Annotated in this window: 225 protein-coding genes and 17 pseudogenes (2 of these 242 only partly in view); 102 read left to right on the top strand and 140 right to left on the bottom strand. The window is 41.0% G+C overall.

Features of this window, described 5'->3' with window-relative positions:
- The 3 genes in view from CDC33_RS33945 to CDC33_RS33935 are tightly spaced (at most 27 nt apart) and all read right to left on the bottom strand, a layout consistent with a single transcriptional unit that may run on beyond the window.
- A protein-coding gene (locus tag CDC33_RS33945; protein ID WP_109013021.1) for a hypothetical protein crosses the window boundary here: on the bottom strand, nucleotides 1-165 show its 5' end (the start). It extends 309 nt beyond the left edge of the window; 165 of the gene's 474 nt are visible here — the first part of the coding sequence; the start codon lies at nucleotides 163-165; its stop codon lies off the left edge, out of view.
- 14 nt (nucleotides 166-179) lie between these two features.
- Nucleotides 180-734, bottom strand: coding sequence for a GNAT family N-acetyltransferase (locus tag CDC33_RS33940; RefSeq protein ID WP_109013358.1), 555 nt, complete (start codon nucleotides 732-734; stop codon nucleotides 180-182).
- A gap of 27 nt (nucleotides 735-761) precedes the next feature.
- Nucleotides 762-1,031, bottom strand: a complete 270-nt coding sequence (locus CDC33_RS33935; RefSeq protein ID WP_109013020.1) for a hypothetical protein — start codon at nucleotides 1,029-1,031, stop codon at nucleotides 762-764.
- Between the two features lie 651 nt (nucleotides 1,032-1,682).
- Between CDC33_RS33935 and CDC33_RS33930 the strand changes: the two genes are divergently transcribed.
- The 7 genes from CDC33_RS33930 to CDC33_RS33900 all read left to right on the top strand — a co-directional run bounded on the left by CDC33_RS33930 (nucleotide 1,683) and on the right by CDC33_RS33900 (nucleotide 6,862).
- Nucleotides 1,683-1,985 carry a hypothetical protein gene (locus tag CDC33_RS33930; protein WP_109013019.1) on the top strand — a complete coding sequence of 101 codons (303 nt, stop codon included), beginning with the start codon at nucleotides 1,683-1,685 and terminating at the stop codon, nucleotides 1,983-1,985.
- A 3-nt stretch (nucleotides 1,986-1,988) separates the two neighbouring features.
- A complete protein-coding gene (locus tag CDC33_RS33925; RefSeq protein ID WP_109013018.1) occupies nucleotides 1,989-2,564 on the top strand; it encodes a hypothetical protein in 576 nt (191 codons plus the stop codon).
- Between the two features lie 14 nt (nucleotides 2,565-2,578).
- Nucleotides 2,579-2,851, top strand: coding sequence for a hypothetical protein (locus CDC33_RS33920; protein WP_109013017.1), 273 nt, complete (start codon nucleotides 2,579-2,581; stop codon nucleotides 2,849-2,851).
- A gap of 410 nt (nucleotides 2,852-3,261) precedes the next feature.
- Entirely contained in the window at nucleotides 3,262-3,672 is a 411-nt protein-coding gene (locus CDC33_RS33915; RefSeq protein WP_109013016.1) for a hypothetical protein, read from the top strand.
- Nucleotides 3,672-4,379, top strand: coding sequence for a hypothetical protein (locus tag CDC33_RS33910; RefSeq protein ID WP_109013015.1), 708 nt, complete (start codon nucleotides 3,672-3,674; stop codon nucleotides 4,377-4,379). Before CDC33_RS33915 ends, CDC33_RS33910 begins: the two co-directional genes overlap by 1 nt.
- Nucleotides 4,380-4,447: 68 nt before the next feature.
- A complete protein-coding gene (locus CDC33_RS33905; protein WP_109013357.1) occupies nucleotides 4,448-6,364 on the top strand; it encodes a hypothetical protein in 1,917 nt (638 codons plus the stop codon).
- Between the two features lie 162 nt (nucleotides 6,365-6,526).
- Complete coding sequence (locus CDC33_RS33900; RefSeq protein WP_109013014.1) at nucleotides 6,527-6,862, top strand: hypothetical protein; 336 nt, start codon at nucleotides 6,527-6,529, stop codon at nucleotides 6,860-6,862.
- 127 nt (nucleotides 6,863-6,989) lie between these two features.
- Here the strand turns inward: CDC33_RS33900 and CDC33_RS33895 are convergent, their stop codons facing one another.
- The 6 genes from CDC33_RS33895 to CDC33_RS33870 form a co-directional block, all read right to left on the bottom strand.
- Nucleotides 6,990-7,316, bottom strand: coding sequence for a hypothetical protein (locus CDC33_RS33895; protein WP_109013013.1), 327 nt, complete (start codon nucleotides 7,314-7,316; stop codon nucleotides 6,990-6,992).
- 165 nt (nucleotides 7,317-7,481) lie between these two features.
- Complete coding sequence (gene cynS, locus CDC33_RS33890; protein WP_109013012.1) at nucleotides 7,482-7,922, bottom strand: cyanase; 441 nt, start codon at nucleotides 7,920-7,922, stop codon at nucleotides 7,482-7,484.
- Between the two features lie 166 nt (nucleotides 7,923-8,088).
- Entirely contained in the window at nucleotides 8,089-9,297 is a 1,209-nt protein-coding gene (locus CDC33_RS33885; RefSeq protein ID WP_109013356.1) for an AIPR family protein, read from the bottom strand.
- A gap of 246 nt (nucleotides 9,298-9,543) precedes the next feature.
- On the bottom strand, nucleotides 9,544-10,509 hold the full coding sequence (locus CDC33_RS33880) for an RpnC/YadD family protein (RefSeq protein ID WP_109013011.1): 966 nt from the start codon (nucleotides 10,507-10,509) through the stop codon (nucleotides 9,544-9,546).
- Nucleotides 10,510-10,748: 239 nt separating this feature from the next.
- Nucleotides 10,749-11,000: a hypothetical protein gene (locus CDC33_RS33875; protein ID WP_109013010.1), complete on the bottom strand. Its 252-nt coding sequence runs from the start codon at nucleotides 10,998-11,000 to the stop codon at nucleotides 10,749-10,751.
- A 242-nt stretch (nucleotides 11,001-11,242) separates the two neighbouring features.
- Nucleotides 11,243-12,190: an RpoD/SigA family RNA polymerase sigma factor gene (locus CDC33_RS33870; RefSeq protein WP_109013009.1), complete on the bottom strand. Its 948-nt coding sequence runs from the start codon at nucleotides 12,188-12,190 to the stop codon at nucleotides 11,243-11,245.
- A gap of 370 nt (nucleotides 12,191-12,560) precedes the next feature.
- Here CDC33_RS33870 and CDC33_RS33865 point away from each other — a divergent pair, with 370 nt between their 5' ends.
- Both CDC33_RS33865 and CDC33_RS33860 read left to right on the top strand, forming a co-directional pair.
- Nucleotides 12,561-13,007, top strand: a complete 447-nt coding sequence (locus CDC33_RS33865) for a hypothetical protein (protein WP_109013008.1) — start codon at nucleotides 12,561-12,563, stop codon at nucleotides 13,005-13,007.
- 145 nt (nucleotides 13,008-13,152) lie between these two features.
- The gene (locus CDC33_RS33860) at nucleotides 13,153-17,418 is read left to right on the top strand and encodes a strawberry notch family protein (protein ID WP_109013007.1); all 4,266 of its coding nucleotides are present in this window, start codon (nucleotides 13,153-13,155) and stop codon (nucleotides 17,416-17,418) included.
- A gap of 291 nt (nucleotides 17,419-17,709) precedes the next feature.
- Here the strand turns inward: CDC33_RS33860 and CDC33_RS33855 are convergent, their stop codons facing one another.
- The 3 genes and pseudogenes from CDC33_RS33855 to CDC33_RS33840 form a co-directional block, all read right to left on the bottom strand.
- Nucleotides 17,710-18,828: a hypothetical protein gene (locus CDC33_RS33855; RefSeq protein WP_109013006.1), complete on the bottom strand. Its 1,119-nt coding sequence runs from the start codon at nucleotides 18,826-18,828 to the stop codon at nucleotides 17,710-17,712.
- Nucleotides 18,829-18,861: 33 nt separating this feature from the next.
- A pseudogene (locus tag CDC33_RS40855) lies at nucleotides 18,862-18,993 on the bottom strand (uracil-DNA glycosylase); the annotation flags it as partial.
- Nucleotides 18,994-19,403: 410 nt separating this feature from the next.
- Nucleotides 19,404-19,820 carry a hypothetical protein gene (locus CDC33_RS33840; protein ID WP_094333549.1) on the bottom strand — a complete coding sequence of 139 codons (417 nt, stop codon included), beginning with the start codon at nucleotides 19,818-19,820 and terminating at the stop codon, nucleotides 19,404-19,406.
- Nucleotides 19,821-20,339: 519 nt separating this feature from the next.
- On the opposite strand from CDC33_RS33840, the gene CDC33_RS33835 reads away from it, so the two are divergent.
- Both CDC33_RS33835 and CDC33_RS39480 read left to right on the top strand, forming a co-directional pair.
- Nucleotides 20,340-20,537, top strand: coding sequence for a DUF2811 domain-containing protein (locus CDC33_RS33835; protein WP_069074505.1), 198 nt, complete (start codon nucleotides 20,340-20,342; stop codon nucleotides 20,535-20,537).
- Nucleotides 20,538-20,615: 78 nt separating this feature from the next.
- Nucleotides 20,616-20,759: a hypothetical protein gene (locus tag CDC33_RS39480; RefSeq protein ID WP_181374303.1), complete on the top strand. Its 144-nt coding sequence runs from the start codon at nucleotides 20,616-20,618 to the stop codon at nucleotides 20,757-20,759.
- A gap of 71 nt (nucleotides 20,760-20,830) precedes the next feature.
- Here the strand turns inward: CDC33_RS39480 and CDC33_RS33830 are convergent, their stop codons facing one another.
- Entirely contained in the window at nucleotides 20,831-21,283 is a 453-nt protein-coding gene (locus CDC33_RS33830; RefSeq protein ID WP_109013005.1) for a DUF1392 domain-containing protein, read from the bottom strand.
- A gap of 119 nt (nucleotides 21,284-21,402) precedes the next feature.
- The gene (gene recD2, locus CDC33_RS33825) at nucleotides 21,403-23,646 is read right to left on the bottom strand and encodes an SF1B family DNA helicase RecD2 (RefSeq protein WP_109013004.1); all 2,244 of its coding nucleotides are present in this window, start codon (nucleotides 23,644-23,646) and stop codon (nucleotides 21,403-21,405) included.
- 409 nt (nucleotides 23,647-24,055) lie between these two features.
- Between recD2 (CDC33_RS33825) and CDC33_RS33820 the strand changes: the two genes are divergently transcribed.
- Both CDC33_RS33820 and CDC33_RS33815 read left to right on the top strand, forming a co-directional pair.
- Nucleotides 24,056-24,832 carry a ParA family protein gene (locus CDC33_RS33820; protein WP_109013003.1) on the top strand — a complete coding sequence of 259 codons (777 nt, stop codon included), beginning with the start codon at nucleotides 24,056-24,058 and terminating at the stop codon, nucleotides 24,830-24,832.
- Entirely contained in the window at nucleotides 24,829-25,752 is a 924-nt protein-coding gene (locus CDC33_RS33815; protein ID WP_109013002.1) for a ParB/RepB/Spo0J family partition protein, read from the top strand. The genes CDC33_RS33820 and CDC33_RS33815 overlap by 4 nt, the downstream gene beginning before the upstream one ends.
- Nucleotides 25,753-25,887: 135 nt before the next feature.
- Here the strand turns inward: CDC33_RS33815 and CDC33_RS33810 are convergent, their stop codons facing one another.
- Entirely contained in the window at nucleotides 25,888-26,340 is a 453-nt protein-coding gene (locus CDC33_RS33810) for a sigma-70 domain-containing protein (protein ID WP_109013001.1), read from the bottom strand.
- A 67-nt stretch (nucleotides 26,341-26,407) separates the two neighbouring features.
- Between CDC33_RS33810 and CDC33_RS39475 the strand changes: the two genes are divergently transcribed.
- Nucleotides 26,408-26,581: a hypothetical protein gene (locus CDC33_RS39475; protein WP_181374302.1), complete on the top strand. Its 174-nt coding sequence runs from the start codon at nucleotides 26,408-26,410 to the stop codon at nucleotides 26,579-26,581.
- 774 nt (nucleotides 26,582-27,355) lie between these two features.
- Here CDC33_RS39475 and CDC33_RS33805 read toward each other — a convergent pair.
- From CDC33_RS33805 to CDC33_RS33795, 3 genes are all read right to left on the bottom strand, one after another.
- On the bottom strand, nucleotides 27,356-28,819 hold the full coding sequence (locus CDC33_RS33805; RefSeq protein WP_109013000.1) for an ISLre2 family transposase: 1,464 nt from the start codon (nucleotides 28,817-28,819) through the stop codon (nucleotides 27,356-27,358).
- A gap of 508 nt (nucleotides 28,820-29,327) precedes the next feature.
- Entirely contained in the window at nucleotides 29,328-29,987 is a 660-nt protein-coding gene (locus CDC33_RS33800) for an NADPH-dependent F420 reductase (protein WP_109012999.1), read from the bottom strand.
- Between the two features lie 57 nt (nucleotides 29,988-30,044).
- Nucleotides 30,045-30,791, bottom strand: a complete 747-nt coding sequence (locus CDC33_RS33795; RefSeq protein WP_109012998.1) for an SDR family oxidoreductase — start codon at nucleotides 30,789-30,791, stop codon at nucleotides 30,045-30,047.
- 84 nt (nucleotides 30,792-30,875) lie between these two features.
- Here CDC33_RS33795 and CDC33_RS33790 point away from each other — a divergent pair, with 84 nt between their 5' ends.
- Nucleotides 30,876-31,793, top strand: a complete 918-nt coding sequence (locus CDC33_RS33790) for a LysR family transcriptional regulator (RefSeq protein WP_109012997.1) — start codon at nucleotides 30,876-30,878, stop codon at nucleotides 31,791-31,793.
- A 215-nt stretch (nucleotides 31,794-32,008) separates the two neighbouring features.
- Here CDC33_RS33790 and CDC33_RS33785 read toward each other — a convergent pair.
- Together CDC33_RS33785 and CDC33_RS38035 are read right to left on the bottom strand one after the other, a co-directional pair.
- Nucleotides 32,009-32,224: pseudogene (locus CDC33_RS33785) on the bottom strand (ATP-binding protein); the annotation flags it as partial.
- Between the two features lie 259 nt (nucleotides 32,225-32,483).
- Complete coding sequence (locus CDC33_RS38035; RefSeq protein WP_146195907.1) at nucleotides 32,484-32,672, bottom strand: hypothetical protein; 189 nt, start codon at nucleotides 32,670-32,672, stop codon at nucleotides 32,484-32,486.
- Nucleotides 32,673-33,189: 517 nt separating this feature from the next.
- On the opposite strand from CDC33_RS38035, the gene CDC33_RS33780 reads away from it, so the two are divergent.
- Nucleotides 33,190-33,750, top strand: a complete 561-nt coding sequence (locus CDC33_RS33780; RefSeq protein WP_244919487.1) for a glutathione S-transferase family protein — start codon at nucleotides 33,190-33,192, stop codon at nucleotides 33,748-33,750.
- A gap of 334 nt (nucleotides 33,751-34,084) precedes the next feature.
- Nucleotides 34,085-34,456, top strand: a complete 372-nt coding sequence (locus CDC33_RS33775) for a hypothetical protein (protein WP_109012994.1) — start codon at nucleotides 34,085-34,087, stop codon at nucleotides 34,454-34,456.
- Nucleotides 34,457-34,477: 21 nt separating this feature from the next.
- Here CDC33_RS33775 and CDC33_RS40850 read toward each other — a convergent pair whose 3' ends face one another.
- The 12 genes and pseudogenes from CDC33_RS40850 to CDC33_RS33720 all read right to left on the bottom strand — a co-directional run bounded on the left by CDC33_RS40850 (nucleotide 34,478) and on the right by CDC33_RS33720 (nucleotide 46,302).
- Entirely contained in the window at nucleotides 34,478-34,867 is a 390-nt protein-coding gene (locus CDC33_RS40850; RefSeq protein ID WP_244919486.1) for a hypothetical protein, read from the bottom strand.
- On the bottom strand, nucleotides 34,867-35,055 hold the full coding sequence (locus CDC33_RS39995) for a hypothetical protein (protein WP_190962791.1): 189 nt from the start codon (nucleotides 35,053-35,055) through the stop codon (nucleotides 34,867-34,869). Before CDC33_RS39995 ends, CDC33_RS40850 begins: the two co-directional genes overlap by 1 nt.
- Nucleotides 35,056-35,148: 93 nt before the next feature.
- Nucleotides 35,149-35,619, bottom strand: coding sequence for an NAD(+)--rifampin ADP-ribosyltransferase (arr, locus tag CDC33_RS41785; protein ID WP_439956649.1), 471 nt, complete (start codon nucleotides 35,617-35,619; stop codon nucleotides 35,149-35,151).
- Nucleotides 35,620-36,013: 394 nt separating this feature from the next.
- Nucleotides 36,014-36,333: pseudogene (locus CDC33_RS33760) on the bottom strand (hypothetical protein); the annotation flags it as partial.
- 149 nt (nucleotides 36,334-36,482) lie between these two features.
- Nucleotides 36,483-37,358 (bottom strand): STM4011 family radical SAM protein, encoded by an 876-nt coding sequence (locus CDC33_RS33755; protein ID WP_109012992.1) that lies wholly within the window; start codon nucleotides 37,356-37,358, stop codon nucleotides 36,483-36,485.
- A 69-nt stretch (nucleotides 37,359-37,427) separates the two neighbouring features.
- Complete coding sequence (locus CDC33_RS33750) at nucleotides 37,428-38,705, bottom strand: hypothetical protein (RefSeq protein ID WP_109012991.1); 1,278 nt, start codon at nucleotides 38,703-38,705, stop codon at nucleotides 37,428-37,430.
- A gap of 81 nt (nucleotides 38,706-38,786) precedes the next feature.
- The gene (locus CDC33_RS33745) at nucleotides 38,787-40,193 is read right to left on the bottom strand and encodes an STM4012 family radical SAM protein (RefSeq protein WP_109012990.1); all 1,407 of its coding nucleotides are present in this window, start codon (nucleotides 40,191-40,193) and stop codon (nucleotides 38,787-38,789) included.
- Nucleotides 40,194-40,276: 83 nt separating this feature from the next.
- Entirely contained in the window at nucleotides 40,277-41,077 is an 801-nt protein-coding gene (locus CDC33_RS33740) for an STM4013/SEN3800 family hydrolase (protein ID WP_109012989.1), read from the bottom strand.
- A 153-nt stretch (nucleotides 41,078-41,230) separates the two neighbouring features.
- Nucleotides 41,231-42,379 (bottom strand): STM4014 family protein, encoded by a 1,149-nt coding sequence (locus tag CDC33_RS33735; protein ID WP_109012988.1) that lies wholly within the window; start codon nucleotides 42,377-42,379, stop codon nucleotides 41,231-41,233.
- 15 nt (nucleotides 42,380-42,394) lie between these two features.
- Nucleotides 42,395-43,675 carry a leucine-rich repeat domain-containing protein gene (locus CDC33_RS33730; protein ID WP_109012987.1) on the bottom strand — a complete coding sequence of 427 codons (1,281 nt, stop codon included), beginning with the start codon at nucleotides 43,673-43,675 and terminating at the stop codon, nucleotides 42,395-42,397.
- A gap of 28 nt (nucleotides 43,676-43,703) precedes the next feature.
- On the bottom strand, nucleotides 43,704-44,951 hold the full coding sequence (locus tag CDC33_RS33725) for a hypothetical protein (protein ID WP_109012986.1): 1,248 nt from the start codon (nucleotides 44,949-44,951) through the stop codon (nucleotides 43,704-43,706).
- 97 nt (nucleotides 44,952-45,048) lie between these two features.
- Nucleotides 45,049-46,302 carry an STM4015 family protein gene (locus CDC33_RS33720; protein ID WP_109012985.1) on the bottom strand — a complete coding sequence of 418 codons (1,254 nt, stop codon included), beginning with the start codon at nucleotides 46,300-46,302 and terminating at the stop codon, nucleotides 45,049-45,051.
- Between the two features lie 295 nt (nucleotides 46,303-46,597).
- Here CDC33_RS33720 and CDC33_RS33715 point away from each other — a divergent pair, with 295 nt between their 5' ends.
- From CDC33_RS33715 to CDC33_RS33675, 9 genes are all read left to right on the top strand, one after another.
- Nucleotides 46,598-46,810 carry a DUF2997 domain-containing protein gene (locus CDC33_RS33715; RefSeq protein ID WP_109012984.1) on the top strand — a complete coding sequence of 71 codons (213 nt, stop codon included), beginning with the start codon at nucleotides 46,598-46,600 and terminating at the stop codon, nucleotides 46,808-46,810.
- An 11-nt stretch (nucleotides 46,811-46,821) separates the two neighbouring features.
- The gene (locus CDC33_RS33710; protein WP_181374301.1) at nucleotides 46,822-47,478 is read left to right on the top strand and encodes a molecular chaperone GrpE; all 657 of its coding nucleotides are present in this window, start codon (nucleotides 46,822-46,824) and stop codon (nucleotides 47,476-47,478) included.
- Between the two features lie 142 nt (nucleotides 47,479-47,620).
- Nucleotides 47,621-48,286 (top strand): Hsp70 family protein, encoded by a 666-nt coding sequence (locus tag CDC33_RS33700; RefSeq protein WP_109012983.1) that lies wholly within the window; start codon nucleotides 47,621-47,623, stop codon nucleotides 48,284-48,286.
- Complete coding sequence (locus CDC33_RS33695) at nucleotides 48,237-49,424, top strand: WD40 repeat domain-containing protein (RefSeq protein ID WP_146195906.1); 1,188 nt, start codon at nucleotides 48,237-48,239, stop codon at nucleotides 49,422-49,424. Before CDC33_RS33700 ends, CDC33_RS33695 begins: the two co-directional genes overlap by 50 nt.
- 83 nt (nucleotides 49,425-49,507) lie before the next feature.
- Nucleotides 49,508-50,173, top strand: a complete 666-nt coding sequence (locus tag CDC33_RS33690; protein ID WP_109012981.1) for a hypothetical protein — start codon at nucleotides 49,508-49,510, stop codon at nucleotides 50,171-50,173.
- Between the two features lie 7 nt (nucleotides 50,174-50,180).
- The gene (locus CDC33_RS33685) at nucleotides 50,181-50,969 is read left to right on the top strand and encodes a GUN4 domain-containing protein (protein WP_109012980.1); all 789 of its coding nucleotides are present in this window, start codon (nucleotides 50,181-50,183) and stop codon (nucleotides 50,967-50,969) included.
- Nucleotides 50,970-51,006: 37 nt separating this feature from the next.
- Nucleotides 51,007-52,308 (top strand): WD40 repeat domain-containing protein, encoded by a 1,302-nt coding sequence (locus CDC33_RS33680; protein WP_109012979.1) that lies wholly within the window; start codon nucleotides 51,007-51,009, stop codon nucleotides 52,306-52,308.
- A 12-nt stretch (nucleotides 52,309-52,320) separates the two neighbouring features.
- On the top strand, nucleotides 52,321-52,476 hold the full coding sequence (locus tag CDC33_RS39470) for a hypothetical protein (protein ID WP_181374300.1): 156 nt from the start codon (nucleotides 52,321-52,323) through the stop codon (nucleotides 52,474-52,476).
- A 256-nt stretch (nucleotides 52,477-52,732) separates the two neighbouring features.
- Nucleotides 52,733-53,827 carry a WD40 repeat domain-containing protein gene (locus tag CDC33_RS33675; protein WP_109012978.1) on the top strand — a complete coding sequence of 365 codons (1,095 nt, stop codon included), beginning with the start codon at nucleotides 52,733-52,735 and terminating at the stop codon, nucleotides 53,825-53,827.
- Between the two features lie 75 nt (nucleotides 53,828-53,902).
- On the opposite strand, the gene CDC33_RS33670 is transcribed toward CDC33_RS33675, so the two are convergent.
- Both CDC33_RS33670 and CDC33_RS33665 read right to left on the bottom strand, forming a co-directional pair.
- The gene (locus CDC33_RS33670) at nucleotides 53,903-54,277 is read right to left on the bottom strand and encodes a DUF1257 domain-containing protein (protein ID WP_094333579.1); all 375 of its coding nucleotides are present in this window, start codon (nucleotides 54,275-54,277) and stop codon (nucleotides 53,903-53,905) included.
- A 99-nt stretch (nucleotides 54,278-54,376) separates the two neighbouring features.
- A pseudogene (locus tag CDC33_RS33665) lies at nucleotides 54,377-55,216 on the bottom strand (AAA family ATPase); the annotation flags it as partial.
- A 19-nt stretch (nucleotides 55,217-55,235) separates the two neighbouring features.
- Between CDC33_RS33665 and CDC33_RS33660 the strand changes: the two are divergent.
- The 5 genes from CDC33_RS33660 to CDC33_RS33640 all read left to right on the top strand — a co-directional run bounded on the left by CDC33_RS33660 (nucleotide 55,236) and on the right by CDC33_RS33640 (nucleotide 57,597).
- Entirely contained in the window at nucleotides 55,236-55,571 is a 336-nt protein-coding gene (locus CDC33_RS33660; RefSeq protein ID WP_109012977.1) for a hypothetical protein, read from the top strand.
- Between the two features lie 109 nt (nucleotides 55,572-55,680).
- Nucleotides 55,681-56,205, top strand: a complete 525-nt coding sequence (locus CDC33_RS33655; RefSeq protein WP_109012976.1) for a hypothetical protein — start codon at nucleotides 55,681-55,683, stop codon at nucleotides 56,203-56,205.
- Nucleotides 56,206-56,207: 2 nt separating this feature from the next.
- Nucleotides 56,208-56,504, top strand: a complete 297-nt coding sequence (locus CDC33_RS33650; protein ID WP_109012975.1) for a VVA0879 family protein — start codon at nucleotides 56,208-56,210, stop codon at nucleotides 56,502-56,504.
- 10 nt (nucleotides 56,505-56,514) lie between these two features.
- Nucleotides 56,515-56,973, top strand: coding sequence for a hypothetical protein (locus CDC33_RS33645; RefSeq protein WP_181374368.1), 459 nt, complete (start codon nucleotides 56,515-56,517; stop codon nucleotides 56,971-56,973).
- 18 nt (nucleotides 56,974-56,991) lie between these two features.
- Complete coding sequence (locus CDC33_RS33640; protein WP_109012973.1) at nucleotides 56,992-57,597, top strand: MT-A70 family methyltransferase; 606 nt, start codon at nucleotides 56,992-56,994, stop codon at nucleotides 57,595-57,597.
- 60 nt (nucleotides 57,598-57,657) lie between these two features.
- Here CDC33_RS33640 and CDC33_RS33635 read toward each other — a convergent pair whose 3' ends face one another.
- Nucleotides 57,658-58,614 (bottom strand): RpnC/YadD family protein, encoded by a 957-nt coding sequence (locus CDC33_RS33635; protein ID WP_109012972.1) that lies wholly within the window; start codon nucleotides 58,612-58,614, stop codon nucleotides 57,658-57,660.
- Nucleotides 58,615-58,655: 41 nt separating this feature from the next.
- On the opposite strand from CDC33_RS33635, the gene CDC33_RS33630 reads away from it, so the two are divergent.
- From CDC33_RS33630 to CDC33_RS33620, 3 genes are all read left to right on the top strand, one after another.
- Nucleotides 58,656-59,462, top strand: a complete 807-nt coding sequence (locus CDC33_RS33630) for a DUF5131 family protein (RefSeq protein WP_109012971.1) — start codon at nucleotides 58,656-58,658, stop codon at nucleotides 59,460-59,462.
- Between the two features lie 110 nt (nucleotides 59,463-59,572).
- Nucleotides 59,573-61,039: a hypothetical protein gene (locus CDC33_RS40845; protein WP_244919485.1), complete on the top strand. Its 1,467-nt coding sequence runs from the start codon at nucleotides 59,573-59,575 to the stop codon at nucleotides 61,037-61,039.
- Nucleotides 61,036-62,391 carry a replicative DNA helicase gene (locus CDC33_RS33620; protein WP_109012970.1) on the top strand — a complete coding sequence of 452 codons (1,356 nt, stop codon included), beginning with the start codon at nucleotides 61,036-61,038 and terminating at the stop codon, nucleotides 62,389-62,391. The genes CDC33_RS40845 and CDC33_RS33620 overlap by 4 nt, the downstream gene beginning before the upstream one ends.
- A 15-nt stretch (nucleotides 62,392-62,406) precedes the next feature.
- Here CDC33_RS33620 and CDC33_RS33615 read toward each other — a convergent pair whose 3' ends face one another.
- Nucleotides 62,407-62,811: a hypothetical protein gene (locus CDC33_RS33615; protein WP_181374299.1), complete on the bottom strand. Its 405-nt coding sequence runs from the start codon at nucleotides 62,809-62,811 to the stop codon at nucleotides 62,407-62,409.
- Nucleotides 62,812-62,859: 48 nt separating this feature from the next.
- On the opposite strand from CDC33_RS33615, the gene CDC33_RS33610 reads away from it, so the two are divergent.
- From CDC33_RS33610 to CDC33_RS39465, 3 genes are all read left to right on the top strand, one after another.
- Nucleotides 62,860-63,240: a hypothetical protein gene (locus CDC33_RS33610; protein WP_109012969.1), complete on the top strand. Its 381-nt coding sequence runs from the start codon at nucleotides 62,860-62,862 to the stop codon at nucleotides 63,238-63,240.
- A 103-nt stretch (nucleotides 63,241-63,343) separates the two neighbouring features.
- A complete protein-coding gene (locus tag CDC33_RS33605; RefSeq protein ID WP_109012968.1) occupies nucleotides 63,344-63,709 on the top strand; it encodes a four helix bundle protein in 366 nt (121 codons plus the stop codon).
- A 41-nt stretch (nucleotides 63,710-63,750) separates the two neighbouring features.
- A complete protein-coding gene (locus tag CDC33_RS39465; RefSeq protein ID WP_181374367.1) occupies nucleotides 63,751-63,900 on the top strand; it encodes a hypothetical protein in 150 nt (49 codons plus the stop codon).
- 1,213 nt (nucleotides 63,901-65,113) lie between these two features.
- On the opposite strand, the gene CDC33_RS33595 is transcribed toward CDC33_RS39465, so the two are convergent.
- Nucleotides 65,114-67,411 (bottom strand): calcium-binding protein, encoded by a 2,298-nt coding sequence (locus tag CDC33_RS33595; RefSeq protein ID WP_109012966.1) that lies wholly within the window; start codon nucleotides 67,409-67,411, stop codon nucleotides 65,114-65,116.
- Between the two features lie 535 nt (nucleotides 67,412-67,946).
- Here CDC33_RS33595 and CDC33_RS33590 point away from each other — a divergent pair.
- Nucleotides 67,947-68,088, top strand: a pseudogene (locus CDC33_RS33590) (IS1/IS1595 family N-terminal zinc-binding domain-containing protein); the annotation flags it as partial.
- Between the two features lie 98 nt (nucleotides 68,089-68,186).
- On the opposite strand, the gene CDC33_RS33585 reads toward CDC33_RS33590, so the two are convergent.
- Nucleotides 68,187-68,423, bottom strand: coding sequence for a hypothetical protein (locus tag CDC33_RS33585; protein ID WP_109012965.1), 237 nt, complete (start codon nucleotides 68,421-68,423; stop codon nucleotides 68,187-68,189).
- 1,267 nt (nucleotides 68,424-69,690) lie between these two features.
- Between CDC33_RS33585 and CDC33_RS33580 the strand changes: the two genes are divergently transcribed.
- The gene (locus CDC33_RS33580) at nucleotides 69,691-69,972 is read left to right on the top strand and encodes a hypothetical protein (RefSeq protein WP_109012964.1); all 282 of its coding nucleotides are present in this window, start codon (nucleotides 69,691-69,693) and stop codon (nucleotides 69,970-69,972) included.
- A gap of 664 nt (nucleotides 69,973-70,636) precedes the next feature.
- Entirely contained in the window at nucleotides 70,637-70,840 is a 204-nt protein-coding gene (locus CDC33_RS33575) for a ribbon-helix-helix domain-containing protein (protein WP_109012963.1), read from the top strand.
- On the opposite strand, the gene CDC33_RS33570 is transcribed toward CDC33_RS33575, so the two are convergent.
- The 7 genes and pseudogenes from CDC33_RS33570 to CDC33_RS33545 all read right to left on the bottom strand — a co-directional run bounded on the left by CDC33_RS33570 (nucleotide 70,811) and on the right by CDC33_RS33545 (nucleotide 74,970).
- The gene (locus tag CDC33_RS33570; RefSeq protein ID WP_109012962.1) at nucleotides 70,811-71,029 is read right to left on the bottom strand and encodes a DinB/UmuC family translesion DNA polymerase; all 219 of its coding nucleotides are present in this window, start codon (nucleotides 71,027-71,029) and stop codon (nucleotides 70,811-70,813) included. The genes CDC33_RS33575 and CDC33_RS33570 overlap by 30 nt on opposite strands.
- Before the next feature lie 504 nt (nucleotides 71,030-71,533).
- A complete protein-coding gene (locus CDC33_RS33565; protein ID WP_181374298.1) occupies nucleotides 71,534-72,547 on the bottom strand; it encodes a glycosyltransferase in 1,014 nt (337 codons plus the stop codon).
- 122 nt (nucleotides 72,548-72,669) lie between these two features.
- Entirely contained in the window at nucleotides 72,670-73,092 is a 423-nt protein-coding gene (locus CDC33_RS33560; RefSeq protein WP_280524478.1) for an SDR family oxidoreductase, read from the bottom strand.
- Between the two features lie 13 nt (nucleotides 73,093-73,105).
- A complete protein-coding gene (locus tag CDC33_RS41445) occupies nucleotides 73,106-73,351 on the bottom strand; it encodes an SDR family NAD(P)-dependent oxidoreductase (RefSeq protein ID WP_280524468.1) in 246 nt (81 codons plus the stop codon).
- A 9-nt stretch (nucleotides 73,352-73,360) separates the two neighbouring features.
- Nucleotides 73,361-73,609: pseudogene (locus CDC33_RS33555) on the bottom strand (winged helix-turn-helix domain-containing protein); the annotation flags it as partial.
- A gap of 235 nt (nucleotides 73,610-73,844) precedes the next feature.
- Nucleotides 73,845-74,133: pseudogene (locus CDC33_RS33550) on the bottom strand (response regulator); the annotation flags it as partial.
- A gap of 378 nt (nucleotides 74,134-74,511) precedes the next feature.
- Complete coding sequence (locus CDC33_RS33545; RefSeq protein ID WP_109012960.1) at nucleotides 74,512-74,970, bottom strand: double zinc ribbon domain-containing protein; 459 nt, start codon at nucleotides 74,968-74,970, stop codon at nucleotides 74,512-74,514.
- A gap of 94 nt (nucleotides 74,971-75,064) precedes the next feature.
- On the opposite strand from CDC33_RS33545, the gene CDC33_RS33540 reads away from it, so the two are divergent.
- The 3 genes from CDC33_RS33540 (at nucleotide 75,065) to CDC33_RS33530 (ending at nucleotide 80,800) form a co-directional block, all read left to right on the top strand.
- The gene (locus CDC33_RS33540; RefSeq protein WP_109012959.1) at nucleotides 75,065-75,961 is read left to right on the top strand and encodes a tyrosine-type recombinase/integrase; all 897 of its coding nucleotides are present in this window, start codon (nucleotides 75,065-75,067) and stop codon (nucleotides 75,959-75,961) included.
- Between the two features lie 234 nt (nucleotides 75,962-76,195).
- The gene (locus CDC33_RS33535; protein ID WP_244919484.1) at nucleotides 76,196-78,283 is read left to right on the top strand and encodes a two-partner secretion domain-containing protein; all 2,088 of its coding nucleotides are present in this window, start codon (nucleotides 76,196-76,198) and stop codon (nucleotides 78,281-78,283) included.
- Nucleotides 78,284-78,295: 12 nt separating this feature from the next.
- Nucleotides 78,296-80,800: a CHAT domain-containing protein gene (locus tag CDC33_RS33530; protein ID WP_109012958.1), complete on the top strand. Its 2,505-nt coding sequence runs from the start codon at nucleotides 78,296-78,298 to the stop codon at nucleotides 80,798-80,800.
- Here CDC33_RS33530 and CDC33_RS33525 read toward each other — a convergent pair.
- The 3 genes from CDC33_RS33525 to CDC33_RS33515 are packed head-to-tail and all read right to left on the bottom strand — an operon-like array spanning nucleotide 80,761 to nucleotide 85,184.
- Nucleotides 80,761-81,753 carry a tetratricopeptide repeat protein gene (locus tag CDC33_RS33525; protein WP_244919483.1) on the bottom strand — a complete coding sequence of 331 codons (993 nt, stop codon included), beginning with the start codon at nucleotides 81,751-81,753 and terminating at the stop codon, nucleotides 80,761-80,763. The genes CDC33_RS33530 and CDC33_RS33525 overlap by 40 nt on opposite strands.
- A gap of 45 nt (nucleotides 81,754-81,798) precedes the next feature.
- Nucleotides 81,799-83,757, bottom strand: coding sequence for a protein kinase domain-containing protein (locus CDC33_RS33520; protein ID WP_109012957.1), 1,959 nt, complete (start codon nucleotides 83,755-83,757; stop codon nucleotides 81,799-81,801).
- A complete protein-coding gene (locus CDC33_RS33515; protein WP_109012956.1) occupies nucleotides 83,742-85,184 on the bottom strand; it encodes a helix-turn-helix domain-containing protein in 1,443 nt (480 codons plus the stop codon). Before CDC33_RS33515 ends, CDC33_RS33520 begins: the two co-directional genes overlap by 16 nt.
- A 1,131-nt stretch (nucleotides 85,185-86,315) precedes the next feature.
- On the opposite strand from CDC33_RS33515, the gene CDC33_RS39460 reads away from it, so the two are divergent.
- A complete protein-coding gene (locus CDC33_RS39460; protein ID WP_181374297.1) occupies nucleotides 86,316-87,704 on the top strand; it encodes a hypothetical protein in 1,389 nt (462 codons plus the stop codon).
- Nucleotides 87,705-87,731: 27 nt separating this feature from the next.
- Entirely contained in the window at nucleotides 87,732-88,160 is a 429-nt protein-coding gene (locus tag CDC33_RS33500) for a hypothetical protein (RefSeq protein ID WP_109012954.1), read from the top strand.
- Here the strand turns inward: CDC33_RS33500 and CDC33_RS39455 are convergent.
- On the bottom strand, nucleotides 88,119-88,271 hold the full coding sequence (locus tag CDC33_RS39455; RefSeq protein ID WP_181374296.1) for a hypothetical protein: 153 nt from the start codon (nucleotides 88,269-88,271) through the stop codon (nucleotides 88,119-88,121). The genes CDC33_RS33500 and CDC33_RS39455 overlap by 42 nt on opposite strands.
- A gap of 35 nt (nucleotides 88,272-88,306) precedes the next feature.
- Between CDC33_RS39455 and CDC33_RS33495 the strand changes: the two genes are divergently transcribed.
- From CDC33_RS33495 to CDC33_RS33485, 3 genes are all read left to right on the top strand, one after another.
- Complete coding sequence (locus tag CDC33_RS33495; protein WP_439956644.1) at nucleotides 88,307-90,112, top strand: DUF3854 domain-containing protein; 1,806 nt, start codon at nucleotides 88,307-88,309, stop codon at nucleotides 90,110-90,112.
- Nucleotides 90,113-91,093, top strand: coding sequence for a tyrosine-type recombinase/integrase (locus CDC33_RS33490; protein WP_109012953.1), 981 nt, complete (start codon nucleotides 90,113-90,115; stop codon nucleotides 91,091-91,093).
- A 365-nt stretch (nucleotides 91,094-91,458) separates the two neighbouring features.
- The gene (locus CDC33_RS33485; RefSeq protein WP_109012952.1) at nucleotides 91,459-92,145 is read left to right on the top strand and encodes an MPN domain-containing protein; all 687 of its coding nucleotides are present in this window, start codon (nucleotides 91,459-91,461) and stop codon (nucleotides 92,143-92,145) included.
- 119 nt (nucleotides 92,146-92,264) lie between these two features.
- Here CDC33_RS33485 and CDC33_RS33480 read toward each other — a convergent pair whose 3' ends face one another.
- From CDC33_RS33480 to CDC33_RS33460, 5 genes are all read right to left on the bottom strand, one after another.
- Nucleotides 92,265-92,498 (bottom strand): hypothetical protein, encoded by a 234-nt coding sequence (locus CDC33_RS33480; RefSeq protein ID WP_109012951.1) that lies wholly within the window; start codon nucleotides 92,496-92,498, stop codon nucleotides 92,265-92,267.
- A gap of 105 nt (nucleotides 92,499-92,603) precedes the next feature.
- A complete protein-coding gene (gene recD2, locus CDC33_RS33475) occupies nucleotides 92,604-94,907 on the bottom strand; it encodes an SF1B family DNA helicase RecD2 (protein ID WP_109012950.1) in 2,304 nt (767 codons plus the stop codon).
- Between the two features lie 92 nt (nucleotides 94,908-94,999).
- Nucleotides 95,000-95,308 carry a hypothetical protein gene (locus CDC33_RS33470; protein ID WP_109012949.1) on the bottom strand — a complete coding sequence of 103 codons (309 nt, stop codon included), beginning with the start codon at nucleotides 95,306-95,308 and terminating at the stop codon, nucleotides 95,000-95,002.
- Nucleotides 95,309-95,440: 132 nt separating this feature from the next.
- A complete protein-coding gene (locus tag CDC33_RS33465) occupies nucleotides 95,441-95,776 on the bottom strand; it encodes a hypothetical protein (protein ID WP_109012948.1) in 336 nt (111 codons plus the stop codon).
- Between the two features lie 258 nt (nucleotides 95,777-96,034).
- Nucleotides 96,035-96,688, bottom strand: coding sequence for a hypothetical protein (locus tag CDC33_RS33460; RefSeq protein ID WP_109012947.1), 654 nt, complete (start codon nucleotides 96,686-96,688; stop codon nucleotides 96,035-96,037).
- Nucleotides 96,689-97,516: 828 nt separating this feature from the next.
- On the opposite strand from CDC33_RS33460, the gene CDC33_RS33455 reads away from it, so the two are divergent.
- Genes CDC33_RS33455 through CDC33_RS33440 form a run of 4 tightly spaced genes read left to right on the top strand, consistent with a single transcriptional unit; the run spans nucleotide 97,517 to nucleotide 100,718 of the window.
- A complete protein-coding gene (locus tag CDC33_RS33455) occupies nucleotides 97,517-98,350 on the top strand; it encodes a hypothetical protein (RefSeq protein WP_109012946.1) in 834 nt (277 codons plus the stop codon).
- A gap of 41 nt (nucleotides 98,351-98,391) precedes the next feature.
- Entirely contained in the window at nucleotides 98,392-99,372 is a 981-nt protein-coding gene (locus tag CDC33_RS33450; RefSeq protein WP_109012945.1) for a nucleotide-binding protein, read from the top strand.
- The gene (locus CDC33_RS33445; protein WP_109012944.1) at nucleotides 99,356-100,099 is read left to right on the top strand and encodes a P-loop NTPase family protein; all 744 of its coding nucleotides are present in this window, start codon (nucleotides 99,356-99,358) and stop codon (nucleotides 100,097-100,099) included. The genes CDC33_RS33450 and CDC33_RS33445 overlap by 17 nt, the downstream gene beginning before the upstream one ends.
- On the top strand, nucleotides 100,065-100,718 hold the full coding sequence (locus CDC33_RS33440) for a DUF6753 family protein (RefSeq protein ID WP_109012943.1): 654 nt from the start codon (nucleotides 100,065-100,067) through the stop codon (nucleotides 100,716-100,718). The genes CDC33_RS33445 and CDC33_RS33440 overlap by 35 nt, the downstream gene beginning before the upstream one ends.
- A gap of 4 nt (nucleotides 100,719-100,722) precedes the next feature.
- Here the strand turns inward: CDC33_RS33440 and CDC33_RS33435 are convergent, their stop codons facing one another.
- A complete protein-coding gene (locus tag CDC33_RS33435; RefSeq protein ID WP_219930130.1) occupies nucleotides 100,723-101,397 on the bottom strand; it encodes a response regulator in 675 nt (224 codons plus the stop codon).
- Nucleotides 101,398-101,657: 260 nt separating this feature from the next.
- Between CDC33_RS33435 and CDC33_RS33430 the strand changes: the two genes are divergently transcribed.
- On the top strand, nucleotides 101,658-102,431 hold the full coding sequence (locus CDC33_RS33430; RefSeq protein ID WP_109012941.1) for a sensor histidine kinase: 774 nt from the start codon (nucleotides 101,658-101,660) through the stop codon (nucleotides 102,429-102,431).
- Nucleotides 102,432-102,935: 504 nt separating this feature from the next.
- On the opposite strand, the gene CDC33_RS39990 is transcribed toward CDC33_RS33430, so the two are convergent.
- Nucleotides 102,936-105,833 (bottom strand): DUF3854 domain-containing protein, encoded by a 2,898-nt coding sequence (locus CDC33_RS39990; RefSeq protein WP_219930129.1) that lies wholly within the window; start codon nucleotides 105,831-105,833, stop codon nucleotides 102,936-102,938.
- Nucleotides 105,834-105,979: 146 nt separating this feature from the next.
- Here CDC33_RS39990 and CDC33_RS33415 point away from each other — a divergent pair, with 146 nt between their 5' ends.
- A complete protein-coding gene (locus CDC33_RS33415; RefSeq protein WP_109007337.1) occupies nucleotides 105,980-107,512 on the top strand; it encodes an IS5 family transposase in 1,533 nt (510 codons plus the stop codon).
- A gap of 215 nt (nucleotides 107,513-107,727) precedes the next feature.
- On the opposite strand, the gene CDC33_RS33410 is transcribed toward CDC33_RS33415, so the two are convergent.
- The 15 genes from CDC33_RS33410 to CDC33_RS39450 all read right to left on the bottom strand — a co-directional run bounded on the left by CDC33_RS33410 (nucleotide 107,728) and on the right by CDC33_RS39450 (nucleotide 124,611).
- Complete coding sequence (locus CDC33_RS33410; RefSeq protein WP_109012939.1) at nucleotides 107,728-108,138, bottom strand: hypothetical protein; 411 nt, start codon at nucleotides 108,136-108,138, stop codon at nucleotides 107,728-107,730.
- A complete protein-coding gene (locus CDC33_RS33405; protein ID WP_146195904.1) occupies nucleotides 108,111-108,599 on the bottom strand; it encodes a relaxase/mobilization nuclease domain-containing protein in 489 nt (162 codons plus the stop codon). The genes CDC33_RS33410 and CDC33_RS33405 overlap by 28 nt, the downstream gene beginning before the upstream one ends.
- The gene (locus CDC33_RS33400) at nucleotides 108,583-110,415 is read right to left on the bottom strand and encodes a type IV secretory system conjugative DNA transfer family protein (protein WP_109012937.1); all 1,833 of its coding nucleotides are present in this window, start codon (nucleotides 110,413-110,415) and stop codon (nucleotides 108,583-108,585) included. The genes CDC33_RS33405 and CDC33_RS33400 overlap by 17 nt, the downstream gene beginning before the upstream one ends.
- A 254-nt stretch (nucleotides 110,416-110,669) precedes the next feature.
- A complete protein-coding gene (locus tag CDC33_RS33395) occupies nucleotides 110,670-111,884 on the bottom strand; it encodes a hypothetical protein (protein ID WP_109012936.1) in 1,215 nt (404 codons plus the stop codon).
- The gene (locus tag CDC33_RS33390) at nucleotides 111,881-112,612 is read right to left on the bottom strand and encodes a hypothetical protein (protein ID WP_109012935.1); all 732 of its coding nucleotides are present in this window, start codon (nucleotides 112,610-112,612) and stop codon (nucleotides 111,881-111,883) included. Before CDC33_RS33390 ends, CDC33_RS33395 begins: the two co-directional genes overlap by 4 nt.
- On the bottom strand, nucleotides 112,609-114,174 hold the full coding sequence (locus CDC33_RS33385) for a TrbI/VirB10 family protein (RefSeq protein WP_109012934.1): 1,566 nt from the start codon (nucleotides 114,172-114,174) through the stop codon (nucleotides 112,609-112,611). The genes CDC33_RS33390 and CDC33_RS33385 overlap by 4 nt, the downstream gene beginning before the upstream one ends.
- Nucleotides 114,175-114,179: 5 nt before the next feature.
- Nucleotides 114,180-114,944 (bottom strand): hypothetical protein, encoded by a 765-nt coding sequence (locus CDC33_RS33380; protein WP_109012933.1) that lies wholly within the window; start codon nucleotides 114,942-114,944, stop codon nucleotides 114,180-114,182.
- Between the two features lie 5 nt (nucleotides 114,945-114,949).
- Nucleotides 114,950-115,819 carry a hypothetical protein gene (locus CDC33_RS40840; protein ID WP_244919482.1) on the bottom strand — a complete coding sequence of 290 codons (870 nt, stop codon included), beginning with the start codon at nucleotides 115,817-115,819 and terminating at the stop codon, nucleotides 114,950-114,952.
- A gap of 44 nt (nucleotides 115,820-115,863) precedes the next feature.
- Nucleotides 115,864-118,686, bottom strand: coding sequence for a putative type IV secretion/conjugal transfer ATPase (locus CDC33_RS33370; protein WP_109012932.1), 2,823 nt, complete (start codon nucleotides 118,684-118,686; stop codon nucleotides 115,864-115,866).
- A gap of 264 nt (nucleotides 118,687-118,950) precedes the next feature.
- Complete coding sequence (locus CDC33_RS33365; protein WP_109013352.1) at nucleotides 118,951-119,229, bottom strand: hypothetical protein; 279 nt, start codon at nucleotides 119,227-119,229, stop codon at nucleotides 118,951-118,953.
- 164 nt (nucleotides 119,230-119,393) lie between these two features.
- Entirely contained in the window at nucleotides 119,394-120,008 is a 615-nt protein-coding gene (locus CDC33_RS33360; RefSeq protein ID WP_244919481.1) for a hypothetical protein, read from the bottom strand.
- A 93-nt stretch (nucleotides 120,009-120,101) separates the two neighbouring features.
- The gene (locus CDC33_RS33355; RefSeq protein WP_109012930.1) at nucleotides 120,102-120,617 is read right to left on the bottom strand and encodes a DUF192 domain-containing protein; all 516 of its coding nucleotides are present in this window, start codon (nucleotides 120,615-120,617) and stop codon (nucleotides 120,102-120,104) included.
- A 4-nt stretch (nucleotides 120,618-120,621) separates the two neighbouring features.
- Entirely contained in the window at nucleotides 120,622-122,244 is a 1,623-nt protein-coding gene (locus CDC33_RS33350) for an AAA family ATPase (RefSeq protein WP_109013351.1), read from the bottom strand.
- Between the two features lie 125 nt (nucleotides 122,245-122,369).
- Complete coding sequence (mobV, locus tag CDC33_RS33345; protein WP_109012929.1) at nucleotides 122,370-124,088, bottom strand: MobV family relaxase; 1,719 nt, start codon at nucleotides 124,086-124,088, stop codon at nucleotides 122,370-122,372.
- A gap of 379 nt (nucleotides 124,089-124,467) precedes the next feature.
- Nucleotides 124,468-124,611, bottom strand: coding sequence for a hypothetical protein (locus CDC33_RS39450; RefSeq protein WP_181374295.1), 144 nt, complete (start codon nucleotides 124,609-124,611; stop codon nucleotides 124,468-124,470).
- 153 nt (nucleotides 124,612-124,764) lie between these two features.
- Between CDC33_RS39450 and CDC33_RS33340 the strand changes: the two genes are divergently transcribed.
- Nucleotides 124,765-125,259: a hypothetical protein gene (locus CDC33_RS33340; protein ID WP_109012928.1), complete on the top strand. Its 495-nt coding sequence runs from the start codon at nucleotides 124,765-124,767 to the stop codon at nucleotides 125,257-125,259.
- 7 nt (nucleotides 125,260-125,266) lie between these two features.
- Nucleotides 125,267-126,511 carry a ParM/StbA family protein gene (locus CDC33_RS33335; RefSeq protein ID WP_109012927.1) on the top strand — a complete coding sequence of 415 codons (1,245 nt, stop codon included), beginning with the start codon at nucleotides 125,267-125,269 and terminating at the stop codon, nucleotides 126,509-126,511.
- A 70-nt stretch (nucleotides 126,512-126,581) separates the two neighbouring features.
- Here CDC33_RS33335 and CDC33_RS33330 read toward each other — a convergent pair whose 3' ends face one another.
- Nucleotides 126,582-127,388, bottom strand: a complete 807-nt coding sequence (locus CDC33_RS33330; RefSeq protein ID WP_109012926.1) for a P63C domain-containing protein — start codon at nucleotides 127,386-127,388, stop codon at nucleotides 126,582-126,584.
- 82 nt (nucleotides 127,389-127,470) lie between these two features.
- On the opposite strand from CDC33_RS33330, the gene CDC33_RS40835 reads away from it, so the two are divergent.
- Together CDC33_RS40835 and CDC33_RS33320 are read left to right on the top strand one after the other, a co-directional pair.
- Nucleotides 127,471-127,884: a hypothetical protein gene (locus CDC33_RS40835; RefSeq protein ID WP_244919480.1), complete on the top strand. Its 414-nt coding sequence runs from the start codon at nucleotides 127,471-127,473 to the stop codon at nucleotides 127,882-127,884.
- A gap of 247 nt (nucleotides 127,885-128,131) precedes the next feature.
- On the top strand, nucleotides 128,132-128,491 hold the full coding sequence (locus tag CDC33_RS33320) for a hypothetical protein (protein ID WP_109012925.1): 360 nt from the start codon (nucleotides 128,132-128,134) through the stop codon (nucleotides 128,489-128,491).
- An 80-nt stretch (nucleotides 128,492-128,571) separates the two neighbouring features.
- Here CDC33_RS33320 and CDC33_RS33315 read toward each other — a convergent pair whose 3' ends face one another.
- Complete coding sequence (locus CDC33_RS33315) at nucleotides 128,572-129,102, bottom strand: hypothetical protein (protein WP_244919479.1); 531 nt, start codon at nucleotides 129,100-129,102, stop codon at nucleotides 128,572-128,574.
- 46 nt (nucleotides 129,103-129,148) lie between these two features.
- Between CDC33_RS33315 and CDC33_RS33310 the strand changes: the two genes are divergently transcribed.
- Nucleotides 129,149-134,359 (top strand): hypothetical protein, encoded by a 5,211-nt coding sequence (locus CDC33_RS33310; protein WP_109012924.1) that lies wholly within the window; start codon nucleotides 129,149-129,151, stop codon nucleotides 134,357-134,359.
- Nucleotides 134,360-134,522: 163 nt separating this feature from the next.
- Here CDC33_RS33310 and CDC33_RS33305 read toward each other — a convergent pair whose 3' ends face one another.
- The 4 genes from CDC33_RS33305 to CDC33_RS33295 form a co-directional block, all read right to left on the bottom strand.
- Nucleotides 134,523-136,028 (bottom strand): strawberry notch C-terminal domain-containing protein, encoded by a 1,506-nt coding sequence (locus CDC33_RS33305; RefSeq protein ID WP_244919557.1) that lies wholly within the window; start codon nucleotides 136,026-136,028, stop codon nucleotides 134,523-134,525.
- Entirely contained in the window at nucleotides 136,025-136,414 is a 390-nt protein-coding gene (locus CDC33_RS40830) for a strawberry notch-like NTP hydrolase domain-containing protein (RefSeq protein ID WP_244919478.1), read from the bottom strand. Before CDC33_RS40830 ends, CDC33_RS33305 begins: the two co-directional genes overlap by 4 nt.
- Before the next feature lie 188 nt (nucleotides 136,415-136,602).
- Nucleotides 136,603-137,112: a hypothetical protein gene (locus CDC33_RS33300; protein ID WP_181374294.1), complete on the bottom strand. Its 510-nt coding sequence runs from the start codon at nucleotides 137,110-137,112 to the stop codon at nucleotides 136,603-136,605.
- Between the two features lie 95 nt (nucleotides 137,113-137,207).
- Complete coding sequence (locus CDC33_RS33295) at nucleotides 137,208-137,465, bottom strand: hypothetical protein (RefSeq protein ID WP_109012923.1); 258 nt, start codon at nucleotides 137,463-137,465, stop codon at nucleotides 137,208-137,210.
- Between the two features lie 100 nt (nucleotides 137,466-137,565).
- Between CDC33_RS33295 and CDC33_RS40825 the strand changes: the two genes are divergently transcribed.
- Nucleotides 137,566-138,312, top strand: a complete 747-nt coding sequence (locus CDC33_RS40825) for a hypothetical protein (protein WP_244919477.1) — start codon at nucleotides 137,566-137,568, stop codon at nucleotides 138,310-138,312.
- Between the two features lie 47 nt (nucleotides 138,313-138,359).
- On the opposite strand, the gene CDC33_RS33285 is transcribed toward CDC33_RS40825, so the two are convergent.
- The 8 genes and pseudogenes from CDC33_RS33285 to CDC33_RS40820 all read right to left on the bottom strand — a co-directional run bounded on the left by CDC33_RS33285 (nucleotide 138,360) and on the right by CDC33_RS40820 (nucleotide 143,825).
- Nucleotides 138,360-138,578 (bottom strand): hypothetical protein, encoded by a 219-nt coding sequence (locus tag CDC33_RS33285; protein WP_109012922.1) that lies wholly within the window; start codon nucleotides 138,576-138,578, stop codon nucleotides 138,360-138,362.
- Between the two features lie 53 nt (nucleotides 138,579-138,631).
- Nucleotides 138,632-138,922, bottom strand: coding sequence for a hypothetical protein (locus CDC33_RS33280; RefSeq protein ID WP_109012921.1), 291 nt, complete (start codon nucleotides 138,920-138,922; stop codon nucleotides 138,632-138,634).
- Between the two features lie 2 nt (nucleotides 138,923-138,924).
- Nucleotides 138,925-139,656, bottom strand: a pseudogene (locus CDC33_RS33275) (ParM/StbA family protein); the annotation flags it as partial.
- Nucleotides 139,657-139,822: 166 nt separating this feature from the next.
- Nucleotides 139,823-140,473: pseudogene (locus CDC33_RS33270) on the bottom strand (HNH endonuclease); the annotation flags it as partial.
- Nucleotides 140,474-140,661: 188 nt separating this feature from the next.
- A pseudogene (locus CDC33_RS33265) lies at nucleotides 140,662-141,549 on the bottom strand (reverse transcriptase N-terminal domain-containing protein); the annotation flags it as partial.
- 578 nt (nucleotides 141,550-142,127) lie between these two features.
- Nucleotides 142,128-142,307: pseudogene (locus CDC33_RS33255) on the bottom strand (ParM/StbA family protein); the annotation flags it as partial.
- A 417-nt stretch (nucleotides 142,308-142,724) separates the two neighbouring features.
- Nucleotides 142,725-143,240: a hypothetical protein gene (locus tag CDC33_RS33250; protein ID WP_109012919.1), complete on the bottom strand. Its 516-nt coding sequence runs from the start codon at nucleotides 143,238-143,240 to the stop codon at nucleotides 142,725-142,727.
- Nucleotides 143,241-143,291: 51 nt separating this feature from the next.
- Complete coding sequence (locus CDC33_RS40820) at nucleotides 143,292-143,825, bottom strand: hypothetical protein (protein WP_244919476.1); 534 nt, start codon at nucleotides 143,823-143,825, stop codon at nucleotides 143,292-143,294.
- A 240-nt stretch (nucleotides 143,826-144,065) separates the two neighbouring features.
- Here CDC33_RS40820 and CDC33_RS33240 point away from each other — a divergent pair, with 240 nt between their 5' ends.
- Together CDC33_RS33240 and CDC33_RS33235 are read left to right on the top strand one after the other, a co-directional pair.
- Nucleotides 144,066-144,755 carry an AAA family ATPase gene (locus tag CDC33_RS33240; protein ID WP_109012918.1) on the top strand — a complete coding sequence of 230 codons (690 nt, stop codon included), beginning with the start codon at nucleotides 144,066-144,068 and terminating at the stop codon, nucleotides 144,753-144,755.
- Entirely contained in the window at nucleotides 144,752-145,738 is a 987-nt protein-coding gene (locus tag CDC33_RS33235; RefSeq protein WP_244919475.1) for a ParB/RepB/Spo0J family partition protein, read from the top strand. The genes CDC33_RS33240 and CDC33_RS33235 overlap by 4 nt, the downstream gene beginning before the upstream one ends.
- Before the next feature lie 192 nt (nucleotides 145,739-145,930).
- Here the strand turns inward: CDC33_RS33235 and CDC33_RS33230 are convergent, their stop codons facing one another.
- Together CDC33_RS33230 and CDC33_RS33225 are read right to left on the bottom strand one after the other, a co-directional pair.
- The gene (locus tag CDC33_RS33230) at nucleotides 145,931-146,737 is read right to left on the bottom strand and encodes a P63C domain-containing protein (RefSeq protein WP_146195903.1); all 807 of its coding nucleotides are present in this window, start codon (nucleotides 146,735-146,737) and stop codon (nucleotides 145,931-145,933) included.
- A 171-nt stretch (nucleotides 146,738-146,908) separates the two neighbouring features.
- Nucleotides 146,909-147,835, bottom strand: coding sequence for a hypothetical protein (locus CDC33_RS33225; protein ID WP_369694416.1), 927 nt, complete (start codon nucleotides 147,833-147,835; stop codon nucleotides 146,909-146,911).
- A gap of 25 nt (nucleotides 147,836-147,860) precedes the next feature.
- On the opposite strand from CDC33_RS33225, the gene CDC33_RS39445 reads away from it, so the two are divergent.
- Nucleotides 147,861-148,004, top strand: coding sequence for a hypothetical protein (locus CDC33_RS39445; protein ID WP_181374293.1), 144 nt, complete (start codon nucleotides 147,861-147,863; stop codon nucleotides 148,002-148,004).
- Here CDC33_RS39445 and CDC33_RS33220 read toward each other — a convergent pair.
- Entirely contained in the window at nucleotides 147,964-151,362 is a 3,399-nt protein-coding gene (locus CDC33_RS33220; RefSeq protein WP_244919473.1) for a strawberry notch family protein, read from the bottom strand. The two genes, CDC33_RS39445 and CDC33_RS33220, sit on opposite strands and share 41 nt — an antisense overlap.
- A 61-nt stretch (nucleotides 151,363-151,423) precedes the next feature.
- Nucleotides 151,424-152,032 carry a hypothetical protein gene (locus CDC33_RS33215; protein WP_244919472.1) on the bottom strand — a complete coding sequence of 203 codons (609 nt, stop codon included), beginning with the start codon at nucleotides 152,030-152,032 and terminating at the stop codon, nucleotides 151,424-151,426.
- Between the two features lie 54 nt (nucleotides 152,033-152,086).
- On the opposite strand from CDC33_RS33215, the gene CDC33_RS33210 reads away from it, so the two are divergent.
- Both CDC33_RS33210 and CDC33_RS33205 read left to right on the top strand, forming a co-directional pair.
- On the top strand, nucleotides 152,087-152,335 hold the full coding sequence (locus CDC33_RS33210) for a hypothetical protein (RefSeq protein WP_109012915.1): 249 nt from the start codon (nucleotides 152,087-152,089) through the stop codon (nucleotides 152,333-152,335).
- A 230-nt stretch (nucleotides 152,336-152,565) separates the two neighbouring features.
- Nucleotides 152,566-153,942, top strand: a complete 1,377-nt coding sequence (locus tag CDC33_RS33205; RefSeq protein ID WP_109012914.1) for a hypothetical protein — start codon at nucleotides 152,566-152,568, stop codon at nucleotides 153,940-153,942.
- Nucleotides 153,943-154,072: 130 nt separating this feature from the next.
- On the opposite strand, the gene pyrC is transcribed toward CDC33_RS33205, so the two are convergent.
- Nucleotides 154,073-155,101, bottom strand: a complete 1,029-nt coding sequence (gene pyrC / locus CDC33_RS33200; protein WP_109012913.1) for a dihydroorotase — start codon at nucleotides 155,099-155,101, stop codon at nucleotides 154,073-154,075.
- A 31-nt stretch (nucleotides 155,102-155,132) separates the two neighbouring features.
- Between pyrC and CDC33_RS33195 the strand changes: the two genes are divergently transcribed.
- Nucleotides 155,133-155,330, top strand: a complete 198-nt coding sequence (locus CDC33_RS33195) for a hypothetical protein (RefSeq protein ID WP_109012912.1) — start codon at nucleotides 155,133-155,135, stop codon at nucleotides 155,328-155,330.
- 254 nt (nucleotides 155,331-155,584) lie between these two features.
- Here CDC33_RS33195 and CDC33_RS42130 read toward each other — a convergent pair whose 3' ends face one another.
- Entirely contained in the window at nucleotides 155,585-155,707 is a 123-nt protein-coding gene (locus CDC33_RS42130; RefSeq protein WP_501193677.1) for an Rpn/YhgA-type helix-turn-helix domain-containing protein, read from the bottom strand.
- A gap of 237 nt (nucleotides 155,708-155,944) precedes the next feature.
- On the opposite strand from CDC33_RS42130, the gene CDC33_RS33190 reads away from it, so the two are divergent.
- Nucleotides 155,945-157,150: a glutathione S-transferase family protein gene (locus tag CDC33_RS33190; protein ID WP_109012911.1), complete on the top strand. Its 1,206-nt coding sequence runs from the start codon at nucleotides 155,945-155,947 to the stop codon at nucleotides 157,148-157,150.
- 255 nt (nucleotides 157,151-157,405) lie between these two features.
- Here the strand turns inward: CDC33_RS33190 and CDC33_RS33185 are convergent, their stop codons facing one another.
- The 4 genes from CDC33_RS33185 to CDC33_RS33165 form a co-directional block, all read right to left on the bottom strand.
- Complete coding sequence (locus CDC33_RS33185; RefSeq protein WP_109012910.1) at nucleotides 157,406-157,903, bottom strand: hypothetical protein; 498 nt, start codon at nucleotides 157,901-157,903, stop codon at nucleotides 157,406-157,408.
- 267 nt (nucleotides 157,904-158,170) lie between these two features.
- Nucleotides 158,171-158,542 carry a Nif11-like leader peptide family natural product precursor gene (locus CDC33_RS39985; protein WP_219930128.1) on the bottom strand — a complete coding sequence of 124 codons (372 nt, stop codon included), beginning with the start codon at nucleotides 158,540-158,542 and terminating at the stop codon, nucleotides 158,171-158,173.
- 114 nt (nucleotides 158,543-158,656) lie between these two features.
- Entirely contained in the window at nucleotides 158,657-158,986 is a 330-nt protein-coding gene (locus tag CDC33_RS40815) for a hypothetical protein (RefSeq protein ID WP_244919471.1), read from the bottom strand.
- Between the two features lie 104 nt (nucleotides 158,987-159,090).
- On the bottom strand, nucleotides 159,091-159,399 hold the full coding sequence (locus CDC33_RS33165) for a transposase (protein WP_109012909.1): 309 nt from the start codon (nucleotides 159,397-159,399) through the stop codon (nucleotides 159,091-159,093).
- Between the two features lie 773 nt (nucleotides 159,400-160,172).
- On the opposite strand from CDC33_RS33165, the gene CDC33_RS33160 reads away from it, so the two are divergent.
- Together CDC33_RS33160 and CDC33_RS33155 are read left to right on the top strand one after the other, a co-directional pair.
- Entirely contained in the window at nucleotides 160,173-160,538 is a 366-nt protein-coding gene (locus tag CDC33_RS33160) for an SH3 domain-containing protein (protein WP_244919470.1), read from the top strand.
- Nucleotides 160,539-160,977: 439 nt separating this feature from the next.
- Entirely contained in the window at nucleotides 160,978-161,670 is a 693-nt protein-coding gene (locus CDC33_RS33155; protein ID WP_109012908.1) for a serine/threonine protein kinase, read from the top strand.
- A gap of 91 nt (nucleotides 161,671-161,761) precedes the next feature.
- Here the strand turns inward: CDC33_RS33155 and CDC33_RS33150 are convergent, their stop codons facing one another.
- The 4 genes from CDC33_RS33150 to CDC33_RS33135 form a co-directional block, all read right to left on the bottom strand.
- Complete coding sequence (locus tag CDC33_RS33150; RefSeq protein WP_109012907.1) at nucleotides 161,762-162,523, bottom strand: sugar phosphate isomerase/epimerase family protein; 762 nt, start codon at nucleotides 162,521-162,523, stop codon at nucleotides 161,762-161,764.
- A gap of 62 nt (nucleotides 162,524-162,585) precedes the next feature.
- Nucleotides 162,586-163,014: a transposase gene (locus CDC33_RS33145; RefSeq protein WP_244919469.1), complete on the bottom strand. Its 429-nt coding sequence runs from the start codon at nucleotides 163,012-163,014 to the stop codon at nucleotides 162,586-162,588.
- A 114-nt stretch (nucleotides 163,015-163,128) separates the two neighbouring features.
- A complete protein-coding gene (locus tag CDC33_RS33140; RefSeq protein WP_219930127.1) occupies nucleotides 163,129-163,383 on the bottom strand; it encodes a transposase in 255 nt (84 codons plus the stop codon).
- 364 nt (nucleotides 163,384-163,747) lie between these two features.
- The gene (locus tag CDC33_RS33135; protein WP_109012906.1) at nucleotides 163,748-164,254 is read right to left on the bottom strand and encodes a DUF1993 domain-containing protein; all 507 of its coding nucleotides are present in this window, start codon (nucleotides 164,252-164,254) and stop codon (nucleotides 163,748-163,750) included.
- Nucleotides 164,255-164,341: 87 nt separating this feature from the next.
- On the opposite strand from CDC33_RS33135, the gene CDC33_RS39980 reads away from it, so the two are divergent.
- From CDC33_RS39980 to CDC33_RS33125, 4 genes are all read left to right on the top strand, one after another.
- Entirely contained in the window at nucleotides 164,342-164,479 is a 138-nt protein-coding gene (locus tag CDC33_RS39980) for a hypothetical protein (protein WP_219930126.1), read from the top strand.
- A gap of 3 nt (nucleotides 164,480-164,482) precedes the next feature.
- On the top strand, nucleotides 164,483-164,734 hold the full coding sequence (locus CDC33_RS39975; protein WP_219930125.1) for a hypothetical protein: 252 nt from the start codon (nucleotides 164,483-164,485) through the stop codon (nucleotides 164,732-164,734).
- A gap of 142 nt (nucleotides 164,735-164,876) precedes the next feature.
- Nucleotides 164,877-165,086, top strand: a complete 210-nt coding sequence (locus CDC33_RS38030; protein ID WP_146195902.1) for a hypothetical protein — start codon at nucleotides 164,877-164,879, stop codon at nucleotides 165,084-165,086.
- Nucleotides 165,087-165,312: 226 nt separating this feature from the next.
- Nucleotides 165,313-165,510: an NblA/ycf18 family protein gene (locus CDC33_RS33125; RefSeq protein ID WP_109012905.1), complete on the top strand. Its 198-nt coding sequence runs from the start codon at nucleotides 165,313-165,315 to the stop codon at nucleotides 165,508-165,510.
- Here the strand turns inward: CDC33_RS33125 and CDC33_RS39440 are convergent.
- Together CDC33_RS39440 and CDC33_RS33120 are read right to left on the bottom strand one after the other, a co-directional pair.
- Nucleotides 165,507-165,671, bottom strand: coding sequence for a hypothetical protein (locus CDC33_RS39440; RefSeq protein WP_181374292.1), 165 nt, complete (start codon nucleotides 165,669-165,671; stop codon nucleotides 165,507-165,509). The genes CDC33_RS33125 and CDC33_RS39440 overlap by 4 nt on opposite strands.
- A 110-nt stretch (nucleotides 165,672-165,781) precedes the next feature.
- Nucleotides 165,782-166,016 (bottom strand): annotated as a pseudogene (locus tag CDC33_RS33120) (EF-hand domain-containing protein).
- Nucleotides 166,017-166,381: 365 nt separating this feature from the next.
- On the opposite strand from CDC33_RS33120, the gene CDC33_RS33115 reads away from it, so the two are divergent.
- Nucleotides 166,382-166,792 carry a hypothetical protein gene (locus CDC33_RS33115; protein WP_109012904.1) on the top strand — a complete coding sequence of 137 codons (411 nt, stop codon included), beginning with the start codon at nucleotides 166,382-166,384 and terminating at the stop codon, nucleotides 166,790-166,792.
- Between the two features lie 13 nt (nucleotides 166,793-166,805).
- Nucleotides 166,806-166,961, top strand: a complete 156-nt coding sequence (locus tag CDC33_RS41780) for a PEP-CTERM sorting domain-containing protein (protein WP_369694415.1) — start codon at nucleotides 166,806-166,808, stop codon at nucleotides 166,959-166,961.
- Between the two features lie 175 nt (nucleotides 166,962-167,136).
- On the opposite strand, the gene CDC33_RS33105 is transcribed toward CDC33_RS41780, so the two are convergent.
- The 5 genes from CDC33_RS33105 to CDC33_RS33095 form a co-directional block, all read right to left on the bottom strand.
- Nucleotides 167,137-167,727, bottom strand: coding sequence for an alpha/beta fold hydrolase (locus CDC33_RS33105; protein WP_109012902.1), 591 nt, complete (start codon nucleotides 167,725-167,727; stop codon nucleotides 167,137-167,139).
- Nucleotides 167,728-167,872: 145 nt separating this feature from the next.
- On the bottom strand, nucleotides 167,873-168,058 hold the full coding sequence (locus CDC33_RS38025; protein WP_146195901.1) for a hypothetical protein: 186 nt from the start codon (nucleotides 168,056-168,058) through the stop codon (nucleotides 167,873-167,875).
- The gene (locus CDC33_RS33100; RefSeq protein ID WP_181374290.1) at nucleotides 168,042-168,386 is read right to left on the bottom strand and encodes a hypothetical protein; all 345 of its coding nucleotides are present in this window, start codon (nucleotides 168,384-168,386) and stop codon (nucleotides 168,042-168,044) included. The genes CDC33_RS38025 and CDC33_RS33100 overlap by 17 nt, the downstream gene beginning before the upstream one ends.
- 6 nt (nucleotides 168,387-168,392) lie before the next feature.
- Nucleotides 168,393-168,548: a hypothetical protein gene (locus CDC33_RS39435; RefSeq protein ID WP_181374289.1), complete on the bottom strand. Its 156-nt coding sequence runs from the start codon at nucleotides 168,546-168,548 to the stop codon at nucleotides 168,393-168,395.
- A gap of 9 nt (nucleotides 168,549-168,557) precedes the next feature.
- A complete protein-coding gene (locus tag CDC33_RS33095; protein WP_109012901.1) occupies nucleotides 168,558-169,202 on the bottom strand; it encodes a hypothetical protein in 645 nt (214 codons plus the stop codon).
- 193 nt (nucleotides 169,203-169,395) lie between these two features.
- Between CDC33_RS33095 and CDC33_RS33090 the strand changes: the two genes are divergently transcribed.
- On the top strand, nucleotides 169,396-169,770 hold the full coding sequence (locus CDC33_RS33090) for a hypothetical protein (RefSeq protein ID WP_109012900.1): 375 nt from the start codon (nucleotides 169,396-169,398) through the stop codon (nucleotides 169,768-169,770).
- A gap of 86 nt (nucleotides 169,771-169,856) precedes the next feature.
- Here the strand turns inward: CDC33_RS33090 and CDC33_RS33085 are convergent, their stop codons facing one another.
- From CDC33_RS33085 to CDC33_RS40800, 11 genes are all read right to left on the bottom strand, one after another.
- A complete protein-coding gene (locus CDC33_RS33085; protein ID WP_109013344.1) occupies nucleotides 169,857-173,144 on the bottom strand; it encodes a plasmid replication protein, CyRepA1 family in 3,288 nt (1,095 codons plus the stop codon).
- An 82-nt stretch (nucleotides 173,145-173,226) separates the two neighbouring features.
- Entirely contained in the window at nucleotides 173,227-173,667 is a 441-nt protein-coding gene (locus CDC33_RS33080) for an alpha-ketoglutarate-dependent dioxygenase AlkB family protein (protein ID WP_109012899.1), read from the bottom strand.
- Nucleotides 173,668-173,712: 45 nt separating this feature from the next.
- Nucleotides 173,713-174,498 (bottom strand): hypothetical protein, encoded by a 786-nt coding sequence (locus tag CDC33_RS33075; RefSeq protein WP_109012898.1) that lies wholly within the window; start codon nucleotides 174,496-174,498, stop codon nucleotides 173,713-173,715.
- A 45-nt stretch (nucleotides 174,499-174,543) separates the two neighbouring features.
- Nucleotides 174,544-175,002, bottom strand: coding sequence for a DUF1392 domain-containing protein (locus CDC33_RS33070; RefSeq protein ID WP_109012897.1), 459 nt, complete (start codon nucleotides 175,000-175,002; stop codon nucleotides 174,544-174,546).
- Nucleotides 174,999-175,397, bottom strand: a complete 399-nt coding sequence (locus CDC33_RS39970; RefSeq protein WP_109012896.1) for a MerR family transcriptional regulator — start codon at nucleotides 175,395-175,397, stop codon at nucleotides 174,999-175,001. The genes CDC33_RS33070 and CDC33_RS39970 overlap by 4 nt, the downstream gene beginning before the upstream one ends.
- Before the next feature lie 16 nt (nucleotides 175,398-175,413).
- On the bottom strand, nucleotides 175,414-175,623 hold the full coding sequence (locus tag CDC33_RS33060) for a hypothetical protein (RefSeq protein WP_109012895.1): 210 nt from the start codon (nucleotides 175,621-175,623) through the stop codon (nucleotides 175,414-175,416).
- A 97-nt stretch (nucleotides 175,624-175,720) separates the two neighbouring features.
- Complete coding sequence (locus CDC33_RS33055) at nucleotides 175,721-176,572, bottom strand: hypothetical protein (protein WP_109012894.1); 852 nt, start codon at nucleotides 176,570-176,572, stop codon at nucleotides 175,721-175,723.
- Nucleotides 176,573-176,671: 99 nt separating this feature from the next.
- Complete coding sequence (locus CDC33_RS40805; protein ID WP_244919468.1) at nucleotides 176,672-177,061, bottom strand: hypothetical protein; 390 nt, start codon at nucleotides 177,059-177,061, stop codon at nucleotides 176,672-176,674.
- 24 nt (nucleotides 177,062-177,085) lie between these two features.
- On the bottom strand, nucleotides 177,086-177,358 hold the full coding sequence (locus CDC33_RS33045; protein ID WP_109012893.1) for a hypothetical protein: 273 nt from the start codon (nucleotides 177,356-177,358) through the stop codon (nucleotides 177,086-177,088).
- Nucleotides 177,351-177,677, bottom strand: a complete 327-nt coding sequence (locus tag CDC33_RS33040) for a hypothetical protein (RefSeq protein ID WP_109012892.1) — start codon at nucleotides 177,675-177,677, stop codon at nucleotides 177,351-177,353. Before CDC33_RS33040 ends, CDC33_RS33045 begins: the two co-directional genes overlap by 8 nt.
- 81 nt (nucleotides 177,678-177,758) lie before the next feature.
- On the bottom strand, nucleotides 177,759-178,925 hold the full coding sequence (locus tag CDC33_RS40800) for a hypothetical protein (protein ID WP_244919467.1): 1,167 nt from the start codon (nucleotides 178,923-178,925) through the stop codon (nucleotides 177,759-177,761).
- Between the two features lie 148 nt (nucleotides 178,926-179,073).
- Between CDC33_RS40800 and CDC33_RS33025 the strand changes: the two genes are divergently transcribed.
- Nucleotides 179,074-179,319: a helix-turn-helix domain-containing protein gene (locus CDC33_RS33025; protein ID WP_199345100.1), complete on the top strand. Its 246-nt coding sequence runs from the start codon at nucleotides 179,074-179,076 to the stop codon at nucleotides 179,317-179,319.
- A 127-nt stretch (nucleotides 179,320-179,446) separates the two neighbouring features.
- On the opposite strand, the gene CDC33_RS39965 is transcribed toward CDC33_RS33025, so the two are convergent.
- Nucleotides 179,447-179,692, bottom strand: a complete 246-nt coding sequence (locus tag CDC33_RS39965; protein WP_109012891.1) for a hypothetical protein — start codon at nucleotides 179,690-179,692, stop codon at nucleotides 179,447-179,449.
- Nucleotides 179,693-179,820: 128 nt separating this feature from the next.
- Here CDC33_RS39965 and CDC33_RS33015 point away from each other — a divergent pair, with 128 nt between their 5' ends.
- The 9 genes from CDC33_RS33015 (at nucleotide 179,821) to CDC33_RS32975 (ending at nucleotide 195,312) form a co-directional block, all read left to right on the top strand.
- Entirely contained in the window at nucleotides 179,821-181,248 is a 1,428-nt protein-coding gene (locus CDC33_RS33015; RefSeq protein WP_109012890.1) for a hypothetical protein, read from the top strand.
- Nucleotides 181,249-181,250: 2 nt separating this feature from the next.
- Entirely contained in the window at nucleotides 181,251-182,594 is a 1,344-nt protein-coding gene (locus CDC33_RS33010; protein ID WP_109012889.1) for a DUF1822 family protein, read from the top strand.
- A 309-nt stretch (nucleotides 182,595-182,903) separates the two neighbouring features.
- The gene (locus tag CDC33_RS33005; RefSeq protein ID WP_219930124.1) at nucleotides 182,904-185,213 is read left to right on the top strand and encodes a CHAT domain-containing protein; all 2,310 of its coding nucleotides are present in this window, start codon (nucleotides 182,904-182,906) and stop codon (nucleotides 185,211-185,213) included.
- Nucleotides 185,214-185,296: 83 nt separating this feature from the next.
- Nucleotides 185,297-187,735, top strand: coding sequence for a CHASE2 domain-containing protein (locus CDC33_RS33000; protein ID WP_109012888.1), 2,439 nt, complete (start codon nucleotides 185,297-185,299; stop codon nucleotides 187,733-187,735).
- On the top strand, nucleotides 187,728-188,423 hold the full coding sequence (locus CDC33_RS32995) for a hypothetical protein (protein ID WP_109012887.1): 696 nt from the start codon (nucleotides 187,728-187,730) through the stop codon (nucleotides 188,421-188,423). Before CDC33_RS33000 ends, CDC33_RS32995 begins: the two co-directional genes overlap by 8 nt.
- 152 nt (nucleotides 188,424-188,575) lie before the next feature.
- Nucleotides 188,576-189,082, top strand: coding sequence for a tetratricopeptide repeat protein (locus tag CDC33_RS32990; protein WP_109012886.1), 507 nt, complete (start codon nucleotides 188,576-188,578; stop codon nucleotides 189,080-189,082).
- Between the two features lie 82 nt (nucleotides 189,083-189,164).
- Complete coding sequence (locus CDC33_RS32985; protein WP_109012885.1) at nucleotides 189,165-190,598, top strand: CHAT domain-containing protein; 1,434 nt, start codon at nucleotides 189,165-189,167, stop codon at nucleotides 190,596-190,598.
- 139 nt (nucleotides 190,599-190,737) lie between these two features.
- Nucleotides 190,738-193,065: a CHAT domain-containing protein gene (locus tag CDC33_RS32980; protein ID WP_109012884.1), complete on the top strand. Its 2,328-nt coding sequence runs from the start codon at nucleotides 190,738-190,740 to the stop codon at nucleotides 193,063-193,065.
- Between the two features lie 93 nt (nucleotides 193,066-193,158).
- Complete coding sequence (locus CDC33_RS32975) at nucleotides 193,159-195,312, top strand: S8 family serine peptidase (RefSeq protein ID WP_244919466.1); 2,154 nt, start codon at nucleotides 193,159-193,161, stop codon at nucleotides 195,310-195,312.
- A gap of 439 nt (nucleotides 195,313-195,751) precedes the next feature.
- Here CDC33_RS32975 and CDC33_RS32970 read toward each other — a convergent pair.
- Nucleotides 195,752-196,321, bottom strand: a pseudogene (locus CDC33_RS32970) (Uma2 family endonuclease); the annotation flags it as partial.
- 37 nt (nucleotides 196,322-196,358) lie between these two features.
- Complete coding sequence (locus CDC33_RS39415; protein WP_181374287.1) at nucleotides 196,359-196,523, bottom strand: hypothetical protein; 165 nt, start codon at nucleotides 196,521-196,523, stop codon at nucleotides 196,359-196,361.
- A 64-nt stretch (nucleotides 196,524-196,587) separates the two neighbouring features.
- Between CDC33_RS39415 and CDC33_RS32965 the strand changes: the two genes are divergently transcribed.
- Together CDC33_RS32965 and tnpC are read left to right on the top strand one after the other, a co-directional pair.
- Nucleotides 196,588-196,881 carry a hypothetical protein gene (locus CDC33_RS32965; protein WP_109012882.1) on the top strand — a complete coding sequence of 98 codons (294 nt, stop codon included), beginning with the start codon at nucleotides 196,588-196,590 and terminating at the stop codon, nucleotides 196,879-196,881.
- A pseudogene (tnpC, locus tag CDC33_RS32960) lies at nucleotides 196,847-198,321 on the top strand (IS66 family transposase). Before CDC33_RS32965 ends, tnpC begins: the two are co-directional and overlap by 35 nt.
- Nucleotides 198,322-198,335: 14 nt before the next feature.
- Here the strand turns inward: tnpC and CDC33_RS32955 are convergent.
- Nucleotides 198,336-198,623: pseudogene (locus CDC33_RS32955) on the bottom strand (Uma2 family endonuclease); the annotation flags it as partial.
- A gap of 285 nt (nucleotides 198,624-198,908) precedes the next feature.
- Here CDC33_RS32955 and CDC33_RS32950 point away from each other — a divergent pair.
- Complete coding sequence (locus CDC33_RS32950; RefSeq protein ID WP_109012880.1) at nucleotides 198,909-201,197, top strand: caspase family protein; 2,289 nt, start codon at nucleotides 198,909-198,911, stop codon at nucleotides 201,195-201,197.
- Between the two features lie 158 nt (nucleotides 201,198-201,355).
- On the opposite strand, the gene CDC33_RS32945 is transcribed toward CDC33_RS32950, so the two are convergent.
- Both CDC33_RS32945 and CDC33_RS32940 read right to left on the bottom strand, forming a co-directional pair.
- The gene (locus CDC33_RS32945; RefSeq protein WP_146195900.1) at nucleotides 201,356-202,150 is read right to left on the bottom strand and encodes a hypothetical protein; all 795 of its coding nucleotides are present in this window, start codon (nucleotides 202,148-202,150) and stop codon (nucleotides 201,356-201,358) included.
- Between the two features lie 74 nt (nucleotides 202,151-202,224).
- Nucleotides 202,225-202,338, bottom strand: a pseudogene (locus CDC33_RS32940) (CmcJ/NvfI family oxidoreductase); the annotation flags it as partial.
- 158 nt (nucleotides 202,339-202,496) lie between these two features.
- Here CDC33_RS32940 and CDC33_RS32935 point away from each other — a divergent pair.
- Nucleotides 202,497-203,429, top strand: coding sequence for a DUF4351 domain-containing protein (locus CDC33_RS32935; RefSeq protein ID WP_109012878.1), 933 nt, complete (start codon nucleotides 202,497-202,499; stop codon nucleotides 203,427-203,429).
- A gap of 320 nt (nucleotides 203,430-203,749) precedes the next feature.
- Here CDC33_RS32935 and CDC33_RS32925 read toward each other — a convergent pair whose 3' ends face one another.
- A complete protein-coding gene (locus CDC33_RS32925) occupies nucleotides 203,750-205,129 on the bottom strand; it encodes a hypothetical protein (protein WP_181374286.1) in 1,380 nt (459 codons plus the stop codon).
- 189 nt (nucleotides 205,130-205,318) lie between these two features.
- On the opposite strand from CDC33_RS32925, the gene CDC33_RS32920 reads away from it, so the two are divergent.
- The 5 genes from CDC33_RS32920 (at nucleotide 205,319) to CDC33_RS32900 (ending at nucleotide 211,879) form a co-directional block, all read left to right on the top strand.
- The gene (locus tag CDC33_RS32920; protein ID WP_109012877.1) at nucleotides 205,319-205,942 is read left to right on the top strand and encodes a DUF3859 domain-containing protein; all 624 of its coding nucleotides are present in this window, start codon (nucleotides 205,319-205,321) and stop codon (nucleotides 205,940-205,942) included.
- A gap of 1 nt (nucleotide 205,943) precedes the next feature.
- The gene (locus tag CDC33_RS32915) at nucleotides 205,944-207,752 is read left to right on the top strand and encodes an asparagine synthetase B family protein (protein ID WP_244919465.1); all 1,809 of its coding nucleotides are present in this window, start codon (nucleotides 205,944-205,946) and stop codon (nucleotides 207,750-207,752) included.
- Nucleotides 207,740-208,978 carry a diaminopimelate decarboxylase family protein gene (locus CDC33_RS32910; RefSeq protein ID WP_244919464.1) on the top strand — a complete coding sequence of 413 codons (1,239 nt, stop codon included), beginning with the start codon at nucleotides 207,740-207,742 and terminating at the stop codon, nucleotides 208,976-208,978. Before CDC33_RS32915 ends, CDC33_RS32910 begins: the two co-directional genes overlap by 13 nt.
- Before the next feature lie 56 nt (nucleotides 208,979-209,034).
- Nucleotides 209,035-210,297: a toprim domain-containing protein gene (locus CDC33_RS32905; RefSeq protein ID WP_109012875.1), complete on the top strand. Its 1,263-nt coding sequence runs from the start codon at nucleotides 209,035-209,037 to the stop codon at nucleotides 210,295-210,297.
- 571 nt (nucleotides 210,298-210,868) lie between these two features.
- Nucleotides 210,869-211,879, top strand: a complete 1,011-nt coding sequence (locus CDC33_RS32900; RefSeq protein WP_146195899.1) for a toprim domain-containing protein — start codon at nucleotides 210,869-210,871, stop codon at nucleotides 211,877-211,879.
- A 5-nt stretch (nucleotides 211,880-211,884) separates the two neighbouring features.
- Here the strand turns inward: CDC33_RS32900 and CDC33_RS32895 are convergent, their stop codons facing one another.
- Nucleotides 211,885-213,633 (bottom strand): asparagine synthetase B family protein, encoded by a 1,749-nt coding sequence (locus CDC33_RS32895; RefSeq protein WP_109012873.1) that lies wholly within the window; start codon nucleotides 213,631-213,633, stop codon nucleotides 211,885-211,887.
- Between the two features lie 51 nt (nucleotides 213,634-213,684).
- Here CDC33_RS32895 and CDC33_RS32890 point away from each other — a divergent pair, with 51 nt between their 5' ends.
- Nucleotides 213,685-215,046: an amidase gene (locus tag CDC33_RS32890; protein WP_109012872.1), complete on the top strand. Its 1,362-nt coding sequence runs from the start codon at nucleotides 213,685-213,687 to the stop codon at nucleotides 215,044-215,046.
- Here the strand turns inward: CDC33_RS32890 and CDC33_RS32885 are convergent.
- Nucleotides 215,027-216,127 carry an LLM class flavin-dependent oxidoreductase gene (locus tag CDC33_RS32885; RefSeq protein ID WP_109012871.1) on the bottom strand — a complete coding sequence of 367 codons (1,101 nt, stop codon included), beginning with the start codon at nucleotides 216,125-216,127 and terminating at the stop codon, nucleotides 215,027-215,029. The genes CDC33_RS32890 and CDC33_RS32885 overlap by 20 nt on opposite strands.
- Before the next feature lie 648 nt (nucleotides 216,128-216,775).
- On the opposite strand from CDC33_RS32885, the gene CDC33_RS32875 reads away from it, so the two are divergent.
- On the top strand, nucleotides 216,776-216,973 hold the full coding sequence (locus CDC33_RS32875) for a hypothetical protein (protein WP_109012870.1): 198 nt from the start codon (nucleotides 216,776-216,778) through the stop codon (nucleotides 216,971-216,973).
- Nucleotides 216,970-217,353, top strand: coding sequence for a type II toxin-antitoxin system VapC family toxin (locus CDC33_RS32870; protein ID WP_109012869.1), 384 nt, complete (start codon nucleotides 216,970-216,972; stop codon nucleotides 217,351-217,353). Before CDC33_RS32875 ends, CDC33_RS32870 begins: the two co-directional genes overlap by 4 nt.
- 122 nt (nucleotides 217,354-217,475) lie before the next feature.
- Here CDC33_RS32870 and CDC33_RS32865 read toward each other — a convergent pair whose 3' ends face one another.
- The 14 genes and pseudogenes from CDC33_RS32865 to CDC33_RS32795 form a co-directional block, all read right to left on the bottom strand.
- Entirely contained in the window at nucleotides 217,476-220,697 is a 3,222-nt protein-coding gene (locus CDC33_RS32865; RefSeq protein WP_109012868.1) for a plasmid replication protein, CyRepA1 family, read from the bottom strand.
- A 115-nt stretch (nucleotides 220,698-220,812) separates the two neighbouring features.
- Entirely contained in the window at nucleotides 220,813-221,412 is a 600-nt protein-coding gene (locus CDC33_RS32860; protein ID WP_109012867.1) for an alpha-ketoglutarate-dependent dioxygenase AlkB family protein, read from the bottom strand.
- 69 nt (nucleotides 221,413-221,481) lie between these two features.
- Nucleotides 221,482-221,760: a hypothetical protein gene (locus CDC33_RS32855; RefSeq protein WP_109012866.1), complete on the bottom strand. Its 279-nt coding sequence runs from the start codon at nucleotides 221,758-221,760 to the stop codon at nucleotides 221,482-221,484.
- Nucleotides 221,761-221,785: 25 nt separating this feature from the next.
- Nucleotides 221,786-222,586, bottom strand: a complete 801-nt coding sequence (locus CDC33_RS32850) for a KilA-N domain-containing protein (protein WP_109012865.1) — start codon at nucleotides 222,584-222,586, stop codon at nucleotides 221,786-221,788.
- Nucleotides 222,587-222,645: 59 nt separating this feature from the next.
- Nucleotides 222,646-223,104, bottom strand: coding sequence for a DUF1392 domain-containing protein (locus tag CDC33_RS32845; protein ID WP_109012864.1), 459 nt, complete (start codon nucleotides 223,102-223,104; stop codon nucleotides 222,646-222,648).
- Nucleotides 223,101-224,249 (bottom strand): annotated as a pseudogene (locus CDC33_RS32840) (DNA cytosine methyltransferase). Before CDC33_RS32840 ends, CDC33_RS32845 begins: the two are co-directional and overlap by 4 nt.
- Nucleotides 224,246-224,644, bottom strand: coding sequence for a MerR family transcriptional regulator (locus tag CDC33_RS32830; RefSeq protein WP_109012861.1), 399 nt, complete (start codon nucleotides 224,642-224,644; stop codon nucleotides 224,246-224,248). The pseudogene CDC33_RS32840 and the gene CDC33_RS32830 overlap by 4 nt, the downstream one beginning before the upstream one ends.
- A gap of 16 nt (nucleotides 224,645-224,660) precedes the next feature.
- Nucleotides 224,661-224,870, bottom strand: coding sequence for a hypothetical protein (locus CDC33_RS32825; RefSeq protein ID WP_109012860.1), 210 nt, complete (start codon nucleotides 224,868-224,870; stop codon nucleotides 224,661-224,663).
- A 66-nt stretch (nucleotides 224,871-224,936) separates the two neighbouring features.
- Nucleotides 224,937-225,767: a hypothetical protein gene (locus CDC33_RS32820; RefSeq protein WP_109013338.1), complete on the bottom strand. Its 831-nt coding sequence runs from the start codon at nucleotides 225,765-225,767 to the stop codon at nucleotides 224,937-224,939.
- A 125-nt stretch (nucleotides 225,768-225,892) separates the two neighbouring features.
- Entirely contained in the window at nucleotides 225,893-226,282 is a 390-nt protein-coding gene (locus CDC33_RS40795; RefSeq protein WP_244919463.1) for a hypothetical protein, read from the bottom strand.
- Nucleotides 226,283-226,306: 24 nt separating this feature from the next.
- Entirely contained in the window at nucleotides 226,307-226,504 is a 198-nt protein-coding gene (locus tag CDC33_RS32810) for a hypothetical protein (protein WP_109012859.1), read from the bottom strand.
- Nucleotides 226,497-226,823, bottom strand: a complete 327-nt coding sequence (locus CDC33_RS32805) for a hypothetical protein (protein WP_109012858.1) — start codon at nucleotides 226,821-226,823, stop codon at nucleotides 226,497-226,499. Before CDC33_RS32805 ends, CDC33_RS32810 begins: the two co-directional genes overlap by 8 nt.
- A gap of 183 nt (nucleotides 226,824-227,006) precedes the next feature.
- Complete coding sequence (locus CDC33_RS32800) at nucleotides 227,007-227,777, bottom strand: hypothetical protein (RefSeq protein WP_109012857.1); 771 nt, start codon at nucleotides 227,775-227,777, stop codon at nucleotides 227,007-227,009.
- A 104-nt stretch (nucleotides 227,778-227,881) separates the two neighbouring features.
- Nucleotides 227,882-228,220 (bottom strand): helix-turn-helix domain-containing protein, encoded by a 339-nt coding sequence (locus tag CDC33_RS32795; protein WP_146195898.1) that lies wholly within the window; start codon nucleotides 228,218-228,220, stop codon nucleotides 227,882-227,884.
- A gap of 457 nt (nucleotides 228,221-228,677) precedes the next feature.
- Here CDC33_RS32795 and CDC33_RS32790 point away from each other — a divergent pair, with 457 nt between their 5' ends.
- The 4 genes from CDC33_RS32790 to CDC33_RS32780 form a co-directional block, all read left to right on the top strand.
- Nucleotides 228,678-228,866 (top strand): hypothetical protein, encoded by a 189-nt coding sequence (locus CDC33_RS32790; protein ID WP_109013337.1) that lies wholly within the window; start codon nucleotides 228,678-228,680, stop codon nucleotides 228,864-228,866.
- On the top strand, nucleotides 228,848-229,147 hold the full coding sequence (locus CDC33_RS32785) for a type II toxin-antitoxin system RelE/ParE family toxin (RefSeq protein WP_109012855.1): 300 nt from the start codon (nucleotides 228,848-228,850) through the stop codon (nucleotides 229,145-229,147). The genes CDC33_RS32790 and CDC33_RS32785 overlap by 19 nt, the downstream gene beginning before the upstream one ends.
- A gap of 45 nt (nucleotides 229,148-229,192) precedes the next feature.
- A complete protein-coding gene (locus CDC33_RS39405) occupies nucleotides 229,193-229,357 on the top strand; it encodes a hypothetical protein (RefSeq protein WP_181374285.1) in 165 nt (54 codons plus the stop codon).
- A 1,161-nt stretch (nucleotides 229,358-230,518) separates the two neighbouring features.
- On the top strand, nucleotides 230,519-230,686 hold the 5' end (the start) of the coding sequence (locus tag CDC33_RS32780; protein WP_109012854.1) for a hypothetical protein. The gene runs 1,392 nt beyond the window's last position; the window shows 168 of its 1,560 coding nt (coding positions 1-168); it begins with the start codon at nucleotides 230,519-230,521; the stop codon falls past the right edge of the window.

The raw sequence follows: 230,686 nt of genomic DNA, 5'->3' as shown, positions 1-230,686 counted from the left end.
ATTTAGAGAAATACGCAACGTCGTGAAACGTCCCAACAGTTCTAGATTGCCCATTAAAGAACCAAATGCTGACCCCCAATCTAATCCAGCCCCAATGTTGCCACCAACTTTATCCTCAGCTTCAACACTTTTTCTTAAAGATTCTTCATCAAATAATTGACTCATTTAGCTTTACTACCTCATACAGGAGAACGAAAAACTCCATACTCAAAATAAACTAGATCGTCGTAATCTTCATCTTCTCCCACATCAATCATTCCTTGGTTGTCATAAAATTCTTCTACTCCAGGTAGTGAGTGTAACCCTGCTCTTCCCTCATAACCTAGCTCTAAACTGCGAGTTCTGGCAAACGCTAAGAATGCAGTTCCAACACCTTTTAATTTCGGAGGACGTTGGATATATGCCCGATTCCAGGGTGCGGTAGCTATGCCATCAATGTATACCAAGCGTTTACCCTCTATCAGGCGAGAACCGTGCATTTGAGTTTCAATCAGCATTAATCCTTGAGTTTCACCTTCGTACTCAATCGCATAGCCTTCGCGGTTTGCTTGTCTATTAATGATAAACTCCAGTTTAAATTCCCAGTCCCAAAATTTGTCTGATTGCCCGTGCAATTGTAATTGTTCTTTCCACTTGTTGGCATAATCATCGACGTGCTTTTGCAATAGCTCCACTAAATCTGCTTCCACAATCGTGTTATCTTGACCGCGAATTAGTTCTACTTTTGTTCGCATAGCACCAAAATTACCCATGAACCAATTTTATTCAGCATTATGCTCTGTTTCTTGCAACCAACTTAAAATAGTCAGCGCTAACTCCCAGGATTCGCGCCGCTCCCAATTAGGTAAGTGATTCAGTATGCGTACAAGGAATATTGCTGGGTTTTCCAATTCTCCGCTACGAGCCGCAACACCATCCCTAACGAGCGCCCCCAAAGTGGCAGCTTGATTCCCTTTATAGTCAGGCTGTCTCTTAATTTCATCAACAATCCAGTCCGGTACTGTGATTGTTTTAAATCCTGGTTTCGGCATACACAACGGAGAAATAATATAAAGATAGTACGGCAGTTTACGTTATGTTTACAAATATTTGTGCGGTATGGTACGTTAAACTCAAGTCGCAAGTGCCAAGTCGCAAGTCGCAAGTAAGTTTTGTAACGAGGATTTAGACCCCGCAAACACATACTTGCGGCTTGATAGAAGCCTGGGACTTAAACTGAACCGTTTGAGAGTTCTTCACTTGCGACTGCGAAAGAGCAACTTTGTTGAAAATGGACTACTCACACAATAGCTTCACAAATAGTAGGAGCAATCAAGTATGAAAAATATTGGTATTAAGCCAATACATCCTAAAGAATTTAAAAGAGTTCATAATTTTTCGACTTACCAAATGAGCCGTTTGTCAGGTTACTCAGTCGAGGCACTAAAAAACTGGTTAGCTGATGAAAGTAGTTCCAGATTTGTCGAACCAAAGCCGTATATACTTAACCATTTTGGAGCGATTCATAGTTACTTATCAAGAAGTTAGTGTTTCCCAAACACTAAGCAATTAGAAAAACCCTCCCCACCAGTAGGTGGTTTTTTTATTATTAGTATTATCAGTACCGGAATTCAATCGGAACTCAACCGGAACTCAATCGGAACTCAATCGGAACTCAATCGGAACTCTAGGAGCCGAAACCATTGCTAATTCAGGGAAGCTGTGTAGTTGAACAATTGTTAACACGAGAGGAGGCAGCCAGACAATTAGAGCCATCAGTTGGAATTAGACAGTTCCAAAAGTATTTAGACTTAGCTTCTTTGTACCTGCCAGAATTTGAGGATTTTCGGGACGAAGATAACGGAGGGCTAAACGGACGAGCAAAGTTGACAAACTGGCATTTACCTGTGCTTCAAAGAATTAGAAGTTACGTTTTAGCCAAGGGTTCTTTGAAGAAGGTGGCAATTGAATTAAAAAATCACCCCGAAAAGTTTTTAGGAGCCTAAATAATGATCGTTAAAGAATTTGCACAAGCTCTCAACAAAGTACCAGGAAAAGTAGTTGATGAGCTGCGCCGTCAATATCCAGAGCAAAAATGGACGGTCGATTCACTAGTTCCAGAGGAGATTTTAGCTAGATTCCAAGATATTACTAATAGTGAGAGATTACAGCCTCAACAATCACCTGTAGCAGATATACCCAAAGCCACAATCACCAAAGCTGATGAAGCAATTCAACAAGCCTCATACAAGTTAACTGCGGCTGATAAAGAGATTATTTCTGGTGCTATAGCTGTTCAAAATGAGCAATCTAAGATTTTGGGTGCATCAACTGGTGTCACCGGAGCTTTATTGTTCATGGAATCCTTGATTGGAGCCAAAGGGACGGTGTTGGATGCCTTTGCTGAACAATCCATGTTGGAAGTTGATAATCAGATTACCGAGATAGATCATAGTTTGATTAATTTGGCAGAAGAAGCCTCAACAAGGTTGGGGGAGTCGATCCGAAAAAAAGAACAACTCAAAGTACGACTCAATTCGTTACGAGAGAGAGTCAGTTCAATGGGGACACAGATCCGATTTTAGAAGCTTATAAAACAGTGGCGGCATTGTTACAAATCCAAAATGAAACTGTTGCCATTGTTGCCCAAATCCGATTACTTCAAGAGCTATTAACTCATCAAAAGAAAAATCAGGACATGGATATTCTCAGTACGGGATTGTTTGCTACTTCAGTTATTGGCGCTTTAGGTGGTAGTGCATATATCGTTAGTAGCGTTGTCGCTACTGGATTAATTGGTAGCGGGATATTCATTCCCTTGGGATTGCTTGTTGGTGCAGGATTGACATTTCTGAGACGGGCATCAAGATGATAGGGAAAAGGGTGTGGGGAAGGAAGAAGATGTTGTTCTATTTGATGCACTAAAATTCAATTTTCCTAACACTACACCCTCTGAAAGTGATGGGCGAGAGTGTTTCATCCAACTGTTTCACAGAACTGTTTCATGAAACGTTTCAACGGTTTCATCAATGTTTCAGGGCGTGAAACACCATGAAACAGCATTCTCCCAGCATGAAACATGAAACGTGAAACATGAAACACCAGACAATTCCTTGCTCGAAAGCCTTTATGGGCGGGAGTGTTTCATAGAACTGTTTCACAGCACTGTTTCATGAAACTGTTTCAACGGTTTCATCAGTGTTTCAGGGTAGTGAAACAGCGTGAAACATGAAACGCCTCATTAAAGATATGTCTAAGAACGCGCTATAGCACAGCAGTCTCATGTATAAGAAACAACTGTACTTAGCTTTGGCTGGTGTTGGCATTTGCATGTTGCCTGTAATCATCCCTTTAGTACCCAAGTTGGGGGCTTATGCAGAGCTTCAACGGCTAAAAGCTACAGAAGAATTAGAACGTTCCCGCATAGAAGAACGGGCAAAAACCAGTGATGCCTTATATGAGGCAGGAGTGATGCCCACAAGTCGCAAGTTGAGAATTACCAATTACTTTGATAGTGCTAAACGCAATCCCAGACCAGACACAACCCTTTATCAAGATGACGAGATTATTGATGTTTTTGACGCAACGGGTAGGTGTATTGGGCGGATTGAAGAAGGAATTTGGAAGTGGAAGCACAAAGATAAAGGGATTTGTAAAAGTGTTCAAAATATCAAACCAGTAAGGAGGAAATAATGGGTAATGGTGCAGAAAATAGCAGCACTAGCAACAGCGATAGTAAGCCCAAAGATAAGAAGCGATCGCTTGGTGAAATTATAGATTTTTGTGCCAAGGCTGTTGTGATGATTGTCGGCTTACCCATTCGGGCTGCCGCCGCGATTGTTAATCAGTTTGTTGCTAATGGTGGTGCAGGTCGTGCCTTGGTAGGTGGGATTTTATTTATCGGTGGTTCCATGATTAGTGCTGATTCAACTTGGCAATTAATCTTTCAAGGCCCCCCTGTTTTTCCCTGGTTTGAGCCGACTTGGAATTGGCTAAATGTGCCGTTTGCACTGTTCAACCCGTTTTTTTACTTGGCATTCATGATTTCTGTAGGTGTGCAAGTAATTGAAGCCCACGCCCTACGCGGTAAAAACCCAGATTCAGCTAGGCGGGAACTTCAAGACCACATGGTTTATGAGCTTGAAACCAAGCCTAGTGGCAAGATTGATTTGGTAGGACAACTCTGGGCGGACTACAAGACCGCAGGTACACGCGATCGCTCTAGCGCAGGGCTGGTTGTGATTGCGGTTTGGGTGTTCGATATTGTCACCACTTTTGCAGCTCGTAACCCATTTGAATTTACAGCCCCCTTCATAATTCTGGGCTGCATATTGTTTAACATCGGCACAATGATGGCGGGTGAAATTGGGTTCGCTATTTGGCGACTGACAAAGGATTAGAACGGAAACCGCCCAAAAAACCAATAACTATAAAAAAAGGGCGGCAACGTTTACCAAGGGAGGCATTTATGCAAAGTAATAATATCCCGAAAATTACAACTAAAGAAACTGAACATTTACGCGAATCATATCCTAGCTTGTCTCACTTGGAAGCTGGCAATATCGCCCAATGGCTGCAAGAGAGAAAAGATGGATTATTTGAAATGGCACGGGCATCTGAGAATGAAGCAGACATGACCCGTGTACTTGGTTTGTTGGCTTCTGGGATCGGAGCGGTTTGCTATGCGGTTAACCCTTTGGCACTAGTTGGTGGTTTAGTTGGTGGTGCTGCGTGGCTATGGTTTGTTGTCGAACATTCCAACAGAACCAAGGAGATCGCCCCCTTGCCTTTTGTGCGTGGTAATTTTATAGACGCTCTAGCTCGTGCTGGTGACTATGACAATCGGAGCAATTATCAGGCGGATCATCTTGCTAATAGTGTTAAATTCCTAGAACGACACGAGGCTGAAGAGTACGCCTTTCTTCATGCTGAATTTGAAAATATTGGCCAGTATTTAACGCAAGTTGAACCAGGAAAACGTTTTTATGCTTATCGTTGGATGTTTGGCTGGTTTGGCAAGCTTAAGGGTCGTCAGCTACCCACTTATGAAAGCATGGCTCTTCATTTACAGGATGTGACAATTGACAGCCGGGTGAATCGCTCGGAGATAAGTGCCATCGCACAGGCTCAAGCCCAGTTACCACCGACCGTAGATATCAAACAGTTTCAATCGCCACAGGTAGATATTGGGAAGATGAACCAAGCTGCGGAGCTTTCTAGACCTACAGAGTTACAACCATCTTCCTCTGATGGGCTTGTACCAGAGACTATAATTAATATCCCTCTGACTAATAGGGCAAACGCACTGATCGCTGCTTTAACGAAAAGTGGATTCCAAGTAGAGGATATGATGAGTTCCCAAGTCATTGCGATCGCTGGTACTCAGCGAGGTGGCAAGGGAACCTTAGCAGCAATCTTAGCAACATTATCAACTGCACTTGACCCCGGATTGAATACCCAATACTTTACTGCTGGGGTGGACGTTTACCCCTTTGCCTGCAACTTAACCTCTGCCCTTAAGTACCCGGATAAAGATGCGGATGGGGCTGATCAACTCGTCGCTCGTGATTTATTGAAATTTCTTAAGGGTTTAGATGGAAGCGAACCTTACTCCCATAAAAATTTACTGCTAGTAATTGATGAGGCAATGCGGTTGCTGTCATTGTTGGAGGAGAGCGATCGCACCTGGGCGATTCAATATTTACTTTCTCGCTTCGCTAAGTCGGGTGGTACATTAATTATCGTGCTGCATGGCTCTAACCTGACAAGCGTGGTCGGTAAAGCTACGGCTGGGCTGGCAGATACCTTTAAGCAATCGGTTAACTTTATTGGCTGTGTAGCTCAAGCGGTTAGCGCTGGTGGTCTACGCAAAATGAATGTTGCTAGTGGAGAATATTTCAAAGCCAACCCTAATAACTTTGGAGAACCTGTTAGCGGTGGCAACTTGGGCATGATTCCCCAATGGCTAAAGACCCATTTGCACCCAGGCAATGGGCAACCAGATCCAGCAAGAACATTACTTCAATTCTTCCCAGAATTAGTTCAACAGCATGAAAGGGCAGTCATACCCAGAGGGGAGAAAATTGCCCCATCAGACGCAGTTAATCATCTGGAGTCCATTTTTTCAAAGCCTTATCAAGAAGTGGAATTTCTGGAAGTAGAAGAAAATAGTATTTCTGAGGCTGATTTAGAACAGATTGTGGCGATCGTTGCGGCTACTGCTAGTCCTCCAACTTCTTTTGCAGCTATCAGAAACAGCCGCAAGTGGGGCGACGAGAAAAAGAGTGTTCTTTACTTGAGAAATGCCCTATCACAATTGATTGACACTAACCGATTGTGCGGAAATGAAAAAGATGGTTTCAGCGTTTTTAATGTTAAGCAGTAATCTTCGTCAAAGTTCTCGTTGAGTTCCGGTCAAGTTCCGGTCAAGTTCCGGTATTCTTACATTTCCAAGTACGGCTGAAAAATAGAGTCTTTTTGTCTCTCCAGTAAGTTTTAATTTTTTCTAAACATTTTCCAGAATGTGGAAGCATCGGGAAGTCTAAAAATGAGCGATAAATTAACTTATTCTTTACAAAAACTAGCTATCAGCTCAGTTAAGGCAGACAGATTGGCTATTGAACGCCTAGAAAAACAGTACGGCGCTTCTTTACTAGAAATTATCAATGAGCTTGAAGATTATGCCATAATCCATCAATCCATATCGGACGAAAGGGCTAAACCCAAAAATCAGTTGATTATTGCTTGCTGTTATGGCTGTCTTTGGGGTGCAGTTATCGGAATTGCGACTTTGTTTATTAAACCCAGCGTCACTGTAGCGGCGATTGGGCTGGGTTTTACGGCTGGGGTGTCTGGGAAATTGCTAGTTCAAAAAGAGGATTAAAATTATAGCTATAGCTGTACACTATTTGCTAGAAACCTCTAAGGATAAAGACGATACTCAATAACTCAAGTTTCTCCGTAGGTACTTTTACACGCTACCTGCGGCCGTTAACTCCTATAATCGCATCTCAAGAATTATTTCTAATTAATTGTAACAAGATAGACTCAAGACTTTGTAATGCTGCGTTCGTGGTGCGTTGATGTTCTTCAAAATTACGCTGATGTTGTTCATGGCTATCACGTAACTCAAGTAACACATCATCTAAAATCGCACTACGAGCTAAAACACGATCAACATTATCTGTAAGTGTGTCAACTCTAGTTGTAAGTTGCCTCATTTCCTGTCTTAGCTCAGACATTTCTAACTGGGCGTTAGCTTGTCTTTCCGCTAAACCCAAGATTATTTGCTCTGCGCGATCTAATCGGCTTGGGAAGTATTCGGGTGTGTCGGTCATTTTCAAAAGTGTTGAACTTCTACAAGTTTACTTTCTTCTTTGATTCTTTGTTGCTACAAAAAGAGAGGAAATCTGCTCTGAGGAATTTTTATGAAGTTAAATGTATATTAATAAACACTTGCAGGCGCTTTGCAATTCAATTGAAAGTATCTACGCTCAAAATAATTACCATTTTTTGTAAGGCAAGAATTTACCTGACATAACAATTTTCACGCGTTCGCCTTTTGGGTCTTCTTCCTTGTCTACATCCAAGGTAAAATCAATAGCACTCATAATTCCATCACCAAACTTTTCTTGAACTACATCTTTTAGTGGAAGTCCATACACCTGCATAATTTCATAGAACCGATAAATAAAAGGGTCAGTTGGAACAATAGCATCACTACCTTTTATCGGATATTTACTCAGTTCTTTAGCATCGTCTATATCAAGCCCTAATGTATCAACTAATAACTTTGCTTCTTCAGGTGAAGCACTCGCTTGGCGATAAATTACAGAGGCAATCCATACTTCGTTACATTGTAGAACTTCTGCTAATTCTGCAAAAGTCAGCCCCTTGTTTTCTTTGGCTGTTAAAAGTTTTTGGGTAATTTCAGGAATAGACATTTGAACGTAAAATAGAATTAGATTTATACATTAACAAGCATACACTAACTCAACGTATGAAGCTCAAAACCCAGTTTCTATCTCTTTTTTAAAACTTGGCTAAGATTTTTTTGACCAGAGTAATGTAAGAGCGATTATTTACCGCTCCTTTGTTCCTATTTAAGTTTTAGCCTGGTGTTAGCTTTAATTCTTTAGATTTCCCGGATTTGACCATTTTCACCAAGTGCTGATTTAGATAACTCTGCGCTGAGATATACAAACTTTCCCAAATCTCTTGATTGCGGCTGATTTTTGTGCCGACTGTATTCCCTGCTGTTTTCTCTGACACCAAGTATTTGCGGAAGTAGTTATTCCACAGATGTTGGAGAAAATCTTCAGCGAATTCGTTAAACGGCAGAATCCATTTATAATCTTTATCTAGAAATACCCGATAGGACGCGATTATCGGTAGTGCAAGGTCAGTTGGCGCACCAAACCCGAATGAATACTTGCTGTCAGGCAACAACGTCGTTTTACGTGTATCAATTGATGCTAAATCGTTAGCACCCTTTCTTCTGGGGTTGCTGATATATTCTTGGATTATTTCGTAGAGTCTTTGCTCTATCCACAAAGCATGAGTCAAGAGAGGCAGTAAGGTGGTTAATCTTTCTCTTTCTGCATCTGTGATGTTACTTGGAAGACTCATCCCTGCTGGGTGTTTGGTTCGTTTATTGCCGTCCGGGTTGTATTTATTTCTGTCGAGGCAGTAAAGGAGCTTGAGCAAATGGGTGACATTGCACTGGGCATTTCTGGGAGCGCCGCTTTGGTTTTGATAATAAGCGATGCGGAATTTTCTATCTTCTTTGTGTTCTAAGTCAGCTAAATACTGCTTGAGAAATTTGTAATCACCCCTGGCGTTGACTTTGGAGCGAGAATCTACTGGCGTTGTGGAATTTGAAGCCAAGGCTATATCTAGTGCTGATTCTTCAGTCAGTCCGATGTGAATCGTAACTTTTACTCTGGCTTGGGTTAGGTCATATTTATAATTTTTCGCTTGCTCAAATGCTAAAACTGTATGCCCACCGTTGATAATCCCATCGCTACCGCCCTCGGAAGCTTCTAAAATTTCCAGTTCGAGTTCAGTTTTGTTTCTGTTGGGCTTAACAATATTAGCTGACAGGACGATTCCACTGTGGCGAGAGAAGAATTTTGCAGGTTCGGTCGTCAGCGAGTCGAAGATTTGTCTGTAGGTCGCGCTTTTGCGGTTGGGTTCCCTGATGTTCGGTTCTAGCGGCAGGTCTATAGGGAATGAGTCTACATGGGCGGTGGCGATGATGCAATTGGGATTGGCTTGAATATAGTTATCCAGCTTGATGTTCCAACCCGGATTTCTCACAAGCTTTGCGATCGCTATTACCAAACCTTTATCAGGCTTAGATTTTGAGCGTTTTAGACGCTGCACGAATCACAGCAGTATGTGAACAAAGTATTTTATCTAAAGTCTAAGTGTCATAAGCGTTTTGGGCTAATCGTTTAAACCTTTGTGAGAAATCCGGGTCCAAGTCTTGGGCATACCTGATTTTAGTTAAATTCGTCTTGGGCTTGTTGATTCGGGGATAGGGAAATTAGGCGATGCCCAATCTCATTGCTGAGTGTCTGTTGTGGACGACTGGTAAATTTGACGCAATTGTGAAACAGTACTAGCCGTATCTATGCCCTCCAAAATGGCTTCTAGCACACTTACATCTTGGATAGATTCGATTTCGGGTAATAAATTTTGACCTGATTCACTAAATTTGAGCTTTAATCCCAATGCTATACCTTTTAACAAAGCTTCAAGCTTACCTTTTTCAATACCACTGCGTTCAAAAGAAGTAACATACTGCATACGTTGCTCTGCCTCCAATTGTTCTACTTCAAAAAGAAACTCTCGCTCTAAATCTTGGGGGAGTGTCAACACCCAGTCTACAAAAGCCAACAAGTTTAGAACATCCTCACGTTCAAACCCCTGCTGGTACAGTCTCCGCACTAAACTTAGTTTCTGCTGCTTACGTTGTAACCTGTCGCTCTTAGTTTGTACTGCTGCTAAATGTGCCATCACCACAGTCGCCAAAGGGTTACGGCTGGCTTCTAGCTCAGACTGACGTTGTTGATAGTCTAGCAATTTGACAATTGGAAACTGAAACTCAACTTTAGTGCCAAACAACTCGTAACCAAACCGATTTGGTCGCCAGTTTACCTGCTCATCACCTAGAACTGCCAAGGATGCTACTGACCGCTTATATCTATCGTAGATGCGGTAGTTGTAGATAAACATCCTTTCGCTAAAGTCTGACTCTGACTGGGATTGGATTTCTAAATGTATCAGTATCCACGATTCTTCGCCACCAATACGGTATATTTTTACCAGTTTATCTGCAAGTCTTTTCCCTAGTTCGGCATCACGCACTACCTGCTCTAATTCTTTGTCCAAGAACTCAGGCTGTCGTGTCCAATCTATTTCCCTATGTGCTTGCGGAAAGAAAAACAGCATGAAATCTTCAAAATAAAGTTGTAGTATCTGTTTCCACGGCGAATCATATTCCGTTTGGGGGTTGACATTGGTCATACTTGTTCCACAACGAACTCACGCCCCTGATTGTATTACTACTTGTGAGGCAGTGTATGATTTGAGAATTGTGTTGAAGTTGCTTACCAATTAATCTTAATCTGGGAAGTTTTCTTAATCCTACAGATAAATCGAAGAAGAAAATATGTTTAATGTGAATTCATTGGAGTTACCTTTTACCAGTTTGAATTAGGTTGGGCGAATCAGCGCACTGCTTCACTCACCCAAGAGACAACAAATCATCCAGCTATGTCTTTACCACTCTCATAATTCATAGCTCTGGGTTTCATTTTGCCTATAGGGACTACTTTCGATTTCTTGGGTGCTTGTGGTGGACGGCATTTTTCACAGTAGAGCGGTCGCACACCAAAAGTTTCTCTTTGTGTGGGTTGCTCACACTGCTTACACACGAAGTTGAAAACGCGAGTATGAATTTCCCGCTTGTGCGCTCTAACGGTGTACTCTCGGACATCGATTGTTTTGCTGGACATTTATTAGTTTTTTAAGTTGCTATTTATAAATATAGTTTCTTGTTTTTGACTAATAGTATAGCCAGAGAATCATCTTCATGATTAAAACAAGGATAATTGCCCTGGGGAAATATTACCTTTACGTCCGCGATGATAGTAGAGATGGAAATCATTCTAAGCTAATCGGCATTTAAGTTGCATAAAAGCAGGGCTTCAGCCCTGACTATAAGCGAATCATTCTGGAAAAATGAATGACGATTAACTTAATTAAGATACTCCTTAATATCACTTTTTTGACGGCGAAGAATAGAGAGCGCTTTATATTCAAGCTGGCGAATTCTTTCTCGGCTTAAGTTAAGGCGTTCTCCAATTTGAGTTAGGCTCAGTTGATGGTCATTTTCTAGCCCGAAACGTAGAGTTAGTACTTCTCGTTGTATTGGAGCTAAGGATGCTAGCAACTCTTTAATATTCTGGCGCATTAGTGAAGAATTTAATTCTTCCAAAGGGGAAATCTTTTCGTCAGCTAAAAGTTCGCTTAATTCTGTTTCTTGTTCATTCCCAACGCGCATTTCTAGCGAAACTAACTTTCGGTCTGCTTGAATATATTCTCGAACCTGCTCTGGTTTAACCTTTAATTCTTCAGCAATTTCTACTACAGTTGGTTTTCTACCCAATGACTGGGATAATTCCCGTTGCATTTTCTTGATTTTATTCAGTTTTTCGTTGATATGAATAGGCAAACGAATAGTTCGTGATTGTTCTGCGATGGCACGTGTGATTGATTGAGTAACCCACCAATAGGCATAAGTTGAAAGTTTATAGCCTTTGTTTGGATCAAACTTTTCAACGCCACGGTATAAACCGAGTGTACCTTCTTGGATCAGATCAAGAAATTCTAAGTTTCGGTTCTGGTACTTTTTAGCGATCGCCACCACCAGCCGTAGGTTAGCAGTCACCATTTTCTGCTTTGCTCGTTCCCCTTGATGAAGAATTGACTCCACTTCAGCTTCGCTTTGCCCAAGCAAGGTAGCTAATTCTCTTATGGTTGGTTCTCTGTTTAATTGAAGTGCAAGGCTTGAGCGCTGTTCTTCAATCGCCATCATCTGCTGCAACGCCCTTGCATTTGTAATTTCTTGCTCAGGAGTTAGCAGAGGGTAGCGTCCGATTTCTTTGAGGTAAGAGCGCACTAAGTCGGTAGTTGGGCTAGGCATACTTTCAATTAATTGTGACGACTACTTTTATTTTTCGTTTGAATAGAATCTTTTATTTCCAGAATTAGCTAACCAATCAAATCTTAACCATAGACTTCACCCAATGCTTATATTTGGGAAATAAGTTTATAAATATAATACTTTAAATCTTCAAATAGGTAAATACTAAAACCTACTTTATTTTGTAACTAAGTTTTAAAGTAATAAAGAGATTTAGTTAGATTAAATCAAAGATACGCTACGCTAATTTTAGAGTGAAGTCCTCTCTTGAAGAGAGGATATGTTCAAATCCGCTTCATATTTGGACAAGGCTCAAAGACGCTTTGCGTAAATCAATTGAAAATTACAAATACTTAGTTGATAAATAATCATGGATATGCAATCTCTGCTCACTTTGACAATAGTAGCTATCTTTTGGGCATTCGTTACTCTCGTTATATTCCAGTTCATTAACGGACTATTTGTATCGGATGCTTACACTAGTAATGTGGTTTCGGTTAGCAATCTAAATATAGCGGCTTCTACAATCCCATCAGTATCACAAGTAATCACACCACAAGCGATGACTTTTGAAAAATTGCCAGATCCTTGGATGTTAGAGGATGAAGTCATTCATTGTACCAGTAACGAAGCAGTTATTCTCTCATTCCCTACATTGAGATTGCTGCCTCCAGTTGAAGAAATTTCACCACAACCAAAACGTACTACTCGTTCAAATAAAGCTAACAATACTGCCAACAAGTCACCGAAAACTAAAAAGGCTCATGTAAATTCTTCAGGCAAACGCAAGCCAGGTAGACCGCGTAAAGCTGGCTAATTCGCTTTTTAATTCTCGTCCGATCACCGAAGAATAAATATCTGAAGGTTCAAAAGTTTAAATGAGGCAATTGCTTGCCTCATTTATTAATAAGAGAAAGGCTTCGCCATAGCAAAAGTGAAAAAATAATATTGTGAGTGATGCAATGGTACAGCAACTTTTCACTCAAGGTTCTTTATTCGATTTGCAAACAGTAATCGATTATGGGCAGTCAGTTATTAATGTTGCCCAAGAGCTTGCAAAAGTTTTAATAGATAATCGCCCTCTCTCTACGAAAACTGTTTCTTCCCAGATGAATCGCTACTTTCTAGGCACTGCCGCGTCTGGTGCATGGCAGTGGAAAGACGCTTACGAAGCTGTGGAAGTAGCGCAAATATTATATCTGCGTCATCTGGGAATTAAGATTTTATCACAACAACCTCAAGTGGTTGTGCAACAATTAGAAGAATTAACAGCCCTTTGTCCGACGCATACTCGCCGTAGTGAAGAATCAGTACAGCTTCAGCAATTCTCCACCCCTCTGCCGCTATCATTTCTGGTAGCCAAAGCAGGATTTATACAAGCTACTGATTTGATTCTGGAGCCAAGTGCCGGAACTGGTCTATTGGCACAAATGGCTAAATTGCACAGTGCAAGTCTGATGCTCAACGAGCTTGCACCCGATAGAAGTAAGATTCTGCGTCGGTTGTTTCCAGGTACACCGCTATTCTCAGTAAACGCGGAACAGATTAACGACTATCTGGTTGGCAAGACTCAGCCCTCAGTTGTGCTGATGAATCCACCTTTCTCTGCATCTCCCAAAATCAACAGTCGCAACCCCGACGCAACTAAGAGCCACATCAACTCGGCATTGCAAAGACTGGCTGACGGTGGACGGCTGGTAACAATCACAGCCAACTGGTTTTCTCCGGCTAACCCAAGCTGGCGAGAGACTTTTGTTAAGTGGCAGGATTTTGCGCGAGTTCTACTATCTGTTGGGATTAACGGCAAGGTGTACTCAAAGCATGGTACACAAATCGACACTCGGATTACAGTGATCGACAAAGTTCCGGCTGACTCCAACGAAATCCCTTGTATTACTGAAACTTTGGATCTGCCTGAAATACTGGCGTTGATTGAGCAATTGCCACAGAGGTCTTCGTGGGAACGCTCAGATATCAAAGCTGCTGCGAGAGCAAAAGTTGTTCAATTGCCAAAACGTACTACAGTTGCACAACCAGAAACTGTTTCCTTTCTTCCAGACGACATAGTAGTGTTGGAGTATGAGGTTATCGAATGGTCTGCTACAGAAGGACTCAAAGATACTTTATATGAAACCTATCGCCCACAACGAATCAGAATTAAAGATGCTTTACCTCATCCCTCGCTACTCTGTGAGAGTGCAGCCCTAGCGCTTGTCTCGCCACCACCACCCACTTACAAACCGCATCTCCCGCGAAACATTGTCTCACAAGGATTGTTATCTGAAGCACAACTCGAAAGCGTTATTTACGCAGGTCAGGCGCACGGTGAATTTCTTTCTGGGTCTTATATTGTCGATGATTCATGGGATAATGTGACTGTAGCGGCAACTGGCGAAGAAAATGCCATAAAATTTCGTCGTGGCTGGTTCTTAGGCGATGGGACAGGCGCGGGGAAAGGAAGACAATGTGCAGGAATCATCCTCGACAACTGGTGTCAGGAACGAAGAAAAGCAATCTGGGTATCCAAAAGTTCTGCCTTAATTGAAGATGCCCGTAGAGATTGGTGTGCGCTGGGTGGTACTGAGCGCGACATCATCGACCTGAGCAACATTAAGCTTGGCGATCCAATACCCTTCACCCAAGGCATTCTGTTCTGCACGTACTCAACTCTACGTTCTCTTCATAACGGTAAAAGTCGGCTCAAGCAAATTGTTGAATGGGCAGGTAAGGATTTTGAGGGAGCGATCGCCTATGACGAGTGCCACGCGATGGGTAACGCAATGGCTCAAGAGGGCAAACTTGGCATGGTTGCAGCATCCCAGCAAGGCATTGTTGGGCTGAGGTTGCAAAACGCACTGCCCTCAGCACGGGTTATCTACGTTTCTGCTACTGGTGCAACTAAAGTCTCGAATCTCTCATACGCCAATCGTCTGGGACTTTGGCAGACTGGAGATTTCCCATTTACCTCCCGTGAGGATTTTGTGGAATCCATTGAGGGCGGTGGTATCGCCGCGATGGAAGTCGTAGCCAGGGATCTCAAGGCTTTGGGACTATATCTGGCGCGGAGTCTCTCGTTTGAGGGGGTGGAGTATCAGACTCTAGAAATTGAGTTAACGCCCACGCAGGAACGGAGTTATAACAGCTACTCCGATGCTTTTGGTGTTATTCACCATAATTTAGATAAAGCCCTGGAAGCTTGTAATATCTCTGGTGACAAGACTTACAACCGTGCTGCGAAGATGAGCGCAGTGTCTCAGTTCGAGTCGCATAAGCAAAGATTCTTCAATCATCTGTTGACTGGCATGAAATGTCCGCAGTTAATTAAAGCGATTGAGCAGGATCTAGCCCAAGGTCTTGCAATTGTCATTCAAATAGTTTCGACTAATGAAGAACTTTTGAAACGACGACTTGATGAAGTTCCTGCTTCCGAATGGAAGGATCTCAATCTTGACCTAACTCCACGCGAATATGTGATGGACTACTTGATGAGTGCTTTCCCCATTCATCTTCATTCCATCCATTCTGGCGTTGATGGAGAAGAAAGATCCGAGCCAGTCTTTGATGCCGATGGCTCTCCAGTTATTTCTATTGAAGCCGTAGCTTTGAGAGATGCCTTAGTCGATAAGTTAGCAAGTCTTGACCCAATCCCTGGTGCATTAGAACAATTGCTGTGGCACTTCGGTAACAAGCAAGTGGCTGAAGTTACTGGTCGTAGCAAACGGGTGTTAAAAGATGAATCTGGACGTTTATTCGTTGATTCGCGTGGTTCCGGCGCTAACATTGCTGAAACTGCTGCATTCATGGCGGACGAGAAACAAATTCTCATCTTCTCTGATGCTGGTGGTACTGGTCGCAGTTACCATGCTGACCTCAACGCTGTGAATCGGCGGCGGCGATCGCACTACCTGCTTGAAGCCGGCTGGAGAGCAGACAATGCAATCCAGGGGTTGGGGCGATCGCACAGAACCAACCAAGCATCTGCGCCCGTGTTCAGACCAGTCACGACGAACGTTATAGGTGAACGCCGATTCATCAGCACTATTGCCCGAAGGCTGGATAGCTTGGGCGCTCTTACTCGTGGTCAACGCCAAACAGGTGGCAATGGGATCTTTGAGGCTAAGGATAATCTGGAGTCTAACTATGCAGAACACGCCCTGTATGAGTTATTCAGACAAATATACCAAGGTCGATTTTATGAAGTGCCTTTAGGAAAGTTCGAGCAAATGACGGGACTTAGCTTAACCTCTAACGAAGGCGGGATGAAAATCGACTTGCCCCCATTGCGGCAATTCCTCAATCGACTACTGGCTCTACGAATTGATATGCAAAACGTGATTTTCGAGAGGTTTGAATTACTCTTGAGCCAGCAGATTGAAGCAGCGATCGCGGCAGGGGTCTATGAGATGGGTGTAGAGACACTCCGGGCTGAACGTTTTACCATCGAAAGCCAGGAAGCAGTTTATACACACCCTGCCACAGGTAGCGTCACCAACTACCTCAAAATTGAGCGAGTTCAGAAGAACAACATCAAAACGGATATTGAGATGGTTGAGTTTGCTGCCAAGTACCAAGGGCAATTCATGGTGAATGAGAAAGGTCGTGCGGCGATAACAATTCCAACTCACAGTCTATTCGACTCTGAGGGTGGAATTGTCCCAAGAGTTTTGCTGATTCGCCCACAGAAAGAAACTCGCCTACCAATCCAAGACTTGGAATCTTCCACATGGGGGCAAGTTTCTATTGATGCGTTTACTGCTGCATGGTCTACAGAAGTAGACGAATTACCCAAGTTCACAACCGATTACCTGCATTTGGTAACTGGTATTCTCCTACCCATCTGGAAAATCCTACCACAGCAGAATAGTCGAGTATTCCGCTTGCAAACCAGCGATGGACAAAAGATTCTCGGTCGGGTGGTGAATGCTAATGATATTAAGTCGGTGGCTGAACAACTCGGACTGAAGGATAAGCTGTTAAGCCCACAGGAGTTAGTCTCTTTAGTGCTAAACGAAGGCTATTCCCAGCAGTTACCGGGTGGCGTAACCTTGCGACGTTCTTTCATTGCTGGTGAACCTCGCATAGAACTGGTTAATGCTATCTCACTGGCAGAGCGACTCTTAGCTGTGGGTTGCTTCACCGAGATCATCAACTGGCAAAAGCGGGTATTCATTCCGGTTTCAGACAAAGCACCAGCTATTCTCGCGGCTGTGATTGAAATCTTGGGATAAGTCAAAAGCTGATGTATTTATTAGATACATCAGCTTATTTTTCGCTCAAACAAGAGTGTGAAGAAAGGGAAATGGGAAAGGGAATAAGTAACTTAAAAGCTCTTGTTTCAAATATGAGCCGGAGGCGGAGCGGCTCCGGCTCCGCACTGCTAAGTTATCACACTACGTGCCTTAAAAATCTTCTTTTTTTTTTCTACCTATTTAAAAATAGGGGCTTCATACCATGAATGTAAAATAAAATGGTAATCAGCATCACCATGTCAGAAAAGAAAAATTGTACACTTAGAGAATTTACAATAATCCAACTTTTTTCAGGCGCGATAGCAATCCAGTCCGGGTGCTATAATTTTTTTGCATCTGCTTAATAGAAACTTTGAACTCCTCTAGCTTTCCTTGATATTCAGCCAATTCCCGTAAGTCAACTAGATGTGCAACTGCTTGGTCATAAGTTTTGGATTGCTTGAATTCAAGTAACTTATATATATCTGACCATACTTTATCTTGATTTTTAGCTAGAACTTCTAACTTTCGGATTTTTTCCTGTTGTGCTGCTAATTTTTCTCGTTGCTGACGCTGTTGCATTTGCTCATTAGCATTTTCTAGTAGCTGGGAGAATGAGCGTCTGTGAGTATCATAATTACTATCACTTTTGGGAATTTTAAATAGTTCTCGCAGTCGGTTTACAAGTTGTATTCCAACATTAATTTCACCTGTTGCCACTTTCAAAAGAAAATAGTCTTTTTCCTCTGATGACAAAGCTGTAATCCACTCTTTTATGGGTTCAGTATTTTCTTTTTTATCAATACTTACTTGAGATGCCGATGCAATTAAATCCTGGTCAATATCAAATAACTCCGTAAAAGTCTCAATTGCAGCAGGTAGTTTTTTCAAGTTGGCTGGGACAGGTGGTTCAACTAAATCTTCTTCATCTTCCCCTTCTTCAATTGCTATTGAAGCTGCTTTTAACCAAGCCAGGTATAAAACTCGATAATCTCCTTGCAAAATATCATCACGCAACTGCACTAATTGTGCTAGCCATCCCTCCCCTTCTATCCAATCTCCATATTCTTCGTCCTGGATACTAATATCCACAATTACATAGTTTTTGCTCCTTGATACAGTAATTTTATCAGCTACACAATAAGGCTCAAAAACTGATGAAGCAACCACAGTTTTAGGGAAACGAAACATTAATTGTCGCGTCCCCCAATTCGCCATGTATAACATGATGTCGAAACACTTTTCTAAAACTTCCTTGGGTTCACCTCGAAAGTCTCCATAGCTGTAGGTAAAAATTGCGTTTGTTGCACTCAGTTGTACTCGACTAGATAGACTACTTATATATGCTTGTTCTGATGCAGTTAATGGTCGGTCTAATGCCTGGAATTCGTAATACTGGTACTCGCTCATAGTTTTCTTTATCTTTAATAAAGTATTTATTTTTTAAATATTTGGTATTTGCCAATTAATTTCTGGTTGTCCATAAGAAATTAATGCAGAATTAATAGCTGAAAAGGGCTTGCTACCAAAAAAACCATTGTGAGCAGAAAGTGGTGAAGGATGTGCTGATTGAATATTGTATTTACAACTTCGTAAAGACGCAGGATGCGACGAAAGAAATAGCATACCTCTGCCGTATTGCCAATGATCGGATCAGTTCCATCTTGTAGTGCTTGTGCTAAAGTCTTCAAAACTCGTTCCATATCAATAATCATTTGGTGAAAAGCAAGTTCACACATTTGATGCACAGCAATAAATAAATCTTCATCAACAGATGCCGTCAAAGGCTTTTTACAACTAATTAGTTCCTTGATATTATGGTAATTCCAGTAGTGATTCTCACTAATATCCAAGCTAGGATTAATAAGCGGTAAAGGTTGAAACGTATACAATTCAGACATATTGAGCGATATTGTTACTTTTTTTTATTAGCCAAACAATTTTATATTTCTATCTCAAAAATCATGAAAGCTGTCGAAATTTGATTAATCTAAATACAATGCTGAACTCTGAAATGCCTCTTCTGGTGTCCCATAAAAAGTACCATTGTTAAATACGCTAGGTTCGTACTTTTCATTACTATAGGTGTAAAAAGCCTTTGTCCATTTCTCTTCATTCCCTTTGTACCGCAATCGACACAGATGAATTGGTGTATTCTTCGCTCTCTCTATATATTCTGAGCGTGTTATTTTAAACATTGATAGGTCATCATTGTCTGGTAAAAATGGTTCTTTATAAGCATCTATGTAACAGAAATATCCCTTAAAACGGACATCAATACGTATGTATTTCCCTGCGTAATGCTTCTCTGCATAAGCTAATATTCGTTGCTTTGTTCTCTGTTTGACTTGCTCCGGGATTTTTACCCCTCCTGAATGTGGATCGTTTACCCATCCTCTCATGATTAGCTCCTTCGGAATACTGAGGCTGATATTACACTGCAACGGCAGAGATTACAAATCTCAACTTTTTGCAATTCTTATCATTACCTCTACTTTTCCTGGCAGATTCCACAGACTTTCCACAGCTATTTCTGCTGTTTTCCACTGTTGTTTTACAAGATAATCAGCTTCTGTTCACCCAATGGGTATTTTGTCATGTCTGTAGCAATCAGTCTGCTTTACTGAGTTATTATTACGTAACGTAAACCAAACCTACTTCTAACATTAGCTTTCACGTAATTATTTATTTTTTCTATATTTCTCTTTAATATTTTGCAACATTGACAAACTAAGCCAATCAGCACAAAATAAATCCACTAGCCTTTGCCGCCTGTTCCATTTTGAGCATCAACTGTATAAAACTATTCAGTTGTTAGTGCCAGTGGTTCGGCTAGCATTGAATGGGTGAAACTGTACTTGCACTGTATCACCTCTAGCTTGTTGTCCCTATTGATTTGCTTTTTCTGAAGCTTTTATTATATGAACTCAACCCAAAATATCTTTACTACTCTTCCCGAAACGCTACATCAATCTCTTAATACCTACTTAGAAAAACATCCTGATTGGGATGAACATCGTCTTATTACCGCAGCTATCTCCCTGTTTCTGCTGCAAAATGCTGATGGGGATCGCGGTGTTTCCCAAGTTTATCTCGAAACTCTGTTTCGTCGTGGCTAATGTTATTCCCTAGAAGTCATACTAAATAACAAGGTCAATCAAACTATACACTCAGAAAGATTTTTTCAGTCAGGACTAATGGCAACGAAAAACGAGGTAAAAACGGAAACATCTACTATTGTAGTATCACAACTTTTAGATGCAGCAGAACCCCAACTCGTAGACAATGCTGAAAATGTGGCTCAACCAATGGAAAATTCCCTGGGTAGTATGACATCTTAAACTCACTCAAAACCAAGAGGATCGAGTGATAGTAACCTATAGCCTTATTCTTGAATATCAAATGAAAATATTTATACACTAACATTAACTAAATCAACATCAGCAAGCCATATTGTTCTGCTTTGGGCAGACACTTCTTCTAAAGTTGGAGAGCGCCACTCTACCCCATAAAGCCAATTCTCTTTGAGACTAAAAATTCCTTGAATAATTCGGCGTGTTGGCCGTTCACCAAAATCAACCTCAACTATGTCCCCCAATCTAAAAGCTGGAGTAGAAACAGTGGACTTTTTTAGTACATTTGTTGTATGAAATTCTTGTTCAGCTAAGTAGAGAGTTTCATTCTGGCAAACAATTGCATAAATCCATTCTTGTCCTGACCACTCAACACCACAGCAATAACCTGACAAGTCTGAGATTGGCAACAAAACTTTTTCTAACATTTTCACTGCTAATGGAGGCATGGTCTTACCCCACCCAGGAGAAATATGCCAACAGGATTCTAAGGCGGTAATTTGGTTAATCATCTGGGAATATAATCCTATTCTTTATATATTCACTCCCTTACATCAGTCTGATCCGGAATATAATTTAAAGGCTTCACTCGCTATAGCCATTTTCTATTTTTAATAGTCAAAACATATCATCAATGCAGTCCTGCCTGAAGTAACCTCTGCTTTAACCTTGTGTAGCGCTGTTGGTCGTCGGTAGAGCGCACTGCCAGAGATATCGCTTTTTTTGCGCCAACTACGATCGCTAATTTCTTGGCACGAGTTATACCAGTGTAAAACAGGTTCCGGGTCAACATCATATAGTGCTGCATATAGATTGGCAGAACTATCACCGGATATTCTGAGCCTTGGCTTTTATGAATCGAAATGCTCCAGGCAAGGGCAATTTCATTCAGGTCAGCGTAATCGTAAACCACAGTCCGCTCACCATATTGCACTGTAACTTCCTGCTCGACAGTATCAATAGCGAGGATAATTCCTAAGTCGCCGTTGAAGACTTCTCGGTTGTAGTCGTTGGTCAACTGGATGATGCGATCGCCCTCGCGCAACAAATTCCCACCTCTGTTAATCTCCACCTTGCTCGGGCTGGGTGGGTTGATCAACTGCTGCAATACTGTGTTCAGGTTACGAGTCCCGATTACTCCCCGTGTCATCGGGCAAAGCACTTGCACATCAGTGGCAGGATTAAAACCTAAGCGGGGAATCAAATCGGTAATCAACTCGCAGATTGCCTGTACACCATGTTCGGGCTGATGTCCGCCGCCGTGCCAAATACAATCGGACACAGGATTGTCAGAAATCGGTTCAATCGTGGGATAAATTCCTCGATTAATCTGATGAGCAGCAGTGATAATTGCACTTGTTTGAGCTTGGCGGAATACCTGAGTTAACCGCACTACTGGCACGCAACCAGAATTAATCAAATCAGCAAGTATTTGACCTGGGCCCACAGATGGTAGCTGGTCAATGTCACCCACCAACAATAGTAGAGCGCCAGCCAATACTGCTTTAACCAAGGAGTAAGCCAGAAACAAATCAAGCATCGAAGCTTCGTCAGCGATAATTGCCGTGTGGGGCAAAGGATTTTCGCTATCGCGCTTGAAACCCCTTGAGCGGGGGTCAAATTCTAACAAGCGATGAATAGTTTTAGCGTCCAGCCCAGTCATTTCACCTAAACGTTGAGCAGCCCGTCCAGTGGGTGCAGCCAACGCAATAGATTTACCCATTGCTTTCCACAGGCTGACAATGGTGTGAGTTGTGAAGGTCTTTCCAACGCCAGGGCCACCAGTCAAAATCATGATTTTGGAGTAGGCTGCTGTTTCTACAGCTTGGCGTTGCTGTTCTGAAAGCTGAATTTTCCGGCTAGCAGTAAAGCGCTCAATCCAATCACGCACACGCTCAATGTCAGTGCCAACAGGTTTTTCCAAGCGTTGGCGTATCAGTTGAGCTAAATTCTGTTCCGTATGAAAGTAAGTCGGCTTGTAGCAAAGTAGTGTTTTCTCTTCATCCCGCTCTCTAATCAAGTCCTCTGCGAGAGCCATATCTTTAATAATGATCGCAACCGCTTCTTCTGTGGGCTGATGAGATTCGGTAGCCAGCAGTTTGATTACCGATTCAATCAGTTCACTTTGTGGCAGGTAACAGTGACCATCTTCGGCGGCTTCACTTAAACAGTGGATAATCCCCGCACGGTAACGAAATTCTGAGTCAGGGGCAATTCCGATATTTCTCGCAATCTTGTCAGCAGTCAGAAAGCCAATACCGTAGATATCGGCTGCTAGCTGGTAGGGGTTTTTGGTAACAGTAGCGATCGCTTCATCCTTATATTGCTTGTAAATCTTCACAGCATAAGTGGTAGAAACACCATGCCCCTGGAGAAACACCATAACTTCTTTGATCGCTTTTTGAGTTGACCAAGCGTTTTTGATGAGAGTGATCCGCTTTTTGGCAATACCCTGGACTTCAATCAGTCGTTCAATCTGGTTTTCGATAATGTCGAGCGTTTCAAGTCCAAAGTGAGCTACGATGCGTTTGGCTGTTACTGACCCAACACCTTTTATGAGTCCACTGCCTAAATATTTCTCAATTCCGGTAAGAGTGGCTGGTTTGGTTTCTTGATAATTGATGACTTGGAACTGTGGCCCAAATTGTGGATGGTCACGCCAGAAACCAGTTAGTTGTAAAGTCTGCCCTGGCTGGATGTTAGCAAAGCTGCCGACAATTGTTGTCAGTTCGGTGCTACGGGGACGGGTCAGCCTTGCCACAGTGTAACCCGATTCAGCAGAGTAAAAAGTTAAACGTTCTACGACTCCGGTGATTGTTTCGTGTTGAGGAAAGGCGCTTACTTGTTGAGGGGAAAGATTCGGTGGAGTGGACATTGCTTATCATCAGATGCCGCACATCATTATAATACTAGAAATCAGTTAATTATAGTACATAAATACTAAGTTGCCTGCCTGAAATTAGTGTAATGAAGAAGCACCAAATACATCAGATACTATCTTCAGAAACAAAGAGAAATTGACACCGCACGTTCCCTCTACCTTGATTTTGATGAAATACATCTAACTTTGTGGTAGAACTACGGTGGCTAGTTGGACAGCAGCGCGGAGTAGCCCAGCTTAATTTATTTAAAACGAAGTGATGATAAGCTTTTGAGTTGATTCAACTATATAAGCTTATGAAAGTCCAAATTTAGATAGCCAAATATTATCTGTGCTTACTCCGTTGTCGTTATAATCTAGTTTTCAAGAAAAAGTTAGCCGAAATTATAAGTGAGCCAATTTAGTGAGCCTTATTATTTGTTTATTTAATCAAGCTGGTGGAGTTGGGAAATCCACTCTAGCGATTAATCTTGGTTATCACTTAGCACAATTAAAGCCTGCTAAAACCAAGCATCACTACCGAGTTCTTTTAATTGATATAGATCCTCAAGCTTCACTTACTAACTTTATGGGAATTGCGCCTGAATCCCAAGAAAAAACCATTTATAATGCAGTGATTGATCAGGAAGCACTACCAATTCTTAAAGAAATTCATGGGATGGATTTTGTTCCGTCATCTCAGGATCTGACTTCAGCTGAATTAGAGTTAGTAGTAGCAGATATGCGTGATTTACGTCTTAAATATGCTTTGGAACCTGTAAGCGAACAGTATGATTTTATTTTGATTGACTGCCCCCCTAGTTTAGGCATTCTTACTTATATCAGTTTAGTGGCATCAACTCACGTTTTAGTGCCGATCCAGACGCAATACAAGGCATTCTTGGGGACAGAATTACTCTTAAATACAGTAACACGCGTTAAGTCTCTTCCAAATCGAAAGTTAAAAATTGCTGGGTTTATCCCAACGATGTTTGATTCACGTAATAGCCAAGATGAACGAACACTATTAGCTATTCAAGAACAACTGTCACAGGTTGGGATAGTCTATGACCCAATTCCTCGATCTACTGCTTTTGCTGATGCTGCTGAAGAAAATGTTCCTCTGGCAATCTTTAATCCTAAGCATCCAGCTTTATCAATCCTAAAAAAAATTGTTAAAGGGCTGGAGAAATTATTATGAGTATAAAGCGTGATAAGCCTTATGGTCGCCGTCTTAAGGGATTAGAAGCTTTGATTGGCGAGTCTGTAGACACTCTTCCCTGTGGACAGTTTGTCACTATCGAAAAAATTCAACTCTCTGTTCAGCAGCCTCGCCGTTATTTTGATCCAAAAAAGCTAGAGCAGTTAGTACAGTCGGTTAAAGAACATGGCATCTTAGAACCATTGTTAGTCCGTTACTTATCTGATGATAAATATGAGTTGGTAGCCGGAGAGAGGCGTTACAGAGCAGCTAGTTTAGCAGGATTAACTGAAGTACCTGTAATTGCACGTTCGTTAAATGATCAGGAAGCCCTGCAACTGTCATTGGTAGAAAATTTACAGCGAGACGATCTCAATCCTATTGAAGAAACAGAAGGTATTTTAGAACTTATAGCACTTCAACTAGATAAGAAAGTGCCAGAAGTTATATCTTTACTTTATAAAATGCAAAATATTTTGGCGGGAAAAGTTACTGATAACGTTATCAGTAATTCTCATGCAGAGGATGTAAAAATGATTTTTACAGGCTTGGGGCTTATGGAATGGGAGTCGTTCACTGCTAACAGACTTCCTCTCTTGCGGTTGCCTGATGAAATTTTAGAAGTTCTACGCCAAGGAAAAATTGAATACACAAAAGCTAAAGTAATCGCTAAGTTGAAAGAAAAGACAGAACGTATTGCTTTATTGGAAGAGGCGATATTACAAAATTTATCATTAAATGAAATTCGAGAACGGTTGAAAACCCGTAAGTCGTCAACAGAAGAGAAGGAATTAGAGAAGCAAATAGATTCTACCTATAAGAAAATGAAAAAATCAAAGCTATGGGATAATCCCAAAAAGCGCAAGAAGCTTGAATTATTGTTTGCTCAAATAGAGATTTTAATTAACGAGGATGATTAAAACTGGACTAGAAGTTACTGCATCTTATTCTGTCTAAGACTCAGATGTCCCAAATGTGAGCAAACGGCGATTAGACTGAATACGCCAGAAGTACTTTCAACAAAAGTGATTCCTTCTCCTTTGCCATAAACAGTTTTAACTAGCCAAATAATCTTTAATTTTGTCTTGCTCACGTCGTAAAGCTTTGATACCTTGTCCATGAGCAGAGCGTACCTTGGAATGGCTGAGATTAAGTTTTTGTGCAACCTGTTTTGCTGTCAACTTGTCCTCGCCCGACAACCCAAACTGTAACATTAAGACTTGGCGTTGATTTGGTTTCAAGGTAGCTAATAAATCCTGTAAATCTGATCGGAGACATTCTAGAGCAACATACTCTTGTGCGGAGATTCTTTCGTCGGGTAATATCTCTTGCAGTTGGTTTTCTTGCTCCTCTCCAATTCCTAGCTCTAAAGAAACTAGCGGACGAAATGCGTTTAGGCATTCGGCAACTTGTTTAGGTGATGCATCAACAGCTTCAGCGATTTCTATAATAGTGGGTGTTCTTCCCAAGGTTTGAAAAAGTTCAACGTGTGCCTTTTTGATTTGCATCAATCTTTTAGTCAGGTCATGGGGTAGGCGAATAGTATGGGATTGTTCTGGGGAGCAACGCGAAAAAGTGAGATCGGGGTTTAGTTCTCAATTACACCCCTATATTCTCAACAAAATCTGGTTTTTTAGTTGCGATCGCATCCTGAAACAAGCTATATACGTCCCAGATTTTAGCACCTCACAAAATCGCGTTGCTCCCGGCTGGATTACCTGCACAACTTTTAGCAAACACTCCGATTAATACTGAGTCAAACCAACTCACCTCTTGGACTGCAACTCCATTTGCTGAGGAGAAAGAAGAAGATTCTTCAGGGGAAACATTCAGCCTTGATTTTGATTTGTAATCGTCAAAAGAAGTTGGCAACGCTAAAGAAGGGGAATTAGCTGTGAAGAAGGCAGAAGTCAGAAGGCAGTCCCGATGAACTTCGTACATCACCAAGTATGAAAGTGCCGAAGAATATTTATCTATTTAGATACTCATCTAATAAGCACTTTCAAGTCAGTCCCGATGAAACAAGTTTCACAGTCAAGCATGAAAATGTGGTGTGGAACTGAGCTATATAGATACTCATCTAAATAGCATTTTCAAGTCAGAGGGCAGAAGGTAGCAATATGGTCTGGGCTTCAAACCCACACCAATTGCAGTCCACTAAATCGTTCGCGGAGCGTCTCTGAAAGGAATGTTACTAAGAAAACGTGAAACCTCGCGCTTGGCAGGGTGTTGGGGGTAGGGTTGCAGCTTCGTGTGTTTAAGACAATTAACCTGGGAGCAATGCGGTTTTGTCAGATCCAGTAAACAAGGTGCGATCGCAAAAATCAAATCTAAGTAAGAAGTAATTTTATTTACTAAATATACGCTGATATCCAGGTGAATTCATCTTGATGAGATATCTCAAAAAGATTACTAGCAAGGTATTTGACGATTGTTAACAAAAATATCTACAATTATTCTTTTATACTTAGTGTTAATTCAACCAAATAATAAGTTGAGAGTAGAAGTAAAGTATAAAATTTATCAAGCAGTTTCTGGTTTGATAAAGGAATTAAAAATGGAAGCACAAAAATTATCCCAACTTTTAGCTATCCATTGACAACGCAGATGTAACATAATTTCTGCATTTTCTTTCAACCAGAATTTACTGTTTCCTTTGATTCTTAAATTTACAACTTGGCGGATTAAACTCTCAATTGCACCACTGCCAATAGGTAGTTTTTTATTTATTGCTTTATCGTAATTTAAACGCCCTTTACGATAAGCATCTAAAATATAATTTCGTTTAGTTACCATAATCTTACACCGCTCTCCAGTAGCTACAGCAATCAACTCATCCATCTGGCTAATTAAGGATTTAGCTTTACCTTTTTTTAAACTTTTTCTAACTTTTATAAACCAGTCTTTAGACTGTACTTCTTCATTAAAAGCCGCGTCTGCAAATACTTTTATATTTTCCGTAACATGATAGAAATCGAATAGCTGATAAGTTTCGGCTGGGCATCCTAATCTTGTCAAAAGTGGTGGGATATGTATCCAGATCCACTCCGCTCCATCCCCGATTAATAAGACTTGTTTTGCTTGACTAATTCCCAAGTCAACTAAATACGCTTCTAAAATCTCCAAAAGCGCTTTATATCCTTCATAAGTGCCATCATTCGTAATAGGAATTTCAGAACTATTTATTTTTTTACCTTGCTCATCAACAACATAAATTGTAAATAACTTTGGCTCAACCCATTTGCCGATAAACCCGTGTCGCTTGGTTTTGGAGCTTTTTCTTCCCTTTTTATTAATTCTGATTCTACTCCGACCACCATCTACAGCGATGACAACTCTTTGACCTTTAAGAATATTACCTTCAGCTAAATTCCCTAATTGGCGATTTAAGATTTTAGATTGACGTAAGTTGATCCCAATCTGACCAAATTTATATGTTAAACGTTCAATTCGTTTTAAACTAAGGTTAATTCCCCAACCCGTCAAAGTTGTACAGGCTGCTTCAAATGAGCTAGTAATTGCACCGTATTGGGCAACTGTTGACCATACTAATGGGGTTAAGCCGTCTGACATTCCCAACCACTTTAATAATGGGCAGAATCCCTGAGTAGGGATTTTATTTTTGGTCGTAGGTGTTGACTTTCTTTTTACCATATATGGCAATTTTAAAGTAACTAAAACATTCCCAACTGTTAATATTTGCCGTTTTCGATAACCGTGTTTTTGCATATTGCTATCCCACCAGCCTTTTGTTTTATTCATAGCTGTTTGATTGGCTGACTGAGATTGAGAGAGGTTATACAACAAAATAGCAATACATTGACCAGCTAAAATAAGTGCAATTTCTCTAATTTGTCTTTCTCTTTCTTCAAGAATTTTCCCATTCCACTCTGTGATATTCGTCAATTCTAAACATTTTGTCGCCTCGGAAGAAAAGTTTGATAATGATTTGCTCAAATCTAGAGTTGCACATATACTTTTTTCCATTAAGGTAGATAATCCCTGTCTCAAAATTATTGCTCAAAGGGAATCCTAGCCTTTTTTAGGTCAAAAAACAGAGTCTTGCAACTTGTGACTCAAACTCATCTGTCCTTTTCAAGTGTTAATGCGGTTTAATAAGTATAATTTTATTTGTGTTACGGAGAAAATAATTTAGCGATCGCACCTTGTTTACTGGATCTGACAAAACCGCATTGCTCCCATTAACCTTTAGTTGCGTCAAGGAGTTCAACATTTTCTTGATTCCCCAATACCTGCAACCCTACACCCCACACCCTCTCATCCAGTTATATCAGGGGTTTGTGCTTAACAAGCGTGCCATTCGATTTTAATTCTTGACCCTGCAACATTAAGGATTTGCGCTTTTCAAGCCTGCCATTCAACCCCAGTAGCTTGTTGTAATTAGGCTATTGTCGGAGTGCGTCACTCAACAGCCCCAAAAAGTAAGTAAATATCGCAGCAAGTGTGTACTTTCATGCAATTGTATATGCTTTTTTCAAGAAATCGGTTTGACTTCTGGTTGAATCAGATTAAGAACAGTGTAAGGATCGCGACCAGAAAATAGCAGCTTAATCACAATTGCTGCCGCAGACTCTAACAATCGAGCATACTTCAACTCCCCCAAATCGACTGGCTCACTCCCAACATCTTCAATCAGCGAAGCCACTTGACGTTTCGCATCAGTATCGTCGCCGCAATAGAGCGTTACTAACCGCCGACCATCGAAATTAGGCTGCTCCATCTGCCAAACTTTTGCCTGACACATATTGAACGCCTTCACTACCTTAGCCTTGGGAGAATAAGCAGCGATCGCTTCTGATAGTGATACTCCATCATAAGTTTGCGTTAAGTAATTACCGTTAGAGAGGTCAACAGGATTATTTATGTCTAATAAAATCTTGTTTGCAAAAGCTTCACTTCCTCCAGCTGCTTCCATAGCTTCAAATACTGCTTGGTGAGGAGTCGCTAAAACAATGACTTCACCAAACTCTGCTGCCTCTTGAGGGGAACCAGCTTTTGTCCCCTGAGCAAGTTTATCTGCCAAACTCTGTGCTTTGCTAGAATCTCGACCTGCAACAAATAGCTCGTGTTTTCCCACCCAACGTGAGCTTAAAGACTGTGCCATGCTGCCATAACCGATAAAGCTGACCTTCATTGCTATTTCTCCTTAATACAGTTCAATGGAAATAAAAGCACTATTTTTCATCTAGATTTACCACTGTAATTTTATGGGACCGCCAAACTGACGCATCTCTGCAAAAAACTGTCCTTGCGCTCCTCCATCTGGAAGTGTTGCTAAATAAACAGCAGTTTCGGCTCCTTGGTCTGCTGTAAACGGCGCATTCTCTCCTCCCATATCAGTTTTCATCCAACCTGGAGAATAAGCATTAACGAGAATATTAGCGCCAAGGAGTTCTTTTGCTAGAAGAACAGTTAGCCCGTTCACCCCTAGTTTGGATAGTCGATAGGAAGGTGCTATTGGGTAGTAGTCACTAGTAATTGCAGCCAAAGATGCCATTTCAGTTGAGACATTGACGATGCGACCGTAGTTGTGAACCTTCATCAACGGAATTAATGCTTGAGAAGTTCTCAGGAGCGCTAGAACATTGGTGTCAAATGTAGAGCGCATCGTTTCTAGTTGAACTGTCAATAAACTAGATTCCTCTGGCTTGGTTGTAGGATTGATGCCGGCATTGTTCACCAAAATATCTACCCTGCCGTAGGCTTCTCTTAGCCATTGAACAAACTCTGCCACATTCAAATCACTCGTAACGTCCAGTGTGTGATAGTTCACATCAAGCCCTTCATTAGATAATTGTTCTTTAACAGCAAGACCATCTCTTTGGTTACGGCTTGTTAGAACAACATGGATGCCAATTTGGGACAATTTACGAGCTATGGCATATCCTAACCCACGATTGCTACCTGTTACTACAGCAATCTTTTTCTGGTAAGTCATTTTAATAACTTTTCACAACTTTCAGTTTTACTTTACTCAAATGTTTTAAATTAATCAAATTGATTGAAATAATATATTTAATCGATGCGATTAATAGACTTGTCTGCCATTGATCTGAACCTTCTAGTCGCCTTTGAAGCACTTTTTGAAGAAAGGAGTGTAACAGCAGCAGCAACACGATTGTACTTAGGGCAACCAGCAATGAGTGCGGCACTTGCTAGGTTACGCATACTATTCCAAGATGAATTATTTATCCGAATTGGTAGGCAAATGCAACCCACAGCAAAAGCTCTGGAAGTTGCTCAAGGTATAAGAGTTGCCCTGCAACAAATTCGGCAGACATTGGAAACGAGCCAAACATTTGACTCTACTACTTCTAAAAGTACTTTTACAATTGGCAGTTCAGATTACACTAGCTATGTTGTCATGCCCAAGCTTCTTGAAGTTTGTCGTCGAATTGCACCAAGCATTAATTTTCGATTAATTAGTTTTGCAAAAAACTTTGTTGGAGAACTATTAGAGCGACGAGAGATTGATCTAGCTTTGGGTGTTTTTCAAGACCCACCCAGACAAACAATACAAATACCATTATTTCCAGAACACTTTGTCGGCATCTGTCGTCTTGGACATCCCATTCTCTTGGAGGACGTTATCACACCAGAAATCTTCGCTAATTTTCTTCATGCTCTTTTTACTCTTAGGCAAGATGAAGTTGGTGAAATCGATAATGCGCTTGCCCAGTACAATCTCCAGCGTCGAGTTGCTTTGACAACTCCTCACTTACTAGTGCTACCAGCAATCATTTCATCAACTGATTTAATTGCTGCTGTTCCATCACGATTGCTAGCACCATTGGCATATCAAGATGCATTAGAAATTTTTGAACTTCCAGTACAAACTCAACCGTGGATGATTTCAATGCTATGGAGCAAACTTACAGAGCAGGATCAAGCCAATTGCTGGTTACGACAGATGCTCATAAGCGTTTGTGAGGAGATTTAACATATTAGAGAAGTCTTTTAACATTAATTACATAACCCCAATGCTAATAATTTTCCTAATAAATAATTATTAACTGGAGTTTAGACTAATATTTGATTTCTGAAAAAGCTCTGTACATTTGAAGAGTGAGGAAATCAAAGGCAGTGTGTCGGATAAACCACTTCTTCCATCCATTTCAGGATTGATAAAACCCTTAGCGAATTAGGCTTTTAAGCTTAACCAGGTTTTCTATTCTGATGATACTCATACCCCATATTATGAGCTTCTTGTATCTTTGCTTGTATAGGTTTAATTTGTTGAATGGGAATCTCGATTATGAATTTAGTTCCTGCTCTTGGAGATGAAATACAGTTTAAATTTCCTTGATGTTTTTCTGTGATAATTTGATAGCTAATTGACATTCCTAAACCAGTTCCCTTACCTACTGGCCTGACTTTCCACATCCCGTGAAAAGTCAGATCAGTTGATACTCCTATATTTACAACAAACCAGTCTACTTAGCTCTTGCACTAACAATTAAAATTGCGATTACACGACCAAATATACTAGCCTTGGCTCAAAAACTTATTTTTATATTGGCTTGTGTTGTGGAACTTTGTTAAAAATGCGCTCAGTGCGATCGCCTTACTACCGCCCACCACAGCCCTCAAGCGACCCCAACAGTTCCGTTGAAAAACCGTTCTCAAAAGGCTAAATCGGCATCGGTAACTGGAAGATTACGCTTGAGGAGGAGCGATCAAACTTGTACACAGCAAGAGCGATCGCCTTGTGCCAAATCTGCGATTCAACATCAGATAATCCCTGCTGTCTAACAACAATAGACTTCTTGCATAAGTCGGGAAAAGGTGAAGGGGTAAGGGGAAAAGGTTCTGCACTCATTCCCCTTCCCCTTTAACCCAATGGCATGAAGAAAAGGTGAAATATCGTTAGGGCAGAGTGTTGGGGGTAGGGTGTTGGGTGTAGTGTTAATAAAAATTGAATGTTTTAGCGCCAGACAAAACCAAGTTGTTCCTAATTCCCTACACCCGACACCCGACACCCGACACCCCAAAACCAGTAATACCAGGGGTTAACACTTATCATTGCATTGGGTAAAATCGTTTTTCTTGTACGCAGATTATATTCCCTTTCCAGGAGTGAATTTCTCAAAAATGCAATTATACGCTCATGAGCGATCAGGAAATTGCTACAAGGTTGTACTGGGAGCAATGCGATTTTGTGAGGTAGGCAAGCAGGGGAGGCAGGGGAGGCAGGGGAGGCAGGGGGAGAGAAAGAAATTAAGTATACTTCAGGGTATGTCGGTAGCAAAAATTACTACTTTCTCTCTTTACTCCCCCTGCTTCCCCTGCTCCCCCTGCCCCCCCTGCCTATTTCACGAGGATCTCACTTTTTCGCGTTGCTCCCGGTTGTACTCTTGTTATCCCTGCTGGGGCTAGAACATGAAATTATCCGGGTTGATCTGATAGTGGGGGAACAGAAGTCAGCAGAGTTTTTGAAACTTAACCCTTTTGGGCAAGTTCCAGTTTTGATTGATGGCAAGCTAGTTCTGCGTGACTCGCAAGCTATTTTGGTGTACTTAGCTCGTCAGTATGGCGGAGAATCTTGGTTGCCCTCAGAACCGGAAGCAATGGGTAAAGTTTTGCAATGGTTGTCTACTGCTGCCAATGAAAGTCAGAATAGTCTATCTGCGGCTCGACGGTTTTTTCTATTAGGTACACCTATCGATTTAGAAGGCGCACAGCAAAAGGCAAGGTATACGCTTGAGGTGATAGATAAGCATCTTCTGAATCGAGACTGGCTAGAGACAAATCACCCAACGATCGCAGATATTGCCTGCTATCCCTATATCGAACTTGCCAGTGATGCCCAAATTGTTCTTGAGGCATATCCGCAAGTGAGCGCTTGGGTTACTCGCATCAAGCAGCTTCCTCTTTACGTTGCAATGCCTGGATTTTAACAGGATACACTTACGTTTTAAAAAATTACTATAACCACACCAGCAGCAAGTTAATTCGCGACTTAACCAAGTGATCGTCCTCACTCCAAAATTCGTAGTGATAGTATGCCTGTTGGTAATCTCTGCCATTCTTAGTAATGGTTCGCCAATGAATACTAGCGCTACCTTCCCCCTTGTACCGTCGTATTTTACTAGGGTTTACTGCAATACTCAACAGCGATAATATCGATTTAGGTGGTTGACAGCTTTAGCTTAACAATAGCGATTATAATTACATACCGCGTCAATTACTTCAATTCAGGTGAGCGCATAGACATTTTTACTAAGAAGCAATATGGCAGACCTTAGCGGTGATTGGTTAGGAACTTATTGGCAAGATGACATCCCTAGTCGCTTTGAAGCAACCTTTGTTCAGAGTGGAAATACTTTTAGTGGTTCCATTTTGGATGACAACTATTTAGGAGAAGCTCAGGTCAATGGCGAGGTAATTGGGCGCACTATCAGTTTTACTAAACGTTATTTAGTTACCTCACCTGTACCAGTTAGATATACAGGCAGATTTTGTGAAAATGAAGATTATATGCAAGGAGAGTGGAATATAGGTTTGCAGTATTCTGGTGTATGGTCAGCCCGACGCAGTGGAGAAAACCTGATTGTAGATTTACAAAGTCGGCTCGAACAGCAGACTTCATTGACAATGACTTAATCGCTCACATAAATCCCTGCCTTACCCCCAGGCTTCCTTATGTGTAATTTCCGACTCCAAGACAGTCAGCACTTTCTCTTCCAGTTCAGTCAAATAAGCACGATTCAGCTTCCCCAGCATCTCCAAAAACTTCTGCACCGACTCCTCCAACCCACTCGAATACACCTGTGTAATGCGATCGCAAATCACCTGCATCTGCTCACACTCGGAAGGCAAGTAATCGTAAGACTTCAGGTGTTGTAACCCAACGGTGTACTCGCTATCCCACATTTTCACAGTACAGCTAAAATCATTCACTTGGCTTACGATACCCCAGCAGCCACCCTTGCCCCTGAGTTCTAGATTATCTTTGGCTAAGATTTGGCATACCTCGCCTAATTGATAGGTGTTAGGTACTTGGGTACGTTCCATTATTCGCTAAATCGATGGCTTCGCCAACGCCAAGGGCGAATGCGGCAATACTCCTCAAAGGTTTTGTGAGTAGAGCGATATAACTTACGATCGCGTAATTCCATTAATGCCTTCCCCGCTTCAAAGAAAGCCCTCTCGACTTTTCGCTCTGGGCGCAGGTGGTCGCAAATCTCTTGCTCGTCGGTCAATTCTGGTATTTCAACAGCATTGCAATTGGAAAAATTGTTAAAACATAAAGACGTTGATTTCAATCGGTGAGCAGGGTGTGGGAATCTTAGAAATTAATTAATAATTTCTCCTTTGTTATTGGCCAACTTTTTACGCCATTTTTGGAGTTCTTCAGGTGTTTGTCTCACCCAATCTGTGACTTCGCCAACGATTTTTAATGGTGCTTGGGAGCGATATGAGCGTGTCAGATTGCCGGGAAATTTTTTGTCTGTAACATTCGGGTCATTTTCAAACTCCCCTGTCGGTTCAACGATATAAACACGTTCACGTCCATCGCCTTTTGCTAATGCAGCAGCTAGTCCCGCTCCACTAACAAGGGCTGTAAAATAAATGTGATTCATTTTGAGTTCAGATTTATAATTAGAATTATTCCCTGCCCTCAGCAAATCGCTAACCTGCAAATCTGCTTTCGTCCCATGATAAAAAGGGCCTTTGTCAGAAGGTTTATCCTTAAACGAAGTTGCTAATTCATAATTCTTTTTTGCCTTGTCAGGGTCGCTTAAGTCCTCATAGCATTTGGCAATGTTTGAATATAGAGAAGGTATTGCACTCTTAACAGAGTCGTCATTTATTTTTAATGCAAAATGCAAAGCCGTTTCGAGCCATTTTAATTTATCGGAAACATCTTTTTGATGTCGGGCGACATAATGAGCTGAAATAAATTTTTCAAAGTCGTATGTCGCTTCGTTCCAGGCTTGAAGAAACAGTTTACTTGCTTCTTCTGGTTTGCCTTTTTCTTCCATGCCCATACCTTGAAGACAGAGTTTAACAACATTGTTGTTTGGGTTGAATTCCATGATTACTTTGTCTGGTAATGATTGTAATTTCGATTTAGTTGCTTGTCCAAAGTCTGTTGAAGTGCATCGTAACTACTGCTAACGGTTCGCTTGAGCGGCTGCAAATAACCTTTACCTCACACCAACACCCACCCTTACCCCTGAGTTCGGGGTTGTCCTTGGCTAAAACTTGGCATACTTCGCCCAAGTGGTAGGTGTTTGCTACTCTGGTTCGCTCCATTATGCGCTGCACAATGTCTTTGACGATTCTACCACTTGGGACTTTACCACCCGCTTCCTCTACTGCCTCCGGCAACGTTAAGGACGAACGTGTAACTCCATAAGTGCCTTCCCCGCCTCAAAAAACGCCCGTTCCACCTTCCGCTCTAGGTGAAGGCGATCGCGCTGTTCTTCCTCTGTCAACTCTGGAATTTCAACAGCCGCAGGATGCATACCTGTCATCTCGACAAGCTTTAAAAAGCCGCGAGTTAGTGGCAGCGAAAACAGAATCCAGAATTCAGGAGCCACTTAAGACGCAAGGGGTAGGGTGCAGGGGTGAAGAAAATCCGGCTTTCTGTGACCCTTTTAGTTAAATTGATAAACATTAATATTTATATGACAGTACAATTTTGATTAACCCAATTATCGGGAATTCTTTCTAAAATACCAGAACCAAATACCTTATTCATTTCTAAATATTCTAGATGAACATAACCAATATGACAGTGACAAGTTTGGTTGGTACAAGGTTGTTTAGACAAAGCTGCTTCCCAGGTAAAATCGTAAATATTACCAATTGCTGCTTTAATAAAATGACATCGGTACATTGTCCCATCACCATCAACAGAAATCACTGATTCTCCAGCTCGACAAGAATGCCCAAAGCTAGGATAATGTTGAATATTTAGTTCATATAACGGGTCAATAGATTTGAAAAATTCTCGATTTTCTGGTGATAAATTAGGAAGTTCAGCTTTTACAGCATTAATCCACAAATAAACGTGGTTTGGTAACTCTTGACGTAAAGCTGCTATTTCCGCTTGAAACTGGGGAAAACCGACAACTCCCACGCTAAACTTGACATTTTGGTTGTCTAGATTGAGGCATTTTTGTAAGAAGCGATCGCGTGACACCCATTCGGAATGAAAAGTTGCCCAAAGCGCCAATTTATCTTTGTTACATTCCTCTACCCAATCTAAATTACAAGATAGATTAGTTTGAATTGCTGCTTTATTAACATTGGGTAACTGCGTTAATTTTATCAGTGCTTGCTGATACCAAGAATGGATTAGGGCTTCTCCCCAAGGAGTAAAGAGAATTGAAAATTGATGTTGGGGATGTTGGGAAATAAAATTGACAAATCGTTCTAAAGATTGTTTATCGATTGCTAATTCTGCGGCTGTTTGTTGGCGTTTCGCAAAGGGGCAATATTCACAACCGTAGTTGCAACTGATTAAAGAACCGCGATAGAGTATGGTCAAGTGCATATTAGTTGTAAAATTTAGTCCGTAGGGTAGGTGTTTTTTCTACTCATTTTGGAATAGTTAATTTTTGAATTATTCGGCTACTGTGCAGTAGCGGTCTTCTGTATGTTTTTGACGACTATCTGAAATTATTTCAATATCCAACTGTTTTAACCTTTGAAGCATATTATGAGTTAGACAGTTATTAGAAACATTCAATGTATCTAGTTGTTGTACTGCTGGACAATTCAGCAAAACCTCTGCACCTTCATCGCCCAAAGTTCCCATAGAGAAATCTAAATCCACTAAATTCTCAATAATTGGAGAATCTACTATTGCCAAGGCAATATCATCGGAATATTCACTGTTTCGCAATCCTAAATATTTTAGTTTAGGAAACACCCCAGAAATTATTGGCATCAAGTCATCAAGAGATGATGTTCCTCCATATTCATCACGACCAAGCCATAATTCTAGATATTCTAATGCTGGTAATTCAAGTTCACAAATTTGATTAATTACTTGATGGCTAAGTCCACCAGATTCGATAATTAAAGCTTTTAATTTTTCGTGTCTTAATGGCGGGTTAAAAGCTAATCCTTCAGATGCTTGATAACGACCATCACCGCGACCGCGAATTTTTAATACCTCTAGATGAGGATAAGCTTGCAAAATCGGGCTGACATTACTTTGTATAATTGAGGAAATCATACATTCAGAATCCTCAATATCTCCAATAAAAACAGCTTTTAGATTAGTCAGCTTTGCTTGTAGTGCAACTAGTGCTTCCACAACATTACGCGAACTATAATTAGTTGCTCCCCAGTCAAACCAGAAGCCAAATACTAAAGCTTCAATTTGATTTACCATAGGACTTTGCTGCAATAATTGAAGTTTATTTGCGACTGTTATCTCAGGTTTATTACCATATTTCTCCGTATTTCTCAAAGCGTATGCAATATCAACAGTTTCGATAATATTAGTTGTTGATTCAAATTCTACAACTTTCCGATTAGCAAAAGTACTTACATAGCCATTTGGCAGTCCATTTAATTTTTTAAAACCACTCCAGAATTTATAATTATGTAATGCCAGCTTAACTCGAACTTCTTCTCTATCTTGCAAACAATTAACCGCAGCTTGGCGTACTTTCCTAAAGTTATCTTCTAAAGCTTCAATTACCAAACCCAATCCTGTATCACCATGATTTAGTGCTTCACTTAAAGCCGCAATTCTCGCTTCAATGTTTGAACTCGATAAACGTCTTTTAACACCTTCAATCCCACCTAAAACAGCACCTTGTACTGGTGGCGGTGCTTCTCCTCCGAGTACTGCATCAAATTCTCTGGGTTGATTTTGATTGTTTGTCATATTTTCTCCAACGGTAGATGTAATGTAAATATCCGTAGAAACGTGATTAATCGCTTCTCTACAAATATTTTTGAAACCCTACTATTTCAATTCATAATCCTGCATTAATTCCTGAACTTTCTCAGAAAATAACCACGCACCAATAGTATCAGAACGCTCAATGCCAAATTCAGTTAACTGTAAAATCTCCTCATCTTTTATCGCCAAATTTAAAGCCAGCAATTCTGAAAATTCTGGAAAATCAGCGTATACTTCACTACCAAATTGCTGACGATAACTAGCACAATTCAATCCTTCATCGGAAAGCAAAGATAACAAAATATACCGCCGACGTTGTTCTTCAGCATTTAGTTGAAAACCATAGTGTGCGTAGTCAAATGACTCATCTGCTGTTTGAATATATGCTTGTAAAATCTCGCTGATTCCCTTTGCTCCCACTGCATATTCGTTGGAGTAGTGCAAAGTATTAGTGTAGGAACGTGCGCCACAACCTAAACCAATCATACCGTCGGCTTGACAGCAGTAGATGGGAGAGGGAGGAGACAAGGGAGAAATATTGATACCTTGTTTACCTTGTCTACCTTGTCTACCTTGTCTACCTTGTCCCCCTTGTCCCCCTTGTCTCTCTTCCAAGCGTCGAAACATCCGCATGGAAACTTGCGTATATCCTTCTGACAATAATAGCGATCGCCCTTCTCGATAACAAGCTAAACGAATATCGTCCCATTCTCGATCTGTGCGTCCCAAACCTGTGAGCGATCGCACATACAATGGATATAGATAAATTTCTTCTGGTTGAAAACGCAAACTAGCTTGTATTGATTGCAACCAAGTATTTACTGTTTGTCCGGGTAAACCGTAAATCAAATCAATGTTCAGAGTGGGAAATCCCATCTCTTTTATCCTTGTCAGCGTTGCTTCTACTTGGGTAGTAGATTGACGGCGCTGGGTGGCTAAAACTTCCGAATCGATGAAGCTTTGGACACCAATACTAACACGATCTACAGAGTGCGATCGCAATAACTTTAACTTATCCTCAGTGGCGGTTTCTGGCGAAACTTCTACAGAAATGGGAATTTCCTGTAATTTTGCACCCATAGTATTTTCAGCAATATTGAGAATAGTTTCGAGGTGCTGAATCGGTAATTGGGTGGGAGTTCCGCCACCAATAGCGAACCTAGCAAATGACGCATTACCCAACACGGCTTTCATCCGTTGCGCCTGTCGCTGTAACGTGCGAACATATTGACTCATAAAATCTTCATTGTGGCTGACTGTGGTAAACAGATTGCAGAAGCCACAACGCATTTCACAAAACGGTATATGTATGTAGAGAAACAGCGCTTGTCTATCTTGCTGCGCCCAAAGTTCTGGAAGATACACAGGTGGGGAGATGGGACGGTAAGCTGTTTTGTGGGGGTAAGAATAGACGTATGCTTGATAAGGAGACTGGGCAATTTTCGATTTAAGATTTTGGATTGTCAGCATAGAATTTCAAGTATTTTCGTGACAAGTTAAGAATTTGCTTTAAGTTTCACGCCAAGAATAACTCTGCGCTTCTGCGTGAGTTTTCATAAAACAAACTCTGCATAGGGAACAGTCCAAACCACAGGATGGCTGAGTCGATGTCCAGTGTAACCATCTTCACCATAAGTTGTCCCGTGGTCGGAACAGAGAATGCAAAAAGTAGAATGCCTTTGTCGTATAATATTCCAGAGTTTAGCTAATTGGCGATCGACATATTCCAAAGCTGCGGCGTGAGATTCAATAGTATCGATTTTATCTTTGGCATCGGGAAGATAGAAATAGTTTGGTTGATGCAAGGCAGAAATATTTATAAATAAAAATATGCGTTGATTATTTGGCGTTTTTTCTAAAATATGTTGCGCCAGATTTACCTGATTTTCTGTAGATTCGGGGTTAGTAACACCTAATTCTGGACTCCAATAACTTTCAGCAAACATTGAGGGAATTACATTACCTAAAGGGTTGCGTTTGTTGAAAAAACCAACTCCACCAATGCAAACTGTATGATATCCTTTTACAGCTAATCCAGTAACAATATTTGAGCTATCTAACACACAAGTTGTATCAGTTGTAGTGGTACTTCCTTCAAATCCCAAAGCAAAAAGACGGGGGTGAATTCCAGGTGTTACAGGTGTGGGTAAAAAGCCGGCGAAAAACGCATGATGAGAAGCATAGGTGAAATTTCCGGGTGAATGGCGTTCTTGCCAACCTGTTTTAGGAAGTACTTTTGCTAAGTTTGGAGTACATGCTTGTGCGAGTAGGTTTTGGGCTACGTCGTAACGTAGTGTGTCTAGAGTGATAAATAAGATATCGTGAGTTTCGACAATTTGATTCATATTGAGCATATAAAAGTCCTACATCATTCATGAAAATATCTTTTTTTTAGCCGTCGAACTCACGTTAATTTATAGCCACAGCAGTAGCGTGTGTTTTCGACGAAAGTAGGGTAGCATCAACAATTAAAGGTGCGTTAGCCTGCGGCATAAAACACCCTACATTTATTTTTCCAAAATCGCTTTAACTTCACTTGTGTAAGTATCCATCCCATTCCACAAAATACCTGGCAATAAATCACCAAAAGCATTAATTTCTAAAATCGCATGAGTTTTCCAATCTGGTAAAATTAGTAAATCAACACCGCAATATAAACTATTAGGAAATAACCCTGCTGCTTGTTCGCAAGTTCGCTTCATGATCTCCCAATTTTCTACACCAAGTTTTGCTAAAAATTCCTCAGTATTTCCCCGTTCATTCCCCAAATGCAAATTTGTCATGGGACTTTTACCAAGGCGAACAACGATATGCTGTGCTTCGCCATTAATAACTACCACACGCACATCAAACCCGCATTCTTGCAAATGTGCTTTGGGTAGCCATTCTTCAACTTGTACGCCTTCTGCTGTCAAAATATTGATAATATCGGCGATTTCTTCGCGGTGAGTGTAGTGTCTAATTTTCCGGGAGTTGTAAAGCAGAGTTTGCCCATTTTCTCGCACTCGTTCAACAGTAGTTATGGCTGATTCAAAACGCGAATTTGCGCGGTAAGCAACGACTCCAGAAGCGGCGGAACCGTGGGAAAGTTTGACAAATACTCGTTCTATTCCCTGCATTTGCATTTGTTCGCGTAAATTATCGTAGTTGTGGATTTTACCTAGCGATCGCGGAACGGGGATATTATGATGGCTGAATCTTTCGTGACAAGCTGGTTTGTCAAACATCACAGCGATGTCTTGGGGATGGTTCATGAAGTACCCCTCTCCGCAAGCGATGAGGGGAGTAAGTTGTGTTTCCCATTTTTGCAACAGATACCGCCAGCCTAAATACCACTGTCGCGGATAGAGGATGAGTCCTTTGTCAAATTCTAATTTTGTCGCGGCTTCTGCACTGATATGTTGATGACTGGAAGTAGAAAAAATTTCCCTACTCCCTTCTGCGATGATGGCTTTATCGACATCAAAGTTTTTTTCTGGAGAGTCAAAGCGGATAATAGTATTGGGTGTATTGAATTGTTCGAGGGTTTGTTTTCCTGCTATTAAGTCGGCGTAATCTACTACGGTAGCTGGTGGTAAGTTGAAATGGGCGATCGCTTCTTGGAGGAAACCGACACGGCGGTTTTCGGGGTTGGCGATGAGGATGAAATTTAGCATTATCTAATATATTCTTTATTCGTGGAGGGCATAATAGCGATCGCCATATTCACCATCTTGAGGTTGTGCAATTACGTGGCACACAAGTTGGTCTAAGACTTCGGTATTTGAAATGTAGTTCATAGAAAGATTAAGGGTGTGGAGTTGGTTCACTGCGGGACAATTTAAAAGATATTCCACTCCTTGATTTGTCATTTCTCCCATTGAAAGGTCAAGAATTTTCAGGCGTTCTATTAAAGGAGAACTCACTAATGCTTTGGCTACTTCATCAGCATCTTCACAACTGCGTATACCCAAATACTTAAGTTTCGGAAACTGTTCAGAAATTTTTGGTATTAGGCTAACTGCATCAAATCCTGCGTTTCCTGTCCACAATTCTAGATATTCTAGATTTGGCAAATTAAGATTAACAATCTCATTAACTGCCGATCTTGGTAAACAACTAGTTTCAATAATCAGCGTTTTGAGATGATGATGTTCCGCTAAAGTAAATGACAAGCATGAACCTTCAAAAGGATCGTAGTTATCTCCGTCAGCGTTACCACGTATGTGAAGAACCTCCAAGTTTGGATAAGCTTCTAAAATGAGGCTCATGTTCCTGGTTAGTTTATGTATGGAGGTGTCTTTGTAAGGGTCATCCTGAGGATCGCCCCAAAATAACGCCCTAAGGTTGCTCAGTTGGTTCTTTGCTTCAATAAAAATGTCTATAAAACAGTGACTAGGATAGTGACAGTGTAAAGCTTGGATCTGATGACTTTGGGGATTATGAAGAAATGTTTGAAATTTTTTGGTCGTTTCTTCTCTATCAAGACGATGTGTTTCTGCCCTAAAAGACAACCCTGAGCCGGATTTTACTATTGATCTAACTTTGGTATACAAAGGCGACCAATCTAGTTGTAAATTTAAAGAATAAGCTGTAATTTCAGGATTTTTAATGCCTACTTCTGAATTAAATTCTTCAACTAACCAGTTGGTCATCATGATAAAAGCAAGATAGGGATCAGAATTTAGTAACGCTTGCTTCCCTTTATCTCCTCCCCTTTGTTTTAATAATTTTGCAGCAAAACGCTGCACTTGCTCGGAATAATTCGTTAAATTATTAATCACTAAATCTAAACCAATATCCCCATAATTCAATGCTTCGGAAAGTGCATTCATTTGTACCTCAACCACCGAACTTTTCAATCGGTTTCTTACCCCCTCAAGTCCTCCTAAAATTACACCGTGAACTGGTGGTGGTGCTTCTCCACCAAGCACTGCATCGTATTCTCTTGGTTGATTGGGATTGTTGTTCATTTTAGATAAACTGTATTATTTTATTAATTTATTCCCAGACTGAGTAATAGCGATCGCTAAACTGAGAATCTGCAATTACTCGACATTTCAACTTAGAAAATTGCTCAATTATATTTTTAGGTAAACGATTTCGAGAAATATTGAGAGTATGCAGGCGATTAATTATTGGAGACTTTAATAAAGCATTTCCATTACCTATATTTCCATCTGTTAACTCAAGTACCTTCAGATTTTCCATAATTGGAGAATTAACAATAGCTTGAGCAACCTCGCTCATATTTCCACATTGTCTTACTGCTAGGTATACCAAGTTAGGAAACGACTCACCCGAAAGCATAGGTGCTAAACTATCGATATTGATGTTGCTTAAATCACTTCTACTTAGCCATAGCTCGAAGTATTCTAGAGATGGTAAATTTAAATTGCAAATTTTCGTAATATTACTATCAGATATCCCATCAGCATCAACAATCAAAGTTTTTAAATTCTCATGTTTTAAAGGTTTTATAGGAATAATAGAATTATTTTGAGGGTTACGAACTTCTAGTATTTTTAGTTCAGGCTTGAGAATATCTTCTTCAAGCATTCGACCCCGGATATGAAGTAATTCTAAGTAAGGATAGGATTTTAGTAGAGGATGAATACTACATACCTTGATATTTGATTCTCTATATTTTATATTGATGAGGTCGCAGCAATCTCCAATTAATAATGCTTTCAAATTCGTAAGCAATTCACAAGCATTAACAAGTGTGTCAGCAAAATCTTTAAAGGCAATTTTGCAATTCGGATCTTTGTAGTAAACTTGAAACTTGATTGCTTCTATATCTTTAGCTTTCGGATCTTGAAGGAAGCGCGATAATTTATTTTTACTATTTACATAGTTTTCATTATATAAACAATATGCCTGACCTATTGGGTCTTTAATTCTGTCATAATAGTAATCTTCCCAATCTTGAAATGTCGTTAAAACTAACCAAGGGTCATAATCTAGTAATGCCTGCTTACCTTTAGTACCAGCTTTGCGTAGTAAACAAATAGCACGAGCGTGTATTTCTTCTGAAGGATCGTATAACGCTTCAATAATTAAATCTATTCCTGCGTTACCATATTTCAGTGCATCTTCAAGTGCTGAAGTTTTCACTTCATCATCTTGGCTATTTAGACGATTTTTTACTCCTTCAATTCCTCCTAAAACTACGCTGTATTTTTCATTTTGCTGCTCTCCACCAAGTACTGCGTCAAATTCTCCGGGTTGATTTAGATTATTATTCATAGTTAAAAGTGAATTCATTAAGAGAAAGTTTTTAACCTGCTTAGGCGCGTTTTTTTCGTGTAGCTGAGACTTCCAGCCGCCTACTTAATACTAAATTTCACTCTGCAACAGAACAATAGCGACCGTGGATGTAGCTATCTTCATCTTCTTCCTTCTGATTGTTTGCCAAAACACGCACATCCAACTCAGAAAATTTTTCAATCATTGCCTGAGATAAGAAGTTTTCTGAAATATTGAGAATATCAAGATTATTTATAGCCGAACAATTCAGCAATCCTTCTGCGCCAGCATCACTCAACGTTCCCATTGAAAGGTCAAGTACGCTGATATAGTCAATAACTGGAGAACCTACAATAACGCTGACTATTTCATCGGTAAATTGGCTATTGCGTAATCCTAAATAAGTTAAGTTGGGAAACTTTTCTTCAAAAAGAATCGGATGTATATCTTCAACCCAACAGTCTCCACCGTAATCTTCACTGCCAAACCATAATTCTAAATGTTCCAATGCTGGCAGATTCATATTACAAATGTGGGCAACAGCATCTCGACTTAATCCCCCAGTTTCTACAATTAAAGCTTTGAGGTTATTGTGTCGCACTGGTGGACTAAAATGTAAACCGTCGCCACCACGAACTTGTAAAATTTCCAGTTTAGGATAAGCTTGTAAAATCGGGCTGATATCACTTTGTCTAATCCAAGAAATTTCGCATTCATCATAAGCAATATTGCCAATAAAAACAGCTTTGAGATTAGTTAAATATTTTTTGGCATCAACTAAAGTTTGAACAATCTCACTTGAATCGCGTTCATAAGCTTCTGCCCACAAACCAAAGACTAAAGCTTCTAATTTGTCGGCGTTGGGTTCTTGTAAAAGCTTACTAATTTGACTCGGTAAATCCTCTTCATTATCATACTCATATCTGAGCGCATAAGCTTTGTTAACAGGTTCAACAATACCTATATTTTTCTCAAAATCTACAACTTGCCGATTAGCAAATTGAGTAATGTCAGACTCTTGATACTTCTCAAATCTTTCTTCCAAGTTCCAAGGTTTATATGTTTGCAAAGCTTGTTTAACTTGCGGTTCCACTCTTTGTTTTAATACTCGATAAGCAAAACGCTGTACTAACCTCGATTTATCTTGCAACGCTTGAATCAAAATATCCAACCCTGCATCACCATATTTCAAGGCTTCGCTAAGTGCAGCAATTCGCACATTAGCTACAGGATTTGATAAACAACGCTTAATGCCCTCAATTCCTCCGAGAACAACTCCATCTATAGGAGGCGGCGATTGTCCGCCAAGTACAGCATCATAATCTCTGGGTTGATTTTGATTGTCAGTCATGTTGCTTTACCTTTCAAGTCTTAATTAGGGTTCCCAAAAACTTTATTACAAGTTTGCTAAAGTAGCGATCGCCTACATTTTGTAACAAATAACACACTTATAATTTGACTCGGTTTCTTTGAGGCTTGTATAATCTCATCAAAAATAGTACATTTGTTTTAGTAAATTAGTAAAGCCCTGACACATTTATTTGTTTGTGCTAGTGCCAGATGGAAATTGCAGTTAACTGGCAAAAGTGATACAACGGAATAACTGCGTATTGCTTGAAAACCTTGAAAATATAGATATTTTACTTATGGCTGAGTATCAAAAAATTGAGTATCGCATCGGTAAAGATGGAAAAATTACGGAAACAGTAATTGGTGCTTCTGGCGCAAGTTGTACCAGCACAACATCTGGAATTGAAGATGCTTTGGGAGACGTAGAAACTCAAGAACTGCTTCCTGAATATTACGAGGGAGAAGAAAACGTGACAGGAACAGAACAACAGTCTCTCAAACAACAATAGGAGAGATACAGATGCTTGCAGACATCATATCAGACCTCCAGGGAAGCGGAATGTTTTCTCTGGAAAGTATTTTAGCGATCGCAATCGGATTTTTGGCGTTACTTTTGATTATTCCAGTAATTAACGCGGCGATCGCTTCTCAACCAAACAAGCGAATTGATAAGTTAGGGTTGGCGCAATCTCAAATTAAATTACTAGAAGATGAACTCCAAGCATCTCATCAAAAATACTTAGAATTAGAGCAAAAAATACAGCAACTTACTTCTGAAAAAGCTGCACTGCATCAAGAAGGTGTGCGACTCCATGAAGAGTTGCAACAGCAACGTCTACAACTAACCAAAGAATTTCGCACTTCCACATTTGAGCAATTGCAGACATTACTGACAAACTATCCCAGCATCCACCAAATGGTGAGTGTTAAACCAGAATTGCCCGTGAAAAATCTGCTTTCGATGTTTACTCCTCTAGATAATCTTCTTAGTAAATGGGGTTACGAACAGATAGGCAAACCTTGGCAACAAGTCCCTTATAATTCCCAACTGCATCAACCAGACAATGCTGATATTACCGAAGGTGAATTAGTTTACATTCGATTTATTGGCTATCAGCATCAAGGAAGAATTCTTTGCCCTGCCAAGGTTAGCCGGAGTTTACCGGGGGGGAGGTGAGGAGGATGAGGGGGATGAGGAAGACAAGGGGGACAAGGAAGCTAAGTCTGTAACAATGCCCCATGCCCAATGCCCCATACCCAATGCCCAATACTTCGACTTCGCTCAGTACAAGTGCCCAATGCCCAATAACTAATAACAAATGACTACAGTAATAATTGATTTTGGTACAAGCAATACTGTTGTTTGTACTACTGATTTGATTACGCAAAAACCACGGACATTGAGATTTGATTCGATGTCGCGCCGCTTTGAAATCGGGGCTGAGCAAGTTAGCGTTGTACCTAGTTTAGTATTTGTGGAAGGGCGCGATCGCATTTCTTTTGGTGAATCTGTACGCGCCAAACGCTTGGGGTTTGCCCAGCCGGAACGTTGTTTTAGAGCTTTCAAACGCGATTTGGCAGCAGATTTTGTGCCACCTCCGCGACAGTTGGATGGTAATAGTTACAGCGCTGAGGTGGTTTCGGAACTGTTTCTTAAGGAAATTTGGCAACAGGTTGAACAGCAATTACAACCCAGTAGCGTTATTTTCACAGTTCCCGTGGGTGCATTTGAGCGATATCTTGACTGGTTCCGCAACTTGGGCGACAAGTTAAATATTCCCGCAGTGCAAATTGTCGATGAATCTACCGCAGCAGCCCTTGGTTATGCTGTCAAGCATCCTGGGGCTGTAGTTTTGGTGGTTGATTTTGGCGGCGGTACTCTAGATTTAAGTTTAGTACGGACTGTCAGCGCTGAATCTGAACAGCAAGTAGTACGTGCGGAAGTTATCGCCTTTAGGCACTCAAAATTCTGCCCCAGTTGGTAGTGTGATTTTAGGGGGACTGGAAGGTGTTAAAAGCCGCTTGAAAAGTGTAGATATAGAAGCGCAAACTACCGCCCTAAAAGAAGCATTAAATTATGGAGAAGCAGGTTTAGACTTAGTAATTCAGGCTTGGCAATATGAATCAGGAAAATTAAAGTGGGCTGCTTATTCGTTACTTCGCCACCGAGAAGAAGCAAGAGTCAAGCAGTCGTTACAAGAACATAATCCCTGGCTAAATATCACTTGCCTCCACACTTTACAACGAAATTTAGGGACTAGAGTTATTGCCATTAGCCCAGATGGGAAAACTTTTGTAAGTGCCGGAGAAGACATTAATGTTTGGGATTTGCATACCGGACAACTTCAACCTATTTCTATGGCAGATTTCAACGTTAATTCCTTAGCTATCAGCCAAGATGGAAAAACTTTAGTTACTAGAGGGGGAGGTACTAGAGGAGGATATTATGATGACGGACACATGCTCAAAGTGTTCGATTTACAGACTGGAGAATGTAAAAAAACCTTAGATGAATTTGCTTTCAGCGTTTTTTCTCTAGTTATTAGTCCAGATGGAAAGACGCTTGCCTGTGGCAGTCAAAATAGAGGAATTAATGTTTGGGATTTGCAGACAGAACAAATTATACGTACCATTAGTGGACATTCAAACTACTTAGTTCAAGCGTTAGCTATCAGTGCTGATGGAAAAACTCTCGTTAGTGGTAGTAATGACGCAACGATCAAAGTACGAAATTTTGAAACTGGAAAGCTGATACACAGGTTTAAAAAACATTCAGATGGTGTTGAGTCTGTAGCTATTAGCCCAGACGGGCAGACAATTGTCAGTGGCAGTAAAGACAAAACAATTAAAGTATGGAAGTTACAGACAAAACAGCTTCAGTTTACACTTGAAGGACATTCAGATTGGGTTAATTGTGTAGCTATCAGCCCAGACGGAAACACTCTTGTTAGTTGTGGTAGTGACGAAAATATCAGAATTTGGAACTTGCAAACAGGGGAATGCCTACGCATTCTCAAAGAACATACTGATTGGGTTAATTGTGTAGCTATTAGTCCCGATGGCAAGACTCTGGTTAGCGGGAGTAGAGATGGAACTATCCAAATATGGGGTATTAAGTCCTAGAAAAAGTTGCGATCGCACACTTAAATAACAACTGCGATCGCACTTCTATAATTGAAAATAATTATCCCATATAAAGAGCATTTATGAAATTAGGTGATTATGGCGATCGCACTCAAGAATTCCATCATATAAAAAGTAAAAACATGATGTCAAAAAATACCAATCGCCCAACAGTTTATGATGCTGTCCTTGGTGGTCAAGAAAAAGCGCCTCCTGGTGCTGTAGTTTTAGGAGGACTAGAAGGTGTTAAAAGACGCTTGGCAAATCCGGTAGTTGAACAAAGAATCGCTGCACTAGAAGAAGCACTCAAGTATGGCGAAGCAGGTTTGGAATTAGTAATTTGGGCGTTGGACGATAAATTATGGAAAGTACGCCAAGCAGCTTATTCACTACTAGCTTCTCGACAAGAACCTATAGTACAAGAAATACTTCAGGAGTATGGTAATAAAATTGACAGATATGATGCTTTCGTGGCGATGGCGCGTGCTGGCGGAGTGTCCGATATCGATACGCTGATGGAAAATCTAGAAAATGACCGCAATAGCGCCACCTACAAGTTAGTTGACTTTACACTGGGCTTAGTTGATACTTCTCAAGGTCAAGACCGAATTCGACATTACCTGTTCAATGGCACTCAGCTACAACGTAATTATGCAGCACTTTACTTTAAGCGAAAAGGTGCAAAAGATATTTTAATTGAAGCAGTGCAGCAGGGCTGTATTGACAGAGTGCAAGCATTTTCTAAATAAAACAGCAATGTCAGAAAATTTCAAACAACCAAGAGAATATGATGCTGTGCTTGGCGGACAAGTACCACCTCCAAAAGATGGTGTGGTTTTAGGAGGTATTGAAGGTGTTAAACGACGGTTGATGGGCGCTACATCCCTAGAACAACAAATTATCGCCGTTGAAGAAGCCCTAAAGTATGGCCAAGCTGGTACAAAATTGGTGTTTCAGATTGTAAATACTGAATCGGAAAAGTTGGAATTTACAGTATCGTCACTGCTGGGACAACAAGCATTAGCAAAAGTACAGTCCCATCTACACAGTGATATACCATTAATCTCTGCGGTTGATTTAAACTACAGTCGTTTGGAAAATTTGCTTGCTTCCAGAAAGTGGAAAGATGCAGACCAAGAGACTGCTAGTATAATGCTGCGCGTATGCGATCGCCAACCACAAGGATTTTTAGACCCATCAGACGTTGAAAAATTCCCTTGTGAAGATTTAAACACGATTGAAACTCTCTGGCAAAAATATAGCAATGGACGCTTTGGCTTTGTTGTACAGACGCATATCTGGCAAATGGTTGGCTGTACATCCAATCCTGACTGGGAAGCGTGGTGTCGCTTTGGTAAAGGTGTGGGATGGTTTTCTCAAGGTGCTTGGCGGTATTGGAATGACTTGAGATTCGATTTGAGTGCTAACGTAGGACACCTACCCCGTGGCGGTGCATTTATAGGTTGGGGGTTAGGTGACTTTTGGACAGGTTGCAGAACCCTGTCTGCGCTTGCAGAGAAATTAGCAAACTGCAAAATAGCCTAAATTTGGGAACACTGGTATGAGTTGAAGGTAAAAAGCGATGCCAGATAATACCAAACAACCTGGAGAATATGATGCAGTACTTGGCGGAAAAAATCCTCCGCCAGTCGATGGTGTAGTTTTAGGCGGATTGTCAGGCGCAAAACAACGTTTCGCTAGCAGTGATGAAAATTACCGCCTTTTAGCGATTTCGCAACTGATTAATTATAGACAGGAAGGCTGGGATTTTGTAATTCAGGCTTTAAAAGACCCATCAAAAAAGGTACAGTTAGCAGCATATAAATTATTGCGGGATATCTCAGAATTAAAAGTAAAACAGGCAATCTTAGAATTTAATCCCTATCGGTTTTTTGAGTGTGTTTATACAATTGATCTTAATAGAAATGATGCTGCGATCGCCATTCATCCCGATGGTAAAACTCTAGTGTGTTGCGATGCTGGCGGTAGTTCTTTTGAAGAACCTCAAAGAGATGGCAGTATTGTTGGTGGAACTTATATAGACTTTAAAAAGTGGGATTTGAAGACAGGAAAAAGTCTTCGCACCATCAGTAAAATATTTGGTACGAGAGTAAAAGACTATCCAAAACATTTAACTTTTAGTTCCGATGCTCAAACTTTAGCAATAGGTGGTTCTCAGCATGACAGTACTATTAGAACTGAAATCTGGAATTTCAATACCGAGCAATTAAGTCATGTTATTAGCGGACAACCATTGTGGGAGTCTGAAACTCGAAGGCGTAACACTCTTACAGCTATTGCTCTCAGTTCTGATGGCAAAATATTAGCTAGTGGTAATGAAGCTGGTAATATTCTCATCTGGGATTTAGAAACAAAACAAAATATTTACACTATCAAAGGACACTCAAAAAATATAACTTCGCTTGCGATCAATATAGATGCAAAAATTTTAGCAAGCGCTAGTTTAGATGAGACTATTAAACTATGGAATTTAATAACGGGAGGTGAGATTTATACCCTAGTAGGGCATGAGTCTATAAATGGACATCCTTATGGCGTTGTTTCATTAGCAATTAGTCCCAATGGACAAACTTTAATAACTGGCGATAATCATTTACCAACACGTATTAGAATATGGGATTTGAGAACTGGTAAAGAAGTTCATACTTTATTTCCTAATAGTGGTCAATTAAACTTTTTTACTTTCAATTCTGATGGCAAAATCTTTGTTAATTGTGGCGGTGATATTAATATCTGGAACTTGCAGACACAAGAACGACTTGCTAAACTTTCCTCTTATGGAAAAAGTGTTGCTATTAGCCCAGATGGACAGACTATTGTCAGTTACGTTAGGAAATTAATTCAAGTATGGCGAGTTCCATAGAATCAAGGATAGGTGCGATTTCAAATAAGTGCGATCGCATTTCCTGAATTGGGAACACTGCTATTAGAGTCGAGGAAGAGAATTATGCCAGAAAATGCCAACCAACCGCGAGAATATGATGCTGTACTTGGTGGACAAGCACCACCTGGGAGCAACGCGAAAAAGTGAGATCGTCGTGAAATAGGTAGGGGGGCAGGGGGAGCAGGGGGAGCAGGGGGAGTGAAGAGACATTTTTGGTACTTTTTATTACTTAAATAGATTTCTTGTATACTTATTTTTTCTCTTCCCCTGCCTCCCCTGCCTCCCCTGCTTCCCTATCTCACAAAATCGCATTGCTCCCGCACCACCTCCAGTTTCGGGTGTAGTTCTAGGCGGAATCGAAGGCGTTAAGCGTCGTCTTTTAAGTAATAATTTAGAAGCAAAAATGGCTGCACTCACTGAAGCTATCAACTATGGTGACGCAGGCTTAGAGTTAGTCATTCAAAGTTTACAGAATGAATCAGTGCAGTTAAAAGCGGTAGCATATAAGTTATTACATAAAAGAAAAGAAGCTGGTATTGGACAGGTTATTGCAGCTTTAAATCCATATCATTATAAATTTTTTGAATGCTTGACTACTTTAAGCGGACATACATCTGATGTATATGGAATAGCATTTAGTCCCGATGGACAAACTATTGCGAGTGGAAGCCATGATAAAACTATCAAATTATGGAATATTCAAACCAGCCAATTAATTTCCACATTAGGTGAAGGTTTATCATCTCCTTATGCCCTTGCGTTCAGTCCAGATGGGAAAACTTTGTATAGCAATAATTGGAATGAAATAAAAATTTGGGATTTACAAAAAAAGCAAGAGATTCGTATACTTAAAGGGCATTTTGATGCTGTTTTATCTCTTGCTGTTGCTCCTGATGGCACTCTAATTAGTGGTAGTCAAGATAAATTGATTTATGTTTGGGAACAACCCCGTTCAGGAAAATATGATGTTTTGGGAGAGCATCCTTGTTACGTTTGGGGAATGAATACTGTTAAGGTTTCCCTTAGTATTGATGGGAAGATTTTGATTAGTGGTAGTGCTATTGATAGGGCAATAAAAATTTGGAATTGGAAGCAAAGACAACAAATTACAACTCTAGGAAACGAAACATTAGGTTTAAATAATTATGCACCAGGACTTTCTTGTGTTGCTATCAGTCCAGATGGAACAATTGCTATTGCTGGAGGAGAAAATCAGGTTGATGTTTGGGATATAGAAAAAAGAGAGAAAATTTATACACTTACTCTAGAAGCAGATAATAAGATTCACTCAATATCTGTTAGTAAGGATGGTGAAGCTTTCTTTGGAGGTTTAAATAATGGCATTATTAAAATTTGGAATTTGTTTACAGGTGAAGAAATTCATGACTTAGAAGGGCATTCAGCTAATGTTATGTCTATTGCTGTGAGTCCTGATGGAAAAACTGTTGTTAGCGCGAGTATCGATAAAACTATTAAAATTTGGAGTATACCAGAGTAATACTAATTCCTAATTAGGACTTTTGCAAGAGGTTAAATATCTAGGCTGGGAAAGATGCCCAGCCCAAGCACTTATTTACACCCAACGTCCTACAACTACTCGCACAGTTCCATCTGCTAATACTTCTTCATCCTCCACATTAAAGCCTTGTTCTTGCACCGTTGCCATCAAGGTTTTATGAGCATATTTTTGGCTGATGGAGTTAACAAACTGCTGTTGATTAATTTTTGCTCCCCAAAAGTCTGCAACTATTTCGTAATTTTCACCACTGCGGCGAAAACCTAAATCATAACCATTCTTCTGGCGAATCACATACTCGGCTTGAGTCGTATCGCCTTGATATCCGCGTACATTCGTGTTGCATTCAACTTGATAGTTTAATTCTTGCAAAACTTCATGCAGAATTTCACCGTGTTTGATTTGGACTTTGATAGTTGTGAAATGAGACATAATACCAATTTTGGATTTGAGATTTGGGACTTCGACTTCGCTCAGTCAAACGATTTTGGATTAAATAACGAGGCGTAGGAAACACGTATTTTTTCTATTTTAATCGACTTCTAAAGGGCCTATTCCTTGTTCGGTTGAATATTGTTTTAATTCTTCTACCAACAGCACATCATTGGAGGCGGTTCTAGCACCGGCTTGTGCTGCCCATTGCTTTAATGCTTCAATTTGTTCATGTGCGATCGCAGCTAATGGCACTGTCTGCGCTACAGCCTGTAAAATATCCTCTGTATTAAAGTCTCGGCGCTGTCCCTCAACTCTCGTGGAAAATGCTTGGTGCATGGCATCAACGATTACCTGCTCGATTTCCGCACCGCTAAAATTGAGACTCTGTTTAGCTAACAAAGCTAAGTTAAATTCTCGCAGCCGATTGGGGCGTAACCGTTGCAAATGCACCTTAAAAATCTCTTGGCGTTCGGCTTCTGTAGGTAGATTCAAAAAGAAAATTTCATCAAATCTTCCTTTTCGCAACAATTCGGCTGGTAATATTTTGACATTATTTGCCGTGGCGACAATAAACACGCTGGCGGTTTTCTCCTGCATCCAGGTAATCAAACTGCCAAACACGCGGCGCGATGTCCCCGAATCCCCATCAATGCTACTGGTAATATTGCCAAAGGCTTTATCAATTTCATCAATCCACAAAACGCAGGGTGCCATTGCTTCCGTTAACTGAATCATTTGGCGTACCCGGCTTTCACTTTCGCCGACAATCCCACCAAATAAACGCCCAGAATCTAATCTTAATAACGGTAAGCGCCATTCATGGGCAATTGTCTTGGCTGAAAGAGATTTTCCTGTTCCCTGAATGCCCACAAGTAACATCCCTTTGGGGTTAGGAATACCGTAGCGTCTGGCTTCTTCGGTAAAAGCATCTTGGCGCAGGGAGCAACGCGAAAAAGTGAGATCGGGGTTTAGTTCTCAATTACACCCCTATATTCTCAACAAAATCTGGTTTTTTAGTTGCGATCGCATCCTGAAACAAGCTATATACGTCCCAGATTTTAGCACCTCACAAAATCGCGTTGCTCCCTTTTACCCACAGTTAGGCGATCGCCAAGAAACACGATTGGTTAACGGTGTGCAACAGCCCATCTATGTCTACGCTTGTCACGATCCGGCTGTTGCGGCTGGGTTGACCAAAGCTATAGAAGAGTTCTTCGCTCACCCTAGCCCTGGTGCAGCGCTAAGGCAGGCGGGGGCTTTCGCTAGTAAGAAAGCTGTAGTTACTGCTTGATGGTCATTGGTCATTGGTCATCGGTCATCGGTCAAGCAGAGCGATCGCCAAGTAATCAAGAATTAAGACTTTTACAACAAAGGTAAATTTTACCTTGAGGGGAAAAGATATGGAACTCGGCTACTTCCAGAAAGATGTACTCATTGAAAAACTAGCTAAGAAATTCTACGCGATCCAAGGCTATGTAGTCCCCGAATCATATCGAATGCAATCAGCTACACATCCAGCAGAAAGAGCGTGTGTGGCTATGGCTATTTTTGCTATTCAAGAATTTGAATCCATCGAAGATGAATGTTCAGATGAGGAGGTGGAGGAAGACTCTTCAGAAACAGACAGCACAAAAAAAGTAATTACTTGGTTTGGTGAGTTTTGGAAATTTGGCGACAGAGAACAAATCAAAGAAAGAGTACAAGATTATATTATTAGCCTAAATTACCTAACTGAGACTGAATCAGATAAGTTAGGCGAGTGGACTTGGAAAGATTTTTCTAGTTTTAAAAGAATCACTAAAAAATATCCTATGCCGGAAGTAGCTGAAGCCCAAGTTGATTGGAAAAAAGTAGGAGCTTTTATTCATGAATTATTTGGGGTAAGTTTTCATAAAGACGAAGAATTAGAAGATGAGGAGGATTAAATATGAATAAAGAACAGTGGCTAACTCTTGGAGAAACACTATTTGGACAAGACAAGATGCAATGGAAGTTTAAGTGTCCATGTTGCGGTCACATTGCTTCTGTCCAAGATTACAAAAAAGCTGGCGCTCCATCTTCTGCCGCAGGATTTTCTTGTGTAGGACGATGGATGCCAGTTTGTAAAGAAGCTTTCGATGATAAGGATAAGCGCAAGATTCCTTGTAATTACGCTGGCGGCGGATTAATTAACCTTAATCCCGTTGATGTTGATGGAATTAAAGTTTTTGAATTTGGGGTTTGAGGCAGGAGATATGAAAGCCATAGTCACAGTAGTTGAAAAAATCTCATCTGAAGCTCACATTGATATTCCTGAAGGTTTAGCAGAATTAGGCATTAGACAGCACGTTGTAGATCATTACAACAGTGGCGAAATGCTTGCCTTAATGAACATTTTCCACGTTGATTTTGAATCTATCAGCGTTCACATTGGTAAAAAACCTCAAATCACTTGGCAACCTGGAAAGCCTTGGAGTTCAAAGCGTCCTTATTACTTTTGCAAACTTGGAAGATTTACTTTGACTCTGTTAACTGACACAGAGCAAAACTTGACTCGTACAGAAGTTTACTTTGGGCATCACAAGCAACTTATTTATACGTCAGAAAAAGAGATATCCAAAGAATTGGCAACAGTCGAACTCCAAAATTTCTTAAGTGGATTAGCTGTTGAACTTCAGACTTTAAGCCACATTGAATTTCCAGAACAAGTTTGAAAATAACAGGAGTTAAATATGAGACTAACAACATTAGAAGGTCAATACCAGTGCATCGTGATTGACCCTCCCTGGTTCTATCGGCTGAGAAATCAGGATAAAACTCACCGAAACCGCATTAACTACAAGCCAATGCACATACAAGAAATACTGTCATTACCTGTTCCAGACTTAAGCGATCGCAGGGGGTCAGTTCTTTGGCTTTGGTTCACCAACAATCACATGATCGAAGCAGCTCAATGCTTGCAAACATGGGGATTTGAACTCAAGACTATTTTGACTTGGGAAAAAGTTACCAAGGATAACACTAAAACACATCTAGGTGTCGGTCATTGGTTGCGGAATTCGACTGAACATTGCGCTTTGGCTGTTCGTGGGAATGTGAAGGCTTTTGCTGGACGGACACTCACAAACCAGTCAAGCATTTTACACTCACCCCGTCGTGAGCATTCACGTAAGCCCGAACAGTTTTTTGAACTTGTAGAAAAGCTGTGTCCTGATATGACCAAGCTGGAGATGTTCGCACGTTCGTCTAGAGTTGGCTGGGATTGTTGGGGTGATCAGGCGGATCTGTTTGATCAGCTTAATGCAGAAATTGATAACGATACTTCATTGAGTGCTTAATTAACGCTAATTTCGGCACTCAAAACTTGCTGAACCTTGAAAATCAAATATCAAACAATTCTAATTTTCTGACGGTGTGTCATCTGCTGTCTGATAAATAGAACGCAATTCATCCACAGTATCTGCTGTTTCTATTGCTGCCAAGATTGATTCCAGCAATCTGAAATCTTCAAGAAGCTCAATTTCAGGCAATAAGTTTTGTCCAGGTGTTCCAAATTTGAGTTTTAATCCCAAAGCTATGCCTTTTAATAAAGATTCTATTCGAGCAATTCTCTCAAAACTAGTAACGTACTGCATACGCAGTTGTGCCTCCAATTGTTCGACTTCTCTTTTAAACTCTAGTTCTAAATCCAATGGTAACGTTAGCATCCAATCAATAAAAGCCAAAAGGTTAACAACAGCCTCGCGTTCAAACCCTTGCTCATACAACCGACGTACTAAATTCAGTTTTGATTGTTTCCTTTGCGACCTATTACTGCGGGTTTGCACTGCTGCCAAATGAGCCATTACCACTGTAGCAAAGGGGTTACGACTGGCTTCTAGCTCCGACAACCTTTGTTTATAGTCTAGCAGCTTGATTACAGGAAACTGAAAATCAACCGTACAACCAAACAAATCGTACCCAAACTGCGATGGTCGCCAGTTGATGTTGTCATCCCCCAGTATCGCGCATGATGCAACAGAGCGATCGTAACGGTCAAAAATTCGATAGTTGTAGACAAACATCCGTTTAGGAAAATCGGTTTCCTCTTGACTTTGGATTTCTATATGAATCAACAGCCAAGATTCTTCGCCCCCAATGCGATAGATTTTCACCAATTTATCAATTAGTCGTTTTCCTAATTCAGCATCACGAACTACTTGCTGTAACTCTTGGTCTAGAAACTCAAAACCTCTACTCCAATCAATTTGAGCATGGGCTTGAGGAAAAAAGAATTGCATGAAGTCTTCAAAATACAACTGCAACATCTGCTTCCACGGGGAATCATATTCCGTTTGAGGTGTTTTATTAGTCATACTCAACTGTTCAATTTCAAGTTAATGAGAGAAAAGTAATCATGCCAACAAATATAGAATGGGCAGACTTAACAGATAATATCATCCGTGCCAAGCGAGGCGGTTGGTGGTGTCAAAAAATATCTGATGGGTGTAAAAATTGCTATAGCGAAAAGCTAAATCAAAATTCTTTTTTTGGTGGGAATAAGCAACCCTACTCTGGGCAACCACCAGAGCTAGTGTTAGATACAGAAGCTATTCGGAAATGGAGGTTCCAAAGGAAACCTAAAAAGCATTTCGTTTCTTCAATGACTGATGTTTTTGGTGAATGGATTCCACGTTCTTGGCAACATGAAATGTTAGATGGAATGTTCGTTGCTCCCAATCAAATATTTCAGATTCTCACCAAACGCCCAGAAATTATGCTGTCATCTATGGATGAATGGCTTTCTTGTCATGGACTAGACAAGTTACCTTTAAATATTTGGCCAGGAACTTCGATTGAGAATCGCCGCACTTTAGAAGAACGTAGTCAATTTCTTACTAAAATTCCGGCTTTAATTCGGTTCTGGTCAGTTGAACCATTGCTAGAAGATTTGGGCGATATCACTCAATACTTGAATGATGTTCAGTTAGTAATTGTTGGTGGTGAATCTGGCCCAAATTCCAGACCATGCCACATTGAATGGATTAATTCAATTGTCCAACAATGCCAACAATCGAAAACACCCGTATTTGTGAAGCAGTTGGGGGCGAATGCGAAATTTGGGGGGCAGCAATTTAAAACCCGCAACAAGAAAGGGGGAGATATTGAAGAGTTTCCCCTTCATCTGCAAGTTAGAGAATTGCCTTTGTCTATATGTGGCTAAAGCAAAACCCCTGCCTGTAGTGCGGGGGAAGAATAAACTCACAATTTTTGAGGAATGGAGAATATAACCATGATTCTAGCAGAAAACATGATGAAAGGAGGTCTAGAAAGATGAATTGGCTCTCTGACCAAAACAGTTTTCTAGCCTGGGAATCGCGTTCTAGGGACACGATAGAAGTCAAACGTTGTTATGTAGATGTGGCTGGTGGTGACTTAATCGCTGGAATTTTACTTAGTCAGATCATCTACTGGCATTTACCGGATCATGAAGGGCAACCCAGACTCAGAATTGAACGTGAGGGGCACAAGTGGCTGGCTAAAAAACGTGATGATTGGTGGAAAGAGTGCAGAATTACACCCAAGCAATTTGATACAGCTATCAAGTTATTAGAGTCCAAAAAACTAATTGTGACTGCGCTTTACAAATTTGGTAATAGTCCAACTAAACATATCCGAATCGACTGGGAGAATTTTCTTGAACTACTAAATCTTGTAGTTCAAACTCCATCATTAGCTCCTGAACATATCAAAACACAAGTAGCTTCTGGTTCTGACGAAAAGGTGAATTTCCGAAAAGGTGAAAATGGAATTGCCGAAAAAGTGAAAATGGAATTGCCGAAAAGGTTAAATTCCAATTGCCGAAAAGGTGAAAATGATCTAATAGATACAGAGATTACTTCAAAGATTACTTCAGAGATTACACACAATGCGCCCCTGGCTTCGCCACCCGCGTCCCCCACCCAAGAATGTGTGTGTGAAAAAGAAGAACTTGATTTAACAACGAAAGAAATTGAACTTGAAAAACCAACTCCAGAAGAACCAACCCTACAACAACCCACTTCGTTGTCAAAAAAATCCGAGTCTTTGCAACAAACCGATAACCCCTCAAGAGGGTCAACTATTGCGGCAGGGTCGTTCGACAAATCCGAACAAGCGAATAAACCGCAGCTAGCCTGTCCCTACAAGACAGCGCAGAACGTGAAAGAACTGATTGATGCCTGGATCACAGACCCGACTGCTTTTGCTGATGATTTTCTGCCATTGGTTGTCAGAGAAAAAATCAAGTGGAATCGCTGGGTTTTACCTTGGCACAGTGGAGAGCGAAAGCTGAATAATCGCTACCAGAATTTCAACCCGGTAGTCGTGGACTTCCTGGCTGCTGAATTAGCCACTAAGTCTAAACTCTCAGCACAACTCGAAATTACTCACGCGATCGCTGTAATGAACACCTGGGAGAAAACCAAGGGTGGGTGGACGAACCTGATGCAGCGCTATAACCAAGCATTGCAAACAGAAAAACAGCCCCTACCTCAACAGCGCACTGCTTTGGCTCAAAGAGTAAAAAACACCACTAACAGTTCGCTCGAAGATGCATTGGCACAAGACCAAATGCGCCGTCAGCAAGAGCAATCAAAGCGGGTTCCATCCAATGAGTATCAACACAGCCCACAAATGCTGGAGCTAAAGGCAAAACTTCAAGCCGCAGCTTCTTCTGCAAAAGTTTCGAGCAACACCAGATCATCTTCCACGAATTTGAGAGAAGTTGAAGCACAGTTAAAATTAGCACTAAGAGCATGACTCAGTATAGCAATCAAGACAACGTAGTTTCTTTTCACCCTGACAGGTCATTTGACAACTTGCCTCCACAAAATATCGAAGCTGAAGAAGCGATTTTGGGCGGGATTATGCTTGACCCAGAAGCAATGACTAGAGTCAGCGATCGCTTGAGCATTGAAGCCTTTTACATCAGCGCTCACTCATATATTTATCAAGCCGCAGTCCAACTTCATGCTACATACCAACCCACAGATTTGCTTTCTGTCACCGCTTGGTTGGCTGACCACAATCTGCTCAATCGCGTTGGTGGCAGGAATAAGTTAGCGACTTTAGTAGACCGCACTGTATCCGCCGTTAACATTGATGCTTTGGCTGATCTGGTGATGGAAAAATATCGACGGCGGCAGTTAATCAAAGTGGGCAATGAAATTGTCCAACTCGGTTATGAGACGCAAACTGAACTACCACTTGTCCTTGGGGAAGCTGAGGCGAAAGTTTTTGGCGTTACCCAAAATCAAAGCGATGAACGTTGCAAGGTTTTCTCAGCACAAGACATGGGCATTGAACTTTTTCAAAAGCTGGAGATGGGGAATATGGCAGGCGACAAAGTTAGTTGGTACGACTTAGAAAATATCACCGGGGGGATTTACCCCAGCAGCTTAGTTGTAGTGGCTGCTGAATCCCACATGGGCAAAACTCACTTCATGATTTCTTACGCTTACGAAATCATGACCAAACTTGGAAAACCAGTTCTGTACGTAACTCCAGAAATGGATAAGAATCAACTCAATGCCCGAATGCTGGCACGAATCACAGGCGTAGATGCTTCTATGATTCAAACCAATACTCAATGCTATTGGGAGCAAATAGCACAAGGTATAGGACAGATGGTGGAACTTCCTTGGAAAATCTATGAGCATTCTTCCCCTACAACCACAATGATTGCTTCTGCTGTGCGCCGTGCTATTGCCGAATTTGGTGGTTCTATTGGTGCTGTGTTTATTGATTACTTGCAGCAGATTCCTCTGGAGTCCGGTGGAAATATGGCTTTTGAAGTCGGCAAGATTACCCGCCAGATTCGGGATATTGCCAAGTCTCACAAAATCCCTGTTTTCTTGGGCTGTCAAATCAATCGGGGCAATCAAACAACGGCTGATAAACGCCCTAATCGTCATCTGTTACGTAATTCTGGCGAAATCTTTGAGGTTTGCGACCAGTTAATTATGCTTTACCGGGATGCCGTGTATACGAAAGACCCCAGTGATCGCACTATCGAGTTGATTGTTGAGAAAAACCGCCTTTACGGTAAGCTCGGCACTGCAACGATGTTGTGCGATTTATCTACATCGAAATTTTTGAACTTGGCGAGGTAAACGGGATGGAGTTAATTAATTCGGCGTACTACTTCCGCCATTTCGGTCACGTAAATACTCCCAAATTCTGCGGATTTCCTCTTGAAAAGCAAGGCGATCGCGCTCTGCTTGGAATAGAGAAGCCAACAATACTTCTCGATCGCGGTCAGCTTGAAGTTCAACTTCCCTTATGGCTTGGCGGTCACGTTCAGCATCTCTTTGAGCAGCACGTAATCCTTCCTGATGGAGACGCGCAATGTCAGCCAATTCTCTAATAGTACGCTCTAATCTTGCAATGGTTTGGGAGTTACCCCTTGTTTCCCGCCTGTTAGCATTTTGTACTGTCCTCAGTAAATCCAGTTCGTCACCGATCTCTTCTAGACGAGTATCAATATTATCAAACCTTGCACTGATATCTTCCGGCGGAAAAGCGTTTGTCATAATCCCTCCTTTCTCTTTCTATTCTCGCAGAAACTCACAACTACAGATATGAGTACAACTATCCAACAACTCTTCCATAAATGGGCAACTCTTGCCCCTGATGAATGTTTATCTACTGAGCGCGATTACAAGTTCAAGCTCCGAATTTTACCAGATGTTGAAAGGTGCAATTCTCTTACTGCTAGTCGCCAAATTATTACTGACAACTTAGAAACACATTTAGCCAATCGACGTGATCTTACAATTCAATTGTTGAATTTTGTGTTACTGACGATTATTCAGCACTGCGCGGCTCGACAGTCCAGTATCAGCTTCAGCTTTACAGAACTTGGAACTATCGCCACAATCTGCAACGGACTGCGTTCACAGCCACATCCACATCCAGCGATCGCAGCATTAGACGCATACATTCAATTACTGGAGTTTTAAAACCCGTGAAAGCGTTATCCGTTCGTCAGCCTTGGGCAATAAACAATTCGCAATTCGCAATTCGCAATTCGCAATTCGCAATTATTAACTAGGAGTAAAAGAAATGAATCAGAAAAATAGTATTGCTGATAGGACGAAAGCTTTGGCAATAAGAATAGTTAAAGCTTGTACTTTTTTAGATGAAAAGCCTGGAGTTTGTCGAACATTATCAAAACAGTTACTCCGAAGTGGCACTTCTATAGGTGCAAATGTTAAAGAAGCTCAATCCGCCCAATCTGATAAGGACTTTCTGAGCAAATTAGAAATTGCGCTTAAGGAAGAAAGAGAAACTGAATATTGGTTAGAAATATTAATCGAGGCAGAATTGGTTGATAAAAATAAGTTTGAATCCTTGCTTCAAGAAACTAGAGAAATGGGAAAAATCTTAGTTGCATCTACTCGAAAAGTTAAAGAGAAAATCAAGCAATGAAATTAATTGCGAATTGCGTTAGCGTAGCGGGGCGAAGCCCATTGCGAATTGCGAATTGTTTTGGTTGGGGGATGCCTGAGCAATATCACTGGAAGCTGGAGAATCCACGCGAGATTACGCCGATTCCTTACATTGGGCAACTGGGGATTTTTGAAGTGCCGGATGATTTGGTCATGGAGGTGGCTGCATGACTAAATCAGTAATAGTTGAGTTATATGCAATACCCGAAAAATTCTTAGAGAACGACCTTAAAGCCTCACAGTTTCATAGTCAAGGATGCCTCTATCCGTACCTCATTAAAGACAATCAGTGGGGGCTTGTACCGACCACCTAGAAGCACCACTGAAATCAAATATTTCAGTGGGGGGCAATGACCTAGAAGGATAATCAATTCAAAATTATTCTTATTCTTCCTAACAGAATTTTGAATTTTGAATTTCATTAAAGGTCACTAGACCGAAAAGTTTTCCAGAAGCCTTAGCACACCTTCATTTTCACTTAGGAATGCAAGGAGTCGAAATCAGCTTTTAATCTGTGTTTCAAAAACTTTTGACATCCCTTGAAGTTATAATCGTCATCACACAAATTTTCTACCTCCTGACTGAACTTCTTCCTTTATCAAATGATTAAAACTACAAAGGAGATAAATTAACATGAGCCAGAATCATAACCCACAACCTAAAAAAAATAGACCACAACCTCCTAAAACAATAGGAAAACCACCTAAGACCGAATTCATTAACTCCGAACAACAGCCAACAGTATCAGAATTATCAGATCGTAATTGATCAAAAACTTATGATGCCAAACCTCAAAAAACTAGTTGGTGAAGATATCTATCTTTAAGAAATTCAACTTACAGACACTGAAGCTCAATCTATTAATGGTGGTTCACCAACTTTACCACTGCCACCACCTAGTAGTAGATTTTCATTATTTTCTCTTAACTGGGTAGCAATCCAGCCCCAACCTCTCCCTCCTGGAGTTTCTTGGGAGCAACACGAAAAAGTTAGCTCATCGTAATAATGAGCTTTCTTAGGCAGAGAGAGCAGGGGGAGTAAAGAGAAATTTTTAGTAAATTTTACTACCGCAATCCCCCTGAATACACTGTTTTCTTTCTCTCCTCTGCCTCAAAAGCCTCAAGAGCTTACCCACCTGACAAAATCACATTGCTCCCAAATATCAAATATTCTGCTACTTACTGTGCCTCAATGCGGCCTGTCTACTGAGGAAGAAAGTTGATGGTGTCTGCGTCCGTCTTGCCGCTAAATTTACCAGTCATACTCTGAGAAAGTTGCCATTGCTTACCAAAAGGATTTGCATTGAGCAAAACAGATACGAGATGCTAAAAAATAGCACCCCGTAAACCTTACCACTTGGCGACTCGAATCACGCTAACTCCGATTAAACAACCACAAAATTGTTTTCGGTTAGTGACAATCCACCAGATAATTGTGCAAATTTTACCTGAGTAAACCCAGACGCACTGCCATCAAGATCAAAGAACAATCCACCTGTAGCGCTGTTGTAGATAAATCGCTCTTGGTTAGTGGTTGCAGATGTTCCAATGGTAAACTGAGTAGCTTTGAGTGAACCTGATGATAATCCGCCACCAAAACCAGCAGCCGACACCTGAATTAGTTCATTAGTCGCCTTGAAGTCATCAAGTCTATCAATGCCTTCATTGAAACTATTGAAAGCAAAGGTGTCAGTACCAGATCCTCCAATTAGGCTATCATTACCTTTGCCACCTGTGAGGGTATCATTACCTTTGCCACCTGTGAGGGTATCATTGCCATTGCTGCCCACAATCAAGTCATCGAAATTTGTACCTGAGATATCTAATTGTTCGATATTTTTGTAGCTAATCCGATTCGTGCCATCCGTAATTGAGCCAGAGTTAGTAGTAGCATTGAATATCGAAGTGATTCTCTTGGTAGAATTATAATAGTTGCCGAACGACAATAAATCGTCACCTATTCCCCCATCGATCGTATCATTGCCACCATAGGCCCCGGAGACCGTATCGTTGCCATTGCTCCCCACAATCAAGTCATCGTATTTTGTACCTGAGATATCTAATCGTTCAATATTTTTGTAGCTAACCCGATTCGTACTATCTGTAATTGAGCCAATGCTAGTAGTAGCATTGAATGTCGAAGTGATTCCCTTCGTAGAACTATTATTCTGAAACAACAAGAAATCGTTACCTATTCCCCCATCTATTGTATCATTGCCACCATCGCCCTCGGAGAGCGTATCGTTACCATTGCTCCCCACAATCAAGTCATCGTATTTTGTACCTCTGATATATAATCGTTCAATATTTTTGTAGCTAACCCGATGCGTGCCATCCGTAATTAAGCCAGAGTTAGTAGTAGCATTGAATGTTGAAGTGATTCCCTTGGTATAATTGCCATAATAGCCAAAATAGGACAAGAAATCGTTACCTATTCCCCCATCTATTGTATCATTGCCAGTAATGCTTGCATTTATCGTATCGTTGCCATCGCCTCCAGAGAGCATATTATTGCCTGTTGAGGAGTAAACATCCAAGCGATCATCACCAGCACCACCGTTGAGGGTATTATTGCCATTCGTGGGTGTATCGTATCTGCCGTCAAAGCCAGTGGCCGAAAGAGTATCATTGCCATCGCCCCCTAAGAGTAGGTTATCGCCTGATGAATAGCTAGCATCCAAGTAATCGTCACCAGCACCACCGTTGAGGGTATTATTGCCTAAAGAGGGATCGGTGCGGGCAGATACAAAGTTTGGGAGGTAGAACGACGAGTTGCCAGAGGTCGAAAGATCATCATTGCCATCGCCACCATTAAGTAGGTTATCGCCTGTTGAAGCTATAGCACTCAAGCGATCATTACCAACGCCTCCAGAGAGTAAGTTATTGCCTGTTGAAAAGTCAACATTGAGAATATCATCACCAGCGTCACCAACGAGGGTGTTATTCCCCGCATCACCAACGAGGGTATCACTCCCCGCACCACCAATGAGGGTATCATTCCCCGCACCACCCCGCAGCAAGTCGTTGCCACTTAAGCCGTTGATTTTGTCATTACCCCCCTGACCATTCACCACATCATCTGAGTTGTTTAAACCTGTAATGTTATTGTCAAGGTCATTGAGGAAAGTCACCCTGTTCTTGATGCCGATGCTCGTTTCAGTGGAGTTGGCATCCAGGACATTAAAGCTTTCGGTTATGCTAGTTTGCCCATCAAATAGGATATTACCAACAGCTGGTTTTGCACCAGTTGCTTTCAGATTCTGGAAGTTTTCTAATTTGAAGTTTTGGAGGATGACTTTGACATCAGGCACGCTTGCAAAATAAATACCAGGCATCTCTTCAAAGGTGATTTCTAAATTCTTGCCATTCTGGGTCAGCAGCAGATTTCGAGCAGTCAATCCATCCCCTTGGAATTTAATGGTATCCACTTCGGCAATTACTGCTGCTGTTGGGCTTATTCCTTTACCTACCCCACCGAAATCGGTGATAGTATCAGTACCGTCGGTGAAGAAATTGTAATCGTCTATTTTGTAAACAAATTGATCGTTTCCGCCTCCACCAGTCAGGGTGTCGTTGCCCTGTTTACCTGTAATGGTATCGTTCCCTGCAAGACCCTTAATTGTGTCTGCGCTGTTAGTGCCCAGTAGGGTATCATTCCCCTTGGTTCCAATAATATCTGCCATGATTTTTACCTACCTAAATCGATTTTTTCAGTAACTTCGGTTCTCAACCTTGAGTTTAGTGTTGTTTTTGAGCATAAAAATTCACCGAAATTTGACCTTTTCGGCATACTTTACACGCCACCCTTGAAGAAACAGTAATATTTCCTGAAGATTCACTTTATGAAAAGTCTTGTACATAGTCAGCTATTCTCCGCAGGTGTCTAGATTGAAAATAGAGAACATCTGAATAGGAATAGGTAGCCTCAAAATAATTACATAGTCAGTCAATATTTTACTTAGATGTTTATATTTAAATAAACGTCTTTACACATTCTTTACATTATTTGCCTATAAATGTATATACAAATACTGAACTTTATCTCTTCTTCATATTGTTTTATTTTCTAGGCAATAATTTCCAGAAAGTAGTAGGCAAATATTTAAATAAGTGATACAAAATACATATTTGAATAGTGCGATCGCTGCGGTTCTTGCTAGCCTACGCCTAGCAATATCTGGCGTTGCATAATAGAGGGATGAGTTGAGGTCATCTACTGTGCATTGTCCATACTGCGAGTCCACCAGGGTTAGAAAAAATGGTAAGCGTCGAGGTAAACGCTCATCACATTTGTGTTGATTGTGGTCGCCAATTTATAGATGTCTACAATCCACCGAAAGGGTATCCAGATGAAGTCAAAACAATTTCATTATTCACGCATTATCAATTTCATTATTGCAATCAGTAGGGGTTCCTATTCTTTCCTGGGTACTGCATGAAGCTTGTTGTTAATTTAAACTAAATTTGATTTACAACAGCTTTCAAACGCTTTAAGCGCTGATTCTGTTCTGACCACTTTTTACAAGCATCTTTAACGATTTTTATCTCTGAAGGCGATAAATGTTCATCCCCTTGCCCAGAAGCTATAATTTTAGCTGCTATAACTGCTTTCTCATACTCCACACCGTACTTAACTAGTTCTGTGCAAAATATTTTTTCTCTTTCTTCTATTGATGTAAAATAACTACTTGGCATTGTTCAACAGATAATATAAGTCTTATTTTGAAACTACATCAACAAAAATAAGTTTCCGTTTCAAATCCTACGAATTCTATAAATTTATGACTTCTACCTAGAGATACTTAAATAAAGCTCGTTAATTTGCATCCATAGGGATAAGACGCTGTGAGGGTTTGAGAGCATCAGGCAACAAAAATATTAAAATATAATTAAATATTTTTCAAAGTAAGCGAGAAACAAACAAGTGGTTGTATTCAGGTAAGGAGTTGCCTCTGGTTATTCCTGAACAAATGCTTACCTCTACAAACCAGAATTAAGAATTTTAGATATCGTAATACACACTTGACGCTTCAATACTGTTCGGTTAAGCATTTTTAACTTGAAATTGGGCTTGGGGAAAAGGTTAAGGGGTAAAGGTTAAAAGTTTTTCTTTTCCCTTTTCCCCTTCCCCTTTCCCCTTTAACCGAAAGGTATTGCTTGACGCTTCATCTTACTGTTGCGATTATGTCTTCCACAGTCCACAAGACCTCTTGCAACAATTACAAGCTGTAGAAACCCTTTTATGAAGGGCAGTGGCAAAGGCGGGTCTATTCCTTAAGGGCGGTGATTCTCACAAAAATACTCTACTGAGTTATTCACATCAATAGAGTATATAAATTTACTACAATCATCTCTTACCAGCATTCAGTTTATACTTGGGCAACTCTTTATACCTCTGTACAAGTACTGCAAATCTTGCCTACAGCGATCGCATGAAACGCTACATAAGAGCAATCACTCCAAAATCTACTCTCATCACTGCCGCTATCTCCTGATATCGACAGCATAGGTCATATTCGTGCATTGCTTCTGGTACTGCTCAAGGACTGCGATCGCTACCCAAGAGACAATCAACTTCTCATTTTCGCCTTTGTATGCAGAGGAGAAAAATGGTCAGTTTTGAGTAACTATCCTCTGAAGGAGTGATTGAGGGGGCTACAGCGCTCAAGTTATATTAACGCCAAATGAAGCTGGCTCAAGTCAACCCCTTCGGGGAATTCAAAATTCAAAATTATCAATTCAAAATTAAAGACAATCAGTGGGGGCTTGAAACCCGCCACTGATTGTGATAATTAATTCAAAATTATTCTATTCTTCATTTTGAATTTTGAATTTTAAATTTTGAATTCAAAAAATGGTCACCCAAAAGCAATCTCAAAACAGACAAACTTGACGGCAAAATGTCTCGGATTCCCTAATAACTTACTGTATTCTGGAATATCCGTTCTTTGTGAAGAGCCAAATGATTTCTATAGATATGCAACGACTCATCAAAAAAACTTCTAACCCAGTTCGCAAGAAAATAGAAGTAACCCCGCCACCGACTGAATCCATTGAGATGCCTGAAAGTCAAAATATTCCTGAACCAGTGATTGAACCCAATCCACTTGTGTACATTGAAGACTACGTTTCCGAATCCGAATACATTTCTGAACACTATCGCCCCCTACGCTCTGTTGGCAACTCTGGGTGGCAACCATCTGATGTGTGGCGCGAGTTGAGGGTTGATGATTTCTGCGGGTAAATTAAGCTCTAACTGAATAAGAATTAATATATCATGCTAAATTACCTTCAAAAAAGCCATGAAAGCCTTACTAGACAAGAAAAATAAACTTTAACTAGTTATTTATGGGTTTAGCGCTGATTCGGGCTTTTGAGCTTTATTTTCTAGCCTAGTTTTGATATCTAACTAATAATTTGGCATAACAGATACTGAAGAACCAAAATTATTAAACCTTAAGTAAGCTAGAAAATTTTCTAGATGTATTAAGGTTTTGTCAAGTTATAGAGTTAAATATAGTGCTTGAATGAAAGTCTATATCCAGAGTAGTTAGTCAATTTCACCTTTGGGTAAAGAGTAAATGAATATTAAATCCAATTGTATGAAGATAAGGTTTACTAAATTCAATTGGCAATACTTGCTAATTATACGCCTCTTGCAAGGCTCACTCCGATTGCGCTTTGCTTAATAATATTTACAAAAATACAAGCTCGTTTCAAATGTTCTAAAGTTCATATAAATGATTTATCAGTGAAGTTTTGGGCTACAAGTAAATACTCTTGGGAGGCATGTGCTAAAAATAGTTTTACGGCAAGTATGCTGTGGTTAACATCTATATATTTGTTAAGTATTGCACAAGGCATTTAAAGTCTAGATAATTCATTAAATTTGGTTAATATAGCAAGTCATGAACAAAAAATGGGCTATCAAACGAATCACAATAAATCTTGCATCTGCTGAAAACGAAAAACTTGAAAAATATTGTGCAAACACAGGTAGACCTGCAACTGATGTGATTCGGGAGTTGATTCGCTCTCTCTCCATAACCGAGTTGTCAGCGTCTGAACAGACTACACCTACGCTAAAATATGATGTTCCCATTCTGAAATAGCGGCAATTGAATTACTTGGTTTTGTTTGGCGTTATCAAGGTTAGACAAGGAAATGCCCAGCAACCTAATACTGCGATTCTCCAGTGAAATCGACTCAAACAGCGCTTTGGCTATCTCAAAAATCGTAGAGAGTTCACTCATAGGAGCAAGTATTGGAGCATGGCGAAGATTTGGTGGATTGGTCAGCATTTGAAATGCTGGCTGTTCTTTGGGGGTTATCCTTCTCTGGTTCTGGCATAAACCCGAAATAAATCCCTAGCCTTCTCCTTTGGAGACGCTACGCGAACGTGGGTGGATCGTGGGCGTAGTCGATTATTCGTTTGTAATTTGGCTGGAGATTTATTTTTATGGATCTCCCCTACTGGGGCGGTTGATGCCTCTGTTGAGTAATGGTTTCCTGTAATCTTTATACTTTATTTGTGGAATAGGTTCATAGTAAGCTGAATGAGCAAGTGCCTTGAAAGTACGTGTTCTTGGGACAAATGACATCATTAACTAATCCAGAAAAAGACCGATATAATCGGGAGCAATGCGATTTTGTGAGGTAGGCAAGCTCTTGAGGCAGGGGAGGCAGGGGAGGCAGGGGGAGAGAAAGAAATTAAGTATACTTCAGGGTATGTCGGTAGCAAAAATTACTACTTTCTCTCTTTACTCCCCCTGCTTCCCCTGCTCCCCCTGCCCCCCCTGCCTATTTCACGAGGATCTCACTTTTTCGCGTTGCTCCCCTTCCTTGATCACAAACACTCGTAGCGAATCTTTTATATTCACCGTTCTTCCAACGTCGCCCCAGCCTGACAATATAATGCCGCCTTGATGTGTTTTCTTTAGAGCTTCCACGATGTAGTGTGTGAGATATTCTGGATTGGGCATCGTCATGCTCCCAAAGCCAAAACACAAAGGTAGTTGCTTTCGTCCCAGAAAATCCTCTAGTTCCAGAGGTGGCTCGTATTCGGAGGCTTGGTCAATAAACCAGAAACCAGTCACATACGCCCAATGCGGCCAGTCACGAGGTTTTGGGATTACGTGCGAACTAAATCCATACAATACAGGGATTCGTGATACATTCGCCGGAGTCTTCTGTCTGAAGCGTCTGCCGAAATATGGTAGAGGCGGCAATTTCAAAGTTTCTGTTCTGAAGTGATTGAGCAGTGAACGATATCTTTGCCAGTGCAAAAACTCTACTAGTAAGTAACTGCCATAGTTGATTAATTTCTTTAGCGGGTTTTTAGTTATTTGAGCAAATCTCAAAAACCCAAACATCCCTGTAGGAGTCAACGGTAGAACTGATGCAAAAAAGCAGGGTACGCCTAATTTCTCTGCAATATGATATCCAAAGGTAGCTAACGGCGTGTAGATAATCACCTCACTTCCCTGACACGCTGCCCAAGCCGACTGCAATTGTTGAAGCAAAAGCTTATCTCTTTCATAAGGATTCAACTTTTCTCCCGCAATCAATCGCTGAAGGAGTTTCGATTGCAGAAACTCTTGCATATTTCCAGCGATCGGTGCAAACTTTAAATCGAACTTCCTCACAAATGGTTCAAAGTTCTCATGCGTTGCAATCGTTACTTCATGCCCCACACGTTTCAAGCCAATAGCCAAAGCGCAGTATGGTTGCAAGTCTCCCCTTGAACCTACTGTTAGGATCGTAATCTTCAGTTTCCGGCTTGGTGCTATAGGTAGACTTTGGCTCAAATGCTTTTTCAAAAATGAAAACTCCAGTATTCAAAAATTGTACTAATTTACTGTGCCTCTGGGCGATAAACCAATACAGTTGAAATCAGACTGCTTTTTCGTAACTGGTCAAAACAATTCACGCATGAGCAATTTCAGGAAATGGTCAAAGGAATTCCATTATCTTTGGGTTTTAAATTGAGAATAAACGGAACAGCTTTCAATACCCAATCGGACACGGGTGTATAATTAGCAGCTTCTTCTCCAAAGCTAATAGAAAGCATATCTGTATGAATGATACCTGGATTGAGGGGTATGGCTGCCATGCCAGTTGGCAATTCTTGTGCCAAAGAACGAGTTAATCCTTCTATTGCCCACTTAGAAGCACAATATGGTGCAACTTGGGCTGAAGTCGAACGTCCCCAACCAGAACTAAAGTTAACAATAATACCCCGTTTGTTTTTTACCATTGCTGGTACGAAATGGCGAATTATATTCGCTACTCCTTTGATATTGATATCTATAAGATCCGAAAATTCTTCAGATGGGATTTCCCACAAAGGTGCTGGGTAATTAATAATTGCCGCATTATTAATTACTATATCTGGCGGTGAATATTTTTGAAGTACGAAAGAGTGCCCATTTTTTTACAAGTTGTTCATTTGCTACATCTACAGATGTGAAATCGTTGGTAGCACTAAATTTCTGGCGTATTTTATCAATAGCATCTGATGAACGGGCGCAACCAATAACAGTATGTCCCTGTTGAATAAAACCCTCGGTCATCCCATAACCTAGACCTTTACTTATGCCTGTAATTAAGATGAGCTTACTCATATTTTTCTCTTATTCCTGCTCTGAATCAATAATTCGTGGGAAAAAATAACCACTACCTCTTGCTGTAATAATGAATTCTGGGTCGTTGGGGTCGGATTCTACCTTTGTCCGTAATCGTGAAATATGCACATCTACCACACGGGTGTCTGTATTCATCTCTGGTACAAAGCCCCACAATTGCTGCAATATTTCAACCCTTGAAAAAATCTTTCCCGAATGATTAACTAACAACTCTAATAAGCTAAACTCCACACCTGTCTTTTCCAATTCGCAATTCGCAATTCGCAATTCGCAATTAATAATACCCCACGCACGCCACTTGCTTTATGCAGGTGTTCCCGTCCACCGCAGTGGCTTATGAATGCGGGAGCTTGAATATTGATACTATGTGTTTTATTTCTTTTCATAATTGAAATTAGTTGCTCTGTACCCCAACGTCTCAATTATCAATTACGTCCGAAATTGCGAACTGCGAATTGCGAATTGCGAATTGGTTTGATTCGGTCTGCTACATCTGCCAATGCTGTTAGCATAATAATTGGTACGTCTGATTGTTTCCGTAATTCTTGACAGACACCGTAGCCATCCAGCTTTGGCATCATTACATCTAGAACTATTAAATCAGGGGTCAACAAGCGAAAAGCTGACAAAGCTTCTTCACCATCACTAGCTGTAACTACACTGTAGCCAATCATCTCAAGACGCGTCTGTAAAATCCGGCGGATGCTGGCTTCGTCATCTACTACTAAGATTGTGCCTTTTTCACCTGATAAGTTTCTCAACGCTGTTCCTAATGAGCGAGAACTCTTAACCCTTCATTATCTGCTTATTAGGAGTCAAAAACGCAAAACAATCTTGAAGTACAGTTATCCCGGATTTCTCACAAGCTTTGCGATCGCTATTACCAAACCTTTATCAGGCTTAGATTTTGAGCGTTTTAGACGCTGCACGAATCACAGCAGTATGTGAACAAAGTATTTTATCTAAAGTCTAAGTGTCATAAGCGTTTTGGGCTAATCGTTTAAACCTTTGTGAGAAATCCGGGCTCTGCCTTCTGCCTTCTTCAATTATTCTTAATGAGAGCATTTTGAATGCGTGAATTTCATTAAATGGTCAAAGCTATAGTTGCATTGTGCCTAAAAACAGAATACATCTGAAGTTCAAGTCACACCAGAATTAACAGACTCCTTGTAGGGAAAACCACAGTAAGGACAGAAGCGGAATTTCACCGACGTAATCGGTTCGTTACACCTAGCGCAACTATTACGTAATCCAGTCCCGCACAGAAAACAGAACTTGGAGCGTGGCGACAACCAAATATCTTCAAGTGTTGTTCCAGGCTGCCAACAGTGGGGACAAAATTTGAGAACATCTGATGCTCCAAGAGCAACCCCACGGACAACCGCATCCAGGTACTCAGATGGAACCTGCAATGCAATTGCTAACCCACGCTGACTTTTACTATTAAGCTTAGTCGTCATCCCTCGTTCAATCTTACCCAAACTTTGAAGATGAATCCCTGCCTTTAGGGCTAGCTCTGTTTGACTTAACGAAAGGCTCGTGCGTATTCTTTTAACGTATTCTGCCAGCGATTCTTGGGGTTGAGGGGTATTGTCCATGATAAAGTATGTATTAATATATATTTAAAATTATTCCTATTAAATATGTTTTTTGAAATTTATATACTGCCTTTAGCCGAAAAAATAGTGAAATATGACAACTACATTAGCACAAGTTACTACAGCATTTCTCTCACGAGATGGATTAGCCGCTAGTACACTTAAATCTTACGAGCAAACGCTACTATCTTTGCTCAAAGAACACGGACAAACACCTGTAGAATTAGTAGACCGTCAACTACTTAAGGATTATCTTCAAAGCTTAGATAATTTAAACTACACAACGCATAATCGCCATCAAGCGATAATCAGCGCTCTGTTTAATTTTGCTGTAGATTCCGGCTACATTCAATCAAACCCAGCCAGTCGTTTAAGTCCCAGGAAACCGGAACGACAACGGGGAGAACACAAGACAGACGAGATAATACGCTATCTTACGCCATCACAGCTAGATATTTTGTATGCAAACGTCAAAAAATCTAATGCCAGACTGGAGACGATAGTCCACTTGCTACATCGAAGTGGAGCCAGAATCGGAGAATTACTTTCCTTAGAGTTAGCACACATAAATATGGAGCAACGCAAGTTCCAAGTTGTAGGTAAAGGTAACAAACAACGCTGGTGTTTAATGCGTGAAGATGCGGAAATTGCTTTACAAGACTATATCAAATATTATCGCCACTCCGCATCCAAAGCATTATTCACCGCCCAGCACCCAACAACTAAAGTCATAACGCCAGTAAGTTATGAAGCAGTTCTGGCAGACTGGAGAAAAGTAATTAACCAAAGCCATGAACTCAAAGGCATTCGGCTGCATGACCTGCGGCATACCTTTGCCACTGAACGGGTGGGACTAATGGCGATTGAGGAGCTACGGGCGCTGATGGGGCATGAAAATATCCAAACTACCTTGCGCTATCAGAAAATCACATCTTCACGAGCAGAATCGGTAGCTAAGTCAGCCCTAGATAACTTGGTAAAGAATATATAGTTTCTTTTTTATTATGTGTAGCGATTGCCAGCTAAAGTATTGTAAATTTTAAATAACTTCAGAGTATTAGATATACTCCTCATCAACAGAATCAGGCTTCAGGAAATCAAACCCATAAAATCTGCATTTTTGCAAGAATATTCACAAAACTTTGCATCTCTCCCCCCTCCTGTTGGTGAATTTAAAATTCAATCAGGCGATCGCTTCGCTTCCCGTCCCTGGTGATTTTTCACGGTGACATTGTTCCACAGCTTTGGACAGTTTTCTGTACCCACAGGAAGCGCAGTCTACTTCAAAAATGCCCCAGACATCCAAAACATTTTGACAAGAGTGACGGGTAGCACAATATCTAATATTGATGGTTTAATTCGAGCTAACGGCATAGCCAACGTATTTCTTATTAATCCCAATGGGATTATTTTTGGGACGAATGCTTCACTGAACATTGGCGGCTCGTTTTTCGGCACTACTGCCAGTAATATTAAATTTGCTGATGGCATCTCCTTCGATGCTAAACCCCTTAGTGGTGCAGAACCTTTGTTGACAGTGAGCGTGCCTGTGGGATTAGGATTTGGGACAAATGCTGGAAATATTCGCGTCTTTGGAGACGGTCAAGGTATAAGAAAAACTTCAGACCTCATAGATACTAGTTCAGGTCTGCGCGTGCAGCCAAATCAAACCTTAGCTTTGGTGGGTGGCGATATAGTACTCTCAGGTGGAACGCTTAAAACAACAGGCGGACAGATTGAATTAGGCAGCGTGGCTGGAGCGGGTTTGGTCAACCTGATTCCTACAGATAAAGGCTGGACGTTGGGATATTCAGGCATCTCAGCCTTTGGAGAGATCCAGTTGTCTGGAGCAGCAGCAGTTGATGCTAGTGGCGATGGTGGTGGCAATATTCAAATACAAGCCATGAAGCTAATGCTAAACGGTGGTTCTCAGATTGAGTCCAGCACATTAGGAGCAGGAACGGGAGGAACATTGAAAATTAATGCTTCAGATTCAGTGAACCTGGTGGGATTACCAGAAGTTGATTCGTTTTTCAACACTGGTATATCGAGCCTAGTTTACCCAAGAGCTACCGGAGCTGGTGGCAACATCAATATTGAAACTGGGCGGTTAAGTGTCCAAGATGGAGCAGGGATAGCTGCTGGTACGTATGGCTTCGGAAATGCTGGTTCCATAGAGGTCTTAGCTCATGATTCAGTGGAAGTGCTGCGAAAACCAACAGGAAATGCAGGCAGTTCCATAACAAGTTTGGCCCAACGAGGATCTACCGGATCTGGCGGTAACATCAAGATTGAAACTACGCGGTTAAGTTTACGCTCTGGAGGAGTGATATCATCAGGCACATTTGGGCAGGGTTCGGGAGGCAACGTATCTATAACTGCTTCCCAAGAAGTGCAAGTAACCGGAAAGTCATTAACTGGTAATTCTCCTAGCAGAATATCAGCTCGAACTGGAGGAACTGGAAAGGCCGGAAATCTGACAATCGAAGCAGAACGATTAACTGTCACTGATGGTGCCAGAGTAAATATTGGTGGTGAAAAAATTCCAAAAAATCTCAACTTTCAGCCAGGACAAGGAAATGCAGGAACCCTCCGAATCAACGCAGACAGTATCAATCTAGACAGAGGTACTATCACAGCTGGCACAGAGACGGGCACAAAGGGCCAAGGAGGCGACATTTTCTTACACTCTGGTGACTTACAATTACGTGACAGTATCATTACTGCGACTGCTGGGGGTAATGGCGACGGCGGCAACATCACTATCAACACAGATATCCTAGTTGCAATAAAAAATAGCAGCATCACCGCAAATGCCTTTGAGGGTAGTGGTGGGAATATCACAATTAATGCTCAAGGACTTTTCTTTTCTCCTAATAGCTTGATTACAGCTAGTTCCAAGTACGGAATTAACGGTACGGTTAAATACAACATTGATGATACTAACATTTACCCTACTCAACTAAAAACAGAAGTAATTCCAATAACTCCTCAAATCACCCCAGTCTGTCAGGCACGAGCAGGCACAGAAGTAAGTAGTTTTCGAGTTAGTAGTACTCGCAATATCCAATCTAAGCCTAACAACCTGATGTATAACAATGTTGAGCAAAGTAGCTCTGTTCCAGTTCCAGCTTTTAATAATTCACATAATCCAAAATCATTAATAAGTAACCAAGCTACACAAATCATAGAAGCCAACGTTTTGATTCGGGATTCTCAAGGTAATTTAGTTTTGACGACAGACCAAGCAAATCCAGCATGGGATAATGCTTCACTGTCTGCAAGTTCTTGTTTTTCAGGATCTCAGTGGTAAAAAGATATAAAAATGATCTCACCTCAATGTTGCTTTAAATACGTTTTCTCAGGCATTCTAGGGCTGTCTATAATTTTAATTCAATCATCTTCCCCTGCCCAGACTGTAAAAAAAGAAAAAGAATTTCTTAAAAATCAAGCGGCATCCCTGACTTCTTCAGGTCACGAACAATTAGCTCTAGATCAGGCGAATGAAGCTTTAAAAACTTGGCAGGAATCTACAAAAATTTATCGCCAACTAAACGATCAAGAGGGAATTACGGAAAGCCTGATTAATCAAAACCTTGCTTTCCAAGCATTAGGATTACACAAACAAGCTTGCAATACACTTTTAGAAGCTTTAAAGTTGAATGCAAATCTAGGTATTTGCGACACGGCTTTGCAGCAACCATCTCCTGCTCAACAAGAGCAACTGACGGCAGTAATCGGTAAGCAGAAACCAACATCAGTTAACTTGCTTGGATTACAGAATCTAGGAGAAGTATTGCGGATTTTAGGGAAATTAAATGAATCTCAAACAGTTTTACAAGAAACATTAACGCTGGCGAAACTTGTATCCTCATCAAAGATTAGTGGGATTTATCTGTCTCTGGGTAATATCGAACAATCAATTTATCAGCAATTACAAGAAAAATATTCTTGGATAGAGGAACCACTTTTTCGAGAGCAGATTGCTAATATTATTCCACAAAAGGCGCAAAAATCACTCTTGTATTACCAAATACTAGAAAATATACCAAATATCTCAAAATCAGCTAAACTCCAATCTCAGTTGAATCACTTAACTTTACTGATAAGTTGGGAAAAATGGCTTAGTGAGCAACCAAATCAAGCGAGCCTTCATCAGAAAGTTAATCAACAGATCCGAGTATTGGTAAATCAAATAGATGAAAATTATTCTGCCTTTTTGGAGTTATCACCTGAGCCATCCATTCATGCTCGGTTGAATTTTGCTAATAACCTCAGCCAGATCCCAGATGAACAATTGAAATCAGTAGCGATTCGATATGCTAAATTAGCATTGAAAATGGCTGAAACTATTAATAGTATCCGATGGTTATCCTATAGTTTTGGTACTTTGGGTAAATTATCAACTCAAACAGAACAAAAACAAGCATATTTTCAGAAGGCTTTAGGATTCGCTCAATCAATTCGGGCTTCGGATATCGCCTACCAATGGCAGCAGCAGTTAGGACTAATTTACCAAAAGCAGGGAAAAACTGAGTTAGCGATTCAGAACTATAATGCTGCAATCACAAACATGGCTGAAGTGCGTGATAGTCTTTTGTCAACTAACGGAGATTTGCAGTTCTCTTTTCAGTCAGAAATGGAGCCGACATATCGGAATTATATGCGATTGCTCTTAACATTACCTAATCCTGATTTAAAAAGAATAATAGAGATAAATGAAGAATTACAGATAGCACGGTTAGAAAACTTTCTCAAATGTGGCAAGCTTGACCTTGTTGCTTTGAATCAGCTTCAGAACCTCAATAGCGCCCCAACAGTAATTCACATTATTGATTTAGGGGATACTATAGAAGTAATTGTTCAGTCAACAGATGGCTCACTTCACCACCATTCTATTGAATCTAAACTAGTTCGATTCCAGATAGATCATCTTTTAGAAGCTTTACAAAATGAAAAGCTTTCTGAAGTTGGCGAAAATAGCATTACTACCTCTTCTCAAGGAATTTTTGAAAAGCTAATTGCACCAATCAAAACATATCTACCCACATCAGGAACACTCGTATTCACTTTAGATAAATCTTTCCAAAGCATACCAATGGCATTGTTATATGATGGGCAACATTATTTAATAGAGCATTACAGTATTGCAGAAACTTTAGGTTCTAGAATTAGACAACCTAGAGCCTTGCATCAAAACCAGATGATAGCTTTAATAGCTGGACTATCAAAATTCAGTCCCAGTTTTACAGAGCCAAATGCACCTAAAAACATGGATAATTTGCTTTCATCTAAACAAGAAATAGAAAATGTAGAAAAACAAACTAAATCCTCAGTAGCTTTGTTAGACAAGAAGTTTACCCTTAAAAGGTTCAAAGAAGAACTAACTCAAAATAATTTTCCTATTGTACATATTACTACCCACGGTCAATTTAGTTCTGATCCACTCAAAACAGTACTGGTAGCCTATGACAAACTAATTAATATTAAAGACTTTGACAGCTTAATCAGAGGTAAAACTGAAAATAGTCAAGATGCAATTGAGTTGCTTGTTCTCAGCGCCTGCGAAACAGCTAAAGGCAACAAGCAGTCAGCAATGGGTATTGCGGGAATGGCTGCACAAGCTGGAGCGCGTAGTACTGTTGCTACTTTGTGGCGTGTGGAAGCCGATTCTACCACTTTGCTTATGCAAGAATTTTATAAAGGTTTGAACAATGGCTTGCCAAAAGCAGAAGCACTACGTCGGGCGCAATTGAGTTTACTGTCAAATCCTAAATATAAGAAGGCTTATTATTGGGGTGGGTTCCTCTTGGTTGGAAGCTGGTTGTAAAATTCCACTAAATTTAGCCCTGATTGAGCTTTTTGTAACTCTTTTGAATTATTACTGCTTTTCGCTAACTCAGCTGCCATCAGGTATTCGGATTTCGCCTCCTTTGGCAACTTGGCTTTCAGATAGCGATCGCCCAGTACTCTGTAAAGAGTCGGATTTTGGCTATTAGTTGCTGTTGCCGTTTTTAACATCTCGATTGTTTCATTTAAAAGATTTTCTGCCGTATAGATAACATCTACGTCAAGAATAGTTTCATCTAGAGGTAGCCCTAAGCCTTTGATCCGTTTAATCTTTTGTGCAATTTGTTCTTGGGAGGCTACAGACAATACGTCCACAAAGGTTTCATCATAGCTAAAAGCTTCACCATCAATATATGCAAAAACATATATTGTATATGGAGTCCCAGGTTGAAATTCTTTTTCATCACTTGGGTAAGCAAGCCGAGTTTCATTTACAACTTTTTCCCACCCAAACTCGTAACTTTTTACTTTGACTTTGTAAGAAGTAGCACCCTTAACAGCAGTCCAAGTTATTTTGGGACGGGAATTCAATGTTGATGTGCTATAAGGAGAAATGATTGTTGGCTCATCGCTCCCTTCTGTGCCTCCTTTTTGTATGCGACATCCATCAGTGTTACTTGGATTGCAGGGAGATGAGACTTGTTCAGATTCTGCACATTTATCAAGAGGAATAGTCCCACTAGGTAAATTTAAAAATTTTCCAGAACTAAAACATAATAATTGTACAAAACCACCATTTAAAACCTCTAATTCATCTCCCTTACAGATTAAACTTCCTACTTCAAATCGTTTGTCGCCTTTGCTTACTATCCTTCCTAACTGTGGTTCACAACGAGCCTGATTTCTTCTTACTCTTATGAGCGGTACATTTGCTAGCAATGGTAGGTGAATTAGTATTAGAGAAGTTAAACAGCACATTCCCCCAAAAAACATCAGCTTTTTCATTGTTTTACAAACATCAATGGCTTGAGCATCTTATCATTTGTCAAGTATGCGATCTAGCAGTTCTTGTCTCCAGCGAAACACTTCTGGTAGACTAGATTTAGTCAAGATACAAGCATCTATATAAGCTCTGGCGTAATTAAGTTGACCTAATGATTCTTTTATTTGAGATAGCAAACAATATGCATCTGTTCTTTCGCTATCTAATTTTGTCGCTTTTTCTAGATATTTTTCGGCTTCAGTTAACTTATTTTCCATTAACCTTGACCATCCTAAATCTTTATACAACGATGCTTGCAACTCTTTATTATTAGTTTTTTTTAACCCGTTTAAAGCTAAAGTAGCTGCCGCCTTATAATCCCCATTTTTATTTTTCAATCTTGCTAAAGCTGCAATAGCAAATATTGCTTTATCGCTACTTCTGATAGCAATTTCGTATTGCTTTTCTGCTAAATCATATTCTCCCTGTCTATCATAAAAATCACCTAGTCCGTAATGTGATTCCCATTTATTAGGTTTTAATTTAAAAATTATTTCGTAAGTTTTGTTAACACAGTTATAGTCATGTAACTGCTGACATGCAATTGCTAAATTATTATAAGCAGTATCATCTTTCGGGTTATACTTTATAGCTAATTCGTAATTATTTCTAGCAAGTTTAGGGTCATTTTGATGCTGTAAACCCTTCTCAAAATAAAAGTTTGAGACTGAATTAGTTAAATTATGTTCATATTTTATTCCTCTTTGAAAGTCTTTTTCAGCATCGGCAATTCTATTTTCTTTATAAGCTTCTTTACCTTGATTAAAAAAATAATCGGCTACTGTATATTTTAAGCTACTATTCAAATACACTGCTTTTTGAAAATCGTTATCAGCTTTGTCAAGTTGATTTTCTGCATAAGCTTTTTTGCCGGAATCTAAATAATATTTTGCTATTAGAGGTAAAGATGCATATATCAAAGCGACAATACTCATTAAGCCTAATACAAACGCACTAATTTGAAATGCCTTTGATTTAATTACTCGATTAAGCTTTGATTTACTAGGTAAGCGCTCCAATCGCTGTATTATTATTTGAGTACTTTGTGGGCGTTGCCCTACAAAAGGAGCCATCATATCATCAAGTAAATCAGCCAAAAATTTATCTATGTGAAGTGCTTTATCTCTCCAAATTAGTCTTCCTGTCTGCTCGTCCATTTTTATTTCAATCAAAGAAATACCTGTGACTAAGTAAACAAAAGTTCTACCTAAAGCGTAAAAGTCTGACTGTGGTACAGCTTGTCCATGAATTTGCTCTAAGGGAGAGTAACAAGCTGTTCTAACAGCAGTTATTTCGTAACCATTACCGAATCCTGTAGTAGTTCCTCCACTGGTACTAACTTTTGCAAAGTAGGTTCTACTAAGCTGTCTTGCTCCACCAAAGTCAACAAGTGCTAAATTCCCATCGGGTTGATGAACAATGTTTTCTGGTTTGATATCTCTGTGGAAGAAACCAGACCGATGAACTAAATCAAGAATCTCCATCAACTGCAATAACCATTCATAAGCCGTATCTTGGCTAATTCGTCCGTAAGATTGTACCCACTGAGTTAAGTTCTCTCCTTCAAACTTATGCATAACTAGACAATGTAGTTCTAGAAGATTATCATTCAGTCTAAATGTGAAATAATCTTCCTTATTAGACTTGGGAATCCCAGGATGGTCTAGGATTTGTAATATGAGTGATTCTCTTTTAAGTAGCTCAACTAACTTAGAATCATCAATCCATCTTAATACTTTCATTACTCTTATTTGAGGCTGAGGATGTTCTGCTGTGCCAATATCCTCAATTTCAAAGACATCTGTGTAAGTATATGGATTTTGCTCCAAAGAACGCAACGGGCGCAGCAAACGAATACGCCCGTTTATTATCAATGGATTTCCACATGCTAAACAATTTTCAGCGATATCAGGATTATGACGCTGGGTGCAAAGAGGATTTATGCAGTAGCCCACAAGGTAACTTTCCTTGTTTGTATTGTATCTGGTATTTTATGCACTAATCCCAATGGATCAACTAAAATATACTTCTTAATAGATCCTTGTAAACTATAACTAGCTTCTCGTTTGTTTGATTTCCCAGCAATTTCAATTAACGAGCGTTGTTCTAAAACTTCTATTGCTGTTATTAGTTCAAAAACTGACAACTTTAAATCTACTCGCTCTTTTAAATTATCAATGAGTTTAGAGAATTGAATGGGAGTCGAATTTTGTGACATTTCTTCTGCTAAATAAATCATTATTTGCCTTTGAAGATTACTTAAAAGTCCAACTTGTCCAAATTGCTGATGTAGCATTGTTTCAAGTTGATGATCAATCATAGTAGTTTGATATCTAAAAAACGTTTTAACACTCCCTTCAAAAAAGCGATTAATTCTGTCAGCCAACGCTTCTAAACTTGATGGATTCCCATGATAATTTTCAATCAATTGCTTACATTCCTGCCCAGTTAAACCTTTTTCTTGTAATATTTGCATTCCTGTATTTACATCTAAACCTTCTAATTTGAAAGAGCGAATAGGTAGTTTTGTAGTCACAGAAGCAAATTCTTTTAAAGGCAACTGACTTGTTATAATAATGCAGCTTTGATGCTTTCCTTCTGCAAGTCTTAAAAGGAATTTTTCATATTTTAATCTTTTTCCAAAATCATCTGCGAACAATAGCTTTTCAAATCCATCAATTACTAGCAGACAACGATGTAGATGAAGCTGTTTTGAGAGTAAAGATATGCTATCTATAAAAGAATTTTCATTTGCTTCTATGTCTATGTCAAAATTTTTATTTAAATCAATGACTAACTCATCAATTGATAACGAATGATTAATTGTTTTCCAGATTACACATTCATATATACTGTTTAAAGAATCAAAAAGTATTTCTTCAACCAATCTAGCGGCTAATAAAGTTTTTCCTATTCCTCCAACTCCAGTAAAAACTATACAGCGCTCTTTAAATAGAGTAATTTGTTTCTTAAAATAGTTAATTTCATCTTTTCGTCCATAAAAAGATTTGATTTTAGGCAGCTCTCCATAAATTCTAATATTCCCAACGAAACTATCGTTATCCAGTCTGGACACCTCTTCCTTCAGATAATCGTTCTTTGCTAGTTTAAGCAAAATAGATTTCAAAGATATTTTTGTTACTTTCACTCCATCACCAATAATTTCTGAAAGCATACTCCATAGTGGTGGAGCTACTTTCTGCTGCAAATAGTATGCGTTATACCCCGAATCGTTTGCCATCTCTTTATAATCTTTACTATCCCAAACTCCCTTAATAAGAACTTTTTCTACTTCTGTTAAATACCTTCCCGTAGATTGAAACACTTGTTCTTCTAATACAGCTAATACTCTTTTTACGTCTAAAACTTGGCTTGAATTCATGCCGACTTTTCCTTACGTAAGTAGGTATACATACGGTTATATTTTACTCCCTAGTACTTAAAATGTCTACAAAATTCACAATTATTAACTGAAGCTAGGTTCTCAAATTACCTTTCTAGGCTATATGATTTAAATGCTACATCTTAATAGGGAGATTTAACGCATCTCTAGTACATTATCCGGTCTAGCTTCTTGAGCATAAAAATGTGAAAGAAGTTGACCAGCGTCAACCAAGGAAAACCGCCTGCGGGTATTTTTGATCACTGATTAACTCAATGGGTTTGTTTTGAAAAGCTTGTGTCTAGGTATCTTACACCTAAACCAAATATCTTCTGCTAATACATTTGAGTGAAAGCTCTTACCTCAACTAAGTAAAACGACCAGAACTTCTGTAAAATCAAGCTAATTGAAAGGAGGCATGGAGGTGAAGATACAACAGTACGACAACTTAACGCAGAAAGCGCCACTAAGGAGTCGCGCTTTCTGCGTATTGCAAATTTCATATTGATCTAGAGCGGGTTTGATCTCGAAGGAACAAAAGAAGTTGTCGCTAAAGTTTGGCCACTGGTGCGACTACTAAAATTGTCCGAGAGTTTTTACCGCGCTGCCAGATCCATTATAGGGTCTGCCGCTTGGAAAGTCCATTCCTTGCGGGATGTTTTTGCTGTCAAAATTCATAAATTTTAGGTAAAGTTAAGTTTGGTTAAGAAAGATTCCGAATTTTGTAGTTAAAAGATGTAGCAGCGCGAATAACAGTTACCAGTCAGAGTCTTTGATAACTGTTGACTGATAACTGATGCAACCCCCGAGTAAAAGCTTGTCAACCAAGTTATCAGGGAAAAATATCGTGAAAAATGACATAAGGCCAATACAACAGGGTGTCCGGGTTAAGGCTACATCAAAAATTTTTTCAAACACCTCTCCTAGTGATAATGACCAAGCCCCGTTGGGGCAGGGTGTAGGGTGTGGGGTGTGGGGTGTAGGAGAAGAGATAGCCCCTACAACCCGATTGTCACTTGCCCTGTTTTTTAGGACGATTGCAAAGGCCTGGGTTTCAAGCCCCATTCAATGCTGTATCCCCTACACCCAAGACCCTACCCCCTGCACCCAACTTCATGGCAGGAGAGAAATATGCTGACACTAGATAGAGAAGAAAGCTTAGGAGAACTTCATTACGATGATCTCAACAGCAGTATCAAAGACACCTTCGCTGCCATAGATCGATTTGAGCTGCAAGCAGTAGAACAGATTCGCCTCATGCATGACGAGCAGATGTACACAATCGCTGGGTACAAAAATTTCTCAGAATATTGCCAAGGCGAATTGCGTGTATATGGCGGCTATCGGCGTATAAATCAACTCTTAGGAGCATCAAAAGTCATTGTTGCAGCAGGGGAGTTGGGGTCACAGATTAAAAATGAGCGCCAAGCCCGTCCTCTTTTGAGGTTAGCCAAAGAACCAGAAAAACTTATTGCTGCGATAAAACTGGCTTTATCATCAAACCCAAACCCTAGCGAATCAGATTTCGCAGTTGCCGCAAATACAATTGCTCCAATGCCAAAAGGAAAAAATAAATTCCATCAGGAACCAATGGTTCCGAAAAATGCCATCACAATTTCATTACCAGAACATCCCCGTTATGGGGAATCGGGAGTGATTTGTGCAGACGCACCGAATAATTTGCAGCAGATTGTGACTTTCGCTGATGGTGAAAGGCTGTTGGTAAACAACACTGATTTGGATGACGCAATTGTGTCCGATTCGACTGAGCGAACTTATCCACCAGAGTACTCCGAAGCGATCGCGGCACTTAAAGAGCAACATAAGCTTCAGTTAGAGCGACTGGAACAGGAATTGAGGATTGGACTACAAGCAGAGGTTAAGGCTCTAGCCGAAGCCCAAGTAAGTGAGCAAATCCAATCTCTGCAAAACCTATACAGGCAACAGAAGGAGGAAAATATCCAGTTGCAGCAGCGTTTAGACGAGATGGAATCGCTACGGCACCTGGAAACTGAGAACCAGCAGCTAAAAGAGCGCATTCGGGATTTGGAAAACGCCTTTGAGCCGCATCAATTACAAGACTGGGGGAATACTTACACTAAACAAAGCGCTAAAGCATTAAACAAGAAGGTTCAGGAACCACTGGAGAAGACAATTGATTTGCGAACTCTGGCAGCCGAACCGCCGAAAGAAAATGCGACTGAATGTCTGCGCCTCATGGGTATGGCATTGAAAAACCTAAGCGTTGCCATGAACAATACCCAAGCGCTGGAAGCTGCGGCAATAATTTTGGGTACTAGTCCCACACAGTCAGCCGTCGCAACAAGGACGGAGCAATTACAGATGCTACCTGTGGCTATTAGGGAAATTAGGCAAGTACTTGGACGTATTGAGTTTACATGGCAGGAATTTTGGGCTGTGGCTGAGAAATACGAGGTGATAAAACCTGACTACTGGGCTGAACTTACTACACAAGAGACAGATTTAATCACACAAGCCCGAAAAAACAGTGAACAGTGAACAGTGATAACTGACAACTGATAACTGATGACTGATGACTGCGGCATAGATGCAATGTCGCCCAGATTGTCATGGAAAAATTTAGGAAAAAATGTGAATACAAATAAAAATGCACTTAACGGTGGCAACAAAGAGATCAAAGAGCCTAAACCAGATTGCAAGGTATCAGTTGAGCAGAGGGAACACCCAACTGAATATCCAAACAATCTCACGGCTGCCCAATACCATGAGTTGTTAGCTGGTAGCGCCATTCATCCGGCACTGGTTGAGCACAACTTCTTCCACATTGAAGGGGAAACAATCTACGACTACCTGTTTATCTCCAATAAAATCCCTCGCAAAAATGCAGGTCGAGTCACGGATGCATATATAAGACAATATCAGCATCTATTACTGGGTGGGACGTGGATTCAATCACTTGACCCATTCAACAATGGGAGCAACGCGATTTTGTGAGGTGCTAAAATCTGGGACGTATATAGCTTGTTTCAGGATGCGATCGCAACTAAAAAACCAGATTTTGTTGAGAATATAGGGGTGTAATTGAGAACTAAACCCCGATCTCACTTTTTCGCGTTGCTCCCTTCAACAATTGGCAACCAATGGAGTGGGGAAGGATTAAGCCGAACTTCCCCCGTATTGATTGGCAAACAGGTAAACCAGTTAAATACGAGTCGCCACCCAAGACAGCCAACCGCGTTACCTATTTCGATGTTCCCAACTGTATTTTGAGTAAAATTGCACGGCGCTATAACGTTTCCGATATTCAAAGAGTGCTTTTTGCAAAACGTGGGAAAAAGCTAAAAGTTAAAAGTCGAAAGAACTCTGCTTTTGGCAATGGCACTCTCTTGCATTCGCTCTTGCAACTAGGACAATACCAGGGAACGCTAACGCAAATCGCGGAATATAGTTCCTTTTTAGGACTGTGCAGAAAAAGTATACTCAATCCCCTAATATTTTGGTCATGGGTGAAGCAGCACAAACAGGAGAACATCGACTCTCAACAGGAAGATTTACAAATCACCTTCTGGGAGTGGGTTCGGCAACATCCAGAGATTCCGATTATCTTATGCGAGGGTGAGAAGAAAGCCGCTTGCTTGCTTAGTTTAGGGTTTGTAGCGATCGCACTTCCGGGAATTTGGAACGGGCGCGTGGGCAAACAGGATTTTGATGAACGGTTGCATCCTGACTTAGTACCAATGGCTCAGGCGGGGCGCAAGTTCATTATATTATTTGATTACGAAACTTCTTCTAAAACCAGGTGGTCAGTTTACCAAGCAACGGTACGGACTGCCAAAGCGATTGAGGCAGTAGGTTGTGAATGTGAAGTTGCGCTGTTGCCGGGGCCAGAGAAAGGTGTTGATGATTTTGTGGTAGCCAGGGGTGAAGATACTAACGCAGGACTTACCGCAATCATCGATGATGCTAAATCACTAAAAGATTACCAGCGCTCATATCGGGCTAAGAAATGGGGACTTAGCAAATACAAACCAGATGTCACTGTTAATGTCAAGTATCTCTCTGAGGCTTTGTGCATTCCTGACCTTGAAGAAAAATGCTCATCCGTCCCTGAGCTTTATGATATTGCACAAGAACAATTGTTTACACCTTCGGTTAAAGGACATTTCAGAAAGGAGAAGTCTACAGATTCTGGCGGAGTTGATTCAGACAAATCGAAGAAATCCCCTACCTTCAATTTCCCAAAATCAGGACTAGTCGTACTCTGGAGCGACATGGGTACTGGTAAAACTGAACTTATGCGCTGGTGGCGTGACCAAAACCCCGACGCGCGGTTCCTCAACAATGGACATCGGGTTAACTTGTTGAAAAATCTTGCCGAACGCTTGCGGACGGCGATGTATTCAGACTTGGGTTACACAGGTTTAGCTCAGGCCCCAGCCCTTAGTATTACTATTGACAGCTTACACAAACTCAATACTCAGTCTCTCACCTACGGCTGCATATTTATAGATGAAGCTTGCCAATACCTCACCCACTTACTACACAGTAATACTTGCAAACAGCACCGTGCAGCAATCCTAGAAGTACTGGAATATATAGTATACAATGCGCCATTGGTCGTCATCGCTGATGCACACATGGACGATTTAACGGTAAACTTCTTTCTTGCGATGCGACCAAAAGGTGAAGTCCCGTACATTATTAAAAACGAGTGGCGCAACGGTTCACGCACAATTTATTGGTACGAGGGGGATAATGAGAGCGCCATAGTCGCCCAAATCTCGGCAGCGCTGATGCTTGGTGAAAAAGTTATGGTTGCCAGCGACAGTAAGCGTTTCATCAAAAAACTCGACAAATCCTTTACAATCAAATACGAAGAATCTAACTCCGAAAAATCACATACACAAAAAAAATATCGTATCTGGTCTGGACGTTCCGATAAGTAAATGCATGAAACCCTTGAAAACAGCACCCCCTCTTCCTTAGCCCTTGCTTCTCCCATTCCCCTGATCGAACACCCAGCCCAAGTCTACTTGGCGACCCTTTCCCCTGGTTCCCGTCCAGCTATGCGCCAAGCTCTCAATGCGATCGCGCGATTGCTCACAGATGACAATTGTGATGCGATGACTTTAAACTGGGCAGCGCTGCGCTACAAACATACGGCGGCAGTTCGCTCTGTGTTGAGCGAAAAATATGCACCAGCTTATGTCAACAAAGTGTTGTCTGCTTTGCGGCGAGTTTTAAAAGAAGCCCTGCGGTTAGAGATAATGGATGCTGTTGATTTTGCTCGTGCTGTGGATATTCCCAACGTTAAAGTCACCAAGCAATTGCGGGGACGTGTTCTGTTCACCGAAGAAATTGCCCAATTGATGCAAACCTGTTTTGATGACCCTACCCCCACTGGTTACAGAGATGCTGCCCTATTCACCATCCTGCGGGGAACCGGAGTCCGCCGCTCTGAAGCGGTGAATTTAGACTTGAGCGACTTTGAAGAGAATACTGGGGCAATACAGGTGCGTGCTGGCAAAGGTGGCAAAGATCGGATTGTGTACTTACCCGAAAGTGGTCTAACTGTAGTCTCGGATTGGTTCTCGCTTCGAGGCTACGAGGCAGGCCCCTTGCTGTGCCATGTCAATAGAGGCTCAAGGATAGTGCGGCGACGACTTACCTCTCAAGCAGTGCTATTTATTTTGCAAAAACGTGGCGCACAAGCCTTTGTTGCTAATTTCTCTGCTCATGATTTCCGGCGAACTTTCATCTCGGAGTTGCTCGATGCTGGTGAAGACATTTCTACAGTCCAAAGGTTAGCAGGACACGCAAACAGTGACCAGACTGCCAGATATGACCGTCGCGGGGAACAAACTAAACGCCGTGCTGTCCAAAAGTTGATTATTCCAGGACAGAGGAAGAAATCTCCTCTATGCTGATGTAGTTTCTACACTTTTTCTACACTTTTTCTACACGTTCCTGGCTCCCAAATGCGATCGCTCTTCAATGGGTTTAGTGATCTGTATGGGTATTTTCAGCAATTAGCAAAATCACTGACGAGATTTAATACTTAGTCTCTTGCGAAGATGGTTGATGCTGGAATTGCTACAGGGTGATGTCTATATTTATTTGCTCCCAGCGTAACCGCTATGAGTCAGTGGCGTTGGCGGTAGCGTCTCTTCCTAGAAGGCATCGCTTGAGGAATGCGCTCACAATGAATGATAGTATCAAGGTAATTCATCATGACGAATTACACGATTTAATAAGCGTGGACAGTCCCAGTTTACCTAGATGATACGTAAACATGAGCAATACAGGGCGTAAGAAAAAACTGGCATCTTTCAACTGTGACCAAAGGATATGGGAGCAGTTTATCGCCTGTTGCAACTCGAAAGGAACAACGGCAACAGCCACGCTGATCGGATTTATCGAACTCTACTTAGAAGATTACCAAGATAAGCTCGATGCAATAGGTGGTAATGATTTAGACGAACGCCTAGAATCAAAGATTAAGGCAAGTGTAAAAAAATACTTAGTTGCTAGTAACAATATTAACAGCAGTCCTACCAATGAAACGATAAAAGCTATTTGCTCTAGACTTGATAAGCTCGAGTCAGAGTTTTTAAGTGAATCTAATAGCAACCAAACCACAGCAATTGATGATTTAGAACAAAAAGTGGAGGGGGTGACAGCTCGAATGACACAGTTGGCTGAGGCGATTATAAAAATTCAAAACTATCTCAACAACCAACAAAAGCGGGGCCAAAAATCGTACTACAATAATTCATCCTTCAAAGTGCATACTCCCCGAATGCAACCATTAACTGAAGAAGGTTTAGCCAAGAGACTTGGTGTAAGTCCTGAAAGTGTACGCAAGGAGCGAATTAATCTTCCTCCACCGCTTTTTGTAGCATGGTGTAAGGGCAAAGATAGAGCAGGATTAGGGTGGGAATTTAACGAAAATACGGGATTATATCAGCCAGCAAGTTAGTATTTTGGTAAGGATTCAGCACTCAGGAGCCAGAATTCTCACGTATTTTAATTAATTTCAACTTGTCGCGGCGAATGTGCGCGGGATCTGCTGCTGCTGCTGTTGCCAATTTTCATTTTTTAAAATGTAATAATTTCACAACCTGATAGCAATTCGTCATAGACAGTTAGTTGTTGTGTTTTTAAGTGGTTTGGCAATGAATCGTCATCAAAAGTCAAAGTGACGATATGAGTATTCTTGATGCTAAGAGATGATTTGGTGATATCGGTTATTGCCGCACTCATACCGCTTCGAGTGCCGATTAAATACCTTACTGATAGCCCGATTTTTAACTGTGCTGCTGGAATAGCCATAGATTTTAAAAGTGTGAGTTAAGCTTGAATATATGGAAGCTCCCGGTTCAAGTGCCTTTTCCGGTGGCGATGGCGTAACCGCCCACCGTAAAGGTTAGAAGAGATTTATTGGTTGCGGAGAACTGCATCAATTGCCGAATCAATTAACTCAACTGAAGAAGTTTCATAATGATAAGTCTTAAAGCGAAACTTGCCGACAAGTTCGGGTTGCTTTGAAGGACGATAACCAAATTTGGACTCATACATTTGTAGTGCAAGACTACCAATAGTTGTCATCTGTCCTTGTGTAGCAGTCAATTGGCGTTGTTGGAGTCTAGAAGCGATGGTTAGAGTAGATGCTGTTGTTGGAGATTTGGTGGCGTTACCTAATCTGCGCCAAATATTTGCTAATTCATTAGGGGGTGAAATGAGTAAATTGGTAAGCCCAGTAAAGCGTTTAGCGGGCTTATCTGTGGCGACAGCAATATTTAATGCAAGAAGTTGACCAACAGCAATAAATGTACCCATTGCACGGGTCATGGTGGTATAAAGCAATTGGCGGGTTAGCATTCGGGAGTTAGAGGTGAGTAATGGAAAAATCACATAAGGAAATTCACTACCCTGGCTCTTATGGCAAGTAATACAAAAGGAATGCATGATTTGCTCAAAGTCACTCCTGTAATAATCAACTCGCGCGCCGCCTTCCCAATCAATTGTTAGCAGTTCATGGCGAGGGTCTACAGCAATAATTCTGCCCATCTCCCCGTTCATTACTGGTGGGACAGTTTCATAACGGTTTTTCAGTTGGATAACGCGATCGCCAACTCGGTAGATGACAGAGCCAGAAACAACTTCTGCCTGATTCTCAAGTTTTGGGTTGAAAATAGGGGCAAGAAGCTTATTAAGGTTGTTCACGCCTGCTAGTCCCGATTTTTGGGGTGCTAATACCATGAGTTGTTGATTTAAATCCACATTTTCTTTGCTCATGGCTAGAGCTAAAGAGACAATAGTGTTAGCGGTTGCTTGTGGTGAAGGAGTTTCTAGCATGGCGCAGTCGCTTACATCCATCCACTCTTGGGGCTGATGAAACTTGTGCAATGTCGGCACTGTACCCAAATTTACGTCGGTAGCTGCATAGATAATTAAACTCTCGTGTCGCTGCCGATAAATGGTTTGCAATCTTGTTGTTGGTATAAGATCCGAATGAAGCAAATCTCGTAGCACCATTCCGGCTCCGACACTGGGTAATTGGTCAGAGTCTCCTACCAACAAAATTTGGGTTTTGGCTGGCACTGCTTTGAGTAGAGAATTAAACAGGAATATATCTACCATTGAAAATTCATCAACAATCAGCCAGTCGAGAGCAAGCAAATTCTCTTCGTTATAAAGGAAAGCTTGCCCAACTCCCTGCCACTGAAGTAGACGGTGAATGGTACTTGCTTCCATGCCTGTGGCATCTTTGATTCGGTTAGCAGCTTTTCCAGTGGGGGCGGTAAGAGTAATAGTTGCCCTAATTGAAGTCAACCATTCCACTAAAGTTTTCAGAACATGGGTTTTGCCGCGACCAGGGCCACCAGTAATAATGCTGATTGGATGTTTAGCTGCCATGACCAAAGCACTAAGTTGTTCATCGCTCAAGCGTGAGAGTTGGCGATAGTCAGTTGCTTGAAGATTGCTTAACCAGTGTTCAAGATGTTCTTTCGGACGAGTCGGTTGATTCAGGTGAGCTTGGATTTTTAAAGCCACAGAAAGTTCAGCACGGTAAACAGCTTTCAGGTAAACGCTCTCTCCACTCTCACCAGAAATTAAAGTTCCCTTATCTATTAACTTAGCAAGAATAGTACTTAAAGATTGAATATCAGGTGTATGCTCCCTATGGTTGAGCGCATCCATAGCGGCGGCAAGCAATTGCGATGATGGGAGAAAACAATTGCCTTCTTGCATTGCCGATTTCAAAACATGGATTAGAGATGAAGCATAGCGAGTCTCACTATCAAGTGAGATTCCTAAAGATATCGCTAGCTGATCAGCAGTTTTAAAACCAATACCATCGACTTCATCCGCTAGGCGATAAGGGTTGTTTTGCAGTACAGAAGAGGTTTTGTGTCCGTAATGGTCACAAATTTTTAAGGCTAATTTTAATGAAGTTCCCACAGCCAGAAGTTGAGTAATAACCCCAAAGTTAGGATTAGTTTTACTTGATGACCAAGATGAAGTAATTGCGGTGATTCGATAAGTACTAAGTTCAGGAATTGAAGCCAGTTTTTCTGGAGCATTGTCTAACACTGATAAGGTTGAAGTTCCAAAGTGTTTGACAAGAGTTTGAGCAGTTTTCTTGCCGATGCCACGAAACAGCCCACTCTCTAAATACTGCTGAATTTCGGACAAGGTTAACGATGGAAAATTCTCGACTTTAAGGAGACTCATCATGAGTTAAATCGGAGTTGAGAGATTCTGTTCTGATACAACAGTAGCGCCAAAATGTGCGTTATCGCTAATCGTCAAATGAGCAACTGTTGTTACTAACTAACTTGTTTATGGTTTTTGCCCTTTGCTCTGGTAGATGAATTTTTCGTCTGATTTTTGGGTAGTAAAGTTAAAGAGAGAGTATAATGTCCGGGTTTTCCAGAGACACTGAACCATTTATTGCTTTCCCTGCCCTTAGTGAGGGATGATTGAACTCTGCCTTTGACGACCTTTAAGACATCTGGCTCTAACTCTCCATAAAGCGTTTTGACAATAAAATCGATGTGAACAATTGTGCCAATATGTTCTGCCAATACCTGTTCAATAGCTTCCGGGCGAGACAGCGATTGAAAAATAGGCAGCATGGGGATCTCGGTTCCATAGAGCGCTTGCTGTTGAGTTGATGTTTCTATCGGTGGCTCTAGGAGGAATGGACTATCTGTAGCTGCATGAGATTCTTCACCTGACCAAGCTTGTATAAGTGTGAATATGTTTTGTTAAGTGGAGTCAAGCAATTGGGTTGCGACTGGTGATGTATCCTGTGAATCGTCTAATATAGGATGGGTAATAGGTTCAACATCGTCATTAACAGATTCCTCACTTAAGAATAAGAAGAAATTTTTTCCTTTTTCAGAGTTGAATTCTTCATTATCATTATCCACCTCCTCAGTCGAAGGCCAGTTAGATAATAGAGCTTCTACATGAGTGAGATTTGCTTTGGCAAGGGTATATAATTTTTCGTAATCTTCTACAAGAGGCGCGTAGTAATCTCGCAATGCTAATAATGACTCAATTGCTTTTTGGGGAGGTGATAAAGAAAAGGGGCTATTCATCAACTTTGGAGTTAACTAGACCTTGCGACACTCGTATAGTTATGAAACAACATCGAGTGAATTGGGAAAGAATTGACAGTTTCACATCTATTGTAAAGTACTTGAGCAAGTTAAAGCTCCGCTCTGCTTTTCATGTTGTCAAAGTGATTCATACTACAAGAGGATCGCGCTACCCAAAAAGCAATCGAGTGCATTCCCCCTTGGTGTTATGGGAGGAACTGCACTCGTCGAATTTTACTTATTTAAGCAGTTGTGAATTTATAAGTTTTTCCATTTCTCAAGGGTGAGACAAGGTTGTAAAGCAGTAGTAGGTATAAATCCACTGGAAGAAACACCGAAATTGTTTAAAGAAGCAATTTCGTCTTCGGCATTGTTAATGGCTACTCGTATAGCTTTGGTTTTATCTTCAGGAGAAAGTTTATCAATTTTAGCGCTGTCAGGTTTTGGAAGGGCAGAACCTTGTCTGAGTGAAAATTCGTTTATTTTGTAAAACTGATCTCCTCCTTGGGGTTTACCCAATAAGAGACAACCTTTAGATTTAACAAACAAACCAACATTTTGCATACTGAAAGCAAAATTAGGTTTACTGACAAACTTCACCTCTTGAACAGGGCCCCAAACAAGGACGGCTTCACGAAAACCTTTAGATGCGACATCTCGACTTTCTTCACAGCCGCTGTGGTTTCGCCCTGGAAAACCGTCACTACAAACTTTCCAATTAACTCTATACAGATCGGGAGTAGTATCAACAAATTTTTTAACAACAGATGCTTCTGCTTTTTGCTTTGCTGCAATCAACTCAAGTTCTGTTTCTTTGGCAATCTGTTCAGGCGTTTTACTCTGGCAAGAGATGATACCACCACCGACGAGCAAAGCTAAAGTGATGGCGATTTGTGAAGTTTTGAAAAGCATACTATTCTCGCTTAATAGCTAACTATTTATTCTCGGAAAAACTGGATAGTAAAAAAGCTAAATTTAGTTTGATTTGGAAAACTAATTTGATGTATTTATGAAATCAATGAGAGCTAAATTTCATTCTAAATAATATATAATAATTTGATTTCAAATAGCAAGCTAAAACTAGCAATTAACTATTAAAAAACTTGAACTTTTGCAATGAATCTATTTTGAATCAGGCAAAAGGGCTAATTCTATAACAGGATGTCAACAAAAAGCAATAGCCAGAAGTACGATATTTTTTTAGACTTCGAGCGATTCCTTTGAAGTGGGGGAATATGCCATAGTGTCTAAGTAAGACTTCAGCATGGGCAACACTCATTCTGGCAAAGTGAATTCTGATTAAAACAGAATACATGCGTCAAACAATTGGAGATTGCCGATTGGAGATTGGAGATTGGAGATTGACTACACCCACTCTTGGATGCAGCTTGAGGATAAGAGAAAAGTAGATTTTAGATTCATTCCTGCCCCTTGCGGCGGGGCTTGTACCAAAAACTTCAATCTGCAATCTGCTATCTTCAATCTCCAATCTTCTCTGTCAGAATTCAGAAAATAAGTATAAATTCTATACGAATTGCGGGTGAAGAAAGGGGTTTAAAACCCCCACAAAACAAGAAAATTTAGTGGTCTTAAATCAGTGATGGATCTGAATTCTCCATTGATTTATTCTGACGGAGTGAATTCTGACGGAGTGAATTTTGATGTATTTAATGTATCTTCTTATAGTAAAAAGTTAACTTTTGCAGTAAGAGGAGGGAGAACAAAAAAGTTAGTAGAGAAATGGTAGAAGTTTGGCGATATTGGGAATTTGAGCATCCATCAAGTTCTGTAGTAAGAGTGATAGCAACACCAACAGGGCTAGAGTTATTTGCAGTGGATGTATTGCAAATAATAGCTCCAATTTTAATTGATGATTTGGTGAGGTCAATAGAAGTTCAGAAACGATTAGTGATGATGGAAAATAATCAAGTGAGTTTGGTATCAACACTCAGCGCTCTATCGATTCACTCATTAATATCACGAACAAGTGTAGTAGAACACAATGTAGTCAGGCAATTTATGCAATGGGTAAGAACAAATGTGATGCCAGTGTTTAAAAATGATGTCACGATGATTGCAATCGAGCAACCAAAATACTTATTTCAAGAAATAGATTATGATCAGAAAGATTCTTTGATAAAGTATTTGTATTTTCAAAATAGTGATTCTTGGTCATCAAATAGTATTGATTTATATTTAAAGTTTATTTTAAAAAAGCTTCCATTGCCAGCTAGCTGTCCTCAGACTATTGATTTAAATAGTATTGACTCCAGAACTAGATATTTTCAAGCATTGAAGACAGTACTAAGGTCAGTCAGCAGTTATGAATATGTTTATGAAGATTTGGTGATAAGATCGGCAAATTTGTTGATAGCTCAATCATTAGATTTATTAGTTTATTACCATTTAAATAAATTAAATGAGTCGGATCTAAATCAGGTACTAGAACAAGGATTAATATTACAAGCTCTGGGAACAATGGTTAATAAATCAATTGAGAATTTCAAGGATTTAAAACCAATGTATTTAAACCTATTAGACTACTTTTCAGCAGAGATGCTAGCACTGGAATAAAGCCCGAAACTGATTAAACATAAAATAGAGGAGAAAATCAGATGACAGATATTTTAAACGATGAGGCGGAGATCCTTAACGGAGTAGAAGAATTACTCTTAGTAACAGATGAAACAACAGAAGCAGAAAGCACAGAAGATATACAGCAGATGCCAGGAGCAGTAACCATAGGTGAAAAAACAGAAGCAGAAAATACAGTCCTGCTACAAATAAAAACCGCAGTCACCAATAAAAAACAGTGGAGTCGGAGATTAGTGATAGTGACAGGAGATAAAGGAGGAGTAGGAAAAAGTACTTTCGCCAGAGGATTAGCGCAAACATATTTGGATATGAAAAAAGAATTTTTGGCTTTTGATGCGGACATATCTAATTCTCATTTAAGCAGATTTTATGGGGATAAATGTTTAGTGAGAGAATTAGATTTTTTTACAGAAGGGAATGTAGACATTTTTCTAGATGATTTGAAAGAGTTAATAGAGGATAGTCTAGACACAGAAGGAGCAGTTATTCCCGGAAAGTCTTTATTCTTATTGGAATTACCACCACAGTCCATGAGAATCTTAAAAGATGTTGTACAACAAATGAAATTTTTATCTACAGTTGATGAATTATATGATATGCGAGTAACAATTGTAGTTGTAATTAGTCGAGTAATGGATTCGGTAAAGCAGTTAATAACTTTATATGATTTTTGTCAAGACCAAGTAGATTATGTCGTAGTGAAGAATTTGTTCTTCGGTTCGCCAGAAAACTTTGTCAGATATAAAGAATCCTCAGATATAACAGCGATGAAGGATATATTAATAGAAAGTAATATTCCATTTTTAGAAATAACGATGCCAGATTTAATAGAACATGCTTATGATTATTTAGACAAAAATAGCTTGACATTTAATCAAGGAATAGAGCAAAAAGAAAAGCCATCAGTGAAAGGAAGGGTAAGTACTTGGATTAGCAAATTCAAGGAACAAGTTTGGTTGGCAAAAAGCATTTTAGGATTAGAAAATGTCCCCCGTTTATAGACGTGTAGTTATGACTGTAGGTGACTCGCGTGTGGGAAAGTCTACAGTTATTAAGTTATTGATTGAACTATTCCTTAGCCGACATCAAGCTGTTAAGATTTATAACCATGACAACCGTAACAAGTTCAAAGCTTATGCAGGAATAGTGCCAATCTATTGCTTAAATTTTTTCACAGACAACCCGGATTTGGTATTAGACGATTTACTTAATCACTCATTAGATGTGATTTTTGTAGATATGCCGGGACAGTATATCCAAGAAACCTGTAACTACATATATGAGGCAGATTTTTTTACTGTTTTGGCTGAACTCAACTGGAAACTAACATTCTTACAGCCAATTTCCCATAGAAGTGATTGCATGGAATATTTCTTGCAGCTATTAGATTTTGCAACGGACAATGCTAATTATGTCATAGTCAAAAATCAACATTTTGATACGAGGTTTAAAGAGTATAAGCAATTAATACAGCAAAAATTGCCATTGGTTGGGGGCACAGAAATTATATTAACAGCCTTGCACAGAGATCATTATCAAGCAATGGAGGATTTAGCCAAACCTTACTCACAATGTTTTCATGAGCAATCCCTATATGTGTTGTATCGCTCATATATTTATCATTGGCTAAAAAATTTCTTTGAGAGTGTAAAAAATAATCAAGTCGCAAGTATTTACTTAGGAGTATCAGCAGGTGAGAACATCAGAAATATTGCAGGGTTATTCTGAAGCCGAACAACAGAGGATCGTTGAAACAGCGCAGCAACTGGGGTTAGCAGAAGATGACCCGATGTTTCAAGTCATGGCAACGCTTGGCAGATATGAAGAGACAATGATTTCACTGCAAGCACGAATGGAGGCAATGATTGAAGCTTGGGTACTAACAGTCGAAGAGAAAGTGGCGAATACTTCTAAAACAGCCCAATCAATGAACAACACTGTAGTCAGTAATGCTGTGCGTGATGTCTTAACTGAACAAATACCGAAGCTGATACAAGCATCAACATCATCTGCATCCTCGACATCATCGCCACCAAAAGAGATGCGATTATCTACAGGAAATTCTCGGATGCATTTTTGGTCTATCTGCGCTCTGGTAGGAGGAGTGACAGCAGCCGGTGCGATGCTTGCTTCATTTACGACTTGGAACGTGATGACTAACTTGGGCCAAAATCAATCAGTCATCTTGTCAAACAACGACCTGAAGATTTTACAATGGGTAAAATCTAGCGAAGGTAAGCAAACTTATAAGCTCTTTGTTGAGAATCAACAAACTCTGGCTGCTTGTCAAGAAGAAAATCGCTTGAAAGGATATTGCTTGATTCAAATGCAAAAGAACAAGAAATAATGAACTACCCAATAGCTCTCCAGTCTTGCGGCGAAGGTTCTAGGTAGCCAAAACTTTGAGCTTTAAGAATGGCATTGACCCGATCCCTAGCTCCCAACTTGAGAAAAAGGTTGCCAGTGTGGGATTTGACTGTGCTAATACTGATAAATAGTTGATTAGCGATTTCCTTATTGGAGCAGCCACTAGCAATTAATTTGAGAATTTCAATTTCTTGAGTTGTAGGTAACTCGTTGTACTTTTTGCCTTTAATTTTTGTACTCTGACGATGGTTCAATTCCAGAAATCTCTTGATAATCGCTTGGTCAAGATATTCTTCGTTTCGATAGATACTACGGATAGCGTTTTTAATCGACTCGATCTTGGTTGTCTTTAAGAAATATGAATCAGCACCACAGGCAAAAGCTTCGTTAATCACATTTTGACTAGAATAAGCGCTGAGGATAATAACTTTGGATAGAGTGTGCTTCTTAATCCTGGTTGCAATTTCCAGTCCGTTGATATCTGGTAGCCCAATATCAAGTAAGACAATATCAGGATTTGTTGACTGGACTAACTCTAATCCCTCCAATCCACAGCTAGCCTCACCGCACAGTTCCATGTCTGATTCTTGTGCGATCGCCGTTCTAATGCCAAGTCTACACAGTTCTTGGTCTTCAATTACTACTATCCGAATTGTCATGATACTCATATTTGCACCAAGAGTTAATCTTTAACTTCTCCTATTTTTATATCATAAATGTTTTAATAAAAGCATTAAAATTGAAGTATATATATTTTAATATATTCCCAAAGTAGGGGAGTGCAAACATTTCTAAATAACTGGATTAAACAAAAAGTAATTAAGGTAGATATCAGGGAGATCCGCTATAATTATAAGTAATAAGTTTTGCTAAAAAGCAGTTTAATAGAATAACTTATATCCTGATAAGGAGTGTTTATATGTCCCAAAGAGAATTAAGAAATAAAATTAATATTTCTGCCTTGGTACATGACGTATCCAATGCAGTGGTTAATGAATCAATTGTTTTGAAGCAAATGATAGATGGAGAGTACGGAAGCAATCTCCAAGAGATAAAAACAATCCTAATATCCTTATGGCAGACTAATAACAGAGTGATTCAACTGATAGACATGTATCGAAATCATCAATCAAGAGATAGACTTATTGGTTTAAATCCATCCTTGATTCATGAATTTGATTTTGGCGACTTATTGAATAATTTATATCAAGAGTATATGCCAAAAGCTATTAATCGGGGTTTAAAATTGCACTACAAGACTTGTACAAAATATGTACATGGAACTAGGGTGAAAGGAGATGCAACACATCTTTACAGAATGTGTTCAAATCTACTTAAAAACGCCCTCTCATATACAAAGACAGGTGATATATTCTTGCGATTGTTGAACCAGGGTGATGACTTGGTAGTTTTAATTGAAGACACGGGCATTGGTATTGGATCAGAGGATTTGGCGAATATCTTTCTACCTTTTTATCGTGGGACTATTTCTTCACCTGGCTCCGGGTTAGGATTGTATATTGCAATGATGGTAGCTTATTCTCATGGGCTGAAACTGTCTGTAGATTCTGTTGTTGGTAAGGGGACGATATTTACAATAAAATTTCCCTATCAAGTAAACAATTTTTATGGGGTAGATGCTACAATCCCGAAAAAGCCGAAATTGACTCATGCGCTACCTGGACGACACTAAGCTATGGGATAAGATAGAGTATGTAGGTGGATGTTTGATATTTGGTGGGCTGTTTCTTGCTGCCGTTATCACATTCAGCACTGATATATTTGAAGCCACATTTTACATATTTCTTGCAACAATAATTGCTCCTTTTGTGAAAATAAATCCAATATTAAGACGGTATGTCTTAATCAGTGGATTTATATTTGGATTACTAATGGGGTATTTTAAGTAAGTGTGAGGAGTGTGGGAGGTGTGGGCAAGGCGGCCGCATTATGTCAATAAGTAAAATTTATTCTCAATAGAGCGAAAATAATGTCATTAAGTCTTGCTTATTGCGAAAATCTTAGGCGTAGGGAAAGCCCGCACTTCTCTACGAGACGCTGCGCGAACGGCTGCGCTCAGTGACCACCGCAGGCATCGCTTTGGTCTTAAAAAATAATCAAGCGCAAAAGGAAAGATTTTTTCGTTGATTCTTAACCTTCGTTGTGATCAAGAGTAATTTAGATGCGTTTTCCCTGTCTAGCCTCCTAGTTCGGAATTATCATCTTTATCAAATGAGAATTCCTGAGTTTTATCGGTTTTAATAGATGATGGTTGAGATTGTTCTTTTGCAATTCGCTGCTGATTAAAAGCAACGATTTTTTGTGCTTCTTCGGTTGAGAGGTTATTTGAAGTAATTGTAAACTCGTTAGTGTGGTCTTTATATGCAGCAAAAGCTTTTTGATTGGATTGGGTTTTGCGGTTAATATTGATAAACTGTATACCTTCTTTAATAAGTAATTGAAGTCTATAAAGAACGCCTTCATAAACGCGGCCTTCATTTTTAGTATCTTGACCTTTAGCAATGATAGTTTGAACAACGGCAGGAATCAGGGACTTTTTGCTAAAGTCATCGCCTTGATAAAGTTGTGACTGCTCACCCAAAGTTAGTTTAGCATTGGGGTCTTTTTGAAATCGCTCACGAAAACCTTCATTACCTTGGTTTGCTCCAGATGTCCATCTGACAGAACTCTCCAGTAAGTTCCAAATTTCAGCTAATGCTGGATGAAGTGGTAAAGGAATATCACGAGTTGCGTGGGCATTAGCAGCAGAATTAATTGTTGGGATTTGAAGTTTAGTTGCCAGCAGCCTGAGTTTGTCAATTTCTAAGGAGGTAATAGCCATAGAATGAACTTGATGATTCATTTGTTCATCAGTTCGGCTCAATTCTAAATGTACAGCAACTCTAGTAGTGCCGTTATGTTCAGTTTTTAAAAGCTTGATATCACCACTATTTTCATTATTAGAAGTATAAGTAATCCGATAATTACCTAATTCTAAATCGTGAGAATTAAAGGTTTCTAGGGTATTTGTAAGTATTTTGAAGATTTCTAAAGATTTAAAACTTTCAAGAATTTTATGAGTGCCATCAGGAGAAAGAGAACTTAGGGTGTTAGCAATTTTCCTGGGGTCTTCATCAAGGTCAGGTAGCTCTTTACCTTGTTTCAAGGTATCTGCAACCATTAAAAACTCTTGCCGCTCTATGGGTAAAAATTTATCTTGAGGTCTTTGAGTAATATTAATATGATATTGTGAGGCTTCAAACTCCATAATTGGATTATCTAAGTTTGTCGCCTGACGACGATGAATACTATAAGTAGATTGATTCTTTTTAATTAGGAAAGTATCGGCACGGTAAACTGTAGAGCCATCATCTTGTTCAACACCATAAGTCTTCACAAGCTCTCTAGCAGCAAAGGCAATGTCTTGATTTTGTTTAGCTTCTAAAAACCTTCGAGGGATTGTTTGTTTATAAACTGTTACCTGTTTGATATTGACCCAACTGTTACCAGTAGGTATGCTGTTAGATGACAACAAATCCTTGTTGACACTAGAGGGTTTTTCAACAAAAGTTTTGTTATCCTCTATGGTGTCAGAAATAATTTCGGATTGGCGACGACGGCGTTTCAATAGGTCTAATTCATCTAATTCATCTAATTCGTCTAATTCATCGACTGATATTGATTCCGTGTTTTGTGAGTTATGAGTGCTGCTCTGTTCTGAAGGCGGACTAACTTGAGATTGAGGGGCTTCGGGAATAATTACTCGAGCATTTGTTTGGGAATTAGTTTGTGAAAGAGGCGCAATTTTTTCCTTTATTTGTTGGGTTAATAATGCCTGTTGTATTCGTATGGATTTGATAATAGCAGCATACAGAGGGCGAGTATGGGATAAAGGAGATAGAGGACGCAGGGGAGTCAGAGAGGCTTTGGGAATAATTACTCGATCATTTGTTTGGGAATTAGTTTTTGGAAGAGGTGCAATTTTTGACTCTGTTTGTTGGGTTAATAATGCCTGTTGTATTTGTATAGATTTGATAGCAGCATACAGAGGGTGAGTACGGGATAAAGGAGGTAGGGGAGATAGAGGAGGTAAGGGAGATAGAGGACGCAGGGGAGTCAGAGAGGCTTCGGGGCATCTGGATTCATCACTTGTTGTAAGAGATTCAGGGAGTGTGGGAGGTGTGGAAGTTGTGGGAGTTGTGGGAGGTGTGGGAGTTGTAGCAGGTGTGAGGAGAATCTCACTTCTTCCCACACTCTTAAGCTTTAACTCTTGTCCATTTTTGAGAAAAATAAATTGTCGCAGGTCAGGCAAAGGGTTATTTCGCTGCCAATCTTCAAAAGAAACCGCTAAGGCTTTGAGCTTTTCATAAACGGCTGCCCCAAGCGCTGCAATGAGATCGTCAACACCTTTTTCTGGCCCGGGTAAAGTGATTATTTTGACAACAGCGCCATGATTGACCAAAAGTTGACTAGTTTTAATCAAAGCTTTGCCGACGTTGACTTGAGTTTTACTTTTGGAATCATGGTCAAAGCAGATTCTGATTTCTCTGTCTGGAGTCGCAAACATGGCAATTTCTGAGCGTAATTTGCTCTCGATTGGATTACCTTGGTCATCTTTGGAGCGATATGCAGCATTAACCCCTGGCAAGCCGATGGCAGCATCTCCTTGAGTCAAAATACTCGCAGCTTTCTTAGCGCCTTCAACAATGGTTACTGGTATATTGTGTTTCCACACAGAATACCAAAAACCTGATTGGCGATCGCTTAGGCTAGGATTAACGCCAGCTTTGGAGTAGATAAATTCAGCAATGGCTTTTGGTACTTCTAGTAAGAAGATACTAAGTTCATCTTTGTAGGGATGTTCATATTTGATAAATTTCCCAGGTTTTTGGGCATCAGGTCTAGGAGAATCAGGTTTGTAACAGCCCCAAAGTTTTACTTTCGGCTGATCCCCAGGTAGTAAATCACAGAAAGTGCGGGGGTCAACACCACCATTACACCACCAGCCATCAGTAGAATCAAGATATGCGTAAACTTGGAGAGTTTTATCAGTTAAACGACCAGCATTTTTACGCTCAATCTGGTCACTATACATTAGGGGTTGCTGAAAAAAAAGAAAAGGTTACAGTCTCTAGATTATCAGACCAAAGAAAGATATTCAGGTGCAAGAGTTGAGGGTAAAATAACCCAAAATCCTTGCATCACCGTGACTAGCAGGACTAAAGTGTGTCATTAGTAACCATGTACCGAAAGCAGGAGCAAACTACAATCCCACCAGAAAACTTTGAACTTCCGTTTGAAGGAAAATTATCAGAAGATAATCGTTGGGTAATTATGGCTGATTTAATACCGTGGGCGGAATTTGAAGAGGAATATTCTTCATTTTTTTCGGCAGAGATGGGAGCGCCAGCAAAATCATTTCGGGTGGCATTAGGCGCATTAATAATCAAAGAAAAACTAGGAATAAGCGACAGAGAAACAGTAGAACAAATTAAAGAAAACCCTTATCTACAGTACTTCATAGGAATATCATCTTATATTAATGAAGCTCCATTTGATCCATCTATGCTAGTCCATTTTCGTGAAAGAATTAGTGCAGACTTAGTAAACAAAGTAAATCAAGAAACTGTTAAAAGGATGCTAGAGACAACATCTTCGACTTTAGCAACTGAATCAACTGAATCAACTGAATCAACTCAAAAAAAAATAGAAGAATTAGAAAAAGAAGATAACACGCCGAAAAATCGGGGAAAATTAATATTAGATGCGACTTGTGCGCCAGCAGACATCAGCTATCCAACAGATTTCGAGCTATTAAATCAAGCAAGAAAACAGACAGAACGAATAATAGACCTTCTTTATGAACAGATAAAAGGTACATTAGAGAAAAAACCAAGGACTTATCGGGAAATAGCGAGAAAAAACTACTTAGAAGTCGCTAAAAAACGTCGTGTATCCCAAAAAGATAGGAAAAAAGCGATTAAAAAGCAGCTTCAATATATCAAAAGAAACTTATCTCATATTGACCAGCTAATCAGATCGGGAGCAACTCTAGAAAAACTAAGTACTAAACAATATAAAATGTTGCTTGTAGTTGTAGAAGTTTATCGTCAACAACTATGGTTGTATGAAAATAAAAAACAGAGTATTGATGACCGAATCGTTAGTTTAAGCCAACCACATATCCGCCCAATTGTCCGTGGAAAAGCTGGGAAAGCCGTGGAATTTGGGGCAAAATTATCAGCTAGTTATTTTGATGGGTATGTATTTTTAGACCATATTAGTTGGGATAATTTTAATGAATCAGGAGACTTAAAATCACAAGTAGAAGCATATAAAAACTATACTGGCTATTATCCAGAATCGGTTCATGTAGATAAAATTTATCGCACAAGAGAGAATAGAGCTTGGTGCAAAGGAAGAGGTATTATCATGAGTGGTCCTCCTTTGGGAAGACCACCAGCCAATGTTAGTAAAGAAAAAAAGAAACAAGATTTAGAATCTGAGAGAATTCGTAATTGTATTGAAGGAAAATTTGGGCAAGCTAAAAGAAGGTTTAGCCTCAATCGAGTGATGGCGAAACTTTCCCACACTTCTGAAACTGCAATTGCTATTACTTTTCTAGTGATGAATCTTTCTACTCACCTGTCGCGGGTGTTTTATGCTTTTTTATGTCTATTTTTGAAAACTGCACCTTTTTTGCAGTTCCGTATAACTGAAAATTATGATTTTATTAGTTATAAACAAGAAAAGCTTATCTTTGATTTTGCTTGAATAACTAGTCAACCCTTAAGATTGCTTTTTCATACTTTTTCAGCAACCCCTACATTAAGTATTCCCAAGACTCATGGCACTGCTCTATGGAGTCATAATACAAAGACTTAAAATTGGCAGATACTATTAGAGGATGAATCGCGCTATTAACTACCAGTTCATGCCAGTGTTTATGCTCAATATTATTTGTCCGTGAATTAACGAATTCATCCATTTTAAAACTCTATTTCGGAGCGAGAATCATCAGAAGTTAAAGAATTGTTTGTCCGAGAGCCGATTGGAGATGTATTTGTTGATAATGATTCTGTAGAAGCTGGCGACTGTTGATGAGCGTTTGTATTTGCTAAGGATTCTTCTACAATTTTTTCTATTTTTTGGGCTTCTTCTGCATCTACAGGTACAAAGTTATTAGTTTTGGGATCTACTTTTGCCCAAGAATAACCTCCACCTTGATCAAGTTTAAGAGCATAAGTGTCTTTTCCTAGTTCAAATCTTGCTTTTTTATTCCATTGTTCTACGGTGTCAACGCAAACATATTTGATTAAAGGTGCTATGATATTTCTGGCAAAATAATCACTGCTTTTAGCGTAACTAGAAATTAGTTGTGAATGCCGTTCATCAAACATAAGTCACCCCCACGGCTGGATTCAGTTTTAATAAGGTTGGTTAAAGATTTTTGTAAAACATCATACTGCTGCGATTTAGCACCGAGACAATTTAAGTCAATCACTTCCCCCGATGGCATCACCCGATTAAAAATAAGATGGAATTCTAAAGAGTCTTGATGAAATTTCAGGAAAGTGACATATTGCAAATCATCCCAGCCGATGCCTTGGATATATTCATTGAGAATTTGTTCAGAAACATCCGGTGATAAATTAATCGGGAAACCTTTCAAAGTAATTTGAACATAAATTCCGACCTTTTTTAATCTTGGTCTTTGTTTACTTAAAACGTGATAAGTATTAATGACCCAAGCGGGAGCATGAATGTTAACGAGATTGCCAGAGCTAATAGTCAATGTCTGCATTAATTGATTAATTATCTCAAAATCAGAGAGGGCATATTCCTTAATCATTATTCTCATTATTTAGTACCTCTGGAATTTGGTTCTGAGCATTTTCGTCCAGGATTGATTTAATTTCTCCAACGCTCAAAACTTTATTATTAGGATTGTTGTCTTGTGTAGCAGGTGGAGGGAAACGATTATTGACATCGTTCACTCTCAAATCTAAGTCGTACTGAGTCGGATATCTCTGTGTACTTTTCCGAGCTAATTTACTGACAACTGGTTTCCATCTTTTTTCGTTGTATCTGTCGATGTCGCGGAGAATTTGAGGAATGTTGATGTTTTTTAACTGAGGAACTGACCCCTCTTTCTTATTGGAGTATGCAGGATTTATAAAAACACACTTCCCGGCTGGTAGTTTTAAAAACTCTGCCGATTCAAATAGCTTTTTGGTTTTCTCTTGGTCGCTAATGGTATTATTGCTCTTTCCACCACCCGTGGATCTTGATTTATGCTTGTACCTAATTTCTTCATCTCCCAGAAACGAAGAAAACAATTGTGCTGATTCATTCTCTCCAGGATTAAAAATAAATTTCGTACTGCAAGCACCAAGGATAGTCTTAGCAACTTCCCGACCATAATTCTTTTCCAACTGCCCCATATTTTGCCAGCCGAGGATGCCGCAGAAACCCTCACTTCGTGATTCATTTAACCATCTGAATAAATCGGGCAGATACAAGGAAGGTAATTCATCCAATGCAACTATTAACGGATCTAAGCGTTTTTTGGCTATATTTCGGGCGATGGTCATGTGGAGAACGCTAGTCATCAACGGTGCAACAGCATCCCGCCGCTCTCTGTCTAAACCAAAGATAATCATTTGTTTACCTTTAATTGAGAGTGGTAAAGTCGTTTTACCAATAAAGCAACCCAGTGTGTTCTTGGCCATGAAGCGGGTAAACATGATACTAGCTGTGGCAACAATCCCGGCGACGGTTTTCTCACTCGCGGCGGAACTGAACAACTGACCAAAGGCAATCTTTACCCAAGGGTTGAGATTAGCAGACATTAACCGCGCAATCATCTGCTCACTAGACAAGATGGCAGCACTGGTCATCACATCAGCTCTATCTCCAAATTCTTTGGTTAACATCAATACAGCTTGGGTTAACTGATCCCCGGACGGGCCAAAAAATCCATCTTCATTAGAATTATTCAGAATGCGGAAGTTTTTATTGATGACCGTCGCAATTTGCCGAGCATTTTCAGCGTCAGAAGAATCTCTTAAAAAATCCAGAGGGTTACAAACTTCTGATTCGGGAAATCCAGGGGCAAAAATATGGACATCGTAGCCAAGAGCTTTAGCATAAGCAGCAATTTTCGCCTGAGATGGATACTTAAAGTCATATAGTAAAATAGGAAAGCCTTGGTCAATTGCGGAGAACAACATGGGATTAATGGCACTGAAAGTTTTCCCACTTCCGGGTGCGCCAATGGCAGCAGTTCCCCTTTGTACGGATGGTACATAAATCGGTACTCCTCCACTACCAATTTGCTTTTTTGCACCTTTGAATTGATGTCTGCCAATATACAAAGCGACACTATCACATCGGGGATAGGCTATTTGTTGCAATGCTTTTTTCTTAGCTGTACTGCTCTCCTTTCTGCCTCCCCAATAGCTAGTAGCAATCTTCTTTTTACTACTGCCATCGCCCAAAAAGACTCTCATTAAAATGTAAGCACCAACTAAACTTAAAACTGTCAGTCCATTTGGTGTAAACAAAGCATTGGTATACTTGCCAATGCTGTCAGAGCAATTACCAATTCGCAATTCGCAATTCGCAATTAGTACCCTATCTCTGAAGGCAGGGGCTTGAAAATTGATGCTATGCATTTTTTAATCTTCCATTAATAAATTAAATTTGCTCTGTATCCTAACGGCTCAATTATTTAATTACGTCCGCAATTGCGAATTGCGAATTGCGAATTGCGAATTGTTCTGGTTGATTACTTGGCCAAGTAGTCAAATTATTGCTCATAACGTAACAATTCAGGAGTAATAATAGTTAATTGGGGACGGAATGGCACTCTTGTTAAGCGTAAATTATTGATGTTCCTGGCTAGGTTTCACATGAATCTTAGTGCCATTCAATCGGGGACGCTAGAAGGACTACCAAAAATAATTGGGTCTTTTTCATGGTAAGTAATGAATGGTACTGGCCCGATAAAATAGGGGGTACAAGTCCGACCAACAAAAGGAATAGTCTTGCAGAAACGGAAAAACATAGCAGTGTTAACGGAACCGCTAGATTCATCTATATCCCAAACAACTTGTTTAAATGATTTACCAAAGGGATGACGACCAGTTGGCTCAAGGCCACCATTAGCTACAGCTAAAATTCCATAGCCACCTTTGACTTTCTGAACTTTACCCGAAATCCATTGCGCTCCAGTGGTCAGGCCTTGACCTGAAGCTTCAAAGTGGACGCAATTATGGGACTTGCAAGGGACATTAAAACCCTCTTGATAACTGCCAGAAATGCTGCGAATCCGATTAGCTTCTATATCTCCCAATGGCAAATCTACTTGACCAATAAAAGAAAGATCCGGCTCTGGTACGCTAGGAAAATTATTCCAAGATAAATCCTTCAATCCGGGGATGTCTGAAATTAGAGTATCTTGCCAATTAGCAAATTCATCAAATGATGAGTTTTCAATTCCCGGAATCGATGTCAGCTTGTATTTAGACAAATCAATTTTATTACCCAGAGGGATATTGTCTAAGTTGTAATAATTAGCAACATTACCAATTCTTTGATTAGTGCTGATACCCATTTGGCGAAAAAAGTCAGCTATTGGTGCTACATTCCTGGCTGATTGATTAGCTAAATCAGGTATAGCTTTGACTAAATCGCTAAGAGTTTGAGTTTTGATGATTCCAAAATCGTCAAGTTTTAAACCATCTAAATCAATAGCTAATGCCTGAGATATCGCCTTGAGGTTAAGCTTTTCAATATTCAGATTAGCATCTTCAAAATCTCCAAGCTCCATAAAATCGCCAATACTTTGTCCAGCTTGCCAAGTTCTAGTCTGATTCCCTCGGTCAGTCGGGTAAGTCACATGACCAGATTCAGATACAATCATGTCTTGAAACTTCATTTTTGACCAGTCTGGAATCAAGCCATTGTTGCTACTGACAAATGGGACTTGTGCCGAGGCTTTGGGCAGTATAAATCCAATTACCTGATTCATAATTCCATATTTCCAAAAACTGTGAATAAACAATCCTCCGAGCAATCCAAACAATATTAAATAGCGAATCGTGTCAAAACTAATTTTGGGCGAACGCTTTGATGATTTCATATTTGTCCAAGCTCAATTAATTTGTTAACTAATTTAAGTGAAACACCAGCTTGAAGAGCAGCAGTAGGCATTTGCTCTCCAGCTTGAAAATGAGTCAAGAATTGCTCAATCCGATTGTGAAGTTCATCAGATGAGGAGAGCAAACCATTACTAATCGCTACTCTCATCCCCACTCTGATTTGTTTTATGGTGTTGATAGTTTGTACTAGTGGCGATAATCTCGGTCGTGTTACCAGAGAAGATGGCTTATCCGAGATAATTGACACTTGACTGTATTCAGGACGGGAATTAGATGGGGTAACTTGAAAGTGGTAAACTTTGCGTGAGCCAGAAGCAGTTTGAGTAATCACTGTAAGCAAAGTTGCACTTGTTTGCGGCAGTCCTGGAACCGGAACCTTTTTAATCCGGCGTAAGTGAAGTAATCCAGCACTACTGTTTTGACAGTTCTGGTCGATTCCCTCTAAACAACCATCAGTGTCAATCAAAACTTGGGAGGGATCGTCAATCCACACCCGCTTCACCATCTCTAAGACTTCATAAAATGAAATTGATACGCCTGAGCCATTCCAGACCTTAATTTTTTGCAGCTTGGCAGTACTGCCACTAACCTGAGATTGCTTTATGGTGCGGACTGTACTTTGAGCATAGGTTTTGACTGGAACTAGACACACTGCCAAAAAAGCAGCAACTCCAAGGTGGAACGCTGCCACAAGGTTTAACTTCTTCATGGCAACTCCAGAGAACGGTTCACCAAAAAGGTAATCTTCGTTCCTTGTGGGATATACCAAACATTGGTCCGAGGGGTGATTTGTTGGTTAGAAGTTTCTGCACGACGAGTAATGGTGTCACTAAGCTTGCCAAAAGCACCTTGCAAGAATGCCCCGCCAATATTGCGCTGGCTGTTTGAAGTCGTGCTAGAGCTAAATGTCCCAGTAGCAGAATTAACTACACTGGTACCCGAATCAGATTGATTCAGGATTGCTCCTACTTGACCCAAACCACTGACTAATGCCACAGTCAAGTCAGAACCTCCGCCTTTGTGATCTTGGAACTGTTTAGCTAACAAGGGTTTGCCGCCTTCTCCTAATACAGAAATTGCACCGCTACTAATTGGGTACTCAGTGTTATCTTTGATAATGCTCGTGACTTGCACACTTACATAAGAGCCACCATTAACCTGTAGGGGTTCAACGGTAAATATTGTGCCTTTATGAATTGCCACATTTCCATAGTTGTCATGCAAATCAGCCGTTAATCTAGCAACATAGCGTTTACTATCATCTGGATTTTGCTGTTGTTGGAAGCGATTTTCGCTTTGCTGCTTGATGACTGAAGTCACTAAAATACCATTTGCGAATTCCCCAACAACTAAATAGCGAGTTTTACGCTGTTGCAGAATTTGGTTTTCTTGAGGCAAGTAATTACCATCTGCTATTTGTTTATCAGATTTAGAATTGGCTGACCAACGAGGGCGAATTTTCTCAATTTCTGTGGGTGTACTGTTGAAAAAGTTAGGGCGTGTTTGCTGTGTCGTATAACCACTATTGGGTGGCTGTACTTGAATTCGTGTTGTATTCGGCGTTTGAAAGGATGTTGCCTCTGCTGATATCTGCTGGTTATTTGAAGTAGGTGTATAAGCGATTTTTCCGTAAGATCCTAAGCTGCGAAGTCGATTAAATTCAGCTATCACGTCTGTTGGCGTTTCTGTTATCGGCGTAACAGTCCTAACAGGATTACTAATTCTTGGCAATATTTGATTACGAGGTGATGATGAAATAGTCGAGTTAGTTCTACTCGGAACGTAATCTCGTCTAGGATTAGGACTTTGTGTTTGTGCTACAGGTCTAGCTGTTGGTGTTGATGGCGAAGCTGCAACACTTACAGGTTTATTATTAATTTTAACTTCCTCCTGACTCTGATTAATCTTATTTAATTCATCTTCTTGTTTATTCAAGGCTAATTTGGCATAGACATCACCATCTTGCTGCTCGACTTTCTCCAAAGCTGGGGATGTTTTATCAGCTTTAGCAGTTATCGCTTCTGGACTTCTACCAGGATTGAAAATGCCATTGAGAAAATAAAAGATTACTAAAAACCCGAAGCCAAAAGGAATAGCGATTATCCCCAATCTTGACCAAGGAGAAGTACTGACAGTGTGCTTGGTAATCGATGGAAATTCTTCAGAGTCTTCCGGCTCCGGCTTTTCTCTCCTTTGTCCATCATTTGTATCCTCTGAAAATCTCAAGATTTGATCTATAGTCAAATTCTGGTGTTCGTTTTTTAGTGACATAATTATTAAGGTTTTAAATCATTGATTTGTGTAATTTCTAAACCAGCGCTACGAGCTTCATAGATTTTCCGAGAAAGTTCAGTGAGAGCAGTAATTTCTCGTGGCGTATTCACTGCTTCTACAGTTACAGTCTTATTGAAGGTAATTCCCTGTCCCGTATTATCAGAAGTTGTAAAAGTCACAATAGTTGCGACGATATCTACTTGCCAGACCCCATCTCTAATTAATCGCGGCTCTCCAATATAACGAGGAATTAAAGATGCTTGCATATTTCCTTCAAATATTTTGCTGGGGGTGAGTTGTGCCAGCTTTTGTAAAAACGCTACTCGAAAGTTCTGATTTTCACTAATTGCAAAAGCAGCTTCATAAGCCTTAGTCGTAACTTTCTTTTTTCCACTTACTGCATCAATATCTATCCCTTTGTCTTGCTTGGTAATTGGTTCTCCCTTGTCGTTGTAAATTTTAACTAATCCATCCCAGCTAAACATTCTAGTAAACGTATCGCCAACAAACTTCTTAATTACTTCTGGCGAACGTTGATTTTCGTCTACTGATTTAGCAGTAATAGTTTTGCCATCATCTAACTGTACTAAAGCTAATTGCTTTTTACTTAATCCTCTGATTGCTCCATAATTGAGAAATTGCAATAATAATGAAAATATTGCACAAGAAAATCCTACTAATGAAATGATTCCAATTCTTGTCGGGACTGATTTATTAAATTGCAGTAGCTGTAATCGCTCTGGTTTTCGGTTTTTCGTGTTGACCATATCTCTTATTTTCTAGACTTCGCCAAACTAACACCTCTAGTGATTATTGCAATGCCTGCTTCTGCAACAATCGCACCATAAGTCTCTGAGGCTCTATTAATTTGTTGTAGCAGCGCTAAACCACCACCTGCGGCTAATCCCGTAGCCAAGAAGGGAGCGCAAATCCCAATTGTAAACAGGAAGAACATGGGTTGATCTGCTTGAGAATCAGAGATTAGTTGTCCAGCAAAACCAACAATCATGTTAAAAGAGAGTTTACCTATACCAATACTGAAATAACCAATCAGCCAAGTGTAAATTGATTTCGCTCCATAAGGTAATAAAGAACCTCCGACAGCAAGCGGGCCGAGAAATGCTGTAACTAACATTGTTAATTCAATTGCCCATTGATATGAGGCATTCATCTCTTGCGCTTGCTCCCCCAGGTTTGAAGCGTCTTGAGCCGTTTGTGTAGTTTGATCAATTTTGTTGGCAGTATCTTGCTGACCAAGTTGCCCTAATACACCAGAGACTGATGCTTTAGTAATTTCTCGCTGTAAGCCTTGTGCTTGTGTTGATGCTGTTGCCCAATCCGAGTTGGATGCTAACGATACTTTCAAACGCTGACCACTTTCAACTGGATCTGGCGCACCCATTACACCAGTAGCACCATTAATTGCGGAATTAGCATCCTCTTGGGCTGCTGCCCACAAATTATTAATTTTATCAGAAGCTATACTGCTAATTTGGCTCATTTCGCTCTGAATCTGATTCCTAATTGAAGCTAAAAAAGTATTTAGGTCTAGTGATAGCCCATAACTCGGTGCAGTAATTAATAAACTTGTAACTCCACTAGATATAATGACAGTTAGACTAATCTTTTTAAGTCCCTTCATCCTGAAATACTCCCTTTTTTACTTTGAATTGATGAAGAAGGATTCTAAATTGATGTGACGACTAAGGTTTTAGAAGTTAAACTCTTAAGCAATTGTTGGGCTGTTGAAGATAACGGCTCTCCCCGAACCATTCTGATATAATCTTCAGAAAACATGACTTGTCCTAGTATTGGATTATCTTGATATTTTTTCAAGAATAGAGTTCGTAATTCTTGTTCCGAAGGATTGTTAGCGACTGCGGACAATAAACAGTATGCTGGATAATAACGACAGAATGTAAGTTTGCCTGAATCATCCAATAACCACTGTGAGTAAATGCCGGATTTTGTTGGATAGAAAGGCTCTGTACTATTGGTTTGAATGATTTCGTAAGGATATTTAAATCTATCAACAAAGGGATCTACTGCCGATGATTGGATTCTCCCGATCAATCGGGTTGTAATATTGGCGAAGATTTTTGCTGCGGCTTTGCTTTGGTAAATACTCTCTGGTTCTTGAGCCGAGAGAATTACTCGTATCCCTGCTTTTGCGCCATTGGCACACAACCGCCCAATTAACTCGGCGATCGCCTCGAATTGGAATAGAATCGGCGCTTCATCCAGGAAGAAGATACTGGCTTTAGAAGACAAAGCACGTCGAAGGGCTGCGGCATAAGCTGATAAAGCTAAAATCGCTGCATCTGCCTCACTCGATAAATTCCGCAGTGCAAATACTAGCAACTTAGCATCAGTTCGGAAAGTTGAGGGACGACTAATAGATTCTCCAACTCTTGTGGAGAGCCAGTACTTTAATCTCAATCTGATTTGCTCCAAGGCTGATAAGATTTCCTGGCTATTGCTGGCTATAGAATCTATTTTGAGAAATGCTGGCGAACAATAATTCAAAAAATCTTGTAATGTGGGAGTGTCCAGCCAAGCTTTAGTGCCAACTCCTGCGGCTAATGCCAACTTATACCGGACTTTGATTTCATCATCATTAAAAAACGTTTTCAAGGCTAGGGCAATGATAGATTCAATATTAGTAATCATGGAAGGGCTAACGCCAATGACGCTAGTTCCAATCACCATTGTCATTAACACTGATTTCAAGAATTCCTTAAAATCATTCAATCTTTCATTAATGGTTTCTTGATCCATCCCCCTCAAATTAGGTAGTTCAAACAAATTATTCGACTCTTTGGAAATATCGAAGTATGCACCATCCTTACCTAGCAAATTCGTATAGTCACTAAATGTCGATGTCCCGTCTGGTTTGGGGTAATCTAATGCTACTACTGGTATATCTTGGGCTAATGCAGGTGTTAAAATTCCTGCCACCAGTACTGATTTCCCGGAACGAGTTGCACCAAAAACTGCTATATTTTTATGCTGTTCGTACAAATCCAGGTGTACTGGCGTACCCCCCTCTTCGGCAATCAACTCAAAGCCAGTCCGATCTCCTGTAGCTGTACGAATCAAAGGCATCAGCCCTGGTGCTTCGGAACTGAAATAAGGTAATCTGCGGTTAAAAGGTTTTGCCAGCAGTGGCTCCCAAACAAATGGACAACATTGCAACCATGTCTTCCAGGCGTATTCTTTTTCTCGATCTACTGCTGCTGGTCTTAAAAAGTAGGAAGCTAAGTATTTGCAAGCCTCATTGAGTTCTCTTGTCGATTTTCTATGGACAAGAAAAGCTACTCCGGTATAAACAACAACGCTTCCTTTGTAAATGGTTCGTTGTGCCTCTACAGATTCTTCAATATTTATTCCGGCTTTGACATCGATGTTTCCTTTACTTGTTGATAAGGCTGTCGATGTAATTGACTGTTTAGTAAGGCGTTGTAAATTAGTTTTGGTAATTGCCTGATTAGCTTTAGTGATTTGACAGATAATTTCTGTATCTGAGATACTTTCTTTGGAAATTAATTCCCAAAGATATCGTAATTGAGAGCGTTCATCTATCCAGCCCCCTGGCTTTTGGCTAAAGTTCATCACTCCAATATATTTATCTTGAATCTTTACCCATTGCCGATCTAAGAATGGAACAGATTCTTCATTCTCCAACAGATGATGCCGAATGTGAAAATCACTAGTTTGAGTTTCTACTAATCCTTGAGTTTGACTAATCACTAAGGGATTAGGAATTGGTGTCGGTGATGTGAGATTAAATTGATGCCATAAGACTTTCCAAATATCTTCAGCACTCAAAACTCTAATCCCTAGTTTCATCTTGTTACTCAGCAACGATTCCCACTGCAAAAAACCATCACTAAATGAATTTTTGAGAATATTTTCAATCCTACTATTGTTAAAAGCGTGAATTTCTCCGGTGAATTTAAACCAAACTTTCTCTAACTTTCGGATTGTCGATTCTACAATGTCTTGGCTAATCTCTGAATCAGCTAACGCTGTATAAGTACACCATAATCTTAAAAACTTGTTCTTCCTGACTCCAGATTTGGTTAATTCTTTGATTCGTAACCTCTCACTCCTAATTAGTAATTTCAATTGCTCAATATCACAATTGCTTTCGATAGACTCTAATTCTGATTGCCTCGAATAATCGTCTGTAAAGGAACCCAAATGTATGGTTAATGACTCTGCTGATGGGATCTCTTTTAAACCTGCCTCTATGCTCTCAAAGATTGGGAGGATTTGCTCTGAGGCTAAGTTAGAATGAATTCCAATACAATCAAAACAGAATTTGATTTGAATCGATTCCCCATTTTTGAGAATTAATGCTCCTATCCCTTTTCTCCCTCCCAAAGCAACATCGCAAACCCCAGCTAAATGGATAATGTCTTCAAAGGGTGTGAGAGTTTTTACTACATTAATTTGCTCCGCTTCTAATCTTTGCTTCTTGATTTTATCTGTCTGCTTTGTTGTCATAACTTTAATAATTTGTAATTCGTAATAGAGCCTCTGGCACGCTACGCGAACGTAATTCGTAATTAATAGCTTGTAGTTCGTAATTCGTGTTTAGTAGTACTTTGGCTGTACCCAACTCTTGGAGAGGCTGCGCCCTAAGTGTAGCTATGCCGCAGGCTTTACGACTATGCTCAGGACAAGCTCAGTACAAGTTCGTAATTTGTAATTAAAGAGGAACAAGGCATCCTTGTTCATCAATGTAAATATAAAAATGTGTAGCATCAATTACGAATTATTCCTCTTGTATCCTCTGGTAATCCGAGGCACTGCCACAAACTTGCCAAAAAATTCTTGATTCGATGAAAGTAACCACCATGTAGCCCATCCCCAAGCTATGCTTAACCCTGTGCCTAACCAACTTGTTTTCAACATATAGTTGAAAATGAATACATTTAATATTGCTATAACTGACCAAGGGAAAATCTGATCGGCGGGAAATGGGCCTAATCGGGGTCTATCTCCCAAGATTCTATTTACACTTCTAAATTTATTTTCATCTCTCATCTTTTTTGATTGCTTGTTAATATGAAGCATTTCTTGAATCAGGGCACTTTTTCTCATTCAAGAAATGCTGCGACTAAATGGGTGTTGCCTTTAACAGTTATGAGTTATGAGTTATCAGTATCAATCTCTCACTGATAACTGATAACTGTTCACTGTTCACTGAACTATGCTCCAGTAATCAAGCCAGTAACTAAGTCTCCAACAAAGACTGAAAGCACAATAATTAATGGAGTCCTGGCTAATGTTTGCCAATCTTCGTCATTTCGGGCTGCTTGAACAATTCTTACCAAGCTGATGCCTACATAGAGCAGGAACAGACCTCTTAATACGTTGAAGAACAAATCTATAACTGCTTGTGTTTGCCCGTTACCAGCATTGCCAAAAGCACCATTCATCCAGGTTTGAGCATTGTTAAAAAACTGGGCTTCGGCTGGCGAAGAAGCAAAATCCAAAAGAAATATTAATGACAGAAATGCAAACAATATTGCATATAAATTTACTCCCCATTTCCGTTGTAGCTTTTCAAAATTTGTTAATAATGCCTGTGTTTGTTTTGGAATTGCAACTGCTATTGCCCCTGCAATCATCAATCCTCCAAGCATTATGTTGTGGACTGACATCTCCAGAATCATTAATGCTCCCGTTACTCCCATCAGCCCAATTGTGCTACCTTCAATAACTTTCTTTTTTCTTGATGGTAAAGCTGCTGTTGGTCTTGCCTCAAAGCTAGTTGTATTGGAATTCTCGTAGTCTGATATTTGCATAATTTGCGAGTTCATGAAATCTTATCCACATTATTCACAACTCACTTTCAAACTCCTACAGACTCTAGTACAAAAAAAACTAGTTCTTTTGGCTACAGAGAATATTTGTTACAGTTTTTTAGGTATAGGCTCTATTATCAATTTCTGCCCAACTTGAATATTACTAGCACCCGCTTTTAGTTCTAAAACCTGGTTCGCAGCGACACCGTAATAGATTGGACAAAGATTTTTCATGCATGGTGGTGCATTGCGAACTATTGTTGTTACCAGATTATTTTTAAGGTATATAATGTCTAACGGCACTTTGACTTGGTGCATCCAAAAGGGTACACGCTTATACTCTCGACCCAAGTTAAACAACATTCCGCGATCGCTCTCTAGATTATTTCTCCATTTGAGTCCTTTCTCTAGTTCTTGTGTTCTATTTGCCGCTTCTAAATAAAAAGTCTGGTTACTGTGAATAAGTTTATACTGAAGAGGCAATTTTTGGGGACGAGTTTCGATATAAGATACTACTGCTGTGAACAAGATTACTGACACCCCAGCAATTGGCCCAGCGATGTTTAGCAGCTTAAAGCCAGCAGCATACCAATCGATTTTTGACTGAGATTTCAGCATTTGCATAAAATTAACTACCAAAAATATCGATATCGCCCAGACTATATATTGATGAATCCACCGGACTAGATGGTAGTCCTTGCAAATCTGCCTTATTACGCATACTTTCTATTCGGTCAGCTTCACGTATTGCCAGAGGATTTACGCTTTTTCTTGATTCTAATAGTGCAGTTAGGGTAATTTGTAATGGCGGCAAATCGTCTGTTGCTGGAGTTTCTTCATCAAAGGATTGACAAAATATTGAGAATGCTGCCCTTTCGACAATTGCCTGAATTTCTGCACCGACACAGCGATGTGTTATCTTCAATAATCTTTGCCATTCTTCTGGGGTAAAGGCATCTCCATCATCAGCAAAGCGCTTGTCAAATCTTGCTAGGTGAATCTTAAATATAGAATGTCTTTCGCCGTTGTTTGGTAAGTCGATTTTGAATATCTGATCAAACCGTCCACTTCTGGTTAACTCTGGTGGTAGCCATTGGATATTATTGGCAGAAGCAATTATTAATACATCACTTGTTCTTTCCTGCATCCAAGTGAGTAACATCCCTCCTAATCTCCGTGATAAATCATCATCTCCGGCAAATCCCTTGTCAAAGTCATCGAGGTAAAAAATTATACGGTTAATTCGGTCTACCAGTGCCAATAACTTTTTGAGTTTATATTCCGCCATATTTCCATAACTGCGGAAATGGCCCCACTCCACGATTACTAAGGGTAATTCTAGTATTTGAGAACAAGCCTTAGCGGAGTGAGATTTACCTGTTCCGGGTGGGCCAATCAATAAAACACCTTTTGGTAGGCGCAAGTTGTAAGACTTCGCTAACGGTGTCAGGAGTCGCCTGTATCCCTTAAATGCTGACTGCATTAACTCCAGTCCCCCGACAGGAATTGTCATTGGTTGCAGAAATTCCACATTGTAAACTCGTTTGAGCAACTCAATTTTATAAGCAGAAACTTTTTTGATTAATTCACTGTTGTCAATTGCTAGGGCAGTTTTTACCCCTGTTTCAATATCTGCCAAATACATCCCGACACAAGTATTCGCTATTTCATTGATTTGGGCTAGTGTAATTGAGTCGGGTAATATTTGTGGCAGATAATCGCTAATTTCCTCAACTGTGGGTAACTCTTGGGTAATTATCGGTATTAGACCAGCTATATCTGACTTGAGGCTTGCGTTTGACCCCAGCAACAAAGCTGTTTTACAGGAGTTATGGTTGTAAAGCTTAATGTTAATCAGTGCTGACTTAATCCATTCTGCTGTCAGGAAGGAATCTGCATCCGTCGCTCCTTGTCCAAGCCACGGGTATATCCCTTCCAGGATCAAAATCCCTTGTAACTGGGTTGTCTTCCAAAACCGCAAAATCTCAAAGGAATCTTCGCGTACAACTTTAAAAGCGATTCTGTTATATTCTTTAATTTCTGAGAATGCCAATCCCCAATCACTTATTGTTAACTGGTACAATTTGTCATCCTCTAACATCCAGATATAACAATTAATACCAAGATTAATACATTCTTTAGTTAGGTTTTCAAGTAAGCTTATCCTCTCCTGCAATGGAGATTCCACTGCTATTAAGGGATTGTTCTGTTCGCGTAAATAAAATATTCTTTTGATCAGTTCTGAACTCATAGGTAAATTATTGAGCATCAAACTGATAATAAAGGCTGACTCACTTTCTACTCACAGTCTGAAGTACCCAATTTTCTCGTACTTCTGGCCATTGTTTTTTATTTGCACTCAAGCAGCGTGAGCCGTTAAAGACTTAAATCTACCTCTGACTTACGTTGCTGTTGTTGTTGCTGTAGGGACTTTTCAAGCAACAGATCCTGGTTCCAAGAGAGTGTTTTGGGTCTTGAGCGTCTAGTATGGGGCAGTAATTTCTTAACAGCCAGTGCCGTGGCTTCCCCGAATTCATCAGAGTTGAACGCCGTTTTAATTTGAGAAATATCCTCTAATCGCTCTACTGGTGTACTTTTGGGGTCAGCAAGTGCCATGTACAGTGTTCGCTGTTTTGGTATTGACCCAGTTTTGGAATATTCCACCATTGCGTATGAGAAAGCATCAATCGTTGAGGAACAAAGTACCACTTTTTCTACTTTGCTCGTTCCTCGCTCACCTAACTGGAAATGAAACCAACTCTTTGTGCGATCGCTTCCAATGGCCAAACCCTTAAATTCACTCCCTTCAAGGTAAGCCCCTTTAACTTGATGGTTTAAATCTCGCATTACAAACACTGCATTTTGCTCCTTGTCAGCGTAAATCAACCCCGATTGGTGAAATCCGTGTACAAAGTTTGATGGCAATCCCCAGAAGTGAGTCAAGTAATCATGTACTGCAAGCCACTTGCTTTTATCCTCAACTGGTGGCACAAACTTGGGGGCTGGCTCGGTTTGAAGAATATCTGCTGTTTGTTTTTTGATTGCGGCGATCGCTGCTCGTTCTGCCCCCTGAAGTCCAAATCTGTCATTGAGCCACACCAAAGCCTGTCGCAGATTGCAATTGTTCACCTGAATTACTAAGTCAATTGCCCCCCCTTTTTCTACTGCTGGAGAGGCGGACTGAAATTTATCCCCATTTATATCAATGATGTGGCCGTGACCCACCCAAGAGTTAGATTGACTGGGTTCAAAGTCTAAACCTAACTCCCAAGCCACATCTTCCAAGGCTAATTCACGCAATTGTTGAGTCTGTTTAGCTAATTCCTTTTTCTCTTTCTCTAATTGAGCAATGCGTTGTTGAAGCAGTTCATTAGCTTGAGCCAGTTCTCTAGCTGTTGCTTCCATTTGTTGAAGTTGACGGGCTACCCTGTCTCGATCTGCGGCTTTGGCTTTGATTTGCTCCAAATTTAACTCTGATACTTCCAGGTTCCGTCCCGTTTCTACTATCCGGTAAAAATCCTTTATATCCTCGTGTTTGGCTCTGGAACCCTTCAACCCCCTCTCCAAGCCAATCAGCCGCATCGTTTCATAGTAGGAGTCCTGAAATGCCTGGATTTTTTGCCGCCCATTGAAAAAGTGATTACACCGTAGCTGACCCCGGTCATCCACTGGCACAAAGTAAGCATGAATATGTGGCGTGGCTTCATCTAAATGTAATTCTGCCCTGACTATCCGCGAACCGTATTCCTCAGACAACCATTGGTGCGTCGCTTCTAGCCAAACATCTAATTTATTTTGCTCATAATACCCTGCCTGGGTTGGACATGAGGCACGGAAGTAACTTGGCGATGCACTCAGTAACATCTCGACGCAGTAAACACCGTCAGTCCTTATCTTCCTGTGTTGCGGAGCCTCATTTATCTTTGCCATCACCAAATCTTCTAACCTTGATTCGGGATCGCTGCTGCCTATAAACCTAATATTCTCTACCGACAAATCAGCGTTCGGTGTTTCCCTTTCACGAGATGTGTGAGACGCGCTACTCCCTATATCCTTCTGCTTTATTTTTTTTAAACGAGCGATCGCATACGCCATTCCTCATCACCTTTTTTTCTCTCGTCAACAATATTTCACCGGGAGCAATGCGATTTTGTGAGGTAGGCAAGCAGGGGAGGCAGGGGAGGCAGGGGAGGCAGGGGGAGAGAAAGAAATTAAGTATACTTCAGGGTATGTCGGTAGCAAAAATTACTACTTTCTCTCTTTACTCCCCCTGCTTCCCCTGCTCCCCCTGCCCCCCCTGCCTATTTCACGAGGATCTCACTTTTTCGCGTTGCTCCCTATTTCACCTGATAACTAAAATTATTTTTTCGGCTCACTGAGTATTTTTACTCAGGCTTAAAAATGGCATTTTGACCAAATCAAGAATAGCAAAAATAAGCGTACTAGGTACGTTTATTTAGAGGCGGCTGATTTGCTAATTTACCCCTGGAGTGGAAGCCGTCAACAGTGCCGTCAATAGTGCCGTCATCACAACCACTTTCAAATTTGCTGATGAATTATTTAGAACGCGATTTTGACGGCATAAAGCCGTCAACAGTGCCGTCAATAGTGCCGTCATCAGCGCCACGTTTTTAAGTATACATTTTATGTACTTAAATGGAAATTAAAAATACTTGTTCCAAGAGTGATTATTCAGCTAAATATTAGATAATTAGTGAATAGGATATTCGACGAACGAATTCCAAAGCAATTAAAAGTTTTTACAACCAACATGAGCGAAACAAGAGTTTCCATTAGACGCTCTAATGATAGTTTGGAAGGTAAAGTAATTAATTACCTCAAGTCGAATCCCCTCTATTTAGATAAAGAGCATCCAGAGCTAATTACTTCCACACTCCTTAAACATTGGCTACCATTAGCTTTATATTCCCAAGGGGTAGTGGGAGAAGAATTAAGGCAAGTTGCTATTTGGGCAATCAATGAATTAGAAGCCCAAGCCTCTGCCATCCGTGAGATTTGCGGTTTAGGTTCTGTTGTTTCTCCTATTTCTACGCAACTGCCTACTACTGTCCCAGTTGCTTCCCTCAAGACAACACCTGTAATAGACACAGCCCCAGTTTCTCTATCCAATGAGGATTCGTACTCATCCCAAGTTGAAACCGACATGGCAACTGAAGATGAAGACGAGGAATTGATGGATTTGGAATTGACCGAAGAGATGATCCAAGCCAATAAAGCCTTTAGTGTCGAACCAGCAAAAATTTAGGAAAAAAATGAACACTCCCAATTCCTCCCAAGTCAAACCTGGGATTAAGTTAGTTTTGTCCTGTGATTTGGGTGGTAGCCAAGTCAAAGCGATTGCTCAAATTTATCCTGATGGCATTCCCTGTGTACTGGCGATGTCGCCGGAAATTGCAGATGTATCAATTGACTCGATTAACAGCTTTTCTGTACAAACTTTTCAAAACATTAGTACCTGGGTTGGCGTAGGTGATGAATATTATGTCTTAGGTACAATTGCCAAAGAAGTCTTTGCTGGTAGTGCTGCGCTTAGAGATAACAAATATCACTATGCCATTCCCAAGATTGCTGGTCTTTTATCAATGGCTTACCAAAAGTTCGGTATAAACCATAATCATGTTGATGTTTTTATTCAAATCTTGTTACCACCTGGGGAAGTCAATGATGCCCGTAATCTGACAACTTCTTTAAAACAAATTCTCAAACTTGGAATACTCACACCTAATGGTCGTTTGAAGGGCAAGTTACGCAATTTTTGTGTTGCTGCTGAAGGTAGTGGCATTCTCACCTATCGTAGCCGTACTCTTGGCAAAACCTATATTCAAAAAAATGTTGGAATCCTTATGTTGGGCTATCGCAATGCTAGTTTTGCTCTTTCTGCTCAAGGTAATCCAGCTAAGAGCGAATCTACTGATTTAGGCATGAGTTGGGTAATCAATTCATTTGTTGAGCGTACTGCTGTTGGTTTGTCAAAAAATGATTCACGTTTAATCACAGCAATCCTCGCAGCAGCCAAGGGCAACTTTGATGCTTTTCGTCCCTTGTCCCGCAAAGCCACACCTGAAGGTGTCCAATTTGATTTAAATTTATTTCAAAAAGTTCTCCCCTCAATTCGTGATGAGTACTGCCGCGCTCTTGTTCGCTGGATTAGAAATATTGCTGTCCTAGATGAAATTCTCATTTGTGGCGGGACTGCTGAGTATGTCAAAAAAGAATTAACTGACCACTTCCACAAAGAAGCTACTCCCATTGTTTGGAATGGCGGCGTACAATTCCCTGCTCCTCTTGATACTAAGGGTCTTGGTGAGCGCGTCGCTGATGTCTGGACGGCGCACATTACTTATATATTGATGCTAGACAAGAACTTTGCTTACGACCGCAAACAAGATTTAGTCCCTGACCCCAATAAACCACGACCCTCTACCCCTACTTCTGGCCTTGCCCAATTGCGTGAATACGCTAAAAAACGTGAGGCTGAACAACCTTTGAACAGTTGAAAAATTATGAAGTGCGATCGCACCGATGAGAATTGGCTTCCTCTCTGAGCGATCGCATAATTCAAGCTAATTATTTAACATCCCAGGCATCAAACAGATTCGGTTGATCTACCCCATACTGTCGTTGCACCAGTCGCCGCAGTTCTGCTACCGAATTGGCTGACTTCATTAAAATCAGCACTGATGTGACGTGTGGGGATAATCTCTGTTTTGTTTCATAGGAAAGCATTTGATGAATTTTGTACTTCCTTCGCCCATTTTCAAGAACAGGATTAACAATGTCAAGTTTGGCTTTTTCCTCTGGTGTCATCCAGCTATAAATAAACTCCCAGTAGTACAAGCCATTCTTGATGTGCTTTTTATGCAGTTTACTAATCCGAGCCAAATTCTCCTCAAACTCAGTTTCAAACATTTTAGTCCAAGGGCAGGGCGTAGACAGAATGCGACAATCATCTATCCGGCGTTGCTCAATCGTGCGTTGCTCACCCCAGACTTGATTAAATCTACTCGTAAGTGAGTCTTCAGCAAGTGCATCGATCAACCTTTGAGCTTGTAGGTTTCCTTTCGTGTCAAAATACCGCCAAATGATTCTGACATCATTTATTGATATCGTTTCAGCACGAGTTCCTACACCATTAACAGTATATTCCGCAGGAAGTGTAACATGATTTAAGCCTTGCTGTGTAAGCTTTTCATTCAGTTTAGGTGACTTCAAAGGTAACATGATCAACCAGTTACGATTTATACCTATAATTGAAAGAATTTGATTTTGAGACATCCGGTATTCTTCAGTTTCAACAATTCTAATCGCGTCAAACCGATAGTTGCCGATGTACAACTCAACTGCTTGGGCTGCGGCAAAATTTTTCTTAGCCATGATAGCTGTGCGAGATTTTCATTAATTCTTCGCGCAGCGCTGAATTCAACTATTAAATTGCTCCATCACGACTCATAAATATATGAATAACGACCAAGAACTTTATACCCAACAGCTAGCCCAATTTGCTGCGTCTCAAAGTTTTGATGAGCGTTCAGTGGAATTTTTTGATGACGTTTGGCAAGAAGCCGGAGTTAAAGATATTACCAAAATGACTACTGCTGATGCTGAGTCTGTATTGCAAGTCTTGAGCGAGAGTGAAGCATCACCAGAATTTACTCTTGCTCTACTAGCGCAAGCCATAACAGCAGGAATGCCTAAACACGTTGCAGGATATATCTTGGAGAGCGATACTGACGGGGATGGTCGCACACTTGCACAAGAAATCTTCAATGACGGCACAAGTCCCTTCCAACCAAATCAACCATCAGTGCTTGCCTCGAAACAAAACCAGTTTCAATCCTCTAGTGAAGAAGACATGGAAATCCAAATTTAGCCAAAAGTACGATTTTTTTGTAGACTCCTGGTTATTGATTTTTTGGGAATAGAAGACCTAAACTTTGGCTTATTAGTTAGCGTTTTCACATGCTCTAGAGGTGTAGTTCTTATAAAAAAGAATCAGGGAGGAAGGGAAGAGGATAAGGGGGAAAGGGATAGAATTTTCCCCTGACCTAGTACCCTTTAACATTTTCTCTGATTTCAAATATTTGTTCTACACCTTTTTCCAACTTTGAACTAAAGCTATGACACTACAATTACCAACCCACAACGGTACACACCCTCAAAAGTCAACAGACTCATTCACTATCCCTCAACAGAAAGAGCGACTAGAAAATCTGTTGTATCAGAAGGTTCAACAAGGGGAAGACATATCCCCTTGTATTGAAGCTCTCCATTATTTAGCTTCAAAGCAAACAACACAAGACCAACTGCAAGTGATGTGGGCTGAAGTAATCAAAGAACGCTCGGCATTCAATTCATTGCAAAGAGTAATCATTACAGCCTTTGCCATCTTAGGAATGATTGCCTTTCTCAATGGGACATTTCGCTCTGTTAAACCATCTGCGGCTGTTGTCAACCCACCTGCTGTTCAACCCCATTAAAAGGATTTTACCAAAAAGCTGAAAGCTTTGTTTGATAAACCTTTCAGCTTATATTATCACTCACTCGGCATCGCTTCTGCCTAATATGCTGTGTCCTTGTCGAAAGGCAGACTGTCAACATCCTCAAAGTTACGCAAGTCTTGCTCCATCTGCTGCCGACGTTGGACGTAAGTTTTGCTGTCTTCAATCCTTTCTTTCATCCGTTCTTCACCAAAGTTAATACCTTGTTCTGCGTGTTTAGCAGACACTTTGTTGTAATGATCAACTTCCATTTTCTTACGCCACTCAAGCTGTTCCAGCGCACCTTCACTAAAGCCCATTTTTTGAGCGTATTCTAAATATTCAGGTTTGAGAGAACCATCAGGGCTAAATTCCCTTTTCTCTTGTTCAGTGAAGAAATCGTAGGCTGTGTAGATTGGCCACGGCTCTGGGTCAGTCTCGTCTAGGTGCTTCCACTCGTCGTATCTTGCTTTTAGTCTAGAGGCATAATCATCAATTGCCTCGTTACTCATTCCCACAGATAACATTTCTTGCCGAGCTTCATTTTTCAAGCTTCCATCTGCATTGAATTCTTTTTTATGCATATTTATCCAACGCTTAATTCTTGACATAAAAACCTCCCAAGATATTAACTAAGTTTCATTAAGTTTTAAAATCATGACACTGGAATTAAAACATTTTGACCCCAGGCTTAACCAATGGATTTATACAGATGACCGTAGAACTATTTTAACCGAAAAGCTCAGTAATACTTTACTTGAATCTTACTTTCCTGATAAAAAGTTTTCATTTGGACATTCAGATGAATACAGTACAGACGAGGATTTAAGAAATCATCCAGATGGACATATTTTATTACTATCTTCTAAGACCCGCTTACTTTATGGAGAAAAAGAATGTTTAGAAACTATTCAAAAAATTTGTCCAGATAGTAAAGACAGAGGTGCTTATGGTTCAATATTTCTCGGAGCTTGTAAAAATGCAATTTCGGAACGGCTAAATATTCTAGTAGTAGATGATTCTACTGACAACAGGGGTGAAAATGGAGGAATATTATCAAATGATTTAGCATATAAATTAGTTGGTGACTGTTATGGGCAGATTTCAACCCAACTTTATGATAAGCTCACTTCAAGAGAATCACAGCAAGATAAAAGCTACCGTGTTATCCAGCACCGATTCGGTTGGGTAGAAGGAAATGGAGAGGATACTACTAAATATCGTTTTGGCAAAGGAACACTCCGACCATACAGGCTAGACGAAATCAAATATGTAGATCAAAATAACAAACCAAAAATAGACATAATTCTCCCTGTAAGTAGTTTTAAGGGAACAGATAAGGATAGACCAACAGGGGCGACTAAACCTCAAATTAAGCCAGGATTACATCAGCAAAATATTTGGTTAGCCGAAAAAGGACAATCTCAGCAAGGTCAGATGTCTATTTCTCAACTTTTGGCATCTTTCCCTCAAGGAATTAAAGATTTTGCCGAAGAATTAGAGCTACAAGCTGAAAAATTAGCCTCTATTCAAGATGACCCAAGGAAACTTGCTGCTGACTATTGTGAAAAATACGAAAAACGCAAAGAATCGTTGAACCAAGGTAAATTAAAAATAGGAGAAGTCACTAGCCTTGAAGCCGATGTTAAAAACTTAAGGACAAATGATGACTTAGATGCAGATGAGGAATTAGATGACGAGAGTACTAAAGATGACTTGTTCATGTACAAACTCATCAAAGCTGACTTATTGGGTCATCAGCAGTTATTAGAAACGGAAAAAGTTAAACAGGAATTAAGTCGGTTTGTACAGAGCCAATGGCGAGATATCGCTCTGGGAAAAACGCTTACTTTTGACCGAGGGATGATTATTCCATCCAAGGAACTCAAGAATGGTGAAATTTGTGTTCCTTGGCTTGATGAGCAAGAAAAAGTTATTAACTTCCGCTCTCCTTTTCTTAATTCTAATGGTTTGTGTGTTTCTGACAATAAATATGTTGAGGATCGACTTGGCCCAGATGGTAAAGACCTCAAAGGCATAATTGTAGTCAATGACGAAGACCACAAGCGCATACAAGCGAGAATTACAGAGTTAGAAGCACGAGGGATTGATGTTGATTTTATAGATCCAGCAGAAACCGAATCAGAACGCCAAGCACGAGACTACGATGGTGACTGCATTGGTGTAGTAAGAGCTAGCTTATATCCCAATTTAACAGCAGAAGCAGAGCGGAGAAATCTTCCCCAAAACGCCTATTCGCCCACAGTTAAGCTCAAAAAACAATCATTTTATTTAGAAGATGGAAGCCAGCCCCCATTTGAAAAAATCGCTATCCACATGAGTGATAGCATCAGCGTGGGCATAATCAACAATCAAGTGACGGCACTAGAGGCATTAGAATCGGAAATTGAGGTACTTAAAACTTACAGTAACTTAGAACAACAGTCAACTTATTTAGACCAAGTATCTAAGCACTATCAAAGTTTATTTGAACAGGAACATGGCGAGAAGCCCAAACCAATTAGAGCAGAGTACAAACCTTTCATGCAATCTGTTGTAGCCCTAGCAGAGAATCCTAACAGAACGCCAGATATTATTCAGCAGGCGATGGATGTTAATCGCCTGATGTACCGAGAAATGATTGAAGAAGGGTGTTATCAAAACCAAATAGCGGTTGATTTATTCAAAAGTGCTAAAAAACCTGAGATGGATAAAATCAGGGAAAACAGCCGCTACTTATATCGTGATGTTAACTATATTAAAGATAAGAAATCACGTTCAGTTTATTTAAACTCTGGCATTACTCCCACTGGTTACTCTCCTGTAGAATTATTAATTAATCAAACTAATAAATATTTCCAGCAATCACAATTAGAATCGCGCCCCATCGTTCAGTTTAAAGACTTGTTCAAAGGAGTAGAATTTACACCACAGCAGAAATTTGCAGCGATCGCCGCGAAGTACGAGTTCGATCTGAAATTCAACGCTGCGGTTCGGATGTCCCAACGGCGTGAAACTGAGAAAGGGCCATCCGCAATTGCCCAAACTCCACAGGGAGCAAAACTCGAAATTACCAATCTCACCCGTTACGGGCATCCTCTGATTTGGAAAGCCCAAACGTTGAACATTCGCCTAGACGAAATACCAGAGAAATGGCGAACTAAAGAACGCCCCCACAAATTACTAGCAGTTGCACAAATCAATGGTGAGAAAGGTTCGGATGGAAAACCCGCTTACCGGAACCTGGGGACAGTTAGCCAACAATCTGTGACTGACCACAACTTCAAATCGGGGATGACCATGCAGGGAGCTAAACTCTTAGAACTAAAACCAGAACTTACTAGAAGCCAAACTAAATTACTGTTCGACAAGGCACAGGAGACGGCTCTCGCATTCTCCTCGAAGATCCCAGAGTCAGAAAAACTTGCTCTATCCGCCGCCGCTTGGAACATCTGTGCATCCCGCCAAGATGAACTTGAAGTTGCAAGAAAAGAAAACGCAAACCCCCAGGCGATGTCTAGCGACAAGCCGCTCCGCGTCTACGCTAAAAAAGTCTCTAATTTCGCCTTCGCTGCTTTCCCCAATGAGATTATTTCTCGCTTAGATAAATTGCAATTTACTGAACCGAAGTTAGTCACACTGAATAATGAAGCGAATCAATTTTTAGGTCGAGACTGGAACAAGGATGATTTGCACCCGATAGAAATTAGGGCTAGCCACCACCCAGTCGGGCATGAACGCCACGTTTCCAGGCTAATGTTTGTCCAGGATAGTGACGGCGAATATAAAGAATTCGCCATGCTCGAAACCAGGGCTGGAATGTTACCAATTGGTACAAAGGCTCAAGCTAATTTCATTGGGGTAGAACCTGCCACAGCATCAGCAACTATTGGGCTACCAGGAAACGAACCGATTGAAATTACTATCCGTGAACTCAAGAACTTCTCTTACGCAGGACTTGTTTTTAACGCCGAACCCGTAAACTTAGAATTTGGCACTGTGCCGGTGACTGACAAAACAGTAAAAATTAAGTTAGATGGTAAAACATTAGGGGAGTTAGACAGTGATTCTGCCCAACAGTTGAAACAAGTTGATTACCTGAAAAATGGTAATCCCCTAAAATTAAAGCTCACGTCAATCTCTGAGACAGGAGATCAAGCTTTTGTCCTGGGTGAGTCTCCCAATGGAAATCTCCTCAAAATCAACAAAATCAACTTTTATGATTTTTCTGGTCAGACATTCAATGATCAAGATTACCGAAAACTGACTATCGAAACCTCAGCTTCTAAAACTAGAGATGCTGTATTTTTGAATGGTGAACCCTTGGGAGTATTGCACTTCAAAAAAGACAAAGACGCGCTCAGACAACTTGGATTGCTCAAAACCGGAAAACTTACCCCAGCCCCCGCTATTATTCAAAGTAATTTCTCTGTTATTTGCGCTCAAATTGACCCTAATACCGTTGAATATCCCCAGAAGTGGACGAAGGAATTTCAGGCTTTTAGGACTCAATCGGTTAATTCTGAACAACAAAAGATGATTGAGAGTAGTGCGAAAATTCTCCATCATATTAAAGAGCGTCCTACTTTCTTATTTTCTACAGAATCAAACAAAAAACTTGGAGTCATGGGCTTGGCTGTTGACAACCAGAAAGCTGAGACTGTGACTAAATGGTTAACTGCTCAAAAAGTTAAGTGGGAGCAAGTACCAATGGAAGATGTTATTAGGGAAACTAAAAAAGGTCTAGCAGTATTTCACTTAGTCAGCAGTTCAATTCCCCCCAAAAGTTTGGAGAACATGACCAATAAATTTGGGGCAATTATTGAATCGGATAGTGACTATCAACAAAGAGTTAACTCCTTTGCCACACGACCACAGTTTTTGAAACCTCCATCTCAATCAGCATTGTCCCCGCCTCAACAAAGCGCTCAATTCCACCCAAACCAAGAGGTTCAAAATGTCGCCCCTCCTGTCATCAAAGGCAAACCGATTCCGATGAACTACCCTTTAATGATGCATGGTAACACTAATCCAATACCAGTAAACACTTGTATTGATGCGATGAGAGGATATGGTCGGACTCATACCACTAGAGCTTATCAACCTTACAAACAGTATGGATTTAAAGAGGGTGATATTGCTCTAGCTACAGGTATTGATAAGCAAGTCGCCTTTCGAGTCGGTAAGCAGTATCAAATCACACCTGATATGATTGCTGACCCCGTTTATCAACAGCAATGGGCTGACATGGAAAAGCACTCACCCACGGCATTAGCAGAACTGTTCACCGAAAAACAGCAGGTTTGGGGACTACATCTTGAACCCTTGGGGGATTATGTGGAGGGTTTTATAGTCCCGTTTCCTGAAGCACAAAACAGAGCCGTAGCCAACCAAGAAGTCCAACCTCAATCAGTTACTATTGATGACTTGAGAAATTGGTACAATACCGCAGATAAGTTAGGGAAGTCGGAAAATTACAAAAAGCGCATTGTGGAAGTGGCCAATCAGTTAAAGTCTGGTGAGCAATTATCAGCCGAAGCGTTGACAGTAATGAATCAAGATACATTTGAGCTTGAAAGAATCAGTCGGCTGACTCAAATTGCTCAAAGGATTGGCATGATCTGGGGTAAGTCTAATGAAAATGGCACTCAATTTCTTGGAAAAATTTATGACTTGGCTTTCAATACCCAGCAGAGAGATTTAACTATTTCGCAGAAAAATGGGGAGGTAATTTTAAACTTGCAATCAGGGAGAGTGCAGACTAATAAACTAACTCCACAGATATTGCAAACTTTTGAGGATGTTAATACTCAAATTGATAAAATATTAGCTAAATCTCAAACACAACAAATAGACTTACAAAGATAGATTTATCTGCCTCCTGCCTTCTTCAACCTAAAATAGCCATTTTCAGCAATAAAAAAGCTATGGAGACAGCTAATCTAGAGCAAGCACAGGTTTTTTATTTGGAGTTGAAAGTGGGATGGTAAGATCGAAAAAGTAGCCACTTTTGTCGAGTGGCTACTAAATTTCATCCAAGAATCTCAATCACAGCAGCAAAAATTGACGGTGCTTTATCGTTAGTTGGAATGAATACCCGCTTTTTCCATTGAATAATTTCTGTGAAACAACCAACAGCCACAAGCCTGTCAGCCAACGATAAAGCATTCACTAGCTCAATCCGCTTCTCACTTGCAACCAATGAACAACGCATAGTTACACCTCCCGGTAACTGTTCCGAGTAACGCTCGTTAAGCACCAAAGAAACTAATTCTTCTGGACTTAGAAGCTTATTCCTCAATCCCAATTGTTCAGCAACAGCACGAATATTCTCCGCATTCACTACACGACCCAGTACTTTGTCTCCACTACTTAATTGCAATCGAAATACTCGACTGTTCTGCTGTGGCAGTACCTTCCAAATTGGTAGAAGTATTCCTGTTACCAAGTGAATGTGGTCAGTGGTAAACTTGGGTAGCTGATCTACTTCCTTCGACCATACGGCGACAAACTCATCAGTCGAAACCTGTTTCCAAGTAGAATCGTCCAGTTTGTCAAGGGGGATACGAGTTTGCTTCTGTGGGCGAACGAGTAAAACCCGTGGTATTACTCCACCGTCGGCATCAAATAAACTGTGAGTGGGAATAGATACTGCGCCATAACCATACTTAGAGTTGGTCATCAGCCGTCCCTGGTGATGTGTAGCAAACTCAACCGCTTCAGCAGCAGTTTGAATGTTGTTCTTCTGGGTACGTTCTATCTTCAGGTAATTGGTGACGCTACCAGTGCCAGAGTGTGTATAAACTGGCTCAATGCTCTCAACAGAGAATCTTTCAGCCCGGAGAGTTTCTACACCAACCTCAAACACCCCTGCGGCTCTTGCTGTTTCAATTTGTTGACTTAATAGCAATTCAAACCTCTCGAAAATCACATTCTGCATCCCAATTCTCAAAGCCAGCAGCCGATTCAGAAACTGTCGCAGTGGTGGGAGGTCGATTTTCATACCGCCTTCATGGGAAGTTAAGGATAATCCCGTCATTTGCTCAAAAGTCCCTAAAGGAACTTGAGCAAACCGACCCTGGAAAATCTGCTTAAACAATTCATACAAGGCATATTCAGCATAGTTCGACTCTAGATTGTCCTTGGTATCAAATATGCCATTGCCACCAGTTTGCCGTTGCCCACGAGTGAGTGCGCCGAGACTATCCAGCCGTCTAGCAATGGTAGAAATGAATCTACGTTCACCCCGCACATTGGTCGTTACAGGTCGGAACACTGGTGCAGATGCTTGGTTAGTACGGTGTGAGCGTCCCAAACCTTGAATTGCGTTGTCTGCTCTCCATCCAGCTTCTAGTAAGTAATGCGATCGCCGTCTTCGATTGACTGCATTTAAGTCAGCGTGATAACTGCGACCAGTGCCACCAGCATCACTGAAGATGAGGATTTGTTTCTCACCTGACATAAATGCCGTGGTTTCAGCAATATTTGCACCATTACCTCTTGAATCCACAAACAACCGTCCAGCTTCGTCTTTCAGTACCCTTTTGCTCCGTCCTGTGACTTCAGCAACTTGTTTGTGACCGAAATGCCCCCGACTTCAATGGATTCCACGAAATCTTCACGGGAGGTAAATGGAAAGTCACCAGTCTGCCAAAGTCCTAGACGATTTGCATAAGATAAGTTTGAGACTTTTGTTGCTCCGGTGGCTGACACGTAGATAACCCGTGCAAGAGGTAGTGCATTTTGTAGCCGTAAACCGATAATGCCCTGCATGGATGCTTTGATCATTCCCAACTTCCCCTCTTGCGCAATTGCGTTGCCCATTGAATGACACTCATCAAAGGCGATCGCTCCCTCGAAATTGGAGCCAGCCCACTCAATCATTTGTTTGAGCCGACTTTTATCTCCTTTTTGCGATCTCAAAGTTGAGTAAGTGACGAATAAAATTCCTTCAGTGAATGGGATAGGTTCATATAATTATAATTTTCATGAAAAATTGGCGTAGCCGCAACACCTTCACTGATACAAAGTTGAGCGATCGCTTATGAAGTGGGACGTTACGCCTTCACACCGCTTCATCTGCGATCGCTGTGGTTCAAACTCAATTGTGGTTAAGCAGCCTTTTTGGACGTACCAGATTTACTCTTTTCTTCAGTCACAGTAGGTTTAGTCAAGGACTGCTTGGTTCCTTTAGTGGTTTGGGTCTTGGTAGTTTTAGTGGACTTGAGCTTGGTAGTTTTGGCGGTTTTAGCTTTAGATTTCGGTTGTACTTTTGTTGCTGGTGGTAGTAGCCTTAGTGAGGGGAATTGGAGTACAACTGGTTGAGTTTCGGTAGAACTGTTGTGAGGCTCTAATTCTAATGTCCAGGGGTCGGAAACTTCCTCAAACTGTGATGCAACGAAGGGGATTTGTTGAGGTTCGACTACTAGTTGTTCACTGGTAGATAGTGGTTCAAATGGAGTCGCTGTTACTGTGGATTCTCTATTGGCACTTGATTGTGCAATTGTAATAGGTGGTAATGGCACAACGTAAAGTCCGTCCACGAAATCGAAAATCATCAAAGCAACAAAGCTCATAACAATAACTTCAATAGCTTGGGTAAGTGTAGATTGGATATCCATTGTATTTCTCCGAAATTTTTGTAATGTTCACAAAAGTTACGCGAAGCGCTATTCGTCTGGCAATTAAGTACGAGCCGAATACGAGAGGTTTGAAATTAAAAAGGAATGTAAATTTCTTCGTCATCAAATAAATCTCTGGTACGGCTGAACTTTGAAGAGGTTAAATCTCGGACTATTTTGTAATTGGCTTGATGCCAACAAGTATCACTTAAGGAATTATTTAGCCATTCTTTTAGGTGATTTTGTAGCTCTGAGTTATTCTGAATCAACTCTTTTTCTTCAATTGTCCATTCTTTCCCAATCGCGTCAGAAACAGCTTCAAAAATGGAGGATTCTAATTGTTTCGGATTCATTTGGATGTATTAGTTCAATAATTTTCACTCTCTTCATCGCAAAGCGATATCCTAGAAACTTGTGTAAAATACGCTAAACACACGGGTACAACTTGAGCCAATGCTCGATTACGTCAGTGCAGGAATGGCATTTTACGTCACAATGCTTCCAGTACAAGAGTGGATATTGGAATTCCGTCTTGGTTATTTGGGTCGCTACTGGAGCCTAATAAGCGCTGCTGGCCTATTCATCGGCTTTCTCCTCTGTGCGTTCATATTTGTCCCACTGATTATTAACATGAGACTTGATCCCTTCAAGTTCCCAGATAATATTGTCATGAGTGCCATCGCTGCTGTCGTCTTTGGTATCATCCTCTGCCTGGGACAATGGCTGATTCTCCGCCAGACTGAAATAACACCAAGAATTTTTGCTCTCCTTAATACAGTAGTTGGGATTATTGTCTACTCCCTATTGGTGTGGTTCAACCAAAAAAGCCTTGTATGGAGCGGTAATCCCATTGAAGGCTGGAAAACTGGACTCATCTTTCTGGTCGGTGGAGCGGTAACAGGTGCAGCCACAGGTAAGACTTTGGATTTCTACTGTTATCGCACCGAGCAACAATTAATCAGAATTGAGAAAGAGAGGGTCGAGAAAGAAACCCAAGAGAGAGAAAGGCTGGAGAGAGAAAGATTTGAACAAGAAAAGTTGGAGCAAGAAATCTTTGAAGCAGAAATGGCCGAAAGGAAAAGAATAGAGAGAGAAGAAGCTCTTGAAGAAGAACGCTTATGGTACGAACAACATGGTCATGAGGATTTTGAATATAACGAGGACGATGAGGATTATGACGAGGAGGATGAAGAGGAATGAAGTTTTCAACTAGAGGTCAGCAAATCTCTAACTACATAGTGCAATTATTACTTGTTCCCACCGAGCAAATGGTTGATAATTTGAGGTAGGTTAACAATTTCGTGCATCAGGTCTTGTGGGCTAAATCCTAAAACCTTCAAGATAATCACGATGATAACAATTGCGATTGCTGTACTGAGGAATGTCTTCAATAAATCCAGTAATGCCCTGAAAATTATCAAAGCGACAATCACCGCCGCAACTAAAATTATTAAATTAACTGGCATGTTTTTGCTTGGGTAAATCTCACAAAATCAGTCAACACGGAATTATTTGACAGCTACAAATCAAAATCAAGGCTGAATGTTTCCCCTGAAGAATCCTCCTCTTTCTCCTCTATAACTGGAGTTGAAGTCCTTGAGGGTAGTTGATTTGACTCCGTATTAATCGGTGTGTTTGTTACAAGTTGTGCAGGTAATCCAGCTTTGATAAAAACAAAATAGCAATCAACTATAAAGTAAAGCGTGTCCAGGTAACTTTTATCTAATTTTTGCGATTCTGCAAATATCCGCTCTCGGTAGTTATCTTTGAGGCGAACTTTTTCCGGTGCTAAATCTTGTTTATCTGCCATTGCTATAGTTTCCCAGATGTACTTGTTGGATTTTTGCTACTTATAGTTTTTGCCATCTCTAAAAGCCCAAAGACATTGGCTTCTACTGGATTCTCCAGGATTTTAAACCCGTTCTTCTCTAACAGTTTCCTAAATCCTGGTAACAGGCAACCTCCACCTATCGCCCAGATTTCATCCCCCTGGTGCTTGGCATCAAGTGTCAGATTCACCACTTTCTTCAAGTATTTTTCATACCAGTCTTTCAAACACGCACTGTATATATCTTTGATATCGATGTCACGGCTATACCTCGTATGCCCCATCTCCAGACAAAACCGAATCTTGGAAGCATCCCCAATTTTTCCACCATTTAAATATTTCATCTTTTGGGAAATATCATCGATGAGAACTTCTACACCTATGGGGTAGGCGGTGTGAACTTCTCGTTGACCCCGGTTGTAACGAGAATACAGGGTTGTACCATTGCCAAAGTCTAAAATGGTTAGTTTTTTCGGTAGTGGATGCCCGAATAATGCACCCATCCCTTCTAGTACAACTTTTAGCACTTCTACTTTTACGTCTGATTGTTTACCAGCTAGTATTGGCTGATATTCTCCACTTAGTACTTTTTGCAATTTGTCAGCCAAGCCAACATCATGTAAGCTGACGACTAATTTTAAATGCCAAGCCTTACGGGGTGGCAGATGTGCTAATGCACCGAACAAAGTTAAGAGGGCGTTGTTGATTTTATTTTGGTAGAGTCGATGGAGGATATTACCCCTCGCACCTCTCTGTTAAATCTGGACGTGCCGCTTTCGCTGCATCCAGCTTCCGATATTCTTAAGGTTAGTTTCCTTTATCTCCCCTTCCCAATCTCTTAGTTACGAGATTTTGTGATTGAGAAGAATTAATAATCTCTACTTCCTTTTTGCTCATGTGGATGTAGTCGTGACAACTTTCGTGGACTGCTATTAAATTAGAGCCTTTCCAGTTATCATGATTACCGTCAATGTGGTGTAAGTGTACTCGTTCTTCACTTGTAAACTTCATACCACAGTAATCACATGTATGGCTTTGCTTCTTTAATAGTTTTGAGGTTATGCCGTCATATAATTTACTGTTGCGTTTGCTCCAGTAAACTGTATCTCCGTCATAAGGTGATTTATTTCCTTTAACTTTGATGTGACGGTTCTCGGAGTAGGGAACCGATGGGAACGCCTTGTTTAGCAGTACTTGGCTAGTGTGGCGGTCAAGTTTTGTTTCCCTGTTGAATACCTGGAAGGCTCTGTGGCTCATGTTCCATAGTGAAAATCTGGAAGCGTCCATTTTACAGAATTTGTGGTAGTTTCTCCATCCTCTGACTATTGGGGCAAGCTTTGCAGCTTTTACCCTAGCGCCATAGTTCGAGCTATTGACGATTTTCTTGACCTTCTTGCGGAAAGCCTTGAAGTTATCCTCTGAGGGAATACTTCTGAATTTTCCGTTTCGCTGTACCTCGAAATGCCAGCCGAGAAAGTCAAACCCATCTGTCGAAGCGGTTAGCTTTGTCTTTTTCTCGCTTACTTTTAACCCACATTCCGCACCCAGAGTGTCACAATCGGTAATCACTTAACTTTTGACAGGTTTTGAGCTAAAAATTATGCTGACATAGTTTTTAATCTCAGTTAAAACAAGGAGATTAAGTATATAAACTAGCTTTGTTTTATTCTAAAAAACAGTGAAAACACCTTTGTGACAGTTAGGGTGCGGAAGGTGGGTTTTAATCCTCTTTCTGCTAGGAATTGGCAAATTTTGTCAAGTATTTGCTTTTCATCGTCTTCTGGTTTTAGGAAGAACACCATGTCATCTGCGTATCTTACGCATGGGTCGGAGTGTCTTGGGTCTTGATTCTTGTACTTATGTACTTTTTCGATACCATTTAGAGCGATGTTGGCTAATAATGGGCTTACCACACCACCTTGACATGTACCTTGTTCTGGGAACTCAGGTGTTATTCCGGCTTTGAGGCATCGGAATATACCTAGTTTTAAGCCTTTGGGGGCAATCAGGTTGTCGATTATGGTTGAGTGGTTAATCCTATCGAAGCATTTTTCTATGTCTAGCTCAAGGATTCTTTTGTTGATTCCGTTAACGGTGCTTTTGAGATTTTCAAATATTTGCGTTTGGGCATCATGGGCGGAGCGCCCAGTTCTAAATCCATAGCTATTGGCATGAAATGTTGCTTCGTGTGCTGGCTCTAGAGCGTATTTTGCTAGGCACTGCCAAGCTCTATCTGCAATAGTAGGAACCTTGAGATATCTGATAGAGCCGTCTTTCTTAGGAATTGGTATCTGTCTAAGTTTGTTGTGATACCAACAAGGCTGTCTGAGGAGCAGTTCTAGGTTGAACCTTTCCTCAAATGTTAGAGCGGTTTTATCATCAATACCCGCAGTCTTTTTGCCAGCATTTAGCTGTGTTACTTGACGTATAGCCAGAAACCTAGCTGCAAAGGATTTCAGAATAAGCTTTTGTAGAGACTTAGCCTTGCGCTTGTCTCCAACTTGAACAGCTTTAAACACTCTTTTTTGTAAGCGGAAAAGGTTCTTCCGGAATTTCTTCCAGGGTAATGATTTCCAAGATTCGCTAGTTTTTATACTGCGTCCAATCATGCTCTACTCCAAGAAAGCGTTTTCTGAATACCTCAGAGCAGTTACGCTCTGTCCTACCCGATATAAAGGAGTTCCGTACCTCGTCTTACCTACTAGGGTTTTTCGACCTTTCCCTAGACCTTTATATCGTTTTTACTCGTTCCGTTCTTTTGATTGTTTGATGGTTTAGGGCAGTCCAGTTTGTCTATCCTTCTCTCGGATATTACAGCTATTGTTGAAAAATGCTGTGAGAGTGAAAGGATGAGGTCTGCATTTCTTGTCCAGGTTGCAGCCTTACACTGAGACACTTTTCTAGGACTTGTTTGCCCATGCCATTTCCCCGTTAACGCCAGTGTGCCATTCCTGCTTAGGCTCTGATTGCGTCCTGTTCCCAGCTTCAGCCTGTAGAATTCCGAGTCTACTCACTGTGGGCAGATAGGGAGTCACTTGTATCCTCAAGGGTGAGACTTTACCTTTCTAGGTTACTTGGTATCACTCACATCAAAAGAACAGTTATACAAAAACTAAAGTGACTTTAGTTTTGTACCTTAGTTATACCCCTCTAGTTTCTAGAGGCTCCTACCAAGAACGAGCCGCGCTCCGACTGTGTAAGCAGTGCCGTTAAAAACTACCCGTCCTGGAACATCTTCCATCTCGGCATTAGTTATATAGCTCGGCACACGAACTACTTCAAACCCTTCGACTAAAAGTTTGAGGCTTCCGTAACCGTTATCGAAACCCGCAGGAAAAATTTTTTGCAACGTGTGAATGTTTGACATAAAGACAAAGGTAATACACTTTGAGAAAGTGAAAGCTATCTGTTCAGATAATTTTGGGGAGTGGGGGAGAGAAAAATAAAATAACTACCCCTTCTTGATCCAGACTCAAGAGTTTATCATAACCCCTTGGGGGCTAAGTGGGGTACAAAATATGAATCAGTCAAATATACCCCATATAGCACCTATATGCACCCTATATAGGAGTCAAAATATCACCAAAGTCTTGAGCTATTGTTGGGGTATATATAGCCCCTATATAGCCCCCATCATGATTTTTTGAAATCTTTTTATCAATGCAGCAGAAATTAATTTAGATCATCGTTGACTCTTTGATTTATACTTTACTATCAATTTTTTGTTGAAAAGCAATTCAGTTTTGATCTTTAACTTCTTGCTGACTATGTAACGAGTGCGTTATTACTTGCTTACAGGTTCAGCTTTCTCTACTGAATTACCATTCACACCCAAAGTCAATTCCAAAGGAGTTTTTTGGGGGTAAGCTTTTGCTACTTGCCGATAAACATCATAATTAGTAGGTAGCGTCTGCTGAGTATTACCCACTCCGTAGGTCAGTTTGTACTTTACGTCTTTCACCAATTCAGGTTTTCCTGCCTCTTCTTGAGGTCTTTTGTGTTGTTCAACTTCATCAACACTTGGTCGCACCGGCAAAGTAGGCCACCATAGCCCCCGGTCATCTGGGCCAACAACTGCTCCTGGCGGTTTCAATCCATTCCGATTCAACATTGAAGTGTTAGCAAAGGTTTCAATGCGTGGCTGTGGTTGACTAGTTAGATTATTCGCATACTTTACTTGCCAGGTGTAACTCGTGAGTGCTGTAGCTTCATACTGTTCAACAGTAGTAGTGCTGCAACTAGTTAGTGTCAGTGCCGTTAGTGCAGTTATTATTGAGGGTAAAAATCTCAGCTTTTGCATTATCAATCGTTAATATCTCTTACCAATCATTCTTCAAGAGGTTGTGTGCCATCATTGCTGCCAAGGGGAAGGTATCGCCGTAATCGAAAGCACTTCCCTTGCTTGCAGCCTAATCGCTGTTTGCTCACAGTTAGGGCATTTTACCTTTGTGAAAATCACTGAAGGTCGTCCTTTGTACTCGCCCACTACGGGTTTCCCGGTGTACTCGCTGATTATCCCCTGCTGGCAGTGATAGCACTCGAATATCACACGTCCTACCTCCAAGTTGCAATCCAGGAATTGCATGTGCTGACAGGGTGATGGCGGTAATTCTGGTTCTTCGGATCGGTCTTGGAAGGGTATATGAGGTTTGGCTGCTGGTGGTGAATCTATTTTTTTCTTGTTGCGCTTGCCAGTCACCTGCGGCTCAACTTTTGGCGGCTCTAGGGGGTTTTCCTTAACAGGGGCATGGACAGGCTGTTGGTCAGTTGTGAGTTCTTTCGGCAAATTGTCATCAGCCGGGGTAGGGCTAAATTTGGAAATTTGACCGTTGAGCTTTGGCTCTTGTTTCTCTGGTGTTTTAGATGGACGCTCGGTAGATTTCATTAGTCTTTCTGTCAGGGGGGTTACTTATATTCGTTTTATTTAACCAAAACGTTTTGGTTAACTTTATTTTTATTCTTTATTTTGAATCAGTGATAACATCAAGCCATATATTTGGGTTAATTGACTTTTTTGATAATAGATACTCTGCTGAATCTGTTCTAAAAGAATACTTGAAAATTATCTTAGAAATGATAATTCTATGAAGACTAATACAATTGTTGCAAAGTGAGAATTGCTCCTATGGTAAAATCCAAGCCGGCGAAAACTACGACCAAATCTGAAAAGCTTCCTAAAATTTTGGCATTTGCTAACCAGAAAGGTGGAGCAGGGAAATCAACAGGAGCAGTTCATGCTGTTGATTGGTTTACCCAGATGGGGCATTCCACTATCTTAGTTGATGCAGATGGGCAGGAAAGCTCATCAAGTTGGTTGAAGGATTTGAACTTGCCTTGTAAGGTCATTGGTGATCCAGAGGTTTTATTTGACGAACTTCCAAAGTTAGCAGAGTCTTATGATGTTGTAATTGTTGATGGACCAGGAAATGCAAGTGAGGTGACAAAAGCAATTTTGATCCGTTCTAATTTAGTACTTATTCCTTGCAGGGACTCCATGATCGATTTAGCAAGTACAGGTAAAATTGTACAATTTGTACGTCAAGCAAAGGAAATTCGAGGAGGGCTGCCGATAGCAGCGCTTTATCTAAATGCAGTAAAAGACAACACTATTTTATTACGAGAAGCTAGAGAAGCTTTGCAAAGCGGTATTATACCTTTGCTTAATACTACCCTTCCTGACCGTCAGTGTATCAAGGATGCACCTGGACAAGGTAGTACAGTATTTCGTATGAAGGGAGAAGCTCCTAAAGCGGCGGCAAGTGCTTACGTCAAAATCCTAACAGAAGCTTTGAAGTTATTTGAATCAGAATCATGACTCGACGAAAACTCAAGGATAATATTGCTAACAATGAAGAACTGAACTTTGTCTTTGGACAAGCCACTACTCAGGAAATTGTACAAATAGCGTCAGTAGCTCAAGAACAAATCATTCCGCACAACGCAATTGTTTGTACATTCACATTTATTCCAGATGGCAAGCCAGTTCGACATTACTATGATTTAGAAGAGCTACAAGAATGGGCGCTAAATGATATTCAACCCAATGGAATTCGTTCTCCTCTGTGGGTACGTCCCCATCCCACTCAATCTGAAAAATATGAGTTGGTTGCAGGACTTCGGCGATTAAAAGCAGCAGAGATACTAAAATTGGAAGATATACCAGTCAAGGTTTTTGATTGGGATGATCGAACCGCTTTTTATGCTGCGATATCAGAAAATACAAATCGCCGTGACTTTAGTGCTTTAGAGGAATTAGACAACACTTTGCGAGTGCTTGAAATTCAACTGGGCTACGAAACTGAGCAAGTTGTTAGTTTTCTTTATCGAATGAACAACGCCACAAAAAATACTGTTAACCAAAACGTTTTGGTTAGTCAAGAAGCTGAACTTGTTCAACAGGTATTTAATTCATTCGGGCGAATTACTTGGCAATCATTCGTTGCAACTAGACTTCCCTTATTTAAAAAACCAGTAGAGATATTGAATGCTATTCGTCAAGGTAAAATTCATTACACTAAAGGAATTTTGATTGCTAGTGTCAAAGACAAAGATAGCAGGCAAAAAGTTTTAGAAGAAGCTATCAATAATTCCCTTAGCCTTTCTGAAATCAAGCAACGAGTTAAAGCATTGAATGGTAGTAAAAAAGCACTGTCCGAGTCCGAACCTGTAAGCCTGAAACAACGCTTAATTAACACGATTGAGGTGGCAAAGAAAAACAAGATGCTTTGGAGTGATCCGAAAAAAACTCAACAGCTAGAGAATCTGCTTAGTCAGCTTGAAACGATTGTCAAAAATTGAAAACAGAAGTGGACTTAGTAGTAAGACAAGAGCAATAAACTCAGGCAGTATCGAGCAATTGCAACGCACTGTGACAAACCCACTATTAACATAGATGTCTTCTGAACATAGCCGGATACAGATGCTTCAATCACATCATTATGCAACTTGGTTGCGGTAAGGTATTGTCAGCTTACCGCAAATTCACACTAACTACTTCATGTCCCAACCATCAAACAGATTAGGCTGATCTATTCCGTACTGCCGCTGCACCAGCCGCCTCAGTTCTGCCACCGAGTTAGCCGACTTCATCAGAACCAGAACTGATATCACATGGGGAGATAATCTCTCCTTTGTTTCTTTCGACAGCATTTGATGTATTTTGTACTTCCTTCTCCCGTTAGGCAAAATTGGATTAACGATATCGAGCTTGGCTTTTTCTTCTGGAGTCATCCAGTTGTAGACAAACTCCCAATAGTATTTGCCATTTTGTATATGCTTTTTATGCGGCTTGCTTATCCGTGCTAGATTCTCCTCAAACTCAGTTTCAAAAAGTTTTGTCCAAGGACGCGGGGTATCAAGGATGCGGCAATCATCGATGCGTCGCTGTTCGACTGTACGTCGTTCACCCCAGACTTGACCGAATCTGCTGATGAGTGAATCTTCAGATAAGGCATCAATTAACCTCCGAGCTTGTGCATTTCCTTTTGTGTCAAAGTAACGCCAAATTATTCTGGCATCTCTTAGTGACCACGTTATAGCACGTGTTACTGTTGTTTTAACCGTATATTCCGCAGAAAGTGTAACCTGATTTAACCCTTGCTCTATAAGGGTTTTGTAGACACGGCGTCGGCTAAACTGTAACCTGGTCAGCCAGTTCTTATTTATACTTATTGTCTCAAGTATGTGATTTTGAGACATCCGGTACTCTTTCGTTTCAACAATCCTAATAGCATCAAACCGATAGTTGCCGATGTACAACTCAACGGCTTGGGCGGGTGTGAAGCCTTTCTTAGCCATGATTGCTTTCTCCACAAGAATTTCATTAATTTCTCGCGGAGCGTTTGCATGGTAGATTGCACTTCCCTTAGTGTTATGCCTGGATTTCAGCTTCAATACCGATTAGCTTATTAATTTTTGTGAGAGTAAAAAAAGACCCAGATTAAATGTCTGGGTCTTTGAGGTTGAGAGTTATCCCAAGATTTCAATCACAGCCGCTAGAATAGCTGGTGCTTTGTCTGAAACTGGAATGAATACCCGCTTTTGCCAGTTGATGATCTCGGTGAAGCAACCCACAGCTAAGAGTCGCTCTGCCAGTGAGATAGTATTAACCAGTTCTATGCGAGCTTCATTAGCAACGAAAGAACGTCGCAAGGTTGCACCACCTGGCAACTGCTGTGTATATCTCTCGTTGAGTACCAGTGAGACAAGTTCTTCTGGAGAAAGCACTTGGTTCCTTAGTCCAAGTTGTTCGCGCACGGTTTGAATGTCGTGAGCATTCACCACCCGACCGAGAATCTTTTGTCCATCGCTGGTTTGTAGTCGGAATACTCGACTATTCTGCTGCGGCAAGATTTTCCAAATGGGCAACAAAATACCGGTGACTAAGTGCAGATAATCGGTTGTGAACTTGGGCAATGCGTCTACTTCAGTAGACCAAGCAGCAGCAAAGGTGTCAGCCGAAACCTGCCGCCAAGTGGAAGATTCCAAGTCTTGGACTGGTACGCGAGTTTCTTTCTGTGGGCGAACCAACAGAACTCTTGGTACAACTCCACCATCAGCGTCGTAGATACTATGCGTCGGAATTGATACAGCAGCATTACCAGACTTGGAGTTGATCATGAGCCTTCCTTGATATTGAGTGGCGAACTCTAACATCTCGTCAGCAGTTTTAATGTTGTTCTTCTGGGTGCGTTGTACTTTCAAGTAATTGGTGACGCTACCTGTGGCAGGGTGAGTGTACACAGCTTCCTGGCTCTCAACAGTAAACCGTTCAGCCCGTAAAGTTTCCACACCCATCTCATAGACACCAGCCGCGATCGCTGCTTCAACCTGCTGGCTCAAGAGTAGTTCAAACCTCTCGAAAATGACGTTTTGCATATTGATGCGTAAAGCCAGTAGTCGGTGGGAGCAACGCGAAAAAGTGAGATCGGGGTTTAGTTCTCAATTACACCCCTATATTCTCAACAAAATCTGGTTTTTTAGTTGCGATCGCATCCTGAAACAAGCTATATACGTCCCAGATTTTAGCACCTCACAAAATCGCGTTGCTCCCGTAGTCGGTTGAGGAATTGCCGCAATGGGGGCAAGTCGATTTTCATCCCGCCTTCATGAGAGGTTAAACTCAGTCCCGTCATTTGCTCGAACTTTCCTAAAGGCACTTCATAAAATCGACCTTGGAAAATCTGCTTAAACAACTCGTATAGTGCGTACTCTGCATAGTTCGATTCAAGGTTATCTTTAGCTTCAAAGATCCCATTGCCACCCGTCTGCCGTTGACCACGAGTAAGAGCGCCCAAGCTATCCAGCCGTCGAGCAATAGTGCTGATGAATCGGCGTTCACCTATAACGTTCGTCGTGACTGGTCTGAACACGGGCGCAGATGCTTGGTTGGTTCTGTGCGATCGTCCAAGCCCTTGAATGGCGTTGTCTGCTCTCCAGCCAGCTTCAAGCAGATAGTGCGATCTGAGCCGACGATTAACAGCGTTGAGATCAGCATGATAACTTCTGCCTGTGCCACCAGCGTCACTGAAGATGAGGATTTGTTTGTCACCCTGCATAAACGCAGCAGTTTCAGCAATATTTGCCCCACTACCCCGTGAATCAACGAACAAACGCCCTGAATCATCTTTCAAAACTCGCTTGCTACGACCTGTAACTTCAGCCACTTGCTTATTACCGAAGTGCCACAGCAATTGTTCTAATGCACCAGGGATTGGATCAAGGCTGGCGAGTTTGTCTACTAAGCCATCTCTCAAGGCTACAGCTTCAATAGAAATAACCGGAGAGCCATCAGCGTCAAAGACTGGCTCGGATTTTTCTTCTCCATCAACACCTGAATGAATGCAATGAAGATGAACAGGGAAAGCACTCATCAAGTAGTCCATCACATATTCTCGTGGGGTCAAGTCAAGATTGAGATCCTTCCATTCCGAAGCCGGAACTTCATCAAGTCGTCGTTTCAATAACTCTTCGTTAGTTGAAACGATTTGAATGACAACAGCTAGCCCCAGAGCAATATCCTGTTCAATCGCTTTGATCAACATGGGACATTTCATTCCTGTGAGAAGATGGTTAAAGAACCTTTGTTTGTGGCTCTCGAACTGAGACATGGCGGACATCTTTGCAGCACGGTTATATGTTTTCGCGCCAGTAATGTTACACGCTTCTAATGCTTTATAAAGGTTATTGTGGATAATTTGAAAAGCGTCGGCGTAGCTGTTGTAAATCCTTTCTTGAGTTTTAGTTAACTCGATTTCAAGAGTATCGTATTCAACACCATCAAAAGAGAGCGATCGCGCCAAATACAAACCGAGTGCCTTCAAATCCCTAGCCACCACCTCCATCGCCGCAATGCCACCAACAGAGATAGACTCCACAAAATCCTCACGGTTTGTGAATGGGAAGTCGCCAGTCTGCCACAATCCTAACCTGTTCGCGTAGGAGAGATTAGAAACCTTTGTCGCGCCAGTTGCGGACACGTATATAACCCTGGCTTTGGCAAGTGCATTTTGCAGTCGAAGCCCAACAATACCCTGCTGAGAAGCTGCAACCATACCCAGCGTTCCCTCTTGCGCCATAGCATTTCCCATACTGTGGCATTCGTCAAATGAAATGACACCCTCAAAGTCCTTACCTGCCCATTCAACGATTTGCTTAAGCCGACTTTTGCCATTCTTTTGAGAACGTAGAGTTGAGTAGGTGCAGAACAGAATACCTTGGGTGAAAGGAATCGGGTCGCCAAGTTTGATATTTGAGAGGTCGATAATGTCTTTTTCACTACCTCCAAGCGCACACCAGTCTCTACGAGCATCCTCAATTAGGGCAGAACTCTTTGATACCCAGATTGCTTGTCTTCGTTTCTGACACCAGTTATCGAGGATAATTCCTGCACATTGCCTACCCTTACCGGCACCCGTCCCATCGCCAAGAAACCAGCCACGCCGAAATTTTACGGCATTTTCTTCGCCAGTTGCCGCTACAGTCACATTATCCCAAGAATCATCCACAATATAAGACCCAGACAGAAATTCACAGTGCGCCTGACCTGCGTAAATAACGCTTTCAAGCTGTGCCTCTGACAACAAGCCTTGTGTGATAATGTTGCTAGGAAGATGCGGTTTATAAGTTGGTGCTGGTGGCGAGACAAGTGCTAGGGCTGCACTTTCGCAAAGCAGCGAGGGATGAGGTAAAGCGTCCTTAATTCGGATTCGCTGTGGGCGATAGGTTTCGTATAGGGTATCTTTCAAACCCTCACTAGCCGTCCACTCGATAACCTCATACTCCAGAACAACCACATCTGAAATTTCTGCGGAGGATTCTGGTTTAGCGATCGCTGTACGCTTCGTTGGCAGTTTAACAACCTTCGCTGGAACGACAGCAGCCTTAATAGTTGCAGCATTCCATTGCGATGCCTGCGGCAACGTCAAAGACGAACGCCCAGGTAATTGCTGAATCAGTGCCAGTATTTCAGGCAGATCCAAAGTTTCAGTAATGCAAGGAATTTCGCTGGAGTCAGCCGGAACCTTGTCAATTACTGTGATTCTGGTGTCGATTTGTGTACCATGTTTTGAGTACACCTTGCCGTTAACCCCGACCGACATTAAAACTCGTGCTTCCGAGTGCCACTTAACAAAAGTCTCGCGCCAAGTGGGATTATTGGGAGAAAACCAGTTAGCAGTAATTGTTACCAGTCGTCCGCCGTCAGCTAGCCTTTGTAGTGCTGAGTTGATATGCCTCTTTGTCGCGTCGGGATTGCGACTGTTGATTTTGGGGGACGACGAAAACGGTGGATTCATCAGCACAACTGAGGGCTGAGTCTTGCCAACCAGATAGTCGTTGATCTGTTCCGCGTTTACTGAGAATAGCGGTGTACCTGGAAACAACCGACGCAGAATCTTCGATCTATCGGGTGCAAGCTCGTTGAGCATCAGACTTGCACTGTGCAGTTTAGCCATTTGTGCTAATAAACCAGTTCCGGCACTTGGCTCCAGAATCAAATCATCAGCCTTTATAAATGCTGCTTTGGCTACCAGATAAGCCAATGGTAACGGTGTCGAGAATTGCTGAAGCTGTACTGACTCTTCACTACGGCGAGTATGCGTCGGGCAGAGGGCTACTAACTTCTCCAATTCCAATAATACTGTTAGCGGCGACTCTAATAAAAGCTTGTAACCTTTTTGACGCAGATATAATATTTGCGCCACTTCCACTGCCTCGTAAGCATCTTTCCACTGCCATGCGCCCTCTGCTGCCGTGCCGTGAAAGTGGCGATTCATCTGGGACTGAATTGTTTTAGTCCCGATAGTTCGTTTCTCAATCAGTGATTTGGTGAGTTCTTGAGCAACATTGAGGATTGATTGTCCGTAGTCCAGAACTGTTTCTAGGTCAAATAGAGTTCCTTGTGTGGCTATAAGGCTGACCATACATTACATATAGATGTACATCACTTTCGCTTCGGCGTAGCCGTTTGAGCGTAAGGACGGGTTAATTATAATTTTCTTGGTACTTTCCAGTTATCTTGCGTGGCTTGGTGGACTGGCGCTTAGTACTAGTTGAGGCGGATTTCTTAGATGTGGACGATTTTGCTTTAGTCCGCTTGGGTTTGGTCGGTTGTGCTTTGGCAGGTGGGAGTAGTCGGAGTCTGGGGAAAGGGATTATAACTGCTGGCGTGGGAACAGAATGGTGAGGGGATTGTGGTTCTAGAGTCCAGGGGTCGGAAATCTTCTCAAATGCGATTGCCCTTGGAGTGGCTTGTGGGATTTCCTGTTGTGGAATAGGTGCTGTTGCGGAAACTGTGGGCTGTTCAATAACCGATGGCTCCCATTCGATTGGCGGTAAGGGTACAACCCACAAACCATCTATGAAATCGAAAACCATCAGCGCAACAAAGCTCATAACGACTGCTTGGATCGTGAGGGTAAGAATAGCTTGGATATCCATGATTAATTCCAAAGGTTTGTGATTTTTCAATGTGGTGAGGCGTTGCAGTTGGGTTTGAAGCGTGTGTTTGATCGTTGCAACTCTCACTCTGGTTTTGGCATAGCCATGAAAATTCCCATTCAGAAAACGGGTGATTATGTTTACCCAGAGCATTGAAATCTTCTTAGCAAAGGCTAAGATCCAAAAAGTTACTAATTGCAATAGGCAATGGCAAGCAAAGAAATCCAAGTCCGAGAGTACACCGTTAGAGCGCACAAGCGGGAAATTCACACTCGCGTTTTCAACTTCGTATGTAAGCAGTGCGAACAACCCACACAACGAGAAACCTTTGGTGTCCGACCTCTATATTGCGAGAAATGCCGCCCTCCCCAACCACCCAAGAAATCAGTAGTCCCTGTCAAGAAGAGAAAACCCAGAGCTATGACTTACAAGAGTGATGTCAATTTGGCAAAATAATCTGAGAACACTTTTAGAGCAAACAAGATGCCTTCTAAGTAGTTATTCTAAAAGTATCTTGGATGTGTTTTTAGCAATGAAAACGATTTCATTGCTATTATCGATGTATTGATCCCGTGATGTTGTACATATTTAGCTAGCAGCAGATTTGACGAGCTAGTTGCATCAGGATCAACAAAAAAATGTAGTCATGGTACAAGGGATAGCGGTTTTGGTGAAATTAAAAGTTTATGGATAGTCAATCACAATTACAGCCTCCTCCTGAAACCTTTCTTGCTCCCCTGTTGTCATTACGAGACTACTATGCTCCGATTGTGGAGAAGTACGAAAAGTTATACATACAAGCTTTAGCAAATCTCAATCACGTAGAAGCATTGTTATCTGTCTGGTCTGATAACGGTCAGAAGCCAACCCTGGAGGTGATTAATCAGCCAGTTGCTTCTAGTTTAGAAAACTTGCCCCTCGAGGATAACGATTTCACGCCAGAGCCAAAAGTCAACTTGGTAAAGCGTGTTAGTTCTCAACTGCCTCTAACAGAGAATTCGTCTTCTGCAAAGCAAGATATTAAAGCACCGATAGTCATTAGTGAGCCAGCCCTTCTTGCTTTAGAAAATTTATCGTTGATTAACAGCGATGCCTATGATGATCTGCGCCTACGCACTGCTGAAGTGTCAGTCAACTTGGTAGAACCTATCAATTCTGAGATTGCTCCAACAAATGATTTAGAGTTAGAAACTCCATTCCCAGAATTTCAAAATATCGAGATGCCTTTAATAGTAAATGAGGTGGTTACAGACACACCCGAAGATAATTCGTTACCAGTAAATAGCGATAACATTACTGAATCCGAAGTGAAGTTGGTAGAGCCGATTCAGGCTGAAGCCTCACAAACAAATAATTTAGAAATAAATGAATCATCCTCGACATCTGGTGAAGCCGACGAGCCACCAGCGCCAACATCTACATACATAGAGACACAACAAGAAACTTTAGAGAAATCCCTCTTGTGGTCAGAAATTCCAATGTTGCCGGAATATCAATCTCTCAACCGCACAGAAGCGATCCTAAAGGTATTGCAAAAACACAGGGGTACTGTATGTCACATAGATTTTGTGGTGCGATCACTCTATGGTGATTTAGAACCAGATATTTTCAAACTGGTAAAGGGCAGAGTTCAATCTACATTAACTTATGGCAGAGAAAGCGGTAAATGGTCGCTTGTTCCTGGTAAACCAGGTTCTTTTACCCTAGATTTAAAATTGCTTAACTCGAATCGTACTAGTTATTTTAAGAAGAGCAAAAACAGAAAACCTGACCCACAGGCACAAACTAATACTATACCAATGCAAGGAGAATTTTCCGGGCAGTTTTTGATTGATGCGCTGACCTCTTTGTTGGAACAAAATCCTGGTAAAGTTTTCAATGTGGCGGAAATTATCGAAGAATTATATGGAGAACTTGATCCATCAGATGTCATAGAAGTAAAGCCCAAAGTCCTGAACGAATTATCGCGAGGGCATCGCACAGGAAGATTTTCAAGAGTACCTGAAGAAATCGGACTTTATACCTGGGACTCAAAGTTATTGCAACAGGTAAGTGCTAGCTAAAATATTATGTCTTATCTACGATAACCATTGGAAAAATATTCGCAGACTCAAATTTGAGCCAGGATTCAAATTACTCGTTGACCTAAGCTAACCGACAGGATTCCACAACGGCTGATGCACAATGCAAATGTCATACCATTTGCCATGTCATTTCCTGCCCCGCCCCCAAAGGTACAAGCCCAGATTCCATAAATGGAACTTCATCAGGAACGCGCCAAGTTGTTTTGGACAAGGTAATTCGCTCGGTATTACGCGGCAGTTGATAAAAATCTGGGCCATAGAAGCTAGCGAACGCCTCCAGTTTATCCAGGGCTTTCACGCTTTCAAATGCTTCGGCATACAACTCAAGGGCGTGCAGAGCCGAAAAGCATCCCGCGCAGCCACAGGAACTTTCTTTGCTGGTGCGGGTATGGGGAGCGCTATCGGTACCTAGAAAGAACTTCGGATTCCCCGATGTTGCCGCTTGCAACAAAGCCTGACGATGCTCCTCCCGTTTCAAAATGGGCAGGCAATAAAAATGGGGGCGAAGGCCGCCTTTGAACAGGGCATTACGGTTAAACAACAAATGTTGTGGCGTAATTGTTGCCGCGATGGTGTTGGCAGACAGGACATACTGCACCGCATCGGAGGTGGTGATATGCTCAAGCACCACCCGCAGGTTGGGAAATCGCTGCTTGAGGGGGATTAAATGTCGCTCGATAAACACCTTCTCGCGATCGAACGTATCAACATCGTTATCGGTCACTTCCCCGTGCAGTAATAACGGCATGTCCACCTGCTGCATCGCTTCAAAGACGCGATCACCCTTCCGAATATCCGTCACACCGGAGTCTGAGTTGGTCGTTGCACCGGCTGGGTAGTACTTGACTGCTTTGATAAACTGGGATTCTTTCGCCCGGAGAATGTCGTAGGGGCTGGTGTTGTCGGTGAGGTAGAGCGTCATCAATGGCTCAAACTGTTGTCCCTCTGGAATGGCGGCGAGGATGTGATCGCGATAGCAAGCCGCATCTGCCACCGAGCGGATAGGGGGCTTCAAGTTCGGCATGATGATCGCGCGGGCAAACTGACGCACCGTGTAAGGCAGAACCGCTTTCAGTGCTGCACCGTCGCGGAGATGCAGATGCCAATCGTCAGGTCGAGTGATGGTAAGCTTTTGCATCCTTTCATTATAAAACGGCAACAAGGGCCTCATGAAAATAGGGGCGATCGCTATCTATGATACTGCACTCAAGTTTGCTCCTAATGACCTCAAAACTCTTAAGCGCAAGGGTTTTGCTCTCGAAAAGCTGTCCGAGCTACAGTTATCTCAACAGCAGTATACAGAGGCTATTAAGGCTTTAAAGCAAGCGATCGCCATAGATGGTAAAAACCTTTTCAGGGATGGGTAAAATTCCAACCTTGCTGTATAATCACTATCTTTTTCTCTGCGGGATTAAGGAAACTTCCAAGATTAAGATTAATGTGTTTTTTAATTGGCATAGTTCTGTTAAATTATTTTAAGTTGAGCAGAGGATTCAGAAATAAAGCGAAAACTTTTTCAGAAAAAACTACTATCTCATTAATTTTGACAACATTTGCTCCAAAATATCAGACTATAACGACAATTTACACATCAATGATGATACACGAATGTCTACTAAGATTAATTTTCTCTTGACAGTTGTGCCTGTAACTGCTGCACTTGCTGCACTGTTAAACCTGTTACCCGAATGATTACTTCAATAGCTAGACCCTCGCGCAGTAAGTTCACTGCTGCTTTTTCCAAAGCTTTTTGTTCCCGACTAGTAACAATTTACATACTTGCAATTAGCGGTGAGAATTGTCACTCAGCCCAATCGTGTGCAGTCTCTACGAGTTAACCAAATTTAATTGGCTCAATATTGCTATTTGTCCAATATCTTTTTCAAGTGGGCGAACCTATCGGTAAAATTATGCCTTGGTGTAACTGAAAATATTGTAGAGTATAGAATTGTCCTAAGTATTGCCCTACGCAACTCCCCCTATGACTACCGCACCGTTAAGCTGGGAAGAACTAGAAACCCTCACGGATTATCAAATAGATACCGTTAATGGTCTTACCAACGCTAGAGCCAGGTTGCGGTTGTTTGGTCAGCGAGAATCTGATGTGCGGGTAACGCTGTACCGCGATAACCACGCCTGGTGTCCTTACTGTCAAAAAGTTTGGTTATGGCTAGAGGAAAAACAGATCCCCTACCGGATCGAAAAAGTGACAATGTTCTGCTATGGAGAGAAAGAAAGTTGGTATAAACGTAAGGTACCGTCAGGAATGCTTCCTGCAATCGAGCTAGATGGACGGATTAGAAAGGAAAGCGATGACATTTTGATCGCTTTGGAAAAAGTTTTTGCTCCATTAAGCCAAGGGATGGAAGACCCCACGGTGCTTCCACTACGTCAATTAGAACGACTTTTATTTAGAGCCTGGTGCGTTTGGCTGTGTTCTAAAGCCGGTTCCTCTCAACAAGAACAACGCAACCGAGAACAATTTATCGCAGTGGTGGCTAGGGTAGAAGAAGCTCTGGGTCGCACCCCAAGCCCTTACTTTTTAGATAGCTTCGGGATCGTCGATGTCATTTTTACGCCATATCTCGAACGGATGAATGCGAGCCTTTACTACTACAAAGGCTACTCCCTGCGATCGCAAACCCCCCGCTTGAGCGCATGGTTTGCGGCAATGGAAAGCCGACCGACCTACTGCGGTACCCAGAGCGACTTTCACACCCACGCACATGATTTGCCGCCCCAGATGGGGGGCTGTTGGGAAAACGGCGAAACCCAGATGCTTCTCAATAAAGCGCGGGTGGATAATGGGCCCTGGTTTGGGCTACCAGATGTTGCTTATCCAGAACCCGAAAACTCCCGCATGGAAGCTCTTCAAAGAACTATCGAACACCGCATCAATATTATCCGAGTCAACCCTAAAGATTATAAATTGTTTGATCAAGCGCTACGTTGTGCTTTAACACACATGATGATCGGTGAAGACTGTGTACCTCCATCGGGATCTGATGTTGCTCTCCGATATTTGGGCGATCGGATTAATGTACCGCGAGATATGTCCATCTACGCAGCCAAGCGATTGAGGCAATCCTTGGAGAAAACCGCAGCCCTTGCGGGTGATAGGCAGCCAGCCCCCATTCCCACTAAGCATCGACGAGATCAAGACCCGTCTAACTTTGTCAGAAACTAGGATTCAGGCACCAACCCTGGCAGATCGCGCTCCAACAGTTAATATAAGAGCTTTGTTACCTACACCTCCGCCAACCAATCGCACACCACAGACTTACACGCACCAGCAAAGTTAACCCAAAGGAGCCACTGCCCCAGGTATACGTTCTGTGTAAGGCTCATCATCGGGTGGAACTTCCACAACAGCAGACGGTGCAACAGACTTTTGCTCTTGGAATACTTCTAATAGACATCTGGGATGGTGCCAGTATAACCTTTAGTCACTTCCACCCCAAGTCCAGGCAGGATTGCCATTCTTGAAACTGTTGTTTAGCACGACTAGAGGATAATTATTCGGATCGGAGCCACCAGCCAAATCTAAGATGAAGTAAACCTTACCTTTAACGAAGTGCATCCGTAAATAATTAAGGTGTTCAGAGTAGGCTTCTCCATCAACCTTAGTCATTCCAGCAGAAGCAAAGCATTTAGCGTATCTCGGCTTGAGTGTACCAACCCATGTAACGCTAAAGCTATTACTGGCTTGAACAGAAATGTTACTGGCGTAGGCACTTAGGTTAACAGAGCCATCTGTTGAAAAACTGCCTTCTTGATAAGGATGGGGTTTTTCAATGACAATCACTTTGTCTGGACAGCTTTGTTTTTGCTCGTTTTCACTATAAACTTTTAGCTCAATGTTTTGTGATTGATTTTGTGCAAGGACTCGCCAGTTGGACAACAGAGGCAGTAAACCAATACTTATGCCTATAGAACCCATTTGATATCTCTAAGAAGCTGCGAGTCTCTTAAGCATGAGCCTAACAAAACAAAGATTGAGCTTGGTCGTGGCATTCGATAGTGTTCGCTCAGGGAATACTGCTTCCAGCCCTCTGCCCGTGACAATCATGGAACAAGGGTTTAAAGTCCCGCTGTCTACACGGCGCCGACAATTGGTTGGGGTCTGAATCCCCATTCAATTGTTCCTTCTGCCCTCTGCCCTCAGCATGGCTGCCTTCTGCCTTCTTCAAAAATTCTCGCGTGACCCCTAGTTGTACTCTCCAGGAAGATCAGTTTTTCTAACAGTAATGCTGCCAACTTTCTTACCTGACATTCTCAATAATTCATCACCTGAAAATTCAAAACCAAGCTTTAGTGCTATTCGCGCAACATCATCTGCGGTTGGTGCTGCGAGCACCTCGTTTTTAAGTTCAGGTTCAGACTGCATTTTCTTTAAAAATGCTTCGATTTGCTCAAAAGCCATATTTAAAATTTGATCCTCGCTAGCTACTCGTAATATAAAGAAAAACAGCAGTATATTCTTTAAGACTAGCAGCACAAGGGTATCAAGATTCGGGGGAAAGATGATTATCGCGACGCGCTGCTCTTCATTTATCAGAATCTTGCTTATAGAACCCATTTGAGATCTTTTTTCTAGCTAGCAGCAAGTCGTTTGAGCATCAATCGGATAAAACAAAGCTTGAGCTTGAGCTTGGCACGAGCGAGTGTCCGGTCAAAATTTTTGACTAAACTTTTACATCGCTCCACCTAAGCATTTGACCGTTCTCTTCCCCCATCTAGCAGCCACCGGAACAAATCCAGATAGTCCTTGAGCCTCCTTTTCGCCTTTTGATGGCAAGGCTTTGAGTTCAAACTGAATCTTAGTCATGATTTGAGGATAAATTTGCTCTAAAGCGATCGTTAGTTTATCAGGATGATAGCCATGATCAACCAGGAGGGTAATCTTCGGTAGCTCGCTCGGTTTAGATTTGAAGTAATCGATGTTTTGTGTGAGCATTTCAATCAACCCTTGGTCGTCAGATACGTTGGCTTTAGTGCAGTGAGTAAAGAAGGGGAATCCCAAGATATCTACTGCTAGATGTCGTTTAATTCCATTTGTCGTTTTGTAAAAACAAAACCCTTTCGACTCAACACTCTTCTTTACAAGTGTTTTTCACTGCTTGAGAATCAATCATGATTAGAGTTGTCCATTGTGGTTTTTTTTTTGACTTGTTCGCGCACTCGTCGATGTAGCTCTGTCATGATTTTGTCTAGGACGCCATCCTCACACCATTGTTTGTAATGCCAAAACACCGTCGAATAGGGCGGTAGATCTTTGGGTAAGTTTGCCCAATTGCAACCATTCTTGAGTTGATACAATATCCCATTCAAAATTTGTCTTTTTGTCCACACTGGGGGTCTTGTTTTCTTCTTAATAGGCAATAATGGCTCAATTATTCCCCACTCTTTGTCTGTCACGTCGCTTGAATACCCCATTTTTCGCCTTGTCCTGCCAGCAATTCCAACTACTTCTGCCGATTCTACTCGATCGCCTAAAAAGATCTCAAATGGGTTCTATAATACTATTCACCTCAAGTTTCATGTTTTACGCAAAAATCGAATAATCTTGAAGTTGGTATTACAAAGTATAGAGGTCAGCATCAGCTAGCGTATCACAGAGGGCATCCGCGACTTTGAACTTCTTCCTTGGCGGGACACAGGACATGGCTGCTGGTGATGGGGTGCTGAGTAAGGAAATCTAGGGATGGAGGAAGTAGCGATCGCTCTTATGGAGGGTAGTCATCGCCTCCTCAATTGATTCTCACGAGTGATTACCGAAAGTGCTGCTGATGTGGGCTATTAAAGTGATGAGTGGCGTGTTGGTGGGAAACCTAGCCCGAAGATTCGGTTTAGGAGGTTTTATGTTATAAAAATCACTCTTGAATTTTCTTCTTATTCCAGTCTTAGCTTTTAAAGCATCTTTTTCAACCCGTCGAACTGACGTTAATCTGGTATAACAAATAATCTGTTAACGAATAATAGAAAACTGTCAACTTTTCTGGAATAGACAACAAATCCGTTGAATTAATAATAGGGAACGAAGAAAAACTTTGCTAGCGACATTGGAATAAATCTCAAAACTGTCACCCTCTGGTTGCACAAATGGAATGCACTCTAACCCTACGGATAGTAATTCTGAAGTTTCTGTTAATACAACCTGCTAAAAATCTGCTCGTCGCAGCCCTCAATCAAACCTTAAGAAATAATAAATGGAGACTTTTTACAAACAAACTAAAATTATGCCTAAATTCAACAAACAACTGGCTGCCTTAGTATTTTTAACACTAGTTGCAACTGGCATAGTTTTGCCAGCCGTTGCTACTCAAGCTCAAAGCCCAGCAGAACAACTATGTCGGCTAAGACCAGGTATTAATCCTGTTTGCACAGTGTTGGTAACTGCCCCAATTGGAGTCGCCATCCGGTCTGGCCCTGGTTCTAATTATCAAAAAATTGGCGTCATCCCTTACCAATATGATGTCAATGTCAGAGTCAGCAAGTCTTCTCGCGAATGGGTAAAGCTTGCTGATCGTCCTGGTTGGATTCATTCTCATTACCTGCAAATGGCTGGAGACTGAAATACAAAATACACTGCATAATCTTTGCTCTGAAGAAACACTTTGCGTAAAGCTTATGTACTTGGGGTGAGGTAGGTGAAGAACGAATGAAATCGTCTGAACCTATAGACATTTAGGTTGAATGCTGAAGAACAGTGATGGTAGTCTCAATGCAATACTTGTCGGGTTTTGGGGAAAAGGGGAAAGAAAAAACCTTTAACCTAAACCCAGTAACCTTTTCCCCGAACCTAATTCCGAGTTGAAAATGCTTTACCCGAGCAGTATTGAGTTTCAATGCTTGTTCAGATTGGACTACTTCTATAATATGACTGGCTTTTGGGTGTGAAGGTATAGGGTAAACAACTGAGAACCAATAAGAATATTTACAAATTCTCTACACTTACCCTAGCAATAATTTTACCTTTACAAGCGTGATATTCGTTTTAGATACCTATCCTCTATGGACAAATCGCCCCCAAAGCATCTGCTTGAAACCATTTATCAGCAACTACTGCCTAGATTACAAATTCAAAGTGTCAATCCCCGTAATCCCATTCAGGTCAGCTATCTTTCACAACCCTGGCGGCTGCTTGGTAAAGGAAATTATGCCGCAGTAGTTTATCACCCCGATTACCCTGAGTGTGTAGTTAAAATTTATGCCCCAGGACGATCAGGCTTTGAAGAGGAAGTAGAAGTCTACCGTCGTCTAGGCTCTCATCCGGCATTTTCTGAGTGTTTGTACGCCAAAGATAGCTTTCTAATTTTGAAACGGCTTTATGGAACAACTTTGTACGATTGTATGCAATACGGTTTAGCGATTCCCAGGCAGGTAATAAGAGACATCGATGAAGCTCTTGACTATGCCCGACGTTGCTCCCTCTACCCTCATGATGTTCACGGGCGTAATGTTATGATGCATCAGGGTAGAGGGTTAGTTGTAGACATTTCAGATTTTTTACATCTTGGAGCCTGTTCAAAATGGAATGACTTAAAGAAGGCTTATTACTGGTTATATCTCCCCGTGTTATGCCCACTTCGACTCCCTGTGCCATACTCTGCCTTAGATATAATCCGCAAATCTTATCGTCTAGCAACCTCTTTCAAAACTTCCTGTTGTCAACTACTGCTATGGTGGAATAATCTAGACAGTTGATTACCAGAAAATGATTTGGATTGAAATACAGTGCCTGCCACTTTCCCCAATGCTGTTTCAGTTCCTGTAAACTCACAAGGGTAATTGCAACTCAAATGTTTCTATTTAATTTCTCTAAGCAGTGGAAACATTTTTGGATAATCTGGTCAAATTCTTTCCAGGAAATAGCCTGACGATGCTCTATGCAAATCACATCGGGCGGGGACTTGGATTTTATCCAGTTCGTGAGCGGTATGGTCAAGGTTGGTGGAGTTGAGTTCATGCCTTTGAGTTGCAGTTCTTCGATTGGATACTGCCAGATGGAGAAAAACAAATTCAGATCAAAGCCACTATCGAGCAAATGTCCAGTATCTAGCAGGATAGAAAACACCTTTGGTTGATTTAGGCATCTGATGAGAGACACAATCTCATCAGGATGTGTTAATGCCCCAGCACGTTTTGGACTCAAGGGTTCAATCATGATGCGAACCCCTAACTTTGCTGCTTGTTGAGCCAAGTTGGAGAAGAACTCCACCGCTCGTTCTAAAGGATTATCTGCTAGATCATGTCCAAAGCCGCAGACTGTCACAATTCTAGGGGCATTGAGTTGAGCGGCTACCTCCAAGGTATGTTCTACATGAATTTTGGCTTGATGACGATGTTCCCTATTCCGATGAAGCGGATGGAGATCATGCATTTGATATGCCTGCACGGCAGTAATTGGTATCTGGGCGCATTTATACACGTCTATCTGTATATCCCCCAAATTAGCAATCTCTAAACCGATGCCCCAACGCCGGATGGCTGCAAATTTCTCCGCCTGAGTTCCATCTGGTAGAGACATTTCCACATAAGCGAGCCTGGGTTGCTTCATTCTCTACTAATAAACATCAGATACCAGTCAATCACTTCTATAGAACCCATTTAATATCTTTTTTAGCTAGCAGCTAGTCTTTTGAGCATCAATCTGATAAAACAAAGCTTGAGCTTGGCATTAGCACGAGCGAGTGTTCGGTCAAAATTTTTGACTAAACTTTTACATCGCTCCACCCAAGCGTTTGACCTTTCAATAACCCATCTAGCAGCAACAGGCACAAAGCCAGATTTGCCAGTAGCTTCTTTTTCAGCTTTTGATGGTTTGGCTGAGAGTTCAAATTGGATTTTGGTCATAATCTGGGGATAAATCTGCTCTAACGCTATTGTCAGTTTCTCCGGGTGATAGCCATGATCTACTAAGATTGTAATCTTGGGCAGATCGACAGGTTTAGATATGAAATAATCAATGTTTTGCTCGAACATTTCAATGAAGCCGCAATCATCAGACAAGCTGGCTTTAGAGAGCGTGAGTAAAGAAGGGAAAGCCAAGTATATCAACAGCTAGGTGTCTTTTAATCCCATTAGTGGCTTTGTAGAAACAAAACCCTTTGGATTCAACACTGGCATTACAAGTGTTTTTTACAGCTTGGGAATCAATCATCATCAAGGTTGTCCACTGTGGTTTTTTTTGACTTGTTCCCGCACCTGATGATGCAACTCAGTCATGATTTTCTTCAAGATGTCCTCTTCACACCACTGCTGGTAATACCAGAATACTGTTGAATATGGCGGCATATCTCTAGGTAAGTCAGCCCAATTACAACCATTCTTAAGTTGATAAAATATCCGGTTGAGGATTTGCCGCTTTGTCCATACAGGGGGTCTAGTTTTTTTTCTTAGTCGGCAATAATGGCTCAATAATTTCCCACTATGCGTCAGTCACGTCGCTTGAATACCCCATTTTCAACCCTCACTGCTTGAATCCACCTATTTCTGTTGATTCTACTTGGTCGGCTAAAAGATATCAAATGGGTTCTATAATCAATATCATTGGTCTAAACGAAATCATACTTATAACCGAACAAATATTGAATTTGATGTAGTATTAGATTTTACTAATTAATCGGCGAAATTCAAGCTAGTGTAATTACTGAGAAAGAGAAAAGGGAAATGTTGAAGAAAAAACTTTTCCCCACAATGCCAATAAGTCAAGAAATCTATTTTTTACTAACCCAAGCAAGATCGGAAAATCTCGAAAAAATTGCGTTAGATATTGCTCTGATTAAGGCTGACCAAGAAAGTCTCCTTTACCAAGTTCTACACCGCAGTGCCTAAGAATGTCATAGGCTGTTGTGACATGGAAATAAAGGTTTGGTAAAACAAAATATAGGAGAAATGGCATTCCTTGAAAAGAGAGAGTGTTGTCACGCATCTGTAGGGTAATTTCTCTCTCTTCTGAACCGTCAATTTGCTCAGGTTTAAAAGTATTTAAATAAGAGATAGTTTTTTGAATACGGTCAATAAGTTGACCAAATGTAGTTTCATTGTCCTCGAATTTAGGTGGTTCTATTCCTGCTAACCGTGCGGCACCTCTATTTACTATGTCAGAGGCAATTTGTACTTGCTTTGATAATGGAAACATATCTGGGGATAGACGACTATTAATCAAGACATTCGGATCTATTTTTTTAGTTTCAGCATAAGCAGAACCTTTTTCAAGAATGTTTGTAAGGTTATTCAGTGTGCGAATAGACACGGGTATTAAAGCTTGGTACATTGAAATGGTCATTGAGATTTCTCCAGAAAAAGTTCAAACGACTTTGAGCCGCCCCATCTAATATTAGGGGGTATTGGCTGTGATATTGTGTCAAAGAATATGGAACCTAATTTAGTCACAGATCCAAAGATACTAAATGTTTTGAACGAACTTATACAACGGGAACCGATTTTTCATCGTCCAGAGTTGGGGACGAGACGTACCGATTTTGAGCGGATGACGGAAGCCACATTTTGAGAAGTGGGTGCGTCGGGTCGGCGTTACAGTCGGCAGTATGTGTTGGATGAGATGGAGAAGCGTTATGCCAGCCCAGAGGAAGACACATGGCAGACTCGCGACTTTCATTGCCTTGAGATTGCCGCCGAAAACTACCTTGTAACCTATACCCTGATTCAGGGTACTCGCATTACCCGACGCTCAACGATCTGGCGACAGACACCGCAGGGTTGGAAGATTGTGTATCACCAAGGAACTGTGGTAGAAAATGCCTGAATAGAATGTTTACACTATGTACTGATACGAGTTCTCGATATGCTATCTGACGTTGGTGTGCGACTAGAATTTTGGTGAGGCTCAAAGACAGCCCCCATAGTTAATAATCTCTGGATGCTGGATAAGAGTTAGTTCTTTTTGCTTGGGAGGAACTGACATTTTAGCGATCGCAATCTGTGCCCAACTTTCTCACGCCATCCACTCAGTCCACTGCGGGCACCTGTCACCAGTCGAGCAAATTTTTCATCTCCACATTCTCAAACTCCAGCATCACGCCGCAACGCTCACCACTCTTGCCCAAAGTATTGCCCATCTCCTTCAACAGCGATCGCCAGCCGCTTGCAGAGGCTAAAAATGCTTTTAAAAACCTCTTAGTAAGAAACTTTAGAACTTAGGTTTTTACTTGGGTTGCCACAATGGAGTGATATCAAGGTTTTTAGCAGCAGATACGGCATTCTAACCTACTTAATACGGTTTACACCCCTTTAGTTTTTGTAAAGTAATCGTAACATTTATTTATATAAAGCAATATTTGCTTAACTTAGCAAACTCAAATAAAAGAGTAGGTAATAAAAGCGATGAATCAACCCATTGAATTATCTTTAGAACAAGAATTTAGCCTTAGAACTTTCGCAGACCAAGTGAAGCAGATGTCTCGTGAACAAGCTCAAGAATTTTTGCAGATGCTGTATAAGCAGATGATGATAAGGGAAAAGACTTACCAGGAACTGCTCAAATATCAATGGGAAGTTGGTTCAGGTTCAATCTTGGGTTAAAACAAACTTGCTCCCGTCAACTGTAGAAAGAGCCAACACTGGTAAGCCCAAGCTGTATTTTCAGCATTGCTCCCCTTGCAACCTTGAATAGCAGCACTTTCTACCTGGGTGAGTGTTTGGGGAATGTCAAAGGATATTATGTGAATTACTTGTGTGGTCATCTCTTTTGTGCTAGCGAGTCACCAATGACCATGAGAATTGCAAATCCCTCAAAACGTGGGCGCTTAGAGGGATTTTGGGTATTGATATTTGGTATTGGGTTTTTTGACAGCTAGGTTAAATTATCTGCTTTCTTAACGGCTGACTTTAACTCTTCAAATGTAATACTACCGTCAGAGTCTGAATCATAATTTACTAGCAATTCCTGGGGAGTACTGATAGAAAGTTTCTGATGAAATGATTGTACTTAAGCCAGGACTTAAAAAAAGATCATTAATGGAGATTTTGCCGTCAAGATCGGTATCTAATTTATTAAAAAGAGATTGAAGCTCTTGCTCGGTTGCCATAAGTTTCTATCTGAAGAACCGTTTTTCAACTTAATATCTCATTAATCTCTGATTAATCTCTCAAAATTAAATAAACTTGTGTCAAAAGACGTAGAAACTGCGATCGCTGGGGCTTAGATGGGGCGTATCTGCCACCAATTAAGCAAATTTGTCAGGGCTTGCGTCTTCAAACTCCAGCATTACACTCAACCGCTCATCATTCCTTAGCGTACTGAGTAATTCTTTAATATATTGCCCATTTCTTGGCTTGAGCGATTCTTCGAGAACACCGCACATCGCAGAAAATTTTGGTGTATCGAATGTATCTTAAGTTGCTCCCGATGTGATAGCATACCTTCAACAATTTTAGATAGCATACCTAATCCATGAATCAAGTTCGACTCCCTAAAGTTAGCGTCGCCGTGATTGGTTTGGTAGTTGCAAGCGTATTTCATGCTACTCCCGTGCTGGGAGCTATTCTAACTAGACAAGAATTTTCAGGTGATTTTACCTTAGTCGATGCTACTAGCCCATTCCTTACGAACTCTTTGCCAGAAGAAAGCGAATATTCTGGATTCGTGGTTTACTCAGAGTCCGGGACTTTGAGCGATTGGGAGCTATCCGTCAACAATCTAAACTTGAATTTGAATCCAGGATCTACTAATGGCAGTAACTTAACCCCAGATGTTGATTTTGAGCTTGATTCTGGGTCGAATTGGAATTTAGTGGTTGATTTTGGCATTGCTTTTGATGCTCCTAGATATACCTTATTATTGAACTTCAAGCTCGGAAATTAGCTTGACGGGTGAAGTGGGACGGGCAGGAACATACATCTATCAAGATTCTGCTGCCAATATTACCGTCAGTTCTTCATCTACATCCATACCTGAACCCACTTCCCTACTAGGTCTATTGTTTGGAGTTGGTGCAATTGCTGTCTCTAAAAAAGCTGGTAAGACGAAATAGTAAAGCATGAATTACTCAACTCTTTACCAAAGCTTTCTCGATCTACACAGCTTTGAGCCAATCACAGACTACAGAGGTAAACTCAGAAGCGAAGTTAACCACCTATATACGTATGTTCGACTCGACCAGTTGTGATCAATGACTGAGCTTGTACTTTGCCCCAGTTCAAGCTGTATCAATATTGCTCAAGTTGACAAATAAAATCCAATATGAGTGATGTAAATTTCTCAGGATACCAGAGTCCCCATTCGTGGAAACCTTCTTCTACAGTAATTAATTTAGAGTCTGGAATAATTGCCGCCATTTCTTGAGCGTTACTTAATGGTGTAGTTAGGTCTTTTTCTGACCATAATAACAAACAGGGAGCTGGGATTTTTGGTAGCAGATGGTTGATATTTTCGTATAAAGAAATTAGCAATCCTTGAATGACATTTTTTGTATTAAATAATAAGTTATAGGAGAAAATCAAAGGAATATCAACTAATTTCAACCTGCGTCTTGGGAGAAACAGTTGAGCGGTCATTTCGATTGCCCTTCGCGGGATCATCTCCGGTATAGATGGCGTAGGAATTCCAGTACTATCTATCAGAATTACACTTCTGACTTTTTCTGGAACAAGTGTAGATAAAGTAATGGCAATACCTCCGCCGAATGAGTGTCCTACTAAATGAAATTGTTGTAAATCCAAAACTTCCAGAAACGAAAGGAGACATTTGCTATAGCTAAGGTAATCGGAAAGTGAACCTGCAACCCCGCACCCTTTCATCTAGGAATATCAGGGATATACGCTTTTCACTCTTACCCAAAGGAATAATTGTATTGCCCATCTCTTCTTTTGAGCGATCGCCAGCCGCAAGCAGAGGCTAAAAATGCTTTTAAAAACCTCAAACTAGGAAAATTGAGAACTTACATCACGGTTGGTCAGAAATTCCCGCCCCAGCGTCAAATAATAGTGCATTCTCAGTGGGAGCAACGCGATTTTGTGAGGTGCTAAAATCTGGGACGTATATAGCTTGTTTCAGGATGCGATCGCAACTAAAAAACCAGATTTTGTTGAGAATATAGGGGTGTAATTGAGAACTAAACCCCGATCTCACTTTTTCGCGTTGCTCCCATTCTCAGTTGAGGATACCACCCATCATCATCTTTCTCGACCAAATCAGGGGTTACGTCAATTTCGTAGCGACGGGATAATTGGGCCTTGCGCTGCTGATGTCGTTGAGTTTTCGTTTTCGCCCTTTTATCTTGCAGCTTCTTCAATTCGGTTGGGGAGAGTTCATCGGAATCCGCGATCGCCTGACATTCAGCAGTATACAATTGCTCACTTGCCGCTTTTACCGACTCGATTACAGCCCCACTCTCATCGTCCGATGCATCGTCGGCATCGATAATGGTGTACCCATCCTCGACCAAACCCGCAAGCACAGACTCTCAATAGCGCCGCATCTCGACGTTAATCACAGAACCACGTTTACCCCAAGTCTGCAATGACTCTGGTTGAAAATTCTGATCAACGTAGCTCAAATCCGCATTATCCGCCGCCGCCGACAACAGCGCAATCACATAGACTAGATTTTTATGGCTCAAAGTTCACTTCTAATCAAAACGTTTGATCCATTCAGGTAATTGGCTTAAGTAACAATATAAAGCATAAGGGTGTATGTAACATTCTATAGTATCCCAAGCTTTAACAACTTCTGGTATGTCCTTAAAATCAATTTCACGCATTCTGTAATAAACCCAGCCTGATTTATATCCTTTTGTCTTTGCTGTCAGTTTATAATTAGAGTAAATAGACCCAATAGACTCAATTGATTTTTTAATAACTTCAGATTTCAAAGGGTTTCTAGTATGTTCAAAATGCTCTTTAACATCTATGTTTGGATTGTAATCATATAAATTAGAACGACGAAATTTAAATTTTGATACGTTATGAGGTATGTCTACAGACAAAAAAATATATGATTCTGTTTTATAGTAAACATAGAAATCTGTAAAATCACCCTTTTTACTTAGACCATAGATTTTGATAAAATCTTCTGTGATTTCCTTCCCATTAAACTCAAAGTGAGACTCGCCAAGATATTTATAAGTAAGCTGATATTTCTCGTTTTGTTTATCAGTTCCTCTTTGATAAAATAAATAAGAATTAACATCTAAATCTCCCAAATAATTTAGTTCCTCAACAGCTAGATTATTTGGCAGTATTCTTGATTGTAATTGTTCCAGATTTGGAAACATTATACTTGACTTAATGTCTACTTTAATATATTAAATTAAAACTACAAAGTTTATTAAAATTATGGAAAAAATTAATTTATTTAAATATATTATCTGTTGATAAGACGGATAAAAAGTATTAACAGGGATTAGAATAAAAGTAGTATTAAGTTACTGAAACGGTTACTTGAGAGAAAATACTAATAATGTCGCAATGTCCAAAAACAAATCAGCCAAAAAACAAAAAACAAGTGCATTTGACAGCCAATTTCAACAATTAAGGATTGGGCAATTTTATCGCTTAATGTCCCAAAAATATGGGGTTGGTTGCGTTGTGATTAATTATTTAGCTCACCCGGCAACAGGTGATTTGTTCAAAGTAGCAACCTACGCATTACCGACGAGTAATGATTTACTGCCAATGGATAGAATTGTTGTGGCTGGACTCAACCCAGAAGAAACTATCGCATACGTCCGCTTAACTAGCATCAAAGAAGAATCAGTTTTAGCTCTCACGCACATGAGCGCCCCAATTATGGATGAGGTCGTAAATGTCCATAAAAACGATGAGATAACGCTTTTTAGGTAATTATTAGCCAACATAAATCAACCCGACAGCAAAGGCGACGCTCCCTCTGTGTTTGCACTGACTACACACAACCAAAAACCCAAAAATCACCCCATCCACTCCACCCAATCAGGCGCATCTGCCACCAATTGAGCAAACAAGTCTTGGTCAATGTCCTCAAACTTCAGCATCACCCCACAACGCTCATCACTCGTCAATGTACTTAGTAGTTCTTTAACTGCGTCAACACCGTACACAAAGCGTTCAATCGCCAACTGAGCATAATATTTAACCCGTTCACACCAAGAAATACTGGATGATTCATCTGTGTCCACACCCCCCCAATTATTACTTCCATCTATTTCATTGGGGGGTGTGGACGGCGGGTTCATCCCATACTGTGTCTGCATTCTAGCCGCATACGCTGCATTTCGTTCTTGTTCATCTTGGCGTTTCTTTTCCCTGTCCTCCCGTTGACGAAGCCGATAAGAGAGTACGTTCTGGATAAACACCACATTCTCAGTATTCAGCCGATAATACCGAACCCGTTGACCATTCTCAAGTGGTCGGCGAGACTCAGTAGATAGACCCAATTGCGAGAGATACTGCCCCAAAATCCAGATCGGTGATTCATCAAGGGGAATAGTCAGATTGAGAATCCCCTTAACGTGAGATGCGTTACGCTTGGAGAACTCAGCCAAAACCTGAATCATCGCCTCGTCGCCTTTAATCTCAACCCCAGCGATGAGATCCAACAGCACTGCTCTCAATCCCAGCCGATGACGCATAAGCCACGCGGTAGAATGGTTACTCCAGTCAGTGCAGATGCTCAAACGTTCACGCTCTGATTTATCCCGCTCTGCCACAACAGGCGGCGGTGCAACAAGGTCATCGGAAATCATTTCTCCCGGCGCTGCCAATATCGCTTCAAGTGCGACAATCTTTTTAATTAAGCGTCCCCCGTCATCTTGCTCAACCAGTTCTGGGGTAACGCTCATCCCATAAGTGTCCTGAATGCGGAACTTCTCACACTCCAGCACCTCCTCCGGCTTGAGATAATCCTGATGCTGCCTACTTGTGTAAGTCCTTCTATCAATATCTTTGGCATTGGCAACTTTACCGTAATGCTCCGAATCGATAGCAATACCAGCTGCCTTCATCCACTGCGAAGTCCTTTCATCACCACCGTCGCCCAAAGGAATAATCGTATTGCCCATTTCTTCAAGTAGCGATCGCAAGTCAGCCCGTAAATTATTGATAGACCAATTGCGCTGCGCCTCAATCTGACAGCTAGCATCCAACGCCCAGTCTTTCTCTGCACCACGTCTGCCCGTTTCTCTGTCAATACGGATGAGAAACGCAGTCATTTCATTCTTCTGGAGAATCTTTTCTTTGATGCGACGGGCATTAGTTTCGGCGTAACCAAATGGAGGGCGTGGTGCAACCCAAACGTGCATGGGAACATTGGGACGATACCGCCATAACTGCTGGGCGCATTCTGTAGCCGATTGACTTACAGCATGAAACACACCGAATATTGCATCAAAATGTTCAGTGGAAATGTCAACTCCAGTACCGAGACTGGGAGTAATCAGAAAAGCGTCGATATCCTTAATGGCGACGTTAATCTCCCTGATGAAAATCACATTTTCCTCACTGCCACTGTTTTCCGAATGAATAGCCCACACCCGTAACTTGCGGTCTTCGGCTGATTCCGGTGTTTCGTCGTTATCATCAATTGCGGAACCATCATTGAGCGCTCTCTCCAGCTTTTTGATAAACCGCTTGCTATCACTGACCATCATCAGTTTTTGACCTGACATCAGTTGAGCGTGAAACTCGGCAACGATCGCACTGCTGTTTTTACCTTCATACCAATAAACCTGACGACCCCCTGAGCGGTATTCGTTTTTGATGATGTAGGGTTTTTCGCCAGCCGGTCGCATTTGCATAAAAAACTCAATGGTCAAATCATCCAAGTGGGCATCTGCTAAAACAACCAACTTGGCATTGTAAACCAGATACTCCAGCACTTCCAGAATAGCCCCCCGGTGTTCTTTGCAAGTTTTGGACTTGAGCAAGTGAGCGAGGTACTGACAGGCTTCATCTATAAATAAGATGTCATAAGCCTGTAAATCATTCGCCATTTTATACAGCGAGTCTACGGTGATGCTGAGTGCTTTGGCTTTAGCCCAGTCGCCGCAAGAAATTGCAGAGTACATTGCTGTTTGTAGGCGATCGCTGAGATTTTTCAGCAAAGTAACCCGATGCCCGTTATTTAAAAAGCTTCTTTCTGGGTTATCTCTTCTAATCATTGCCAAGATTTCGGTCTTGCCAGTCCCCATGTCAGAAGCCAAACCAACTAACCCTGATTGAGGCAGTGAGCGGATAACTGTGGAAAGATAGCGAGTATTGACTATTACATTGGGTTTGAAATTGCGAAGTCCCCTGGCACGATTAATGAAAAATCTTTGCTGGTATTCGTTGATTCTCAAGGCATCAGCAATCATCGTGCTGACTGCTTTCTCGGCTTTCTTACCCAAAGCCACAACCCAATCGTCAATTCCTTTTTCGGGCCCAGGCAGCAGCGCCACAACACAATGGCACGCAAGTTGGAGAATAACTTGGCAGGTGCGGCGAGTAGCAGTAAAAACCTGCTGTTTGGTTTTGGGCTTGCTTTCGTAGTCGAAAAGAATAACGAATTTGCGTCCTTTCTGCGCCATTGGAACTAAATCGGGGTGCAGGTATTCCAAGTCTTCCTTGCCGACTCGACCGTTCCAGATTCCAGGAAGTGCGATCGCTACAAATCCCAAAGTTAGGAGACAAGCGGCTTTCTTCTCGCCCTCCGTAAGGCATACAGGGATTTCGGGGTGAGCCATGACCCAAGCCCAAAACCCTAAAACTTCACCATCCGAGGTAATAGTGATATGTTCTGGCATTGGCACGTCATACCTCAACGATATTAACCGCCAAATGTGTAGCGGTACTCTCAGGTAGGTGACACGATTGGGAGTTTTGGGTGGCGACTCATATTTAACGGGCTTTTGCGTTTGCTCAAGGGTTGTCTTGTCCCATTCGAGTCTTGGGTAATCGGGTTTCATCCGTCCCCAGTCCATCGGTAGCCAATCTTTAAGCGGGTCAAGTCCACTAACCCACCATGCGCCCGACTCTACGTGAGCGTATCTTTTCAAGTAGCCATCGCGCAGTCGCCCATCGTTGCGTCTGGCAGTTTGGGGGAGAGCGTATAAAAGGTATTCGTATATTTCCGAACCAATGAGTGAACGGACATTTAGGGTAGTGAGTTTGGGATCAACGGCGGAATTGACTACCCATTCGTGCCAATGGTTGGGAGCTAGCTGATTATTCGGATTTTGGTGTGCATCGATAATATTCATATCCCCTCCGATATTTTGACGCATGGATAAGTTAGCGGTATATGCTCATACCGCTAATGAATGTTGGTTACGCAGATAGGGTTTAAAGAAGTGTTAAATGAGTACCAGCAATCAATAGGCTGACTGATGCGATGGCTGGATTTATACCCATTGATTGCTCATTGTCTGCGTGCCACCCTATCGAATCCATACCTGTGCGATATTGATTGCCGATGACAATACGGAACTTGTAACCAGTCAACGCAGTGATTCTGTCCCGTAAGCTAGACAGAGCCTCTGTCCACCATAGTGGTTTTAAAAAGACGCTATTAGAGTAAAGATAATCACATCCGGCATCACCATAAATACACTCCAGGCGGGGAACAGGCATTGTTTTACCCGCGATCCTGATTTGATTCTGTTGCCACTCCAGTTTCAAGCAGTGTTGGTAAAGTTCATTGGCTTGTTCAAGACTTAAGAAATCGGGATAATAAGTGATGGGTAAAACTGGGACTGATTCAGCAAATAAATTGAGTTGTTGCATGGTACTTTTTTCCAATTAAAGAAAGTATTTTGAAAACAATTGCTGTTAGTTTTGACCAGTAGAGAAAACCTCAATTAATACACTTTCTGGATACAAACCAACTTTTCCAAAACGTGGGTCATGAATGCGTTCTATTTCTATTCCTTGTTTCCGACACAATGCGCTTGCTTTTCGACCTTTAGTACCGGCTTCTTTAACCGATATTTCTAAACCTTGAAGATTGGCGAATCCAACAACGCTGTATTTATGTCCACATGGGGTATTTACTCTGTCTTGCTCAACTTCAACCGCTTTGAGACGGTGCAAAATTTCAGTCTGTTGCTGTTGTTGTTGGAGTAAATGCTGTTCTTGCTGTGCCATCTGTTGAGCGATTGCAGCGAGTAACTGTATTTGTGTCATCGCTGTTTCGCTATTAGAGGCAGGTTTTGTCCAGCCCAATTTGTCTTGAATCCATGCCCGAATGCCGATGGTATTGAATGAACGGCATACTAATCTGGCTTGCTTGGTGCAGTATCTACCAGCTTCGTAAGCGTAGTACTCTAAGATAATTGCGTTGGCGTACCCGCCCGCCGCAGGCATCGCTATATCAGGGATTCCATCGGTTCTCCACTGGCTGAGGTCGGCGGCTGAAAATCCTTGCAGCATAAGCTCTTTGGCTAATTTTGAGGGTACTAGGTCGGCGCTTGATTTTAAAGCTTTTCTGATAGATTCGTCATCAACTCCAGCTAGTCGTGCAGTAGCTTTGATGCTGGCTTTACCATGACCATTGGAGTCTACTTCAATCTCTTGAGATATTTGCTTTATGATTTCGGTGATTTCAATTGCTGACATAATTTTTAGTTATGTGATAATTTGCAGTTGTGTGATTAGAAAGAATTAAATATTCACGCGCACCAAACTTTTTTCACCAACCAATGAAAAACGATTCGATATAGTTGGTGTCTTAATTAACGTTGGTGACATCAATTCAATAAGGTAAAACCAAGAATTATGCACCAGCGCAATCCCCAGAATCAGCCGTTGTTTTGTTCCCTGATCGTGAGAGCAGAGGATCACTCTTTCGCCCAAAACAAAAGCAGGTTTTTGCACAGTAATGGCTTCTAATTCACCAGTCCCGATGATTTGGTTTTGTGTAGCGTGGAGGATTTCTTTACCGCAATCAATTGAATAAATCCAGCACTCGTGTTTCCATTGCATACCGCAGCAGTAACCAAATCTCCTTGTAGTTCGTAGGAAAACTCTCTCCAGTAAATTAACTGCAACAGGTGGAATTGTTCCACGCCAAGGTGGAGAGAGATACCAGCTTGTTTGAAGTGCGTTAATGTGGTCAATCATGCTTTTCTCCCTAATAAGTAATTAATGGCTTCGGAGTCAATAGAGGCAATACGCTTTTTTAAATGTTGTGGGGGATTTTCAAAAAAGCTTTTGAGATGCCATCTCCGAACTTGATAACGCTTAGAAGAACGGCGACTAGTTTTCAACCAACCACGTCTCACCCAACCAGAAACGGTGGTGGAATGCACACACAGAACACGGGCGATTTCAGCACTGCTATAGTTATCGAGAAAGGGGCTTGTAGAATAACCCAAAGCCCAAAGCTTAGTAGCGATAGCGATTGGAGTACGAAAATACCCATGTCTTTTTAAGATTGAGGCTATTTGTTTAGGGGTATAAAGTTCAGCTTTAGCTTCAATGATTCCGAGTTCTTCATCAGTCCATTTGGGATTCATTTATTACCTCCAATGTTTATGCAGATTTAGGAGAAGAATTTTCTGGTACAATCCGAGCGCTGATAGATTCAAAGTCCACTTGGAAAATGTTCATCTCAGTTTGCATTCCCCCAGTGTTATAGCGGTTTACTATGTGCTGTTTGATAGCAGATTGATTCAGCCCATCAGGAATATTGATATGTGCTTCGCTGGTAATTTTTTCAAAAACTGTAACGATGACTCTCATGGTTAATTCCTCTGATGTTGAGAATTCAGGAGTCAGGAGTCAGGAGTCAGAAATCAGAATAATTCTGAATCCTGAATTCTGACTTCTGACTTTTGATTTACACCGCTCCGGCTTTTGCAGCTTGCAACTGTTGCATCCATCCGTTGATTGCCGTTAATTCATCAGCACCCTTAGCAACAGCATCAACAACAAAATTTTGATATGAAGACTCGGCATGATTAGGATATTCACACTTGCCTGAAGCCCAAGCCAAACACATTGTTTTTACCAGTTCATTAATCTTGGTAATATGAAGTAGACTTGGACGGTCAACATCCTGAAATTGCAACCACTTCTTGACTAAATCAAGAGGATAATCAAGCAAAGTACGGATATTTTTGATTCGTAGGTCTTGAGGATGTACTTTTTGCGGAACTACACTAAGTTTTGCTGGAGCTACTGGGGTTTCTGCTATAGATGGGATAGTTGAGGATGTGCCACCTAAGCGAGATTGAATCTCATTAATGAGAGTTTCCCAATCAGCATTTTTATTCCATTCTCTTTCAATTCTGCTTTTAGTTACTGCATCATATAGATTACAGAAAACGGTATTTTGTTCACCAGCAGTAGCAGCAATAATCAGTGGCTTAGAAAAATCCTGGATACCTGATGCAGCAAGCAGAAAGCTTTTGGTAAAGTTTGTTTCAATACCACTTCTTATGACATAAAGTTCATCGGCACTGACAACAATATCCAGCTTCAGATTATCCTTTCCTTTGAACTCTTTAGTCGTAAATCGCAGTTCAGACAGACACCCAGTTAATGCTCTTTGGGTAACAGGGATGGTTTTCTCCCTGTCAATATCGTAGTGATACCACAGGTAAGATTCACCACCTAACTCGGCGTTTTTGACATATAAATAGATGGGTTCTGGAGGGTTGCATAAACCTAGTTTGATTTCAGTAACCATATTTTGTTGACCTGTGCAATAATTAGTGGTTTGTAACGTAACTTTCAGTGCTTTACGATTGCTTGAAGAAAAGCTGATATTCAAGCAATCGCTTTTTTACTAAACAGAAAGTTCTCGATTCCGTTCTAACTCCCATTGCAGATAAGTCAGTGCAGTTTGAGCATCAGCAATGTTTAAATCAGGTTGATATCCCAAGTCCAACAGTTGTTTGTAGTCTGGGTGTGTAGCAATTTCGGATATCAGAGTTTGAGCTTGTTCAACTAATTGGTGGAGATTTGGGTTAGACATCTCAATGCCAAGCCGTGAACATAAATCCTCTGCTTTTACTCCTATTGTTCCTGGTTCAATCTCTGTCGCTAATTCTTCAAGTAAAGATTGAAAATTTGGGTGTTCATCGTTAATTTCAACCTCAAACAAATCTGCACTCTTTGTAACGGTGGTTGCCCAATCTGGTAATGTGTGTGGAATCGTCTTAGCGTAAAGTTTCATAATTGGTTCCTCTTCGATTAAGAGCTAAAAATCCTCGGCAATCTCTAACAAAAAGCCGCGTCCAGTGTTCTGTACTTGCACCAGTTCTTTATCCAACAGGGTTTGAATAACTGAATCAGAGAATTGGAACTGAAGCCGATGCAGAGGTACACAACCACCAAAACAATTCAAAATGCAAAATTCAAAATGCAAAATTGATTTCTTATTCTTCAATTTTGAATTTTGAATTAATAATTTTGAATTTGAGCGAAGCGAATGATTTGCTCTACGGTCAAAACTATTTGTAGAATTAGCCATTTGTACTACCTCCAGTGATGGCTAATAATTGGTGTTGCCGAATTGCTATCTGCTGTTGATAAAAGTCAATTTCTGCGCGTATCTGTGAAAATAGTTCCTGTGGGGAAAGCGGTTGGATTTGAGACTCCTGAAAGTGAAACAATTCATCAGAGTTTTTATCAGGCATCAGCGTATAGCGCCAACCACCACCGAATTGTTCAGCCAATTCTGTACCATAGGGATAGTAATAAAGCCCCAGAATGATGCCATCTTTAGTACGCTGATCCAAAGCAAAGCGAGGGTAGTCCCAGTGTTGGGGAATGGATATTGTTGGTTGCATTGATTTAATTGGGGATTGTTGAGAATGTGGGTAGAGGCGATCGCAGATTGTTATGAAAGTGCGATCGCCGTGTTGTAGGAATTACGCCGCTACTAACTCCAAGTGCGGCTCATATTTGGGCAACCGTTCCCACTCTTCGGCGGTCAGTTCGTCAAATGGGCGATCCAGCAATTGCTCACAGTCGGGCACTTCTGCATCCAGCAACTGCTGTAATTCCTCAGTAGTCAGTTGCTCCAATGGGCGATATTGCAAGTATTCCTGAGATGGTTCAGCCTGGAGTACGACATCCACCATCGACAGCCACCACACGGCATCCAGCGCTGAGTCGCAGGGAATACGCTGCTGCATTTCGTCTGTGGCGCGTGTGAACCACCAGCTGCCGTCAGTCTGCCCTACTTCGCCCAGTTTCAGGTCGTTGTGGTATATTCCGTCATCGAGGATTTCAAAGCCGAATTTCTCACACTCGATGAAAATCTGTGCCATGATTTGGTTAGAGAATTGTTCCCCCATGCTCCCCGCTCCCTGCACCGTTGCCTCTTGAGCCATCGAGAGCGATCGCACTGCATCAAACACCGAGTTAGAATACTGCTGCTGACCTGAACAACCCAGGATTACCCACCAATTCCCATTAGTGCAGCCGACTTGGCCCAATTTGCGTAGTTTGCCGCCTTCAGTATCGCTGGTATAAATCCCATCGTCGATAATTTCAAACCCGTAATTCTCGCACTCGTTGAAGATATGCGCCATGATTCGGTTTTCGGTCGTGGGGGGTGTTGTTTCTTTCTCCTGCACTGGCAGTGTGCCATCTTTGTAGTGAGTGCAGATGAACCGATGACAGCGCATTAGAGTGTTGGCACGGAATACTTCTTTACCGTTGACCATGACTACCCAGCGTTGGGTTAGGTGGTTGTCGTCATGGCTGATGCTGGCTATGAGTTGATTGCCAGCGTAATATTCGTAATCAGAAAACGAGATTTCGACTATTGTGAGGGGTTCGGGAGCTACAGCTTGGGCTTGGTCAGCGATGTAGTTGTCGAGTTCGGCTTGGGCTGTGGTTTGTTCGTCGGGGGCAGCAGGGGCGAGTTTTTGAACTTTGCTTGCCTGATATTCAACAATCGCAGTAATCCAGGCATCCTTACAGCGTTTGTCGCTTACTTCAACTGTACAGGCGATTTCGCTGTAGATTTGCTTCAGACGGGCAATGGATTTCAGTTGCAGCTGTTGTTGGCTGTAGATAATGTGGGTCATAATGAATCAGTTCCTAACGGGACGGAAAGCGCTTCGATTACCAGTCTGGGGCGCTTTCTTTATACCTAATAGTGTAATCTGTTAATTAACAGATTGTCAACTGTTTAGTTGACAATTAACATATACTTTTAGAATTGGAATTATGACTATGACTGTGAAAGTAAGACGGATTATTAAGCTAGAAGTTGATGTTCCTGGATTGGGCGATCGCATTAAACAGGCCAGAGAAGCTAGGGGGCGGCCAGTTACACAGATGGCCAAAGAAGTTGGAATATCCCGTAACTATTGGTATCAGTTAGAGGCGGAAGCTGTTTTAGGTGGTGTAGCAGAAGAAACTCTTCGGAAAATTGAAGAGGTGCTGGGTGTAGATTTAGGGGTACAGTTTGATGATTGACCTTTATACTATTAATCCTCTTGCTCTCCCCTCTGTCTTATTAGAGAAGCGATACCTGGGTTGGGCTACAACTATGCAGTTATCAGTTACATCCAGAATTTACGTTGCAATTGACTCTGAGAAAATCTCATTGAACTAGAAAAGGTGGAATCATGCCTAAACCACCTTCTAGACGCAACAAAGCCACCTCTGCCCCATCTACCGATTCAACTTCAGCAGCTAACTCTGCAAACGAGGATATCTCCCAGCAAGTAGATCCAAGTTCAGCAACAATTACAGTTAGTGCTGCGGAAGTTGAGGAGTTGACAGAGGAAGAATAGCGCAGCCTGACAGCATGGCTATGCTTACCGCAATCAGCTAAAGCGCAGTGCATGGACAAACCGCAGTTTTTGTCCTGAATGAGTTTTTGTCATACAAGCTAAAACTGCATAAGATCAGTGAGTCTGGAGTTAAGAATGAATGTCAGGCAATACTGCTGTTGATGGTTGAGTTCAAATATTTATGGGTGTAGCATCACGATATTGGCAACTAGTGAAAATTGATGCTGCTGGACGGCGGCAAGTCCAGGCAATTGCTCGAGCTAAAGCGTTTTTCAGTGATGTGTTTTCAGGGATCGCCTGCGGTGGGCACAACGCGATATCTACGACGGGCTACGCATACGCAGATAATAATGATGTCCCAGATGCAGAAATTCAACTCCAACTGGTGCAATTATCGCGGGATGCTCCTGCTGATAGATGCTTGCTAGCCCAGCGTTGCCTACTCTGCTTTATATCTTGGCAAATTGAGCAAGTTTGCTTACAATTAGAAACTAATTTTGGGATTGCTCATGGTTTTAATTGCAGTGATTTATTACCTTATGTCCTAGATGACGATGGCAGATTAGAACCAACAGGTTCTTACCAATGCCTTTCTCGAAAAATTTTACAAAGTTTTGACCCAGACCAAAGTAGTCTCACAACCTGGACAACGACAAAGGTAAAACAATATCCGGCGCTCAACCAATTTTTGCTGGAATCAGGATTATATCTTGTGAGTGACTGGGCAATTCTCAACGATACTCGACCTAAACAGCTAGAGCGAATTTTCAGAGAATTTTATTCGTTAACGCCTAAAGAAATTGAATATTTCGTCATCTTTTTAGAAAGTTACCACCTTGTGTATCGCGCACAAAGGCTGCAACAGCGCTCTTTAGGTATCAGGGGGAAATGTCTGCCGCCCACTACGCAGCAATTACAAGAAATTGCTTTAAATATCCAAAGTCAAAGCGGTCAGATGCCCAAGAGTGAAACTGTGATGGCACAATTACAAAAGCTTGCTTCTCTATTGCGACAGTATCGAATTCATGTCCGGGGTGGTTTTTTACCAACAACATCGATAGATGTGTTGGGTAAACAAAGTATTCTGAATGCTGATGTTAGCAATCCTGGAGAGAATGAAGACGAGCAAGCAGATTTTTTGCAGTTATATCGTCCTGAATTCCTCGCTTGTTTAGACCAAGCATTAGCTGTGGTGATTACATCACGAGTGAAACAGTTACTTCCTAAGAAAGGAGATAAAGCCCAAAAATTCCTGACAGCACTCCAGCTAGTTTACTGTCAACAAATGCCGATGACAGAAATTGCTAGTCGGTTAGAATTAAGGGCACAGGATGCAGTAACTCGCTTGCTAAAACTCAAGGAATTCCGTGCTGATGTGCAACAACAGCTTTTGGTTATATTGCGCGATCGCGTCCTTGATTTGGCAAAAAATTACTTTGATACAGGTCGTCTTGAAACCCTAGAAGATCAGATTTCATCTGCCCTGGAGTCACACATTTCTACAGTAATTAGAGATGCCAAAATTTCATCTCAAACGCCTCAAAGTATTGTAATAAGCAATCTTTTTTCCCAGCAATTATGTCGTTATCTCGATAGAATAAATAAGTAGATATGAAAAATATATCAAGTAACATTCCTGAGCTAGAGCTAGATTTTGAAGTTCTGCCTACAGAAACAATTATTCTCTCATCTAACCAAATCAATCAGGCAGTAAAACTCAGTCAGCAAATTCCCAGTACATCTCGGCAGTGGCAAACTTATATTCATGCTTTAGCACTATTTGCTTTTGAACAATGGCTAGAAGAACGCGCCGATTCTCTAACTATTAATCGGGAACAATGTACAGTTTTGCAGCCACCACTTGCGAATGCGATCGCAGCCGTGGCCAATTTGCAAGTTGGTGAATTTAAACTCTGCCTGATTCCCACTGCTAGCCTCACTGATTTGGAAGTGACTCTACCTAAAGTAGTCGTAGATTTACCACAATATGTTCCTCATTTTTATGTATTGGTAGAAGTTTTAGAAGAACAAGAATCTGCCGTGATTTCTGGATTTATCTCCTATCAAGAATTAATAAAAAATCAGGTAAGAGCGAACTTACAGTCGGAGTCAGACTGGACTTATCAAATACCTTTGAGTTGGTTTGAAGCTCAACCAGACCGTTTGTTGTTATATTTGCGTTGTTTAGAATCTGAAGCAATTTATTTACCAAATGTCAAGAGCGAAGGCTCTCATATTTTATCGACAATGGAAGGTGAATTAGCGACATTATTACCGCAGTTACAATCACCCGAACGTGAACTTTGGGAAGTGTTGACTTGGGAACAAGGAAGTGCTGTTTTGACTAATCCAGAATTACTCAATTGGGTTTATAATTTGCAGCAAGCACACAATACACCCAAAATAAACTTAAAAGATTTACTGAAATTCTTGACACAGCCAGCCCTCAATGTCGGACGTTGGTTGTGGGATGAATTAGATGAATTAGGGGAGGAATTTTCATGGGTGCTGTTACCTAGTTTGACACCTGCGATCGCAATGCGAAGTCCTACAGAAGAATTTCAAGCAATTATCACCCAACTTCAGCATAGAGGTGTAGAAATTCCTTCCCAGGCGCGGGGTGCTTATCACGATTTAGTATTAGCAGGAATTTCTTTGCGGCTATATGCTGTAACTTGGCATATATTATCTGAATCAGACAAACATTTATGGACATTATTGTTAGTGCTAGGTACAGTTTCACATGATGCTTTACCTTCACATTTAAAAATGCGGGTCAGTGACCAAACGAGTATTTTATTAGAACAGAGTACAAATCAAGAACAGGGAAATTCTTATTTGTTTACTCGTGTGGTTGGCGGGTGGGATGAGAAATTTCTGGTTAGTGTGAGTCTAATAGATGGTATAGAGTTGACCTTACCTCCATTTGCATTTTATCCAGTGCGATCGTTTTAGTTTCTCTGGTTACATTTTTTGTAACGCTAAAATGAAAGCACATTTGGAAAATACCCAAACAGGGATAAATTATGTCTCAAGCCATAGCACAACTCAATCTATTGACGTTTGATGAATTTGTGGAATGGAAACCTGATGGCGTAGTTGATTTCTAAACCTTGGTTTAGGCGCTATTGACGTTTGATGAATTTGTGGAATGGAAACCTGATGGCGTAGTTGATTTCTAAACCTTGGTTTAGGCGATCGCTAACTGAAACTTGTTTGTTACAAACCTTTGTAGGTTAAATTTGGCAACTACAAACAAAATTTTTGCATAACCTCCCAAGCGTGAGAGATATAGATAATCAGCCAGTAAATACTCTCACACTGCTTGGAGGACTGCTTCTCGTGCATTATCGTCTTAAATTCCTCTCTGTTGCTACTTTAGTGCTTTCGCTGTTCTTATTTACAAGTTTTGCTCAATCAAAGACAAGAAGATTAGTGCCAACTATTCTGACTGCACAGGCGCAAACGACACAAGAACTTAGGGAAGAAGCACTGCAACTGACTCAATTAGGTTTTCAACAGCTTAGTCAAAGTCAATTTCAACAAGCGGTAAAGACTTTTGAACAAGCTTTAGTCATTTTTAGACAAATAGGTGATCGCCAAGGCGAAGGTGCAACTCTCAATAGTATTGGGGCAAATTACGAGAACCTGGGACAATACACCAAAGCCTTAGAGGTTTCTGTGCAAGCTTTAGCTATTCTTAAAGAAATGGGTGATAAATCCGGGGAAGCTATAACTCTCAGCAATATTGGCAAAATTTACGAGAGTCTGGGACAATACACCAAAGCGTTGGAGTTCCATGAGCAAGGTTTAGCTATTGAGAAACAACTTGCTAATCAAGCACATAAAGGAATAATTCTCAACAATATTGGACAAGTTTACGACAAGCTGGGAGAGTATGCCAAAGCATTGGAGTTATATCAGAAAGCCTTAGCTGTTCATAAACAATTCCGCAACCAAGCAGCGGAAGGGGTAATTCTCAGCAATATTGGCACCGTTTACCAAAATCAAGGAGAGTATGCCAAAGCATTAGAGTTTCATCAGCAAGCTTTAGCAATTCACAAACAATTCCGCAACCAAGCAGCGGAAGGGGTAACTCTCAACAATATTGCTACAGTTTACAAAAATCAAGGACACTATGCCAAAGCATTAAAGTTCTTTCAGCAAGGTTTAGCTATTCACCAACAAGTCGGCACTAAGGTGCTAGAAGGAACAACTTTCAACAATATTGCCGCAGTTTACGATGATTTAGGACAGTATGCCAAAGCATTAGAGTTTTATCAGCAAGCTTTAGCAATTCACAAACAAATTGACTACAAAGTAGGGGAAGGCATAACTCTCAACAATATTGGCGTAGTTTATGACAGTCTAGGGCAGTACGCCAAAGCATTGGAGTCTTATCAGAAAGCTTTAGCAATTCGTAAACAAATTAGCGACAAAGCAGGAGAAGGGTTTACTCTCAACAATATTGGCAAAGTTTACAAAAGTCAGGGACAGTATGCCGAGGGCTTGAAGTCTTATCAGCAAGCCTTAGCTATTCACAAACAAATACGCAATAAAGCAGGAAAAGGGCTAACTCTCAGCAATATTGGGGGAGTTTACGCCATTCTTGGACAATACACCAAAGCATTAGAGTTTTATCAGCAAGCCTTAGCTATTCACAAACAAATCGGTGATACAGCAGGACAAGGGATAACTCTTAGCAATATTGGCGTAGTTTATGGCAGTCAGAGTAAATATGCCGATGCGGAAAAAACCTTATTTGCTGCTATTAAAGTTAACGAGACTCTGCGAACACGAGATTTAACTGATGACCAAAAAATATCAATCTTTGAAACACAAGCTTCTACCTACCGTTTTTTACAAAAAGCTTTAATTGCCCAAAATAAAACTAACACAGCATTAGAAATATCTGAACGAAGTCGAGCTAGAGCCTTTATTGAGTTATTAGCCTCCAAGATATCTGGAAATATCGACAATCAACAAGCGATCAAACCACCTAATATTGAGCAAATTAAGCAAATTGCTAAAGTACAAAATGCCACACTTGTTGAATATTCAATTATGGAATCAAAACTTTACATTTGGGTTATTAAACCAACTGGTAAAGATGCCACAAAAGCGGCTTTTAAAGAAAAATTATCAACTGCCAGGATTATTCATTTAGCAACGCATGGATTGTTAGATGATGCTGATAAGAGTATACCAAGCGCGATCGCCCTTACACCCACCAGTAACGATGACGGTTTGCTCACCCCTGCGGAAATTGTCGATTTAAAAATCAACGCTGAATTAGTGGTGTTAAGCGCTTGCGACACTGGTAGAGGTGCAATTACTGGTGATGGTGTGGTTGGATTATCTCGTTCTTTGATTACGGCTGGCGCGCCGAGTGTGATTGTCTCTTTGTGGAAAGTTCCTGATTCAGCCACATCAGAATTAATGACGGAGTTCTATCAACAATGGGAACAAAATCCTGATAAGGCTGTGGCTTTACGGAATGCGATGCTGATTACTATGAAAAAGCATCCTCAGCCTGTTAATTGGGCGGCTTTTACGTTGATTGGGGAGTCTTAGGAAAAGTTCACACAGAGGCGCAGAGAGGGAACGGAAAGAGTTTACAGTATATTTTATCAGGGTTTATCGGCGGTTAATTAATTATGACTGCTTCTATTTTTAATTTAAAAGTTCAACAATTCGATCAACTTTGTGCATTTGAACTATCTTGGGGTAAGGGTCAGCAACTTGGTGTGACACTCGCCTATCCTGATGATCTGGATTTCAAATACCAAGAATGGCAGCGAATTTATCTCCGTTTTTATAACACAAAATTGCGAGGCAAAGTAGAAGAGATTGGGAGTTTTACTACACCGCCTGTTGATTGGCACTCGCAACTAGTCCAGGCAGAAGCACAACTTTTATATGAATTTCATCACTGGTTACGCAGTGCAGAATTATATGAAATTCGGGCAGCGATCGCCCAAGCAACCAAAAACAGCAATAATCGCTATATTGATATTTTTATAACTTGTAATCCTCTAGAATTGTCACGATTACCGTGGGAAGTCTGGGAACTTGGCGCAGAATTTGCTCTCGATTATAGTAAAATTCGTATTGTCCGCACACCGATAAATAGGTGTGAAGCAATAAATACTAATGGCTACCATGCTCGGAAAGCTAGAATTTTAGTAATTTTAGGAGATGAAAGTGGTTTAGATTTCAAAACAGAAAAATCAACTGTAAGTTCCTTAGAATCGGTAGCTAAAATTACTTTTATTGGTTGGCAACCCCACGAAAGTATTACTGAATTAAAAACTAAAATTGTTCAGGAAATAGCCTCAGAAGCAGGATGGGACATTTTATTCTTTGCAGGTCACAGTAATGAAACAAGTTTGACTGGTGGAGAAATAGCGATCGCTCCCAATGTAGCTTTATTAATTAGTGAGATAGAACAGCCATTAATTACTGCTAAATCAAGAGGATTGCAGGTTGCTATTTTTAATTCTTGCAAGGGTTTAAGCATTGCTAATAAACTCATTGACTTAGGATTAAGTCAGGTTGCAGTCATGCGCGAACCAATTCACAATCGCGTTGCTGGAGAATTTTTTCTGCAATTTATCCAAGCATTAGCTCAATATCAAGATGTCCACGAATCATTATTAGCAGCATCGAAATATCTGAAGTTAGAAAAGAATTTCACTTATCCAAGTGCTTATCTAATTCCCTCTTTGTTTCGCCATCCAGAAGCAGACTTATTTCGCCTCCAACCTTTTGGTATCAAGGAATTTTTTAAGAGTTTGAAACCAAGTCGTCAAGAAGCGATCGCACTTTCGGTTTTGCTAATAATTAGTTTACTATTGCCAGTGCAGAGCTTTTTGTTACAACGGCGTGTACTGGTACAGGCTTTCTATCGTCAAATTACCCGTCAAGTTGCAAGTGTTGCAAGTCTACCGCCAGTCCTCTTGGTGCAAATTGACGAAGAATCGATTAGACTCGCCAAAATATCCAACCCTAAGCCGATGAATCGTCAGTATTTGGCGAGTCTAGTTGACCAACTGACGGCTAATAAGGCTAGGGTAGTCGGTATCGATTATCTCCTGGATCGGCATCAAGAGCAAGGCGATCGCATTCTTGCCAAATCTATTCAAGCTGCTGTAAGTTCTTCACCCAGTCCGACATTGTTTGTATTTTCTGCAACTTCTAACGACAACGTATGGCTGAGGGTACTACCTGAAATTGCTAATCTTAATTGGAGTTTAGAAGGGGAAATTGACAATTATCCTTGGTATATGGAACTGTTACCCCATGATGATTTTCAATCCCAGCCTTGGCACTTTGCTAGTTTATTAGCTCTTGGGTATCAATTGCAACAAATTCCCAACGCACCGCAGCCAAAAATCGACAGCAAAATAGACTTTTTTCAACAGATTAGTGATTTTTTAAAAGATGCTAATAAAGCTAATCAAACGATTTTAAAATCAGAGCGATCGCATCTACAATTAGTTACAGCTTTGAGTTATTCACTCAAGCAAAGTTGGTTACACCCAATCATTGACTTTTCCATTCCCCCTAATCAGGTATATCATTCTATTCCGGCTTGGCAATTCTTAGAAAATCAAGCTGTTCCTCAAAGCTTACAGCAGCAAATTGTGATTATTGCACCCGGAGGATATAACGAAGCTGGGATTGTCAAAGATGGTGATGATACTTTTAAAGATTCCGAGTCACCACCTGCTATTAAATACTGGCGCAATCAAGAAAATCCCATTAACAAAAGCAAAGTATTTACAGGTGGACAATATCATGCTTACATAATACATCATTTTCTAACTCAGAGATTAGTTATTCCAATTCCCGATTTCTGGATGATTTGCATAGCGATATTGCTAGGCAAAACGATATATTTACTGCGACCAAGTAAGCAGTATTCTCTATTGCAATCGTTAATGTTGCCCAGTATTATTACAGGGTTGTATGGACTGGTTAGCTTGCAAATTTATATATCTGCAACTGCAATCCTATTACCTTGGTCTTTACCATCGATAGCATTCTGGTTTTACGCTTTACCTACTATTTCCAAAAGGAAAACTCATGAATAAACTTTTATTACATATTGTGGTGCTATCAACTATCGCTTTGAGTACTGCACCTGTTCTATCTAATCAAGCGATACCTGCTAAAAAAAGTTCAATACAACAAACCTTTTCTTGGGCAAATATTTCTCGAATTCTATTTAGTAAAAAGCCTCCAGTGGAACCGCGCAAAGGTGGTTCTCGTCCCAGTGATGCTATCTGTATGGTTTCCCCAGACGCTCCCGCTAAACCCAGAATTGTTTGGAGCGATCGCCCGTTATTTATTTGGAAAGGTCGAGTGCAAACAATAGCAGTACGTCCAATAAATAGTGAGCAAGACTTATGGAATCAACCAGTAACACAGACTCAGAATATTACCTATCAAGGTCAACCACTACAACCAGGTCAAACTTACCAATGGATGGTCAACTCATCGAGATTCGTCCCATTTCAAATTATGGAGACGCAACAGCGCGATCGTATCACCGCAGAATTGAAGACTTTAGAAAATCAACTACAAGCACAAGGAGCAGATATTGAGGCGATCGCCTTTGCTAAAGCCAAGTACTTTGCTGATTCTAATCTGTGGTCAGATGCCTTACAGCAAGCTTACTCCGTGCAAAATCGTTCAGATGGATTGCAGGAGATGATCAAAAATATCGATAACTTGTGTGACGTACCTAAATCAGACGCTAAGAATTCCGCGACTCGTTAGCAAATCGCTCTGATTTTGCATAACCTCTCAACACTCAGAGATATATACCTGTGAGCAGCAAGTAAACCTTTGCAATCGAAGAGTTTCGCAATCGGTAACATCGATTGGTTTACTAATCAATAAAAACACTTAGTATTTGAGGAGACACAACAATGAAAAGTTTGAAATTAGCAGCAGTAATTCTAGTATTTGGAATATTGACTTTTGCACCGAAAGCTGAAGCTAAAAACTTGTTAAATACTCGACAAGTAATAGCACAAGTTACCGACTCACAAACTGAAAATAAAAATGATACCGAAGAATACTTAAAACGGGCTTTTAAACGCTTGGAGTCGAAAGATTATCAGGGGGCAATTGAAGATTTTAACCAAATCCTGAAGATTGAACCTGATAATGCTTATGCTTACCTTGGTAGAGGATTAGGCAATTTTAGTTTGGAAGACTATCAAGCAGCAAAGATAGATTTTGACAAAGCTTTAGAAATTAATCACGATATTGCTTATGCTTATTATTTCCGAGGTTTTACAAACTTTGCTTTAAAAGACAAACAAGGTGCGATCGCAGATTTACAGAAAGCATTCAGACTCTTTAAACAAGAAGGTAATCAGGAATTTGCCCAAAAAGTAACCGACGCAATTGAGAAGATACAGGAGAGTTAAACGCTACCCCAAACCCGATTTGTTTGAAAAATCGGGTTTGGTGAACCTTTAGAGAACAGCCAAATCATCACGAAATCAAAAAATGACCTTTTTACACTTAATCCCTAAACTGGCTCCGGCTTTTATCATTATTGTGGCTACTATCTCAATGCCTTTAAATTTATTAAGGGCAAATAAGGTATTAGCGCAAACTGTAAATACCCAAGCGCCATCCTACCAGCAACTGCAAAAAACCCTTATTGCTCAAAATCCAAACGAAGCAGCGCTAGAAGTTTCTGAAAGAGGTCGTACCCGTGCATTGGTGGATTTATTGGTAAAGCGCTTATCGCCAACAGATGATTTATCTGTTTCTCCATCAATTATCAAAATTAAACAAGTTGCCAAACAACAAAACGCTACACTTGTTGAATATTCAATTATAACTGATGAGTTGAACCTTGGAGGTAAACGCCAAACTCAAGAATTAGAACTGTATATTTGGGCAGTCAAACCTACAGGTGAAATCATTTTTCGTAGCGTTGATCTGAAACCTCTGTGGCAGAAACAAAAAACATCTTTAACTAATTTAATAACCAGTAGTCGTCAGTCGATTGGTGTCAGCCGGGGAAATGTTAAAGGCTTAGTTATACATAAGGGAAAATCTAGAGGAGATAATCGCTTAACAGAAAAATTGCAAAAATTACATCAACTATTAATTCAACCCATTGCAGACGTTTTACCAACTAAACCGGATGATAAAATTATTTTCATTCCTCAAAATTCGCTGTTTCTTGTTCCCTTCGCGGCGTTACCAGATGCAAAGGGTAAATACTTAATTCAAAAACATACCATTTCCACCGCTCCCTCGATTCAGGTGCTGGATTTACTTTATCAACGACAGCAGCAAATTCAAGGTGTAGCTAAGGAGGTGCTTATAGTCGGTAATCCCACCATGCCCAGCATAGCGCCGAAGCCTGGAGAAAAGCCGCAGAAACTAAGTCCGCTAACGGGTGCAGAAGAGGAAGCAAACGAAATTGCTCGTCTTTTCAATACCCAAGCACTTACAGGTGATGTAGCAACCGAAACTACAGTTAAACAGCGAATGTCCCAAGCTAGAATTATTCACTTTGCAACACAAGGTATTCTTGAGTTTGAGGGAATGAGTATCCCTGGTAAACTAGCTTTTGCACCGTCGAGTCAAGATGATGGTTGGTTGAAATCTGAAGAAGTTATGAATTTGAAGCTGAATGCAGAGTTAGTTGTTTTAAGTAGTTGTGATACAGCTTTAGGCAAAATTACTGGAGATGGAGTTATTGGGTTATCTCGCTCTTTCTTTAGCGCAGGTGTGCCTAGTGTCGTTGGTTCTTTGTGGAGTCCGGCGGACAGAGAAACTGTGTTGCTAATGACTAAGTTTTATGAAAATCTAAGTAAAAACCCGCATAAAGCTTCTGCCCTGCGTCAAGCGATGTTAGCAACGATGAAAAAGTATCCAAATCCTAGAGATTGGGCGGCTTTTACTCTGATTGGCGTGTCCTAATGGCATATTTTTGTGGTACGTAGTAAGCACTTTTTAAGCACGCTTTATGCTTACTACAAACCTCAATTTACTTTTCAACTGTGAGATTTGCATAACCTTTTAGTAGCGTTTTGAAACTTCTGATTTTGTAGGTAACAATATGAAAACTATACATTATCGCCGAATTAGCTTAACCGTATTTACCACTCTTACCTTAATTATTTCATTTATACCCGCCAATTTTCTACTAGTATTTCAATCCCCGTCAGTATCGGCTCAAACTGCAAATAGTGAGGCACTATCTTTAGTAAAGCTTGGTGATTATTATAAGGAACTCAATAACATACCACGAGCAATAGAATTTTATCAGCAGGGTTTAGCGATCGCAAAGGCTAATAAAGACCAATCAACAGCAGTGTCTATTTTAAAAGCCCTGAGCGAGGTTTACCTCAGTCAGGAAGATTATGCTGCTGCAATTGATGTTTCTCGGCAAGGTTTAGCACTCGCTGGAGAAATTCTAGACAGTTCGGCAGAAATGAAATTTCTCGACTATCTGAGTCGAGCTTACTATTTAATAGCTGATTATGAACAAGCAATTAAATACAGTCAGCAACATTTAGCTAGCGCACGAACAGCTACATTTAGTGGTCAATTTATTCAGAATCATTTAACGGTCACACGAAGAGGTAAAAGCGTTAGTGATGAAGCTCAGGCACTCATGACTCTTGGTAACATTTACTATCAAAAATCTGAATACGATAAAGCAATTGATTACTATCAGCAATTCTTGTCCATTGCTCGCTCCCAAAAACAACGGCAAGGAGAGGGGCAAGTACTGGGAAATATAGGACTAGTTTACGCCTCGAAAGGCGAGGCTGCTAAAGCGATTGACTATTTTGAAAAGGATTTGGCAATTCAGCGAGAATTTCGCGATCGCCTCGGTGAAAGTCAAACATTAGGATATTTAGCCAGTGCTTATAGTCGGCTTAAAAACTATAGTAAAGCTGTTGAATATTATCAGCAAAGTCTACTAATTGCGCGAGAAGTTAAATATACCAGAGGAGAAGCAATAAACCTGTACAATTTAGGCTTGACCCTTGCTCTATTTGGTAAACTCCCAGAAGCAGAGAAAAGCTTACGGGATGCGATTGATGTTCATGAATCTCTACGGAAAAAATTAGGTAATAATGATGCCTATAAGGTGTCAATTTTTGAGCAGGAAGCAAAAATTTACCAAGGACTGCAACAAGTGCTAATCGGGCAGGAAAAAAATAACGAAGCTTTGGAAGTTTCTGAGTGGGGACGCGCTAGGGCATTTGTGGATTTATTAGCTAGACGCTTGTCTACCAATGGTAAAGGTGTTACCACAAGCGAACCTGTTGTTGATAAACCGACATTACCGTTGTTACAGAAAATCGCCAAACAGCAAAACGCAACCTTAGTTCAATACTCAGTTATTGGTGACGACAAATCAAAACTCTACATTTGGGTAATTAAGCCGACAGGTGAAGTTACTTTCCGCGAATCTGACCTCGAATCCCTCTTGCAAAAAGAAAATACAACTTTAGCAAAACTCGTTACTACCAGCCGCCAATCTATCGGTGTCAGGGGTGGTATTATAGCCAGTGAAAATCTTAACCAATTAAAGCGGCTGCATGAATTGTTAATCAAGCCCATTGCAGACCTTTTATCCAGCAATGAGAATAACCGTGTTATCTTCATTCCCCAAAGTTCCCTATTCCTCGTTCCCTTCCCAGCGCTGCAAGATGAACAAGGCAAATACCTAATTGAAAAACACACCATCCTCACCGCGCCATCAATTCAGGTTTTAGATTTAACCCGTAGACAACGAGGCGCAGAAACTACAACTTCTCTAGAGAATGCCTTGATTGTTGGTAATCCTATCATGCCGAAAGTGGTGTTGGAACCTGGACAATCCCCTGAACAATTAAAAGATTTACCGTGGGCAAAAAAGGAAGCTCAAGACATTGCTTCACTGCTAAAAACTGATGCAATTACAGGTAAGCAAGCCACCAAAGCAGCAATAGTCAAAAAAATGCCTTCTGCGCGAATCATTCATCTAGCAACGCATGGATTACTTGATGATAACCGAGGATTGGGAAGTGCGATCGCTCTTGCACCCTCCGGTAATGATAACGGTTTACTCACCGCCGAAGAAATCCTGAATCTCAAGCTCAATGCAGATTTAGTTGTCCTCAGCGCTTGCGACACCGGACGCGGACGCATTACTGGTGATGGTGTCATCGGCTTATCTCGCTCTTTAATTAGCGCAGGTGTCCCCAGTGTCATTGTCTCCTTGTGGGCAGTTGATGATAATTCCACATCTTTTCTGATGACGGAGTTTTATAAAAATCTGCAACAAAAGCTTGACAAAGCTACGGCATTAAGAAAAGCCATGCTGACAACAATGCAAAAATATCCCGAACCAAAATATTGGGCTGCATTTACCTTAATCGGCGAGTACTAGGGTTCGTGGTAAGCACAAAGCGTGCTTTCTTAAGGGCTTCAGCCCTTACTACAAACCTGACTACAAAATAATCTTTTAATCAAAGAAAATAACATGATGAAACGCATTACATCTGGCATTTTATTAACTGGTTTTGTTTGGTCTGGCTTGGGTATGTTCTCCCTTCCACCACAAGTTAGCGCAGTTGCTCAAACCCAAGAGGATGGTGATTTATTTTACCTTTATAAAGGACAACGCATTCCCCTAAACCAACGGCAAGATACGATCGCAGTTGCCTTTAAAAAAGTGGCAACTCGTGATCTTGCGGCTACTCCCCTGTACCTCCAACTTCAAAAAGACCTCCAGGGTAGTATTCGCGCCATTACTCCGCCAAGGGTCAGTCCTTTGGGCGAGAATTATGCTGTGGTCAGTCTGCCAATGGGAACCAGAGATATTGTGCAGCAGAACATTCAACAGCAAGCTTATGTACAAACTACCCTACCCGTGCTAAGTCGCAGTCAACGCCGAGAAATTATTATTATCCCTAACGAAATTATCATCAGCTTTGATGCCAAACTGACTGAGGCTCAGAGACAAACAATTTTACAGCAAAATAATTTAGCGATCATTCGTCCATTGCGCTTTAATAGCGATCGCTATATAGTCAAATCCACTGTCGCTACTGGCACAAAAATTCTCAATGCTGCCAACCAGCTAAACCAGGTCAAGGGAGTTACTTCTGCTGCACCCAACTTTATTCAATCTATTACTGACCAAAATCTCAAAACAGCTGCTAAACAAGTCGCTAATCTAAAAAATTCTCAGCAATTTTACAACCTGACTAAACAGAATACTGCCCCTGAATCTACCAGAGCTATTTCCCCGAAAACCAACTTCCTGGGATTGGCGTGGCATTTGGATAGCTTACCGCTCAAACAATGTCTGCAAGAGGAGGTATCTAGCTGGGAATCACTGCAAACTTGTCTGCAAAAACCAACTGTAGCGACAAAATCGGCTATGTCTCGCACAGATATGCGGGTTACAGATGCCTGGAAACGTAGCAACGGCGGACGCGGTGTCGTTGTGGCAGTCATAGATAGTTTAATTCAATGGAATCATCCTGATTTGGCAGATAGTTTGTATACAGTAAAAGCTGCTGATAAATGTCCAGGGGAAGTCCACGGTTGGGATTTTTCTGCTGGCGGTAATAGCAGCAACCCCTGCGAAAACGGCGATGCTGATACTCGTGTCAGCCCCGTAGAGTTGGCTATTCTCGGTGCAAAATTTCAAGATACCTTCCAATTATCTGATGCCAAATTAGTTCAGCAATACCCCCAAGAAGCGCTGGAGGTGAAGGAAAAAAATCCAGATTACTCTCTAGAGCAAATCGCTAGTGTTTTACGTTATGTTTTTCGTACTTATAAAATAGGTGGGGAATTTCACGGCACTTATGTGAGTGGAACTATTGCTGCTAAACCGCAAAATGGTGAAGGACTTGTGGGTGTAGCTCCCAATGCTCAAATTTTACCAGTGCGGGTATTTGGGTTGAATGGTAGTTATAGTCCTTCTGCATACATTGAAGCCATTGGCTATGCAGCCTCGCGCGGTGCTGATATCATTAATCTTAGCCTGGGTGGTAGTTTACCAACTCCGGGAGAAGAAGAGGCGATCGCACAGGTTCTCAAAGCACATCCTAAACTAGTAATTGTGGCTGCTGCTGGCAACGAAAATCTCAACCAAGTATCTTTTCCTGCTGCTTACACAGGAGTAGTTGCAGTTGGGGCAACTAATATTGTTGGTAATCGTGCGCCCTACAGTAACTACGGTAAGAGATTAGACCTAGTTGCACCCGGAGGCGACTTAGATACACCAGGATTGTTGGGTGGAATTCCTGCCACAGGCGGTACTTGGCTGAATGCCTTTTGGCAAGGTATCCCGAATCCTGAATCTCGTTGGTCTTCTGTGGTTGATCTTAAAGGTAAATATTGGTGGGTGCAAGGTACATCCTTTTCTTCGCCAGCTGTAGCGGGGGTACTTGCATTAATGAAAGGAGAAAATAGGGAACTTAGCAGAAAACGCTTGGTTAGTATCTTGAAATCTACAGCCAGTTATCAAGGGCTGAGTATTTCTGAAGAAGATACCAAATTATATGGTTCATTACGAAGTAAAGGTGCAGTCTCTTCCTCAGTTAAAGGTCAGCAGTACTTCTTTGGTAAAGGATTAGTCAACGCTGATGCGGCGGTACAGGCGGTGAAAAAGGCGCGATAAGAGGGTTATGGTTTGAATAAATTTCCACAACGCCAAAGGTTCGTTCACAAGTATTAAACTCATTTACAAGTCAAAAATATCTTGCGATCGCTGAATTTTCCGACACAACAAATGAGATATCTTGATTTTCAACGCTCTCACAATAATTAGCTCTATTTTCTAAGAATACCTTCGCCATTTTTTGTAGATTAGATTGGGTTTTGCTCAACCTACGACTAACCACCTACAACCGCAGGGCGGCCGCATCATGTCAATAAGCAAAGTCTATTCTCAATAGGCTTAAAAATAATGTCATTAACTCTTGCTTATTGCGAAAATTTTAGGCGATCGCTTTGGGGCTTAAAAAATAATTAAACCCGAAATCCTGATTTTTTGGTTTGTTCTTAACCCTCGTTGTAATCAAGAGTAATTTAGATGCGTTTGCCCTGCCTACAACCGTGGGAAAAATTCTACTCAAGTCTAATAAGACATCTTCAAATCCAGGAATCGCTACTGACTGATGGGGCAAAGATATCTGCTTGCTGAGATAATTGAATTCACCTTGAGCATTTTGATACGGTTGGCTGTAACGCTCAAGCTGGCGAACATTTAAGTTGACAATCCAATAATCAGCAATTCCTGCTTCTGCGTAGATTTCTAACTTTGTTGTTTGGTCGTAATTTAGGGTTGAGTCTGAAATTTCAATCACTAAAAAAATATCTTCAGGATAGGGATGATGGGGAAGATAGTCAGTCTCATTTCCTCGTGCGATCGCTACATCTGGTTCAGGTTCACTATCTGATGGTAGTATGATTGGCTCTTGACAACGCACAACAACCCGATCGCCTAGCAATCGATCCAGTTGTCTACAAAGTCGAGTTGTGCAAAATGTATGAGGTGTGCCTTTGGCTACCATCTCAATTAGTTCTCCGCGAATCAATTCAATGCGATCGCTCTCCTTGAGAAATTCCAGTTCAATCAGCCGATGATATTCGTCAATAGTGAATCGCTTTGGTGTGACAACGTTCATGGGACATCACCGATTTAACTGTTATGTACTTTCCAGTTTACCATCTGTATCCATTGGCTATTGCCCATCTTGCGATCGCTAATTTTTCTTGTAAAACGGGTGAGACACCTTGATTTACAATACACTCACACCCGGATTTGTCACAAACCAAGCTGTTGACCATCGCTTTTGTTGACTCTTGCACAGTAAATCTAATTTGCATATCCTTCAGCAGGTGAGAGATATATCTCCTTAGACTTCCTGCTTTACCCCTAACTCTAAAATCTATGCGCGATCGCAAACTTAGTTTAACTGCATTGACCACTCTCATCTTGACTGTTTCACTGCCGATTGCAAATTTGCCTCCACTATTCCAAGCGTCGCAGGTATTGGCGCAAACACCAGCAGACCACAAAGTTGAAGCAGACCGACTGTTTCAGCAAGGTAATGAGCAGTTTCATAACAGTCAATATAAAGAAGCATTACGTAAGGATTCAGGTCAAGGGGTATTGACAAGTGTGACATCTAAGGCGGACTATCACAATTATGGAAAAAGACCTGCCTCTGAAACTAGAGCGTGAAACCCTTCTCCAGTTGGCTCCGGAACAACTGGTGGATATCATTGTCGAGCAGGCGATCGCTACAGAGAAACTAAACTCCAGAATTTTAAAACTAGAACAAGAACTAGAGAAACTCAAGGTCAGTAGAGAAATAGAATAGTAAAACATCATCGAAACCACCATCGGGAGATATCCTCAAAAAAACAGAGAACAAGCAGCAGGATAAACTTCTTGAGAGTGAGGCTCCGAAAAGGAAACCAGGAGGACAACCAGGGCATCGAGGAAAAACGCGCTCTGGTTTTGGCAGAGTAGATCGTTATGAAATCTTACGTCCAGAAGATTGTGTTTATTGCGGTCAAAAAGCATTTGCGACCGTGGCAGTAAAAATAGAAAAACAGTCTGTAGCGCAATTAGTGGAACGTCCCATTGAAATAGTGGAGTATCAACGTCAGACGTGCGTGTGTGAATGCTGTGGAAATATACAAACAGCCTCATGGTCGCCAGATATCGTTCCAGGGCAAGATTTAGGAGTTAGATTACAGGCGTTCTTGGGATGGGTAAACAATTATGCACACATGCCCTATGAAAAACAGCAAGAAATGTTGTGGGAACTGGGGCAAATTGAAATTGGGTTAGGAACTTTAGTCGCCACCAATGAACGAATTACTCAAGCAATTGAACCAAGCATTATTGAATTAAGTAATTGGGTAAAACAAACCCAACCTAACATCCATGTAGATGAAACACCTTGGTCAGTCAAAGGAATCAAAGAATGGTTGTGGGTAGTTGCTAATTCTGATTTCTGTTTATTTACAGCAGCTGATACTCGCTCACGATCCGAATTAGAAACAATTTTAGGGGCTAAATATACAGGGGTACTCAGCAGCGACGATTTTAGTGTTTACAATGGTTATGCAGTGGCTGACCAACAGAAATGTTTGGCTCATCTACGTCGTCACTTCAAAAAACTAATTATACTTCCAGGTCTTCACAACCAAGCTATCGGTGAAGCTTTTGTTGATTTAATTGATGAAGCTTTTAGCAGTTATGCTCTTCGGGTTTAAGACTCTTGATTCAAGTAGTTATAACGATTGGGTCAATCAATTCAAATCCAAGTTGCACTCCTCGCTCAATCAGTGGATTGACAAAGCAGGAGCTACAGCTGGCCACCTTTTACGTTCTTTGCGTGATAAAGCAAGTCAATGGTGGTATTTTCTTGACAATCCTGAAATCCCTCCTGATAACAATCAGGCCGAGCGATCGCTGCGTTTGGCTGTGACCAAACGTAAGGTTAGTGGTGGTTCCCGATCAATGGACAGGTTTAAACACACTGCCCATCTGTTGACGGTAGTGCAAACCTGCCGTCGTCAAAGTCGGTCTGTGATTGATTTTTTTGCACAAGCACTGCTGGCTAATTCCAATAATTATTTGTCTGTCCCATCCCTGCTTCCTAAATATTAGACCTGAATCCTTACATGAAAACGATATTCTCGTCCGAGATTTTGGACAACAGCAATATCTGGTTCTGGTTCAGAGTTATTAGGTAAGGTAATCGGACTGTCTTGGCGGACTTTAGCCTGATCACCTAATAATTTTGCTAAGTATTCTCCAGCTTCATTTCTAGAATAGGCGTGGGGTTCCCCTTCTGCGAAGATTTCAACTATTTCTCCTCTCAATAACTCAACCTGGCGATCGTCTAAAATGCCCGCCTTAATCATGTGGTGGTATTCTTCCAAAGTCCATTTTGCTGCGGTTACTGACATTTAGTTTACCTCCGGCGTGCAGTATAAATTGCATCTTGCCCCACTACTCAAAATTGTATTTCAGACCGAATTTCTCTATTAGTTCATGTCAGGCGATCGCTTTTAACTAGCTGCCGAGAGTCAAAACGATTCTCTAATAGCGAACTGGTAAAATTTACATTTATATCTAAAATATATAGCAACGAAGCGGAAGATTTATAAAAATGTTGGTTTTTGCATAACCTCAGACAACCCAGAGATACAATCCTTTAAAGCAACTTCAGCCAATATATAAATAAAATCATAATGTCTAACATTAAACGTCGTCATCTTCTCCAATTTTCCGCTTCCACTCTCGCAACATTGGGTTTAAGCCAGTTGAATATTATGCAGCAGGGCGAACGCATGGCCCAAGTCCTCGCCCAAAGTCCACCCCGTAAACTAGCGCTACTGGTGGGCATCAATGAGTATTCTGGTACAATTTCAGCTTTAAAAGGTTGTGTAAATGACGTAATGTTGCAGAAAGAATTATTAATTTACCGCTTTGGCTTTAAATCAGAAGATATCCGCATCTTGACCGATAAACAAGCTACCCGTCAAGGTATTCTCACAGCCTTTGAAGAACATTTGATTAAACAAGCGAAACCTGGAGATGTAGTAGTATTTCACTTTTCCGGGCATGGTTCACGGGTAGAAGATCGCGATCGCGATTCCCCAGATGGATTCAACAGCACTTTTGTACCCATAGATAGCCAATTACCGCCAGGATATCCGGTTGTTGGTGGCGCAGTCCAAGACATTATGGGACACACGCTGTTTTTATTGATGTCTGCACTGAAAACAGACAACATTACAGTTGTGTTAGATAGCTGTCATTCTGGAGGTGGGACACGGGGAAATTTGCGGGTGCGATCGCGTGATGGTAGTTCACTCCTCCAACCGAGTCAAGCGGAACTCGATTATCAGCAACAATGGTTAAAAAAACTCGGACTTTCACAACAACAATTTATCGAACGCCGCAGAAAAGGAGTTGCTAAGGGAGTGGTCATTGCCAGCGCCAAACGTGAACAATACGCCGCCGATGCAGCTTTTGATGACTTTTATGCCGGAGCCTTTACCTACTTATTAACTCAATATCTATGGCAGCAAAGTGGCAATGAACCTGTGAATAGAGCGATCATCAATGTAGCTCGGAGTACAAAAATTCTAGCTAGAGAGCAAGGAAACTTTCAAGATCCACAATTAGAAACAAACTTTAGCAAAGAAAATACCAACGCACCGATCTATTTCTCTTCCTTTTCGGCTCTCCCAGCAGAGGCTGTGGTCACTCAAGTCAACGGAGACCAAGTGAAATTGTGGCTCGGCGGCATAGATTCACAAAGGTTGGAAGCGTTTAAAAAAGATATGATTTTAACCGTCTTAGATCCTAAAGGCGGTGAAAGAGGATTGGTAAAGTTAGGTGATCGCCAAGGATTAATTGCCAATGGTAAACTACTAACGACTGCCAGGGCACAAATCCCAATCCAACCAGGAACTCTATTACAAGAACGTATCCGCAGCATTCCCAACAGTTTAACTTTAAAAATTGGACTAGATAACTCCTTAGATAAGAATACTACCCAGCAGGCAACACAAGCATTACGAGTAATCAATCGCATTGAACCCAAATCCTTGGGAACTTTGGAGGTGCAATATATTTTTGGGCGCATGACTGAGGCAAAACATCAACAATTACAGAAACAACTAATAGTTAATCTCCCCACCGTAGGTAGTTATGGTTTATTTTTACCCAGTCAAGACCAAATAGTTCCGGCCTCTTTTGGTAAGAATAACGAAACAGTAACTGAGGCAGTAAAGCGGTTGCAACCCAAGTTAAAATCCCTGTTAGCAGCCAGAACTGTCAAGCAAATAATGGGAAATACTAACACCTCCCAGATTGCAGTCACCGCATCGATGAATATCGCCAACAATAACGAGTTACTTGCTGAAACTTTCACGATTCGCGGTGCTGTAAACAAACAAACTGGAGAGACAAATAAACCAGTGCCTGCACAACCGATCAATTATTCTGATTCTGGTATAGCCAAATTACCAATAGGAACTGAGATTACTTTCCAAATTGCAAATAACGAATCTAGTTCTCTCTACGTTAGTATTTTGGTAATTGATGCACAAGGAGAAATGACAGTCATCTTTCCCAATAATTGGTCAGCCTCAGAAGATGCAGCATTAATAGAAGCTAAACAAAAACGGGTAATTCCCCAGGTTGATGATGGATTTAAACTCACCATTGGTGACCCTTTGGGAATATCTGAAGCCCTGATTGTTGCTAGTACAACACCTCTGCGAACTTCTCTCAAAGCATTGCAAACAATTGCTAAGTCAAGGGGACTAGAAAATCGTAGTGCGCCTGTTGCCATTCCTAATGAAGTGTTAGATATTACCAATAGTTTGCTTTATGACTTAGATGCAGGGACTCGTGGCGCCATTAATGTCGAAGGGATCGCACTTCCTGATGGAGTTCGTGGTATTGATACCAAAAAACTGGCAGCAATGGCGATCGCATTTGAGGTGGTTGCTGCTACCAGTAGTTAGCTATTTTCGGCACAATCTCTATGTTTACCGACACTTTTCTTGGGGTACAACTTTTACCCAATTGACCTCAATAGCTTTTGGGCAATACCTACACTAAAGCTATTTTACCAGAGAGGCAATCTCTGTGATTAATAGGCGTGAGCTTTGTGAAGAATGACCTACACCACCACCACCCAATCGCACACCACAGCCGTACAGCCGCCTCCAAAGTTAACCCAAACCTGCCACTGCCCCAGATATCCATTCCAGTAAGGCTCCCCATCAGCAACACCGATAGCTTTGCCGATTGTGGAGACTAGCTGTTGGTAGAACTGACCAGTGCTGTCCAAACCTTGCTGCAATTTCAGCTTTAGCCCCTTCCATCCAAGAATCGCAATATTTTCTGGGGTATGTGGTGCTGTGTCACTGAGTGGTGTTGCTCTTACTATATTATTAGTGCCTGACACCACTTCAGTATTGTGGAATATGGACAGTGATGTTGTGTCAATACCTGGTGTTTGTAACTTTATATTATTCGTGACTGACACCGACTCACTTTGAAATAATTCATCCCGATTGAACCACTGCCCAAAAATCGAATCACGCTGATCATCAACAGGCACGAATTGATAAACGCACTCCCGGTTTTCACGCTTACCCAACCGACCAACGTAATTCAATTTCAAATCAATTTTGCCAAGTAGTTTCTGAGCGATCGCTATCGGAGTCAGTTTTTCCGAGATACTAACATTCAAGTAATTCTTGATAACGTGCCGATGCTTTACAGCCAGCACTTTAAACTCCAGCATCTTCTCATCAGACCCCCGCAACTGAACGTCTGGCGTAAGAAACCGCAACAGATTCAGATTTTCTAATAACAACATAGCAGGTAATAACTGGCCCTTGTTAAAATCTGGTTTCCAAACCGAATTCTCCCCTAATTCCAATTGTGCCTTGGCCCGTGAGTGCATCACGGGTTGTCAGAAATTCCCGCCCCAGTGTCAAATAATAGTGCATCCTCCGTTTGGGATACCAGCCGTGATCATTCTTATGTAGGATAGAAAACCAGCGTCCGCAATTCAATACTTTCTCTAGCTGGGGCATCTGGTGGGCTTGTTGGGTCATCAAACCCAGTATGAGCAGCAAACCTCGCCCGTCCGTCCATACCGCCATAACTGTTGAGCGCAAACTGTCGGCTGATTGCGAAACAGCATGAAACAGACTGAATTCGGCTTAAATTTGAGGTGTGATTAAAATGGGTTGTAAATACAGATAAAATATTATTAATCACTTCCAATTAATTCTTAATAACCTAATTGAATGACTCGATTTGTACATGACGAATTTGCCAAAGATTATCTAGAAGAACTATTAAAACCTTATGGGGAAGTAAAGTCATCATCAAAAATATCAGGAGAGATCAAAGAAATTGATGTGCTATTTACTCCTTTAGCACAGCAAAACTCTAATTTAGAAGTGCTAGGGCTACTTGGAAGATTTACAGAGTTTCCAGCAATATTAGAACCATTTCGGAATGCCGCTTCTGGTGACGAAATTTGTGATTGTATTCAAAAATTATTAGAAGTAAAAGCTCTATTGCGACGAGACGCTAAAGCGAATAAAACCAAACTTCAGGAGTCAGATATTCCGAAACTATGGGTTCTTAGTCCAACTGCATCCCCGGCACTATTATCAAGCTTTAACGTTAATCAGAAATCCGGGTGGTTGCCAGGAGTATACTTTTTAGGTGATGCTCTACGTACAGCAGTTGTTGCTATTCACCAACTACCACAAACACCGGAAACGTTGTGGTTAAGAATTCTTGGCAGGGGAAGTGTGCAGTCACAGGCAATTGTGGAATTATCAAAGCTACCATTGAATCACCCATACAAGCAAGCAACGCTAGAATTAGTTTACAACCTGCGCCAGAATTTAAGAGTCAATCAAAATTTAGAATCAGATGACAGGGAGTTAATTATGCGATTAGAACCACTTTATCAGCAAGACCGTGAAAGAGCAAAACTTGAAGGGAAACAAGAAGGGAGACAAGAAGGAAAACAACAAGGGAGACAAGAAGGACAACAGGATTTAATTATACGTCAGCTAAATCGTCGTCTTGGTGAAATTGATGCATCTTTGATTGAACGAGTTCGAGGATTATCTATTGAGCAATTGTCTATTCTAGGAGAGGCGTTATTAGATTTTTCTGTAGTGGCGGATTTAGAAGCTTGGTTGAACCAGCAAGCCGGATAACAGCATGACCTAGATATCTATCCCATAGAGCATGGTAGTATTTGGAGTATTTATCCTGGCTTTTAAAATGGCAAGAACCGTGTTTCCATCATCATTTTATTGCGACTGTGGACATAAATCGTATTTCTTTGAGAATACCGTCTCTGAGATGGAAAAAATGAGCAGAACAAAACTTGTCACTTTAAGCGACGGACAAGATAACAAACACACAATTGTTTTTTTCAATGGCTTGGCAAGAGAGATTATTTGCCCCAAACTCAGAATCTGCACAATAACCGACTCAGAGTAATGGAATTGAAGGAATAGTGTACTACTCTGATCTACACCGCTACCAACCAATCACAGAACACGGATTTGCACCCCGAAGCGAAGTTAACCCAAACCTGCCACTGCCCCAGATACCCATTCCAGTAAGGCTCCCCATCAGCAACACCGACAGCCTCCCCGATTGTGGAGACTAACTCATTGTAGAAGGAGCCAGCGCAATCCATGCCTTGCTGCAATTTCAGCTTTAGCCCCTTCCAGCCTTGGGTTACAGGACTTTCAACCTGATTTAATGAAAGGGGGTTTGATTGGGATGTGTCAGTCAGTTGTGTGGTTATATCTATATTATTAGTGGCTGACACCAAATCAGTATTTTTGGGGATTAACTGTGAGGTGGTGTCAATGACAGGTGTGGTTATATCTATATTATTCATGACTGACACCGAATCCCTTTTAGTTGCTTCATCCCGATTTAACCATTGCCCAAAAATCGAATCACGTTGATCATTAGGGGCAACAAATTGATAAACGCACTCCCGGTTATCTCGTGATCCAAGCCGACCTACATAACTCAGTTTTAAGTCAATTTTCTCCAACAACTTCTGTGCGATCGCTATCGGAGTCAGTTTTTCCGATATGCTGACATTCAAGTAATTCTTGAGAACGTGCCGATGCTTTAGTGCCAATGCTTTAAATTCCTGCATTGCCTCGTCAGAAGAGCGTAACCGAACGCCTGGCGTAAGCAACTGCAACAGATTCAGTTCTTCTAACAACAGCACCGATGGCAACATCTGCCCCTTGTTAAAATCTGGTTTCCAAATCGAATTTTCCCCCGCTTCTAACTGCGCCTTAGCTCGTTTAGCATCACGAGTTGTCAGAAATTCCCGCCCCAGTGTCAAATAGTAGTGCATCCGCAACTGAGGATACCAGGCGTCGTCATCTTTCTCGACCAAATCAGGCGTAACTTCAACTTCATAACGACGGGATAATTCAGCCTTGCGCTGCTGATGTCGTTCGGTTTTCGTTTTCGCCCTTGTGTCTTGCAGCTTCTTGAGTTCGGCATCAGAGAGTTCATCAGAATTAGCGATCGCTTTACACTCCACAGCATACAATTCAACAGACGCGGCTTTAACCGACTCGATAACTGCCCCACTCTCATCATCATCAGCATCGTCAGCATCGATAACGGTGTAGCCATCTTCGACCAAACCCGCAAGCACAGACTCTCGATAGCGCCGCATCTCAACGTTGATTACAGAACCACGCTTACCCCAAGTCTGCAATGACTCTGGCTGGAAGTTCTGGTCAATAAAGCTGTAATCGTCATTATCTGCCGCCGACAACAGCGCAATGTTAGCCCTCGTTGCAACGTGTTGACTTCCTAGTTGCTGCCCACTTGTAAAGGACTTAAAGTTGAAAAAACCGGAAATTGACAAGGAGCAGTTGTAGCTAAACTAGAAGCAAAAATCTTTCTTATGCAAAAAAGGCGAGTGGGTGATCGCTATTTTATATCTATAAAAACTCTTTTAGTTATGCTGTGAAGGTGTTTCTTTGACACACAACCTCAAACAAAGCTATTTTGGCAGAAAATTAAACGCTTTTTTATGTAGGAGTGGTATTTGATCATGAACCAGAGACTAACTACAGAGCAACTAACGCAAATCGTCGCTGAAGTCGGAAACCTGCAAACACGAAAAGAAGCAGAAATTGAACCCGAACAAGTCAAGCAAATTTTACAGGAATTAGGTTTACCACCGGATTTGCTAGATGAAGCGCTGGTTCAAGTGCAGCGTCGGCAAGTTTTGAAAGTACAGGAAAAACGTAATCGGACAATTGCTATTGGGGTCATTGCTGCTATAGCGATCGTCATTATGGGTACTTTATTTAGTATTCAACAGCATAATTCTACTCTTGAACGGGTTTCTACTCAAAGAAACCGGATTACTCTCACTCAAGATGATGGTAGTGACCTGAGAAATATCTCACGCCAGAACAGCCCAGAAGTCTTTTATCGTGTGACCTTAAAAGATGCACCCATAGGTCAAAAGCTAGATTTAACATGCAATTGGATTAATCCTAATGGTGAAATTGTCAAGCAAAATCGCTATCAAACCCGTGAAATTGACAAATCCATCTGGGATACTCAGTGCCGTTATATCATCGGTTCTGCATCGACTCCAGGTAAGTGGAAGGCGCAAATATTTCTCCAAGGTCGCCAACTTAGCGAAACAGAATTTGAAGTGAAATAGTATGGAAAATATGCCGCCGCGCGAAAAGATAAATCAGCCTCAGCAATTTATTGGATATTGGGGTTATGGTTCTCGATGCGAGTTAGAAGCGCGGCTAAGTATTATCAAAACGCTGCATACTACCTCTGACCAGTTATCTGATCTCGACTTGCTAACCGAGAATAATTATCCTATTTGGAATGTTGCTCATATTGGTTTTTCGCAACAATCAATCTTGCCAATTCATCATCCAGAAAGAATAGCTGCTATATCTGCATCTGGAATATTTACTTATTTAAACTCTGATATTTGGGTAAAATTACAGCGAAGCGATCGCTTAATTTTAGGACGAGAACCTTTTGGAAAAGTCCCCCTATATTGGATGCAACAAGGACAAGTCATTTGGTTTGCATCCCGTCTGCAACTGCTGTTGAAAGTTGTTGAAAATCCTGAAGTCAACATTCCGGCTTTATACGGTTATTCTTGTTTTTCTTATGTTCCCAATCCCCTAACGCCAGTGAGTCAAATATTTGCAGTTCCGGCTGGAGAGGAATTAGTCTGGCAAAGTCAATCTGAGTCACAAAGGCTTTGGGCGCCAATTTCTCAACGTTTATCACAATGGTGTGAAGCAGGTGTGCAAATAAAAGATGAAACAACGGCTGTCAAACAACTACAAGCTCTGCTTCAACAAGCTGTTGAAAGGCAAATTTCTGACTTAACAGATGAGCCTGTAGGCGTTTTTCTCTCTGGGGGATTAGATTCTTCTGTTGTCGCCGCCTTACTGGTGCAAGCGGGGATAAAGGTGATTGGTTATACCTTGGATTTTGGGAAGGCAGGTATTTCTGAATCTCTTTATGCCGAAATTGTCGCCCAACATCTGCAAATTCCTTTGGTAAAAGTTGATGCCAATCCTCATCAAATCCAGAAGGCTCTGATTTCGACTGTACAGGCGCTAGATTTGCCTTTTGGCGATGGCGTAACAGTTCCGTTGTTTCTTTTAGGACAAAGGGCTAGCCAAGATACTAGGGTGATTTTTAACGGCGAAGGTGGTGATCAATTGTTTGCAGGTTGGACGAATAAACCTTTAATCGCAGCAGGAGTTTATCAAAACGAAAATCTCTCTATTCAAGAAAATTTTATCCAACAATATCTCCGCACTTTTCACCGTCTTTGGGGTTACGAAGCTCAAATTTACCAGCCACATATTTATGATCAGATCCAAAATTTACATCCAGAAGATTGGATTGCAGAAGCACTTGACCCTGAGTATTGTACAGCCGTTTTGCATCGGTTGCGCCGTGCCAGTTTGATGTTGAAAGGGTCACAAAATATACATCCGCGTGCCACTGCTTTAGGGTTTGCTCATGGGTTGTTTGTGCGATCGCCTTTCTGCGATTTACCATTGGCTGAGTGGACGTTTCAAGTATCTGGAGAACTCTGTTTGCAGGGAGTTTGTGAGAAATACATCCTCAAGCGAGCCGTAGAAAACTTATTACCCTCAGAAATTGTTTGGCGACAAAAGCGTGGTATGGGAGTTCCTTTAACCTCTTGGTGTTTGAATGAGTTTTGGAATCAGATTGGTAAGTGCTTAAATCCTGGCAAACTTCGTGTAGAAAACCGCTTTTCTCCCCATCTTGCAGCACAAATTGTTGGTGGAAAGTTAGGTGCTACTATTCAAGGTCGTCGGATTGGTGAAATTTTATGGTTGCTGATTATGTGGCAACTTTGGCGAGTCTATGTTTTTAGTGAAGAATCGGGTCAAGAATCTTTTGATCATCCATTTTGGATACCACAAAAGCTATGGAGATTTCAGAAAAAATGGCAAGCTTAGAAACAAGTTATGAGTTAGGAGTTGAAAGTGAGAAATTCCATTCTTCATCTAGTTATGAACTTGCTGAAGAGTTACTAAATACTTATGATTCACCTCTCTACATTTACCAAGCTGACATCTTAAATCAAACCATCACACGCATCACTGAGGCTTTTTCTTATCCTCAGACTCAATTTCGCTTTGCGAGTGTTACCAATGGCAATATTTCACTGCTGCAAATTTTTCGCGCCGCAGGTTGGGGACTACACGCTAATACCCCTGGGGATATTTATCTGGGATTACAAGCAGGTTTTTCAGCAGAACAAATTGTATACAGTGGAAGTAATTTAAATCGTGTCGAGATGGAACAAGTCTTAAATTGGGGTGTCAGAACTCTCAATTTGGATAGTATTTCTCAGTTACAACTTTGTTGCGAAGTCTATAAATCTCTTACTCCTGGATTCGCACCTCGTCTAGGCTTACGTCTGAACTTACCAGAAATTACTGGTGATAGCCGTATTGGTGTACGTCTAGAAGAATTTGCTGATGCGATCGCAGTTACTCATCAAGTAGGATTAAAACTTAGTGGGTTGCATTTTTATCGAGGTACTGGTACTAATGCCACAGCAGCCTTTACCAATGTAATTAATCAGGTAATAGCCACAGCAAAACTTTTACCTGATTGGGAATATCTAGATTTTGGCGGTGGTTTTGGCTATCCATATCATCATGATGGTGCAGCTTTTAACTGGGAAACTTTTGGTGCAGATTTGAGCGATCAAATCAGTCGTTTAGGAAGAAATATTGAGTTAGTTATTGAACCTGGACGATCTGCGATCGCTGGTTGTGCTACTCTACTTGCCAAAGTAGTTTCGGTAAAATGGCAATCAGATAAACAAATTATTGGCGTAGATACTACCGTTGCTAATCTCTCTGTTCCCGCAGTACATGGCGGTTATCGAGAAATTGTCGCGTGGAAAGAATCAAAATCCAAAACTTACTTGACAGATGTCTGTGGAAACACAACTTATTCACGAGATTATTTAAGCCGAAACTGTTATTTACCTGCGTTAGCAATTGGCGATATTATCGGTATTTTAGATGTTGGCGCTTATGGTTATGCGATGTCATCACACTTTTTACATCGTCCTAAACCTGCGGAAGTGTTGTTAGAAAATCATGTACATCGTTTAATTCGTAAACGGGAGGAATATAATGTTTTGTTGAACAATCAAATATTCAATTGAAGAAGGAATAATGCATCATTATATTAATCAACAATTAAATTCTCAAAATAACTACCATGAAATGTATTCAATGTGGCACTGATAATAAGCTAAAAGATAGAACAGATAATCAAGGTCGTTGTAAAAACTGTCATCATCCGTTTGTTTTTGAACCAACTAGTATGACAGTAATTAGATTTACTGATCCTTTTTTTGCTAAAGCGATCGCAGATATTTCTGCTAATCATACGCTATTTTTTACACCTAAGCAGTTTTTTTATCTGATTGATAAAAGATTGCGAACCAAAAACCAAACTTCATTGGGATTTTTAGTGATACTTGTCAGTGTATATAGCTTTTTTGTATTTGGATATTTGGCTATAGCAGCAATTATTATCGCCATTTTTTACAATCAAATGCGCTCGATGAAGCGCTCTTATTCCCAGCGTGAAAAATCAGCTAAAACTTTAAGAATATTGGGAATAATTACTTTGATAGCAGGGATTATTTTTAGTTTAGCTATCAATTCATTTAGCTCATTTGCATTTAGTGTAGCTATAGGAATGTTAGCTATTTATTTAGGTACTCGAGAATTGGCGCAACCTACTAATAACGCCCAAAAACTTACAATTAGTGATAGCCAATTTCAGGGTTGGCTAACATCTTGGATACAGGTTAACAATCGAATTAATAAAATTTTACCTCCCCCTCAAGAAGAAAGCATACCTATTACTATCAATCCTGATGTCACTGCTTATAGTTTTGATAGGTTAGTGGTTTGTGATAATGCAGCAGTTGCCCAAATGTTAATCGCTAATAACTTTCATTTTGAAAATAACTGTGCCATTCTTAGTATCACTGGTTATCCCCAAAATATTTTTGATACTACCATGCAAATGCTGCGTCGCAATCCTGATTTAAAAGTATATGCATTGCATGATTGTAGCGCCAAAGGAATGAATTTACTTAATCAACTCCGCACTAGCCCGAAGTGGTTTAAAGATAGCGATATCACTATTATTGATGTGGGATTATTACCACGCCAAATTCTGGCTGCAAGTCGGAGTATGTTCATTCAAGCTTCTCCAGAATCAACTGAGGCGGCTTTTCGATTGTCACCAGAAATTCGTCAGAGTTTATCGGCTGAAGAATTAGCATGGCTGGAATCTGGTAATTTTGTGGAATTAGAATCATTTAGTCCTCAAAAATTGATTCAAATTCTCAATCGCGGCATAATCAATAGTCGGACTTTAGATAACGATGACAGCAGCTTGATTTTAGTTGGTGATTCTGGAAGTTATACCGGAAGTTCTATATATGCTGTCGAAAGCTTTGGTTAATTTTTCACCAGCCCCTACCCTTCTCCTTGCTGCTTCACCACGGCGCTGTCTCTTTGTTGTAGCGACTAGCGTGGTGCATAAAACACAGAGAAGGAAATTTTTTTTCGTTTTTTTTCGAGGATTAACAGCTAACAATTAGGAGGAAATTGCTGCTATGAAATGTATTAAATGCGGAAGTAATAATAATCGAAGAGACTGGAATAAAAATTATGGTAATTGTAAAAAATGTGGTCATCATTTTGTATGTGAACCCGGTACCGGTAGGTATACTTATAGGAAGTTAACAGACCAACTTTTTGCTAATGCGATCGCTCATATTTCTGCTAATAATACTCTATATTTCACTGTCGCTCAACTTGAATATTTTGTTACCAGACAACTCATATCAGATATCAAACCGAGGATTACAGAGTCCCGAAAGTGGAGGATTAAGAAGATTAACTTGACTTCCTGCCTATCTATTAGTTTACTTTTGTTTTTTGTGTATGCTATCTTGAATGTTGTTACAAGATTGATTATCACTAATTTTGTTGTATTTGATCTAAGATTTTTCTTCTTTTTGGTTACTTCTTTGTTAACTTGCACTTTAAATATTAAATCTTCAGATTATTCATCAGAGTATGATAAAGTTAGGAGCGAGCGAATTCAGAGTAATCCAACAACCCAGCTAATTAAAGATGTACTTGTGATCATTATAGGAGTTGTCTTCAGCCAGTTACTTTATTATGCTGACAATAATTCATCATTTTTTTGGTTAGCGATAGCCGCAATATTATTAGGGAGATATCTCTCGATTATTTCTATGTATTTAGGTGATATAATCGCAGGCAATCGTGTTATCACAACAGTTACTCAGCAAATAGATAACCCTGGATGGTATGAGAAAGCAACTGTTAACAATTCCATAGACAAGTGGGAGAAAACTAATGGAGTGATTGAAAAACTACTTCGCGCTGATACTTCTCGACAAACTACAAGAGTTATAACTCCAAATTCTGATATTACTGCTTACAGCTTCGATAGGTTGGTAGTGTGTGACAAGGATAGTATTGCACAATTTCTCATCGCTAATAATTTTCATTTTGAAAGGAATTGCGCCATTCTCAGTATTAGTGGCTATCCCCAGAATATCTTTGAAATTACTATGCAAATGCTGCGGCGCAATCCTGATTTGCAAGTCTATGCACTGCATGATTGTAGTCCTCAAGGAGTCAGCCTAGTTTATCAATTGCGTACTGATGCGCGATGGTTTAGAGATAGCGATGTGACAATTTTTGATGTTGGTATATTGCCACGTCAAGTATTTAAGGGTCACAAAATATGGATTACAAGATTAAAAGAATTAGCGTTACAAGCTAAAAGTTTACCTACAGAAATTCAGCAGAGTCTCAACACTGAAGAACTCAAATGGTTAATGGAAGGTAATCGTGTTGAACTAGAATCTTTCCAGCCACAAAAATTGATTCAAATACTAAATCACAGTATGGCTACAAATCAACATTTAGCTCTTGATGAACAGAGTTTGATGATTGCAGATGAAAGTACAAATATTTATTTGTATGCAGCTGAAAGTTTTGGTTAGAACGCTCATTTTCGATTTACTTGCAACCAAATTTCTAAACTAACAAGTAACCACAGCTTTACACCATAACGACTCCAAGTATCGCCTTGATAGTTTAACCAATTGCGAATTGGTAATTGGTTAAAATAAGGAGCGATCGCTGCATTACGATTAAGCAATAAATCTCTGGCTTCTTTTTGCCAATATTTGCGAAATCCTAACTGTACTGGTACCATCATCCCACTTTTAGGACGATGAATAATGCTCTCTGGTAAAATATCTGCAATCGCTTGTTTTAAAACTGCTTTTTCTGACACTCCCGAAAGCTTATACTCTGGAGGAATTGTCATGCTTAAATGTACGACTCGCTGATCAAATAAAGGAGAACGACCTTGCAAATCTGCGGCTTGAGTCAAATTACTTACTTTGGTAAGAATTTGGTCAGCACCTTTAAATTTAATATTCATTGCCATTAACCGATTCAGATAGCTGGCTTGAGAATATAAATCTTCTTCAAAAATCCAAGGTGCTGTTTGTATTGCTGTCAAAACTTCTGGTTTTAAAAGTTGGGGTAAGTCAGCAGCGCACTTTTGAAAAGAAATTAAATAAGCTTGTAATGAATCTTGATTGGTGACAGAGCCATATAAACTATTAATCAACATTGGCTGATTTTTTGGCCCACCAAAACAGGGGTCGCCACCTTCACCATTTAAAACTACTTGTACACTTTCTCGTGCTAGTTGTCCCAGCAAAAGATTAGGAATAGTTAATGGGTCGCCAATGGGGTCATCTAAATACGCCATTGTTTGGGGTAAACGTTCCCACATATCCGCAAAAGTAATTTCTAAAATGTGATGCTGTGTTTGGCAATGAGTTGCAACGAGACTGGAAAATTCTAATTCATTGGGACATTCAGCGCCAAAATGAATTGAGAAAGTATGGACTGGAGAACTATGGAATTTTGCCGCCAAAGCAGTGATGCTGCTAGAGTCTAAACCACCTGAAAGAAAAACCCCAACCGGTTCGTTTTGTGGTGGTAAATATTCTTGAATAACTTGGTTTAGCAGTTCTCGCAAGCGATCGCCATGCCATACTAAAGGTTGATCTATGGCTGTAATCTGTTCTTGCAACTGCCAATAAGTTTGAACCTTCTCGTCAGGAAATTGTAAAACGCTTCCAGGTCGCAGTTCCCGCACCTGTTCCCAAAGCGTTCTTTCTCCTGGAACAAAAGCACAACAAAGGTAATCTCGCAATGCCACCAAATCCAAATCAGAAGAACGATAAGGTGATAAAGTTCTTAATTGAGGCGCAATCCAACGAACCGCACCAGTATTAGTGTAGTAGAGAGTGCGGCTACCGATGCGATCGCGAATCAACTGCAACACCTGTTTTTCCCGATCCCAAACCACTAGTGCAAACATTCCCACAAGTTGCTTAAGACTTTCATTACCCCATTGTTCCCAAAGATTAGCAACTAGTTGCAGATAATTTCCTCCAAAGCTATCTGGTTCAATTCCCAACTGTTCTAGCAACTGCACTTGGTTAGTTAACCAAATATCACCAACAACAACAAATTGTTTTTCAGAACTGATTGCTAATTTCTCTGCCAGAAATCCAGAAACGGTGCGTGGTAAAATCACCAAAAATTTTTCATCTCGCCAAGCTATGTCTTCATAACTTGCATTAACTTCTCCCCAAGCTACGCGCCAAGTCGGGTTAGGATTGATCAATAAGTTTTGAGAAGATTTACGGCTTTTAAAGGCATCAAATAGCATGGGGAATTTTTAACGCATAATAATTAATTTTGACTACAGTATGAATCATCGATGCAAGCAGATTTTATCCCGAAAACTATCGTACAAGCAAGTCAGCAAATGCAAAGTGGCTTGTTAACTTCAACAGCGTTAGTCAAATATTACCTTGCACGGATTCACAACTTAAATCCTCTACTCAATGCTTTTATTACTATTTTAGAACAAGAAGCTCTAGAAGCTGCTGCTCAACTAGATTTTGAGCGAAGTAACGGTCAAGAACGAGGGTTATTACACGGAATTCCAGTTGTTATTAAAGACAATATTGATACAGCAGGAATAAAAACCACCGTTGGGTCACAACTTTTTTGCGATCGCATACCATTATCTGATAGTGCGATCGTCCAAAAGTTAAAAGCAGCAGGTGTGGTAATTTTAGGTAAGACAAATTTAAACGAATTTGCTGCTGAACTTTCAGGTAACAATCTTTTTTACGGTAACACCTGCAACGTTTGGAACCATAAGCACTCATCAGGAGGTTCTTCTAGTGGAAGTGCAACAGCTATTGCATCTGATCTTTGTCTAGCTGGAATTGGCACAGATACAGGAGGTTCAATTCGAGTTCCGGCTAGTTGGTCGGGAGTGGTGGGACTACGCCCAACTTTTGGACTACTTAGCAATCAGGGTGTTTTTCCTCGCGTTCCCAGTTTTGATACAGTCGGTTTGATGGCAAATTGTGTAGAAGATGTTGCCATTGTGCTTGATGCTGTACTCTTCCCTATTTCCACAAATTTAAAACAACTTTATCCTCTACCAACTAATATCAACGGTTTAAAGTTGGGCGTAATTAGTAACTATACATTTTGTGGCATTGAGGGAGAAATTGCCAAGGCTATTTACAACACCATATCTATTTTGAGAGAACTGGGAGCGGAAATTGTCACCTTAGATTCAAGATTTTTAGAAGAATTTGATCAGGTGACTTACTCCACCATTGCTCTTTATGAATTTAGCCAAGCTTTGCAAGTAGAATATGCTGTTAACCCCAATGTATTTGGAGACAAAGTGCAAAGTGATTTATCAAAAGGAGTAAAAATTTCTCGCCATCATTATAAAAACGCAAAGCAAAAATGTGAAAGATGGCTTCCTCTAGGGCAAAAACTGTTTGAGCAAGTAGATGTTGTGTTAACACCAACAACACCAATGGTTGCACCTCCGATTAATAGTGACCGTAAAATCTATCAATTAAATCAGCGATTTATGCTACCTTTTAGTTTTATGGGTTTACCTGCAATATCGCTGCCTTGTGGCTGGAGTAGTCAGGGTTTGCCTATAGGATTACAAATTGTTAGTAATTCTTATGACGAAGCTTTGATTTTGAGAGTCGCATTAGCTTTTGAAATTGCTACTGCTTTCTCTAAAGGTAGCCCTCTCTAACTAACGGTAAAACATTTCGCCCGACATTTTCGCACTCTTCTAAATGGGGATAGCCAGACAAAATAAAAACTGTAATTCCCAAGTTTATATACTGTAAAAGATACTCCGCCACCTGTTGGTAACTACCAACAATCGTCATTCCCGCACCACTCCGCACTACCGAAATCCCAGCCCAAAGCAGTGGCTCAACATACCAATCTTTATCAGCGTTTCCACGTAATTCACACTGCCGACTTTGACCGACACTTTCTCGCCTAGTATTAGGAAATTCTGTGGCTCGTGCTTTAGCTAATACTTCTGGAGAAACTTTTGCCAGCATTTCTTTTGCTGTTTCCCTTGCTTGAGCTTGGGTTGGTCGAGCGATAATATTAATTCTTAATCCATAACGCATCTTTTTTTTCCGTCCGATGTCAGCCTGTAATTGCTGCATCCGATTCATCCGCTCAGTAATTTGATTTAGTGTTTCCCCCCACATCAGATAAACATCTGCAAACTCTGCACTCACTCGTTGAGCCATTTCACTCGCACCACCGAAATAGAACAGCGGCCCAGATGGTTGCACAGGCAAAGTTTCTAAACGAGTTTGACGGAGTTTATAAAATTCTCCTTCATAATCAAAGGGAGCCGTAGTTGACCATAACTGACGACAAATTTGCATAAATTCACGGGTGCGACGATAGCGACTATCGTGGTCTAAATAATCACCATACATTGCTTGTTCCATCGGTCGTCCACCCGTGACAATATTAAGCGAAAGGCGACCCTTACAGATGTTATCTAAGGTAACAGCCATCTTTGCTAATACTGGGGCTGAATAGAAACCTGGACGGACAGCTACCATTGCTCCAGCATTAACAGTAAGCGCTAAAACTGCTGTTGCTAAAGTCCAAGCCTCCATAACGTGATGTGTGAAACCCATACCAATGAGAAGCTGTCGAAACCCAAATCGTTCTGCTGTTTTAAAAATCTCAACAGTATACTCAAGGTTGGGAGGACGTTCCCAAATGGGCAAACCTAAATAGAATCCATCACCAGATACTGGAGCGCACCAGTTAAATTCTAGTCTTTGTTTTGCAAACATTTATACACGCTTTCTATGCTATATTAAAACCTCTTCAATTCTGTAATGCTAGCGAACCTATCCGTCACAAATGTCTATAGCCTGGGGAAATCAACTCATCCATTCTACCCCAATACTGCTCGGTTAAGCCTCTTTTGGTCATTATAGACAACGATATTTCAAGGGTTTCAGCCTACTTTCTTTCCTTAACCGAGCAGTATTGCATTCTACCCAATCGGGCGCTGCTACCACCAGTTGGGCAAACTTGTCCGGGCTGACCTCATCAAACTTCAGCATCACCCCACAAGACTCATCACTCGTTAGTGTACTGAGTAATTCTTTAACCGATTCTACACCAGACTCAAAGCGCTCAATCGCTAACTGAGCATCATATTCTACTCCAATCTGACAGCTAGCATCTAAGTTTAATAAGAATTAAAAAATTCGTAATACTCGCCTCCGGCGAGAAGCAAGCTACGTAATTTACCCTGAGCGAACGCGCAGAGCGTCTCTAAGAGTTGCCGAAGGGTTAAGTTTTGTAATGGGGATTTAACCCCAACACAAAACTTACTTTTTTATTGAACCTATGCAACTTAAATCCGCGGACAGCAGTTAAAACAAATCCGTTATAATCAAACCAACAAATCTTCTTTTCAGGAGAATAAAACTGTGCCAATAATCAAAATACCAAAACATTACCTTGTATATCAAGATGAAGATTCAATTACAGTAGATATACCAGAATCACTGCTGTTAGATTGGGAAAAAGACTATAAAAAAGTGGCTCTTGCCAAAGGGATTTTGAAGCAGAAAAAAGAAGCTATGCTGGCTCATTTAGATGCTCTACGTCAGGAGTGGGATGGATGAGATACGTTTATGATACAAATATTTTTATTTACTATCTTGCTGATGAACCAACAGTTAATTCATTGTTTACAGAAAAATTTCTGAATTTGCACGAGGTTCTGATCTCACCGATTATCCGCATGGAATTACTAAGTTTTGTAGGTTTAGAGAAACAAGAAGAGCAAGCGATCAAAGATTTACTATCCCAGTTTTACTCAGTTCCCTTGTTAAGAGAGATTGAAGAGCAGACAATCCAATTGAGACGACAGTATAAGATTAAGCTTCCTGATGCAATTATTGCTGCTACTGCACTACATAAAGACGCAGTTTTAGTAACAAGAAATTCTAATGACTTTCAAGGAATTGCTGGACTAAAAATTGAAAATCCTTTTGTTAACTAAGGTAGGGAAAATTTGGTCATAGCGATATCTGCGACCGGCTATTCCGTGTCGTTTAACTTAATCGACCGAGAAAAAAAAGTAGCGATGGCCGCTAGTGAATGCGTGACTTGCCCCTTGCGGTACTACACTGCCTCCAACCAATCGCACACCACAGACGTACACCCAGTGGCAAAGTTAACCCAAACCTGCCACTGCCCCAGATAGCCATTCCAGTAAGGCTCACCATCAGCAACACCAAGAGAAAAGCCAACCTTGTAGACTAACTCACTGTAGAACCGACCAGCGCTGTCGAGTCCTTGGCGTATTTTCAGCTTCAGCCCCTTCCATCCTTGGGTAACAGGACTTTCCACTGGCGTGAGTGTTTGAGGAATATCCTGGGATTGGGTGTCAATGACTGGTGTAATTGTACTTATATTATTGCTGACTGACACCAACTCATTTTGAAATAATTCATCTCGATTTAACCACTGTCCAAAAATCGAATCACGCTGATCATCAGGTGCAACAAACCGATAAACGCACTCCCGATTTTCACGCTTACCCAACCGACCAACGTAATTCAACTTCAAATCAATCTTGGCAAGTAATTTCTGAGCGATCGTTATGGGAGTAAATTTTTCCGAAATGGTGACGTTTAAACAAGTTTTGATGAGATACCGATTCTTCATCGCCGCCTTCTTCAACTCCTGCATCGCCTCGTCAGAAGAGCGTAAGTGTTCCCCAGGTGTAAGAAACTGCAACAAGTTCAGTCTCTCCAATAATAGGACAGCAGTCAATAGCTGCCCCTTGTTAAAATCCGGCTTCCAGATAGCATTATTCCCGGCTTCGGCTTGTGCCTTAGCTCGTTTCGCATCACGGTTGGTCAGAAATTCCCGACCCAGCGTCAAATAATAGTGCATCCGCAGTTGAGGATACCAGCCGTCGTCATCTTTCTCGACCAAATCAGGGGTTACGTCAATTTCGTAGCGACGAGACAATTCAGCCTTGCGCTGCTGATGTCGTTCAGTTTTCGTTTTCGCCCTTGTGTCAAGGAGCTTCTTAAGTTCGGCATCAGAGATGGTTGGAGAATCCGCGATCGCTTTACACTCAGCAGTATACAATTCCTCAGACGCGGCTTTAACCGACTCGATTACTGCCCCACTCTCGTCATCATCAGCATCCGAGGCATCGATAACGGTGTAACCATCCTCGACCAAACCCGCAAGCACAGACTCTCGATAACGCCGCATTTCTACGTTGATTACAGAACCACGCTTACCCCAAGTCTGTAGGGATTCGGGCTGAAAATTCTGATCAATATAGCTCAAATCCGCATTATCCGCCGCCGACAACAGCGCAATGTTAGCCTGTGTTGCGACGTGTTGACTTCTCAGCAATCCTCCAATGGTAGTGGAACCATTGCCCACAACACCCATCCCCCACTCTCTGACCCAGATATGACGGTCAACAGTTTCCCTAACCCTTGCCAACATCTGACGCACGGAATTAACCGGCTGCACTCCCTGAAAAATCCCCCAAACAGCATCAAAGTGTCCTTCAATGTCGATGGATACCCCAGTTTCAAGACTGGGTGAGGCGATAACTAAATCATACTCGGTCAGAATTTCGTTCAGGTGAGAAATACACCCCATAGCAGCATGAGAGGGATCTGCAACAGATTCGCTGTCAATTCTCAGGATTCGTAAATGAGGGAATTTGCGGCGAAAACGTTCCTCCAATGCTTGGGTTCCCCATTTGGACTTAGCCTTTTGAGCAGAACAGCATAATAAATGATGCCCCCCTTTGGCTATCGCTTTGTCTAGTGCAGCGATGAGATTTTTCGGGTTACTGCCAGAATAGTTGTAACAGTTACCGGCTACGTGCCGATAATTGTTGACGATTACGAATGGATTAACCCGATATTCACCAGCGAGTGATAAAACATACTTCACATCAGTATCTGACACATCGGCAGAAGATAGGTAAATCTTGCCGTGTTCGCTACCGAGAACATTTTGTACCAGTTGTTTCAAGTTTTTTAGAACCGATACCCGACGTTTAGCAACCTCCGTACCAGAGTTGAGCAAATGCCAGAACACTTGGTCACACTCGTCGATAATTATGACATCATTCGCCCAGTCATTGGGGTTGAATCGCGCCTGACTCTCCTGATGCAGCGAATCAACGCACACCCCGTATCCTAACAATGTGCCTGTTTCATTCGTGCGGACTTCAGTAACATAGTTAACACCAAACCGATTACACAATGCCTCACCCAGTTGAATGCGATGGGTGATTATTAATACTCGTCTCTCTTGGTCGTGTGCTTTCGCTACCTCAGTTGCCAGCCATTCGGTTTTACCAGTGCCTTTGGGAGCTTTGAGGATAATCAGCTTTTCACCTTCGGGGACGAGAAGCTGGCCCAAGAATCTTTGGTTGAGTGCGATCGCTGGCGGGTAAGTCAGCAGGGTAAACAGCTTGATTTCCCACAACTCCAATGCAACAGCCGTATTGTAGAGTGCGTCAAATGCTGGCTGTCCTTTGGCAACGATAAAATCATCAACCCCTTTTTCTTGTCCTAGCGGTAAATCAATCACTCGTAGCGAACAGCCCTCATTTACCAGCAGCCGTCCCATGCGACTGATAACAGTTCTGACTCGCTGTACAGTTTCGGGCTTATTATCCTGGTCAAAGCAGATGTTAACCTGTCTTCCTTGTGTTGCAAAATGTTTCAAGTCAGGAATCAGAGAGGGTTTACCGATGGCAGTACCGTACTCATCTTGGGGTGTGCGGTATCCAGCGTTTACTCCCGGAATTGCGATCGCAGCATAACCAGCAGTCAGTAATGCCCCCGCTTTCTTGACACCTTCGACAATTGTGACTGGCACATTATGCCGCCAAACCCAGTGCCAGAAACCCCCAGGATGCTGTAAGTCCTCTTCAGTGATGGGGATGCCACTACGGTTGGAGACTTTTACCCAAATGCGATTCGGTACTAGGAGGAAGAAGGCGCGTGTCTCTTCTCTAAATGGGTGTTCGTACTTGATGAATTTGTGAATTTTCTGGCGATCTCTTCGGGGGTGGTCTGGTTTGAAACAGCCCCACATCATCAGTACATAGTCGTTGAGAGGGTCAACGCCACTGCACCACCAGCCGCCTAGCTCAATGTGCTGGTATTTCTTCAAGTCTCTGTCTCGTAAGCGCCCATCATTGCGGCGGGAGATTTTGGGGCTGTAGAGCAAGTATTCGTAGGGTGTTGTGCTGGAGAGTGAGCGTACATTTAAGGCAATGATTTCTTCGTCAACGCAACTGTTGAGCCATTCTTGTAAGTGTAGAGCTTGAGAATCAAATTCGATTATACGCATATTCCCTCTGTTTTTTGACGCATGGTGCAGGGTGCGGCATTGCACCCATGCCGCCGGTTCAAATTTGTGTGAGAGCTTATGCTGGCTATGAAATCCTCAACAGCCAGCCACAGCGTTATCTACCCCCTCCTGTGTGCGGTCGAAATGTGAGATTGATACGGGTACTAACCACTTTGTTGGTCTTGGGAAGCTGATGCAGATGTGTCGATTGACAGCCTGGGTGCATCACAAGCAAGCTGCCGTGTTCCAACCAGAAATCAGTAGGTTTGCCATTCCTCGGTTTGATTTGAAACTTGCGACATGACCCCAGGCTAAGGGAAGCGATCGCTGGCTGATATCCCATCGAAGAATCAGTATCAGCGTGCCATCCGATAGAATCTTGTCCACTGCGATACTGATTGCCGATGACGATACGGAATTTATAACCAGTAAGTGCAGTGATGCGATCGCGCAAGTTAGCCAGATTGTCTGTCCAAATCAGGGGTTTCAAAAATACGCTGTTTGAGTAAAGATAGTCACAGTTTTTGTCACCGTACAGGCATTCCAGGCGGGGGACGGGCATTGTTTTACCCGCGATCCTGATTTGATTCTGCTGCCATTGCAGTTGTAGACAGTGTTGGTAGAGTTCATTGGCCTGTTCAAAACTTAAGAAATCGGGATAATAAGTGACTGGTAAAACTGGGGCTAATTCAGCAAATAAATTGAGTTGTTGCATGGTAGTTTTCTGCAATTAAAAAACGTGTGCTGAAGCAATTGCTGTTAGTTTTAGTTGCTGGAGAATACTTCACATTTCTTGAGACACTTGCTCCCAATACTCAATAACAAAATCATGGGCTTGCTGTAACACTTGAGGGAGTAAAAATAAGGGGACTTCCCAAGCCGCAATCACACTACCAGCAAAACATTCTGCAAGTTCAACCCGAATACACTCTGGTAAATTGCTCTCTAAAAACTTAAGTGAATGATCTTCGTTTTCTGGTAGCTGAACAAAAAAATAATCGTCGTGCATAATATCAGCAACTAGACCGTATTTTTCTGCCAAGGTTTTTCGTAGAGTGTTCATAATTGTTGTTGAGTTAGGTAGGGAATTATTGAGAGATGACTTTTACTATTTCGGGCAACCACCGCAGTTGAAAAACAGTTTGATTTGAGGATTTGGCGACTGCGGGAACCATGCGACCCCATTGCTTACCAGATTCAGTAGGACGATAGGGAATTTTCTTGTCGTCAGTTCTGTATTGCAGTCCAGAATTTAGTAAGCAGTGGTTAACAGCCCGTGCAGACATTCCTACTACCTCACCAATTTGTGTTGGGTTGAGAAATGCGTCCTCTGCGGTATTAGTGGAAGCGATCGCAGTCTTAAGCTCATCTGCTGCTGGCTTAAGTGCGGGGTTAACTTTAGTGGCAGCATTGACTGCTAACTGGGCGGTGAGAGATTTTTCTAATCCGGCAAATTCCCCCAACATCATTGCTAACTGTGCGGCTTCGTGGGATGGGGCTAATCTATGTGGTGATTCTTGCTGTAATACTTGCTCTACTTGGGTTGAGAGCATCACTTTCATCAAAGTTCTGTTAGCCCAGATGCGGAATTCAACAGAAACCCACTGAGCTAAATCAATTGCGATTTCTGGATAAATCCAAGTCCCTTGAGAACTGCCATAACCATCAACTTCGATGACAAGAGACGATATCGGAATCCCGATGTCGTTTGAAAGTGCCGTCCAGTAAGCTTTTGTGGACTTCCTTTCTTTGTAATGCCCCCAAGACTTGTTATTTGCATGGCACATTTGAGTTGCATTCACGTAGCCTTTGGGTATGCTGTATTTGCCTATTTCCCCAGATTGGGGCATTTGGTTAATTTCTGAGTCACGCCATTTGTGTATCAACATAATTAACTCCCTGGTTATTATTCAAACAGTGAAAAAAGAGGAATTGCAATCTAAGAAACTCAAGCATTTACCCGCATCAAACTTTTTTCACCAACTAATGAGAAACGATTCGATATAGTTGGTGTCTTAATTAACGTTGGCGACATCAATTCAACAAGGTAAAACCAAGAATTATGCACCAGTGCAATTCCCAAAATCAGCCGTTGTTTTGTTCCCTTGTCGTGAGAACAAAGCATCACTCTTTGCCCCAAAACAAAAGCCGGTTTTGGCACGGGCAGGGGAACTAAATCTCCAGTCCCAATGATTTGATGCTGTGTAACGTGAACAATTTCATTACGACAATCAATTGAATAAATCCAGCATTCGTGTTTCCATTGAATTCCACAGCAGTAACCGAATGTTCTCGTAGTTCTGAGGTATACTCTCTCTAGTAAATTGACCTCAACAGGTGGAATTGTTTGTCTCCAAGGTGGCGAGAGATACCAGATTGTTTGAAGCGCATTAACGTTGTCAATCATGCGTTTTTCCTTTGTTGAGATAAAATTCTTTTAAGTCGGTCAAAAATTAGTGCAGCGCATTGAGGCACAATCGCATTTCCTAAAGCTTTGATTTGCTCTGTGTGTTGTTTTCTGAGGCTTTGGTATTCTGCATAGAGTTGGCAATATTCTTTTTGGCTATCTGCCGGAAGCGCTGCAATTTCAGTACGATTAAGCCGATGGAAGCTGGGGATTGTCGCAGAGGTGAGCCAATAATCAAGTCCGGCGTGGGTAAGGAGACATCCGTCCAGCCCTGTGGTACGCCGATCATCGCCTCTATTAGATGCGGGTTCAGGGAGCGCTCCGTATTCAACCCTTCGACTGCGCTCAGGGTAAACTGAGTTGGTAAATCTGTGTTTCTGGAAGTCATCATCACCGCCGCCGACAGATGCAGCGTTTGTCCTCTCTTGTATGCGCTGATTCCAGGATGTTCGCCGTCTTGAGCTTTGGGAGTGGGCAATAATCCAAACTCTTTCTCGTTTATGGACGGCCCCCACCTCTGCTGCCGAAACAATTCCCCACTCGACATCGAACCCCAGCGAGGCAAACTCCCAAAGTACGGCACGGAAAAATTCACTTCCCTCAGCAGTAAGCAGTCCGGGAACGTTTTCCACAATCGCCCAGTCTGGTCGAATCTCGCAAATGATTCTAAAGAATTCCCCGAACAGGTTGCGCTTGTCTTTCGAGGCTTCACGTTTCCCCGCAAGGCTGAAAGGAGGGCAGGCAATACTGCTCGGTTAAGGAATTTCTTGGTTGAGGCAAGCAGGGGGAGCAGGGGGAGAAATGGAGGCTGGCGTTGAGTTTTTGCCTCCCCTGCCTCCCCTGCTTCCCCTGCCTCCCCTGCTTATCCGAGCAGTATTGGGAGGGCAGGGTAATCCGGCGATGATGCCGTCAATTTCTCTAACTCCCACTTGGTAAAGAGACTCAACTGTGATGTCATGAATATCTGGGATAATTGGAATTTGTGGGAAGCGCAGATTTAGAACTTGTTGGCAATACTGATTAATCTCGCAAAAAGCTACAGTCTCAAAACCGCCGCTAATCAGATGACCAAGGGTAAAACCACCAATGCCAGAACAAAGGTCAAGGACTTTTTGAGTTTTAAGGGTGGTGAATTGTTCTGTCATTCCAACCTCCCTACCAAGTATTCGATAGCATCTTTATCAATGGCAGCAATCCGGTTCTTAATACGTTGAGGTGGGTTTTCAAGAAATCGTTTTAAGTCTTTGCTCTTAATTTGGTGATATCTTCCAGAGTGTTTGGTTGTACGAATCCATCCTTTTTTTACCCAAGTCCAAACAGTCGCTGAATTAAGTTGTAAAACTCTGGCTATTTCACAGCAGTTGTAGTTATCAAGGATTGGACGTGCGGAGTATCCTAAAAAGCGCAGTTTCTTTTGAATAGCTGATGTTGAGCGGGTGTATCCTCTTTTTTTGAGGCGATAAGCTATTTGCTTAACAGTGTTGAGACAAGCCATTTCTTCAACGATTGCTAGTTCTTCATCAGTCCATTTAGGATTCATTTGTTACCTCCAATGTTTATACAGATTTAGAAGAAAGTTTTTCTGGTACAATCCGAGCGCTGATAGATTCAAAGTCAACTTGAAATATGTTCATATTTGTGACCATTTCCCCACTGTTGTAGCGGTCTACTATGTGCTGTTTAATTGCAGATTGATTCAGCCCATCAGGGATATCGATGTGCGCTTCGCTGGTGATTTTTTCAACAACTGTAACGATGATTCTCATGGTTAATTCTTATCTGATTAATTGAGGATTCAGAAGTCAGAATTATTCTGAATCCTGACTTTTGGTTTAACTTGCCCCAGTCTTTACTGCTTGCAACTGTTGCATCCACGTTTTGATTGCCGTTAATTCATCAGTACCGCTAACAACAGCATCAACAACAAGATTTTGATACAAAGATTCAGCATGATTGGGATGGTCACACTTGCCTGCTGCCCAAGCCAAACACATAGTCTTCACCAATTCATCAATCTTGCTAATATGCAATTGGCTGGGACTATTAGTGTCTTGGAATTGCAACCACTCTCTGACCAAATCAAGGGGATAATCAAGCAAAGTGCGAATATTTTTCACTCGCAAATCCTGTGGGTGTACTGATTGAGGTACTACACTAAGTTTTGGCGTGGCTGAAATAGTTGATGAAGCACCACCCAATAAAGATTGGATGTCACGAATGATTGTTGCCCAATCCAAATCTCTACTCCATTCCCTGTAAATTTTGGTTTTGGTTGCAGCATCATAAAGATTACAGAAAACTGTATTCTCGTCCCCAGCATTCGCAACGATAATCAGTGGTTTGGAAAAGTCTTGGACTAATGAAGCCGCTAAAAGAAAGCTTTTGGCAAAATTGGTTTCAACACCAGTTCTTATGACGTAAAGTTCATCAGCACTGACAACAATATCCAGTTTGAGATTGTCCCTGCCTTTGAATTCTTTAGTGGTCAATCGCAGTTCTGACAAGTACCCAGTTAACGCCCTTTGGGGGACTGGAATTTTCTTCTCCTGGCTGATATTGAACTTGTACCAAACGAATGATTCTCCATCTACCTCGCCCTGGTTGACATATAAATAGATGGGTTCGGGAGGATTGCATAAACCTAGTTTAATTTCAGTAACCATGTTCACCTTGATTAATGTTTCATTGATTAGTGTTTCGTGTGCAATAATGGGAATTCTGTAGCGGGAGAAAAACTTCCGTGCGTTCATCTGAAGTAATGGCATTCCTTTGGATGAACGCTTTTGTATTAGGCATAAGGTTCTCGATTACGCTCTAATTCCCATTGCAGATAGGTGAGCGCAGTCTGAGCATCAGCAATGTTTAAATCAGGGCTATATCCCTCGTCCAGCAGTTGTTTGTAGTCTGGGTGCCAAGCAATAAGGGATATTAGGGTTTGGGATTGTTCAACTAAGCGGTGAAGAGATGGATTAGACATCTCGATACCAAGTCTGGAACATAAATCTTCTGCCTTGACACCTATTGTTCCTGGTTCAATTTCCGTCTCTAATTCTTCAAGCAAAGATTGAAAGTTTGGATGGTCATCGTTGATTTCAATTTCAATTAAATCTGCACTCTGTGTAACAACAGTTGCCCAATTGGGTAAGGTTTGTGGAATGGTTTTAGCGTAAAGTTTCATATCTGCTCCTGATTGTTTCGTCAGTTAAAAATCCTCAGCAATCTCCAACAAAAAGCCGCATCCAGTGTTTTGCACTTGTACCCGTTTTTTATCAAGCAAATATTGGATGATGGTTTCTGAGAATTGAATGCGGTGCAAAGGGATAGAACCACCAGAGCGACTTAAAGAGTGCAGTAATCTAGCAGAAGTACGTTCCACATAGTTGTCAATCGTCTTAGCCATTGTTTGTACCTCCAGCCATTGCATCTAAGTGTCGATTGAGGTTATTTATTTGCTGTTGATAAAACTCAATCTCTGCGCGTATCTGCGTGAACAATTCCTGTGGAGATAGCGGCTGAATTTGATTCTCTTGCAAGTACGATATCTCGTCAGAATTCTTGTTAGGCATCAATACATAACGCCATCCTTCATCAAATTGTTCAGTCAATTCTGTACCAGATGGGTAGTAGTAAAGTCCGAGAATCGTGCCTTGTTCTGTACGCTGGTCAAAGGCAAAGCGAGGGTAGCCCCAGTGTTGGGGGATTGATATTGTGGGTTGCATTGATTTAATGGGGGATTGGTGAATGAAGGGAAAATGAGAGAAGAATTCAGGAGTCAGAATTCAGAAGTCAGAATTTCGGGAAGAGGTAGGAAAAAGAGGAGAAAGGAAGGCAGATTTTATTAACTTCTGCACCCTGCTCTTTGTTTTTTACTGACTCCTGACTCCTGGATTCTGACTTCTTAATTACGCTATTACTAACTCCGTTCTCTCCAGCAGCCGTTGCAATTTATCGCCAGTTAGCTGTTCTAAGGGTTGCTCTAAAAAATATTCATCAAAAATGGATTTACTATCACAAGACACATCCACCATCGACAGCGATCGCACTGCATCATAGACCGAGTTAGAATACTGCTGTTGGTCTGAACAACCTTCCTTTACCCACCAGTTACCATCTGTGCATCCGACTTCGCCCAATTTGCGTAGTTTGCCGTCTTGAGTATTGCGGGTGTAAATCCCATCATTGAGAATTTCAAAGCCGTAATTCTGGCACTCGTTGAAGATATGCGCCATGATTCGATTTTCGGTCGTGGGGGGTGTTGTTTCTTTCTCCTGCACAGGTAATGAGCCGTCTTTGTAGTGAGTGCAGATGAAGCGATCGCAACGCATTAGAGTGTTGGCACGAAATACTTCTTTGTCGTTGACCATGACTACCCAGCGTTGCGTTAAGTGGCTGTCATCATGGGTGATGCTGGCTATGAGTTGACTACCAGCGTAATACTCGTGATGGTCAAACGAGATTTCGACTATTGTGAGGGGTTTGGGGGCGATCGCTTGGGCTTGTTCATCAGTGACCTTCTGAAGCTGTGTGGATTGGTGGGTGATAATTGCGTTTACCCAAGTTTCAGCCGCTCTCTTGTCTTCTGTTGGGTTTGCGCCGAGGTCTGCGGCAATTCTTTTGAGGCGCGGGAGGGTGTAACGGGAGAGGGCTTGCTGTGAGTAGATGGGATACGTCATAATATAGATCCTGTAAAAGGGTCAAAGGGCGATCGCACAAGTTTTCCAGGCTAAGGCGGTTGTCCTTTGTTTTATCTACTATTATTTTACATATTTTATGGAAATTAGTCAACGATTACGGACGAGATTTTTTGCAATAAAGGGTAGCTGAGGGTTTGTGCTACAACAGGATAAAATTCCCTAAGCTCGATCCCTAAAATTTGACAATATTTCAAAATAAGAGACAAAGAAACAGAGCGATCGCCTTTGCCCTTCCATTTTTCTATTTTATGAATTAACTGCTGAGAGCAAGGTTCTCCAAGTCCTGTAATTGCTTGTGCTACCTCTTCTCTAGAAAGTTTCTTCTCCTCCCTTTGCTGAAATAAAAATTCACCATATTCCTGATCCCAGTCAATCCGGGATACTAAATCTAAAGGTATTCCTTGCATTACGATTTCTCTCACTGATACTCCTATATTTACACAAGGCGTGGAAATAGTGGTATACTTCTTCTATGAAGTATGTAAAACCTAAGCAGTATTAGCGTAGAGCCTAAATCGTCAAAGCGATCGCTCTAAATTTGTGCTGACTTTTAGAACCCCTTTGAAAGTTTGTACTCTCAAGGGCTTCTAAAAAATGACACAAGTTTTAGAAACAGTAATCAACGTGTGGTTAATGCTTGTGCAAGACTACGTTAACGCTGGCTGTCATTAGGTCATGCAAGCAGCAACTAAGGAAGCGATCGCATCTGTTGAGAAAATTGGATTAGGGTAAATGAGTAACAGCTTTAATAAAGATTCCTTTTAATTGCAGATATGCCCGATTTACAGCCATAGTTCTCGACCAAACAAAAATTAGTGGATGAGGGTGTGGAGTGGGGTTAAGATTACAGTAGTCATCTGCATAGAAGCGAAAACTACCATGAGCGATAGGGAAACCGTTCTTGAACTTGTGAAGCGATTACCGCCAAATGTGTCTCTACGGGAGATCCTTCGAGAAATTGAGTTTATTGCGGCAGTAAAAGAGGGTTTAGAAGAGATTAACCAAGGACTTGGAGTGTCAATTGAATCTGTTGAACAGATGATTGAAGCATGGACGACTACCAAGTAATCCTCTCTCCTAAAGCTGTGGGTGATTTAGAGGCAATTGTCAGGTATATTGCTTCAAGTAACCCTGAAGCTGCAAGAAAGTTGGGTCAACGACTCCTAGAAAAGACTAAGGAGTTGAGTCAGTTTCCATTGAAAGGTCAGAAAGTACCTGAATTTGACGATCCTAATATTCGTCAGCTTATTCTTAAACCCTATCGTGTTGTTTACAGGGTTGAAGAAGAGAAAAAGCGGATCAGCATTGCTAGATTTTGGCACTCGGCACAAGATAATCTAGAGCTTTAGATTGAATATAGCCACCTAAACAAGGTTTCTACATTCGACTAGAAGATGACAGACCCACAGGTATTACAAACAGCGATTAACGGTGCAGCTAATGCCCACACTGGGTTGTATCAAGCTATTCATGAGCTACGGCATGCGTCAGTTAACGAGGCGAAACAGATACTAGCTCGACAGATTGCGGTACTGGCTAATGTGTTGATGGTGTTGTAGACAGCAGAATTTACGATCACTCTTGCGGCTAATGCCCACTCTGGGTTACATCAGGCTATCCACGAACTAACGCATGGTTCGGTTACAGAAGCGAAGCAAATATTAGCGCGGCAGATTGCAGTGTTGGCTAATGTGTTAATGGTGTTATGGAGATACAGGTATAGCGAGGGGTTTTAAGAATGGCAAGTATGAGTGGACTTGCTGCTCCTGGCGCATCATAACAATAACCGCAAGGATTACCCGCATGCTTACTATTATTACGAGTTTTAGAGCGAGTGCGACCGTAGGCGTGAAGTCGTCGAAGTATATTCCCAAGCGGGTGCTGAAGCGAGTTCAACAGATGGAGCGGGGGAAGGCGGTAGTTGGGGGATATTGCAGGTGTTGGGGGTGTTGAAATCATGATTTTTGTTGCCCATCCAGGAATACATTAAGCTAGGGAGAGGTTAAGCTAATTTTCTAAACCTGACTGAGTTATCAGATCAAAAATATTTAGTTAAAAAGTTTAGATTTCTTAATTTTAGCTCCAGGACAAACGCACAGCATTTCTGAAAACCTTACGGCATAAGGATATTGATGAAAAATTTGGCTAAAGGGAAAAACGCCAAAATCCTTGCTATTAAAGAATTCTTATACTTTAAATGCGTTTGCCCTGATTTTAGCTACTATCGTAAATATACTGAATATTGCTAATATCAATCTGGAATCAGGTTCTGTGCATTTGTAGCTTTGTGTAGACACAATTTAGAATAACCGCTATGTATATTAAGTATTACAGACGACTTGAAGAAACGTTTTCATGCAGCCTGTGCTTTGCGTGGGCTGAAGATGAGTCAAGTTGTAGTGGAGATGATTAAGTAATGGTTAACTAGTGAAGTGCAATCGGTTGAAGAGTTAGATAGGTAAGAAATTGTTGTGAATTACAGTTTGCCGAGCATACGACTGAGATAAAAATAGTTGCAGTAAGTTCATGACAGAATCTTACTTGCTCAGTAATAACGGGACTTAGACATTTTTAAGGCAGAAATAAGCCTCAAACCTATACAGGGCAAATAAAATACACCAAAGGCTCAAAAATGTTTGAAACCCAGATACGTCAATAAACTAGGCTTAACGATACTAAAGTCTCTGTGTGTATAAATTTGAGTTTTTTCTGGCTAGTTTTTGTCTAAATCTTATTGCAATGTTAATAAAATTGATCATCGCAAAACTAACACAGAAGAAGAAAATCAAAGAGACAAAATAAATATCAAAAAATTTGTTTACTCTAAATATAGACTGTCCGAAGAAAATAATCCAAATCAACTATTTGAAATATCAGCTATCAAAGCA

It is taken from the genome of Nostoc commune NIES-4072 (assembly GCF_003113895.1).
Lineage (GTDB): Bacteria > Cyanobacteriota > Cyanobacteriia > Cyanobacteriales > Nostocaceae > Nostoc > Nostoc commune.
Note: the sequence above shows the minus strand (reverse complement) of the source record. Positions and strands in the feature narration are given on the sequence as shown.

Excerpts from the sequence above, each read along its gene's own strand:
- CDC33_RS33735 (WP_109012988.1), bottom strand. The coding sequence starts at position 42,379 with ATGCTAAATTTCATCCTCATCGCCAACCCCGAAAACCGCCGTGTCGGT.
- CDC33_RS32820 (WP_109013338.1), bottom strand. The coding sequence starts at position 225,767 with ATGGTTACTGAAATTAAACTAGGTTTATGCAATCCTCCCGAACCCATC.
- CDC33_RS33310 (WP_109012924.1), top strand. The coding sequence starts at position 129,149 with ATGACACTGGAATTAAAACATTTTGACCCCAGGCTTAACCAATGGATT.
- CDC33_RS33230 (WP_146195903.1), bottom strand. The coding sequence starts at position 146,737 with ATGGCTAAGAAAGGCTTCACACCCGCCCAAGCCGTTGAGTTGTACATC.
- CDC33_RS32825 (WP_109012860.1), bottom strand. The coding sequence starts at position 224,870 with ATGAGAATCATCGTTACAGTTGTTGAAAAAATCACCAGCGAAGCGCAC.
- CDC33_RS32920 (WP_109012877.1), top strand. The coding sequence starts at position 205,319 with ATGAACCAGAGACTAACTACAGAGCAACTAACGCAAATCGTCGCTGAA.
- CDC33_RS33715 (WP_109012984.1), top strand. The coding sequence starts at position 46,598 with ATGGCTGAGTATCAAAAAATTGAGTATCGCATCGGTAAAGATGGAAAA.
- CDC33_RS33390 (WP_109012935.1), bottom strand. The coding sequence starts at position 112,612 with ATGAAGAAGTTAAACCTTGTGGCAGCGTTCCACCTTGGAGTTGCTGCT.
- CDC33_RS33415 (WP_109007337.1), top strand. The coding sequence starts at position 105,980 with ATGTACCGAAAGCAGGAGCAAACTACAATCCCACCAGAAAACTTTGAA.
- CDC33_RS39440 (WP_181374292.1), bottom strand. The coding sequence starts at position 165,671 with ATGACCACACAAGTAATTCACATAATATCCTTTGACATTCCCCAAACA.
- CDC33_RS33900 (WP_109013014.1), top strand. The coding sequence starts at position 6,527 with ATGAGCGATAAATTAACTTATTCTTTACAAAAACTAGCTATCAGCTCA.
- CDC33_RS33340 (WP_109012928.1), top strand. The coding sequence starts at position 124,765 with ATGAGCGAAACAAGAGTTTCCATTAGACGCTCTAATGATAGTTTGGAA.
- CDC33_RS33080 (WP_109012899.1), bottom strand. The coding sequence starts at position 173,667 with ATGCAACAACTCAATTTATTTGCTGAATCAGTCCCAGTTTTACCCATC.
- CDC33_RS33320 (WP_109012925.1), top strand. The coding sequence starts at position 128,132 with ATGACACTACAATTACCAACCCACAACGGTACACACCCTCAAAAGTCA.
- CDC33_RS33635 (WP_109012972.1), bottom strand. The coding sequence starts at position 58,614 with ATGACTAATAAAACACCTCAAACGGAATATGATTCCCCGTGGAAGCAG.
- CDC33_RS32950 (WP_109012880.1), top strand. The coding sequence starts at position 198,909 with ATGTCTAACATTAAACGTCGTCATCTTCTCCAATTTTCCGCTTCCACT.
- CDC33_RS33150 (WP_109012907.1), bottom strand. The coding sequence starts at position 162,523 with ATGAAGCAACCCAGGCTCGCTTATGTGGAAATGTCTCTACCAGATGGA.
- CDC33_RS33870 (WP_109013009.1), bottom strand. The coding sequence starts at position 12,190 with ATGCCTAGCCCAACTACCGACTTAGTGCGCTCTTACCTCAAAGAAATC.
- CDC33_RS33790 (WP_109012997.1), top strand. The coding sequence starts at position 30,876 with ATGCGATTAATAGACTTGTCTGCCATTGATCTGAACCTTCTAGTCGCC.
- CDC33_RS33455 (WP_109012946.1), top strand. The coding sequence starts at position 97,517 with ATGGTAGAAGTTTGGCGATATTGGGAATTTGAGCATCCATCAAGTTCT.
- CDC33_RS32975 (WP_244919466.1), top strand. The coding sequence starts at position 193,159 with ATGATGAAACGCATTACATCTGGCATTTTATTAACTGGTTTTGTTTGG.
- CDC33_RS33645 (WP_181374368.1), top strand. The coding sequence starts at position 56,515 with ATGAAAGCCATAGTCACAGTAGTTGAAAAAATCTCATCTGAAGCTCAC.
- CDC33_RS33795 (WP_109012998.1), bottom strand. The coding sequence starts at position 30,791 with ATGACTTACCAGAAAAAGATTGCTGTAGTAACAGGTAGCAATCGTGGG.
- CDC33_RS33915 (WP_109013016.1), top strand. The coding sequence starts at position 3,262 with ATGTATAAGAAACAACTGTACTTAGCTTTGGCTGGTGTTGGCATTTGC.
- CDC33_RS33095 (WP_109012901.1), bottom strand. The coding sequence starts at position 169,202 with ATGTTTCCAAATCTGGAACAATTACAATCAAGAATACTGCCAAATAAT.
- CDC33_RS33700 (WP_109012983.1), top strand. The coding sequence starts at position 47,621 with ATGACTACAGTAATAATTGATTTTGGTACAAGCAATACTGTTGTTTGT.
- CDC33_RS33115 (WP_109012904.1), top strand. The coding sequence starts at position 166,382 with ATGAATCAAGTTCGACTCCCTAAAGTTAGCGTCGCCGTGATTGGTTTG.
- CDC33_RS33060 (WP_109012895.1), bottom strand. The coding sequence starts at position 175,623 with ATGAGAGTCATCGTTACAGTTTTTGAAAAAATTACCAGCGAAGCACAT.
- CDC33_RS33480 (WP_109012951.1), bottom strand. The coding sequence starts at position 92,498 with ATGGCTATTCCAGCAGCACAGTTAAAAATCGGGCTATCAGTAAGGTAT.
- CDC33_RS33895 (WP_109013013.1), bottom strand. The coding sequence starts at position 7,316 with ATGACCGACACACCCGAATACTTCCCAAGCCGATTAGATCGCGCAGAG.
- CDC33_RS33315 (WP_244919479.1), bottom strand. The coding sequence starts at position 129,102 with ATGTCAAGAATTAAGCGTTGGATAAATATGCATAAAAAAGAATTCAAT.
- CDC33_RS33910 (WP_109013015.1), top strand. The coding sequence starts at position 3,672 with ATGGGTAATGGTGCAGAAAATAGCAGCACTAGCAACAGCGATAGTAAG.
- CDC33_RS33070 (WP_109012897.1), bottom strand. The coding sequence starts at position 175,002 with ATGATTGACCACATTAACGCACTTCAAACAAGCTGGTATCTCTCTCCA.
- CDC33_RS33400 (WP_109012937.1), bottom strand. The coding sequence starts at position 110,415 with ATGCATAGCATCAATTTTCAAGCCCCTGCCTTCAGAGATAGGGTACTA.
- CDC33_RS33570 (WP_109012962.1), bottom strand. The coding sequence starts at position 71,029 with ATGCTGACCAATCCACCAAATCTTCGCCATGCTCCAATACTTGCTCCT.
- CDC33_RS40800 (WP_244919467.1), bottom strand. The coding sequence starts at position 178,925 with ATGACCCACATTATCTACAGCCAACAACAGCTGCAACTGAAATCCATT.
- CDC33_RS33330 (WP_109012926.1), bottom strand. The coding sequence starts at position 127,388 with ATGGCTAAGAAAAATTTTGCCGCAGCCCAAGCAGTTGAGTTGTACATC.
- CDC33_RS32870 (WP_109012869.1), top strand. The coding sequence starts at position 216,970 with ATGAGATACGTTTATGATACAAATATTTTTATTTACTATCTTGCTGAT.
- CDC33_RS33250 (WP_109012919.1), bottom strand. The coding sequence starts at position 143,240 with ATGCAAAAGCTGAGATTTTTACCCTCAATAATAACTGCACTAACGGCA.
- CDC33_RS32885 (WP_109012871.1), bottom strand. The coding sequence starts at position 216,127 with ATGTTTGCAAAACAAAGACTAGAATTTAACTGGTGCGCTCCAGTATCT.
- CDC33_RS32990 (WP_109012886.1), top strand. The coding sequence starts at position 188,576 with ATGAAAAGTTTGAAATTAGCAGCAGTAATTCTAGTATTTGGAATATTG.
- CDC33_RS33810 (WP_109013001.1), bottom strand. The coding sequence starts at position 26,340 with ATGCAAATCAAAAAGGCACACGTTGAACTTTTTCAAACCTTGGGAAGA.
- CDC33_RS33835 (WP_069074505.1), top strand. The coding sequence starts at position 20,340 with ATGAACTCAACCCAAAATATCTTTACTACTCTTCCCGAAACGCTACAT.
- CDC33_RS32985 (WP_109012885.1), top strand. The coding sequence starts at position 189,165 with ATGACCTTTTTACACTTAATCCCTAAACTGGCTCCGGCTTTTATCATT.
- CDC33_RS33800 (WP_109012999.1), bottom strand. The coding sequence starts at position 29,987 with ATGAAGGTCAGCTTTATCGGTTATGGCAGCATGGCACAGTCTTTAAGC.
- CDC33_RS33240 (WP_109012918.1), top strand. The coding sequence starts at position 144,066 with ATGGTAAAATCCAAGCCGGCGAAAACTACGACCAAATCTGAAAAGCTT.
- CDC33_RS33805 (WP_109013000.1), bottom strand. The coding sequence starts at position 28,819 with ATGGAAAAAAGTATATGTGCAACTCTAGATTTGAGCAAATCATTATCA.
- CDC33_RS32785 (WP_109012855.1), top strand. The coding sequence starts at position 228,848 with ATGGACGACTACCAAGTAATCCTCTCTCCTAAAGCTGTGGGTGATTTA.
- CDC33_RS32995 (WP_109012887.1), top strand. The coding sequence starts at position 187,728 with ATGAATAAACTTTTATTACATATTGTGGTGCTATCAACTATCGCTTTG.
- CDC33_RS33365 (WP_109013352.1), bottom strand. The coding sequence starts at position 119,229 with ATGAGAGATGAAAATAAATTTAGAAGTGTAAATAGAATCTTGGGAGAT.
- CDC33_RS33720 (WP_109012985.1), bottom strand. The coding sequence starts at position 46,302 with ATGACTGACAATCAAAATCAACCCAGAGATTATGATGCTGTACTTGGC.
- CDC33_RS38035 (WP_146195907.1), bottom strand. The coding sequence starts at position 32,672 with ATGAGTGCAGAACCTTTTCCCCTTACCCCTTCACCTTTTCCCGACTTA.
- CDC33_RS33445 (WP_109012944.1), top strand. The coding sequence starts at position 99,356 with ATGTCCCCCGTTTATAGACGTGTAGTTATGACTGTAGGTGACTCGCGT.
- CDC33_RS33460 (WP_109012947.1), bottom strand. The coding sequence starts at position 96,688 with ATGCTTTTCAAAACTTCACAAATCGCCATCACTTTAGCTTTGCTCGTC.
- CDC33_RS33905 (WP_109013357.1), top strand. The coding sequence starts at position 4,448 with ATGCAAAGTAATAATATCCCGAAAATTACAACTAAAGAAACTGAACAT.
- CDC33_RS33745 (WP_109012990.1), bottom strand. The coding sequence starts at position 40,193 with ATGCTGACAATCCAAAATCTTAAATCGAAAATTGCCCAGTCTCCTTAT.
- CDC33_RS40820 (WP_244919476.1), bottom strand. The coding sequence starts at position 143,825 with ATGAAATCTACCGAGCGTCCATCTAAAACACCAGAGAAACAAGAGCCA.
- CDC33_RS33300 (WP_181374294.1), bottom strand. The coding sequence starts at position 137,112 with ATGGATATCCAATCTACACTTACCCAAGCTATTGAAGTTATTGTTATG.
- CDC33_RS33580 (WP_109012964.1), top strand. The coding sequence starts at position 69,691 with ATGATTTCTATAGATATGCAACGACTCATCAAAAAAACTTCTAACCCA.
- CDC33_RS32830 (WP_109012861.1), bottom strand. The coding sequence starts at position 224,644 with ATGAATCCTAAATGGACTGATGAAGAACTAGCAATCGTTGAAGAAATG.
- CDC33_RS40805 (WP_244919468.1), bottom strand. The coding sequence starts at position 177,061 with ATGAAACTTTACGCTAAGACGATTCCACACACATTACCAGATTGGGCA.
- CDC33_RS32860 (WP_109012867.1), bottom strand. The coding sequence starts at position 221,412 with ATGCAACAACTCAATTTATTTGCTGAATTAGCCCCAGTTTTACCAGTC.
- CDC33_RS33355 (WP_109012930.1), bottom strand. The coding sequence starts at position 120,617 with ATGCAAATGCTGAAATCTCAGTCAAAAATCGATTGGTATGCTGCTGGC.
- CDC33_RS33740 (WP_109012989.1), bottom strand. The coding sequence starts at position 41,077 with ATGCTCAATATGAATCAAATTGTCGAAACTCACGATATCTTATTTATC.
- CDC33_RS33500 (WP_109012954.1), top strand. The coding sequence starts at position 87,732 with ATGACTGATGACTGCGGCATAGATGCAATGTCGCCCAGATTGTCATGG.
- CDC33_RS39965 (WP_109012891.1), bottom strand. The coding sequence starts at position 179,692 with ATGCACTGCGCTTTAGCTGATTGCGGTAAGCATAGCCATGCTGTCAGG.
- CDC33_RS32980 (WP_109012884.1), top strand. The coding sequence starts at position 190,738 with ATGAAAACTATACATTATCGCCGAATTAGCTTAACCGTATTTACCACT.
- CDC33_RS33135 (WP_109012906.1), bottom strand. The coding sequence starts at position 164,254 with ATGACCATTTCAATGTACCAAGCTTTAATACCCGTGTCTATTCGCACA.
- CDC33_RS33925 (WP_109013018.1), top strand. The coding sequence starts at position 1,989 with ATGATCGTTAAAGAATTTGCACAAGCTCTCAACAAAGTACCAGGAAAA.
- CDC33_RS33495 (WP_439956644.1), top strand. The coding sequence starts at position 88,307 with ATGGAGTGGGGAAGGATTAAGCCGAACTTCCCCCGTATTGATTGGCAA.
- CDC33_RS32850 (WP_109012865.1), bottom strand. The coding sequence starts at position 222,586 with ATGTTGATACACAAATGGCGTGACTCAGAAATTAACCAAATGCCCCAA.
- CDC33_RS32865 (WP_109012868.1), bottom strand. The coding sequence starts at position 220,697 with ATGCGTATAATCGAATTTGATTCTCAAGCTCTACACTTACAAGAATGG.
- CDC33_RS40835 (WP_244919480.1), top strand. The coding sequence starts at position 127,471 with ATGAATAACGACCAAGAACTTTATACCCAACAGCTAGCCCAATTTGCT.
- CDC33_RS33640 (WP_109012973.1), top strand. The coding sequence starts at position 56,992 with ATGAGACTAACAACATTAGAAGGTCAATACCAGTGCATCGTGATTGAC.
- CDC33_RS33085 (WP_109013344.1), bottom strand. The coding sequence starts at position 173,144 with ATGAATATTATCGATGCACACCAAAATCCGAATAATCAGCTAGCTCCC.
- CDC33_RS33540 (WP_109012959.1), top strand. The coding sequence starts at position 75,065 with ATGACAACTACATTAGCACAAGTTACTACAGCATTTCTCTCACGAGAT.
- cynS (WP_109013012.1), bottom strand. The coding sequence starts at position 7,922 with ATGTCTATTCCTGAAATTACCCAAAAACTTTTAACAGCCAAAGAAAAC.
- CDC33_RS33725 (WP_109012986.1), bottom strand. The coding sequence starts at position 44,951 with ATGAATAATAATCTAAATCAACCCGGAGAATTTGACGCAGTACTTGGT.
- CDC33_RS33015 (WP_109012890.1), top strand. The coding sequence starts at position 179,821 with ATGGGTGTAGCATCACGATATTGGCAACTAGTGAAAATTGATGCTGCT.
- CDC33_RS39985 (WP_219930128.1), bottom strand. The coding sequence starts at position 158,542 with ATGGGTTCTATAAGCAAGATTCTGATAAATGAAGAGCAGCGCGTCGCG.
- CDC33_RS33670 (WP_094333579.1), bottom strand. The coding sequence starts at position 54,277 with ATGTCTCATTTCACAACTATCAAAGTCCAAATCAAACACGGTGAAATT.
- CDC33_RS33515 (WP_109012956.1), bottom strand. The coding sequence starts at position 85,184 with ATGAATTCAAGCCAAGTTTTAGACGTAAAAAGAGTATTAGCTGTATTA.
- CDC33_RS33195 (WP_109012912.1), top strand. The coding sequence starts at position 155,133 with ATGAAAATAGGGGCGATCGCTATCTATGATACTGCACTCAAGTTTGCT.
- CDC33_RS33685 (WP_109012980.1), top strand. The coding sequence starts at position 50,181 with ATGTCAGAAAATTTCAAACAACCAAGAGAATATGATGCTGTGCTTGGC.
- CDC33_RS33750 (WP_109012991.1), bottom strand. The coding sequence starts at position 38,705 with ATGACAAACAATCAAAATCAACCCAGAGAATTTGATGCAGTACTCGGA.
- CDC33_RS33410 (WP_109012939.1), bottom strand. The coding sequence starts at position 108,138 with ATGTTTGATGAACGGCATTCACAACTAATTTCTAGTTACGCTAAAAGC.
- CDC33_RS33025 (WP_199345100.1), top strand. The coding sequence starts at position 179,074 with ATGACTGTGAAAGTAAGACGGATTATTAAGCTAGAAGTTGATGTTCCT.
- CDC33_RS39450 (WP_181374295.1), bottom strand. The coding sequence starts at position 124,611 with ATGACGGCACTATTGACGGCACTGTTGACGGCTTTATGCCGTCAAAAT.
- CDC33_RS33205 (WP_109012914.1), top strand. The coding sequence starts at position 152,566 with ATGGATAGTCAATCACAATTACAGCCTCCTCCTGAAACCTTTCTTGCT.
- CDC33_RS33360 (WP_244919481.1), bottom strand. The coding sequence starts at position 120,008 with ATGAACTCGCAAATTATGCAAATATCAGACTACGAGAATTCCAATACA.
- CDC33_RS32905 (WP_109012875.1), top strand. The coding sequence starts at position 209,035 with ATGAAATGTATTCAATGTGGCACTGATAATAAGCTAAAAGATAGAACA.
- CDC33_RS33620 (WP_109012970.1), top strand. The coding sequence starts at position 61,036 with ATGACTCAGTATAGCAATCAAGACAACGTAGTTTCTTTTCACCCTGAC.
- CDC33_RS33840 (WP_094333549.1), bottom strand. The coding sequence starts at position 19,820 with ATGAGAGGATGGGTAAACGATCCACATTCAGGAGGGGTAAAAATCCCG.
- CDC33_RS33775 (WP_109012994.1), top strand. The coding sequence starts at position 34,085 with ATGGCAGACCTTAGCGGTGATTGGTTAGGAACTTATTGGCAAGATGAC.
- CDC33_RS33045 (WP_109012893.1), bottom strand. The coding sequence starts at position 177,358 with ATGGCTAATTCTACAAATAGTTTTGACCGTAGAGCAAATCATTCGCTT.
- CDC33_RS33755 (WP_109012992.1), bottom strand. The coding sequence starts at position 37,358 with ATGCACTTGACCATACTCTATCGCGGTTCTTTAATCAGTTGCAACTAC.
- CDC33_RS33610 (WP_109012969.1), top strand. The coding sequence starts at position 62,860 with ATGAGTACAACTATCCAACAACTCTTCCATAAATGGGCAACTCTTGCC.
- CDC33_RS40850 (WP_244919486.1), bottom strand. The coding sequence starts at position 34,867 with ATGGAACGTACCCAAGTACCTAACACCTATCAATTAGGCGAGGTATGC.
- CDC33_RS33295 (WP_109012923.1), bottom strand. The coding sequence starts at position 137,465 with ATGAATCCGAAACAATTAGAATCCTCCATTTTTGAAGCTGTTTCTGAC.
- CDC33_RS32910 (WP_244919464.1), top strand. The coding sequence starts at position 207,740 with ATGGCAAGCTTAGAAACAAGTTATGAGTTAGGAGTTGAAAGTGAGAAA.
- CDC33_RS39460 (WP_181374297.1), top strand. The coding sequence starts at position 86,316 with ATGCTGACACTAGATAGAGAAGAAAGCTTAGGAGAACTTCATTACGAT.
- CDC33_RS33815 (WP_109013002.1), top strand. The coding sequence starts at position 24,829 with ATGAGTATAAAGCGTGATAAGCCTTATGGTCGCCGTCTTAAGGGATTA.
- CDC33_RS32855 (WP_109012866.1), bottom strand. The coding sequence starts at position 221,760 with ATGAACACTCTACGAAAAACCTTGGCAGAAAAATACGGTCTAGTTGCT.
- CDC33_RS33860 (WP_109013007.1), top strand. The coding sequence starts at position 13,153 with ATGGTACAGCAACTTTTCACTCAAGGTTCTTTATTCGATTTGCAAACA.
- CDC33_RS32890 (WP_109012872.1), top strand. The coding sequence starts at position 213,685 with ATGCAAGCAGATTTTATCCCGAAAACTATCGTACAAGCAAGTCAGCAA.
- CDC33_RS40795 (WP_244919463.1), bottom strand. The coding sequence starts at position 226,282 with ATGAAACTTTACGCTAAAACCATTCCACAAACCTTACCCAATTGGGCA.
- CDC33_RS33675 (WP_109012978.1), top strand. The coding sequence starts at position 52,733 with ATGGCTGCACTCACTGAAGCTATCAACTATGGTGACGCAGGCTTAGAG.
- CDC33_RS39980 (WP_219930126.1), top strand. The coding sequence starts at position 164,342 with ATGGAACCTAATTTAGTCACAGATCCAAAGATACTAAATGTTTTGAAC.
- CDC33_RS33690 (WP_109012981.1), top strand. The coding sequence starts at position 49,508 with ATGAAATTAGGTGATTATGGCGATCGCACTCAAGAATTCCATCATATA.
- recD2 (WP_109012950.1), bottom strand. The coding sequence starts at position 94,907 with ATGATGAGTCTCCTTAAAGTCGAGAATTTTCCATCGTTAACCTTGTCC.
- CDC33_RS33385 (WP_109012934.1), bottom strand. The coding sequence starts at position 114,174 with ATGTCACTAAAAAACGAACACCAGAATTTGACTATAGATCAAATCTTG.
- CDC33_RS33395 (WP_109012936.1), bottom strand. The coding sequence starts at position 111,884 with ATGAAATCATCAAAGCGTTCGCCCAAAATTAGTTTTGACACGATTCGC.
- CDC33_RS33525 (WP_244919483.1), bottom strand. The coding sequence starts at position 81,753 with ATGTTTTTTGGGGGAATGTGCTGTTTAACTTCTCTAATACTAATTCAC.
- CDC33_RS33650 (WP_109012975.1), top strand. The coding sequence starts at position 56,208 with ATGAATAAAGAACAGTGGCTAACTCTTGGAGAAACACTATTTGGACAA.
- CDC33_RS40845 (WP_244919485.1), top strand. The coding sequence starts at position 59,573 with ATGAATTGGCTCTCTGACCAAAACAGTTTTCTAGCCTGGGAATCGCGT.
- CDC33_RS33875 (WP_109013010.1), bottom strand. The coding sequence starts at position 11,000 with ATGTCCAGCAAAACAATCGATGTCCGAGAGTACACCGTTAGAGCGCAC.
- CDC33_RS33235 (WP_244919475.1), top strand. The coding sequence starts at position 144,752 with ATGACTCGACGAAAACTCAAGGATAATATTGCTAACAATGAAGAACTG.
- CDC33_RS33090 (WP_109012900.1), top strand. The coding sequence starts at position 169,396 with ATGTCCAAAAACAAATCAGCCAAAAAACAAAAAACAAGTGCATTTGAC.
- CDC33_RS33575 (WP_109012963.1), top strand. The coding sequence starts at position 70,637 with ATGAACAAAAAATGGGCTATCAAACGAATCACAATAAATCTTGCATCT.
- CDC33_RS33370 (WP_109012932.1), bottom strand. The coding sequence starts at position 118,686 with ATGACAACAAAGCAGACAGATAAAATCAAGAAGCAAAGATTAGAAGCG.
- CDC33_RS39970 (WP_109012896.1), bottom strand. The coding sequence starts at position 175,397 with ATGAATCCCAAATGGACTGATGAAGAACTCGGAATCATTGAAGCTAAA.
- CDC33_RS32800 (WP_109012857.1), bottom strand. The coding sequence starts at position 227,777 with ATGACGTATCCCATCTACTCACAGCAAGCCCTCTCCCGTTACACCCTC.
- CDC33_RS33000 (WP_109012888.1), top strand. The coding sequence starts at position 185,297 with ATGACTGCTTCTATTTTTAATTTAAAAGTTCAACAATTCGATCAACTT.
- CDC33_RS33010 (WP_109012889.1), top strand. The coding sequence starts at position 181,251 with ATGAAAAATATATCAAGTAACATTCCTGAGCTAGAGCTAGATTTTGAA.
- CDC33_RS33465 (WP_109012948.1), bottom strand. The coding sequence starts at position 95,776 with ATGAATAGCCCCTTTTCTTTATCACCTCCCCAAAAAGCAATTGAGTCA.
- CDC33_RS33380 (WP_109012933.1), bottom strand. The coding sequence starts at position 114,944 with ATGGTCAACACGAAAAACCGAAAACCAGAGCGATTACAGCTACTGCAA.
- CDC33_RS39415 (WP_181374287.1), bottom strand. The coding sequence starts at position 196,523 with ATGCAAATTAGATTTACTGTGCAAGAGTCAACAAAAGCGATGGTCAAC.
- CDC33_RS33220 (WP_244919473.1), bottom strand. The coding sequence starts at position 151,362 with ATGGTCAGCCTTATAGCCACACAAGGAACTCTATTTGACCTAGAAACA.
- CDC33_RS33470 (WP_109012949.1), bottom strand. The coding sequence starts at position 95,308 with ATGCTGCCTATTTTTCAATCGCTGTCTCGCCCGGAAGCTATTGAACAG.
- CDC33_RS32805 (WP_109012858.1), bottom strand. The coding sequence starts at position 226,823 with ATGCAACCCACAATATCAATCCCCCAACACTGGGGCTACCCTCGCTTT.
- CDC33_RS32935 (WP_109012878.1), top strand. The coding sequence starts at position 202,497 with ATGACTCGATTTGTACATGACGAATTTGCCAAAGATTATCTAGAAGAA.
- CDC33_RS33855 (WP_109013006.1), bottom strand. The coding sequence starts at position 18,828 with ATGAGCGAGTACCAGTATTACGAATTCCAGGCATTAGACCGACCATTA.
- CDC33_RS33350 (WP_109013351.1), bottom strand. The coding sequence starts at position 122,244 with ATGAGTTCAGAACTGATCAAAAGAATATTTTATTTACGCGAACAGAAC.
- CDC33_RS32965 (WP_109012882.1), top strand. The coding sequence starts at position 196,588 with ATGCGCGATCGCAAACTTAGTTTAACTGCATTGACCACTCTCATCTTG.
- CDC33_RS32845 (WP_109012864.1), bottom strand. The coding sequence starts at position 223,104 with ATGATTGACAACGTTAATGCGCTTCAAACAATCTGGTATCTCTCGCCA.
- CDC33_RS41445 (WP_280524468.1), bottom strand. The coding sequence starts at position 73,351 with ATGAGTAAGCTCATCTTAATTACAGGCATAAGTAAAGGTCTAGGTTAT.
- CDC33_RS33155 (WP_109012908.1), top strand. The coding sequence starts at position 160,978 with ATGGACAAATCGCCCCCAAAGCATCTGCTTGAAACCATTTATCAGCAA.
- CDC33_RS33190 (WP_109012911.1), top strand. The coding sequence starts at position 155,945 with ATGACTACCGCACCGTTAAGCTGGGAAGAACTAGAAACCCTCACGGAT.
- CDC33_RS33055 (WP_109012894.1), bottom strand. The coding sequence starts at position 176,572 with ATGGTTACTGAAATCAAACTAGGTTTATGCAACCCTCCAGAACCCATC.
- CDC33_RS33210 (WP_109012915.1), top strand. The coding sequence starts at position 152,087 with ATGGCAAGCAAAGAAATCCAAGTCCGAGAGTACACCGTTAGAGCGCAC.
- CDC33_RS33280 (WP_109012921.1), bottom strand. The coding sequence starts at position 138,922 with ATGGCAGATAAACAAGATTTAGCACCGGAAAAAGTTCGCCTCAAAGAT.
- CDC33_RS33215 (WP_244919472.1), bottom strand. The coding sequence starts at position 152,032 with ATGCTCTGGGTAAACATAATCACCCGTTTTCTGAATGGGAATTTTCAT.
- CDC33_RS33105 (WP_109012902.1), bottom strand. The coding sequence starts at position 167,727 with ATGAAAGGGTGCGGGGTTGCAGGTTCACTTTCCGATTACCTTAGCTAT.
- CDC33_RS33585 (WP_109012965.1), bottom strand. The coding sequence starts at position 68,423 with ATGCCAAGTAGTTATTTTACATCAATAGAAGAAAGAGAAAAAATATTT.
- CDC33_RS32790 (WP_109013337.1), top strand. The coding sequence starts at position 228,678 with ATGAGCGATAGGGAAACCGTTCTTGAACTTGTGAAGCGATTACCGCCA.
- CDC33_RS33125 (WP_109012905.1), top strand. The coding sequence starts at position 165,313 with ATGAATCAACCCATTGAATTATCTTTAGAACAAGAATTTAGCCTTAGA.
- CDC33_RS33285 (WP_109012922.1), bottom strand. The coding sequence starts at position 138,578 with ATGCCAGTTAATTTAATAATTTTAGTTGCGGCGGTGATTGTCGCTTTG.
- CDC33_RS33165 (WP_109012909.1), bottom strand. The coding sequence starts at position 159,399 with ATGGGGTATTCAAGCGACGTGACAGACAAAGAGTGGGGAATAATTGAG.
- CDC33_RS33595 (WP_109012966.1), bottom strand. The coding sequence starts at position 67,411 with ATGGCAGATATTATTGGAACCAAGGGGAATGATACCCTACTGGGCACT.
- CDC33_RS33605 (WP_109012968.1), top strand. The coding sequence starts at position 63,344 with ATGAATCAGAAAAATAGTATTGCTGATAGGACGAAAGCTTTGGCAATA.
- CDC33_RS40825 (WP_244919477.1), top strand. The coding sequence starts at position 137,566 with ATGCTCGATTACGTCAGTGCAGGAATGGCATTTTACGTCACAATGCTT.
- CDC33_RS33530 (WP_109012958.1), top strand. The coding sequence starts at position 78,296 with ATGATCTCACCTCAATGTTGCTTTAAATACGTTTTCTCAGGCATTCTA.
- CDC33_RS33865 (WP_109013008.1), top strand. The coding sequence starts at position 12,561 with ATGGATATGCAATCTCTGCTCACTTTGACAATAGTAGCTATCTTTTGG.
- CDC33_RS32915 (WP_244919465.1), top strand. The coding sequence starts at position 205,944 with ATGGAAAATATGCCGCCGCGCGAAAAGATAAATCAGCCTCAGCAATTT.
- CDC33_RS39480 (WP_181374303.1), top strand. The coding sequence starts at position 20,616 with ATGGCAACGAAAAACGAGGTAAAAACGGAAACATCTACTATTGTAGTA.
- CDC33_RS33545 (WP_109012960.1), bottom strand. The coding sequence starts at position 74,970 with ATGGACAATACCCCTCAACCCCAAGAATCGCTGGCAGAATACGTTAAA.
- CDC33_RS33935 (WP_109013020.1), bottom strand. The coding sequence starts at position 1,031 with ATGCCGAAACCAGGATTTAAAACAATCACAGTACCGGACTGGATTGTT.
- CDC33_RS33680 (WP_109012979.1), top strand. The coding sequence starts at position 51,007 with ATGCCAGATAATACCAAACAACCTGGAGAATATGATGCAGTACTTGGC.
- CDC33_RS33405 (WP_146195904.1), bottom strand. The coding sequence starts at position 108,599 with ATGAGAATAATGATTAAGGAATATGCCCTCTCTGATTTTGAGATAATT.
- CDC33_RS32895 (WP_109012873.1), bottom strand. The coding sequence starts at position 213,633 with ATGCTATTTGATGCCTTTAAAAGCCGTAAATCTTCTCAAAACTTATTG.
- CDC33_RS33655 (WP_109012976.1), top strand. The coding sequence starts at position 55,681 with ATGGAACTCGGCTACTTCCAGAAAGATGTACTCATTGAAAAACTAGCT.
- CDC33_RS40840 (WP_244919482.1), bottom strand. The coding sequence starts at position 115,819 with ATGAAGGGACTTAAAAAGATTAGTCTAACTGTCATTATATCTAGTGGA.
- CDC33_RS33830 (WP_109013005.1), bottom strand. The coding sequence starts at position 21,283 with ATGATTAACCAAATTACCGCCTTAGAATCCTGTTGGCATATTTCTCCT.
- CDC33_RS33160 (WP_244919470.1), top strand. The coding sequence starts at position 160,173 with ATGGAGACTTTTTACAAACAAACTAAAATTATGCCTAAATTCAACAAA.
- CDC33_RS33435 (WP_219930130.1), bottom strand. The coding sequence starts at position 101,397 with ATGACAATTCGGATAGTAGTAATTGAAGACCAAGAACTGTGTAGACTT.
- mobV (WP_109012929.1), bottom strand. The coding sequence starts at position 124,088 with ATGGCGTATGCGATCGCTCGTTTAAAAAAAATAAAGCAGAAGGATATA.
- CDC33_RS33485 (WP_109012952.1), top strand. The coding sequence starts at position 91,459 with ATGAGCAATACAGGGCGTAAGAAAAAACTGGCATCTTTCAACTGTGAC.
- pyrC (WP_109012913.1), bottom strand. The coding sequence starts at position 155,101 with ATGCAAAAGCTTACCATCACTCGACCTGACGATTGGCATCTGCATCTC.
- CDC33_RS33940 (WP_109013358.1), bottom strand. The coding sequence starts at position 734 with ATGCGAACAAAAGTAGAACTAATTCGCGGTCAAGATAACACGATTGTG.
- CDC33_RS33040 (WP_109012892.1), bottom strand. The coding sequence starts at position 177,677 with ATGCAACCAACAATATCCATTCCCCAACACTGGGACTACCCTCGCTTT.
- CDC33_RS32810 (WP_109012859.1), bottom strand. The coding sequence starts at position 226,504 with ATGGCTAAGACGATTGACAACTATGTGGAACGTACTTCTGCTAGATTA.
- CDC33_RS33730 (WP_109012987.1), bottom strand. The coding sequence starts at position 43,675 with ATGAACAACAATCCCAATCAACCAAGAGAATACGATGCAGTGCTTGGT.
- CDC33_RS33630 (WP_109012971.1), top strand. The coding sequence starts at position 58,656 with ATGCCAACAAATATAGAATGGGCAGACTTAACAGATAATATCATCCGT.
- CDC33_RS33490 (WP_109012953.1), top strand. The coding sequence starts at position 90,113 with ATGCATGAAACCCTTGAAAACAGCACCCCCTCTTCCTTAGCCCTTGCT.
- CDC33_RS33430 (WP_109012941.1), top strand. The coding sequence starts at position 101,658 with ATGTCCCAAAGAGAATTAAGAAATAAAATTAATATTTCTGCCTTGGTA.
- CDC33_RS33075 (WP_109012898.1), bottom strand. The coding sequence starts at position 174,498 with ATGTCAGCAATTGAAATCACCGAAATCATAAAGCAAATATCTCAAGAG.
- CDC33_RS39405 (WP_181374285.1), top strand. The coding sequence starts at position 229,193 with ATGACAGACCCACAGGTATTACAAACAGCGATTAACGGTGCAGCTAAT.
- CDC33_RS33615 (WP_181374299.1), bottom strand. The coding sequence starts at position 62,811 with ATGACAAACGCTTTTCCGCCGGAAGATATCAGTGCAAGGTTTGATAAT.
- CDC33_RS33880 (WP_109013011.1), bottom strand. The coding sequence starts at position 10,509 with ATGACCAATGTCAACCCCCAAACGGAATATGATTCGCCGTGGAAACAG.
- CDC33_RS33710 (WP_181374301.1), top strand. The coding sequence starts at position 46,822 with ATGCTTGCAGACATCATATCAGACCTCCAGGGAAGCGGAATGTTTTCT.
- recD2 (WP_109013004.1), bottom strand. The coding sequence starts at position 23,646 with ATGTCCACTCCACCGAATCTTTCCCCTCAACAAGTAAGCGCCTTTCCT.
- CDC33_RS33450 (WP_109012945.1), top strand. The coding sequence starts at position 98,392 with ATGACAGATATTTTAAACGATGAGGCGGAGATCCTTAACGGAGTAGAA.
- CDC33_RS39990 (WP_219930129.1), bottom strand. The coding sequence starts at position 105,833 with ATGTATAGTGACCAGATTGAGCGTAAAAATGCTGGTCGTTTAACTGAT.
- CDC33_RS33335 (WP_109012927.1), top strand. The coding sequence starts at position 125,267 with ATGAACACTCCCAATTCCTCCCAAGTCAAACCTGGGATTAAGTTAGTT.
- CDC33_RS33185 (WP_109012910.1), bottom strand. The coding sequence starts at position 157,903 with ATGGGTTCTATAGGCATAAGTATTGGTTTACTGCCTCTGTTGTCCAAC.